This window comes from Pseudonocardia phyllosphaerae (genome assembly GCF_046546475.1).
Lineage (GTDB): Bacteria > Actinomycetota > Actinomycetes > Mycobacteriales > Pseudonocardiaceae > Pseudonocardia > Pseudonocardia phyllosphaerae.
This window is the reverse complement of sequence record NZ_JBKGXS010000006.1, coordinates 1-230,686: the sequence shown is the minus strand read 5'-3', so window position 1 is coordinate 230,686 and position 230,686 is coordinate 1. Positions and strand designations below refer to the sequence as shown.

Genomic DNA, 230,686 nt, shown 5'->3' with positions numbered 1-230,686 from the left:
ACCGGACGCGATATCGACACCGACGATGTGTCGCGATGGAGCAACCATCCCGACCCTGCGTACAACAACGTCGCGATCCGGCACACGCGGACGATCGCGATCGACGTGGACGAGGGCTACGGCAACAAGGACGGCGTGGCGCAACTGGCAAAGCTCGCAGAGCGGAACCGACTCCCAGCGCTTCCCGCGACCTACAGTTCCACCGCTCGCGGAGCCGGCTCCGGGTCGCGGCAGTACCTTTACCGCGTGCCGTCCGGGGAGGCGGTGGACGCGGCTACCCGACTGAAGTCGAACCCGTGTCCGTCGGTGGAGGTGTGCTATAGGAACCACAGGTTCACTGTGGCGTTCCCTTCCAAGCACCCGGACACGGGTGACGTGTACCACTGGTACCTCCCCGGCGACGCGGGGACTCCACCGTCCTGGGGCGACGTGTGCACCGACGAGAACGGCGGCGAGGTGCCGGAGGTGTCCGCGCTCGCGGAGCTTCCCCGCGAGTGGTGGACGTTCCTGTCGACCAACCGCCAGATGCAGAACCCCCACGCGGACCGGATCGCGGTCACGGGGGAAGACGATCTCCTCGCGCTGTTTCGTCCGGCGCACCCGGAGGTCGAGGCGGCACCGCTTCGGCGCATCCGCGAGACGGTGGACACCCTGTCGCACGTTGGACATGACACGTTCTTCGCGCAGGGACTCGCGTGTTTGGAGCACGGGGTGGAGGGGGTCCCGGGTGCCGGTGAGCTTTACCAGGGGCTGAAGTCGCGGTGCGCGGACTACCTCGATTCGGTGGGGCGTCCGGCGGATGAGCTTCCGCGGATGGTGGACGAGATCGTCGATCGCGTCCAGCGGCGGCTCACGTGGCGCGAGTGCATCGGGATGACTGGCAGCGGGGAGCCGGTGTACCGGTCGACGGGGCTCACGTTCACGCGGTGACCGCGCACCCGCGACCGGGACGACGAACCTTCGCATCCAAACAGACTCCGACGCAGGAGTGGGGCACTTGGGGCACTTGGGGCACTTGGGGGGACCGCGAAGCGCCGGGTCGGCGGGAAGTCCGTCAACGTGACGACCGGGGTCCGGGAGCGTTCCGTGAGTGTTCCGTCAGATTCGGGTACACGGAACGCTCTGACCTGCGATGTTCCGTGTGTTCCGTGTGTTCCGTGTGATTCGGAGGTCGAAACACAGACAGGAAAAGAGGCTGAGAACAACTCTCAGTCTGTTGGAACCAACCTAGAAACACACGGAACACGGAACACACGGAACACCCCGGACACCCCCGACACCCCGGACGCCCCGAAGTTCCGCTTGCCCGACACCCCGAAGTTCCGCTCGACGGTGACCACGGGTCTTCTCGCGGGGTACGGAGGTGGTGAGCTACGACGAGTGGGTTCGTCGTATGAAGGCCGCGGAGAATTGGGTGGAGCCGGCTCCGGGGTTTGAGTGGTTCCCCGCGACCCAAGCCGCATGAGGCAAACACCGTCGGCGACCCCGTCGCGGTGAAGCAAGTAACAATGTTAAGGAGTGACTATGAACGCCCCTAGCGAGAATGTGGCAATGATTCTGACGGTGTCTGGTTCCTGGGTTCCGGTGGTCGAGGGCACTCAGGTGGCGTCGACTGCGGAGTCGGTGGAGTTCACCGCGGACTTTGGTCCGCGGCGTCACCAGGCGACCACGCTGGCGAAGTCGGCGGTCGCGGGCTACGTGCTGCGCTGACGCGTCCCGCCCGGGTGCCCGGTTCCGCCGCGACCGGGCGCCCGGGGTACGGCGGCACCCGCGCAGCCCGCGACTAACCCGGCGGACGAAGTTCGGGACGTCGATCTTGATTCGCCGCTACACTTGGTGCCCTCAACCCGGGGGGTCCTTTGAAAGAATCTTTGGGTAATGCGGTTATCGCGGCGATAGCCGCACTGGCTGCTGCGGTAATATGTGCCGCTGGCGCTAGTGCCACCGCGGATATTCAGGCAGATTCATCCCGACAGCTAGAAGCCGAGAAGTTCCACCGGGAGCAACAGCTAGCTGCTTGTCTGGAATTCAACCGGGTGTTAGCTACGATCACCGTGAACTGTGACGACGGGGAGCGGGTAGATCGGGTCACTCCCGCAATGGTTGGCGATCTGCGGTCGGCGAGCACGAAGCTCAACCTGGTCGCCGCGGAAGGTGTCGCGGCGGAGGGGAGGTTGACCGTCGCTTGTCTGGATTCCGCGGAGCGAGATGTGAACGGCTGCGGGCGGGAATCGTGGCGGTCCGCGGTGGACCACTGGCAGAGGATGCAGGTTTTGGCACGGAAGGATTTCGTGCCACCCACGGACTAGATCCCGCGACCGGTGCGAACAACCGGGCGCCCGCGACGTATCTCTAAATAACCTTAGAAAGGGGGAAGCACGAGTGAAGAATGCTTATACATCTGTGTCGCTGACTGAGGAGATCCGCGACGCGATGACCCGCGAGGCTGCACGTCGCGGGTGGTCTCGATCGCAGTACGTCCGGTGGCTGGTCGCGCGGGATCTCGGTCTCGTGGCGCCGGTGTTCTACGCGCATGGTCGTCGCCCGGTGGGTGCACCCGCACCGACGACCACACCCGCACAGGAGTCCTGATGGGGTGGAACCAGGTAGCGGAGTTAGCGGCGTCGGTGTCGTCGTGGTCGTACTCGACCAGTCCTGACGCGATCGTGGCTTCCGGCACCGTGCAACCGGCGACCCTTACCACGGTGTCCGTCCCGCTCTAGCTTCCGACCACCGGTGCGCGGTCGCTGTTCGCGCGGGTCGAGGGGCAGTACTCACCGGTCAGCGGTGAGGGGTACGCGCAGCGGACGATGATCTCCCCGGTGCTGATCCGGGGGATGGTGCGCGGTCCGTCCGGTGAGCAGCTCGCGTACGTCGGCGACTGGTCGGAAGGATGCACGTTCGACAACGGATTCGGTGGATACGGACAGGCGAACGTCGGTTTCACGATTTCTGGGACGGACGTCCCCCGCGGGTCGACGCTGGTTGCGGAGACGTGGTCATACCGACCCGCGAACACTCCGCGCGTGAAGCTGCTGAAGTTGCGCGCTACCTACATGTGGAGCGCGGCGTGAGCGGCGAGCGTCGTCGGAGGTCGGGTCGCTTGCGGCTCACGGTGAACATCCCCCCGCGGCTGCGGTAGCGGGTCGAACCGCTCGCGGCGACCGCGGGCATGACCCCGGGACAGTGGGTGCTGGTGACGGTGGAGAACGCGATCGAGCACGCTGAGAGCGAGTATGAGGGGGATCGGGATGCACGCGACTGTTGACGACGTTGAGACGGTGCTCCTACGCGACCTCACCCGGGAAGAGGCGGTTCTCGCCGCCAGGTATCAGTAGGTCGCGGTGACCGTGCTCAGGCAGCGGGTGCCCAACCTGGACGGGCGGATGCGGGAGGATGCCAGCTTCCGCGACACCGTGGTGTATGTCGAGGCGAGCGCGGTCGCGCGCGCGGTTTCCAACCTCGCGGCATACGAGTCGATTGGTCCCTACTCCATTCGGAGCAGCGGTAATGAGGATGGCGTGTTCGCGTTCAGCGCAAGCGAGCTGAGGTTGCTCGGTGTCGGTGTCGGTGCGTTCACTATCGTACCGAAACATTAAGACACACTCGCGTGCAGGCAACTAACGCGTTGAGATATTAAGCCGCGCACGCGGTGACGTCACGTCGGATGCAGTGCATGAGCACCGCATTAGGTGTATGACTGCACATGCTGCATGACTGCATGTGGCACACGTGCACGTGCACGTGCAACGCATTAGCATTGCATCGATGATGCACCGATGCACCGATGCACCGATGCACCGATGCACCGATGCACCGATGCACCGATGCACCGATGCACCGATGCACCGATGCACTGATGCACTGATGCACTGATGCACTGATCTGCATTACACATTCCAGTGCTGCTGCACTTGTTCGTTACTGCGTTACAGCATTGATCTGTTGATAGCTTTGTGTGCTCGACATGAACCACGCTCGACGAGGTACGCGTTCGACACGCGATCGGTATGTGGTGCACATAGCACGTGAGGCACTATCCACAGTGATGCACGATCGCCGTGGTGCGTATCGCCGAACGACACAGGTTCCGGTCATCTCCCGCGAGACTCAACCCCCGGCGATCGCGGGGTGCGTGCGTTCCTCGCGTGGTGCGCGGGTGTGCGGGTGCGTGCGTTCCTCGCGTGGTGCGCGGGTGCGCGGGTGCGCGGTGGCGAGTGAGTGTCTGTCCACAATGCACCCGGGGGCGGGTCTCCCCTTGCGGCACAAGGGATCCCGGTCGCCATACGTAGAGGGATTCCGTACGAAAATTTGATGCGATTTCGATCGAAAAAAGAGGATGGCTGTTCGATGAGCGAAGGCACGCACTTAACACTGTCCGAATTGCTGGCGCTCAGGGATCGTCGGAACGGTGTCGACTCCGCTGCCCAGCTTCGGAGGAAGCTCGCGGACGTGACGCGAGAGCGCGACTATTGGCGAGCGGAAGCTCAGCGAAAGGGGAAGCAATGATTGACAAGATCACCGGTTACGCGGCTCTTGGTGACAGTGGTCGCGAGTTTTATGAGTCGCTGCACGCGGAGTTCGAGTTCGATGCCGCGGAGGAACTCATGGTGCTGGAAGCCTGCCACATGGTGGACGCGATCCGCGAACTTGAAACCGCGCGTGCTCGCGGACTGTGGATCTCTGGTCCCGGTCGCGGTGATGTGCTGAATCCCGCGTTCGCGGAGCTTCGGCAGCACCGGTCGCAACTGATCACGCTCCTGAAGAAGGTCGGTGTGATCGAGGACGGTCGGGGGAAGCATGTGACGTCTGAGGTTGCGCGTCGCGCGGTGAACGTGCGATGGGGTAACTGATGCCGATTCGCAGGGGTGGTGCTCAGTCGTAGGTAGACCTGGACACGGAGACGCGGATCGCGTGGTCGCTGATGGTCGCATCGTGGGACCCTGCGAACGTGGACGCGGTGCACGAGGTGTCGCGGTGGGAATCGCAGAACCGCGACCTTCCGCTGCGCGAGAAGAATGAAGCGCTGCTTCGTTAGTGGCGCGAGATTACCGGTGTCGAACTGAATCTCAGCGACACCGACAGCAAGTAAGTAAGCAAGCAAGTAACCTAATCCCTCGGAGGGACCGTTATGGTGAACAATGCAATTGAGCAGTCTATCGACCCGGCGACCGGGCGGGACGTGGTCACGCTTCCGGCAGCGGAGGGTCGCTAGTTCGGAGTGGGTCTCGCGGACCCTGCTTTCAAAATCCGTCGCGCGGTGGAGAAGCTTCACGAGCACGGGTTCCCGGTGCCGCAGCGTCTCGCCGACGCCGCGGACCATGTGCGTCTGATCGGGTCGACCAGCACTCCCCCGGAGTCGCCTCTTCCCGGTGACCCGGATTTCGCGCGGAAGCTCGACAAGTACGTCACCGCGCATGCAAAGTGGCTCGCGGAGCGTGAGGCGTACGCTGCGATGCTCGACGACGCAAAGCGTGTACTGACTCAGATCTCGGTGGAGTCGTTCGACGAGGTGTTGGGTCACGTGCGTCCGGCGTTCACCGATGCTGCGCGGGAGTGGACGGAGTCTCACCGCGAGCTGGACGGTGTGACGTCGCTGAGCGAGGCAGCGAGCGCCGATATCGACGGGACCGCGGTGCGCGCATGGCACCGACGCACCGCAGCCGCTAAGCGGCTGACGAGTCTCGTGGACGTGCTAAAGCGGATGCTCGATCCGCTGGTGCCGGGTGGCTGGCGGTCCGAGCAAACCGCGTGCCTGATCACTGAGGTTCCCGCGGGGTTCGGGGGTGTGCTCGCGTCGGACATTCGCGGGTCGTCCGCTCCGGACGGTCAGCGACGGTACGTGGCGCTCGCGGACCATGGGTTCCCGCTGTCGCTGGTCGACTCGCTCGACGACTATCTTGCGCGGCTGGACACCATGTCCGGCGAGTGACGGTCGCTTCGCACAGGTGTTCGAGTACCTGATAGTGTGAACCCCGTCGCGGTGGGGGAAGCACCGCGAACGACAGCACCCCCGTCACCGGGTTACCGGCGGCGGGGGTGCGACGATTCGGGTCGGTGTGGTGGTGCTCCGGGGAGGTTCGAGCTTCCCGGGTCACCACCGCACCACCTACCCGTTACAACGCTTCTCGTGGTCGTCCAGCGCTGCGTCCTGGTCGTCCGCGGTGCCCGACACCATGTAGCCACAATCGTGCGCGCACTGCGTCGAGTACGGGGCGTCGGCTACCACCGGTGCGATCGACACTGTCTCGCACCCGGCACCCGCGAGCACGTCGCGGATGCTGTCCTCGCTGGTTCCGCTGATCGTGGTCGCGTGGAGTGTCCCGTTCCGGTGCCGCAGGGTCACGTTGTAATAGCGCTCGCTCACGGGGTGTCCGTTCTGTCGGTTGCTGGGATCAACGATAGTCGGGTGGCTCGCGTTACCGGCGTCGGAGGAGCCACCCGCGCAGTCGCTGACACAGTCGGCGACGCAGTCGCCGGTACCACCCGCTCCGGGGTGCCGGGGTCCAGCGGTGCGGGTGCGGGGTGCGGTCCGCACGGTGCTTCCCAGTCATCGGGCGTCGGTGACGTAGAAGTCGAACCACCCGGCGATCCATGTCGCTGCGTGCGCACGCTGGTCCGCGGTCGCGGTGGTGCTGTTCAACGTCGCGAGGTGTGCGCGCACCTGGTCGGTGAGCGGCACGAGCACGTGCTGGTGGTGGGTGTCGGGTGCGAGAGCGGCAGGGTCGCGGGCGTCGGTGTCGGGTGGTGCGGGTGCGGTAGTCGCGTCGATCATTGGGTGTCCGATCCGGCACCCCACTCAGTCCAGGGTATTTCAGCGCACAGCACTCACGCGGAACCAGGAAATACCTGGTCATGCACAGTGCTCAGTGCGTGAGAGTGCGCGACTACCTGGACTGAGGCGACTACCTGGGCTGAGGCGAGTACCTCGACCGAGGTCCTGCACGACGTCTCCCGACGGCCCCGCCGGTGTTCCGGCGGGGCCGTCGTCGTCCGCTGCCTCGTCGTCCGCTGCGGAGTCGTGACCGCGACGCTCACTGCTCCGCCGGGAGCGCACGCACGACGACGTCGTCGAGCCTCCGTTCGAGCACCGCGCCTTCCGGCACGTCCGCCACCAGGGCGGCGAGGTCGTCGGCCATGTACGCGATCTCACCGGGGGCGAGCATCCAGCCCTGCTGATGCAGGCCCGACCGGAGAGCCTCGACGTAGTCGGCGCGGGTGAACGGCAGGTCCGCGACCCGCGCCGTCGTCGTCGCACGCACCGAGTTCAGCCCGCCGAACCCGCGGCCACAGCCGCAGCCGCCGTCCGGGTCGGCCCGGTCGGCCGCGCACACGAGGCCGATCCAGACCAGCTCGCCCTCGATGCAGAAGTGGTAGTCGTTCGGCCGGACGCCCTGGGTGAGGGCCGTGGCCACCAGCAGTTTCATCACGTTCTCCCATCGACCGGGCGACTGTGACACGGACCACCGACAGTTATCGGTGGCGGCGGAGCCGGTCCCGGAGCCGGCCGAAATCCGGCGGAAACCGTCGGGGGTGCCGGTTAACGTCGGTGCCCGGACCGTCCGGAGATCCCGGCCACGGTCCGTCGGAGGGTGGGGACCGTGCGGGCGCAGCCGCTGTCCTGGCGTCGTCTCGGTGGAGCCGCGTCCGGCGCCGCAGTGGTCGCGGCCGTGCTGGCGGCGGTCGGCGAGACCGCGGGCGCGCACGTCGTCGGGCAGGTCGCGGCCGGTCCGACGGTGCCGCTGCTGGGTCTGCTGGCCGTGTTGCTGCTCGGCGGCGCCGCGCTCGACGCGATGGGCCGGGTGGTGTTCTCCGGCGTCGTCGGGCAGGCGGAGGGGCGGCTGCGCGCCGACCTGCTCGACGCGGCGTTCGCCCAGCCGCTGCCCCGGCTCGAGGACCAGGCGGTCGGCGAGCTGCTGGACCGGGTGGACGACGACGCCCGCCAGCTCGGCACCCTGTTCCGCCGGATCGGCTGGGAGACCGGCCGGTCGGCGCTGCGGTCGGTGCTCGCCTGGGTGGTGGCCGGGCTGGTGTTCTGGCAGGCCTGGATCGTGTTCCCGCTGGTCGCGCTGGTGGTGGTCCTGCTGGCGCGGCCGCTCACGCCGCAGATCGCGCGCTGCAAGGTCGCGGAGGAGACGGCCTGGTCGGACCACTCCGCGCAGCTGGAGGAGGCGATCGCCGGGCAGGACGACGTACGCACCTCGCTCGGGCAGGCGCACGTCGTGCAGGGCTACGCCCGGCGCGGCGCCGAGGTGCTGCGCCGGGTCCGCACCACCTGCCTGGTGTCGACGAAGGTCGGGCTGCGCTCGGGGATGGTCGGGCACGCGCTGCTGGGCGCGATCGCGCTCGGCGGGGTGTGGCTGGTCGGCGGTGACCCGGCCGGGATCGCGTCGCTGGTCACCGTGTGGATCCTGGCGACGGCGTTCGTCGGGCAGATCGACGAGATCGTCAACCGGATGCCGGAGCTGCAGGCCGGGCTGGGCGCGCTGACCCGGGTGGCGTCGCTGCTCGACGCGCCGCGCGAGCCCGAGGGCGGTCTCGGCGTCCCGGCCCCGCCGGCGGGTGCCCGCGGCGCGGAGATCGAGCTGCGCGGCCTCACCGCAGGCTACGACGGCGGGTTCCGGCTGGCCGGTGTGGACCTCACGGTCCCCGCGGGGACGACGTGTGCGCTGGTCGGGCGGACCGGGTCCGGCAAGTCGACGGTGGCGAAGGTGCTGTCGCGGGCGATCGAGCCGCCGCGCGGGCAGGTGCTGATCGGTGGCCGCGACGTCGCCGACATCGACCTGGACGCGTTGCGCCACGCCGTCGGTGTGGTCACCCAGCGCACCGAGATCCTGGCCGGGTCGCTGGCGGACAACATCGCCCTGCTCGACGACGCCGTGCCCCGCGCCGTGGTCGAGGCCGCAGTGACCGCGCTCGGGCTCGACGAGTGGGTCGCCGGGCTGCCGCACGGGCTCGACACCCGGCTCGGCAGCGGCGGGCTCACGCTGTCCTCGGGTGAGGAGCAGCTGGTCGCGTTCGCGCGGCTGCTGGTACGGGACGTGTCGGTCGTGGTGCTCGACGAGGCGACGGCCCGGATGGACCCGGCCACCGAGGAGCGGGTGACCCGGGCGGCGCAGGCGCTGCTGGCGGGCCGTACCGGTGTGGTGATCGCGCACCGGCTGTCGACGATCCGGCGGGCCGAGTCCGTCGCCGTGCTCGACGAGGGACGGGTGCTGCAGCACGGCGACCGGGAGAAGCTGGCCCGCGAGCCGGGACGCTACGCCGAGCTGCTGGCCGCCACCGGCGACGACGCCGGCGACGACGTGCGGGCCGGCACCGCGCCGGACGGTGCGGCGCCCGGGCCGTCCCCCGGTCCGGGCTGCACCGAGCCGACCGGCACCGCGGTCGACGGGACCGCAGGCGACGGCGCCGAGGTCGACGGCACTGCGACCGACGGCACAGCGAGTGACAGCACAGCGAGTGACAGCACAGCGCTCGACGGCACCGCGCTGGACGGTGCAACTCCCGGCAGTGCTCGCGGCACCGCGTCGGGCACCCTGCGCCGCGCGACCCGCCGCGAGGTCGCGCCGATCACCCCGGCTGCCGCTCCCCCGCTGTGGCGGGCGGTCGTGCGGCTGCTTCTCGCGCACCCACGCTGGGGTCTGGCGGGCGGGGCGATGTTCGGCCTGGCCACGCTCACCGCGGCAGGCGGCATCCTGACCGGCTGGCTGTGGGGATTGCTGGTGGAGGACCTGCAGCAGGGCGGCAGGCCGTGGGGGCCTGCGGTCGCACTGGCCGTGATGCTGCTGCTGTTCCCGCTCTGGGTGGCGGTCGCGTTCCGCACCTACCCGCGCTGGTGGTCGGCGGTCACGCTGCGGATGCGGCTGGCGGTGCTGCGCGGCCAGACCATGCAGCACCGCACCGCCCGCAGCTCCGCCGGGGAGATCGTCGCGCGGTCGCTGGACTCCGACCGGATGGTGCTCTACGTCGACCGCTGGGTCGACGTGTCGATGGCGGTCGGCGTCGCGGTCATCGCGGGACTGGTGTCCGGCGACGTCCGGGCGTTCGCGGTGATCGGCGGGTTCCTGGTGCTGTGCTCGGCCGTCGCGGTCGTCGGGGCGCCGTTCGCGGGGCGTGCCGGGCGGCGGGCCGCCGACGCGCGTGCCCGCTTCGGCGTCGCGCTGGGGTCGGCGCTGGACTCGGTGCGGACGGTGAAGCTGGCCGCCGCGACCGGGCCGGTGCGCCGCCACCTCGCGGCCGTCGACGCGGAGCGGGTCACCGCGACCGTGCGCGAGCAGCGCATCCGCACCCTGCTCGACGGCGTCCCTGGCGTCCTGCTGCAGGCCGCGGTGGTGCTGGTCTGGGGCCTGCACCTGGCCGGGACGTGGGACCTGGCGACGGCGCTGCTGATGTCCACCACGCTCGGCGGCGCGGGCTACCTCGGGCAGGTGTGCGCGGCGGTGGTCATCGAGGCACCGATCGCGCGGCGCTGGCTGGCCGCCGTCGCGGCCTACGCCGGCCCGGCCGACCTGACCCGGCTGCCGGAGGGGGTCGACCTGGTCGCGGGCACCGCCCCGGCCCCGGGCGACGTGCCCCGCGAGCCGCTGCGCCGGCTGTCGCTGAGCCGGGTCGCGGCGGTGCACGACGACGGCACCGTCGGTGTCGAGGGCGTGGACCTCGACGTCGACGCGGGTTCGCTGGTGCTGGTCACCGGGCAGGTGGGTGCCGGGAAGTCGAGCCTGCTCGCGGGGCTGGCCGGCCTGGTCGGGCACGAGGGCGAGATCCGGTGGAACGGACGCACCGTCGCCGACCCGCAGGTGTTCCTGCGGCCGGGGCAGGTCGCGTACGTGGCGCAGCTGCCGCGGGTGTTGTCCGGGACGTTCGACGACAACATCGCGCTCGGTCACGCCCGCGCCGACGGCGCGGTCGGTGAGGCGGTGGAGGCCGCCCGGCTCGGTCAGGACGTGGCCGCCGCGGGTGGGGTCGGCGCGGTCGTCGGGCACCGCGGCATCCGGCTGTCCGGCGGGCAGGTGCAGCGCCTGGCAATGGCGCGGGCACTGGCGACCAGGGCCGAGCTGATCGTCGCCGACGACGTGTCCTCCGCGCTCGACGTCCGCACCGAGCTCGAGCTGTGGTCGGCGCTGCGCCGGCGCGGCAGCACGGTGGTCGGAGCGAGCACGAAGCGGGCGGCGCTGGCCCGGGCGGACCGGGTCGTCGTCCTGGAGCAGGGCCGGGTCGCCGCCGAGGGGCCGTGGGCGGAGCTGGCGCCGCGCTGGTCGCACCTGGCGGGCTGACGGTCCGGCGGGCTGCGGGGCGGCGGCCGGGGTCGGCCGACGTGGTGGTGGGAGCGCCTCAACCGCCGTGGCGGCGCGGGGGCCTCAGCCGCAGTGGTCCTCGTGCCCCACGTGCGCCCCGTGCTCCACCTGAACCGTCGCGTGCTGCAGCCCGAACCGCTCCCGCAGCACCGTCGTGGCGGCGTCGAGCACCGACGCCTCCCCGCAGTGCGCCTCGACCGTCTCGTCGACGACCAGGTGCGCCGACATCGCAGGCGTCCGGTCGTTGATCGCCCACACGTGCAGGTCGTGCACCCCGGTCACCCCGGGCAGCTCCAGCAGCGCGGCCTTCACCTCGGCGGTGTCGATCCCGGCGGGCGTGCCCTCCAGCAGCACGTGCGACGCCTCGCGCAGCAGCGCCAGCGCCCGCGGAAGGATCAGCAGGACGATCAGCAGCGAGGCGATGGTGTCGGCGTAGGGCCAGCCGGTGGTGAGCAGCACGACGGCCGCGGCGAGCACGCCGACCGAGCCGAGTGCGTCGCCGAGGACGTGCAGCAGCGCACCGCGCACGTTCATGTTGCCGCGGTCCCCACCGGCCAGGACCAGCAGCGACACCACGTTCCCGACCAGGCCGAGTACGCCGATGACCAGCAGCGGCGCTCCGGGGATCCCGACGGGCTCGAACAGCCGCTGCACCGCCTCGATCGCGACCCACACGACCACGACGACCAGGGTCAGCGCGTTGAGCGCGGCGACGAGCACCTCGGCCCGCCCCATCCCGTACGTCCGGCGTCCCGACACCGGCCGGGTGGCCAGCACCGACGCGATGAGTGCAGCGACCAGCGCCCCGGCGTCGGTGAGCAGGTGCCCGAGGTCGGCGAGCAGCGCCAGCGAGCCGGTGAGCACCGCGCCGAACAGTCCGAGCAGCGCAGTCACGAGCGTGACGGCCAGCGCGGTCGCCAGCCGCCGCCGGTCGCCCCCGCCGGTTCCGTGCCCGTGTCCGTGTCCCATGCCCGCCATGCTACTCATGCATAAATACGCATGTCGACATGCCGCAGGTATCCGGCACGCCGTCCGGCCGTACGCACTCGGGAGGAATACGGTGCTCCGATGCCGACGGAAGAGCGGACCCGACGCACGACGGGAGGTGCACCGTGGGGGTGACCCGCACGATGCCCGTGGAACGGATCCTCGCGCGCAGCCGCGACACCGGTGAGGGCGGCGCCGGCTCCCCGCTGAAGCGGACGCTGCGCGCCCGCGACATGGTCGGATTCGGCGTCGGCATCATCATCGGCACCGGGATCTTCACCCTCGCCGGGGTGCAGGCGAAGACGCACGCCGGACCGGCCGTGACGCTGTCGTTCGTGGTCGGTGCGGTCGTCGCCGCCCTGGCCGCGATCTGCTACGCCGAGCTGGCCTCCTCGGTTCCGACCGCCGGCTCGGCCTACACCTACGCCTTCGCCACCCTCGGCGAGGTGTTCGCCTGGATCATCGGCTGGGACCTGCTGCTGGAGTTCGGGCTGGGTCTGGCCGTGGTGTCCCGCAGCTGGTCGGGTTATCTCGCCAACCTCCTCGGCCTCCCCGCGTCGCTGTTCGGCGAGGACGCCACGGTCAACATCGGCGCCGTGGTGATCATCGCGGTCCTGACCGCGGTCGCGGTGCTCGGCATCCGCGAGTCGGCGCTGTTCACCAACGTCCTGGTGCTGGTCAAGCTCGCGGTCTGCGTGCTGATCCTCGTCGTCGGCGCGTTCTACGTCGACACGAAGAACCTGACGCCGTTCATCCCGCCCGCCCAGCCGCCGAAGGGCGGGGACACGTTCCTCAAGCAACCGGTCGTGTCCGGGGTCTTCGGCCTGGAGCCCACCGTCTACGGCATCGGCGGCATGCTCACCGCGGCCGCGGTGGTCTTCTTCGCCTACACCGGCTTCGAGGCACTGGCAAACCTCGGCGAGGAGGTCAGGCGGCCCAACCGCGACCTCAAGATCGGCCTGCTCGGCGCGCTGGGCGTCTGCGCACTGCTCTACGTCGGCGTCTCGTTCGTACTCACCTCGATGGTCCCCTACTCCTCGATCGACGAGGGCGCACCGCTGGCCGCGGCGTTCAACGCCGTCGGCCTGCCCTGGGTCGGCGGGCTGATCGCACTCGGCGCGGTCACCGGCCTGACCTCGGTGATGATGGTCGAGCTCGTGACGATCGGCCGGATCGGCTACGCGATGGGCCGCGACGGGCTGCTGCCGAAGGTGATCGGCACCGCGCACCCGCGCTGGGGCACCCCGCACGTCATGACGATCATCGGCGGCACGGTGTGCGCACTCATCGCCGCGTTCATCCCGATCTCCGAGCTCTCGGACATGGTGTCCATCGGCGCGCTGTCCGCGATGATCATCGTGGCGGTCGCGGTGCCGGTGCTGCGCCGCAGGCGCCCGGACCTGGAGCGGCCGTTCACCGTCCCGTTCTCCCCGGTGCTGCCGGTGATCGCGGCGGTGGCCTGCTTCTACCTGATGCTCAACCTGAGCCTGGAGACCTGGTTCCGGTTCGTCGGCTGGATGGCGCTCGGGCTGATCGTCTACTACTTCTACGGCCGCACGCGCTCGTTCCTGGCCCGCGAGGAACGCTCCGAGCAGGCCTGACCTCGCCCGGAGTGCCGGGCCGGTCGGTGTTCGGAGAGATCAGCCCAGCTCGCCGAGCACCTGACCGCGGGTGATCTCGCCGCGGGCCAGCGCCCGCCGCACCCGCCGCGCCGACGTCAGCCGCCGCCGGACCTCGCGGACGCGGTCGACCTGGGTGAGGTCGTGCAGCCGGCGGTGCAGCCGGCCCTGGTCCCCGCGCCGGTCGAGCAGCGACCACGCGAAGTCGACCGTGTCCGAGCCGTCGAGCCGGACCGGGACCGTCTCGAACCACTCCATGCTGCGCCGCGCCATGTCCTGGATCGGGCCCATCACCGCGCGCCGGCGGGCGTCGTAGGCGGCCAGCGCGGGCAGCACGTCGGCATCGTGGCCGTCGCCGGGGTACAGCTGCTCGGCCAGCTCGATCGCGTCGGCGACGGCGAGCACGGTGCCCGACCCGATGGCGAAGTGCGTGGTGTGCGCGGCGTCCCCGGCGAGGACGACGTGGCCGTCGCGCCAGGACAGGTTCCGCACCTCGCGGAAGGTCAGCCACGGCGAGGACCCCATCCCGGGCGGGGCGATCAGCTCGTGGCCGTCGAGCGCGCGGAAGAAGATCTTCTCCAGCATCCGCATCGCCTCGTCGGCGGGCATCGTGTCCAGGCCGAGCCCGGTCCAGGTCTCCGGGGTGCACTCGACGATGCAGGTGCTCACGCAGTCCGCGGCCGGGTAGGCGTGGAACCAGATCCAGCCGGCGTCGGTGCGCTCGAAGGTGAAGGTGAACGGCCGGAACGCCTTCGAGGTGCCGAACCAGACGTAGCGGTTGCGGCCCTGCGCGATCCGGGTGCCGAACGCGTCGGCGCGGGCGGTGCGGATCGCGGAGTTCACCCCGTCGGCGGCGACGACGACGTCCGCGTCGGCGGTCAGCGGGTCCGCGGCCGGGTCACCGTCGACGGCGGTGGGCCGCTCGAACCGCAGGTCGACGCCGACCTCCTGGGCCCGCTCGGCCAGCACCTCGAGCAGCCGCGCGCGGCCGATCGAGTAGCCGTAGCGCCCGCCCAGGTGCACGGTCTCGCCGTCGACCTCGGCGAGCTGGCTGTCCCACACGTGCGCGGCGGCCCGGATCCGGGCCGCGCCGACGGGGTCGGTGCGATACAGCTCGTCGAGGATGTCCTCGCCCAGGGTGACGGCGAAGCCGGACGCGGTGCCCGGCGCGTTCCGCTCGGCGACGACGACCTCGTCCCGGCCCCCGGACCGCAGCCGGGCCAGGATCCCCAGGTACAGACCCGCGGGTCCCCCACCGACACAGACGATCTTCACGCGACCCCTCCCGAGTCCACCGCGGCACGACGGCCCTGTACGGCCCAACGGTCCTGTACGGCACGACGGCCCTGCACGCGGACACACGGTACGAGGGCGCCCGCTCGCCCTCGGTCACCGGCCCGCTGCTCAGCGCTCCTGCGGGACGCCGGGCTGCTGCGGAATGCCGGGCTTCTGCGAAACGCCGGGCTCCTGCGGGACCCCGCGTTCCTGCGCGACGCCGGGCTCCTGCGCGACGCCGGGCTCCTGCGCGACGCCCGGCTTCCGCGGGACACCCTGCACCTGCGGGACGCCCGCCGCCGCGCGGTCGCGGCGCCGCGCCTGGCGCCGCACCCGCCGCGCGGTGGTGAGCCCGCGCCGCACCTGGCGCAGCGCGGGGATCTGGGTGGCGCGGTGGAGCTGGTAGTGCAGCGGGCCCATGTCGCCGCGCCGCCCGAGCAGCGCCCAGGCGAACTCGACCGGGTCCTCGCCGCGCTCCAGGCGCCGGTTGGCCTGCTCGAACCAGTGCATGTTGCGCCGCGCCATGTCCTGGATCGGGCCGAGCACCGCACGACGGCGCGCGTCGTAGGCGGCGAGCGCGGCGCCGTAGCCGTGCGGGTCGGTCAGGTCGGCGGTGTCGCGGGCAGGCCCGTACAGGCTGTCGGCGAGCCCCACGGCGTCCTGCATCGCCAGCTGGGTGCCGGAGCCGATGCCGAAGTGCGTGGTGTGCGCGGCGTCGCCGGCGAGCACCAGGTTCCCGTCCCGCCAGGTCAGGTTCCGGATCTCGCGGAAACGCCGCCACGGCTGCTGTGCCGCGCCCGACGGCGGATCGAGGATCCGGTGCCCGCCCAGCGCCCGGGAGAAGATCGACTCGACGGTGCGGATCGCGTCCCCACCGGCCATGGTGTCGAAGCCGAGCCCGCGCCAGGTGGGCTGCTCGCAGTCGACGATGCACGTCGAGATGCCGTTGGACGACGGGTAGACGTGGATGGAGATCCAGCCGGCTGCGGTCCGCTCGTAGGCGAACAGGAACGTCGCGGAGTCCCGGTCGGTGCCCAGCCACATGTACGGGCTCTCGCCGGTGGTGATCGTGGTGCCGAAGTGCTCGGCGCGCTGCTCGCGCAGCCCGCTGCCCGCGCCACCGGCGGCGACGACCACGTCGGCGTCGATGTCCTCGCGGGCGGGTGCCGTCGTCCCGAACCGGAGGTCGACGCCGAGCTGCTCGGCCCGCCGGGTCAGCAGGTCGATCATCTCGACCCGGGCGATGGAGTAGCCGTACTTGCCGCCGATGTGCACCGGGCGCGCGTCGCCGACGACCACCGACTGCGCGTTCCAGAGCCGGGCCGCGGCCCGCAGCTCGCGGGCGCTGACCGGGTCGCAGCGGTACAGGTCGTCGAGCAGGTCCTCGCCGAACGTGACTGCGAAACCGTGGGTGCGGCCGCGCGGATTCCGCTCCCACAGCACGACGTCGTCGCGTCCACCGGAGCGGAGCTTGGCGAGAATTCCCAGGTAGAGACCGGTCGGCCCGCCACCGACCACCGCTATTCGCACCAGCGCCTCCAGTGGTTCGACATGTCACCAGATCGGACGCACGGTAACGCAGCGAGGTTGCTCGCCCGACCGCACCCGTGGTCCAGCCGACACCCCGACGCCAATTCGGACACCCGTCCTGAACTCCCGCCCCGCACGGCCCGTGACCACCGCAGGCCGTTAGCGTGGTGTCGTGCACGACTCTTCCGCCCCCGCACGCGACGCCCGCCCGGTCACCGGCGCCGGCGTCCGCGGCCCGGTCCGGCCCGCAGCGGGAGACCGGTGAGCGTCGGGGGGATGGTGGCCGGCCGCATGCGGTCGGTCCGGCGGGAGATGGGCAACCCGCTCTACCGCAACGCCTACGCCCTGATGCTCAACACGGTCGTCAACTCCGGGTTCGGGCTCCTGTACTGGGTGTTCGCGGCCCGGGTGTTCAGCACCGACGAGGTCGGCCGGGGCAACGCGCTGGTCAACCTGATGATGATGATCTCGGTGCTGACCTCGCTGAACTTCGGCCAGGCGATCGTCCGCTTCCTCCCGACGGCCGGCCGGGACTCCCGGGCGCTGGTCCGGACCTCCTACCTGGTCTCGACCGTGGTCGGGATCGTCGGCGCGACCGCTGTGATGGCCTACTGCCACTGGGCCTACTCCCCCGGCGACCCGCTGCACGTGTCGTTCGGGTTCGGCGCCTGGTTCGTCGTCTCCACCGCGGCGTGGTCGGTGTTCAACCTGCAGGACCAGGTGCTCACCGGGCTGCGGTCTGCGATGTGGGTGGCGCTGGAGAACGGCGTCTACGGCGTCGTGAAGCTGGTGCTGCTCGTCGTCGTGGCCTGGTTCGGGGTGTCCGACGGCGTGTTCACGTCCTGGAGCGCACCGGTGATCGCGCTGCTGGTGCCGGTCACGCTGCTGATCTCCCGACGGCTGATGCCCCGCCACGAGGCCGGGCTCGACCACGACGCCGTCGTCCCCACCGGTGCACCCGACCGGCAGACCCTGGTCCGCTACCTGGCCGGTGACTACCTCGGCCAGGTGTTCAACCAGGCGATGTCGTCGTTCCTGCCGGTGCTGGTGGTCATGGTGATCAGCCAGTCGGCGAGCGCGTACCTGCTGCCGGCGCAGACGGTGTTCCTCGCGATGAGCATGCTGTCGGTCGCGATCACCTCGGCGCTGGTCGTCGAGGGGGCGCGGCAGCCCGAGCGCGCGCACCTGTTCGCCCGCGCGGTGCTGCGCCGGATCTGCCTGATCGTGCTGCCGGCGTCGCTGGTGATCGCGCTGGCGGCGCCGCTGCTGCTGTGGTTCTACGGCCCGGTCTACGTCGAGAACTCGACGCTGGTGCTGCAGCTGCTGATGGTCTCGATGTTCCCGCGGGTGATCGTGACGCTGTGGATGACCAAGTCCCGGCTCGCGAACCGCACCTTCGGGCTGGCGTTGCAGCAGCTGGTGCACGCGATCATCGTGCTGGGCGGTATCCCGCTGCTGGCGCCGGTGATGGGCGTCGACGCCGTCGGGTGGGCCTGGCTGGCCGGTGAGGCGGTGCTCGCCGTCGTGATGGCGCCGTCGGTGATCCGCTGGCTGCGGCAGCCAGCCCCCGAGGCCGCCGGGCCCGGCGGCCCGTCCGGCGACGCCATCACCCGGGAGATCCCGCGCGTGCGGGACTGACCCGCGTCAGCGCCGCGCCACGAACCTCTCCGGGATGGGCGTCCCGTCGCGCCACAGGTCCCCCAGCGCCCGGTCGAACGCGCGCGGCCGCAGCCGCACCAGCCCGCCGCCCGGGTTGTGGGTGATCTCGCCGAAGTAGACGTGCCCGTCGACGTCGTAGAGGTCGACGCGGGCGAAGGCGAAGTCCTTGCCGAGCGTGCGCGCGATCTCGCGCATCCGCTCGTAGGCGGCGGGCTTCTCCGGCAGCGCGTCGGCCTGGGCGAACCGGCCGGAGATCCGGAACGGCACCCAGTCCGGATGCAGCAGCGTCGAGGTGTGCGCGGTGAACCGGTCCTGGTCGACGACGACCATCGCGGGCTCGCCGTGGAACACGAAGAACTTGTAGTCCGCGGGCGGGGTGACGCCGTCGCCGATCATCTCCTCGACGACCACCCGCGGGGTCATGCCCTCGTAGGGCCGCTCGCGCCAGCCGTGCCGGAAGAAGTCGGTGCGCAGCCAGCGCCGGACCCTGCTGCGGATCGCGGCCTTGTCCGCGGACTCGGGATGGCGGACCAGGATCGTCATGTCGCAGCCGTGGGTGCCCTTGACGACGTAGGGCACGGTCGGCGCGTCGAGGTCGAGGTCCTCGGCGCGCTCGGCGACCTGCAGCAGCGGGATGAGGTGCTCGGCGCCGATCCGCTCCGCGACGTGGGCGCGCACGAGGTACTTGTCCGCGGTGCGGCGCACCAGCTCCGGTTGCGGATCGAGGTTCTTGCGCGCCAACAGCTGTGCGTAGGTGCGCGGGCGTCGGAAGGTCGTGATTTCACCCTGGAACAACGCGTGGTGCGCGATCGCGAATGCGCGGTGCGGCAGGAATCGGAGCCGCCTGGAGATCATCACGCGGGGGTCGGGCGCCATTCCGCGAGCCTAGATCCGGCGGATTGCGGTGCGCGGCAGGGGTGACCCGCCCCGGACCCGCGTTCCGGCCCGTGCGCTGGGCGTCTGCGCGCACCGGGCAGCCCTTCGCACACGGAGCGTTTCCGGTTCGCCGAGATTTCTCACACTGATGGACCAACGACAGTTTGCATGGCGAACACCTCATGACTCCGGGTGGGTGATCATAGGCGGAAGAAGGTGCGCTGTGGCCACTCGGACGGCCTCTTGCTAACGTGCCGAACGTGCGGAACACGAACGTTCTGATCTCCGTGATCACCCCGGCCTACAACGTGGGTCCGTGGATCGGTGACGCACTCGATTCCGTACTCGCGCAGACCGAGTCCCGGTTCGAGTACGTCGTGGTCGACGACGGCTCCACCGACGACACCGCCGACGTCGTGCGGGCCCGCGCCGCGCGCGACTCGCGGCTGCGGCTCGTGCAGGTTCCCAACGGCGGCTCCGGCGCGGCGCGCAACCGGGCGCTGGCCGAGACCTCCGCGCCGTTCGTGGCCTTCCTCGACGGCGACGACCGCTGGCACCCGAGGTTCCTCGAGCACATGCTCGCGACGATGCACACGGCGCCGCCCGGCGTCGGGATGGCCTACTGCCACACCCGGGTGATGCTGGAGAACGGCCAGGTCGTCGCCCCGCGCTGGCAGCCGGCCGGCCGGGTCGACCTCGACCGGCTCCTGGTGGAGAACGACCCGCCGCACAACGGCAGCTCGCTGATGATCCGCCGCGCCTGCTTCGACCAGGTCGGCGGCTTCGACACCTCGCTGCCCTCGGCCGTGGACTTCGAGATGTGGCTGCGGATCGCGCGGTCCTCGTCGTACCCGCTGATGTGGGGTGTGCGCCGCTACCTGCTCGACATGCGGCTCATGCGGACCGGGTCGATCAGCGCGAACCGGCAGCGCCGCTTCGAGTGCCTGGACAAGGTGCTCGCCGACTACGCCCCGGCGATGACGCGGATGCACCCGGGGATGGCCTACATCCGGCCCGCGGTCTTCGCCTACCGCGACGGGCTCGACGACTTCGGCGACCGCTGGGCGATGTTCGCCCGCGAGGCCGGGACCGCCGCACTCGCCCGCGACTCCTGGGGCCGTTCGCTGCTGGCCTGGAACGGTGCGGGCCGGGAGCGCCGGGCGACCATGCGCGCGGCCCGCGAGGGCATCCGGCGCTACGCCTACCAGGGCGTCTCCGGCGCGCTGCGCACCGCGGGCCGGCTCACCGGGCTGCGCAACCGGATCGTCGCCCCGGCCACCGAGCGCCCCGCCGCGGGCTGAGCCCGCCCCGGCCCCGTTGCCCCGAGGGGCACGCTCGTCTCCACCGGCGGTAGCGAGGGTGCCCCTCGGGGCAGGCACGGGCGCGGGCGGGCATGGGCGCAGGCCGGGACGGCCGGGTGGCCGCGCCGCGGCGTCGTCGTGCATGCTCGGCCGGTGGTGGAACGGACCCTCGCAGCACGGCCCGGCCGGACCGAGCGGAGGGCCCGCACCGGTGTCGGCCTGGTCTTCCTGACCAACGGGCTGGTCTACGCCAACGTCCTGCCCCGCTTCCCGCAGATCAAGGACCAGCTGGGGCTCAGCAACGCCGAGCTGGGGACCGCGGTCGCCGCGTTCCCGCTGGGGGCGCTGCTCGCCGGGCTCACCGCGGGCACCCTGATCGCGCGGTTCCGGTCGTCGCGGGTGGCGTCGTTCGGAATGGTCGCGATCGCGGCCGGCATCGTGCTGGTCGGGCTCGCCCCGAACTGGGGGCTGTTCGCGGTGGCGATGTTCCTGGCCGGGGCGGCGGACTCGGTCGTCGACGTCGCGCAGAACGCACACGGGCTGCGGGTGCAGCGCCGCTACGGTCGCTCGATCCTCAACTCCTTCCACGCGCTCTGGTCGGTCGGCGCCGTCGCGGGCGGTCTCATGGGCTCCGCGGCGGCCGGGATCGCGCTGCCGATCCCGCTGCACCTGGCGCTGTCGTCGCTGCTGTCGGTGGTGATCGCGCTCGCGGTGTACCCGATGCTGCTGACCGGCCCGGAGGAGGCCGAGCGCGACACCGGCAGCAGCGAGGACAGCGCCGGCACCGGTGCCCCGCGCACGCCGTGGGCCGGGCTCGGCCTGCGCACCGTGCTGCTGCTCGGGGTGTTCGGGCTGATCGCGACCTCGGGGACGCTGGTCGAGGACTCCGGGCAGACCTGGGCGGCGATCCACCTGCAGGGGCTCGGCGCGGGCGCGGCGGTGGCCGGGTTCGGGTTCGTGGCGCTGCAGGGCTGCCAGTTCGTCGGGCGGCTGCTCGGCGACCGGATGGTCGACCGGTTCGGGCAGCGGGCGGTCGCCCTGTGCGGCGGGGTGCTGGTGTGCGCCGGGATGGGTGCCGCGCTGGCGTTCCCGACGGTGCCGACCACCATCGCCGGGTTCGGGCTGGCCGGGTTCGGCGTCGCCACGCTGGTCCCGGCCGCGATGACCGCCGCCGACCACCGCCCCGGCCTCGCGCCGGGCACCGGGCTGACCGTGGTCACCTGGCTGATGCGGGTCGGGTTCCTGGTGTCGCCGCCGGTCGTCGGGATCGTCGCCGACGCGTGGTCGCTGCGGGTGGGGCTGCTGGTCGTCCCGCTGGCCGGGCTGATCGTGCTGCTGTGCGCGCGGGTGCTGCCACGCCGCCTCGCCTGAACCGCGCCGCCTCGCCCGAGCCGCGCCGTCTCGCCCGAGCTGCGCCGCCTCGCCCGGGCCCGGGTCAGCGCGCCCCGGCGACCTGCGGGGCCCGGCGCGAGCGCACCAGGTCGGTCAGCCCCAGCAGGAACGCCACGGCCACCAGTGCGACGGTGACCACCAGGCCGTCGGAGATCGCCGAGACCCAGTCCCCCGATCCGGACAGCTCCCCGAAGAACACCGCCCCGACCAGCGACAACCCGATCGCGGTGCCGATCCGCTGCCCGGTCTGCAGCACCCCGGCCGCCGTCCCGCCCGAGGACCGCGGGATCTCCGACAGCGCCAGCGTCTGGTTCGGCGCGATCACCAGCCCGCCCCCGGCCCCGGCGAGCAGCAGCGGCCCGGCGACTGCCCACCCGGTGCCCGGTGCCCCGGCCGTGACCCGCAGGACGACGTCGGTGACGGCCAGCCCGACCAGCACCACCCCCAGCCCGACGACGATCATCGCCGTCCCGAACCGGGACACCAGCCGCCCGCTCAGCGCCGAGCTCACCGCGGAGCCGACGGCGAACGGCGTCAGCACCAGGCCCGCCTCCAGCGGGGTGTAGCGCAGCCCGTTCTGGAAGAACAGCGTGAGCACGAAGAAGATCGAGGTGAATCCGGCGAAGTACGTCGTGCCCAGGGCCGCGCCGACGGCGTAGGACCGGATCCGCAGCAGCGCCAGGTCGACCAGCGGCAGCCCGTGCACCCGCTTGGCCCGCCGCTCCCACGCCACGAATCCGGCCAGCACCACCGCGGCGACGACGAGCAGCCACCACGGCGCCGCGGCGGGGTCCCGTTCCGCCAGCACCAGCGGCAGCATCAGCGCGACGACCGCCACCCCCAGCAGCAGGGCCCCCACCAGGTCCAGCGGGCGGCGACGTCCGGGGCTCGCGGCGTCGGCGGGCAGCACCCGCATCGCGTAGACCAGCGCCGCGACGCCGATCGGGACGTTCACGTAGAACACCCAGCGCCAGCCCTCGGCGAGACCCGCCCAGGCCAGCAGCAGCCCGCCGAGCAGCGGGCCGACCGCCGTCGACACCCCGATGCTCGCGCCGAACAGGCCGAACGCGGTGCCGCGCTCCCGGCCGTCGAACAGGTCCTGGATGAACCCGACGACCTGCGGGGACAGCAGCCCGGCCGCCGCGCCCTGCAGCAGCCGGACCGCCACCAGCACCCACGCCGCCGTCGCCAGCCCCGCTCCGGCGCTGGTCAGGGTGAACAGCGCCAGGCCGGCGAGGAACATCCGGCGGCGACCGCGGTCGTCGCCGAGCCGTCCGGCGGCGACGAGCACCAGGCCGAAGGTCAGCGCGTAGCCCGAGACCACCCAGGACAGCTCCGCCGACGACGCGCCCAGCCCGGCCTGCATCGACGGCAGCGCGACGTTGACGATGCTGACGTCGAGCAGGGTCATGAAGCCGGCGACAAGGCAGACGGACAGCGCCCGCCAGCGTCGCGGGTCGGGTGCCTCGTCGCTCACTCCTCCATTCCCGGGCCAGCCGGTGATCGGCGCAACTCGAACCCCGGCTTTCCGGGCGCGCGTCCCAGGGTGTGGACTGGGCGCCGTGATGATCGCTGTGCTGCTGTCCGCGACGGTGCTCCGGTGAAGGGCGCCGAGGCGCTGGTCGCGTCGCTGGTCGAGGCCGACGTCGACGTCTGCTTCGCCAACCCGGGGACCTCGGAGATGCACTTCGTGCAGGCCCTCGACGAGGTGCCCGACATGCGCGGGGTGCTGGCCCTGTTCGAGGGCGTCGCCACCGGTGCCGCCGACGGGTACGCCCGCATCGCCGGCCGGCCGGCCGCGGTGCTGCTGCACCTCGGGCCGGGGCTGGGCAACGGGCTGGCCAACCTGCACAACGCGCGCCGCGCCGGGAGCCCGGTGCTGTGCATCGTGGGTGCGCACGCCACCGGCCACGTCCGGTTCGACGCCCCGCTGCAGTCCGACATCACCGCCGTCGCGCGGACGGTGTCGGGCTGGGTGCACACCACCGGCGACGTCCGCGACGTCGCCTCCGACGCGATGCGCGCCGTCGCCGCGACCGCCGACCAGGGCGGGCAGGTCGCGACGCTGGTGCTGCCCGCGGACGTGTCCTGGTCCGAGGGCGCCACCGAGGCGCCGCCGCTGCCGAGGGCCGAGCCGTTCCCGACGTCGCCGGAGCGTCTCGCCGCGGCGGCCGACGCGCTGCGCGCCCCGGACGCGGTGATCCTGCTCGGCGGGCCCGCGCTGACCGCCCGCGGGACCGCGGCGGCCGGCCGGATTGCCGCCTCCACCGGAGCGCGGCTGCTGGTCGAGACGTTTCCCCGCTACTGGGAGACCGGGGCCGGGACCCCGCGGCTCGACAAGCTCGGCTACTTCGCCGAGCAGGCGCTGGACCAGCTCGACGGCGCGCACTCGCTGATCCTGGCCGGTGCGCGGTCGCCGGTGTCGTTCTTCGGCTACCCGGGCGTGCCCGGGGACCTGGTGCCCGACGGCTGCGAGGTCGTCACCCTCGCCGACGCCGCGTCCGACGCCGAGACCGCGCTGGAGGCGCTCGCCGACGTCGTCGGGGGCGGGGACGTCGCCGAGCTCGCGCCGCACCACGCACCGGAGCCCGGGCCGGGACCGCTCGACGTGCGGTCGATGGCGGCGGCGGTCGCGGCGACGCTGCCGGAGCGCGCGATCGTCGTCGACGAGTCGCTGACCGCGGCGGCCGCGCTGGCCCCGGCGCTGCAGACCGCGCCCGCGCACGTGCAGCTGGCGCTGACCGGGGGCGCGATCGGGCAGGGCCTGCCCGCGGCGACCGGGGCCGCCGTCGCCGCACCGGACCGGCCGGTCGTCGCGCTGCAGGCCGACGGGAGCGCGCTCTACACGCTGCAGGCGCTGTGGACCCAGGCCCGCGAGCAGCTCGACGTCACCACCGTGCTGATCAACAACTCGGCCTACGCGATCCTGCGGGTGGAGATGACCCGCACCGGCGCCGACGGCTCCGAGTCCGCCGACCTCTCCGGCCCAGCCGGGCGGATGCTGGACCTGTCCGCCCCGACGCCGGACTTCACCGCGCTGGCCACCGGGTTCGGTGTGCCCGCGCGCCGGGTGGAGACCACCGAGGATCTGCTCGCGGCACTGCGCTGGGCCTACGCCGAGCCGGGCCCGCACCTGATCGAGGCGATCGTCCCCTCCCCCGCCTGATAACCGGTTGACCTGCACCCGGGTTCAGGTCGCAGGGTGAGGTCATGGCCCGTCCCGTCGACTCCGCCCGCGCCGGGCCCGGGGTGTGGGCGCAGGGCCGTGCGGCGACGACCGCCGGGATCCTGCTGCTGATCAGCCTCACCGCGTTCGAGTCGATGGGCGTCGGGACCGCGATGCCGGCCGTCGTCGCGGACCTGGGTGGGGTCGGGCTCTACGCGTGGCCGTTCGTGCTGTTCCTGGCCTCGGCGGTGTTCGCGACGGCCGCCGGTGGCCGCTGGTGCGACACCCGCGGTCCGCGGGTCCCGCTGGTCGCGGCACCGGTGGTGTTCGGGGCCGGTCTGCTCGTCGCGGGGACGGCGACGACGGCGGCGCAGCTGCTCGCCGGGCGGGTGCTGCAGGGGCTCGGTGCCGGTGTCGGCGGGGTCGCGGTGTACGTGCTGGTCGCGGCGGTGTACCCGGCGCGGCTGCGGCCCGCGGTGTTCGGGCTGATCTCCTCGGCGTGGGTGCTGCCGTCGCTGGTGGGGCCGCCGCTGGCCGGGTTCGTGACGGCCCGGTTCGGGTGGCACTGGGTGTTCCTGGGGCTGCTGCCGGTCGTCGCGGTGGCGGTGCTGCTCGTGCTGCCGGCCGCCCGCGGGACCGGGCCGCCGCCGCGGTCCCCCGACGGGTCCCCGGTGCTCGCCGCGCTCGGCGCCGCCGCCGGGGTGGCCGCGCTGAGCTGGGCGCTGTCCGACCGCGGCCCGCTCGCGCTGCTCGCCGGAGCGGGCGCGGTCGCGGTGCTGGTCCCGGCGCTGCGCCGGCTGCTCCCCCGCGGCACCGCGTCGGTACGGCCGGGGGTCGCCGCGGCGGTCGCGGCCCGCGGGCTGGTGGCGGCCGCGTTCTTCCCGGTGGGCGCGTTCCTGCCGCTGGTGCTGACCGCGACGCACGGCTGGTCGCTCGCCTGGGCCGGGCTCCCGCTGATCGTGGCCTCGCTCGGCTGGTCCGGGGCCGCGGCGTGGCAGGGACGGCACCCGGAGCGGGACCGCTCGGCCCTGCTGCGCACCGGGTTCGCGACGATCGCCGCCGGGCAGCTCGGGCTGGTGCCGGTCGCGGCCGGGTGGCTGCCGGGCTGGTGCGCCGTCGGGTTCTGGGGGCTGTCCGGGCTCGGGATGGGGATCGCGTTCTCGGCGATCGCCTACCTGACGCTGGCGCACTCGACGGCGTCCGACGTCGGCGCGAACTCCTCGGCGGCGCAGCTGCTGGACCAGCTGACCCAGGCGACGTTCGTCGGGATCGGCGGGGCGCTGCTCGCGCTGCTGGGGTCACCGGTGGTGGCGATGCCGGTCCTGCTGCTGATCGTCGCCGTGCCGGCGGTGCTGGGGGCGGTGACGGCCGGGCGGACCCGGGTCACGCCGGCCCCGTGATCGGCACGTTCGTGACGACACGGCTGCTGAGCGATCGGCTCGTCACGAACGTGCCGATCACCGTGCCGATCCGAGGAGACGTTGGACCCCTCCCGGGCGGACGGACCTGCATCGCCGCCCGGGAGCGGGCATTCCCGATATTAGGACACCCTAAGTCGATCTGTCACGGATCCCGTCCGAGGCGTCACCGCCCGTGTCCGGATTCGGCTGTTCGCACCGGCCGATCGGCAGCCGAGCGGCCTGGGCGGCGGCCCGCGCCGCGCCCGAGCGCGACGCCCGGGCGCGGTGTCGGACGGGCTGCCCGGGCACAGCCGCCGGCCCCGGGCTCGGTGCGGGAACGGGCTCAGCCCTCGTCCTCCAGGTCGCCCTCGGACTCCAGGTAGGCCTGGCGCAGCGCGTCGAGCGTTCCCGGCTCCGGGGACTCCCACAGCCCGCGGTCCACGGCCTCCAGCAGCCGCTCCGCCATGCCGTGCAGCGCCCACGGGTTGGACTCGGTGAGGAACTTGCGGTTCTCCGGGTCCAGCACGTACTCACCGGTCAGCGTCTCGTACTGCCAGTCGGCGATGACTCCGGTCGTGGCGTCCCAGCCGAACAGGTAGTCGACGGTCGCGGCCATCTCGAACGCACCCTTGTAGCCGTGCCGGCGCATCGCCGCCATCCAGCGCGGGTTGACCACGCGGGCGCGGAACACCCGGGCGGTCTCCTCGTGCAGGGTGCGGGTCCGCACCGACTCCGGGCGGGTGGAGTCCCCGACGTAGGCCTCCGGCGCGGAGCCGGTCAGCGAGCGCACCGTGGCGACCATGCCGCCGTGGTACTGGTAGTAGTCGTCGGAGTCGGCGATGTCGTGCTCGCGGGTGTCGATGTTCTTGGCCGCCACCTGGATCCGCCTGTAGGCGTTCTCCATGTCGTCGCGGGCCGGGACGCCGTCGAGGCCGCGGCCGTAGGCGTAGCCACCCCAGGTGGTGTAGACCTCGGCGAGGTCGGCGTCGCCGCGCCAGTCGCGGGAGTCGACCAGCTGCAGCAGGCCCGCCCCGTAGGTGCCCGGCTTGGAGCCGAAGATCCGGGTGCGGGCGCGGCGCTCGTCGCCGGTGCGCTCCCGGTCGGCCAGCACGTGCGCGCGGACGTAGTTCTGCTCGGGGGTCTCGTCGAGCTCGGAGACGAGCTTCACCGCGTCGTCGAGCAGGGCCAGGACGTGTGGGAACGCGTCGCGGAAGAACCCGGAGATCCGCACGGTGACGTCGACGCGCGGCCGGCCCAGCTCGTCGAGGTCGATCACCTCGAGGTCGCGGACGCGGCGCGACGCCTCGTCCCACACCGGACGCACACCGAGCAGCGCGAACACCTCGGCGACGTCGTCGCCGGAGGTACGCATGGCGCTGGTGCCCCACACGCTCAGCCCGACGCTGCTCGGGTACTCGCCGTGGTCGGCGTGGTAGCGCGCGACCAGCGACTCGGCCATCGCCTGCCCGGTCTCCCAGGCCAGCTTCGACGGGACGGCCTTCGGGTCGACCGAGTAGAAGTTCCGGCCGGTCGGGAGCACGTTGACCAGCCCGCGCAGCGGCGAGCCGGACGGCCCGGCGGGGATGAAGCCGCCGTCGAGGGCGTGCAGGACCTGGTCGAGCTCGTGTGCGGTGGCGTCCAGGCGCGGGACGACCTCGGTGGCGGCGAACCGCAGGATCGTCTCGACGACGTCCCGGTCGACCCCGTCCTCGGTCACGTGCTCGGTGACGACGGCCGGGGCGGCGTCGGCGTCCCAGCCGGCGGCCTCCATCCCGGCGACGAGCGCACGGGCGACGGTCTCCACCGCGTCGGTGCGCGACCCGGTCTCCGAGCCGTCCTCGACCAGCCCGAGCGCCTGCCGCAGACCGGGCACGGACTGCTCGCCGCCCCACATCTGCCGGGCGCGCAGCACGGCCAGCACCAGGTCGACGCGCTGCTCGCCCGCCGGTGCCTGGGCGAGCACGTGCAGGCCGTCGCGGATCTGGACGTCCTTGATCTCGCACAGCCAGCCGTCGACGTGCATGAGCATGTCGTCGAAGACGTCCTCGTCCGGGCGCTCCTCCAGGCCCAGGTCGTGGTGCATCTTCGCCGCGGTCATCAGCGTCCAGATCTGCTGGCGGATCGCGGGCAGCTTCGCCGGGTCGAGCGCGGAGATGTTGGCGTGCTCGTCGAGCAGCTGCTCCAGGCGCGAGATGTCGCCGTAGGACTCGGCGCGGGCCATCGGCGGGATCAGGTGGTCGACCAGGGTGGCGTGCGCCCGCCGCTTGGCCTGGGTGCCCTCCCCCGGGTCGTTGACCAGGAACGGGTAGATCATCGGCAGGTCGCCGAGCGCGGCGTCGGTCCCGCAGGACGCGGACATCCCGAGCGTCTTGCCGGGCAGCCACTCCAGGTTGCCGTGCTTGCCGACGTGCACGATCGCGTGTGCGCCGAACCCGCCGTCCGACACCGGCGCGGCCAGCCAGCGGTAGGCGGCCAGATAGTGGTGCGAGGGCGGCAGGTCCGGGTCGTGGTAGATCGCGACCGGGTTCTCGCCGAACCCGCGCGGCGGCTGCACGATCACGGTCACGTTCCCCGAGCGCAGCGCCGCGACGACGATGTCGCCCTCGGGGTTCTGCGACCGGTCGACGTAGTGCTCGCCCGGCGCGGCACCCCAGTGCTCCTCGACGCCGTCGCGGAAGTCCTCGGGCAGCGTGGCGAACCAGCGCCGGTAGACCTCGGCGGAGATCCGGACCGGGTTCCCGGCGAGCTTGTCCTCGGTGAGCCAGTCCGGGTCCTGCCCGCCGGCCTCGATCAGGGCGTGCATGAGCGCGTCGCCGTCCCCGGCCTCGACGCCGGGGAACTCGCCGGTGTCGTAGCCGGCTGCGGCCATCGTGCGCAGCAGCGCCACCACCGAGGCGGGGGTGTCGAGGCCGACGGCGTTGCCGATCCGCGCGTGCTTGGTCGGGTACGCCGACAGCATCACGACGATCTTCTTGTCCGCGTTGGCGACCCGGCCCAGCTCGGCGTGCTTGACGGCGATCCCGGCGACCCGGGCGGCGCGCTCGGTGTCCGGGACGTAGACCGACAGGCCGTCGTCGTCGGTCTCCTTGAACGAGAACGGGACGGTGATCAGCCTGCCGTCGAACTCGGGGACGGCGACCTGGGTGGCGACGTCGAGCGGGGACAGCCCGTCGTCGTTGTCCTCCCAGGTGGCGCGGGAGCTGGTCAGGCACAGGCCCTGCAGGATCGGGACGTCCAGCGCGGCCAGCGCGGCGACGTCCCACTCCTCGTCCTCGCCGCCGGCCTGCGCCGACGCCGGCTTCGTGCCGCCCGCTGCCAGCACGGTGACGATCATGGCGTCGGCCCGGCGCAGGGTGTCGAGCAGCTCGGCGGGGGCCTGGCGCAGCGACGCGCACCAGATCGGCAGCGGGCGGGCGCCCGCGGCCTCGACCTGCTCGCAGAGGGCCTCGATGTAGCGGGTGTTCCCGGCGAGGAACTGGGCGCGGTAGAAGAGCACGGCCACGGTCGGGCCGTCGGTGGGATCGGCGGTGTCCGGGCGGTCCAGGATCCCCCACTCCGGCAGCTCGACCGGCGGGTCGAAGCCCTCACCGGTGAGCAGCACGGTGTCGGACAGGAACCGGTACAGCTGGACGAGGTTGTCCGTGCCGCCCTGCGCCAGGTAGGTGTGCGCCTCCGCCGCGACGCCGGCCGGGACGGTGGAGTGCTCCATCATCTCGGCGTCGGGCGCCATCTCCCCGCCCAGGCACACCAGCGGCGTGCCGTGCGCGACGAGCATGTCCATCTCGTCCTCGAACCAGCGGTACCCGCCGAGGATCCGGGCGACGACGACGTCCGCCGCGTCGGCGAGCTCGCGCAGCTCGTCGAGGGTGACCCGGTTCGGGTTGGCGAGCCGGTAGTCCATCCCCGAGGCGCGCGCGGAGAGCAGGTCGGTGTCCGACGTGGACAGGAGAAGGATCACGGGGCAGCATCCCCGCAGCGGGCGCGCGTCATCACACGGACCTTCCTCGGGATCCTCGTCCCGGGTGGAGGCGGCGCGGCGTGCGGGGGCAGTGTCTGGCTCCCCGGGCACTCCGCGCCGGGTCACAGTGGCGGGACCGCGCCGGACTCGCACCGGGCTTCCTGGGTCCCCGCTCGCCGTCTTCGGTTGTCACCGCTCACCATCGGCGGCGGCCCCTGGTCACGTCAAGGTGGGTCCGACCAGGGTGGTGATCCGCACGTGGGCAGGCAGGCGCGGGGCCGAACCGAACCCGAACCGCACCGGCGGATCGAGCGGTGCGACGCGGCCGAGGTCGTCGTCGGCCCACAGTCCGGCGACGGCGGTGACCCGGTGCAGGTCCCGGGCACCGTAGAACTCGCGGCGACCGCCACCGGCGCTGCCTGCGGTGCGCACCCCGGGCTGCAGCCGCCGGACCAGCGGGTCGATCGCGGCCAGCCAGCGCGGGTCGGTGGCCAGCGCGCCCGGCAGGGCGCGCAGCAACCACCCCAGCGCCGGACGCGGGCCGAGCCGCCACGCCACCTCCAGCGGGCCGGCGAGCACCTGGCGGGCGTCGCCCCGGGCGGTGTGCACCACGTCGACGACCCGGACGTCGTCGAAGGTGTAGGTCGCCGCCACGAACTCCGCGACCCGCTCGGACGGGGCGAGCAGGGTGCGGTGCCCGTCCGGAGACTCGGTCATGACGTCGGTGAACGAGCCCAACGGGGACTCCGGCCAGTGCCCGACCACCACGCGGCGGCCGGACGAGGTACCCAGGCCGGTGATCCAGCCGTCGAACCGTTCGAGCGGGGAGCCGATGGTCACGGCGGCGGGTACCCCACCGGGGGTGTCACCGAACCCACCCCGCCCGGCCGGGCGGACCACGGCACGGCGCGGGCTACCGTGGTGGACGTGCCGACGACCGCCCGTACCCGCGCCGACGCCTGCCCGGGCGTCGTCTCGCCGCACCTCGCGGCGGACGGTGCGCTGGCGCGCGTCCGGCTGCCGGGCGGCGTCGTCACCGCCGGCGCGCTGGCCGCGGTGGCCGGGCTCGCCGTCGCCGCGGGTGACGGTGCGGTGCACCTGACCTCGCGCGGAAACCTGCAGCTCCGGGGCCTGGACCCGGCCGACGGGCGGCCCGTCGCGTGGCTGTCCGGGGCCGGGCTGCTGCCCTCGGCGACGCACGAACGCGTCCGCAACGTGCTGGCGTCGCCGCTGTCCGGGATCACCGGCGGGCGGGCCGACGTCCGCGGGCTCGCCGTCGTCCTCGACGACGCCCTGTGCGCCCGCCCCGGGCTCGCGGCGCTGCCCGGCCGGTTCCTGTTCGCCCTCGACGACGGCCGCGGCGACGTCGCCGCCGAGCGCCCCGACCTGTGTTGGGCCGCCACCGGCCCGGACGCCGGGGAGCTGCTCGTCGCCGGAAGCCGGACCGGACTGCGTACGGACCCGGCCGGGGCGCCGCTCCTGCTGGCCGAGGCGGCCGAGGTGTTCCTGGAGCTGCGGGAGACCCACGCCGCGGACCCGGCCGCCCGGGCCTGGCGGGCCGCGGAGCTGCCGGACGCCGCCACCCGGATCGCCGCGGCGCTGAGCGAGCGGCCCGCCCCCACCGGCAGCCGATCAACACAGTCCTGCGGCTCCGGCGACGACGCGGTGCTGACCGACGCCGCGGTGGCGCCGCACCCCGGGGTTGGGCAGCTCGGCGGCGGGGCGCTCGGCGTCGCGCCGGTGCTCGGCGAGCTGTCCGCCGCGCAGGTCGGCGCGCTGACCGCCGAGGCAGCCGAGCTCCTCGTCACCCCGTGGCGCACCCTGGTCCTGCCCCGGCCGGCACCCGGCGCGCCCCACCGCCTGCGCGACGCGGGCCTCGTCGTCGACCCGGGGGATCCGGCGCTGCTGGTCTCCGCGTGCGCGGGGGCGCCGGGCTGCGCCAAGTCCCTCGCCGACGTCCGCACGCACGCCCGGGAGCTGATCGCGGCCGGCCCGGGGCGGCCCGTCCACGTCACCGGATGCGCCCGGCGGTGCGGCGCACCGCACGCCGCGCACGCCGACGTCGTCGCGACCGGGCCGCACACCTACGAGATCGACGGAACCGACACCGACATCGGGTCCCTGACCGAGGAGCTCCGCTGAGCGGGTACGACTACATCACCGACGGCAACGAGATCTACCGCCGTTCGTTCGCGACGATCCGCGCCGAGGCCGACCTCTCCGGGCTGCCGCCGGGGATGGCCGACGTCGCCGTCCGCATGATCCACGCGTGCGGGCAGGTCGACCTGACCGCCGACATCGCCGCGTCCGACGGCCTCGTCGACGCCGCCCGCACCGCGCTGAAGGCGGGCGCCCCGATCCTCTGCGACGCGATGATGGTCGCCTCCGGGGTCACCGCGTCCCGGCTGCCCGCGGGCAACGAGGTGCTGTGCCTGCTGCGGGACCCGCGGGTCCCCGAGTACGCGGCGGAGATCGGCAACACCCGTTCCGCCGCCGCGCTGGAGCTGCTCGCCGACCGGTTCGACGGCGCCGTCGTCGCCGTCGGCAACGCCCCGACGGCGCTGTTCCACCTGCTCGACCTGATCGACCGGGGTGCGCCGCGACCGGCCGCGATCGTCGGGATCCCGGTCGGGTTCGTCGGAGCGGTCGAGTCGAAGGAGGCGCTGGCCCAGCGCACCGACCTGGAACACCTCGTCGTCCACGGCCGCCGCGGCGGGTCGGCGATCACCGCAGCCGCGCTCAACGCGCTGGCCCACGAGCAGGAGATCATGGCGTGACCAGCGAGAACACCGGCACCCTCTACGGCGTCGGCCTCGGCCCGGGTGACCCCGAGCTGACGACGATCAAGGCGGCCCGCCTGGTCCGTGACGCCGACGTCATCGCCTACCACTCCGCCCGCCACGGCCGCTCCATCGCGCGCCGGATCGCCGAGCCGCACCTGTCCGGCACCGCGATCGAGGAGGCGCTGGTCTACCCGGTCACCACCGAGACCACCGACCACCCGGGCGGCTACCAGGGCGCGATCGACGCGTTCTACACCGAGGCCGCCGCCCGGCTGGCCGCGCACCTGGACGCGGGTCGCGACGTCGTCGTCCTGGCCGAGGGCGACCCGCTGTTCTACGGCTCCTACATGCACATGCACAAGCGCCTGTCCGGCCGCTACCGCACCGAGGTCGTCCCCGGGGTGACCTCGATCAGCGGGGCGGCCGCGGCGCTCGGGCAGCCGCTGGTGGAGCGCGACGAGGTGCTCACCGTGCTGCCCGGCACGCTGCCCCGCGCGGAGCTGGCCCGCCGGCTCGCCGACACCGACTCCGCGGCGGTGATGAAGCTGGGCCGCACCTTCGGCAACGTCCGCGGCGCGCTGGCCGACGCAGGCAAGCTCGACCGCACCCGCTACGTCGAGCGCGCCACGATGGAGGGCCAGCGCACCGGCGACCTCGCCGACGTCGACGCCGGGTCGGTGCCGTACTTCTCGATCGCGCTGCTCGCCGGTGAGGTCGCCGCGTCGGTGCCCGCGCGGGAGGCCGCGCCGGTCACCGGAGCGGGCGAGGTGGTCGTCGTCGGGACCGGGCCTGCCGGGCGCGACTGGCTGACCCCGCAGGTCGCCGCCGCGCTGGCCGAGGTCGACGACCTCGTCGGCTACGGCCCGTACCTCGACCGGGTCCCGCCGAACCCGCGCCAGGTCCGGCACGCCTCGGACAACAGGGTCGAGGCCGAGCGGGCCGCGCACGCCCTGGACCTGGCCGCGTCCGGGCGCCGGGTCGCGGTCGTCTCCGCCGGGGACCCGGGGGTGTTCGCGATGGCGACCGCCGTGCTGGAGGTCGCCGCACAGGAGAAGTACCTCGACGTCCCGGTCCGGGTGCTGCCCGGGCTCTCCGCCGCCCAGGCGGTGTCGGCGGCGGTCGGTGCCCCGCTGGGCCACGACCACGCGATGATCTCGCTGTCCGACCGGCTCAAGCCGTGGGACGTCGTCGCGGACCGGCTGCGGGCCGCGGCGTCGGGCGACCTGGCGATCGCGATCTACAACCCGCGGTCGAAGGCCCGGCCGTGGCAGGTCGGCGCGGCCCGCGACGTCCTGCTGGAGGTCCGGTCCACCGACACCCCGGTCGTGCTCGGCCGCGACGTCGGCGGCGCCGGTCAGCGGATCGTCGTCACCACGCTCGGGGAGCTCGACCCGGAGCTGGTCGACATGCGCACGCTGGTGATCGTCGGCTCGTCGACCACGCAGGTCGTCGAGCGCGGCGGGACGCCGGTCGTGTTCACCCCGCGCCACTACGGTCCGGGCGGGACGACGACCGGCTGACCCGCTCCCCGAGGCCCAGCAGCGCGGCGAGCTCGTACAGGTCGGCCGGGCGCAGGTCGCCGTCCAGGCCGCGCAGGGCCGCGGTGCGGGCGCCCGCCGCACGGCCCGCGGCGAGCCCGGCCTCGGCGTCCTCGACGACCAGGCAGTCCGCCGGGGCGGCGCCGAGCAGCTCCGCCGCCGTCCGGTAGCCCTCCGGGTCGGGCTTGCCGCGGACGATGTCGTCGCGCGCCACCAGCACCCGCACCTCCAGCCCGGACGCGGCCAGCCGGGCCCGGGCGAGCCGGCGGTCCGCGCTGGTCACCACGGCCCACGGGATGCCCGCGGTGTCGAGCGCGGCGAGCAGCTCGGGGGCGCCGGGAAGGGCGTGGACGTCGTGCAGGTCGTCGTACTGGAGCTCCAGCTGACGGGCCGCGGCGACGTCCAGCGCGGCCTCGTCGAGGTCCGGGCGGAGCATCCGGATCGTCCCGTCGGAGGGGACGCCGTCGGCCACCCGGGCGAGCTCCGCCGGCGGCACGTCGTACTCGCGGGCCCAGCTCTCCCACGCCCGCGCGACGGCGGCGTCGGACTCCACGATGGTCCCGTCCATGTCGAACAACACTGCTGCGAACACGGCCACTCCTTTCCTCGCGACGCGAGGATAACCGGGGTGCGACGATCACGACATGCGCGCGGTACAGGTCACCGAGTTCGGATCCGAGCCCACCGTCGTCGAGCTGCCGGACCCGGTCCCCGCGCCGGACGGCGTCGTCGTCCGGGTCGCGGCGACCGGGCTCTGCGCGAGCGACCGGTTCGCCTTCCGCGGCCACGACGGCGACGTGGCCCTGCCCTTCGTACCCGGCCACGAGCTGGCCGGTGAGGTGGTCGCCGTCGGCGCGGACGTGCGACGCGTGCGGGTCGGCGACCGGGTCACGACGCCGTTCGTCTGCGGCTGCGGCATCTGCGGCGACTGCGCCGCGGGGCACGCCCAGGTGTGTTCCCACCAGGAGCAGCCGGGCTTCACCCACGACGGGTCGTTCGCCGAGCTGGTCGGGCTGCGCCACGCCGACCACAACCTCGTCGCGCTCCCGGCCGGTGCCGACGCGGGCGGGGCGGCACTGCTCGGCTGCCGGGTCGCGACGGCGTACCGGGCACTGACCGCCCGCGGCGCGCTGGCTCCCGGGGAGCGGGTGCTCGTGCTGGGTGCCGGTGGGGTCGGGCTGGCCGCGGTGCTGCTGGCCTCGGCGCTCGGGGCTGAGGCGGTCGTCGCGGACCCGTCGCCCGCCGCCCGGGAGCGGGCGGTGTCGCTCGGAGCGGTGGCCGCGGTCGACACCGCCGGGGGCGCCGACGCGGTCCGCGACGTCGTCGGCGACGGCGGGGCGCGGCTCGCGGTCGAGGCCGCCGGGAACGCCGACGCGCTCGCCCTCGGGATCGCCGCGCTGCGCCGGCAGGGGACGCTCGTGCAGGTGGGGCTGCTGGCCGCGTCGCCGGTCGTCGACGTGCCGGTGATGATCGCGAAGGAGCTGACGCTCACCGGCAGCCACGGCATGGCCGCCGCCGACTACCCGCAGCTCATGACCCTGGTCGACGACGGCCGCCTCGACCCGACCCGCCTGGTCACCCGCCGGATCACCCTCGACGACGCCCCCGCCGCCCTCGCCGCCCGCCCGGCGCCGGGCGAGGTGGCGGTGATCGAACCCTGATCCCGGTGATCACCGGTTGAGGAGCGGAGCGCACGCCCAGCGGTGCGAATACTCCACAACGGGTGATCACCGGGTTCGGGAGCCGGCCCTCAGACCGAGGCGGGTGCCGGCACCAGCTCGGTCATCCAGCCGTGCGGGTCGGCCGCGACACCGCGCTGGACGTCGGTCAGCGCCTCCCGCAGCGCCAGGGTGACCGGGCCGGGCTGCCCGTCGCCGACGGTGACCTCGCCACCGGAGTACTTGACGGTCCCGATCGGGGTGACGACCGCAGCGGTGCCACAGCCGAAGACCTCGAGGAGGCTGCCGTCGGCGGCGCCGTCGATCAGCTCGCTACCGGCGATCCGGCGCTCGGTGACCTCGTAGCCCAGGTCCTTCGCCACGGTCAGCATCGAGTCCCGGGTGATCCCCGCGAGGACGGATCCGCGCAGGTCGGGGGTGGCGACCTCGGTGGAGCCGTCGGGGCGGCGGAAGACGAAGAACAGGTTGTTGGAGCCCATCTCGTCGATCCAGGTGTGCTCCTCGGCGTCGAGGTAGGCGACCTGGGCGCAGCCGTGCTGGGCGCCGACGGCCTGCGGGAGCAGCGAGGCCGCGTAGTTCCCGCCGCACTTCGCGGTGCCGGTGCCGCCGAGGGCGGCGCGGGTGTACTCGCGCTCCAGCCAGACGTCCATCGGCTGCACGCCACCGGCGAAGTACGGGCCGGCCGGGGAGGCGATGAGCATGTAGAGGTACTCCGCCGAGGGCCGGACACCCAGCCCGACCTCGGTCGCGATCATGAAGGGCCGCAGGTAGAGCGAGTCCTCGCCGCCGGAGGCCGGGACCCACTCGGAGTCGACCGAGAGCAGCTCGGACAGCGAGGCGAGGAACAGCTCCTCGGGCAGCTCGGCCATCGCCAGCCGCTGCGCCGAGCCCTGGAAGCGGCGGGCGTTGGCGTCCGGGCGGAACGAGGCGATGGAGCCGTCGGCCTGCCGATAGGCCTTGAGGCCCTCGAAGATCTCCTGGCCGTAGTGCAGCACCATCGACGACGGGTCGAGGGTGATCGGCCCGTAGGGCACCACCGCCGCGTCGTGCCAGCCCTGGTCCTCCGACCAGCGGATGGTCACCATGTGGTCGGTGAAGTACCGCCCGAACCCGGGGTCGGCCAGGATCTCGGCGCGCCGCTCGGGGGACGCCGGGTGCGGGTTACGGGTGACGGAGAACTGCGGCGCGCTCATACCTCCAAGGTATCCCTGTCCCGCCGTGCCCTCGAAGCCGGATTCCCGCGGGCCGGGAATCCGGCCGGGCGGTCACTTCACGTGCGAGTCCACCAGTGGCGGTTTCACGACCTCGACGGGCAGCGCGCGCCCCCGCACGTCGATCACCAGCGTGTCCCCGGCGGCGACCTTCGGGGCGGTGTCGACCAGCGCCAGCGCGATACCGGTCTTCAGGGTCGGGGAGAACGTCCCGGAGGTGACGACGCCGACCGGGTTGCCGCCCTCGCCGTCGAGCACGGTCATCCCGGCCCGCGGCACGCCGCGCCCGGTCGCCCGCAGCGCGCGCAGCCGGCGTCGCGGCCCGGCGGCCCGTTCGGCGGTCAGCGCGTCCTTCCCCCAGAACGACGGCTTGTCCCAGCCGACCGCCCACGCGCTGCCCGCCTGCACCGGGGTGATCTCCTCGGACAGCTCGTGGCCGTGCAGCGGATAGCCCATCTCGGTGCGCAGCGTGTCCCGGGCGGCGAGCCCGCACGGACCGCCGCCGACGGCGCGTACGGCGTCGAGCAGGGCGTCCCACAGGGCGGGGGCGGCCGCGGCGTCGCAGATCAGCTCGTAGCCGAGCTCGCCGGTGTAGCCGCTGCGGCACAACCGGATCCCGCCCTCGGACAGGCCGCCCTCGAGGTCGGTGAAGGCCATGTAGCCGAGGTCGTCGACCACGGACCCGGCCTCGCCGAGCGCGGCGGTGACGGCCTCGGCCGCGCGCGGGCCCTGCACCGCGAGGACGGCGAGGTCGGCGTGCCGGTCGGTGATCGTGACGCCGTCGGGCGCGTTCTCGGCGAGCTTCTCGACGATCCGGGTGGAGTTCGCGGCGTTGGGCACGAGCAGCAGGTCGTCGTCGGCGGCCCGGTAGACGATCATGTCGTCGAGGACGCCGCCGTCGTCGTCGCAGGCCAGGGTGTACTGCGCGCGCCCCGGGCCGATCCGGTCGAGGTCGTTGGTGAGGCAGGTGTTGAGGTGCGCGGCGGCGCCGGGCCCGGCGATCGGGACGGTGCCGAGGTGGCTGACGTCGAACAGCCCGGCGCTCTCGCGGACGGCGGTGTGCTCGGCGACGGTGCCGTCCGGATAGGAGATCGGCATCGACCAGCCCCCGAACTCGCCGAGGGTGGCGCCGAGGGCGACGTGCCGGTCGTGCAGCGGGCTGGGCTGAAGATCGTCGTCGGTCACGACGCCGACCCTATCGGGCTCAGGCCGCCCGTTCCTCCGGATCCGGTGGGGCCGCACGGCCGGCCCCGGTCTCCGGGCGCCCGCCGCGGCGGTGCACGGCGCCCAGCGCCCACACCCCCACGACGACGACCGCGGCGGCCACCAGCGGCGCCCCCGGCAGCGTCGCGGCCAGCGCGAGGCAGGCCACTCCCCCGGCCCCGGCGACGACGACGGTCACCGGCCCGCGGGCCGGCAGCCCGAGGACCGCGGCGTGCAGCAGGGCGTGGTGCAGCAGGGTGGCGGCGACCGACACCGCGATCGCGGTGAGCGGCCCGACCAGCACCGTCGTCGCGACGGTGATCGCGCCGAGCACGAGGTCGGCCACCCACGGGGTGTCACGCGGCCCGCTGCGCCCCAGCGACGACGGCATCGTCCCGGCCCGCGACATGCGCGCGGCCGTCGCAGCGGCCCGGGACAGCGCCCCGAGCAGCGCGGCGGCGGTCGCGGCGGCGGCGCCGATCCGCACCAGGACGCCGAGTGCGGGGCTGCCGCCGGTGTCCATCAGCGAGGCCAGCGGGGTCGGGGACTCCGCCAGCCGGGACGCGCCGAGCCCGTGCAGCAGCGCGCCACCGAGCACCAGCAGCACCAGCGTGGTGACCGCGACGGCGACCACGGGGGCGCGCCGCATCGCCCGCTTCGGGTCGCGCAGGCTGCCACCGAGCTCGGCCACCCGGGAGAGCCCGGTGTAGGAGAAGAAGACGAACGCGGCCGCGGTCAGGACGCCGAGCGGGCCGGGTTCGATCGCCATCTGCAGGGTGCCGACCACGGGTTCGTCCGGGGTGCCCTCGGCGACCGCACCGGCGGTGACCTCGGGGCCGGTGCCGAAGAATCCGACGTAGGACACCACGGTCAGGACCAGCAGGGTCGCGACGACCAGGCCGGTCGAGGAGCCGCGCGATATCCGCACGCCCGCCGCGTTCACCCCGACGACGGCCAGCACCGCCACGATCGCCACCGGCAACGGTTGCGAGGGCAGCACGTAGGCACCGAACACCCCCGCCGCGGCGGCCGCGGCGGCGAGCCGGGACACCAGGCGTGCGGAGTCCGAGAGGCGTACCAGCGGCGCCGGCAGGTCCCCGACGACGACCTCGGGCCCGGCCGGGCGGGCCGTCGCGAGGTGGGCGGTGGAGAACACCACGCCGACCGCGACGAGACCGGCGATGAGGATCGCCGCGCCGAGCCAGCCGCCTGCGGCCCCGGCGGCCGGGGCGAGCGCGGCGTAGAGGCCCGTGCCGAAGGTGGCGCCGAGCGCGACGACGACCGCCGTGGCGGTCGGGATGCGGGTCGGCGTCCGTGGCACCGCGACACCATCCCATCCGGCCCGGCGCCGCGCGGCGCCGCGGGGGTGTCATTAGCATTTCGGTCCGGTCTCACCCGCGTACGCCCGCACGACAGGTGTGCGCTGGTCACTATGTGTGAGACGGCGCCGGTGTGGGTTCCCACATCCGGACGACCACGATCGTCCGCACGGTCCAGGAAGGACCCCGGACGACCGTGCCCGACCGGCCGCCGCTGAGCCGGCGGTGCCGATGGCGCACACGCACCACCGACAGCGCAGACGCAGTGACGGCCGACGCAACGACGCAGGAGGAGCTCCCCGTGACCGACACGACCACCCCCGCCCCGACCCGGCCCGCCGTGGCCGCGTCGTCGACGTCGCCCGCGGAGGTGACCGCCGACGCGCTGGTGATCGGCCTGCACCCCGGCACCTCCGGGGACTCGGACTCCGGGCAGGCCGCCCCGGTGCTCGCCGCGGGCTCCGAGGCCGTCGACGCCGCGTTCGGCGGAGAGCTGGCGGAGCTGCTGCGCACCGTCGGCGCGACCGGCAAGGTCGAGCAGGTCGTGTCGCTGCCGACCCGCGGCGCCGTCGCCGCACCGCGGCTGGTCGCCGTCGGCCTGGGCGCCCCGGCCGGCATCGACTCCACGGACCCCGACTCCGGTGACGGGGACTCGGGTGACGGGGACTCGGGTGACGGGGACTCGGGTGACGCGGCGGCCGCGGCCGACCGGGTCCGCCGCGCCGCCGGTGCCGCGGCCCGCGCGCTGGCAGGCAGCGCGTCCGCGGTGAGCACCCTGGCCGCCGTCGACGCCGAGGCCGCGGTGCAGGGCACTCTGCTCGGCGGCTACGTCTTCGACACCCACCGCACCGCCCCGGACGCGTCCGCGGCGCCCGTCGCGAGCTGGGAGTTCACCGGCTCCGACGAGGACACCGTGCGCCGGGCCGCGCTCGTCGCCGAGGCCGTGAACACCGCCCGCGACCTGGTGAACACCGCGCCGAACCTGCTCTACCCGGAGACCTTCGCCGCCCGCGCGGTCGCGCTGGCCGAGGAGGCCGGGCTGGAGACCGAGGTCCTCGACGACGCCCAGCTGCTCGAGCAGGGCTTCGGCGGTGTCAGCGGGGTCGGGCAGGGCTCGTCGCGCAAGCCGCGCCTGGTCCGGCTCACCTGGAACGGCGGCGGGGACGCGGCGAAGAAGGTCGCGCTGGTCGGCAAGGGCATCACCTTCGACACCGGCGGCATCTCGCTGAAGCCCAACGCCGGCATGCCGGACATGACCTCGGACATGGGTGGCGCCGCGGCCGTCATCGCCTCGGTGGTTCTCGCCGCGAAGCTGGAGCTGCCGGTCGCGGTGACCGCGACGGTGCCGATGGCGGAGAACATGCCGTCGTCGACGGCGTACCGGCCCGGTGACGTGCTGACCATGTACGGCGGGAAGACGGTCGAGGTGCTCAACACCGACGCCGAGGGCCGGCTGGTTCTGGCCGACGCGATCGTGCGCGCCGCCGAGGACGAGCCCGACTACCTGGTCGAGACCTCGACGCTGACCGGCGCGCAGGAGGTCGCGCTGGGCATGCGCACCGCCGGGATCATGGGTGCCGACGAGCTGCGGGACCGGGTGACCGCGCACGCCGTCGAGACCGGTGAGGACGGCTGGGCGATGCCGCTGCCGCAGTACCTGCGCTCCGAGCTGGACTCCCGCGTCGCCGACCTCGCCAACGTCACCGGCAACCGGTTCGGCGGGATGCTCGTCGCCGGGATCTTCCTGCGCGAGTTCGTGCCTGCCGGGCTGCCGTGGGCGCACCTGGACGTCGCGGGCCCGGCCTACAACCCGGGCGGGACGCGCGGCTACACCACCAAGGGCGGCACCGGCGTCCCGGTGCGGACGATCGCAGCGTTCCTGGAGGACGTCTCAGCGAACGGGTGAGCGCGCATCGATACAGCCGCGAACGGGTGAGCGCACATCGACACAGCCGCGAACGGGTGAGCGCGCATCGATACAGCAGCGAACGGGTGACTCACCGTTCCTGCAGCGTCACCGTTCCTGCAGGGCGTCCAGGGCCACAGCCATGGCCGCGGCGACCCGGAAGTCCAGCCGGGTGTCCGGGACGACGACGTCGTAGCGGTCCCGCAGCGACCACTTCCGGTCGCTGCTCATGACCGGTCCGCCGCCGGCGTCGTCGGTGAAGTCGAAGTGGAACGGGAGCGGGAGGTCGTCGGTCGCGCGCCGCAGCAGCGCGACGGCGACGCTCCGCTCCCGGCCGGTGGCCTCCAGCCCGGGGACGGCGATCGTCCAGGTCGAGCGGAGCAGGCTGGCGCCGAACTTCTTGGCGAACACCCCGAGCGGGGTGCCTGCCTCGTCGAGCACGTCGTACTGCGCGCCGACGTCGAGCCGCTGGCGGGCCTTGAACGAGAACACCCGGCGGCTGCGGGAGTCGTCGGTGTAGAAGGTGACCTCCTCCTTGAACGCGAACCGCTTCTGCTGGGCGAAGGCCATCAGCTCGCCCTCGCGGCCCTCCGGGGTGGTCGCGTGGATCTCGTAGCGGTTCACCCCGAGGGTGATCCGCTGGCGGACGGAGAAGCGGGGCAGGTGCATCGCGGCGGTCACGACGCCGGAGTCTGGCAGGGTTCCGGGGTTACCGGCCGGTAGGCCATACTTCCGATCATGACCCGACGACGCCGTCACGAGATCCCCGCGCACGCTCCCCGTTCGGCGGTGGTCACCGGCGCCGCGGGCGGCATCGGCACCGCGATCGCGGCGGAGCTGGTCGAGCGCGGCTACCGGGTCCTGGTCACCGACCTCGACGGCGTCGCGGCCGAGGCCACCGCGGCCCGGATCGGCGCGGCGGGCGCGGCCGGCTACGACGTCACCGACCCGGCCGAGGCGGAGACCGTGACCACCCTGGCCCGCGACCTGGCCCCGCTGGGTGCCTGGGTCGCCAACGCCGGCGTCGGGTTCGACGGCACCACCACCGGCATCTCGGCCGGGCACGCCCGCGCCCTGGTGGAGATCAACCTGCTCGGCCCGCTGTGGGGCGCCCGGGCGGCCGTCGCGGCGTACCGGGAGCAGGCACTGGCCGGGACCGCGCACGGCGGCGAGATCGGGGTGACGGCGTCGCTGTCCGCGCTCGGCCCGGTGCCGGGACTGTCGGTGTACGCGGCGTCGAAGGCCGGGGTGCTGTCGCTGACCTCGGCGCTGGCCAACGAGGTCCGCGGCGAGGGCATCCGGGTGCACGCGGTCAACCCGGACGGCGTCGACACCGCCCTGCTGCGCGGCATGGAGCCCGGCGGGCAGGGGCAGGCGCTGGTGCGCTCCGGGATGCTGGTGACGCCCGAGCAGGTCGCCGACGCGCTGGTCGGGATGTTCGGGACGAGCCGCGTCTACCGGTCGGTGCCTGCCTGGCGGGCGGCGATGATGCGGCTCACCGGCGCGCTGCCCGGCCCGGCGCTGCGGCTGGAGCCCGCGCTGCGCGCGTTCGGCGCGAAGCGGGCGAAGGCGCTGGGCCGGAACACCTGAACTGCGCCGACACCCGGGCAGCCGCGACATCTGATCAGCCGGGGCACCTGAGCACCCGGACGCTCAGCGCTCGCGGTCCTTGTCCCGCAGCTTGCGCAGCAGCTCCTCGCGCTCCTCGCGCTTGCGCAGCAGCCGCTCGCGGCTGTCGTGGTCGCGCATCCGCTGCGGATAGCCGACCCGCTGGACGTCGTAGATCGGCATCGCGAGCGCGCGGGCCAGCTTCGTCGCGCGTTTCGGGGTGATCCGGCGCCGGGTCCACTCGCCGTCGTGGGCGACGAACACCACGGTCGTCTCGGTGACGACCGTCGGCGGCTCCACGAACGCCTCCACGCCGCGGCGTGCCGCCGCCCAGTCGCGCAGGTAGGCCTCGGTGCCCGAGCGTGTGGTGGCGCCACCGGACGTCCGGCCGGAGCGGAACCTGTCCAGCAGTCCCATCGTCGCCATCCTTCCCCTCGGGCGGTCCCCGCGCGCCGGAACCCGCTGATCATCCGCCCATCGGGCGCCGGTCGCCGGTGCCGCCGCGCACGGTCGTCGGGATGCTCAACGAACGGGACGCCGGATTCGCTCCCGACGCCCCACTGGCGTCCCGCGCGCGGAGTGACAAGATGGTCGCCGCACGACCTCCCCACCGATCGGGGAGGCGGGAGGGAGTCATCGGTGTCCGACCCGGACGCGCCCGTCGCGGACCTGGTGATCCTCGGTGGTGGTTCCGGTGGCTACGCCTGCGCGTTGCGCGCCGCGGAGCTCGGTCTCTCGGTCACGCTGGTCGAGAAGGACAAGCTCGGCGGGACGTGCCTGCACCGCGGCTGCATCCCGACCAAGGCGCTGCTGCACGCCGCCGAGGTCGCCGACCACGCCCGCACCGGCGACAGGGTCGGCATCCGCTCCACCTTCGACGGCGTCGACATGGCCGGGGTGAACTCCTACAAGGACGGCGTCGTCTCCCGGTTGTACAAGGGTCTGCAGGGCCTGGTCGCGTCGCGGAGGATCACCGTCGTCGAGGGCGCGGGAACGATCGTCGGGCCCGGCGAGGTCCGCGTGGAGGGCCCCGAGCCCCGCACCGTGCGCGGCCGGCACGTCGTACTGGCCACCGGCTCCTACGCCCGCACCCTGCCCGGCCTGGAGCTGGGCGGGCGGATCGTCTCCTCCGACGGCGCCATCGCCCTCGACGAGGCCCCGCAGCGGGTCGTCGTGCTCGGCGGCGGCGTGATCGGTGTCGAGTTCGCCAGCGTCTTCCGTTCCTTCGGCGCCGAGGTCACCGTCGTCGAGGCGCTGCCCCGGCTCGTCCCTGCCGAGGACGAGTTCTGCTCCACCCAGCTGGAGCGCGCGTTCCGGCGGCGGCGGATCGCGACCCGGCTCGGCGTGCGCCTGGACAAGGCCGTGCAGACCGACGACGCCGTCACCGTCACCCTCGAGTCCGGCGAGGAGATCGAGGCCGACCTGCTGCTCGTGGCCGTCGGGCGCGGGCCGAACACCACCGGGCACGGGTTCACCGAGGCCGGGGTGCCGATGACCGACGGCTTCGTCGACGTCGACGAGCGGCTGCGCACCGGCCTCGACGGGGTGTACGCCGTCGGCGACATCACCCGCGGCCTGCAGCTCGCGCACCGCGGCTTCGCGCACGGGATCTTCGTCGCCGAGGACGTCGCGGGGCTGTCCCCCGCCCCGGTCACCGACGACGGCATCCCCCGCGTCACCTACTGCGACCCCGAGATCGCCTCGGTCGGGCTGACCGAGGACGCCGCCCGCGAGCGGCACGGTGAGGTCCGCACCCTGACCTACGACCTGGCCGGGAACGGGAAGTCGCAGATCCTGCAGACCGCGGGCGCGGTCAAGCTGGTCCAGGCCGCCGGCCCCGACGGCTCGCCGGGCGACGGCCCGGTCGTCGGCGTACACATGGTCGGGTCACGCGTCGGTGAGCTCGTCGGGGAGGCACAGCTGATCTACAACTGGGAAGCCGTGCCCGCCGACGTCGCCGCACTCGTCCACGCCCACCCCACGCAGAGCGAGGCCCTCGGTGAGGCCCACCTCGCCCTGGCCGGGAAACCGCTGCACACCCACGGCTGACCCGGCCGCAACAGACCCGAACACCCACGCGGAACACAGAGGAGCTCCACCCGAGATGGCCGTCACCGTTGAGATGCCCGCACTGGGCGAGAGTGTCACCGAGGGCACCGTCACCCGCTGGCTCAAGGCCGAGGGCGACACCGTGGAGGTCGACGAGCCGTTGCTGGAGGTCTCGACCGACAAGGTCGACACCGAGATCCCGTCCCCCGCGGCGGGCGTGCTGCAGCGCATCGTGGCCGGCGAGGACGAGACCGTCGAGGTCGGCGGCGAGCTCGCCGTGATCGGTGACGCCGGCGAGGCCCCGTCCGGCGGGTCGTCGCAGCCGGCCGCCCCCGCCCAGGAGGAGAGCCCCGAGCCCGCCCCGGCGCAGGAGGCCGCCCCGGCCGCCGAGGAGAAGCCCGCCGCGCCGAGCTCCGGTGGCTCGGGTTCCGGCGGGTCCGGTTCGCCGGTGACCATGCCGGAGCTGGGCGAGTCGGTCACCGAGGGCACCGTGACCCGCTGGCTCAAGCAGGTCGGCGACGCCGTCGAGGTCGACGAGCCGCTGCTCGAGGTCTCCACCGACAAGGTCGACACCGAGATCCCCTCCCCCGTCGCCGGCACCGTGCTCGAGCACACCGTCGGCGAGGACGAGACCGTCGAGGTCGGCGCGCAGCTGGCCCTGGTCGGCGACGCCTCCGCGGCGCCCGCCGAGGCCCCGGCGCAGGAGAAGCCGGCCGAGGCTGCACCGAAGCAGGAGTCGGCACCGAAGCAGGAGTCGGCACCGAAGCAGGAGTCCGCACCGGCCCCGCAGGCCGCGCCGGAGCCGAAGCCGGAGCCGAAGGCGGAGTCGCCGAAGGCCGAGGCCCCCGCCGCGCAGCAGGAGCAGCCGAAGGGCTCGACCGACACCCAGGCCCCGGCGGCCTCGGGCACCAACGGCTCGGGTGACAAGCCCTACGTCACCCCGCTGGTGCGCAAGCTCGCCCAGGAGAACGGCGTCGACCTGTCCACCGTGACCGGCTCGGGCGTCGGCGGCCGCATCCGCAAGCAGGACGTGCTGGCCGCGGCCGAGCAGAAGTCCGCGCCGGCCCAGGAGTCCGCTCCGGCCGCCGCGTCCGCCCCGGCCGCCGGTGGCGCGCCGAAGCAGCCGCAGAACGTGCCGACCCGCTCGGACAACGCCCCGGAGCCGGGCAGCACCGTGAAGCTGCCGCGCCTGCGTCAGGTCATCGCCCAGCGCATGATCGAGTCGCTGCAGACCTCGGCGCAGCTGACGACGGTGCAGGAGATCGACCTCACCCGCATCGTCAAGCTGCGGAACCGGGTCAAGGAGGACTTCAAGAAGCGTGAGGGCGCCAACCTCACCTTCCTGGCCTTCATCGCCAAGGCGACCATCGAGGCGCTCAAGGCCTACCCGTCGCTGAACGCGTCGATCTCCGAGGACGGCAAGGAGGTCACCTACCACGGGTCGGTGCACCTGGGCATCGCCGTCGACACCCCGCGCGGCCTGCTGGTCCCGGTGATCAAGGAGGCCGACGACCTGTCGCTGGCCGGGATCGCCAAGAAGATCGCCGACGTCGCGGGCCGCACCCGCGACGCGAAGATCGGCCCGGACGAGCTGTCCGGCGGCACGTTCACGATCACGAACATCGGGTCCGCTGGCGCGCTGTTCGACACCCCGATCCTGAACCAGCCGCAGGTCGGCATCCTCGGCACCGGCGCCATCGCCAAGGAGCCGAAGGTCGTCACCGGACCGGAGGGCGAGGACGTCATCGCCATCCGCTCGGTGTGCTACCTGCCGCTGACCTACGACCACCGCCTGGTCGACGGCGCCGACGCCGGCCGGTTCCTCTCCGCCGTGCGTGCGCGGCTCGAGGAGGGCGCGTTCGAGGCCGAGCTCGGCCTGTAGGACGCCCGTGGCCCGGCCCGTGCCGGTCCACGTGAGACACAGGGGGCGGCCCGTCCCGGTACGTCCGGGGCGGGCCGTTCCCGTTCCTGCACAACGGGTTCCGGTCCCCCGTCGACGGCCGGTGCCCGCCACCGGGCAACCGCCCGTCCGCCCGCCGTGCACGTCCGCCGCCCGTCGACCCGTGTGACACGTCCGGCCGACCGGGTGACCTCCGTCGCGGGTGTCCGGGTCGCGCGAGGACGGTCGAACGGGAAGGATCGCCGCCGTGCGAGTCGTCGTGGCCGGTTCGTCCGGACTCATCGGAACCGCCCTGGTCGCCCACCTGCGGGGCGCGGGGCACGACGTGCTGCGCCTGGTACGGCGCGCACCCCAGGCCCCCGACGAGCGCGGATGGGACCCACCGGCCGGGGAGATCCAGGAGGGCTCGCTCGAGGGCGCCGACGCCGTGGTGAACCTGTGCGGCGCCGGGATCGCCGACCGGCCGTGGACCGGGGCCCGCAAGCAGGCCATCCGCGACTCCCGGCTCAACCCGACCGACGTGCTGGTGTCCGAGGTCGTGCGGCACGAGGTGCCTGCCCTGGTCAACGGCTCCGCCGTGGGCTACTACGGCGACACCGGCGACGTCGTCGTCGACGAGTCCTCGCCGTCGGGCAGCGGGTTCCTCGCCGACGTCTGCCGCGACTGGGAGGCCGCCGCCGCCCCCGCCGGTGAGGCCGGGGCCCGGCTGGTGGTCGCCCGTACCGGGCTGGTGCTGTCCGCGTCCGGCGGACTCCTCGGCACGCTGCGCCCGGTGTTCAAGGGCTTCCTCGGCGGCCGGATCGGCTCCGGTACCCAGTACATGCCCTGGGTCTCGCTCGACGACCAGGTCGCCGCGCTCAGCTTCGCCGTCGAGAACGACACGATCTCCGGGCCGATGGACGTCACCGGGCCGGTGCCGGTCACCAACGCCGAGTTCACCCGCGAGCTGGCCTCGGCGCTCGGCCGGCCCGCACCGTTCCCGGTGCCCTCGGCGGTGGTCTCGGCGCTGCTCGGCGAGATGGGCCGGGAGATGCTGCTCGGCGGGCAGCGGGCGGTGCCGAAGGCGCTGCTCGACGCCGGGTTCTCCTTCCGCCACCACACGGTCGGCGACGCGCTCTCGGCCGCGGTCGGCACGTGAGCACATCCGGTGCACCCCACGTGCTCGTCGTCGGGGCGGGTCTGGCCGGGTTGCGCGCCGCGACCGTCCTGCACCGCGACGGGTTCGCCGTCCGCGTGCTGGAGGCCGCCGACCGGGTCGGCGGCCGGGTCGCCACCGACGTGATCGACGGCTTCCGCTGCGACCGCGGCTTCCAGGTCCTCAACTCCTCCTACCCCGCACTGCGCGCGGCGCTGGCCCCGCACGGGCTCGACTCGCTCGGTGCCCGCCCGTTCGCCCCCGGTGCCGCGATCCGGGCCGGCGACGGCGAGCTGCACCGCTTCGTCAACCCGCTGCGCCGCCCGCTGTCGGCACCGGGGACCGTCGCCGACGACCTGTTCGGGCCGCTGGAGAAGGCCCGGCTCGTGGCCTGGACCGCCCGCGTGCTCGGCTCCCCGCCTGCCCGCACCGCGTCGCTGATCGAGCGGTCCGCGGCCGCCGACCTCGACGCCGCCGGGCTCGGGGGCGCGGTCACCGACCGGTTCCTGCGCCCGTTCCTGTCCGGGGTGCTCGCCGACCCCGCCCTGGAGTCCTCGGCCGCCTACGTCCGGCTGGTGTGGCGCAGCTTCGCGCTCGGGCAGATCGTCGTCCCCGACGACGGCATGGCCGCCTTCCCCCGCCGGCTCGCCGCCGCGCTCCCGGAGTCCGCGGTCTCCACCGGGGTGCGGGTGCACGCCGTGCACGGCGGCCCGTCGCCGTCGGTGGACACCGACGAGGGCACGCTGCACGCGCGCGCCGTGGTCGTCGCCGCCGACCCGGTGACGGCGTCGTCGCTGGTCCCCGGCGTCGCGCGGCCCACCATGCAGGCGCTGACGACCTGGTACCACGTGCCGCCGCAGGCGCCGTCGGCCGAGCCGCTGCTGCACCTCGACGGCACCGGCGGCCCGGTCGTGAACACCGTCGTGCTCACCGCCGCCGCGCCCGGCTACTCCGCCGACGGGCGCCCGCTGGTGGCGTCGTCGGTCGTCGGGACGCCCGGGCGGACCGGGGTCGACGAGCCGGTGGTGCGCCGCGAGCTCGCCCGCATCTGGGGCGTGCCCACCGATGACTGGGAGCACCTGCACACCGCGGAGGTGCCCGAGGCGCTGCCGCTGCTGCCCGCGGCACGCCCGCTGCGCCGCGACGTCGACCTCGGCGAGAACCTCTTCGTCGCCGGCGACCACCGTGACACCCCGTCCACGCAGGGCGCGCTGGTCTCCGGCCGGCGGGCCGCGCAGGCCGTCCGCGCACGGTTGGGCGCGGCGTAGGCCGCCGGTGCCCGGCGTAGGCTCGGGCGCATGCCCGCACCGCACCTGAGCTGCCGCGCCCGAACCGACGACGTCCGGGTCGACCGGCTCGGCCGTGTCGAGTACCAGCAGGCGTGGGACACCCAGCGCGCGAACGCCGAGGCCCGCCGCACCGCGGACGGCCCGGACGTGCTGATGCTGCTGGAGCACCCGCCGGTCTACACCGCGGGGCGGCGCACGCAGCCCGAGGACCGGCCGGACGACGGCACCCCGGTGATCGACGTCGACCGCGGCGGGCGGATCACCTGGCACGGGCCCGGGCAGCTCGTCGGGTACCCGATCGTGGGCCTGGGCGAGCCGATGGACGTCGTCGACTACGTCCGCCGCCTCGAGGAGGCACTGATCCGCGTGTGCCACGACCTCGGGCTGACCACCGCGGGCCGGATCGAGGGCCGCAGCGGCGTCTGGCTGCCCGCCGAGGGCTTCGCCAAGCAGGAGCGCAAGATCGCCGCGATCGGCGTCCGGATCGCCGGCGGGGTGACCCAGCACGGCTTCGCCCTCAACTGCGACGCCGACATGGGCGACTTCGGGCGGATCGTGCCGTGCGGGATCACCGACGCGGGAGTGACGACGCTGTCCGCCGAGCTGGACCGCGACGTCACCGTCGACGAGGTGACCCCCGCCGTCACCACCGCGGTGCTCGACGCGCTCGACGGCCGGCTGCCGGTCACCGAGCACCCGGTGAAGCGGATGGCCGACCTGCTGGGCTGAGCAGCCCGGCGGTCAGCCCAGCTGCGGCACCACCTGCGCCGCGAACTCCTCGATGTGGTCGAGGTCGGCCAGGTCGAGGACCTGCAGGTAGACCCGGGTCGTCCCGGTCCGCTCCGCCCACGTGCCGAGCTGGTCGACGACCTGCGCCGGGGTGCCGGCGAGGCAGTCGGCACGGACCTCCTCGACGCTGCGCCCGATGGCCGCCGCGCGGCGTGCCACCTCGGCGTCGTCGCGGCCGAGGACGAGGGTCTGCGCGACCGAGTAGGTCAGCTCGCCCGGGTCGCGGCCGGCGTCGCGGCAGGCCCCGGCGACCCGCTCGAACCGGTCCGCGACCTCCTCGACCGGGGAGAACGGCACGTTGAACTCGGCGGCGAAGCGGGCCGCCAGCTGCGGGGTCTTCCGCTTCCCCTTGCCGCCGACGATCACCGGCGGGCCGGGCTGCTGCACCGGGTGCGGCAGGGCCGGGCAGTCGGTGAGCGTGTAGTGCTTCCCGTCGTAGCAGAAGGTCTCGCCCACCGGCGTCGCCCACAGCCCGGTGATGATCTCCAGCTGCTCGGTGTAGCGCTCGAACCGCTCGGCCAGCGACGGGAACGGGATCCCGTAGGCGGTGTACTCGGGCTCGAACCAGCCGGAGCCCAGCCCGAAGTCGATCCGGCCACCGGACATCTCGTCGGCCTGCGCGACGGCGACCGCGAGCGGCCCGGGCAGCCGGAACGTCGCGCTGGTGACCAGGGTGCCGAGCCGGATGTGCTCGGTCTCGCGGCCGAGCGCGGCCAGGGTCACCCAGGCGTCGGTGGGGCCCGGCAGGCCGCTCACGTCGCCCATCTTCAGGAAGTGGTCGGAGCGGAAGAACGCGTCGTAGCCTGCCGCCTCGGTGGTCTGCGCGACGCGCAGCAGGTCGGTGTAGGAAGCCCCCTGCTGGGGCTCGGTGAAGATCCGGAAGTCCACGGAGGCGCACGCTAGCGTGGGACGCGCGCGCCCGCCGGGAGCGCTACGGTCCCCGCCGTGTACCCGCTCCCCGACCTCACCGGCCGCACCGTCCTCGTCACCGGGACGACGTCCGGGCTCGGGTTCGCGCTGTCCCGCGCGTTCGCCGGAGCCGGGGCCCGGGTGCTGATGACCGCACGCGACGCCGCACGCGGCGCCGCCGCCGTCGCACGGGTCGGGGGTGCCGCCGAGCCGGTACTGCTCGACCTCGCCGACCTGTCCTCGGTGCGCGCCGCGGCCGCCGACGTGCGGGAACGCACCGATGACCGGCTCGACCTGCTGGTCAACAACGCGGGCATCGCGATGGGCCCGCGCGCCGCGACCGCCGACGGCTTCGAGCTGCAGATGGGCACCAACCACCTCGGGCCCGCGGCGCTGACCTGGCTGCTGATGCCCGCGCTGCGCGGCGGCGGCGATCTCGAACCGGCCCGGGTGGTGACGACGTCGAGCCTCGGGCACCGCACGGGCCGGCTCGACCCCGACGACCTCGACGGAAAGCGCCGCCGCTACTCCCCCACCGTCGCCTACGGCACCTCCAAGCTCGCGGGCCTGCTGTTCGCCGCGGAGCTGGACCGGCGGCTGCGCCTGGCCGGGGACGAGGTGCTGTCGGTGGCCGCGCACCCGGGGATGACCGAGTCGTCGCTGCTGGGCAACTCGCTGCGCCGCGGCGCGACCCTGCAGGCGCGGCTGTCCGGGCCGCTGGACCGGTGGTTCGTCCAGCCCGTCGAGGCCGGGATCGGGCCGCAGCTGGCCGCCGCGACCGGACCGGTGCACGGCGGGGACTACCTGGGTCCCACCGGGCCGTTCGAGGTCGCCGGACCGCCCGGGCCGGCCCGGCGCAGCACCGCCGCGCAGGACCCGGATCTGGCCGCCCGGCTGTGGGCCGCGACCGCGACCGCAACGGGCGTACCGCCCGACCCCGGGCGTACGGTGAACGCGTGACCGTCGCACCCGAAGGCCGCAAGATGCTGCGCCTCGAGGTTCGCAACAGCGAGACCCCGATCGAGCGCAAGCCCTCCTGGATCCGCACCCGCGCCCGCACCGGGCCGCAGTACACCGAGCTCAAGGGGCTCGTCCGCTCCGGCGGGCTGCACACCGTGTGCGAGGAGGCCGGCTGCCCCAACATCTACGAGTGCTGGGAGGACCGGGAGGCGACGTTCCTCATCGGCGGTGAGCAGTGCACCCGCCGGTGCGACTTCTGCCAGATCGACACCGGCCGTCCGTCCGATCTCGACGTCGACGAGCCCCGCCGCGTCGCCGAGTCGGTGCAGCAGATGGGCCTGCGCTACTCCACCGTCACCGGCGTCGCCCGCGACGACCTCGACGACGGCGGCTCCTGGCTCTACGCCGAGACCGTCCGGCAGATCCACGAGATGAACCCGGGCACCGGCGTCGAGCTGCTGATCCCGGACTTCAACTCGCGCGACGACCAGCTCGGCCCGGTCTTCGACGCCCGCCCCGAGGTGCTCGCGCACAACCTGGAGACGGTGCCGCGGATCTTCAAGCGGATCCGCCCCGCGTTCCGCTACGAGCGCTCCCTCGAGGTCATCACCAAGGCCCGGGAGAAGGGCCTGGTCACCAAGTCCAACCTGATCCTGGGCATGGGCGAGACCCCGGACGAGGTCACCGCCGCGCTGCAGGACCTGTACGACGCGGGCTGCGAGATCATCACGATCACGCAGTACCTGCGGCCCACCAAGCGCCACCACCCGGTGGAGCGCTGGGTGAAGCCCGAGGAGTTCGTCGAGCACTCGAAGGTCGCCGAGCGGATCGGCTTCGCGGGCGTCATGGCCGGGCCGCTGGTGCGCTCGTCGTACCGGGCCGGCCGGCTCTACGCCCAGACCATCGCGCACCGCGGCGAGGAGCTCCACCCCGATCTCGCGCACCTGGCCGAGTCCGGCCCCGCGGCGCAGGAGGCCGGCTCGCTGCTGTCCCGGCTCGAGGGCGGGCAGAGCGGCTGATCACGGCCCGGTGACCGGTCACGGCCCGCCGACGACGCGGGCCGTGACGGGGAAGTACGCTGGTCACATGCCCGGCAAGCCCCGCAAGCCCTCGCCCGACGAGAAGAAGGCGCTCAAGGCCCAGAAGAAGGCCGCGTCGAAGCAGCGTCGCCAGCAGATCTGGCAGGCGTTCCAGATGCAGCGCAAGGACGACAAGCTGCTGATCCCGATCATGGCCGGGGTCTTCCTGGCGGCGGTCGTGGTCCTCACGCTCATCGGCTGGCTGCTGGGCATGACCTGGATCTTCCTGGTCTTCGGCATCCTCATCGGCGCGCTCGCCGCGTTCGCCGTGTTCGGCCGCCGGGTGCAGAGCTCGGTCTACGTCAAGGCCGACGGCCAGCCCGGCGCCGCGGGCTGGGCGCTGGACCAGATGCGCGGCCAGTGGCGGGTCACGCAGGGCGTCGCGGGCACGACGCACCTCGACGCCGTGCACCGGGTGATCGGGCGCCCGGGGGTCGTGTTCGTCGCCGAGGGCGCGCCGCACCGGGTGAAGAACCTGCTCGCCCAGGAGAAGAAGCGCACCGCGCGGATCGCCGGCACCACCCCGATCTACGACGTCATCGTCGGGCACGAGGAGGGCCAGGTCCCGCTGAAGAACCTGCAGCGGCACCTGATGAAGCTGCCGCGCAACATCTCCACCGCGGAGATGGACACGCTGGAGAACAAGCTCACCGCGCTCGGCAACCGCGCCCAGGCGACGCCGAAGGGCCCGCTGCCGCAGGGCGCGAAGATGCGGTCCGTGCAGCGCTCCGCGCGCCGCCGCTGACCCGTTCCGCACGTCGCACGTCGGTCGGACGCCCGCCGCCCCGGTTCCCCGGGAGGCGGGCGTCTTCCGTTTCCGGGCCGGCTCAGCGGGTCCGGATGACGATCGTGCGCGCGGCCTGGTCGTGCCAGCCGCGGCCGTCGTCGTCGCGGAAGACCGGCGGGAAGACGCACGCGATCAGCAGGGTGCGCAGCGCCGCCCGCGGCACCCCGACGAACGCGGCCATGTCGGTGCGCGCCACCCGGAGCCCGAGCAGCACGTGCCCGGGCGTCATGCCGAACAGGGCCACCGCGATCGTCGTGATCACGAACCAGACGAGCAGGACCGTCCACCCGGTCTGCGGGGCGCCGATCGCGCCGGTGCCCAGGAACGCGACCACCAGGACGTAGGCGAGCAGCCAGTCCACGACGAGCCCGGCGATCCGGGCGCCCGTCCCGGCGACGGAGTTCGGGCCGGTGGCCGGCAGGCCGAACCGCTCGCCCGGATGCCCGTCGTCGTCACTCCCGGCGGGTGAATGCGGGAGCCAGGACTCGATCCAGCGGGCCATGGCTCCTAGCCTAGGCGCCGGACGGGCACCGATGTCGCCGACCGAACGTTGCAGGTCGCACCGAGGGGTGACGGCTGTGACGCGCGTCGTGGCGCGGTCAGTTAACGTCGGGGAAACAGGTGAGTGATGGGTGGGCAACACGCCACTCCTACCGTCGCCCCCGATCGCCACCAGCAACCCAAGGAGCGCGACAGAGTGTTCAGCAACTCCGAAGAGGTACTCAAGTACATCTCGGACGAGAAGGTCGAGTACGTCGACATCAGGTTCTGCGACCTGCCCGGCGTGATGCAGCACCTGACCGTCCCCGCCGCGACCGCCGGTGACCTGCTGGAGAACGGCGCCGCGTTCGACGGTTCCTCCGTCCGCGGCTTCCAGGCGATCAACGAGTCCGACATGGCGCTGTTCGCGGACTCCACGACGGCGCGGATCGACCCGTTCCGCAAGCACCGCACGCTGAACATCAACTTCTTCGTGCACGACCCGATCACGGGTGAGCCCTACTCCCGCGACCCGCGCAACATCGCGCGCAAGGCCGAGGAGTACCTCAAGGCGTCGGGCATCGCCGACACCGCCTTCATGGCCCCCGAGGCGGAGTTCTACATCTTCGACTCGATCCGTTTCGGTTCCGAGCCGAACTCCACGTTCGCCGAGATCGACTCCGTCGAGGGCTGGTGGACCACCGGCCGCGAGGAGCAGGGCGGCAACCTCGGCTACAAGGTCAACTACAAGGGCGGCTACTTCCCCGTCCCGCCGGTCGACCACTACGCCGACCTGCGTGCCGACATGGTCAGCAACATGACCGCGTCCGGCTTCGAGGTCGAGCGTGAGCACCACGAGGTGGGCACCGCGGGCCAGGCCGAGATCAACTACAAGTTCAACACGCTGCTGCACGCGGCGGACGACGTCATGCTGTTCAAGTACCTGGTGAAGAACACCGCCTGGGCAGCAGGCAAGACCGCCACCTTCATGCCGAAGCCGCTGTTCGGCGACAACGGCTCGGGCATGCACGTGCACTCGTCGCTGTGGAAGGACGGCCAGCCGCTCTTCCACGACGAGTCCGGTTACGGCGGCCTGTCCGACATCGCGCGCTACTACATCGGCGGCCTGCTGCACCACGCGCCGTCGCTGCTGGCGTTCACGAACCCGACGGTGAACTCCTACCACCGCCTGGTCCCCGGCTTCGAGGCCCCGGTCAACCTGGTCTACTCGGCCCGGAACCGCTCGGCCTGCATCCGGATCCCGCTGTCCGGCGACAGCCCGAAGGCCAAGCGCGTCGAGTTCCGCTGCCCGGACTCGTCGGGCAACCCGTACCTCGCCTTCTCGGCGATGCTGATGGCCGGCCTCGACGGCATCAAGAACAAGATCGAGCCGCCGACGCCGATCGACAAGGACCTCTACGAGCTCCCGCCCGAGGAGGCCAAGGACATCGCGCAGGTCCCGTCGTCGCTGAGCGCGGTCATCGACTCGCTCGAGGCCGACCACGACTACCTGCTCGAGGGCGGCGTGTTCACGCCGGACCTGATCGAGACCTGGATCGAGTACAAGCGGGAGAACGAGATCGACCCGCTGCGTCTGCGTCCGCACCCGTACGAGTTCGCGCTCTACTACGACGTGTGATCCACGCCTGACGCTCGTCAGCCGTACCGAGGCCCGGCACCCCGCTCGTGGGTGCCGGGCTTCGCTGCGTCCGGGGTGTGTGACGTGACGACCTCGCCGCAGCACACCGATTCCGTACGTGGCACATGCTGCGACGTGTGCTGCGTACGGAATCGGTGTGCTGCGGCGGATGATCGGGCCCCGGACACACGTCGGCGCCGCCCGGAACGAGCCGGACGGCGCCGAGGTGACGAGGACCCGCAGGTCAGCGGCCGACCTTCTTGCGGCCGGTGACCGCGTTGTAGATGACCAGCACGATGATCGCGCCGATCACCGAGCCGATGATGCCCCCGGGCGAGAACTTCATGAACTGCTGGGCGTTGAACCCGCCACCGGAGATCAGCGACCAGATCACGCCACCGACGAGCGAGCCGACGATGCCGAGGATGATCGTGGGGATGATGCCGATGTTGTCCTTGCCGGGGACGATGGCCCGGGCGAGGAAGCCGGCGATCAGACCGACGACGATCGCGATGATGATGGTCCAGAGCATGGTTACTCCTCCTTGGTTCCGGTTCGTCGTCGACGGACCGTGGTTGACCCGTTGTGAGGCCTGACACCGGGTGACCGGCCGACCACCGGTTGAAACACCGCGGCACATCACGACATCGCCACGGTTTCCGGCCGGTCGCCGTTCGCAACGTCACAAACGCTAGACCCGGGGTGCCCGCACAGACACGCGCGAAACGCCCGGAACACCCGATTCGGGGTTCCCCCAGGTGATTGAGGGTCGTCGCCGGATGCGCCACGGGGTCACCATGGGGTCGTGAGCACTCCGGACGACGCCATCCCGGTCCTGCGCCTCGACCGCGCCCGCACGCCCGAGGGTGGGTTCGACCCCACGTTCACCACCGCGTTGCGCGAGGCCCTGCACGAGGTCGGTTTCCTGCGGCTCACCGGCTTCGGTGCCGCGCCCGGGCAGGCCGGGGCGCTGCTGGCGGCGGCGTCGTCGTTCTTCGACCTGCCGGCCGAGCAGCGCCTGGAGCTGGACAACCGGCGGTCCCCGCACTTCCGCGGCTACACCCGGCTCGGCCACGAGATCACCGCGGGCCGCCCCGACGCCCGCGAGCAGATCGACTTCGGGCCGGAGCTGGCACCGGTACCCCGCGCGGAGTGGGACGAGCCGTTCCGGCTGTTGGAGGGCCCGAACGTCTGGCCGGACGCGCGGGTCCCCGAGCTGCGCCGCCGGGCCGAGGCATGGGCCGAGCTGATGAGCCGGGTCGGGACCGAGCTGACGCGCGCGGTCGCCGTCGGGCTGGGGCTGGAGGAGACCCACTTCGACCCGCTGTTCGACGGCGAGCCGCACTGGTTCGGCAAGGTCATCCGCTACGTCGGGCCGCCGCCCGGCGACCCCGTCCCCGACGACGCGCAGGGCGTGGGCCCGCACGCCGACTGGGGTTTCCTCACGCTGCTGCTCCAGGACGGCACCGGCGGGCTACAGGCACGGCCGCCCGGCTCGTCGTGGACCGACGTGGCACCGCTGGAGGGGTCGCTCGTGGTCAACGTCGGCGAGATGCTGGAGGTCGCGACCGACGGCTACCTGGTCGCGACACCGCACCGCGTCCTCGCCTGTGCCCCGGGAACGACGCGGCAGTCGGTCGGCTTCTTCTGGTCCCCGCGGCTCGACGCCCGGCTCGACCCGGTCCCGTTGCCGCCCGGCCTGGCGGCGCAGGCGCCCGGCGTGCACGAGACCGACCGCAACGCGCTGCTCCCCCGCTTCGGCGACAACGCGCTCAAGGGCTGGGTGCGCTCGCACCCGGAGGTCGCAGCGCGCCACCACCCGGGCCTCGTGTCCTCAGGCACGCCGTCACCGTTCACGGACCGATGATCCGGATCCGTTGACAGGGGTTCGCACCGCCTGCTTGACTCGTTCTCACCGTGTTCCAGGTCACAGCGGCGTGCCGACCGGCGACGCCGATCCGTGGCCTCCGCCGGTCCCCGTGACAGGACCGGTTCACACGCACCAGCTTTCTCGGCACGACCTCTCGGAGCCACCAGCCGTCGGCGCACCACGCGCGCCGACGGCCCCTGACCCACGCGCACGGCCCTTCCTCGGCGGCAGGGTCGTGTTTCCTCCGCGCCCCCGGGCTGACCACGTCGCCCGGGGGTGCGGCTCGTACCCGGGCGGCTACTCCGCGCCGGTCACCGCGCTCAGCCCCGCGGCCTCGATGCCGGCGACGGCGGCGGCCTCGTCGTTCAGCGACGCGTCACCGGTGACGCCGACCGCGCCGAGCAGCGCGCCGTCGGCGTCCTTCACGAACACCCCGCCGGGCACGGAGAAGATCTTGCCGCCGGTCAGCCCGGCGACCGAGGTGAAGAACTCCGGGGAGTCCGCGGCGCGTGCGGCGATGGCCCGGTTGGTCATCCCGAGCGCGAGGACACCGTTGGCCTTGCCGACGGCCAGGTCGGGGCGCGCGAACCCGGAGCCGTCCTGGCGGGCGAGCGCGACGATCGCGCCGCCCGGGTCGAGCACCGCGACGGTGAGCGGATTGAAGCCCTGCTCGGTGCCGTGCTTCAGCGCCGCGGCGGTGATGGTCTGGGCCTGGTCGAGGGTGATGGTCATAGGCGAACCCTGCCACCTACCCCGGTGTGCGGGCACGCCGAGCCGCTTCACCAGGCCTGTTCGCGGGGCGTCAGCGCGATGAGCGGGATGGTGCGTCCGCGGGCCTTCTTCTCGTAGTCGGCGAACCCGCCGTTGTTGTCCTTGATCGTCGTCCAGATGCGCTCGCGCTCGTCGCCGGTCAGCTCCTCGGCGTGGACCTGCACGGTCTGGACGTAGCCGCCGCCGTCGGCCACCGCGGCGGTGACGTTCGGGTTGGCCTTGAGGTTGTGGTACCAGGCCGGGTTCTCCGGGTCACCGGCCGCGGAGGCGACGACGACGTAGCGGCCGTCGTCGTCGAACCAGCGCAGCGGGGTCGTCCGCGGGGTGCCGGTGCGGGCACCGACGTGGTGCATCAGCAGCATCGGCAGCCCCTCGAAGGGCTCGCCGACGCGGCCCTTGTTCTCCCGGAACTCACGGACGATGCGGGTGTTGAAGTCCTCGGCCATGCGCCGATCCTGGCATCGACCGGGCCACCGGGGCCAGAAGATCGTTCCGGACGGTCAGGCGGGCGCGCCGCCCGGCGCGAACACCACCCAGCAGGCCGCGGCGGCCGCGACGACCGCCACCAGCAGGAACAGCCCGGCCCACGCCCCACCGGGCAGCGGCGTCAGCTCGGCGAGCCGGTCGGCGTCGGAGTGGCGCAGCCGACCGTGCCGGCGGCCGCGGCGCAGCTCGGCGCAGGCACGGATCCCGCCGAACAGCAGGAACCAGCACAGCACCGCCGCGAACCCGGTACGCAGGTCCTCTCCCGCCCGCAGCGCGACCAGCACCAGCACCGCGCCGCTGACCAGCACGGCGGCGGCGCCGTAGAGGTTGCGGATCTGCAGCAGTGTCCCGGCCAGCAGCACCACGCCCACCCAGAGCGTCGCCGTCGCGTGGTCCGCGGCGACGAGCGCGGCGCCGCCCAGCCCGAGCAGCGGCGGGAAGACGTAGCCCGCGGTGAACATCGCGACCACGCCCGGCCCGCGCCCGGCACCGGTGGAGTAGGTGACCCCGGACGAGTCGGCGTGCAGCCGGATCCCGGTGAGCCCGCGCCCGACCAGCACCGCGACCAGCGCGTGCCCGCCCTCGTGCGCGATCGTCACCGCGACCCGGGTCAGCCGCCACGCCGGCAGCCAGGCGACGACGGCCAGTGCCACCAGCGCCGCGAGCAGCGACGCCGGGCGGGCGGCCACCAGCTCGTAGGCACGCGGGAGCACGTCGGCGGGAGGCACGTGCCCAGTGAACCAGCGGCGGTGCGCCCGGCGGACGCGGGCCCGGGACACCACGTCGCGGAAATTCCGGGAGAAGCCGGGAAAGAGCCTTGACCTCCAGCCGCTGGAACCCGCGACGCTGTTCCCCGTGACCACGTCGTACCCCGCGTCCCAGGAACCCGCCCACCGGACCATCGGTCAGGTGGCGGAACGGACCGGGGTCCCGGTGCGCACGATCCGCTTCTGGTCGGACGAGGGCCTGGTGCCCTCCGTCCGGAGCAGTTCGGGCCACCGGGTGTACGACGCGGCCGCCGTGGCCCGGCTCGACCTGGTCCGGACCCTGCGCGAGCTGGGGCTGGGCCTGGACGAGGTGCGCGCGGTGCTGGCACGCCGGCGGGGGGTCGGCGAGGTGGCATCCGCGCACGTCCGGGCGCTGGACGGCCGGATCCGGGAGCTACGAGCGCAGCGCGCCGTATGCGTGCTGCTGGCCCGGTCCGGCGACGAACCCGATGCGAGGAGTGTGACCCTGATGAACGACTTGGCCCGCCTGTCCGCCGGTGAGCGGCAGGCCCTGATCGACGACTTCGTGAACGAGGCCTTCGCCGGCGTCGACGCCGACGCACCGGGCGGCTGGATCGCGAACGCGATGCGCAGCATGCCCGCCGAGCTGCCCGACGACCCGTCGCCGGAGCAGGTGCAGGCGTGGGTGGAGCTCGCCGAGCTCGTCCGCGACCCCGGCTTCCGGGCGCGGTGCCGGGAGATGGCGACCGCGGGTGCCGGCCCCGGCGGCCACCAGGAGCGGCAGCTCGACCCGGCCGCGGTGGCCGAGCACGCCGGACCGGCCGAGGCCGCCGGCGTCGACCCGGGCAGCGCCGAGGCGGCTGCGGTGCTGTCCCGGATCCCCGGTGTCGACGACCTCGACGCCGCGGGCCGCACCGCGACGGCGGAGACGATCGAGCTGTTCTCCGACCGCCGGGTGGAGCGCTACTGGGCGCTGCTCGGGGTGGTCAACGGGTGGGCGCAGCGGGAACCGGTGGTGCCCGCGTTCGAGTGGGTCGCGGCCGCGCTGCGCGCCGCCCCGCGAGGCTGATCCGCGGGGTCAGTGCTGCTCGGGGTCCCACCCGTAGAACACCCGCTCGACGACGCCGCGGGTCCGCCTGGTGACGCGCCGGTAGTCGTCGAGGAACACGCCGGGATCCCCCGGCGGGTACCCGAGTGCGGCCGCGACGGCGGCCAGCTCCCGCCCCGAACGCGGGAGCTGGTCGCCGGCCTTGCCCTTGACCAGCATGATCGCGTTGCGGGCGCGGGTGGCCGCGGTCCAGCCCTCGGCCAGCTCGGCGGCGTCCTCGGCGGTGATCAGCCCCGCCTCCGCGGACTCCTGCAGCCCCTCCAGGGTGGAGGTCGTGCGCAGCTCGGGGACGTCGCCCGCGTGCTGGAGCTGCAGCAGCTGCACGGTCCACTCGACGTCGGCGAGCCCGCCGTGGCCCAGCTTGGTGTGGGTGGAGCGGTCCGCGCCGCGGGGCAGCCGCTCGTCGTCGACGCGGGCCTTGATCCGCCGGATCTCGGCGACCGCGGAGTCGGGCAGCCCGTCGGCCGGGTAGCGGATCGGGTCGATCATCGACACGAACTGGCGGCCGAGTGCGCGGTCCCCGGCGATCGGGCGGGCCCGCAGCAGGGCCTGGGCCTCCCACACCTCGGCCCAGCGGGAGTAGTACTCCCGGTAGGAGGCGAGGGTGCGCACCATCGGCCCGTTGCGGCCCTCGGGGCGCAGGCCGGCGTCGATGGTCAGCTCCGGATCCGGGCTCGACGAGCCGAGCAGCCGCCGCACCTGCTCGACGACGGCGGTCGCCCACTTGACGGCCTCGTGGTCGCCGATGCCCTCGGCGGGCGCGCACACGAACATGACGTCGGCGTCGCTGCCGTAGCCGGACTCGCCGCCGCCGAGCCTGCCCATCCCGATCACGGTGACGGCGGCCTTGCGCTCGTCCTGGGCGCGGACCACCGCGTCCAGCGTCGCGGCCAGCACCGCCTCGTTCACCGAGTTCAGTGCCGCGCAGACCTCGCCGACGCCGATCAGCCCGAGCAGGTCCGCGCACGCCACCCGCAGCATCTCGTGCCGGCGGTAGGAGCGGGCCGCGGCGACCGCGGACTCCGGGTTGGTGTGCCGGGCGACGGTCGCCTGCAGGGCGACCGCGACCTCGTAGGGGTCGCGGGTGAGCTCCGGGCTCTGCACCCCCGACGACGTCGCGAGCATCCGCAGCACCTCGGGCGCACGCTGCAGCAGGTCGGTGACCAGCGCGGACGTCCCGAGCAGGATCATCAGGCGCTGCGCGACCGCGCCCTCGTCACGCAGCAGCCGCAGGTACCAGGGCGTCGACGACAACGCCTCGGACACCCGCCGGTAGGCCAGCAGGCCGCGGTCCGGGTCGGGACTGTGCGACAGCTCGTGCAGCAGCACCGGCAGCAGTGCCCGCTGGATCGACGCCGACCGCGACACCCCGCCGGTGAGCGCCTTCAGGTGCCCGAGCGCACCCTCCGGCGACGCCCAGCCCAGCGCCTTGAGGCGGGCCTTCGCCGCCTCCGGGGACAGCACGGCGTCGGCGGCGCCGTCGTCGGCGAGACGGGAGACCGCAGCCAGCAGCGGGCGGTAGAACAGCTTCTCGTGCAGCCGGCTGACCCGGCGCGCGTTGCGCTGCCACTCCGAGACCAGTACGCCGACGACGTCGTGCCGTCCGTCGGGCCGGATGCGGGCCGCGCGGGCCAGCCAGCGCAGCCCGTCGATGTCGTCGGTCGCGGGCAGCAGGTGGGTGCGGCGCAGCTTGTGCAGCTGCAGCCGGTGCTCGAGCAGCCGCAGGAACCGGTAGGACGCGGCGAGGTTCGCGGCGTCGTCACGGGCGACGTAGCCGCCGTCGCTCAGCGCGGCGAGCGCCTCCAGGGTGTTGCCCGACCGCAGCGTGTCGTCGGTGCGCCCGTGCACCAGCTGGAGCAGCTGCACGGCGAACTCGACGTCGCGCAGCCCGCCGCGACCCAGCTTCAGCTCGCGTTCGCGCTGGTCGGAGGGGATGTTCTCGATCACCCGGGTGCGCATGGCCTGCACCTCGGGGACGAAGTCGTCGCGGGTGGAGGCCTGCCACACCATCGGTGCGAGCGCGTCGACGTAGGCCTCGCCGAGCTCGCGGTCCCCGGCCAGCGGGCGGGCCTTGAGCAGCGCCTGGAACTCCCAGGTCTTGGCCCATCGCTTGTAGTAGGTGACGTGCCCGTCGAGGGTCCGCACGAGCGCGCCCTGCTTGCCCTCGGGGCGCAGGTTGGCGTCGACCTCGAAGCAGGCGTCGCCTGCGATGCGCATGACCCGCGACGCCAGCTTCGTCGCCGGCTGGGTCAGCTCGCCACCGGGCTCGGCGACGAACACGACGTCGACGTCGGACACGTAGTTGAGCTCGCGGCCGCCGCACTTGCCCAGCGCGATGATCGCCAGGCGCAGCTCGACCGGCGGGTCCTGCTCGGCGGCGGCGACGGCCAGCGCCGCGGCCAGGGCGGCCTCGGCGAGGTCGGCGAGCTGGGCGGCGACGTCGTCGACCTCCATCACCGGCAGCTCGGGGTCGCCGACGGCGGCGAGGTCGGCCGAGGCGAGCCCCAGCAGCTCGTCGCGGTAGGCGCTGCGCAGCGCGGTCACCGCCTCGGTGCCGGTCAGCGTGGCACGGGCCCCGTTGACGGTGCCCGGGGCGGGCGCGTCCGGGTCGGCGCCGACGGCGCGCAGCAGGTTCGCGGTGCGCCGGGCCAGATCCGGCGGCGGATCCGAGCGGTCCGGGGTGTCGGCGAGCAGCGGCCAGCGGTCCGGGTTCGCGATCAGGTGGTCACCGAGCGCCGACGACGCCCCGAGCGTGGCGAACAGCCGCCCGCGCAGGCCACGGTCGGTCCGCAGCGCCTTGTCGATCTCCGGCCACGGCGCGGTGTGCGAGAGCCGCTCCACCTGGCGCAGCGCCAGCTCCTGATCGGGGCTGCGCGCCAGCGCCCACATGATCTCCTCGCACCCGGCCGTCGGCCAGTCGCCGTCCCACCAGCCCAGCCCGCGCAGCGTCGTGTTCGCGTCCGGCCCGGTCAGGCCCAGCCGGGCCAGCGACGTCCCTGTCCGCCGTTGCATCACAGGCACCGATCCTGCCCCATGACCGGCTCGCACGGGTCGATCACCGCCGCAGTTCTACGGCCGATCACCACATCCGTTCTGCGGCACGATCACCACAGCCGTTCTACGGCACGAGCGCGGTCACCCGGATCTCGACGTGCATCGACGCCAGCCCGAGCGCGGTCACCCCGGCCTGGGTCCACACCGGCGCCCGGCCGCCCATGCGGGCGCGGAACTCGCGGGTCATCACGGCGTTGTGGTCCTCGCCGATCGCGACCGCATCCGGCGCGAGGCGGTGGTAGGAGTTCACGTGCACCACGTCCGCCCAGCTCGCGCCGGCCTCGGCGAGGGTGCGGCCGACGTTGTCGAAGGCCTGCACGATCTCGGCCTCCAGCTCGTCGGGGACCACCAGATCGTCGTCGAACCCGCCCTGGCCGGAGGTCTCCACCCGATTGCCGATGCGGACCGCCTGGCTGTAGCCGAGCAGGTCGCGGGCGGTCTCGCCGTAGCCGGGCGTCACGTAGAAGGTCGCGGTCTCATTTACTTCAAGCATGAACTCAAGCTACAACTCACAGCTGCGGCTGTACAGTCCCGGCGATGACCGAACGACCCGCCGAACACGATCCGGAGCCGCGGTGGCTCGACGCCTCCGACAAGGCGGCCTGGACCGGCGTCGCGTCGATGATCACGCTGCTGCCCGGGCGCCTGGAGGCCCCGCTGCAGCGCGAGCACGGGCTCACGCTGTTCGAGTACCTGACGCTGAGCCACATGTCCGAGGCATCGGAGCGACGGCTGCGGATGAGCGAGCTCGCGTTCCTCACCAACGGGTCGCTGTCGCGGCTGTCCAACGTGGTGAAGCGACTGGAGGGCCGGGGCTGGGTCCACCGCTCCCCCGACCCGGACGACGGCCGCTACACCGTCGCCGCCCTCACCGACGACGGCCTCGACGTCGTCCGGGCCGCCGCGCCCACCCACCTGCGAGCCGTCCGTGAGCTGGTCCTCGACCGGCTCGACGACACCGACCGCGAGGTGCTCGGCCGGATCTCCGAGACCCTGGGACTGACCATCCCGCGGAACAGCCACTGATCGCGAGACCGTGGGTGCGATGTCGGTCATGGCACCGCGGTGAGCGCCGGCAGCCCCGGGGTCGCGAACGAATCGGAGATCAGCGGCGGCTCGACTCAGGTGCCGGCGCGCCCGCCCGGAGGCCGTTCCCACATCCCTCCGCCGATGCTCACACCTCTGCACAGGTTCCGACACCCCATATTTCGGGTGTGGGAACCGGAGCAGGGGTGTGCGGTGGGACTGCAGAGGCACATGGGCCGTGCGATCGCGGAGCTGGCCGACGTGCAGAACGAGCTCGGCCTGACCGAGTGATCACGGCCGACGGCGCCGGCTCGGCCGGGTCACGGTTGTCCTCGGTGACGCGAACGTCCTGTACCCGCGTGTCCTGGAGCCGGAGCGCCGAACACTGCCGACGGGACGGTGCCACGACCGCGACGACGACCACGACACCGGACGACTTGCGGAGGTCCGACATGCACCGGCTCGTCAGGACGCTTTCCGCGCCGAGCCGTTGAGCTGGGCTACACGCTGGTGGGACATCTCCAACGCGTCGCCGATGTCGCGGTACGACAGGCCCGCGGCACGCATTGCCGCAATTGCCTCCAGGCGTGCCCGGTCGAGCTCCGCCCGTGCCTCTCCCGCACGCGCGGACTTGTCGAGTGCGTCGAGCAGCGGGGCGGTGAAGTCCCCGTCATCGGTCCGGTACTTCCAGACGAGGGTGAAGTCCTCGGTACCGAGCAGGTCGACGAGGGACTCACGGACGTCGTCGTGCAGTTCGGCCAGGTGTTCGACGTCGTACCCGGCGGAGGTGTTCGGCGGCAGACCACGCACGACCGCCGACCAGAGGCCGTCGTCCCGGGTCACCTCGACCGTGTAGGTGTCCATCAGCCGTTCTCCATCCACTTCTCACCGAACAGCGGGGCCAGGTCGTTCTCGACGTTGCGCAGCACGACCCAGGACAGCTCTCTCGGGTGGTCGGTGAGGACGAAGCGACCGACCACGGCGCCGGAGCCGTCGAGGACGACATGATGCCGATGCGAGCCCTTCCCGCGTCCGGATTCCTCGGCCACGGAGTAACCGCGCTTGCGCGCCACGCGTCGGACGATCTGCATCGTCGGCGCGTACTTCGTCCTCCGATTCACCACGACAGTAAGTCTAGCGAAGTAGACACGCAAGCGTCTAATCAGCTAGACAGCCTGGTGGCACAGCGGTCGGGAAGGAATCGGAGATCGACTACAGGCCGGGGCTCGGCTCAGTTCGTCGCGCCGCGGATCACGACGTCGAGCAGCAGGTCGAAGTCGAGGTCGACACCGTCGGACAGGCCCGGGTTCTGCTCCACGGCAACCCGCCCGACGACCGCCGTCGTGAAGATCTGCGCGTACTGCACCGCCCGCTCCGGTGGCGCACCGCCGTACCGGAACGCGGCGGTCACCGCGTCCGCGCCGGGGGCGTCGGCGGGCTCGTGACTGTGCGGGCCGGAGAGCAGCCGCACGGCGAATCCGGGCAGCCGCAGCATCTCGCGACGCATGCGGTGGCCGTGCTCGACGAGCCAGCTCCGCCAGTTCTCCGCGGTGGGGCGGTCCGGACCTTCCATCCGGCGGCGCAGCTCCGCACTGACCAGACCGAGCAGCTCGTCGCGGCCGGCGATCCAGCGGTAGAGCGCAGCCTTGGTTACCCCGACCTGCTCCGCGACCGCAGCCATCGTCAGCCGCTCCGGATCCATGGTCATCGCCGCGGCGACGATCCTGTCGAGGTCGATCTGCGCCGGGCGCCCCGGTCGCGGGGTCGTCGCAGGCGGCCGGTCGGACATGTGACACACCCTAGCGAGCACCCCCTTGCCACATTAGTAAACGCTGGTTACTTTCAACTGAGGCTTACCTGAGTTGGAGGTGTGATGCGCGAGCATCGACTGGTCGTGGTGCAGGCGTGCGTGGCGGTGTTCGTCGTGATCCTCGACGCGACGGTCGTGGCGGTGGCCCTGCCACACATCGGCCGCGACCTGGGTTTCGACGCGGCCGGCCTGCCGTGGGTGGTGAACGCCTACACCCTGGTGTTCGCCGGCTTCCTGATGTCGGGCGGGCGCAGCTGCGACGTGTTCGGGCCGAGGACGACGATGCTCACCGGGCTCGCCCTGTTCGGACTCGCCAGCGCGGCGTGCGGGCTCGCGGCGAGCCCGGCGATGCTGCTGGTCGCCCGCGCGGTGCAGGGGCTCGGCGGAGCACTGCTGATGCCGACGTCGCTGGCCTCTATCACCCGGGCCATCCCGCAGGGCCCGGAACGGACCTCCGCCCTGGCGGTGTGGAGCACGGTCGGCGCGATCGGCGGCACCGCCGGAACGCTGGTCGGCGGCGTCCTGACCGAGGCACTGAACTGGCGGTGGATCTTCCTGATCAACCTGCCGGTCGTCGCCGTCGCCCTGGCCCAGACCATGCGGGCACTGCCCGTGGAGGCCCGCACCCGTCGTCCTCTGGATCTGCCGGGAGCCGCCCTGGTCACGGCGGGCCTGACCGCGGTGACGTACGCGGTGCTCGACTCCACCGAGCACGGGTGGTCGTCGCCGCTGATCTGGGGCGGCGCGGCGGCCGGCCTCGCCCTGCTCACCGCGTTCCTGCTGCACGAGCACCGGGCCCGCGAACCGCTGCTTCCACTGCCGGTCTTCCGGTCCCGGTCGACGTCCGGAGCCTGTCTGGCGATGTTCCTGACCGGTCTGGCGTTCTTCGCCGCTCCGGTGCTGGTGTCGCTCTACGTGCAGGACCAGCGCGGGTACTCCCCGCTGGTCGCCGGGATCGCGTTCCTGCCCGGGTCACTGGCGCTGATCGTCGCGGCGCGGTTCGTCGGTCGCGTGACCAACCGGTTCGGAGCCCGCCGGACGGCGATCGGCGCGACCTGCCTGACCGCACTCGGGTTCGCCGGCCTGGCACTCGGGACGGCCACCGGCGCCGGATACGTCCTCGGGATCGCGCTCCCGACCGTTCTCTACGGCCTGGGCTTCTCCGGGCTGGTCACCCCGCTGACGGCGATCGCGACCCGCTGGGTCGAGCCCCACCGACAGGGCGTCGTCGCGAGCCTGTTCAACACCGTGCGCCAGACCAGCGGTGCGGCGGGGATCGCGGTCCTGAGCGCAGTACAGGCGAGTGCGGCAACAGTGCCGTCGGGTGGGTCTGCACCGGCCTTCACCGTGGCCGCCGGGTTCGCCGCGCTCTCCGCGGTCATCGCAACGACGGCGCTCCCCCGCGACCATTCGACCGTCCGGGCCGCGACATGATCGGCAGACGCACGGAGCGGCCGTCGCGTCGTCGCTGGGTATCGAGACGATGACAGCGGCGGGCACGCCCAGGCCCCACGTCGGTCACAACACCTCACCTCGTGAGGCGCCCGGCCGGGACGCCGCTCCCGCGCAGCGCCACGGGCACCCGGACCCGCTACCCCAGGGGTCAGAGCACCGGGAGGTACGTCGCCAGCTCGTGCGGCGTCACGTTCTTGCGGTAGGCGTCCCACTCCGCACGCTTGTTGCGCAGGAAGAAGTCGAACACGTGCTCGCCCAGGTACTCGGCGACCAGCTCGCTGCGCTCCATGACGTCGAGGGCCTCGGTGAGGTTCTGCGGCAGCAGCTCGTAGCCCAGCGCCTTGCGCTCGGTGTCGGTGAGGGCCCAGACGTCGTCCTCGGTGGGCGGGGGCAGCTCGTAGCCCTTCTGGATGCCGGTCAGGCCGGCCCCCAGGATGACCGCGTAGGCGAGGTAGGGGTTGCAGGCCGAGTCCAGCGTGCGGACCTCCACCCGGCGCGACGACGACTTACCCGGCGAGTACATCGGCACCCGGACCAGCGCGGACCGGTTCGCGTGCCCCCAGGACACCGCGGTCGGGGCCTCGCCACCGGTGATCAGCCGCTTGTAGGAGTTGACCCACTGGTTGGTGACGGCGCTGATCTCGCGGGCGTGCTTCAGGATGCCCGCGACGAACGCCTTGCCGGTCTCGGACAGCTCGTAGGGGTCGTCCGGGTCGTGGAAGGCGTTGGAGTCGCCCTCGAACAGCGAGAAGTGCGTGTGCATCGCCGAACCGGGGTGCTCGGTGAACGGCTTGGGCATGAACGACGCACGCACGCCCTGGGTGAGCGCGACCTCCTTGACCGTGTAGCGGAAGGTCATGAGGTTGTCGGCCATGGTGAGGGCGTCGGCGTAGCGCAGGTCGATCTCCTGCTGGCCCGGGCCGCCCTCGTGGTGGCTGAACTCGACGGAGATGCCCATCGACTCCAGCGTCTCGATGGTGTTGCGCCGGAAGTGCGGGGCGACGTCGTGGCTGGCCTGGTCGAAGTACCCGCCGCGGTCGGCGGGGATCGGCGGCGTGCCGTCGTCGGGCAGGTCGCGCAGCAGGTAGAACTCGATCTCCGGGTGCACGTAGCAGGTGAACCCGGCCTCGCCGGCCTTGTTCAGCGCCCGGGTCAGCACGTGCCGCGGGTCGGCCCAGGACGGCGAGCCGTCAGGCATCGCGATGTCGCAGAACATGCGCGCCGAGTAGTGCTCACCGGACGCGGTCTCCCAGGGCAGCACCTGGAACGTCGACGGGTCCGGCTTGGCGACCATGTCGGACTCGTACACGCGGGCGAAGCCCTCGATCGCGGAGCCGTCGAAGCCGATGCCCTCGGAGAAGGCACCCTCCAGCTCGGCCGGGGCGATCGCCACCGACTTGAGGTACCCGAGCACGTCGGTGAACCACAGACGCACGAATCGGATGTCGCGTTCTTCGAGCGTGCGGAGGACGAACTCCTGCTGGCGGTCCATGCGCGGGAGCCTAGGAAAACCGTGTTACGCGAATGTTTCCTGGCGGTGCGGGTGACCCGTCCGAGGCCACCCGCACCTCCGATCAGGACGGAACCGGCCCGATGATCAGGCCGGCGCGAGGGTGCACTCGGCGCCCTTCTTCGGCAGCTTCAGGTCGACCAGGTAGTCGTTCGCGAGCTTGTCCGTGCACGCGTCACCCTGCAGCGACGCGGTGTGCTGGTTGCCGTTGACCTTGATCAGCCCACCGCCGAGCTGCTGGGCCAGGTTCACCCCCGCCTGGTACGGCGTCGCCGGGTCACCGGTGACCGACACCACCACGATCGGCGGGAGTCCCTGCACCTTCGGCGTGTGCGGCTCGCTGGTCGGCGGCACCGGCCAGAACGCGCACGCGTCCTTGGCGAGCACCGCGCCCTTGCCGGACTGGCGGAACGGCGCGGCGTCGTAGGCGCCCTGCTGCATCGCCTTCACGTCCGCCGGGTCGGTGACCGGCTTGTTGTTCACGCAGCTGATCGCCTGGAACGCCTGCAGCATGTTCGAGTAGTGGCCCTGCTCGTCGCGCTCGTAGTAGGAGTCCGAGAGCAGCTTGAGGATCCGGCCGTCACCGCTCGCGGCACCGGAGATCCCCTGCTCGAGCACGGACCAGTACTGCGAGACGTAGAGCGCCTGGTTGGCACCGTTGAGGGCGTCGGTGAAGCCCAGGGTGCGCCCGTCGCCGACCGGGACCGGCTTGGTGATCAGCCGCTGCATGATCTTCTGGAAGTTCCCGGTCGCCTTCGCCGGGTCGGTGCCCAGCGGGCAGTTCGGCCGCTTGGTGCAGTTCTTGGCGAACGCGTCGAACGCGACCTGGAAGCCCGCGGCCTGCTTGACGTTCGACTGGACCGTCGTCTCCTCCGGGTCGATCGCCCCGTCGAGCAGCAGCGCCCGGACGTTCTGCGGGAACGCCTCGGCGTAGGCGGTGCCCAGCTCGGTGCCGTAGGAGAAGCCGGCGTAGGTCATCTTCTGGTCGCCGACGGTCGCGCGCATGACGTCCATGTCCTTGGCGACGTCACGGGTGCCGACGTTGGCGAGCACGTCCGCGCCGGTGCCCTTGGTGCAGCCCTCGGCGAACTTCTTCTGGTCGTCCTCGGCGGCCGCGACACCCTTCGGCGACGGGTCGACGAAGTCCCTGGCGCGCTGCTCGTCGACCTCACGGTCGGTCTGGCAGCGGATCGCCGGCAGGCTCGCGCCGGTGCCGCGCGGGTCGAACCCGATCAGGTCGAACCGGTCGCCGATCGGCATCTGCTCCCAGTCCGAGGCCTTCTGCGCCAGGAACGCGGTGCCCGAGCCACCGGGGCCGCCCGGGTCGGTGAACAGCGACCCGATCTTCTTCCCGGACGCCTTCTTGCGCAGCAGCGCGATCTGCATCGTCCCGGCGTCGGGGTGGGCGTAGTCCTTCGGCACCTCGACGCGGGTGCAGTCCAGCTGCGGGTTCGTGAACGCGTCCGCGGTGTCCGACGACGACGCGTAGTCCTTGCAGGGCCCCCACTTCGGCTTCTGGTCGTAGAACTTCTCCAGGCCTGCCGGGACCGCCGGGGCGCCGGGCGCGGGCGGCGGCGCGTCCCCGCCACCGGGCGCGCCACCGCCGGGGGCCCCGTTGTCGGCGCATCCCCCGGCCAGGACGAGGGCGGCGATACCCGCTGCGACCAGGGCGGACGTCCGTCCGCGTCGGCGCGGCGGTCGGGAGTCGCGGAGGTCGGTGCCCGGTGATCCGGACCCCGGTGGGCGCAGTCGGGGGAGCATGACCGCGAGCATGCCAGCCGCTGCGCAGGGTCACGACGGTGGCGTCCGGGACGTGGCGGGACCGTGACCAACCGGTGGCCGGAGACCGGTCCGGCCCGGCTCCGGCGGGTGAAAGTCCCCACACCTGGCCCCTGCGGCCGGTGCCGCGCTGCGACCCTGGCGTCGCCATCGACGGCGAACCCGGGGACCCGTGACCGATCGCGGGCCTCGAGGAACGGAAGGAGCTCACCGATGAGCGCACCGCAGAGCGGCGAGGCCGAGTCGCCGTACCGCACCCCGGCCGCGCCCCCGCGCCGCACCCGGCTGCACCACCTGCAGCAGTGGAAGGACGAGGGCCGCCGCTGGCCGATGCTGACGGCCTACGACGTCTACTCCGCCCAGATCTTCGACGACGCCGGCGTGCCCGTCCTGCTCGTCGGGGACTCGGCGGGCAACAACGTGTTCGGCCACGACAACACGATCCCGGTGACGGTCGAGGAGCTGCTCCCGCTGACCCGGGCGGTCGTGCGCGGTGCGCAGAGCGCGCTCGTGGTCGCCGACCTGCCGTTCGGGACCTACCAGATCTCCCCCGCCCAGGCCCAGGAGACGGCGTTCCGGTTCATGAAGGAGGGCGGCGCGCACGCGGTGAAGCTGGAGGGCGGCGCCCGGTTCGCCCCGCAGGTCGAGGCGCTGACCGCGTCCGGGGTGCCGGTGATGGCACACCTGGGGTTCACCCCGCAGAGCGAGCACTCCCTGGGCGGGTTCCGCATCCAGGGCCGCGGCGACGCAGGCGACCGGCTCGTCGAGGACGCGCTGGCGATGCAGGAGGCCGGGGCGTTCGCCGCGGTGCTGGAGATGGTGCCCGCCGACGTCGCGAAGCGGGTGACCGCCGAGCTGCGGATCCCGACCGTCGGCATCGGGGCCGGACCGGACTGCGACGCCCAGGTGCTGGTCTGGTCGGACATGGCCGGGATGAACCGGGGCAAGGTGCCGCGCTTCGTGAAGCGCTACGCCGAGATCGGGCAGGCCCTGCACGACGCCGCGGCCGAGTTCGCCGCCGACGTGCGGGCCGGCGAGTACCCGGCACCCGAGCACTCCTACAGCTGAGCGCCCCCGCGGACCGCCCGGGTCACCGGTGCGTGGCGGCGGGGGCCGGCAGCCCCGGGATCCCGCCGCCCGCCCGGTAACGGGCCAGCATCCGCGCCGCCGGGGTGTCGTCGCGGTGGACGCAGGCGCGCAGCAGCTCCAGGCGCGGCGCGTGCTCCGGCTCGTCGCGCAGCGCCGCCTCCGCCGCCCCCAGCACGGCCAGCGACCCGGCCCGGATCGCCGGGTCGGACCAGCCGCGCAGCGCCGATCGGCGGTGCGCCGGGCCGTCCGGGACGCGGCGGCGGTCGGGCAGCGTGTCGTCGCGCAGCAGGCCGGTCAGCAGGCTGAGCAGCGCGGCGAGCAGGTCAGCGGCGTGCGCGGCGGTACGCCCCTCCGGGGCCGGGTCCTCCGCCTCGCGCACGGCGACCGCGTCGAACGCCTTGAACTCGATCCGGCCGATCTCGGTGGGCAGGCCCGCGTGCCGGGTGATGCCCGGGTCGGTGCGCAGCAGCGTGTCGCCGGGGTCGAGGTAGGCGAACGCGGCCGGACGGGCGCCGGTGCGCAGCGACGTCCGCGCGGACAGCCCACCCCACGGGCGGCCGTCGCGGAACGGCGAGGAGAACGACCACGGCACCAGGTACGGGCTGTAGGCGGTCAGCTTGGTGGCCGCGTCGAGCAGCACGGCCGGGTCGGTCCCGGCGTCGGGGAACGACAGGTTGACGTCCGGGCCGTAGGTGGCCATGTGCAGGTGCGCGGTCCGCTCCTCCGGCGAGTCGGCCATCAGCGCCCGCTCGTGGGCGTTGGGCGGCGGGTCGAGCCGGTAGGTCGTCCGGACCGGGTTCAGCCCGATCGCCAGCGGCCGCAGCCCGTGCGGCGCAGCGGCAGCGGCGAGGGTCGCGGCGTCCTCGGTGAGGGTGCCGAGCACCGCGTCGACGCCGTCGTGGACGGTCGTGCGGATCTCGATGCCCTTGGGGTCGAAGCGGACCAGCTCGCCGTCCTCGTCGAGCCGTTCGTAGCCCTCGGCGTACCAGCGCTTGCGGCGGATGCCGGCGTCGCCGACGCGCAGGTCGGTGGTGCCCTCCGGGTTCTCCGGCAGCTCGTCGACGACCGCCTGGACCTCGCCGTGGGTCAGCGTCGTGAAGTCCGCGACGGCACCGTCGTCACGGAGCAGTGCCAGCTCGTGTTCGATCCCGTACCGCGCCGCTCCCCGCACCCGGACCACGTTAGCGGCCGGGCAGGCGGCCACGGTGTGACACATTCCCGGCCCCGATTGACCCGTTCCGCCCTGGACAAGCCCGCCCGTACGGGTCAGCCTGGTGACGGCGACCACATCGGGTACGCCGGGTGACCCGGAATCACGGGAGGCAGTCATGAGGCTGGGCCGCAAGATCTCCGAGGGATTCGCCGTCGACCACGAGGCGGACTGCGCCGCGCCCGTGGAGCAGGAACGCTCCGCGCCGGAGCGCACGCAGCCCGAGGCTCCGGTCCGGGCCGAGCGCGACGAGCCGGCCCGCACGGTGTCGCGCGAGGCCTGACGTGGGGCGGGGACTGTTCCGCCGCACCCCGCAGGAGCTGCCCCCCGGTGCGCTCGACGGGCACAAGCTGGCGTTCCCGATGCTGTCCGCGGACGGCACCACGGCCGGGTTCACCGGGGTCACGCTGGGGCGTGCGCACGTCTACCGCCGGGTGGCCGACGCGATGTGCGCGCACGGCTGCCGGCATGCCTGCCCGTCGCGGTGGTGCGACTGCGGCTTCTACTGCTTCACCTCCGCCGACGACGCCCGCGAGCTGGCGTGCGCGCCCGAGCACCAAGGGGCGATCCTGCTGGAGGTCGCGGCGTCCGGGCGGTTCCGCCGCTACGAGCTGGGGCTGCGCTACGCCCGCCAGCGGGTCCGGTCGGTCCGGATGCGGCCGTGCCGGTGCGGGGCACCGGTGACCGCCCTCGCCGACACCGGCTCCGGGCAGCGCGGCTGGCGCCGGATGGAGCCCGTCTGCACCGACTGCGCCGGGGCACGTCCGGTGCTCACCCCGGAACGCTTCGCCCGCCTGGCCGGGGTCGTGCTGCGTCCCGACGAGGTGCCGTCCGGCCCGCTCGCGCCGGTCACGGCATCGGACGGGACGGGGTTCGCCGGCTCCGGTGTGTTCGACGGGGCCTGGTTCGGCGCGGCGGACGGCGACGGCCCGGGCGCACCCGACGACGACGCAGATCCGGTCCGTGGCCTCGACAGCAGCCTCGACGAGGCCGACACCGACGCCGGCACCGCCTCGTTCGCCGGGACCGACGCCGGTGGTGACCCGGTCGCCGCCGCGGGGGCTGTCGCGGTGCTCACCGCGGAGGTCGCGCTGCTGCAGGCGCGGCTCGACGAGATGGCCCGCCAGCTCGGGCGGGCCACCGCCCGGCTCGACGAGCTGGAGGGCCGGGACTAGCCGTACGACCAGTCCCGGGCCGGCAGCTCGAGACCAGATCGGAGCCGGGTCAGAGCCAGGTCGGCAGCGTGCCGGGGCGGTCGCCGTCAGCGGTACGCAGACCCTTGCCCGGCGGGCGGCCCAGCAGCCACGCCATCAGGTCGTGGGCCTTGCCGCGCACCGTGCCGAGGTCGCCGGGCGCGCCGTCGTCGGGGGTGGTGGGGCCGGGGCCGAACTCGAGGACCTCTCCGGTCCGGACCTCCTCGATGCGCACCCGCGGGCAGCCGGGCCGCGCCGCCAGCGTCGTGGTGACGTCGGCGACCAGCACCTGGCGCATCGGGATCGGGAGGTCCTTGAACGAGGCCCCGACGTCGAGGTCGACGGCGTGGATCCACACCTCGCGCGCCCGCACCCAGAGGATCTCGGTGGCCGGCACCTCGACGCCCTCGCTGGTGCGCACCGGGCGCCGCCAGGCGTCGTCGGGGACCTTGCGGACGGCGTCGGCGAGCCGGTCGGAGGCGTCGACGACGGCGGCCCGTACCTGGTCGGCGGTCCAGCCGGCGTGCTCTGGCGCGGTGCCCGGCCCGAAGCCGTCCTCGTGGCGGGTCGGCACCGACGGGACCGGCTCCCCGGTCCGCAGCCGGGACAGCAGGTCGATGGCGGTGTCGGCGCTGCGGGCGATGTGCATGAGCACGTCCGCGCGCGTCCAGTCCTCGAGCAGCGAGCGGGCGCCGAACGCCTCGTCGCCCATCCGGGTCATCAGCCCGCGCAGGTGGGCCTGCCCGTCGGCGGCCCAGGCCAGCGAGTCCGCCAGCGGCGGCGGGACCGTGACCTCGGTCGTCAGCGACCTTCCGAGCGGTTCATCCTTGGTCATCAGCACCGGTTCCCCGAGCCTCTCAGCACGACGTGATGGGCAGTGTGGTGGTCAGTCCGGACGGGCCGGTCAGCCGGTGGCGCGGCAGGGGTTGCGGCACTCGCCGACGCCGTCGACGCCGGTCGCGATCTCGCAGCCGTCGGTCAGGTAGCGCGGCGGGGTCCGGGCGTCGCCGACCCCGCCCGGCGTCCCGGTCGCGATGATGTCGCCGGGGTTCAGCGTCACGACCGCCGACAGGTAGACGACCAGGTCGACCGCGCCGAACACCAGCTGGTCGGTCGTCGAGTCCTGCATGATCTCGCCGCCCAGCTCCGACCAGATCCGCAGCCCGGCCGACGGGTCGGCCGGCAGCTCGTCCGAGGTGACCAGCTGCGGGCCCAGCGGCGTCGAGTGCTCCCAGGTCTTGCCCTGCAGGAACTGCTTGGTGCGGCGCTGGAAGTCGCGCATGCTCACGTCGTTGAGGACCGTGTAGCCGGCGATCGCGTCGCGGGCGGCCTGCTCGTCGGCGTGCCGGACCGACTGCCCGATGACGACGGCCAGCTCGGCCTCGAAATCGACGCGCTCGGACTCGGCGGGCAGCTCGATGTCGTCGTACGCGCCGACCAGGGCGGGGGCGAACTTCGCGAAGACCGTCGGGTACTCGGGCAGCTCGTTGCCCATCTCCTTGACGTGGTCGGCGTAGTTCAGCCCCACGCAGATGATCTTCTCCGGGGACGGGACGAGCGGGGCGTAGTCGAGGTCGGCCACGTCGTGCACCGGACCGTCGGCGTTCGCCGCGTGGTCGGCCCAGTCGGGGCGCTCGAGCAGCGCACGGACGTCGGCCTCCCCGGTCTCCACCGCCGCGTCGCCGTCCACCCGTACCGCCCGGTGCCCGGTCGCGGTCCGGATCGTCGCGAGCCTCATCCCGGAAGTCCCTTTCTCCACACGACGTGCGTCACGGCGCAGAGTGTGCGCCACTCCGGGACGGAACGGGTGATCGGGTACGCCGGACTCGGCCGAACGGCCGGGGTGAGGGCGGTGATCGGTTGCGTCGCGCCACGATCGCCGCCGCGGCGGCCGGGCCGGTGCCGCGGGCCGTCTCCACCGGAGCCCCGGCGCGGCGGTGAGCGGTAACGTCCCGGGTCATGCCCGAGTTCCACCACACCGACGTGCTCCCGCTCGGCCCGGACGACACCGAGTACCGCGAGCTCGACCTCCCGGCGGGCGCCGTCACCACCGCCGCCGGCCGCACCTTCCTCGAGGTCCCGCCCGAGACCATCACCGGCCTGGTCCGCGAGGCCGTGAAGGACATCCAGCATCTGCTCCGGCCGTCGCACCTGCGCCAGCTGCAGTCGATCGTCGAGGACCCGGAGGCCTCGGCGAACGACCGTTTCGTGGCCACCGACCTGCTGCGCAACGCCTGTGTCTCCGCCGGCGGCGTGCTGCCCATGTGCCAGGACACCGGCACCGCGATCGTCATCGGCAAGAAGACCGAGACCGTCCTGACCGGCGGCGACGACGAGGCCTCGGTCTCGCGCGGGGTGTTCGAGGCCTACCAGGAGCTGAACCTGCGCTACTCGCAGATGGCGCCGCTGTCGTTCTGGGACGAGCGCAACACCGGCACCAACCTGCCTGCGCAGGTCGAGCTGTACCAGAAGCCCGGGCAGGACCCGTACTACGAGTTCCTGGTCATGGCCAAGGGCGGCGGCTCGGCCAACAAGACCTTCCTCTACCAGGAGACGAAGGCGCTGCTGAACCCGAAGCGGCTCGCGGCGTTCCTGGACGAGAAGCTGCGCTCGCTGGGGACCGCGGCGTGCCCGCCGTACCACCTGGCGATCGTCGTGGGCGGCACGTCGGCCGAGTTCAACCTCAAGGTCGCCAAGCTCGCGTCGGCCCGCTACCTGGACAACCTGCCGACCGAGGGCTCCCCGCTCGGGCACGCGATCCGCGACACCGACCTCGAGCAGCAGGTGCTGGAGCTGACCCGCGGCTTCGGGATCGGCGCGCAGTTCGGCGGCAAGTACTTCTGCCACGACGTCCGTGTCATCCGCCTCCCCCGGCACGGTGCCTCGCTGCCGGTCGGCGTCGCGGTGTCCTGCTCGGCGGACCGCCAGGCCAAGGCGAAGATCACCCCGTCGGGCGTGTACCTGGAGCAGCTCGAGCGTGATCCGGCGCGGTTCCTGCCCGAGACCGAGCACGAGGACCTGTCCGACGACGTCGTGCGGGTCGACCTCAACCGCCCGATGGACGAGATCCGCGCGCAGCTCTCGCAGCTGCCGGTGAAGACGCGGCTGTCGCTGACCGGGCCGCTGGTCGTGGCCCGCGACATCGCCCACGCCAAGATCGCCGAGCGGCTCGACGCGGGCGAGGAGATGCCGCAGTACCTGCGCGACCACGCCGTCTACTACGCCGGACCGGCCAAGACCCCCGAGGGATACGCCTCCGGCTCGTTCGGCCCGACGACCGCGGGCCGGATGGACTCCTACGTCACGCAGTTCCAGGAGGCCGGCGGGTCGCTGGTGATGCTGGCCAAGGGCAACCGGTCGAAGCAGGTCGTGGACTCCTGCGCCGCCAACGGTGGGTTCTACCTGGGCTCGATCGGCGGACCGGCCGCCCGGCTGGCGCAGGACTGCATCCGGGAGGTCGAGGTGCTGGAGTACCCCGAGCTCGGGATGGAGGCGGTCTGGAAGATCGAGGTGGAGGACTTCCCGGCGTTCGTGGTGATGGACGACAAGGGAAACGACTTCTTCGCCGACACCTCCGCACCCACACTGCAGGTGTCGTTCCGGAGCTGACCGTGCGCCGGGCGTCCGTCCGGGCCGTCGGCCGGCCGGTCCGGGCAGTCGGCGTGGCTCGTCCGCTAGGTTCGCCGGCGTCGTTCGTCCGCCGTCCGCTCGTCGAGTCGAGGGAGACCCGCCGTGGCCGCTCGCGCCGTGCCGTTCCTGATGTTCCAGCCGCCCCGCGGCCCGGGTGCCGAGGAGGCGATGACCGCCTGGACCGCGCTGTTCGACGACGGCGAGATCCTCTCCGTGCAGCGCCACACCGCCGACGGACCCGCCGGGCCGGACGCGGCGGGCACGGTGATGATCGCCGAGTTCGTCCTCGCCGGGCAGCGGTTCCGGTGCGGCGACAGCCCGCCGGTGCACGAGTGGGGCTTCACCCCCGCGGTGTCGGTGTGGGTGGACTGTGCGTCGGCCGACGAGCAGGGCCGCGTGTTCGCCGCGCTCGCCGAGGGCGGCCAGGAGCTCATGCCGCTGGGCGACTACGGCTTCGGCCCGTTCGGCTGGGTGCAGGACCGCTTCGGGGTGTCCTGGCAGCTGGCGGCTCCGGCCTGAGGGTTTCGCCGGTGGGTTCGCCGGCCGGTGGGTTCGCCGGCCGGGGTGCCGGCCGGTCGGTTCGCCGGCCGGGGTGCCGGCCGGTCGGTTCGCCGGCCGGGGTGCCGGCCGGTGGGTTCGCCGGTCGGCGCTCCTCGGTCCGGGCCGGACTGCGGTCCGCGGGATCAGGCCAGGCGGCGCGGACCTGCGTCGCGACGGCTCGGGGGTGGCCCGACGGTCACCCGCGCGCCGGACACGAACGCCCCCTCCGGGGAGGCGAGCACCGGGTCGAGCGCCAGCGAGCGCACCTGCGGGATGTCCTCGGTGAGCCGTCCGATCCGCAGCAGCAGGTCCTGCAGCGCGTCGAGGTCGGCGGGGTCGCTGCCCCGGTAGCCGGTGAGCAGCGGCGCCGCCCGCGGCGCCCGGATCAGCCGGGTCGCGTCCTCGGTCGACAGCGGCAGAACCCGGTAGGCACGGTCGTCGAGCAGCTCGGTGGCCATGCCGGACAGGCCGAACGCCAGCAGCGACCCGAACGACGGGTCGTCCACGACCTCGATCTTGCAGGACGTGCCCTTCGGTGCCATCCGCTGCACATACACGTCGGGCGAGCCGGTGAAGCGGGACAGCTCGCTGTGGGCGGCGCGGACTCCCTCGGCCGAGGTGAGGTCCAGCCGGACGCCGACGAAGTCGCCGCGGTGGCGCCACTGCTCGGCCGTCGCCTTCAGCACGACCGGGTAGCCGAGCTCCTCCGCGGCCGCGACGGCCGCGTCGCCGCTGCTCACCCGGCGGAACGATCCCACCTCGATGCCGTAGCAGGCCAGCAGTTCCAGGGCCTCGTCGTCGGAGAGGATGTGGTCGGTGTCCGGGCCGAACGAGGCGACCAGGCGCCGCGCGGCCTCGGTGTCGATGCCGTCCGGGACGACGAACTCGCCGACCGGGGTGTCGCGCCACTCGGCGTAGCGGGTGACCCGGCCCAGCGCGGACGTCGCCCGCTCGGGGCTGGCGAAGCTCGGCACCGAGCCGCGCGCCGGGGTGCCGTCGCAGCCGGGGACGGCCAGCTCGGGCGGCACACCCTCCATCGCGAGGAACACCGCGATCACCGGGACACCGGCACCGGCGGCGGCGTCGCGCAGCGCGCGGGCGTGCGCGGCCCCGGCGACGGCGACCGGCGGTACGAACACCGCGATCAGCGCGTCCGGCCGGTCGGGACCGTCCAGCGTGGCACGGACCGCGTCGGCGAACTGCTCCGGCGAGGCCTGGGTGCCGACGTCGGTCGGGTCACCGGCCGGCTCCAGCCCCTCGTCGAGGAGGCCGTCGGTGACCAGCAGGTTCAGCGCCGTCGAGTTGCCGACGACCGCGACCCGCCGCCCGGCAGGCAGCGGCTGGTAGGCCAGCACGAGCGCGGTGTCGAACAGCTGCGGCAGGGTCTGCACACGGATCACGCCGGACTGCTCGAACAGGGCCTGCACGCTGGCCTCGTCGATCGGTGCGGCCACCGACGCCAGCGACGGCAGCGGCCCGGTGTGCCGCCCGGACTTCACCGCCACGATCGGCTTCGTCCGCGCCAGCCGCCGCGCCACCCGGGCGAACTTGCGCGGGTTGCCGAAGGTCTCCAGATACAGCAGCACCTGGTCGGTGCCGGGGTCGGTCTGCCAGTACTGCATGAGGTCGTTGCCGGAGACGTCGGCACGGTTGCCCGCGGACACGAACGACGACAGCCCGAGCCCGCGGGAGCGGGCGTTGGCGAGGATCGCGGTGCCCAGCGCACCGGACTGGCAGAAGAAGCCGGTCCGGCCCCAGCCGGGCAGCGCCGGGGCCAGGGTCGCGTTCAGCCGGACGTCCGGGTCGGGGTTCGCGACGCCGAGTGCGTTCGGTCCGACGACCCGCATGCCGTGCACCCGCGCCTCGGCGACCAGCCGCCGCTCGGCGACGGTCCCGCCGCCACCGGCGTCGGCGAACCCGGAGCTGATCACGACGAGCGCCTTCACCCCCTTGGCCAGGCAGGAGTCCATGACCTCGTCGATGTTGGCCGCCGGGACGGCCACGACCGCGAGGTCCACGTCGTCCGGGATGTCGATCACCGAGGCGTAGGCGCGGACGCCCCGGATCGAGCGGGCGTCGGGGTTGACCGGGAACACCGGCCCGGTGAACCCGGCCTCGAGCAGGTTCCGCAGCACCGTGTGGCCGATCTTGGTCTCGTCGGCCGACGCCCCGATCACCGCCACCGACGACGGGTGGAGCAGGTTCGCGACGCTACGTGCCTCGGCCGCCTGCTCGCGGGAGTCCCGCACCGCGATCCAGCGCTCGGTGGGGTCGATGTCGAACTCCAGGTGCAGCACCCCGTCGGCGAAGGCACGTTTCACCTGGTAGCCGGCCTCGCGGAAGACCCGGACCATCGAGTGGTTCTCGACGAGCACCTCGGCCTCGAACCGCTGCAGCCCGTTCTCCCGGGCCGCCGCGGCGAGGTGCTCGAGCAGTATGGAGCCCAGCCCGCGGGCCTGGTGGTCGTCGCGGACGACGAACGCGACCTCCGCGGAGGTGACCGGACCGCCGTCCTTGGGCGGCAGCCCCTCGTAGCGTCCGATCGCGACGATCTCGTCACCGAGCAGCGCCAGGAACGCCACCCGGGTGTGGTGGTCGACGACGGTGAACCGCTCCAGGTCGCGCTGCGAGATCCGCGGGTAGGGCCCGAAGTAGCGCAGGTAGCGGGTGCGGTCGGAGAGCTTGCCGTGAAAGGCGAGGACGTCGTCGGCGTCGCTGGGCAGCATCGGGCGCAGGTGGACGATGCGCCCGTCGGAGGCGACGACGTCGGCCTCCCAGCTCCGCGGGTAGGCGTGGTCGGCGGGGGCGCGCTCGCCCGCGCCGTCCTGCTGCCCGGTGGTGCCGGGACCGTCCTGTGCCCGTTCGCCGGGCATCTGCTTCTCGTCGGGCATCTGCTTCGTCCGCTCTCCGGGCCGCCGTGGCCCGTCAGTCCCGAGGATCGTCGGGTTCGAGGCCGTGCAGCGGGAACGCCGCACGGCGCGTCTCGAGGATCGAGGAGTCCACCCGGTCGGAGAACGCGCCGCCCCACCGCTCGAAGGACGGGTCGGCGCCGTCGGTCATCGACACCGGCAGCGGCGCCCGGGTGAGCTGCGACGCCGCGGCCGTCCAGTCCGCCGGGATCGTGGTGTCGGGATCCACGTCGCGTTCCAGCGCGATCCCCAGCAGGTGCGTCCACGACCGCGGCACCACCCGGTACAGGGCGTAACCGCCGCCACCGAGCACGAGCCACTTGCCGCCCGCGGTGGTCTCGGCCAGCTCGCGCAGTGCCAGGTAGATCGCGCGCTGCCCGTCGAGGGACAGCTCCAGGTTCGCCAGCGGGTCCTCGGAGTGGGTGTCGGCACCGCAGTCGGTGACCAGCACCTGCGGGCGGAAGCTCTCCAGCAGCGACGGGACGACGGCGTGGAACGCCCGCAGCCAGCCCGCGTCTCCGGTCCCCGGCGGCAGCGACACGTTCACCGCGTAGCCCTCGCCGTCGCCGCGCCCCAGCTCACCGGCCCAGCCGGTGTGCGGCCACAAGGTCAGCGGGTGCTGGTGCATCGAGATCGTCAGCACCCGCGGGTCGTCGTAGAAGGTCTCCTGCACGCCGTCGCCGTGGTGCACGTCGACGTCGACGTAGGCGATCCGCTCGTAGCCCTGATCGAGCAGCCAGGCGATCGCGACCGAGCAGTCGTTGTAGACGCAGAACCCGCCCGCCTTGTTCGGCATCGCGTGGTGCAGCCCACCGGCGAGGTTCACCGCCCGGTCGGCGCGGCCCTCGGCGATCTCCCGGGCCGCGGCGACCGAGCCGCCCGCGATCAGCGACGCGGCCTCGTGCATCCCGAAGAAGATCGGGTTGTCCTCGGTGCCGAGCCCGTGGCCGACGCCGAACGGGATCTCCGGGGCCGACTTCACCGCGGTCTGGTACTCCGGGGTGTGCACCCGGGTCAGCTCCTCGGCCGTCGCCGCCGACGGCTCGATCAGGTCGACGCCGTCGAGCACCCCGAGTCCGCGGGCGAGCTGCATCATCAGGTCGAGCCGCACCGGGTTGAGCGGGTGGTCCTCGGAGAGCCGGTAGGTGAGGAAGTCCGGCGTCCAGATGACCGAGGTGCGCGCGCTCATGACCGCCGACCGTAGGTCAGCGGGACGCCCCGGTCACCCCCGGCGACGACGCGGAACGCCCCGGTCACGGCGCCTCCCCCGTCGCGACCGGCCGCGCCGGGTCGGCGCTCCACTCCGACCACGAGCCCGGGTAGAGCGCCGCGGGCCGCTCCGGTGTGGTCAGCCCGGCCTCCTCCAGCCCCAGGACCAGCGCGGACGCCGTGACACCCGACCCGCAGTAGACCCCGACCGGCGCCCCGTCCCCGACACCGGCGGCGCGGAAGCGGGCCGCCAGCTCGGCAGGAGACAGCCAGACGCCGTCGTCGCCGGCGTTCCCGCCCGCCGGGACGTTGCGGGCACCCGGGACGTGCCCGGCGCGCGGGTCCACCGGCTCGGTCTCGCCGCGGTAGCGCGCCGGGGCGCGGGCGTCGAGCAGGACGCCGTCGCGGGCCAGGGCGGCCGCGCCGTCGGCGTCGAGGACCGGCATGCCGCCGGGCCGGACGACGACGTCGCCCTCCCCCGCCGGCGCCGGCCCGTCGGCAACGCCGCCGGGAGCAGTCACGTCGGTGCCTGCCACGTCGGTACCGGCCACGTCGGTGCCGGCCACGGGCAGGCCGGCGGACTCCCAGCCGCGGAACCCGCCGTCGAGCACCCGGATCCGGCCGGGCGCGACACCGGCCCAGCGCAGCAGCCACCAGGCCCGGGCGGCGACCGTCGAGTCGGCGTCGTCGTAGGCGACGACCAGCTGTTCCGGGTCGTGGTCGCGGATCCCGGCCGCCCGCAGGACCTGCTGCAGCCGTGCGGGATCCGGGAGCGGATGGCGCCCACCCGGGCCGGGCGGCGACGCCGTGGCGAGGTCGGTGTCGAGGTCGAGGAACACCGCGCCGGGGATCCGGCGGGCCGCGTGGTCGTCGCGGCCGGGAGGCCCGGACAGCCGCCAGCGGACGTCGAGCACCACCGGGTCGGGCCGCGAGCCGGGGGTGGTCGCCGCGGCGAGTTCCCGGGGGCCGATCATGGATCCGGACACGGACGCCATCCTGCCCCGGATGGTCGGGAGATGCCCGGGGCGTTCCCCGGGTAGACTGGGCGCAGAACGAAGGGGCCCCACGTGAACGACCTCATCGATACCACGGAGATGTACCTCCGGACCATCTACGAACTCGAGGAAGAAGGCGTCGTCCCACTGCGGGCACGGATCGCCGAACGCCTCCAGCAGAGCGGTCCGACCGTCAGCCAGACCGTGGCGCGCATGGAGCGCGACGGTCTCGTCGTCGTGGCCGGGGACCGTCACCTCGAGCTGACCGACGAGGGGCGCGGTCGCGCCGTGTCGGTCATGCGCAAGCACCGGCTGGCCGAGCGCCTGCTCATCGACGTCATCGGGCTCGAATGGGAGCTCGTGCACGCCGAGGCGTGCCGCTGGGAACACGTCATGAGCGAGGACGTCGAGCGGAAGCTGCTGCACCTGCTCGACAAGCCCACCGTCTCCCCCTACGGCAACCCGATCCCGGGCCTGGAGGAGCTGGAGATGGGTGCCGAGGAGGCGTCCGCGGCGTCGTCGGTCCCGCCGACTCTCGAGGTCGGGCTGCAGCGGCTCGACGAGCTGGCCCGCCGCGGCGGCGGCAGCGTCGAGATCCGCCGGATCGCCGAGCACGTCCAGATGGACGCCGACCTGATGTCGGAGCTGAAGCTCGCCGGCATCATCCCGGGCAACGTCGTCGACGTCGGCTCGATCCCCCGCTTCGGCGACCCGGTCCCGGTCACCGCCGAGAGCGAGAAGGCCACCGTCGCGCCGCTCGTCGCGCACGCGGTCCTGGTCCGGGCGGTCTGACCGCACCCGGACACCTGCTCCGATCGCCCGTCCGGACTCGTCCGGGCGGGCGATCGGCTTCTGTGCACCCGGCCGGCCCAGCGGCCTCCCGTCCTCCGCTCGGCCGGGCGTGAGAGGCTGCCCACGGCGGATCGGAACAGCAGGAGGACCGGAGTGAAACTGCTCGTCACGGGCGGCGCGGGCTACGTCGGCAGCGTGTGCGCCGCGCATCTGCTCGAGGCCGGACACGAGGTCGTCGTGCTCGACGACCTGTCCACCGGGCACAAGGACTCGGTGCCGCCGGGCGCCGAGCTCGTCGAGGGCGAGCTGGGCGCGACCGCCGGTGAGGTCCTCGGCCGGGGCGGGTTCGACGGCGTCCTGCACTTCGCCGCCCGTTCCCTGGTCGGCGAGTCGGTGGAGAAGCCCGAGCTGTACTGGGACGGCAACGTCGTCGCCTCGTTCCGGCTGCTCGAGGCGATCCGTGAGCACGGCGTGCCGCGACTGGTGTTCTCCTCCACCGCCGCCACCTACGGCGAGCCGGAGGAGGTCCCGATCCGCGAGACCGCGCCGACCCGGCCGACGAACCCCTACGGCGCCAGCAAGCTCGCGATCGACCACATGATCACCTCCTACGCCGCGGCCCACGGCCTCGCGGCGACGAGCCTGCGCTACTTCAACGTCGCCGGTGCACACGTCACCGACGAGCTGAAGCTCGGTGAGCGGCACGCGGTGGAGACCCACCTGATCCCGCTGGTGCTCCAGGTCGCCTCCGGCACCCGCGAGCACATCTCGATGTTCGGCGAGGACTGGCCGACCCCGGACGGCACCTGCGTGCGCGACTACATCCACGTCGACGACCTCGCCGAGGCCCACCTGCTCGCCCTGGCGAACGCCACCCCCGGCGAGCACTCGATCTACAACCTGGGCAGCGGGCACGGGTTCTCCGTGCGCGAGGTCGTGGAGACCTGCCGCGCCGTGACCGGGCACCCGATCCCCGCCGTCGTCGCGCCGCGCCGCGCCGGAGACCCGGCCGTGCTGGTCGCCTCCAGCGAGCAGGCACAGGAGAAGCTGGGCTGGACACCCACCCGTACCGACATCGGGCAGATCGTGTCCGACGCCTGGGAGTTCGTCCGCAGCCGCTGACCGCGGCGCCGACCGGAGCGTGGGCATCAGCGACTCCCGAGCCCGTCGGTGATGCCGCCGGTGTGGTCGTCGCCGGTGTCGTCGTCGGTGCTGTCGTGGCCGGCCGCGCGGGCCTCCTCGGCGAGCCGACGGCAGGCCGCCAGGTCGTCGTAGCGGGCGTCCGCGAGGGCGTCGTCCGCGTAGTCGTCGTCCCCGAAGTAGTCGTCGAACTCGCCGTCCCAGATGTCGCGGTCCCAGGGGTCGTCGTCGAGGTCGTCGTCCTCGTCGACGCCGGCGATCAGGGCGAGGGCGTCGGTGAGGCCGATCCGCCGGGCCGAGGCCATCCGGTTCAGCGCCGCCTCCAGCTCGCACGCGGTCTCCAGCAGCCGGCGCAGACCGGTCGGCCCGGCGACGTCCTCGATTCCCGCGACCGGGGTGACCACGGTGCGCAGCGACAGGGCGACGACCTCGCTGAGCAGGTCACCGGGCAGGTCGGCTCGGGCCCGGTCGACCGCTGCCGTGGCCAGGGCGCCGTCGCCTCGCAACAGTGCGGTCGTGGCCAGCAGCGCCGCGGCGTCCGCCCGCTCCGGCGCCGGCAGCGCCCGGCACAGCACCGCCCACAACTGCTCGGCGTGCGGTGCGTCGTCGCCCAGGCAGGCCCGGAGCGCGTCGTCACGGAAGTCCGCGTCGTCGAGCGCGTCGCGGAAGGCGCGCGCCCGGTCGTCGTCGATCGTGAGGGTGCCCTCCGCCGCCGCGCGCAGGGCGTCACCGAGCAGTTCCGGCGGTGCCCCGCCGCCGGGGTCGGCAGGTAGGGCGGAGTCGCGCAGCCGCGCCCGGCGCTCCGCGTCACCGGGGCCACCGTCGAGCTGGGCCGCCACCGCGGCGCGGTCGGGCAGCACGGCACGGCCGCGCAGTGCGGCCGCGGCCGCCATCGGTCCCGGGGCCGGCACCGTGCCGTGGCAGTCGCAGTGCCGGCCGGGCAGGTCGTAGCACTGCCACTCGTCGCCGGTGTGCGTCCCGGCCGCCCACAGCACCGCGACCGGGGTGATCCCGGCGTCGAGCAGCGCGCGGCGCACCGTGGCGGCCACCTCGCGGCGCGGCGGTCGCGTCGCCTTCCCCCGCTTCCGGACGACGATCGCGATGGCCCGCTCCGGACCGTCACCGGCCAGCGCCGACACCGCGTCGGCGCACACCCTGCGGACCTGCGCCGGTGGTGGCAGGTCGACTCGCACGGTGAGACCGACCTTGCCGCGCTGGTCGGCTCCGGCGGTCCCCACGAGCACCAGCGAGTTCTCGGGGTGGAACCCGAGGATCATCGGGACGGCGGCCAGGAGGTCGTCGCTGCCGGTGATCCGGATCCGCGGTGCGTCCGGCTCCGCCGCCCACGACGAACCGGACACCGGCGGACCGGGCTCCGCGGAACCGGGAGCCGGGCCCGCGGGGCGGCCGGGCTGTGGACGGGAGTCGTCCGGCGGCGGCCACGGCACCCCGGGCAGACCGTCCGGGCCGCGCCGGCGCAACGGGTGCGCGGCGAGCCGGGGATCGGGACCGGTGGGGTCGGGCGGGGCGGGTTCGGACGAGAAGGACGAGGTCATGGCGCCACGGTGGGCCGGTCTGCGACGGCCTGCACCGGGTTGCTCCGGGTGGACGTGCACCGGAAGCTCCACCGGAACGCTGCGGGCGGGGTGTGGACCGGCGGGTCGGCATCCGGAGCAGTCCGGTGGCGCGGACGCCGGGATGTCGGTGCCGGGTGCTTCACTGCGGCGCACCCGTCCGCGCCCTGCCCCGTCACGGACGGTAGGAAGGACCGCATGCGCACCTACCTCGGCGTCGATGTGGGCACCTCGGGCTCCAAGGGCGTCGTCGTGTCCGGCGACGGCCGGGTGCTCGCCCGCGCCGACCGCAGCCACGGGACCGCGTTCCCCCGTCCGGGCTGGGTCGAGCACGACGCCGAGAAGGTCTGGTGGGCGGACTTCACCGCGATCGTGCGGGACCTGCTCGCCGCGGTCCCCGACGCCGAACCCGCAGGTCTGGGCGTCTCCGGGATCGGCCCGACCCTGCTGCCCGCCGACGCCGACGGCCGTCCGCTGCGCCCGGCGATCCTCTACGGCGTCGACACCCGCGCGAGTGCCGAGATCGAGGAGCTGACCGCAGAGCTCGGCGCCGACGAGATCCTCGCCCGCGCCGGAACCGCGCTGTCCTCGCAGGCCGTCGGCCCCAAGTGGCGCTGGCTGGCCCGCCACGAGCCCGAGGTCTACGAGCGGACCGCGCTGTTCCTGATGTGCTCGTCGTACCTGGTGCACCGGCTGACCGGCGAGTACGTGCTCGACCACCACTCCGCCAGCCAGGCAGGCCCGATGTACGACCTGGCCACCGCGGCCTGGGCACCGGACTGGGCCGCGACCACCGCCCCGGGCCTGGAGCTGCCGCGGCTGCTGTGGCCGACCGAGGTCGCCGGCCGGGTCACCGCGGCGGCCGCTGCCGAGACCGGGCTGCCCGAGGGGCTGCCGGTCACCGCCGGGACCGTCGACGCGTGGGCCGAGGCCACCAGCGCCGGCGTCACCTCCCCCGGTGACGTGATGGTCATGTACGGCACCACGATGTTCCTCATCGAGGTGCTCGAGTCGTCGCACCCGCACCCCGCGATGTGGACCACCCGCGGCGTCGTCCCGGGCACGTACTCGCTGGCCGCGGGCATGGCGACGTCCGGCGCGGTCACCGCATGGCTGCGCGATCTCACCGGCGGCGCACCGTTCGCCGATCTCGTCGCCGAGGCCGCCGCGGTCGGTCCCGGCAGCGGCGGGCTGCTGCTCCTGCCCTACTTCGCCGGCGAACGCACACCGCTGTTCGACCCGGACGCCCGCGGCGTGCTCGCCGGGCTCACCACCGGCCACACCCGCGGCGAGGTCTACCGGTCCGCTCTGGAGGGCATCGCGCACGGCGTCCGGCACAACCTGGAGGTCATGCGCGAGGCGGGCGGCGACCCGAAACGCCTGGTGGCGGTGGGTGGGGGCACTCAGGGTGGCCTGTGGACCCGGATCGTCACCGACGTCACCGGGCTCGCCCAGGAGATCCCCGAGCACACCGTCGGAGCCGCGTTCGGCAACGCCTACCTGGCTGCCACGGCGACCGGTGCGGAGCCGGAGCTGGACCGCTGGAACCCGATCGCCGAGCGGATCGAGCCCGACCCGGCCGCGACCGAGATCTACGACCGCTACCACCCGCACTACCGCTCGCTCTACGCCGCGACCCGGGAGACGGCGCACTTCCTGGCCGAGGAACAGCGCCGCGCACACGGGGCGTGACGACCGCTGTTCACACTTCCCCGGTTGCCACGGCGGGAGGCTCCGGTGAGGCTGTCCCCCGACGTGTCCGCGACCTGAGGGGTGACCGGCGTGTACGACTACGACCTGATGGTGATCGGTTCCGGTCCCGGCGGGCAGAAGGCCGCCATCGCGGCCGCCAAGCTGGGCAAGCGGGTCGCGATCGCCGACCGCTTCGACATGATGGGCGGGGTCTGCGTCAACACCGGGACCATCCCGTCGAAGACGCTGCGCGAGGCCGTCCTGTACCTCTCCGGGTTCAGCCAGCGCGAGATGTACGGCGCCAGCTACCGGGTCAAGGCCGAGATCACCATCGACGACCTGCTGGCCCGCACCCGGCACGTCATCGGCCGCGAGATCGAGATCGTGCGGAACCAGCTGCTGCGCAACCACGTCGACGTGCTGACCGGGACGGCGAAGTTCGTCGACCCGCACAGTGTCGTCGTGGAGGGGCCCGGGCGGGGTGACCACAACCGGGTCTCCGCCGCGAACATCGTGATCGCGACCGGCACGCGTCCGGCGCGCCCGGACACGGTCGCGTTCGACGGCGAGCGGATCGTCGACTCCGACCAGGTCCTGCAGCTGGGCCGGGTGCCCGACTCGATGGTCGTCGTCGGCGCCGGAGTGATCGGCATCGAGTACGCGTCGATGTTCGCCGCGCTCGGCTGCCGGGTCACCGTCGTCGAGAAGCGCGACACGATGCTGGGGTTCTGCGACCCGGAGGTCGTCGAGTCGCTGAAGTTCCACCTGCGCGACCAGGCCGTCACGTTCCGGTTCGGCGAGGAGGTCAGCTCGGTGGAGGTGTCCGGAAACGGCACCATCACCAGCCTGGCCAGCGGGAAGAAGATCCCCGCCGACATGGTGATGTACTCCGCGGGACGCCAGGGCACGACCGAGGCGCTGGACCTGCCGGCGGCCGGGCTGGAGGCCGACGCGCGGGGCCGGATCACCGTGGACAAGCAGTTCCGGACCTCGGTGGAGCACATCGCCGCGGTCGGTGACGTGATCGGTTTCCCGGCCCTGGCCTCGACGAGCATGGACCAGGGACGGCTGGCCGCGTACCACCTGTTCGACGAGCCGGTCCGCGAGCTGCACGAGCTGCAGCCGATCGGGATCTACACGATCCCGGAGATCTCGTTCTGCGGGCGCACCGAGGCCGAGCTGACCGCGGCGGCGATCCCGTACGAGACCGGGCTGGCCCGTTACAAGGAGCTCGCGCGCGGCGCGATCGTCGGCGACTCCTACGGGATGCTCAAGCTGCTGGTCTCACCGGAGGACCACACGCTGCTCGGGGTGCACGTGTTCGGCACCAACGCCACCGACCTCGTGCACATCGGGCAGGCGATCATGGGGTGCGGTGGCACCGTGGACTATCTGGTCGACACGGTGCTGAACTACCCGACGCTGTCCGAGGCGTACAAGGTCGCCGCGCTGGACGCCACGAACAAGATCCGTGCCCTGGAGGCGGTGCAGGCCGGGCTGCCCGACCCGTCGTCGGAGGCGCCGCCGACCTCGGCCGGGACGGACGGCGACGCGGCCTGACCGGGCCCGCGCCGCCGCCCGTGCGGGGTGCGCGGCCTAGTGGAACTTGAAGTTGTGCGACAGCAGCCACGGCTTCGGGTCGATCTTCTGCCCGGCCGCGTTGACGACGCCGATGTGCAGGTGCGGCCCGGTCGTCTGGCCGCGGTTGCCGACCTCGGCGATCTGCTGCCCGGCGCGGACCTTCTGCCCGACCGAGACCAGCGAACGGTTGATGTGGCCGTAGATGGTGATCGTCCCGTCGGCGTGCTGGACGCGGACCCAGAGCCCGAACCCGCTGGCCGGACCGGAGCTGATCACGGTGCCGGGCATCGGGGTCCGGATCGGGGTGCCGATCGGGGCGGCGATGTCGAGGCCGTTGTGCATGGTGCCCCAGCGAGGGCCGAAGCCGGACGACACACGACCGCTGACGATCTTGGTGCTGCTGCCGGCGATCGACGGCGCACCGGGCTTCACCGCGGACGGCGCGGAGGCGGCCTTCCGGGTGGTCACGGGCTTCTTCGTCGTGGCCGCCTTCTTCGTCGTGGCCGCCTTCTTCGCCGTGGCCGCCTTCTTCGCTGTGGCCGCCTTCGTCGCCGTGGTCGCCTTCGTCGTGCCGGCGACCGGGCGGCTCGTGGTCGCCTTCGCGCTCGCCTTGGTCCGGGTGCTCGCCGACGTGGCCTGCGCCGGCGTGCTCGTGCGGGCGGCGGGGACCACGGTCGCGGCCTGCGGGGACACGGCCTGCTGAGTGGCTGCCGTGTGCTCGACCGCGGCGGTCGCCGTGAACGCGCCACCGGCGGCCGACGCGGCGTGGGCGACGTCGCCGGCGCCCGGTGCCGCGGCCAGCGAGGCGATGGTGGCCGGGTCCGCGATCGGCGCGGACGCGGCCGCGGCCGGTGCGGCGGCAGTGTCCGGGTTCGCGGTGCCCAGGTTCGCGGAGGCCTGCGCGGTGTCGAGGGAGGCGCCCGGCAGGTCGACCGCGCCGGACGCGGCGTAGGCCGCGCCGGCGATGCCGCCGACCGCGGCCACGGTCGCGGCGACGCGGGTGGCCGGGGAGAACCGGGACTCGGGGACGCGGGCGTGCCGCACGTGCGGTCCGACGGGGAACGCGACGGTCGCGGTCCCGCCGGCCCCCGACACCGCGAACTGCTGCGATGTCAGGGGCGCCGGGCCCGAGCGACGGCCGTGGGGGGAGCGATGCCGTGCCACTGGGTTTCCTCTTCCTTCCGGAGCGCGGAGCGGCGGACTTCCCGTGGGGAGCGGGTGGCCCGTCGGGGTCGGGCCGTATCCGGTTCGTAACCGTTCCGTGATCCGTGGACCACGCTAACCGGACACGAGGGCGCGGCAGAACCCGTCCGAGTGATCACGAGACCACCGTCACCCGTGCCGCGGTGAACGGATCGGGAGCGACCGGTCGTCACCGCCGGTGCCGTTCGGCGCCGTCGACCGGGGTCGGCATTCGAGTGGCACAGCGCCCCGACCTGCGGCGACGACGCCGACGCCCGCCGGGACGAACGGCGCGTCGACCGTCCCGCAGTAACCGGAGGTCACCGGTTCGCAGCAACGGTCACCGTTGACGGTTCCTCCGCGACGTCCGTCCGGGGTACGGGCCCGGGTGTCCCGTTCGGCCCACACGACGGTGCACCAGCCGTATCCGGACTCACCCGGACCCGTGATTGCCGACGACGGCCCGCCCGGGTTGGCTCGACCCGTGACCGTTCGCGTGTCCTGCCGCCGCCCGAGCAGGGCATTCGCCACCGTCGTCCTCGTCGTCGCGACCGCGCTCGTGGCGACCGCCGCGCCCGCGCTCGCCGGCCCCAAGGGCTCCGGCCTCGACTACGTGGCGCTCGGCGACTCCTACGCCGCCGGCGTCGGCGCCGCCCCCGCGCCCGGATCCGGGGACTGCAGGCAGAGCAACTCCTCCTACCCCGCGCTGTGGGCCGCCCGGAACCGGCCGCGGTCCTTCGTGTCGAAGGCGTGCAGTGGCTCGAACGCCGGCGGCGTCCTGTTCCGCCAGGCCCGGGCCGTCTCGAAGGACACCGACCTCGTCACGATCACCGTCGGCGGCAACGACGTCGGCTTCGCTCCGGTGATCGCCACCTGTACCGCGGCCCGTGACGACGCGTCCTGCCTGCGGGCGGTCCACGGCGGCGAGCACATCGCCCGGCTGTTCGCACCGGGCGGGCTGATCTCGGTCATCGTCGCCGCGCGGCTGCAGTCCGCGCACGCGCAGATCGTCGTGCTCGGCTACCCGAAGCTGTACGGGCCGGGCTCCTGCCGCGGCGTGCGCAACGTCCCGAACGCCGCCCGGCGGGCCGCGCTCGACCGCGCCGCCGACGTGCTCAACGGGGCGCTGGCCGACGGGGCCCGGCGCTACGGCGCCCAGTTCGTCGACGTGTCCGGGCGTTTCGCCGGGCACGGGCTGTGCGGCGCGGACCCGTGGCTGACTCCGCCGTCGAAGCCGTTGCGCCGCACCGACTACCACCCGACGGCCGCCGGGTACGCCCGTGGCTATCTCCCCGCACTGAGCGCGGCCGTCACCCGGTCCTGACCTGCGCGCCACCTCGGCGTCACGGTCCGGACGTGCGCAACCTGCAGGGTCCTCGCCGTGCATCCTTCACCCGTCCTGCTCGGCCGGGTGGAGGTCGTCGCACACCGCGGCGCCTCCGCCGACGCCCCCGAGAACACCCTGGCCGCGGTCGACGCGGCCGTCGCCCAGGGCGCGGACACGATCGAGACCGACGTGCAGCGGACCGTCGACGGGCACCTGGTCCTGTTGCACGACAGCGGTCCCGCCCGCACCACCGACGCCCGCACCGCGTACCCGGCGCGCACCGTGCGGGTCGGCGCGCTGACCCTGGCCGAGCTGCGCGACCTCGACGCCGGCTCCTGGTTCGGTGACGTGTTCGCCGGCGAGCGCGTCCCGACACTCGCCGAGCTGCTCGACCGCACCGGCGGGCGCGCCGGGCTGCTGCTGGAGCTGAAGGACCCGGCCCGCCACCCCGGCATCGAGGCGCAGGTCGCGGCCGCCGTCGCCGGGCGGGACGGCGTGACCGTGCAGTCCTTCGACCACGCCGCGATGCGCCGCTTCACCTCCCTCGCCCCGGGGGTCCCCGCCGGATGGCTGTTCGACGCCCGCCCCACCGCGGGCGAGCTGGACGCCGCGGCCGGGTTCGCCGCACAGATCAACGTCGAGCACCACCTGGTCGACGGCGACCTCGTCCGTGCTGTCACCGGCCGCGGGATGACCGCCGGGGCGTGGACGGTGAACGACGAACCGGAGATGCGGCGCCTCGCGGATCTCGGTGTCGCGCGCGTCATCTCCGACCGGCCGCAGGTGCTGCGCGGCGCCGTCGGCGGCTGATCCCGTCCGCTGTCGGTGGGCCGTGGTGGAATGACTCCGGCCGGAACGAGGGGGCGGGTGTCGATGGGACGCATCTGGGCCGAGGCGCGCCGGATCCCGGTGCTCGACGCCGTGCTGGCGGCGCTGGGGCTGGCCTTCACCGTGCTGGTCGGGGACCAGTGGCTGCAGTACGGCTCCTGGCCCTACCTCGTGAACACGGTGCTGTCCGCCGGGCTCAGTGCGGCCCTGTTGGTCCGGCGCCGCTTCCTGCTCGGGTCGGCGGCGGCCACGGCGGTGCTCCTGGCGTTGCTCGCGTTGCTGATGTGGGGCTCACCGGTCCGGATAGGGGTGAGCCCGCTGCTGGTGTGCGCGCCGCTGACCGTCGTGGCGCTCACCCGTTATGCCCCCGGCCGCGGGTGGGGGCGCCTCGCCTTGGTCGTCGCGCTGCTGGGGGCACCGTTCAGCCCGGCGGTACGCCTGCTGTTCTACAGCGCCCCGGGCGACGGCGGGACGTGGAACCCGTGGCCGCAGTTCGGCTGGGTGCTCTCCGCTCATGTCCTGGTCATCGCGGTCGCCTACCTCTGGGCGCTGCGGCAGCGCGAGCTCGCCGACCGGCACGCCGCCGAGCTCGCCGAGCTCGCCGCCCGGGTGGAGGCCCGCGAGGAGCTGGCGGCGGTCCGCGAGCGGAACCGGATCGCCCGCGAGGTGCACGACGTCGTCGCGCACTCGATCACGGCGATCCAGGTCGAGGCCGCGACCGGCTACGCCATCGCCGAGACCGAACCCGATTACGCCCGCACGTCGCTGCGGACCATCCGCGACACCGGCCGGGAGGCGCTCGCCGAGATCCGCGGGCTGGTCGGGGTCCTGCGCGACGGTGACCACGGCGACAACAGAGACACCGGGGACACCGGCGGCGCGTCGCGGGAGCCCGCGGCGTCGCTGACCGGGCTGCCCGGGATCGTCGCCCGGGCCGGTGGCGACGGCCGTGGGCCCGGGCCGTCGCTGGTCGTGGATCTGCCGGACGAGCGGGAGCTGGCCCGGCTCGACGCGCACCTGGACCCGCTGACCCGGCTCGCCGCCGTCCGGGTCGTGCAGGAGGCGGTGACCAACGCCGTCCGGCACGCCGATCCGGCCGCGCCGGTGCACCTGTCGGTCACCACCGGGGAGACCGGGCTGCACATCGAGGTCCGCAACCGGGCGAGCCCACCGGGCGACCCGACCGGCGCGTCCGCCCCGGGCGGCACCGGGCACGGGGTGCTCGGGCTCGCCGAGCGGGTCGGCACCGTGGGCGGCCGGTTCGCCATCGGCCACGAGGCCGACGAGTTCGTGCTGACCGCCGAGCTGCCGGTTCCGGCCGGGGCCCGGAGCGGACCCGTGACCGGGGTGACGCCGTGATCCGGGTGGCGGTGGTGGACGATCAGCCGCTGCTGGCGTCGTCGTTCGCGGCGTTCCTGGAGCGCCAGCCGGACCTGACCGTTGTCGGGACGGCCGGCAACGGCGAGGAGGCGCTGGCCCTGTGCCGGAGCCGTGACGTCGACGTCGTGCTGATGGACCTGCGCATGCCGGTGCTCGACGGCGTGGAGGCGACCCGCGCGCTCGCGGCCCGCGGCGAGCGTCCCCGGGTGCTGGTGCTGACCACGTTCGACGTCGACGAGTTCGTCGTCGCCGCGGCCCGGGCCGGGGCGCGGGGCTACCTGCTCAAGGACTCCGACCCGGTCGAGCTGGTGTCCGCGGTGCGGGCGGTGCACGACGGGCGCGCCGTGCTCGGCGGCACCGAGCCGTCCGAGCTGCTGCGCGCCCACCTGGAGACCCACCGCACACCGGAGCGGCCCGGCGCCGAGGTGCTCGCGGCACTCTCGGAACGGGAGACCGAGGTACTCGCCGAGATCGCTTCCGGCGCCACCAACGGCGAGATCGCCGCGCGGCTGCACATCGCCGAGACCACGGTGAAGACCCACGTCGGGAACCTGCTGACCAAGCTGGACTGCCGCGACCGGGTCGCGCTGGTCGTGCTCGCACACGCCGCACGCAGCTGACGCGCTCCTCCCGCGGGAGGAGCGCCGCGCCGCGGACCGGACCGCAGCAGGAGGTGCCGGGCACCCTCCGCGGGCCACCCTCGCGTCCATGGAGCCCACTCCCCCGGCCGTCCGCTGCGACGGCGTCACCGTGACCCTCGGCCGCCGGCGGATCCTCGACGGTCTGGACCTGCGGATCCGCCCGGGCACCGTCTACGCACTGCTGGGACGCAACGGTGCAGGCAAGTCCACCGCGTTCCGGGTGCTGCTCGGGCTGCGCCGCCCGGACGCGGGCACCGTCTCCCTGTTCGGCGAGCCCTGGCGGCGCGGCCTGCTCGCCCGGGTCGGTGCCTCGGTCGACGGGCCCGCGCTCTACGACCACCTCTCCGCCGCGCAGAACCTGCGGGTGCACGCCCGGCTCACCGGCGTCGCCGAGGCCCGGGTCGAGGAGGTTCTGCACCTGGTCGGTCTCGCCGGGACCGGGCGGCGGCGGGCGTCGCGGTTCTCCACCGGTATGCGGGCCCGGCTGGCGCTCGGGATCGCACTGCTCGCCGAGCCCGAGCTGCTGCTGCTCGACGAGCCGCAGAACGGGCTCGACCCGGAGGGCGTCGTCGAGCTGCGGGAGCTGATCCGGTCGCTCGCGGCGGCGGGGCGGACGGTGCTGCTGTCGTCGCACCAGCTGGGTGAGGTCGCGCGCACCGCCGACGACGTCGGCGTGCTGGCCGGTGGGCGGCTGGTCCACGAGGGACCCCTGCGATCGCTCGCCCCGGACGGCGAGCTGGAACGCGCCTACTTCGCCCTCACCGCGGGAGCCGCGGCATGACCGCCCCGGACACCACCGCGGCGCCCGGTCCGGGGCCGCTCGGGGTGCTCCGGTCCGAGCTGCAACGCACCCGGCGCAGCGCGGCACTCGGGCTGTCGCTGCTCGGGATCCCGCTCTGCCTGCTCACGGTGCTCGGACAGGCCGTGGTGACCGGGCGGCGGTCCTGGGCGTCGCTGCTGCAGTGGCAGACCGTCCACGTGACCGTGGTCGCGGCGGTCGCGGCCGCGTTGCTGGTCGCGTTCGTCGAGCGGCGGGAACGCCGCTCCCGCGGTGGTGGCACCGCCTGGCGCGCCGTCGGTCCGGTGCCGCAACGGGCGGCGCGGCTGGGCGTGCTGGCCGCGTCGTGGCTGCTCACGAACGTGCTGGTGTTCCTGCCGTACCTGTTCCTCGGACCGGCGCTGGGTTACGGCCCGGCCCCGGGGGAACGGCTCGTGGCCGCCACGGTCCTCGTCTGGGCAGGCGGGCTCACCTGGCTGGTGATCGCATTCGGGCTGGGCCGGTTGCTGGGGCCGTGGCCGGTCGTCGGGATCGGGGTCGCGTGGCAGGTGGCCGGGACGCTGTACGCGGAGTCGCCGTCGTGGTGGTGGCTGCCGCCGACCTGGTCGGTGCGGCCGCTGCTGCCGCTGCTCGGGATCCACCAGAACGGCGTCGGCCTGGAGCCCGGGTCGGCGGTGTGGGCGCTGCCCGCCGGGCCACCGGTCCTGGCGTCGGTGCTGGTGGCGGTGCTGCTCGCGCCGCTCGTGGTCGCCGGTGACGGTGCGGCCGGCGGACGGTTCGCCCGCCGCGCCGCCCGGCTGCCCGGCGGGGGCACCGGGGTGGTGGCGCGCCCCGGCTCCGACCGGGTCCGGCTCCCCCGGCTGCGCAGCGCGCTCGCCCTCGCGTCGTCGTTGCGCCGCACGCCGATCGGCCCGCTCCTGGGGCTCGTGGCGCTCGTCCTGGTGGCGACGGCGGCGGTGTACCCGCCGTCCTACCCGGCGCAGCTGTGGGCGCTGGCGGTGCTGCCTGCCGGATCCGCGGTGCTCGCGGTGCTGGCGTGGCAGGCCCAGGAACCGGCGTGGCGGATCGTGCTGACCCGCGCCGGACGGGCCGGGGCGCCCGCGGTGCGGCTGCTCGGGACGCTCGGCACCGTCGTCGCCGGGTGTGCCGTCCTGGCCGGGGCGCTGCTGCTGGCCGACGGCGCCGACCCCGCCGTCACCGGGCGGCAGGTCGTCGTCGCGATCGCGGTGGGGTGGGCGTCGGTCGCGGTGACCCTCTGGCTGCACGCTGCGGTGCACGTCGCCGTCGCATGGGTGGTCGCCTTCCTCGGGCTCACCGCCGGGCTGCTGTTCGGCGGCAGCGTCCTCGCGACGACGCCGTTGTGGCTGCTCGGGCCGGCCGCCTGGGCGTCCTCGGGGATCTCGCCGGACCGGGTCGTGGTCGCGGTGCTCGTCCCGCTGGTCACGGCAGCGGTGTGCGGAACCGGGTTCGTCCGCACCACCTCCCGGGGATGAGACGAGCGGCGGGCAGGCCACGACGCGCGCACGAGATGCGTGATGACGCACGCACGGCCGGTGACGGCCACGCTCCCTACACTCGTCGCAGACCGGTCGGTCGACCAGAGCCTGCGCGAGCGGAGGAACCGGATGAACGGTGTTCGGCGGCGGACGTTGCGACGTCCGGCGGTACGGACCGGGCCGTCGGCCTGCCTCGCCGCGCTGGTCCTGGCCGGGGCGCTGACCGGCTGCGGCGACTCGCTCGCCACCCGCCCCAGCTCGACGCCGCACGCGAGCCCGACGACGTCGCGGTCCCAGACCCCGTTCTGCGAGGCCCTGCAGCGCAGCCGGGAGGCCGCCCGCCCGGTGAACGAGCTCGGCGTCAGCCGCCAGAAGTCCGACACCGGCGAGGTGGTCACCGACGTCCGCAGCGCCAACCAGCAGGTGCTGCTGCTCGCGCCGCAGGAGATCCGCCCGGACGTGCAGCGCGCCAACGAGGTCGTCGAGCTGCAGCTACGGGTGCTCGAGCGCACCGAGGGCGACACGCTGGCCCTGTCCCGCGACCCGGACGTCTCCCGTGAGCGGTCCGACCCGCAGAACGTCGAGGCGTCCCAGCGGATCCAGGACTACTCGCGTCGCATGTGCACGACCTGACCGGAGGGCCCGGCGAGCGACCCGTCCACGACGGCCGGGGCGGACTGCCGCCAGCCCAGGTAACGGTCGGCCTCGGCCAGCATCGTGCCGCCCAGCCACATCGCGACCACCGCGTCGTCCCCGAGGCCGAACATCCACAGCAGCGCCTCCGGCATCACGTCGACCGGTGACACCAGGTAGGCCAGGGCCAGCGCGAACAGCGCCAGCCGGCCCCGGCCCAGCAGCGGGTACGTGCCGCGCCAGGCGTCGCCGAGCATCGCCGGCACGGCCCGGATCCGCTGCGACGGCGTCGGCTCGCCGGGGCGGCTGCGGCGGGTCAGCGCCCGGAACAGGGTCCGGAACGCCGCTACCCGGCCGATCCTGCGGCCGGGCGCGGTGCCGTCGAACGCGTTCGCGTGCGCACTGCTCGTGGCGTACATGGTCCGGTCAACGCACACGACGCCGCGGACGTTCCCGACTCCCCGGCACGAATCGGCCGGACCTGCCCGGCCTGCGGCTCAGCGCCCGGCGAGGTAGATGTCGCGCAGCACACCGGCCTGGGTGCTCATCTCGGCGAGCCGCTGCTTCACGACGTCACCGATGCTGACCATCCCGCACAACCGCCCGTGCTCGACGACGGGCAGGTGGCGGTGCCGCCAGCGGTTCATCGTCGTCATCACGTCGGCGAGCGAGTCCTCCGGGCTGCAGGTGATCGCGTGCGGGTTCATGATGTCGGCGACCTTCAGGTTGAACAGGCCGGGACCGTCGGATGCCAGGTGGCGCACCAGGTCCCGCTCGGTGACGATGCCGTCCACGCTGGTCCGGTTGCCGTCGTCGGACACGACCAGCGCTCCGATCGCCGGTGGTCCGGCGAGCCGGGCCGCGGCCTCCGCGACCGTGTTGTACGACAGCACGGTCTGCACCGAGTCGCCCTTGACCCGCAGGATGTCGGCCACCTTCATGACGCGCTCCCTTCGACGAACCTGGCTCGAGTGTCCGCCCGCTGCACCGGGTTCCGCAATGGTCAACACTTCCCCGGACACCCGTCACGACCTGGTAAAACTCGCGAAACGGACCCGCTCTCGATAGCGTCGCGGACCGTGTCCGACCCCCGTGAGCGCACCGTTGCCGACGACGTCCTGGAGGTGCTGCGCGACGCCGGCGCGGGCACCGTGTTCGGCCTGCCGGGGGTGCACAACCTCGCGTTCTTCTCGACCGGACCCGGGTCGCCGACGGTCGTGCGGCACGAGCAGACCGCGGCCTACGCCGCCGACGGCTGGGCGCGGCGGACCGGGCGGCTCGGCGCCGCCGTCGTCACCACCGGACCGGGCGCGACCAACGCGCTGACCGGGTTCGGCGAGGCGGCCGCGGCCGGGTCACCGGTGGTGCTCGTCGCCTCGGAGATCCCGCAGCGCCTGCGCCGCACCGGTCGCCTGCGTGGCGTGCTGCACGAGTCGCGTGACCAGGCGGCGGTGTTCGCGCCGCTGGCCAAGGCCGTGTTCACCCCGCGCACCGCCGACGAGGCCGCGACCGCGGTCCGGGAGGCGGCGGCCGTCGCGCTCGCGGAGCCCCGCGGCCCGGTCTACGTCGACGTCCCGGCCGACGTGCTGGCCGAGCCCGCGGGCACTCCGGGTCCCGGCCGCGCCACGGCGGTCCCCGCACCCGCCGACTCCCCCGGCCCCGAGCTGCCCGCCGGGCACGTCGTCGTCTGGGCCGGACCGGGCGCCGTCGGCGCCGCCGGCGAGCTCGCCGCGACCGCGGCCCACCTCGGCGCCCCGCTGGTCACCGCGTTCGGCGCCCGCGGGCTGCCGGGCGCGCTCGCCGCCCCGCCGCACGAGCCGGAGATCGCCGGGCTGGTCGGGTCGGCGGACGTGCTGCTCGTCGTCGGCGGCGGGCTGGACGGCATGAACACCCGCAACTGGACGATGCCGCGGCCACCGGTCCTCGTCACCGTGGACGCGGCCCCGCCGGCCGACCCGCCGGAGTGGGAGCCCGACGTCGCGGTCACCGGCGACGTCGCGACGGTGCTCGCGGGGCTGCGCGCGCAGCCCGCGCGCGAGCGCTGGTGGGACACCGCCGTCGCGGACCGGGTGCGGGACCGGCTGCGCGCCGACCCGGCGACCGCGGAGGCGTTCGCGCTGGTGGAGGCGGTGGAAACGGTCGGAACGGCCGGTGCGGCGGTGGTCTGCGACATGGCCGTCGCCGGCTACTGGACGGGTGGCTACGCCCGGCTGTCCGGCCCGCGCGGGCTCGCCTACCCGGTCGGCTGGGGGACGCTGGGGTTCGGGCTGCCCGCCGCGGTCGGGGTCGCGGCCACCGGAGTGCCGACGGTGGCGGTCGTCGGCGACGGCGGGCTGGCGATGGCGGTCGGCGAGCTCGCGACGCTGGTGCAGGAGCGGTTGCCGGTCGTCGTCCTGGTCGTCGACGACGGCGGCTACGGCATGCTCCGCTACGACCAGACCCGTGCCGGGGACCCGCACGCCGGGGTCGACCTGCACGGGCCGGACCTGGTCGCACTGGCCGGGGCGTACGGCCTCGACGGCGTCGGCGCGACGATCGGCGAGCTGCCGGGGGTGCTGCGCGACGCCGTCGCCGCGCGGCGTCCGTGCCTGGTCCGGGTCACGGCCACGCTGCTGCCCCCGCGCACGACGTCGCCCCGATGGCACGAGGCCACGGACTGACCCGTGGCCGGGACGGCCTCCGCTCCGGAGGCCGTCCCGGTGCGCGCTACGCGGCCGCGCGGTCCGCGTGCTCCTCCTCGCCGAGGTGCGCCCACGCGTAGTCCTCGACGGCGGGCAGCCGGTACTTCGCCCGCTTGTGCTGCTTGATCTTGTGCACCAGCACCGCCACTCCGATCCCGGCGACGGCGACGCCCCCGGCGACCGGCGCCGCGGTCCTGGCCAGCCCGACCGCCTTCTGCAGCAGCTCGGTCTTCTTGCGGCCGAGTGCGGCGACCAGCCGGTCCACGCTGGTGCGCAGGTCACCGGCCGCGGTGACGACCTGGTCGTCGAGACCGTCCGACCGCGCGGACAGCCGGTCCCGCAGGTGCGACGAGGAGACCTCGCTGAGGTCCATCGCCTTGGCCGAGTCCGACTTCGTCGAGTCGTGTTCCTGGGTGTCGCTCACCCCGCTCCCCTCCGGTCCGGACCCGTCCGGACCTGCGGCGACAGTCAATCCCATCGGCGCCCGGTCGGCCACCCGCCGGACGGTCGCGTCGCTCTCGGCCGCTCCCTCAGCCCACCCCCTCAGGCAACTCTCAGACATATCTCGTTGCAATCGAGAGCAGTCGCGATATATCGTGATGGCACACGAGCCGATCGAAGAGGAGGCTCACCACGAGAGGAGCACGCACCATGACTGCGCCCGACTTTTCCGAGAACCAGCACCCCGAGGACCAGTACGACGACGCCCCCGGCCCCTGTGGACCCGGTCCCCGGTTCGGCGGCCGCTTCGGCGGTCCCGGCTCCGGTGGCCCCTTCGGCGGCCCGGGCCCCTGTGGCCCCCGGTTCGATGGCCCCCGCTTCGGCGGTCCGGGCTTCGGCCGGCCGGGCTTCGGTGGCCCCGGCGGCTTCGACCTCCGCGCCGCACGCCGCGCGCTCCGGCGGGCGGGCTTCCGCCCGCCGTTCGGCCGCGGCCCCGGGTTCGGCCACCCCGGCCACCCCGGCCACCCCTTCGGCCGCCACGGCCACCCGTTCGGCCGCTCCGACGGCCCCTGCCCGGAAGGAGCCGGCATGAACGACAACGACGACTACACCGACAACTACACCGACGAGGACCAGGACTTCGGCGGCCCGCGCGGCCGCGGACGCGGACGGCGCGGCCCCGGCGGACCGTTCGGCCCTGGTGGCTTCGGGCCGGGCGGCTTCAAGCCCGGTGGCCCGTTCGGCCCCGGCGGACCGTTCGGTCCCGGTGGGCGCGGATTCGGCCCGGGCGGGCCGTTCGGTCCCGGTGGCCGGGGCCGCGGACGGCGCCGCACCCCGCGCGGTGACGTGCGGAACGCGGTGCTCGCCGTCGTCGCGGACGGTCCGCGGCACGGCTACGAGATCATCCAGGAGATCACTGCACGCTCCGGCGGGCAGTGGAAGCCGAGCCCCGGCTCGGTGTACCCCATGCTCTCCCAGCTGGAGGACGAGGGCCTGGTCCGCTCGGAGCAGACCGAGGGGCGCCGCGTCGTCCACCTGACCGAGGAGGGCACCCGGCACGTCGAGGAGCACCGCACCGAGCTCGACGCGGTGTGGGCCCCGTTCGCCGAGGACGCCGAGGCGGCCTCCGACGACCCCGGCGTCGCCCTCGGCGAGGAGCTGGCCCGGCTGCACGCCGCGGCCGGTCAGGTCGTCTCGGCCGGGACGCCCGAGCAGGTCACGCAGGCGACCGAGGCACTCACCGAGGCCCGCAAGACGCTGTACCGCCTGCTGGCCGAGTGAGCACCGGCCCGGCCCCGGTGCCCTGACGCCACGGGGACCGCATCACCCGCCCCGAGGGGCACCCTCGTTGCCGCCGACGGTGACGAGGGTGCCCCTCGGGGCATCGGCGTCTCGGGGCATCGGCGTCTCCGGGGTTCCGGCGTCTCCGGGGCACCGGCGTCTCCGGGTACCGGTGCTCCAGGGACACCGGGGCACCAGGGGCTCGAAACCCCTCAGAGCACCCGGCGGCCGGTGCGACGGTCCCGCCGGATCGCCTCCCGGATCGACGGCACCACGGTCCCCTCCGAGGCCAGCAGCTGCCGCGCCTTCCGGCGGGCACCCAGGACCCCGAACACGGTGATCACCCAGATCGGGAACTGCACCAGCCACGCCAGCCGGAACGCCTCGGGCGTGTAGCCGCCCGACGCGCTGAGCACCGCGCCGACGAGCAGCGTCGTGGTCAGCGACGCGGTGAACCCGCCGACGTTGACGATCCCGACCGCGGTCCCCCGCCGGTGCGCGGGGTTGAAGGTGCGGGCGTAGTCGAACCCGACGGCCGAGCACGGCCCGTTCGCCGCCAGCACCACGACGAGCACGACCAGCAGCCACAGCGGCGCGGGCGGCGGCACGAGCAGCACGATCGTCCACACCAGAGCCGTCCCGACGATCACCGACAGCACCAGCCAGGAGCGGCGCAGCGGGTGCCGCGCGGTGAACTCGCCGAACAGTGGCCCGGCCACCGCACCGGCGGCGACGAGCACGGTGAGCAGCACCGACGCCGTCGTCGTCGACATGCTCTGCCCGGCGACCAGGTACGGCACACCCCAGAGCAGCGAGAAGACCAGGCCGGAGAACTGGGTGCCGGCGTGCGCCCACAGCCCGAGGCGGGTGCCGGGGTGCCGCCACGCACCGACCAGCCCGTCGATCACCTCGCGCGGGGTCGCGGCCGTCGCAGGCGGCGGGCTGCCGGGCGGGCGGTTGCGGAACGCGGCCAGCACCGCCACCCCGGCGACGAGCCCGACCCCGGCCGCGGACAGGAACGCCGCGGTCCATCCGGCACCGTGCAGCACCGTCGCGAGCGGGATGGCCGAGAGCACCTGGCCGAACTGGCCGAGCAGCGCCGTCACCTGCGTCATCAGCGGGACCCGCCGCGCGGAGAACCACACCGGCAGCACCGAGAGCACGGAGATGAAGGTGAACGCGTCGCCGACGCCGACGAGCACCCGCGCACCGATCGCCAGCGGCAGCGACGTGGCCAGCGCGACGACGATCTGCCCCGCGGTCATGGTCACCGCCCCGGCCAGCACCATCGCCTTCGCACCGAAGCGGTCCAGCAGGACCCCGACCGGGACCTGCAGCAGCGCGTAGACCAGCAGCTGCAGCACGAGGAAGCCGGCCAGCACGGTCGGCGAGGCGTGGAACCGGTCGGCCGCCTCGAGCCCGGCGACGCCGAACGAGCTGCGTTGCAGGATCGCGACGACGTAGGCGAGGAGGCCGGCGGACCAGACGAGGTAGGCGCGCGAGGAGGGCCCGGATGAGGTTGTCATGACGAACGACAATTCTGAGCCATCCGGACGTGCCCGACGAAACCGGTGGGGCCGGGCCGGGGCGCGTCTCACAGCCGTCCCACCGACTGGGAGCACGCCGCACCGCGCGCACGGCGGCGGGCGCCGGGTCCCCCGCGGAGACTATGGTCGGCGCCGCGGAGAAGACCCGGCTTCCGCATCTCGCGAGTCCCCCGGGAGAACACGGAGGTATCGGTGCTCGATCCCGCACAGCTGTACCAGGTCGATCCGGACGCACCGCAGCTCGACGAGCCGGTGCTGATCGTGGTGCTGGACGGGTTCGTCGACGCCGGCAACGCGGGCGCACTCGCCGTCGGCGCGCTGAAGGACGAGCGTGAGGTCACCCGGGTCGCCTCCTTCGACGTCGACCAGCTCATCGACTACCGCTCGCGGCGCCCCCCGCTGCGGTTCGAGACCGACCACTGGGCCGACTACGACCCGCCGACGCTCGACGTCGTCGCGCTCACCGACACCGGCGAGACGCAGTACCTGCTGCTGTCCGGGCCGGAGCCGGACACCCAGTGGGAGCGGTTCGTCGCCGCCGTCGGGCTGCTGGTGGAGCAGCTCGGGGTCCGGCTGGTCGTGACGCTGCAGGGCATCCCGATGGCCATCCCGCACACCCGCCCCATCGGGGTCACCGCGCACGCGACGCGGCCCGAGCTCGTCGAGGGCCACACGCCGTGGTTCGCCACGGCCGAGGTCCCCGGCTCCGCGGCCGCGCTGCTGGAGTTCCGGCTCGGCCAGGCCGGGCAGGACGCGATGGGCTTCGCCGTGCACGTCCCGCACTACCTCGCGCGCTCGGCCTACCCGCAGGCCGCGCGGGTCCTGCTCGACCACGCCGGCCTGGCGACCGGGCTGTACCTGCCGACCGAGACGCTGACCCGCGCCGCGGAGCAGGCCGACACCGAGATCGCCGAGCAGATGGAGGAGTCCGACGAGGTCGTCCAGGTCGTGAAGGCCCTGGAGGAGCAGTACGACCAGGTCGCCGCGGCCCGCGAGGCCGGTGACCTCACCGACGGCCTCGACGGCGGCGACCTGCCCAGCGGCGACGAGCTGGCCGCGGAGTTCGAGCGGTTCCTCGCCGACTCCGACGACAAGGAGAAGTCCGGCCGCGACGACGACGGCGAGCCGCCGCACGAGCCGCCGGGCCCGGCGAACCCGCCGCCGCCCGCCCCGGCCTGAGCAGGCTCTACCGCGGTACGGAGCCGAGCGCCAACGCGTGCTGGACGCGGGCGCCCGGGCCGCCGTCGGCACGGCGCAGCACCGCGTCGATCCAGCACCCGACCGGGCGGGCCGGGATCCCGGCGGCCGTCGCGACCAGCCAGGCGTCGTGCGCCGCGAGCCCGGCACGCACGTACTGCACCGCCGTGCCCGGGCCCGGCTCCACGTCGCCGGCGACCACCAGCAGCGCCGCCGACGAGCCGGTCGCGGGCTGACCGCAGGCGCGACCGGCCAGCGCGGCGAGCAGCGGATGGCTCCGGCCGAGCACGACGGCGGTCTGTCCCGGCCCGAGGCGGCGCTCGGCCGCCGCGAGCACCGCGTCCACCGGCGGGATGGGGCCGGTGAGCTCCGCCCACGGGGCGGAACGGCGCCGGAGCAGGTCAGCGGCGGAGGGCCGGACGGCCGGGGCCCCGCCGAGATCGTGTCCTCCGGTGACGCACGCGGCCAGCCCACCCTCGACGACGCCCGACCCCGGCCCGCCCGTTCCGCCCGGGGCATCCGCCCCGGGGGCCGACGGCCTCATCCGCGGCCCGCGGCCGCTCTCCGGCCGGCACTCGATCGTCGGTCCGGCCGGACCACCGGCCAGCCGCGCCACCCGTGGCCGCGCCAGCACCGCCGACGCCGCCAGTACCGCGGCCGCCGCGTGCCCCAGGTCGAGCAGCAGCACCGGCAGCGATCGCGGCCCGTAGCGCCAGACGGTGCGGGCCGGGTCGAGCGTCAGCACCACGGGGACACCCGGGTCCGGAGGAGCACCGTCGAGTGCGTGCCCCACCGGGTCGTATCGCAGGCCGCCGACCGCCGCGTCGACCGGGTACCGGCCGCCCGCCGAGGGCACCCGGCGGAGCCGCACCCCGCCGGCCACGCGGTCGCGGTCGGCGGCCAGGGACAGCGCGAGCAGCGACCCGGCGCCGTCGCCGTCGACGGGCAGGGCGACCGGCACACCGAGCGGCTCCGTCTCCGCCGGGCGGGATGCGTGCTCGGTCTCCCCCGGGTCCGCGCCGTCCCACGCGAGCCGGAACGCCTGCGCCACGACGGGGTCGACACCGGTGACCGTCACAGGAACGGCGGCGGGGCGTCGACGAAGGCCCCGTCCCGGCCGTACCGGGCGGCGGTCTTCCCCCAGCGCGGCAGGCCCCGGTAGCGGAACGCGGCGGGTGCGTTGGGGACCAGCCCGGTCGCGCAGGTGCGCACCACCCGCCACCGCGTCTGCCCGACGTCCGGGGTGGTGAGGTCGACACGGGCCACCCGGTGCCCGTCCGCGGCCAGCGCGGCCCGCAGCGCGGGCAGGTCGCCGGCCGGGCCGGTCGCGAGCGGTCCGGAGGTGGCGGGTGCGGTGAACCGGTCCAGGTACTGCTCCTGGACCCGGGGGTCCAGCCACACCTGCACCTGGGCACCGAGGTCGCGGACGGCCGCGTAGCCGGGGCCAGCGTCGTCGCGGTACCGGCGGTCGGCGCGATGGTCCAGATAGAGGCCCCTGGCGAGGACGCCGGCGTCGATCGAGGCGAACACCCAGCCGTCGGGATCGAGCAGGCCGCGGGTGAACACCCAGGTGTGCACCGCCTCCAGCACCGCCTTCGTCGCGGCCTCGGCGGGGTCGAACCGGGCCGCTCCCCCGCCGGCGACGATGCCGGTCGCCGGGTCGACGACGACCGCGGCCACACAGGACACCGGGTACTCGGTCGGCAGCTCGACCAGGTGTACCGCGAAGCTCGCGCCGGTCAGCGCCGCGTCGAGCCCCGGGACGGTGGCCGGGTCGATGCCGTGCGACGGGAGCCCGAGGTGCCACCAGCGTTCCAGCGCATCCCGTTCGACGAGCTCGAGCAGGCCGCGGCGGAACGCGTCGGTCGCATCGGCCCCGGTGGCGATGCCGGCGTAGTTGAGGTGGTGGAACCGGGGCTCCCGGCGCCGCTGCCCGGAGTGGTGGTTGAGCAGCACCCACGACGCGGGCAGCCACGTCCGGTCCCCGTCCTCCTCGACGCCGGCGATCCAGCGGACCGCGAGGTCCTCGGTGAACCCGGTGTAGGGGAAGCCGGGCGCCGCGAGCTGACCCGCGGTGAACAGCGGCAGCTCGCCGGTCCCCCACACCCGCTCTCCCGCTGCGCGGAGCTCGGCGGCCGTGGTGAACGGCAGCCCCGGCGGGACCCGGTTGCCGCAGTAGCGTTCGACCGCCTCGCCCAGCGCGGCCGTGCGTGCGCCCTCCCGGTCACCGAACGTCGTCCCGAGGCTGACCCGGTCCGCGGGCCAGGCGCCGAACCGGCGGGCGTCGGCCACCTCGGCGGTGACCGCGGTGTAGCGCTCGGGCAGCCCCGGCACCGGCTCGACGTCGACGAGGCGGCGGACGATCCCGCACAGCGGGTCGACCAGGGCCTCCACCGGCAGGACGGGCAAGGACGGGGCGGTGGTCACGGGGCGATCTCCTCGCAGACGTCGGCGGCCGGGACGGCCCCGGTACCGGACGGGCGGAACGGCAGGTCGAGCGCGAGGTCGCGCAGCACGCGGTGGTCGGTGCGATGCTCCGTCGCGCGGGCCGGGTCGACCCCGGTGTGCGGGTTGCGGGCGTGCGCGGGCCAGTGGTGCCCGGCCACCTCGACGACCAGCCGGTCGTCCTCGGCGCACACCGTCCCGACCGGCGGGGTGGTGAGGGTGACGGCGTGCGTCCCGTGCCCCCGGTGCCGCCGGACTGCGACGGTCAGCGGCACCACCGGCCCGGTCGTCCCGCCGGGCAGGACACCGATCCGGACGACCCAGTCGGCGTCGGCGGCGCCGGTGTCGCCGCGCAGGTGCACGACCACCGGCCCGCACAGCTCACCGGCAGGAAGCGGCGCGGTCGCCCGCACGATGCAGTCGTTCTCCTCGGCCGGGTCTCCGTCGGCGACGATCCGGGTGCCGGACCGGTGCGGGCGGGCGGGGTCGGCGGTGAACCCCGCTCCGGGCCCCGGGTCGAGCGGGAGGTGCAGCAGGTCCGGCGCGGCCGCGGGTGCGACCCGGCGCCACGCCCCGTCGGTGTCCACCGCGGCCACCGCACCGCGGCCGCGCAGCCGGTTCTCGACCGCCGCCCGGGCCCAGCGCTCGTAGACGGCACCGATCCGCCGTCCGGCCAGTGCGCGGCCCGGGCCCGACGCGTCCAGGTCGTGGCCCCACGGCCCCAGCACCAACCGCGCCGGGCCGCCCCACGCGGCCGCCAGATCCCAGGTGAGCTGTGCGAAGGGGTCGCCGGTGCCACCGACAGCGAGCAGCGGAACCCGGCAGCGGACCGCCCCGCCCCAGAGCCACGGGTCGCGGACCGGGGCCTCCCACAGCTCCCGCCAGCCGGGCGGGTCACCGGGGACGGCGGCGACGGGTGCGGGTCCGTACAGGGCGTCCGGCGGCGGCACTCCGGCGCCGTCACCGTGCTCGCTCCACCAGCCGATCCGGCAGTTCAGCCGGGCGGCGCCACCGGGTTCGCGGGCGGTCTCCCCACGACCGAGGGCGGGGACGGCGGCGAGTACGCCGGCGAGGTCCGGCTCGGTGAGTGCGGTGAGGACCGCGCAGTACGCACCGTAGGACGCCCCGGCGGCCACCACACGGCCGTCGCAGCCGTCGAGGGCACGCAGCGTCGCCAGACACGTGGCACCGTCACGCTGCTCGTGGGAGTAGGGCCGGAACTCCCCGCCGGAGCCGCCGCGCCCGCGGACGTCGACGACCAGGCAGCCGAAGCCACGCGCGGCCCAGCCGCGGGCCTCGCCGAGCAGGTTCTCCCGCCCGTACGGGGTCCGGATCAGCACCGCGGGCCATGTGGTGGCGTCCGGCCGGACCAGGGTGGCGGCCAGCCGCACCCCGTCCCCGGTGACGATCTCCGGCGAGCTGATGCGGTCGTCGCGCACGCCGGTCACGGCGCCTGCTCGGGGACCGGCAGCAACGGGTGGTCCGCGATCGCACCGGTATCGAGGTCGACGACCCGCAGCCGGCGCCGCGCGGGCAGCGCTGCGGGCACGAGGTCGCCGGCTGCTGGATGCGTGTCGCCACGGGCCCAGGCGCGGACGTCGGCGGCCAGCAGCGCCGCGAGCAGCTCCCGTTCACCCGCCCCGGCCTGGCCGGCCGTGGCGGCCCAGTACGCGGCCAGGTGCGGGTGCGCCGAGCCCGCGGCGGCGAGCCGGCGGGCCCGGACGTCGGCGTGTCCCGCGTCCCCGGGGACGACCGCGGGCGGCTCGATGATCCCGTGCCTGCCCTCCACCGAGAGCCGGAACCAGGCGACGCCTCGCCCGGGGAGGTCGTCGTGGGCGGTCCACGCCTCCGGGGCCGGGCCGTCGCCGACGGCACAGACGGCGTCCGCCCCGGACACGGGGGCGGGCACCGTGCCGGGACCGGCCAGCACGGCGGCCACCGCGTCGGCCAGCGGCCCGGTGCCGAGCACCGCGACCCGCACCGTCGGGGCCGGTCCCGTGGAGCGCAGGTGTCCCGCCGCGGCGAAGGCGGCGATCTCGCCGTCCAGCCCGTCCGGGCGTGCCCCGCCCGGATCCGCGAACCAGGCGTCGAGCGCGGCCACCGCGGAGCCGGGCAGATCGACCCCGACCAGCCGCCCGGACGCGGTCCGCAGCGCGTTCCCCCGCCCCGGGACCTCGAACAACGCCACTCCCGGCCGCAGCCCCGTGATCTCCTGCACCAGCCCGCCCTCCTCGTTCCGTGTCCGCGCCGCGGGCCCGGCACCGGTTCCCCGGTACCGGGCCCGCGGCCGGCTCGGTCAGCTCTGGTCGGCGTGGTCCTCGGCCGGCGCCTCGACGGCGTCGAACGGATTCTCGACCAGCGCGTTGGAGTGGCTGGCGGAGTTGTGCGGCAGCGCCCGCTCGGCCTCGAGCTCGGTGAACACGTCGCGCATGGTTTTCCTCCTCGGTGGTGTCCGGGTTGGACCACACCATCAGGTCATAAACGACATTCATTTTCAACAGTGACGTAACCCGCGTTGTTGTCGACACTCGTTTTCATCTAGGGTCCGGGCGTGATCGTGCCCGCCCGCGCGTGTCCGGCCGACGCCGACCTGCGCCGTTACCTCACTGCCCGGGTGGTGTCGGTGGCCGGCGCACTGGTCGTCGCCGTCGCGCTGCCGGTGCTCGCCTACCGGCTCACCGGCTCCCCCGCGTGGACCGCCGCGATCGCCGCGGCCGAGGCCGTGCCATACCTGCTCCTGGGACTGCTCGCGGGGGCACTGGCCGACCGCGTCGACCGCCGGAGCGTGATGGTCGGCTGCGACCTGCTGACCGCGGCGGCGCTGGCCGCCGTGCCGCTCGGGTGGTGGTTCGACGCACTGACACCGTGGCAGCTGCTGGGCACCGCGGCCGTCACCCAGACCGCGTTCGTCTTCTTCGACGCGGCGAACTTCGGTGCGCTGCCCACCCTGGCCGGGGAGGACCGGCTGACCGAGGCGTGGGCGCGGCTGTTCGGCGCGACGACGCTGGTGGAGCTGCTGGTGCCGCCGCTGGCCGGGCTCGCGATCGCGGTCCTCGCGCCGGCCGGGCTGATGGTCCTCGCCGCCGTCGCCGCCGCCGGATCGGCGGTGCTCGTGCGCTCGGTACGCGGCCGGCTGTCCCCGGAACCGGCCTCACGGATGCGGACCCGGGTCGTGGCCGACGTCCGTGAGGGGCTCGGCCTGGTGTTCGGGCACCCGGTCGTCCGGACACTGACCCTGGTCGGCACCACCCAGGCCGTCGCGGGCGGGGCCTGGGCGGCGATGACCGTGCCGTGGGCGGACGCGGTACTGGGCATCCGCCCGGCCGGAGATCCACGGCTCGGGCTGCTGTTCGCCTGCTGGGGCGTCGGCGGGCTGGTCGCGGCCCGGGTGGTGCCATGGCTGTCGTCGCGGTGGGGCGGGGCCCGGCTCGCGCTGGCCGCGCTGCCGGTATCGACGGCCTGTGCGCTCGCGGTCTGCGCGTCGACGCACTGGGTCCCCGCCCTGCTGGCCGCCACCGCGTTCGGTGCGGCCTACACGATCGTCGTGCTCAACGCGGTCACCTTCCGCCAGCAGGTCACGCCGCCGCACGCCCGCGCCCGGGTGTCGACGACCGCCCGCATGCTGTCCTGGGGGGTCGGGACCCCGGCCGGCGCGGCCCTGGCCGGGGCCGTCGCCTCCACCGGGGCGGGCCCGCGCGGTGCGCTGCTCGCCGGGGCTCTCGTGCTCGCCTTCGGCGTCGTCGTGGCCTGGACGGGCCCGGCCCTGCGGACCGCGGCGCGGGTACCGCTCAGCTCGTGACCGTCCGGCTGCTCTCCAGGTAGCTGCAGGTCAGACGCCCGTCCTGGCTGCCGACGTGACCGTGCACACCGAACACCTCGCGCAGCAGCCGGGCGTCGACGACATCGGCGGGCGGCCCGTCGGTGAACACGGTCCCCTCGCGCAACGCGACCACCCGGTCCGCACAGCGGGCGGCCTGGGCGAGGTCGTGCAGCACCGCGACGACCGTCAGGTCCCGCTCGGCCTGCAGCTCACGCACCAGGTCGAGCACCTCCAGCTGGTGACGGACGTCGAGGAACGTCGTCGGCTCGTCGAGCAGCAGCACCGGAGCGTCCTGAGCCAGCGCGAGTGCCAGGCGCACCCGCTGGCGTTCCCCGCCGGAGAGCCGCTCGACGGGTGCGTCCGCCCGGTCCAGCGTGCCCGTCGCGCGCAACGCCGCGGTGACGACGGCGTCGGTGCCGCCGCCGAGCATCCCCAGCGGTCCGCGCACGGCGTACCGGCCCTGCGCCACCAGCGCCCGCACCGTCACTCCGCCGAGCGGCGGCAGCGCCTGCGGCAGCACCGCGATCCGTCGCGCCACCTCGCGGCGCGGCATCCCGGCCAGCGCCCGGCCGGCGAGGTCCACCCGGCCGCCGTCGGGGCGGTGCAGCCCGGCGAGCACGCGCAGCAGCGTGGTCTTGCCGCAGCCGTTGCGGCCCACCAGCGACAGCCACTGGCCGCCGCGCACGGAGAGGTCGACGCCGTCGAGAACGGTGTGCTCGCCGAACCGGACGGTCACCTCCCGGGCGGCGAGCACGTCGCCGTCGCCGATCACGCCGCTCCCCCGGTGACCGTGCGGGACCGGCGGCGGACGAGGCCGATCAGCACCACCGCTCCGGCGACGGCACTCACCGCACCGGCCGGGATGCCGAGCGGCCGGTCCCCGGCCGGGGCGACGGCGGTGAGGAACTGGGCGACGGCGTCGGCGGCGGCCACCGTGGCCGCACCGGCGAGCGCCGTCGCGGGTACACCGGCGCGCGGATCGGCGCCGTGCCGGCCGAGTACGGCACGGGCCAGGTGCGGGGCCAGCAGCCCGACGAAGGCGAGCGCGCCCACCGTGGCGACCGCCCCGGACGTCGCCAGCACCGCGACCAGGACGGCGGCACTGCGCCACCCGTCGACGGCGAGGCCGACCCCGCGGGCGTGGTCGTCGTCGACGGCGAGCAGCTCCAGGACCGGCCCGAACACCACCGCGGTCACGAGTACGACCAGTGCCACCGGCCACACCGCGTACCAGTGCTCCCAGCCGCGCCCGGCCAGTGAGCCGACGAGCCACCGGGCCAGCGACCCGGCCAGCTGCGGGCGTGCGGTGAGCAGCAACAGGCTCGCGCCGGCGAGCACCGCCGACACCAGCACACCGACCACGGCCAGGCGCAGCGGGTCGGTTCCCCCGACCCCGGCCGCCCGGCCGGCGACCAGCCACAGCACTCCGCCACCGAGCATCCCCCCGGCGACGGCGACGGCGAGCACCCCGAGCGGGCTCGCGACGGCGCCGCCGAGCAGCGTCGCGCACACCGCGCCCAGCACCGCACCCGAGCCGACGCCGGTCACCTCCGGTGAGGCCAGCGGGTTGCGCAGCACCGCCTGCAGCACCACCCCGGCCACCCCGAGACAGGCGCCGGCGGCCCCGCCGACCAGCACCCGCGGAAGCCGCAGGTCGAGCACCAGCGCCGTGCTGAGCGGATCAGCCCGGCCGCCCAGTGCGGCGAGTGCCCCGGCCGGGGAGACGGTGGTCCCGGCGAGCAGCCCGAGCACCCCGGTGACCACGACACCGGCGCCGAGCAGCGCGAACCGTCCGGTGAGGCTCACGGCGCCACCACCGCGCCCGGCCGCTCGCCACCCGGACGGCGGCGCAGCGCCCGCATCCCGGCAGGCACCCCGCCGAGTGCGATCGCGACGACCGCGGTGAGCCCGCCCGCGGGCAGCTCCACCGGATGGAGCACCGACCGGGCCACCAGGTCCGCCACCACCACGATCACCGCCCCGCACCCCGCAGAGCAGGCGAGGCGCAGCAACGGCCCGGCGGCGGGCGCGACGAACCGCACCACCTGCGGCGCGAGGAACCCGACCCAGGCGACCGGGCCGCACGGCCCGACGACCGAGGCGACCAGCAGGCACGCCGTCCCCAGCACCGCGGCGCGGGCCGCCCCGGTGCGCAGGCCCAGCACGCTCGCCGCCGTGTCGCCGAGACGGAGCAGCTCCAGCGCGGGCAGCACGGCGACGGCCGCGGGCAGTGCGAGGACCAGCCCCGGGACCGCCGCGGCGACGACCGGCCAGGTCGTCCCCGTCAGGGAGCCGAGCAGGTAGCGGACCAGCACCCCCTGCTCCTGCGACCCGGTCAGCGCGACCGCGGACAGCAGCAGTGCCTGCAGCGCCGCACCGACGCCGGCTCCGATCAGCAGGACCGCGGCCGGGCCGACCGCGCCGCGCACGGCGAGCAGCGTCAGCGCCCCACCGGCCGCAGCACCGAGCACGGCGGGCAGCAACGGAGCGAACGGCACCGCCGCACCGGTGACGATCGTGATCGCGACGGCGGCCGCGGCGCCGGAGGACACACCCAGCAGCTCCGGGACCGCGAGCGGGTTGCGCAGGGAGGTCTGCAGCAGCATCCCGGCGGCGCCGAGCGCGGCCCCGGCGAGCACGCCCAGCACGAGTCGCGGCAGCCGCAGCTGCGTGACCAGCACGTGCGCGGGGCCGTCCCCGGCCAGCACGGCGGGCAGCTGCTGCGGCGGAACCGCGGGACTGCCGGTGCCGAGGACGAGCGCGGCCAGCGCCGCCGCGGCGGCGACACACCCGGTGGTCAGGAGGGTGCGTCTCACGAGCCGGGGACGACGGCAAGCGACTGCCGCACGATCTCGCCGAGGCTGCGCGTGCCGCGCCCGCTGCCCCACAGCCGCGCGTTCATCTCGTGGACCTGCCCCTGGGCGACGGCCGGGACCTGTTTCCAGACGGGGTTGGCCGCGAGCTGGTCGGTCACCTTCTCGTCGTCGGAGGAGAACAGCAGCGAGTAGGCGAACACGACGTCGGGGGCCTTCGCGAGGATGTCCTCGACGCTGTAGGTGCTCGCGCTCTCGGCGTCGGAACCCTGCGGCGGGAACGGGTACCGGTACAGGGTGCCGAGCACGTCGCCGTTCACGGTCCCGGTGGTGTCGACGCCGATGGAGTCGGCGCTGCCGTACATGAGCAGCACCGTCCGCCCCGCCCTGCCGGTGTCGCGCGCCTGCTGGACGCCGTCGGCGAGGGTGTCACGGAAGCGCTGCTCGGCGGCCGTGGCCTCGCCGGTCCGCCCGGTGAGCGAGCCGAGGGCACGCAGGTAGCCGACCGAGTCCTGCCAGGTCCTCGGCTCGGTGAGCCACACCGGGGCGAACCGCTCGATCGCCGGCCGGAGCGGCTCGTGGACTCCGGTGATCCCGATGACGAGGTCGGGCTTCAGGGCGGCGATCGACTCGACGTCCTCGCTGCCGAAGCTGCCCTTCACCACCGGCACCGACCGTGCCTTCGCCCCGAGCAGCGCCGGGTTCGCGAGCAGGGCCGGGGTGGACGTACCGGTGGGGGTCATGCCCAGTTCGACGAGCATGTCGTCGCAGAGCCCGCTCAGGCACACGATCCGCTTCGGGGGCCGCCCGACACCGACCGTGGTCCCGGCCGGGTCGGTGACCGTGGTCGCCGGGGCGAGCGGAGCGACGGCCCGGTCCACCGGCGGTGCCGGCGGCTGCGGGGACGCGCCGGGGTCGCCGCCGGTGCTGCAGCCGGCGAGCAGCGCCGCGGCGAGGAGGACCGGTGCGGCGCGGATTCCGTGGCGGCGCAGCAGGGAACGGTCGCGGAGGGCGGCTGGCCGAGGCGGAGGCATGGAGCAAAACAGTAGTCATTTTCATTAACGCGATCCAGCGATCCCCGTCACGTTCGTCCGGTTCGCCGACCCGCCCGCCGCACCGGGGCTCCGGGCACGCCCGCGTGCGTCCCCCGGCCGTTCACCCCGAGGCCCTACGGTGCGGCGGATGAGCTTCGACCCGAACTTCCTCGGCCTCCCCGCTCCGATGCCCACCGCCCCGGGCGTCGCGACCGTGCCGCTGGACTACCCGCACTTCGCGACGGTGCACCGCCCCGACCGGCGCCTCGCCGCGGTCACCGGCGTGACCATCGACGGCGCGACGCTGCACGAGCTCCCGCGCTCCGACGACTGGCGCCTCGACGAGCGCCTCCCCGCCGACCAGCAGGCCGGCGAGGACATCTACTCCAAGAACGACCTGGACCGCGGCCACCTGGTCCGCCGGCAGGACCCGGTGTGGGGCACCCCGGACGAGGCCGCGCAGGCCGAGTCGGCGACGTTCCACTACACCAACGCCGCGCCGCAGGCCTCGAAGTTCAACCAGGACAAGGAGACCTGGGGCGGGCTCGAGGACTACCTGCTGCACAACGCGGGCGACAACGACCGCAAGCTCGTCGTGTTCACCGGCCCGGTGCTGGCCGACGACGACCCGGAGTACCGCGGCCTGAAGATCCCTCGGCTGTTCTGGAAGATCGGCGCGTTCGTCGACGGCGGGAAGCTCGGCACCACCGGCTACCTGCTCGACCAGACCCCGGACCTGCACCTCGACGAGACCCCCGAGGGCGAGCCGCCGCCGCTCGGGCCGTTCAAGACCTTCCAGGTGCCGGTGGCCCGGATCGCCGAGCTGACCCACCTCGACCTCGGCCCGCTGCTCGCCGCCGACCGGATGCCGGTCCCGGCCGGTGGCCCGTCGGCGCTGTCCGAGCGGGCGGTGCGGCTGCACTCCTACGACGACATCCAGGGACTCTGACCCCGTCCGGGAACTCCTGAGCCCGGCTCCGGGCCGGGCCTGCAGGCATCGGGGCGCCGCCCGGCACTACCGTCGGGCGGCGTGACCGACCTGCTCCCCGCCACCCAGCGCACCCTGCTCGCCCGCGTCGCCCGCGCCCAGCGCGACGCCAGGGCCCCGTCCCTGGTCGCGGGCGTCGTCCGTGACGGCGCACTCGCCTGGCACGCCGGGCGCGGCGCCGTCGACGAGCCGGTGGACGACGTCCAGTACCGGATCGGCTCGATCACCAAGACCGTCTGCGCGGTCACCGTGCTCCGGCTGCGCGACGAGGGCCGCCTCGACCTCGACGACCGGCTCGAGGACCACCTGCCCGGCACCCCGCTCGGCGACCGCACCGTCGGCCAGCTGCTCTCCCATCTCGCCGGCGCCGGGGCGGAGAGCCCCGGGCAGTGGTGGGAGCGGACACCGGGCGGCACGCTCGACGAGCTCGCCCTGTCCGACGACGACCGCGTGCTGCCCGCCGCCCGGCACTTCCACTACTCCAACCTCGGTTTCGGGCTGCTCGGCGAACTCGTCGCCCGGGCCCGCGGGCGGGAGTGGACCGACGTCGCCCGCGAGGAGGTGCTGCTCCCGCTCGGCATGACCCGCACCTCCCCGCGCCCGGAAGCACCTGCCGCGCAGGGCTTCGCGGTGCACCCGTGGGCCGAGATCACGCTGCCCGAGCCCGAGCACCACGCGGGGGTGATGGCCCCGGCCGGGCAGCTGTGGTGCACCGCGACCGACCTCGGGCGGCTCGGCGCGTTCCTGCTCGGCGACACCGGTGGCGTCCTGTCCCCGGACACCGTCGAGGAGATGACGCTGCCCGCCGGGGTCGACGCGGCGGCGCCGTCCTGGGTGTCCTACGGCCTCGGCGTGCAGATCCTGCGCCTCGAGGACGCCACGCTCGTCGGGCACGGCGGGTCGATGCCCGGGTTCCTCGCCGGGCTGTGGGCCGACCGCGCCGAGGGCACCGCCGCGCTCGCGCTGGCCAACACCACCGCGGGCCTGGACTCCGCGCTGGCCCCGGGCCTGCTCGCCGACGTCCGCGCGGCCGAGCCCCGGATCGTGGACGCGTGGGTGCCGGAGGCCTCGCCGGTGGACCCGTCGGTGCTGGGCCCGTGGTTCTGGGGGCCTGCTCCGTACGCGCTGCGCGCGGTGCCGGGCGGCCTGCTGCACCTGGGCGGGCTCGGCCGGCCGGGCCGGTCCTCGCGGTTCCGCCCGCGCGGCGACGGGTCCTGGGTCGGTCTCGACGGCTACTTCGCAGGCGAGACGCTGCGGGTCTCCGCCGACCACCTCTGGCTGGCGACGTTCGTGTTCACCCGCACCCCCTATGCCGCCGACGCGCCGGTCCCGGGTGGTGTCGACGAGGCAGGCTGGTCCCCACGCGTGCACTGATCGCGCCCGCTCCCCGGGTCAAGATCGGATGACAAGGACGAAAAGGACTGCCCGGAAGGGCGATTTCGTCGGTGCCTTTACCTACACTTGGCCGGCATCAAGGAGACCGTTGACCGACTGCTGATCGACGGAGAGGGCCTGTAGACGGCCACCGCACGATCCACGGAGGGGAGGCACGCGCCCGCACCACCGGGCGCGTGGCGGACGACATGACACAGGTGGAACCACGCAGGGAGAGCGGCGCGACCGGCGCCGAGGGGGCGGATCCGCCCGGCGGGCCCCACGGGAGACCGAGCACCGACAGGCTGGTGTTCGGGATCGGCGCGATTCTCGCGCTGCTGTTCGTCGTCTGGGGCATCGTCAGCCCCGGCGGCCTCGGTGAGGTCGCGAGCGGACTGCTGACCGGCCTGATCCGCGGCGGCGGCTGGGGCTTCATCCTCGCGGCGACGGCGTTCGTCGCGTTCGCGCTGTTCCTCGCGTTCAGCAAGTTCGGCAAGATCCGCCTCGGCACCGACACCGAGCAGCCCGAGTTCCGGACCGTGTCCTGGATCGCGATGATGTTCTCCGCGGGCATGGGCATCGGGCTGATGTTCTTCGGCGTCAGCGAGCCGCTGTCGTTCTTCACCTCGCCGCCCCCGGGCTCGGCCGAGGCCGGATCGACCATGGCCATGCAGACCGCCATGGCGACCTCGCTGTTCCACTGGACGCTGCACCCGTGGGCCATCTACGCCGTCGTCGGCCTGGCGATCGCGTACTCGACGTTCCGGCGCGGCCGCAAGCAGCTCATCAGCGCCGCGTTCGTGCCGCTGATCGGGAAGAAGGCCGCCGACGGCCCGCTCGGCAAGGGCATCGACATCCTGGCGATCTTCGCGACGCTGTTCGGCTCCGCAGCCTCGCTGGGCCTGGGCGCGTACCAGATCGGCGGCGGCATGCAGTCCGTCGGCTGGACCGACGGCCCGGTCAGCCCGTGGACCCTCGCGGCGATCATCATCGTGCTCACCGCGGCGTTCATCCTGTCCGCGGTCTCGGGGGTCGAGCGGGGCATCCAGTGGCTGTCCAACACCAACATGGTGCTGGCCGGGGTACTGGCGCTGTTCCTGTTCGTCGCCGGCCCGACGGTGATCATCCTGGACCTGCTGCCGACGTCGATCGGCGCGTACTTCTCCCAGTTCTTCGAGATGGTCGGGCGCACCGAGGCCGTCGGCGGCGAGCCGATGCTGGAGTGGCTGTCGAGCTGGACGATCTTCTACTGGGCGTGGTGGATCTCCTGGACGCCGTTCGTCGGGATGTTCCTGGCCCGCATCTCGCGCGGCCGCACGATCCGCGAGTTCGTCGGCGGCGTCATCCTCGCCCCGAGCCTGGTGTCGCTGGTCTGGTTCGCGATCTTCGGTGGCACCGCGATCACCCAGTCGCAGGAGGGCAGGCAGTTCTCCGACGACTCGAACGTGCAGCTGTTCCAGGTGCTGGAGCAGTACCCGCTGGCCACGGTCACCGGCATCCTGGTGATGGTCCTGGTCGGGATCTTCTTCGTGTCCGGTGCGGACGCGGCGTCGATCATCATGGGCACGCTGTCGCAGCGCGGCACGATCGAGCCGAGCAAGTGGATCGTCATCTTCTGGGGTGCGGTCATGGGCGCGGTCGCGGTGCTGATGCTGGTCACCGGCGGTGAGAACGCCCTGGACGGCATCCAGAACCTCACGATCCTGGTCGCCGCGCCGTTCGTCGTGATCATGGTGCTGCTGTGTTTCGCGCTGTTCCGCGACCTGCGCCAGGACCCGCTGATCCTGCGGGACCAGAAGGGCGCCGAGGTGCTGGAGCAGGCCGTCGACTGGGCGACCGAGCGTCACGGCAACGACTTCTACGTGAAGATGGGTGCCTTCCCGGTCAACGCGGCGAACCCGCGGCGCAGCACCGGCCCGGGCACCGGTCCGGGCTACACGATGACCGAGCCCGGCGAGACCGTCGTGCACGAGGACGGCACCGAGGACACCGGCGGCGAGGCGGACTCCGACGGTGCCGGCTCGCTCAACGGTGCCGGGTCCGTGAACGGCGACGGCACCGGTGCGGCGAAGGCCACCGGAGACGGTGCCGCGCATCAGGAGCAGGACACCGGGGCCGACCAGCGGTGACCACCGGGGCGGCGGGCCACGGCGCGCCCGTCGCCCCGGTGCGGACCTCCGGACGACCGATCCGGCGGCCTCCCGACGGTGACCCGGGCCGGGTTCGCTCGTTGCACTCCGGAGAGCGGAATGCACGCGTGCGGACCGGCCCGGAGTGCCTCGGCGGGCCGGGGCCGGTGACGCACCCGGCGCCGGAGTGGATCATCAACCCCACCCCGGCCACGAGTCGACGGAGGGACCTGACACAGTGGGTCGAATGCGTCTCGTGTTCACCCCCGGCGACGACCAGGGGTACGCCGAGGCCCGGGGCCGCCTGCTGGAGCTGTTCTCCGTCTGGGCGCGACGCCGACGCGTCGAGGCCGACACCACGCTCGTCGCCGCCGCCGTCGACTACAAGTACGCCCGGGACCGGCGGCTCGGCCGGTGGACCCGCGCCCACGTCGCCGACGCGCTCGGCATGTGGTTCCCGCGCAAGGTCACCGTCCTCGACCCCGACGACGTGCCCCCGGCGTTCCACGCGCTGATCGACTTCCTCGACGAGCACGATCTGTTCGACCCGCAGTCCGCCGAGCCGGACGCGCTGCACCGCCAGGTCCTCGACTCCACTCCCGCGCTGCACGACGGCATCGCCGACGAGCGCAACTACGACCTCGGCAAGTTCTGGGGCGTGCAGCTGCACCGGCACGGCGTCGACCCGGCCGACCCCTACGCCGTCCAGCGGTTCCTCGACCGTGCCGCGGCCGGCGAGACCGACGTCGACCGGCACGCGCTGGCCGAGATCATGCGCCGCGACGCCGAGCGCCCGGCCCGCCCGGACTGGGCGCCGGAGCTGCCGCCGGTGCCGATGCCGGGAGCCGCGACGCTGGTCGAGGCCGCCGAGGCGTCCGAGGCGCTGGAGCTGCTGCGCAGGCTGACCCACTGGGTACGGGCCGGGCGCCGGATCACCTCCGACGGGCGCCTCGACCGCGCCGACGCCCTCGACCTGGCCGCGCACCTGCAGCTCGACCACCTCTACCGCGAGGCCGCCCGGACCAGCGACGACCTGCCGGAGGTGTCGCTGCTGCTGCGCTGGGCGCGCGCGGCGCGGCTGGTCCGCCCGGTGCAGGGGCGCCTGGTCGCGGTGAAGAGCGCGGGCCCGCTGCTGAACCGGCCGATCGAGCTGTGGCGCCGGGTGTTCGAGGCCGTCGGGCGGCTCGGCGACAGCCTGGGTGGCACCGACGTGTTCGGTGCGCCGTCGCTGTTCGGGATGTCGATGTCGCAGGCGTTCCCGATGCTGTGGGTGGCGCTGTACTCCGCCGGTGGTGGCCCGGTGCCGCTGGAGCACTTCCACCGCCACGTGCGCGAGACGGTGAACTCCGAGGCAGGCTGCGTCGTCGACGATCTCGCCGGTGACGTCGAGCAGCGGCTGTGGCGCCGCGACGTCACCGCGCTGCTCGACGCCTGCGAGCTGCTCGGCGCGATCGAGCTGACCGAGACCCTCGACCCCGACGAGCTGGACGACCTCGCCCAGGTCGCGCACCGCGACGACCCGGACCCGACGGTCGTCGCGCTGACCCCGATGGGGCTGTGGGCGGTGCACGAGTACCTGCTGGAGCAGGGCGTGCACGTCCCCGCTCCCGGCGAGCTGGCCGACGAGGACCTGGAGTACCTCTGCGTCCGGATGGCCGGGGTGCGTGCCGAGGTCGCCGAGACCGAGCTGGCCGGCTGGGTCCGGGCCCGGCCGGTGGGTGCGGCGCTGCGCGAGCTCGACCGGTTCCTGCGCCGCTGCGAGGTGCCCGCCCAGCGGGCGCTGGCGCTGCACGCGCTCGGCGAGGCCGGCCCGGCGGGGCGCGCGGTCGCGGCCCGGCACCGGCTGCACGTCGCCGACGCCGGTGCGCCGGTCCCCGGGCCGTCGTGGACCGGTCCCGCACCGGCCCCCCGTGACCCCGCCGCCCCGCGCACGGGGCCGGTCGCGACCCGGCACCACCTGGAGCCCGCGGGCTGAGACCCGCCCAGCGGAGTTCAGGGCCGAGCGGTGTTCAGGGCCGAGCGGAGTTCAGGGCCCGGGGCAGTTCAGAGTTCGATGACGACCTTGCCGGTCACCGCGCGGTCCTCGATCCGGGCCAGGGCCTCCCCGGCGCGGTCGAGCCCGAACCGCTCGCTGATCAGCGGGGTCAGCGCCCCGGACCTCAGGTGCGGCACCAGCGCCTCCCACTCGCGCTGCACGAAACCCTGCATGGCCAGCGCGTAGGCGCCCCAGCCGACGCCGCGGACGTCGATGTTGTTGAGCAGCAGCCGGTTCACCTTCACCGTCGGGATGTCGCCCGCGGTGAACCCGACGACCATGACGCGGCCGAGCGCGCCGGTGCTGCGCAGCGAGTCGGTGAACCGGTCCCCGCCGACGGGGTCGACGACCATGTTCACCCCGGCGCCGTCGGTGATCGCGGCGACGGCGTCCTTGAAACCCTCGGCGAGCACGGTGTACGCGGCCCCGGCCTCGGTGGCGATCTTCGCCTTGGCCTCGGTGGAGGTGACCCCGATGACGGTGGCGCCCAGCGCCGTCGCCAGCTGGGTGACCGCGGTGCCGATGCCACCGGCCGCGCCGTGCACCAGCACGGTCTCCTCGTCCTGCAGGTTCCCTCGGGTGACCAGCGTGAAGTGCGCGGTCAGGTAGTTCATCGGCAGGCAGGCGCCCTCGGCGAAACCGACCTCGTCGGGCAGCGGGAGCACGGTGGCCTCTGGCACCGAGATCGTCTCGGCGAACACTCCGGACATGGTGAACGCCACGACCCGGTCACCGGGGGTGAAACGACTGTGCGGCCCGGCCTCACGGACGGTGCCCGCGCACTCCGAGCCGAGGGTGAACGGCGGCTCGGGCTTGTACTGGTAGGCCCCGCGGGTCAGCAGGACGTCCGGGAAGTTGACCCCGGCGGCGGCGACGTCGATCAGCACCTCGCCGTCGGCGCGGGACGGCGCCTCCACCTCGGCGACGCGGACCGCGGACGGCCCCTCGAGCTCGACGACCTGCACTGCACGCACGGGAGGATCCCCTTCGACGACGACCGGGTCGCCGTCACTGAACCACGCGGGCGCGCAGCACACCACGCGAGATGATCATCGGCTCGTGCCGGACCGGGTGCGTCAGCTCGACGGGCGCGGCCGCGGGACCAGCGCGTCCGGGATCCCCCGGCCCTCCGGGACCCGTTGCGCCGGCACCCGGCCGTCGCCGCGGCGCTCGGCCACGTGGTCGGTCGTCAGGTGGAAGTGCCCGCGCCGCGACCGCCTGCACAGGTAGGCGCGCTGCGCGCGGCCGCCCAGCTCCTCCAGCTCGCGGGCCGCGGCCTCGGCCGCGTCCCGGTCCGGGTAGATCACCTTGCCGTCGCTGCCGGTCGCCGCCCCGGCACCCTGCCTGCGGCGTTCCTCCAGCTCACGGCGTCCCGGACGGCACACCTCGGGGCGCCCGGAGCGCATCAGCCGTGCGTATCGGGCCAGCACGCGCCCCCGGTCGGCGTCGGTGACGCCCTTGCGGGTGGGCAGGTCGTCGTCCAGCGGCCGTCGCGCCTCCGGGATGGGTCCCGTACGCACGGCCGGTGATCCCTCGCGCCCGTTCATGCCGCCTCCACGTCGTCGCCATCTGTGGATCGCTTTCCCCATCCTGCCTCGTCACCGGTGACTACGGTGTGACACCTTCGTGTCATGTGTCACGCATGCACCACCCGAAACGGTGACCGAGCGTGACCCGGGTCCCGGATGGACGTGGCGACGACCACCCCGCGTAGTCCGGGCGGCGCAGCGCTTCACCTCTGCGGGTACGACCCTCCGCGGCACCCTGTGCACCCTTCCTGCCCTGCATACACTGGATTTCCGGCCCGTTCGTGACTCGCGTCACCGGGCGTCGTGAGTCCGGGCCGGGCAGGTCCGGCCGGGGGTGCGCCATGACGATCCAGTCCGAATCCGGCACCGCGACCGGGGGCGGCCCCGCCGGTCCCCGCTGGGACGAGGTGTTCGCCCCGTCCGATCTCGGCCTCGGGGTGTTCGACGTCCGCTGGGACCTCCGCCCGCGGCTGCGCCGGTGGCTCACCACCCAGGACCTGCCCACCGCGTCCGGCCGCGAGACGCACCGGCCCGCCATCGACGCCTGGGCCCTGCTCGACGGCGGCGTCATCGCGGTCTCCGCGATCACGCTGCCGGGCTCGCCGCCCGGCGCCGTCCCGATGCCCGGCCTCGGCGAGCCGGCTCCGGCCGACGACCCGTCGCTGCCGCCGCCTCCGCGGTCCTCCGGCCCCCCGGTCTCCGCGGCGCTGTCGCCGGGCATGCGGGTGGTCGGGTTCCGCACGCTGCGGCTGCTCATCTCCCGCCTCGGCATCCCCGGCCCGCCGACGGCGATCCCCGGCGAGTACCGCGACGTCCCGGGTGTGGTCGAGCGGCTCTACGACACCCGCGTCACCGACGCCGAGATGATCGAGCAGGCCGAGCTGCTGGCCACCGGGACCGACCGGTCGTCGCTGCGCTGGGTGGTCGCCGCGCTGCGGCCCTGACCGCCGCGGCCGTAGGTTCGGCCGGGTGAGCCGCTGGATCCTGCACGCCGACCTGGACCAGTTCCTGGCCGCGGCCGAGATCCTGCGCCGCCCCGAGCTGGCCGGTCTGCCGGTGGTCGTCGGCGGGCGCGGAGATCCCGACGAGCGCACGGTCGTCGCGACGGCGTCCTACGAGGCCCGCGCGCACGGCGTCCGGTCCGGTACCCCGATGCGCCTGGCCCGCCGGAAGCTCGCGAAGCATGCCCCGGACGCGGTGTTCCTGCCGAGCGACAAGCCGTACTACGAACGGGTGTCCGCGCAGGTCATGGGCGTGCTGCGGGATCTCGGCGAGCCGGTGGAGGTGATCGGCTGGGACGAGTGCTTCCTCGGCACCGACGGCGACCCGTACGCGCTCGCGCACCGCGTGCTCGACGCCGTCGCCGGGACCGGGCTGACCTGCGCGGTCGGGATCGGGGACAACACGCTGCGCGCCAAGGCCGCCACCGGCTACGCCAAAGCAGGGCCGGATCGGATCCACGAGCTGACCGCCGCGAACTGGTTCGCCACCCTCGGCGACCACCCGCCGGACGCACTGCCCGGCCTGGGGACGGCGACCGCACGCGCCCTGGCCGAACTGGGGATCACCACGGTCGCCGGGCTCGCCGAGTCACGACCCGGCGTCGTCGCCGAGAGACTGGGGCCGGCCCGCGGCCCCTACTACGTGGCACTGGGGCGCGGAATCGGCCGCACCGAGCTCGACACCGGGCCGTGGGTGCCGTGCTCGCGCAGCCGGGAGACCACGTTCGACGCCGACCTCACCGACCGCGACGCCCTGCACGCCGAGCTGCGGACCCTGGCGGCCCGGGTCGCCGCCGACGCCGACGCCGAGGGCCGCGACGCCGTCCGGATCGGTATCCGGGTCCGCACCTCCGGGTTCCGGACGACCACCCGCAGCCGCGCGCTGACCCCGCCGGGCCGCGACGCCGCCGCGTTCGCCGCCGTGGCGGTCGCCCTGCTCGACGAACTCGACCCGGACCGCCCGGTCCGGCTGCTCGGTGTGCGGGCGGAGCTGGCCGGGCCCGGCTGACCTGCGGATCTCGCCGTGTGATGGGCTCACCGGCATGCCGGAGACGTGGACGGGTGAGCAGTGTGCCGAGCACTGGGGTGTGCAGGTGACCACCTGGAACGGCTACGTCAGCCGCGGCCAGGCACCCGCCCCGCTCCCCGACCGCGACGACGCCGGCCGCCGCCGCTGGGACCCCGAGGCCGTCCGTGCGTTCGACCGCCCCGGTGCCGGGCACCGCCGCTCGTCCGACGCCGCGGCCGAGCTGCTCGACGCGATGCGCGAGACCGGCGAGGCGATGGCCGAGCTGCGCGAACGCCAGCGGGTCCTGCTGCGCGAGGGCAAGGCGGCCGGGTGCGAGATCCGCGCGATGTCCGAGGCGCTGGGGATCTCCCGGCAGACCGCGTACGCGTGGTTGAAAGACTGACCACCGAGACACGGCTGTGGAGACACGGCTGCACCACGACGTCCCCGAGGAGAGCACGACGATGAGCACGGCAGGCCCGCCCGACCCCACGACGACGGCGGACGCGCAGGCGCCGCTGGTCCGCGCGGGGGTGCGGGCGGCGACCGTACGGCTGCTGCCGTTGCTCTTCGCGGCGTACCTGCTGAACTACGTCGACCGGGTCAACGTCGGCTTCGCGGCCCTGACGATGAACGCCGACCTCGGGCTCTCGGCCGCCGCGTACGGCCTGGGCGCGGGGCTGTTCTTCATCGGCTACTTCTTCTTCGAGGTCCCCTCCAACATCATCCTGCACAAGGTCGGGGCCCGGCTCTGGATCGCGCGGATCATGGTGACCTGGGGGATCGTCGCGTCGGCGACGGCGTTCGTGCAGGGCGAGATCGGGTTCTACGTCGTGCGGGTGCTCCTCGGCGTCGCCGAGGCCGGCTTCTTCCCGGGCGTGCTGCTGTACCTGACCTACTGGTTCCCACGGGTGGACAAGGCGCGGATCGTGGCCCTGCTGTTCCTGGCGGTGCCGCTGTCCTCGGTGATCGGCAGCCCGGTCTCGACCTGGCTGATCTCGCTCGGCGAGGGCACGCCGTACTTCGCCGCGGGCTGGCGGTTCATGTTCTTCGTCGAGGGCATCCCGGCGGTCCTGATCGGGATCGCGGTGCTGTTCCTGCTGCCCGACCGCCCGGCCAAGGCGCGCTGGCTGCCCGCCGAGCAGGCCCGGGCGCTGGAGACCACGATCGACGCCGAGGCCGCCGCCGGCCCGGGGCACGACCGCGGCGTGCGGGCCGCGCTCACCGACCTGCGGGTGCTCGCGCTCAGCGCGGTGTACTTCGGTGTCGTGTTCGGGCTCTACGTCCTGGCGTTCTTCCTGCCGAAGATCATCAAGGACTTCCAGCAGCAGTTCGGCACCACCTACTCGCTGGTGCAGATCGGGCTGGTCACCGCGATCCCCTACGCGTTCGCGTCGGTGGCGATGGTGCTGTCCGCGTGGCACTCCGACCGGACCGGTGAGCGTGCGCTGCACGTGGCGGTGCCCGCCGTGGTCGGCGCCGCCGCGATCGCCGCGGCGCTCTACACCGGTTCGCCGCTGCAGGTGATGGTCTGCGTGACGATCTGCGCGATGGGGGTGTTCGCGGCGATCCCGCCGTTCTGGGCGCTGCCGGACCGGTACCTCACCGGCGCCGCCGCGGCGGCCGGGATCGGGCTGGTCAACTCGTTCGGGAACCTGTCCGGGTTCGCCGGGCCGTTCGTCAGCGGCTGGCTGCAGGACCTCACCGGCAGCGCGAAGGCCGGGATGTGGGTGGTCGCGGCGCTGATGGTGGTGTCCGCGATGATCGCGCTCGGGTTCCGGCAGCGGGGACCGGCCGCACGTAGTCAGGATCGTTGATTTCGCAACAGCAGCGGGTCGGCGGCACCTACCGTCGGTGACAACGAGTCCGGCGACGACGCCGGACGATCACCTGGGGGAAGCCGCCGTGAGCCTGACATTCATCATCTTCCTGCTGTTCCTCGGCGGCGTCCTCGGCTTCTTCGCCGGTCAGAAGTCCGCCGAGGACGGCCGCGCACGCTCCGACATGCGCAAGACGTGGAACGGCCGGAAGGGCTACCGCAAGTAGCCACTCAGCTGCTCCGCTGGCAGGTCGGGCACCAGAACAGGTTGCGCGCCCGGAACTCCCGGTGCGCGATCGGGGTACCGCAGACCAGGCAGGGCCGCCCGGTCCGGCGGTACGCGTAGACGACGCTCGCGCACACCGACCCGCGGTCCGGCGGCTCGAGGCGGGCCGGGTCGTGCTCGGGGCGCAGCGTCTCGATCCGGCCGCGCCGCTCGCCGTCGTGCAGCATCGCCGACAGGTCGGCCCAGAGCCGGTCGAACTGCTCGCCGGACAGCGCGCGGCCCTCGGTCATCGGGTCGATACCGGTGCGGAACAGCGTCTCCGCGCGGAACACGTTCCCGATCCCGGCGACGACCGACTGGTCCATCAGCAGGGCCGCGATCGGCACCCGGGACCGCGCGACCCGCTCCCGGACGCGTTCGGGCTCGGCGTCGTCGCGCAGCGGATCCTCGCCGAGGCGGGCACGCAGGGCCTTCACCCCGACGTCGTCGAGGAGCTCGCAGGCGGCGGGCCCGCGCAGGTCGGCGTAGTGGTCCTCGCCGGTGATCCGCATCCGGACCTGGCCGCGCGGCGGCCGCTCCGGGCGCCGGTGGTCGCCGAACCGGCCCCACAGACCGAGGTGGACGTGCACGACGGCGTCCGGCGCGTAGCGCTGGAACAGGTGCTTGCCGTGTGCTTCGACGACCTCGAGCACCCGGCCGTCGACGGCGGCGGCCCCGTCGGTGAAGCGCCCCTGCGGGCTGCTCACGGCGACGGGCCGTCCGGCGTAGCGACGGTGCTGCAGCCGGGCGAGCCGGTGCACGGTGTGTCCCTCGGGCATCGTCGCCCAGGGTGCACCGGCGCGCGGCCGTCCGCGCGTCAGGAGACCGTGGTCACCGCGCGCTTGTGCCTGCCGCCCAGGAGCGCGTCGACCGAGAACTTCCCGGGGCCGACCGCGGCGAGCACCGCACCGATGACGGCGATGGTGCCGACGAGCTCCCAGCCGTTGTCGTCGACGAAGACGGTGACACCGAAGTGCGCGGTCAGGTAGGCGCCCACGAAGTTGAGGAACACCAGGATCCCGGCGACCGGGGTCAGGACGCCGAGCAGCAGCGCGGCACCGCCGACGACCTCGACGAACATCGCGAACAGCGCGGCCAGCGTGGGGGCGGGGATGCCGAGCTCGGCGAACATCGACGAGACACCGCCGACACCGTTGCCGAGCTTCTGGATGCCGTGCGCGAGCAGCACGATGCCGATCACGATCCGGGTCAGGAGCAGGGCGAGATCGGGCAGGGGGGACGGAAGCGGGCGCATGCTGTACCTCTCAACGATTGAACTTTCATCGACACCGTAACGGATACCGTGCCGGAGTTGCACGCGGGCCCGTCGCGGGGTGCGGTGGAAGGGTGCCCGACGATGTCCGACTTGCCCACTCGACGCTGTCCCACCTGCAGTGCTCGCGGACCGGTGTGACCCTCGACGCCGATGTGGTGCAGGGCCTCTCCCCCGACGGCGCCCCGCTGCTGGCCCGCTACGACCTGGACCGCGCCCGGGAGACGGTGACCCGCGAGGAGATCGCGACGCGGCCGCCGACCCTGTGGCGCTACCGCGAGGTACTGCCGGTCCGCCACCCCGCGCACGTCGTGACGCTCGGCGAGGGCATGGCCCCGCTGCTGCCACTGCCCCGCGCCGGTGCCCGGCTCGGCCTGCCGCGGCTGCTGCTCAAGGACGAGGGACTGCTGCCGACCGGGGCGTTCAAGGCACGCGGAGCCGCGGTCGGCGTCTCCCGCGCCGCGGAGCTCGGCGTGCGCGCGATCGCCATGCCCACCAACGGCAACGCCGGCGCCGCCTGGGCCTGCTACGCCGCCCGCGCCGGGCTCGGCGCGCTGATCGCGATGCCGGTCGACGCCCCGGAGATCACCCGGCGGGAGTGCGTCGTCGCCGGGGCGGAGCTGTACCTGGTCGACGGTCTGATCGGTGACGCCGGCCGGCTCGTCGCCGACGCCGTGGCCCGCCGGAACGCCGGTAGCAGCGACGGACCGGGTCACCAGGACTCTGCGAACTACCAGGACACGTCGACGCTCAAGGAGCCGTACCGCATCGAGGGCAAGAAGACGATGGGCTACGAGATCGCCGAGCAGCTCGGCTGGCGCTGCCCGGACGTCGTCCTCTACCCGACCGGCGGCGGCGTCGGGATCATCGCGATCCACAAGGCGCTGCAGGAGATGATCGAGCTGGGCTGGCTCACCGGCCCGATGCCGCGGCTGGTGGCGGTGCAGGCGGCCGGCTGCGCCCCGATCGTCGACGCGTTCGAGGCCGGGCTGCGCACCTCCACCGCGCCGGCCGACCCGCGCACGGTCGCGTTCGGGATCACCGTGCCGAAGGCACTGGGCGACTTCCTCGTGCTCGACGCCGTGTACGACACCGGCGGCACCGCCGTCGCCGTCACCGACGACGAGCTGCTGGCCGCCGAGCACGCGCTGGCCCGCGACGAGGGCACCTGGATCTGCCCGGAGGGCGCGGCGTGCGTGGCCGCGGCCGGGCGGCTGCGCGAGTCCGGGTGGCTGGCGGAGTCCGACGAGGTCGTCGTGCTCAACACCGGGTCCGGGCTGATCTACCCGGGCACGGTCACCGCCGACGCGCCCGTACTGGCCACCGACGGCGTCATCCCCTGACCGGGCGGCGCACGTCGTTGTGGACCCGTGACGCACCGTGTGTGTGCGATCCGGCACCCTGTAGGGCGTGCCCCGCCTGCGATCCGCTCCCGAGCCCCCGCCCGCCCCGCTGTCGCGGTACTGGAACGGGTACGTCTCCGACTGCGCGGACCAGGTGCAACGGTTCCACCGGATCACCGCGGTGATCGGCGCAGCGCAGGTGCGGGGCTGGCTCGGCGAGATCGGCAAGCGGCTCGACACCGAGCTGGAGGCGGTCCGCCGGCTGGCGACCGTGGGTGACTCCATCGAGCCGGCGCGGTTCCGGGTCACCGAGCCGCCCGCGAAGCGGATCGCGGGCCGGCTGCGGTCGGCGCGCGCGTCGTTCAAGGACGCCGTCGACCGGGCCGCGGAGATCGCCGAGCAGGCCGTGCTCGACCCGACCCACGGCGACGTGCGGGCGCACCTGGAGGTGCTCGGCGCGCAGGCCGGGCAGCTGGCCATCGCCGCCCCGGTGGACGAGGAGGAGCCGGAGCCGGAGGTCCCGCGGCGCCGGTGGCGCCGCACCGCCTCCTGAGACCCCGGCCCGCCCGGGTCCCAGGAGCCGGACGGGACCTCAGTACGGGCGGTCCCCCGCGATCGCGACGCGCTCGGCGACGCGGCGGTGCGGGTGGTAGTCGCCGACGGCGTAGTGCTGCAGCGCCCGGTTGTCCCAGAACGCGACTGTGCCCTCGGTCCAGCGGTAGCGGACCTGGAACTCCGGGACGTGGGCCTGGGCGAACAGGTGGCGCAGCAGCGCGTCGGACTCGGCCGGGTCCATGCCCACGATCTGCGTGGTGAACGACGGGTTCACGTACAGCGTGCGGCGCCCGGTCTCCGGGTGGGTCCGCACCACCGGGTGCACGACCGGCGGGAACCGGTCCTGCAGCCGGTCGAGCTTCTCACCGTCGAGGAAGCGGGCGAAGCCGGGCACCATGTCGTGCACGGCGACGGCGTCGTCGATCCGGGCGCGCACCGAGGCATCCAGGTTGTCGTAGGCGCACGCCATGTCGGCCCACATGGTGTCGCCGCCGAACGGCGGGGTCTGCACCATCCGCAGCACCGCACCCATCGCCGGCTCGGGCCGGAACGTGGTGTCGGCGTGCCAGATGTTCTCGTAGGTCTTCGCGCCGGCACCGAACCGGACGACGTCGGCGGCGTCGCCCCGGTCGAGCATCGGGTTGGTCTCCAGCTCGCCCCAGAGCAGGCCGAAGTCGCGCTGCTGGGCGCTGGTCAGGTCCTGGCCGGGGAAGAACAGCACCTTCCACTCCAGCAGCGCGCGGCGCAGCTCGGCGTGCAGCTCCGCGGACGGCGGGGTGCCGAGGTCGATGCCGGTGATCTCCGCGCCGAGGGTCCGGCCGAGCGGGGTGACGGTGAACAGCTCGTACGGTCGGTCCGGCCCGTCGCCGGGCAGGCGGCACAGCGTCCGCTCACCCTCGAGGAGGTCGATGGCCGGCGTCGTACGGGTTCGGTCGAGCGAGATCGTCACGACCACGATGTTGCAAGGCCGTAACGGGTACCGACAACCGGGTGTCCACACCACGGAGACGTGTCCGGTCAGGTGGGCCGGGCACCCCGTCGGACCCACTCACCTGCTGAGCGCCCGGCGTCGCCGAGGTCGGACATGATCGACCGGACGTCGCCGGGCGGCAGCGGGTAGCGCACCCCGTTGCGCACCGAGACCAGCGTCGCCGCGGTCAGGTCGTCGACGCCGACGGCGGCGGTCAGCAGCGGCACCACGTGCCGGTACTCCGAGCGGACGAGCTGGTCCAGGGCCGTCGTGGCGACCGCGATGTCGAAGTCCAGGTCGCCGGCGTCGGCGGAGTCGGCCAGGTTCAGGTTGCGGCGCTCGGCCATGACCCCGAGCAGCACCGGGTGGATACGCGGGTGGTCGCCGAGGACACGGTCCGGGTCGACCTCCCACTCCCCCGCCTCGCCGATCCCGGCGCCGCGGGCGCAGAGCTCGCGGTGGAACCGGTGCAGCGCGAGCAGCCGCAGCACCAGCTCGCCGCGCTCGTACTCGGTAGCCGCGGCGGTCGCGCCTGCGGTGGTGAGCACACCCCAGGCCCAGGCCGCCCACGCGAGCTCGGAGCCGTCGTAGCAGAGGTCGAAGACGCCCTCGGCCACCTCGTACAGGTCCCCGAGGACGTCGGCGGGGTCCGGCGGCTCGAACAGCTCGTCCCACAGGTCGGTCATGGTGATCGTTCTACCGGAGCCGGGTCTGTGACCCAGCTCGCCAGCAACCGGAGGGCCTCCTCCGACACCGATGCCGGCTCCGGTGTGTAGCCGATCATCGTCAGCCCCGGCGCTCCGGCCGGCTCCAGCCCCTCGAAGCGCAGCGACAGCTCACCGACCAGCGGGTGCCGGAAGCGCTTGACCCCGTGGCGATGTGCCCGGACGTCGTGCCGGGCCCAGCGGACCCGGAACTCCTCGCTGCGGGTGGCGAGGGTGCCGACCAGTGACGTCGTCGCCGCGGTGTCGGGGTTCCGGGCGGCCTCGACCTGCAACAGCGCGACGACGTCGTCCGCGGCCCGTTCCCAGGCGGGGAAGATCTCCTCCGCGCGGTCGTCGAGGAACACGAACCGGGCCAGGTTCGGCTCGGGGTCCTCCAGCGCCGGGGCGTAGAGCGCCGCGGCGAGCGCATTCGTGGCGAGCAGGTCGAGCCGGCCGTTCTGGACGATCGCCGGGGCGCCGACCAGCGCGTCGAGCAGGGCCCGGACGCCGTCGGGAACCGTCCGGGACGCGCCGGTACGGCGGCGCCGCACGGGGCGCCCACTCGCCGCGCCGACGAGGTCGTGCAGGTGCGCGGTCTCGACGTCGTCGAGCTCCAGGGCCCGCGCGACGGCACCCAGCACCTCCTCCGAGACACCGCCGACCTGTCCACGCTCGATCTGGACGTAGTACTCGGCACTGACCCCGGCGAGCAGCGCCACCTCCTCGCGCCGGAGCCCGGGAACCCGGCGACGCCCGGCCGAGGGCAGGCCCACCCGCTGCGGGGTGATCTTCGCGCGGCGGGTCGTCAGGAAGTCCTTGATCGCCCGTGCGGGGTCGATGGTGGCGTCGGTTCCGCCGGCTGTCTCGGGGGCCATGCCGTCCGAGGTTAGGCCGGTTGCGGGCTGGAGGGAGGGGCTGCCGGTCCCCCCGATACGCGGCGCCTGCCGGTCCCCGGCGGCGCGCGGCAGTGTCGGTGGCGACCTCACCGACGCCACCTCGACGAGAGGAGCTCCACCGTGGAGCGCATCGACTTCCCGAACGGCCCGATCACCATGGCGGGTGCCCTGTACCTGCCCGACGGCGTGGACACCACCGACGCGACCGGGCTGCCCGCCGTCGTCGTCGTGCACCCCGGTGGCGGAGTCAAGGAGCAGACCGCCGGGACCTACGCCGACCGGCTCGCCGCACAGGGCTTCGTCGCGCTGGCCTTCGACGCCTCCCACCAGGGCGAGTCCGGTGGCGAGCCGCATCACCTGGAGGACCCGTCGGCCCGGGTCGAGGACGTCCGCGCCGCGGTCGACCACCTCCAGTCGCTGGACCTCGTCGATCCCGAGCGGATCGGTGTCATCGGCATCTGCGCCGGCGGCGCCTACGCGGTGAACGCGGCCATGACCGACCACCGGATCAAGGCGGTGACCACCGTGTCCGCGCTGAACATCGGCGACGGCTACCGGCAGGGCTGGTTCGGCGCCGACCCGGTGAGCGCCGCCGTCCCGACTCTCGACGCCGCCGCCCAGCAGCGCACCGCCGAGGCGCGGGGTGCCGAGCAGGCGTTCGTCCCGTACGTGCCCGAGCCCGACCAGGTGGACGACTCCACGCCCCGCGACATGGCCGAGGCGAGCGACTACTACCGCACCCCGCGGGCGCAGCACCCGAACGCGGACAACCGGAAGCTGTTCACCCGCAGCATCGCCAGGATCATGGCGTTCGACGCCTTCCACCTGGTGGAGGACCTGTTCACCGCACCGCTGCTGGCGGTCGCCGGCAGCGAGGCGGGTTCGCTGTGGCACACCACGAAGCTGCACGGCAAGGTCCGTTCGCCGAAGAAGCTGGTGATCGTCGAGGGCGGCACGCACATGGACTTCTACGACGTCGACGCCTACGTCGACCGTGCCGTTGCCGAGGCCGTGCCGTTCTTCACCGAGCACCTGGCCGAGACGGCCTCCCCGGTGCCCGCATAGCTCCCCCGCGGGCGGCACGGACGCGCTCCGTGCCGTCGCTCTCGTCTCCACCGGGCGCGGCAGGCAGGATGGGGCCATGACGACCACCGAGCCCGCCGCGTCCACGCGGCCCTCCGGCCTCGACCTGCGCTGGGTCGACCCGGAGGTCCGTCCGCAGGACGACCTGTTCACGCACGTCAACGGCAGGTGGATCGCGACCCACGAGATCCCCGACGACCGCTCGCAGGACGGCGCGTTCCGCGTGCTGCGCGATCGCGCCGAGGAGCAGGTCCGCGAGATCGTCGAGGAGTGCGCGTCGTCGTCGCCGGAGCCCGGCAGCGACGCCCGCCGGGTCGGGGACCTCTACACCTCGTTCATGGACACCGAGCGCGTCGAGCAGCTGGGGGTCGCGCCGCTGCGTCCGCTGCTCGACGAGATCTACGCCGCGGCCGACAAGCCCGCGCTCGCCACGCTGCTCGGCCGTTTCCAGCGGGAGGGCCGGGCCGCGCTGTTCGCCGAGTTCATCGCCACCGACCTGGGCGACTCCAGCCGCTACCTGGTGAACCTCAACCAGGCCGGGCTGGGCCTGCCCGACGAGTCGTACTACGGCGAGGACGGCGACCCGGAGATCCGCACGAAGTACGTCGAGCACCTGCAGAAGCTCGCCGAGCTCGCCGGGCTGGCCGAGCCGCAGCGGGTCGCCGAGCAGGCGATGGACCTGGAGACCGCGCTCGCCGACGCGTCCTGGGACAACGTCACCAACCGCGACGCGGAGAAGACCTACACCCTGATGACGCGCGAGCAGCTGCGCGAGACCGGGGACGGGTTCGACTGGGCGCAGTGGGAGGACGCGCTGGGCGTGCCCGGGCACGCCTACGACGAGGTGATCGTCCGCCAGCCCAGCTTCGTCACCGACGCCGCGCGGCTGTGGGCGGACCGGCCGCTGGAGCAGTGGCAGGCCTGGCTCGCACTGGCCGTCGCCGGGTCGTGCGCGGAGTACCTGTCCACCGATCTGGTCGAGGAGGAGTTCGACTTCTACGGCCGCATCCTGTCCGGCACCCCCGAGCTGCGGGAGCGCTGGAAGCGTGGGGTGTCGCTGGTCGAGGGCGCCGTCGGCGAGGCCGTCGGGCAGCTCTACGTCGAGCGGCACTTCCCGCCGAAGGCCAAGGAGCGCATCGAGGAGCTGGTCGCCAACATCGTCGAGGCGTACCGGCAGTCGATCACCACGCTGGACTGGATGAGCCCGGAGACCCGTGAGCGGGCGCTGGACAAGCTCGGCAAGTTCACGCCGAAGGTCGGCTACCCCGAGCGCTGGAAGGACTACTCGACGCTCACCATCGACCCGGCCGACCTGCTCGGCAACGTCGCGCGGGCCGCGGAGTGGCAGCACGACTTCCAGTACGCCAAGCTCGGCGGCCCGGTCGACCGCTACGAGTGGCTGATGACCCCGCAGACGGTCAACGCCTACTACCACCCGCGGCTCAACGAGATCGTCTTCCCGGCTGCGATCCTGCAGCCGCCGTTCTTCGACGCCGACGCCGACGACGCCGCCAACTACGGCGGGGTCGGTGCGGTGATCGGCCACGAGATCGGGCACGGGTTCGACGACCAGGGCTCCCGCTACGACGGCGACGGCAACCTCAACGACTGGTGGGAGACCGCGGACCGCACCGAGTTCGAGTCCCGCGCCCAGATGCTGATCGACCAGTTCTCCGGGCTGTCGCCGATCGGGCTGCCGGACCACCACGTCAACGGGGCGCTGACCGTCGGCGAGAACATCGGCGACCTCGGCGGGCTGACGATCGCGCTCAAGGCGTACGCGATCGCCAACGAGGGCGCCGAGCCGCCGGTGATCGACGGGCTGACCGGTGAGCAGCGCGTGTTCTACGGCTGGGCCCAGATCTGGCGGGCCGTCACCCGCGACGCGGAGGCGATCCGCCGGCTCGCGACCGACCCGCACTCGCCGCCGGACCTGCGCTGCAACGCCATCGTGACGAACCTGGACACCTTCCACGACGTGTTCGAGGTGGGTGAGTCCGACGGGCTCTACACCGATCCGCAGGAGCGCGTGCGGATCTGGTGAGCCGTGCCCGGCGCCGGGGTTCGTTCCCCGGCGCCGGGTTCGCTCGTCCTGGTGAAGTCCGATCCATTTGTGATGGTCAATCTCTAAGCTCGGCCGACATGAGCGACCTCCCGGGTATTCCGGACGACCTCCGACGCCGGTTCGATGCGTGGAACGACGCCCGGCCCGAGCAGGAACCCAGCTCGTGGACACCGAGGACCTGGCGACGGTGGCTCGGAGATCGCGCCGTCTTCGACCGGTTGCCGGAGCGAGTGTCGCGGAATGCGGTGACCCGGCAATTCGAGGTCGCGGCGGAGTCTGCTGACGATCTGGCGCTCGTGACCGATGCCTTCATCGCCGCGATGGTCTGGGGCTACGGCCCAGTCGGTCTGGGCCCCTACCGAACCCGGCGTGTGCTCGACCTCAACCCGCACGCCCCGGGCGTCCTCGCGAAAGCACTCGACGACGCGCACAAGGGAGACCGCAAGGCTGCGTTCGAGGCGATGGCCGGGAACAAGCTGAAGTACCTCGGGCCCGCGTTCGGAACGAAGTTCCTCTACTTCGCATCCCTGACCGCAGGGCGTGACGATGCGGTCTGCCCGGTTCTCGACAGCATCGTGGCCGGGTGGTTCCGCACCCACACGACCTTCGCACCCAAGATCGCCGCATGGAGCTGGCCGGTGTACCGCCGGTACCTCGAGATCCTCGACGCCTGGTCGTCCGAGCTGGGTATCCGATCCGACCAGGTCGAGCTGCTGATCTTCGACTCCGCATGGAAGGCGGTCGGCCGTGCGGAGGTCGCCGATGATCTGCCGACGGCGCTGCTCCGTGTCCGTGAGCTCGTCGCCGATCAGTTCCCGGATCGCGAGTCCGAGTTCGCCCGGCCTCTCGACGAGCTCGACGACCTCGTCGCCCGGTCCACCGATACCGGTTCCTGATCGGCGTCCGGCTCAACCGGGCCGGACATGATCAGCTCGGCGATCTCGGCGTCGACCTCATCGACGTCCGCGCACATGCGAATCCGGCCCGCCCACGCACCGGGCCGGCGGACACGAGCGCTGCTCGACAGCTGCTCACCGCAGCCCGGATCGTGAGGAACCATCCGCAGAGCATGCTCGCTGCGGCGACGCACGAGCAACTGCGTCACGCGGTTCGCCGGACGCGACCCGGGTATCCGCGAGCCATGACGCAGAGGTTCGCCAAGGGCACGTGGGTCGCGTGGAACTGGGGCAACGGCCGCCCCGAGGCCAAGGTCGTCGACTCGGCGACCGACCGCATCGAGCGCGAGATCAACGGGTCCACCCAGTCCCGCAACGGGACCGAGGACAACCCGGCCTACGTGCTGGAGCAGTCCGACGGGCAGACCGTGCTCAAGCTCCACTCCGAGCTCGAGAAGGCGTGACCCGGCGGCGGCGCCGCCGTACGACCAGGTAGAGCACGACCAGCAGCACCAGGAACGGGACCCCGGCCTTCCACGCCGTCGAGAACTGGTCGGTGAACGGCGTCGTCAGCAGGACGGCGGCGACGAACAGCATCGCCGCGACCGTCGTGTACGGCGCGCCCGGCAGCCGCACCGGTGACGGGTCGTCCGCGGTGCGGCGACGGAACACCAGGTGGCTGGCGAAGATCAGCAGCCAGGTGGTCAGCGCCCCGAACAGCGCCAGTCCGACCAGCAGCGGGAACGCGGTCGCCTCGGCGAACACCGACACCAGCGACGCGATCACGAGGCCGGCCGCGGACAGCAGCAGCGCCCGGCGCGGCGCCCCGTTGCGGCCGGTCACCGCCAGCGCCCGCGGCGCGTAGCCGTCAGTGGCCAGCGAGTAGGTCATCCGCGCGGTGACGTAGAGGTTGGTGTTCATCGCCGACAGCGCCGCGGTGAGCACGACCGCGTTCATGATCGCTGCGGCGGCGGGGACACCGGCGTCGGCGAACAGCCGCACGAACGGCGACTCGGTGATCTCCTCGCCGGTGGACACGGTGTTCCACGGCAGGATCGTGACCACCACCAGCATCGCGCCGATGTAGAACACCGCCAGCCGCAGCACGGTGCGCCGCGCGGCGCGCGGGATGTCGCGGCCGGGCTCGCGGGACTCCGCCGCGGTCACCGCGACGGCCTCGGTCCCGAGGAACGAGAACGTCACCACCGTCAGCGCCAGCCAGATCGCGCCGATCCCGTTCGGGGCGAAACCGCCGAACCCGGTGAGCGCGCCGACACCCGCCGGCTCCCTGCCCGGCAGCCCGAACACGATCGTCACCAGGCCGACCGCGATGAACGCGACGATCGCCACGACCTTGATCATCGAGAACCAGTACTCGGTCTCCCCGAACAGCCGCACCGCGCTCGCGTTGATCGCCAGCATGACCACCGAGAACCCGACGACCGGGATCCACAACGGCAGCTGCGGGTACCAGAACTGCAGGTAGAGCCCCGCCGCGACGACCTCGCTGCCGATGTTGACGACCTGCGCGGCCCAGTACATCCACCGCTGGACGAACCCGGCTCCGCCGCCGAGATAGCGCTGCGCGATCGGCCCGAACCCACCGGCCTCGGGGTGCTTCACGACCATCTCCGCGAGCGCGTAGGCCAGCGCCAGCGCGACGACCGCGGCGACGGCGTAGGCGACGATCACGGCCGGGCCGGCGATCGAGATCGCGAGCCCGGAGCCGAGGAACAGCCCGGTGCCGATCGCGCCGCCGACGGCGATCATCCCGATCTGGCGGCCGTTCAAGTCCCGGCGCAGCCCCGTCCGCCCGTCGGCGGTGTCCGGTGCAGCAGCGTTGCCCGGAGCGGCCGGGTCCGGACCTGCGGCGGCCGATTCGTGCGTGCCCCTGCGTTCCACGACCGGCGATCCTCGCAGGGGGCCACGGCGCACGGATCAGCGCACTGGTCCGGCCGCCGGCGGCTCGACGAGCGCACGGCGGTACCAGGCGACGTCGCGCCAGGCGCCGAGCTTCCAGCCGACCCCGGCGAAGACCCCGGCCTCGGCGAACCCGGCGGCCCGGTGCAACCCGATGCTCGCCTCGTTCGGCAGGGCGATCCCGGCCAGCGCGACGACCATCCCCCGCTCCGCGAGCCGGAGCAGCAGCACGTCGTAGAGCGTGCGGCCCAGGCCCCGGCCCCGGGCGTCGGGGTGCAGGTAGACGCTGACCTCGCAGGACCACGCGTAGGCGGGGCGCGGCTTGAACGGGCTGCCGTAGGCGTAGCCGAGGATCTCGCCCTCGTCCTCGGCGACCAGCCAGGCGTGCCGGTCCTGGGCCGCCACGATCCGCTCGGCCATGTCGGCCGCCGACGGCACCTCGGTCTCGAAGCTGATCACCGTGTCCCGCACGTAGGGGGCGTAGATCGCCGCGCAGGCGGGGGCGTCGGCCCCGGGACGGGCATCGCGGATGTGCACATCCGCATCGAATCACGATGAAATGATCGCTTTCCTCCGGTAGGTATCGGTATGTGACGACGACTGCACCACCCGTCCACCGGACCGGTCTGCTGTCCGTGGTGGCCGGCCTGCTCTTCGGGCTGGCCGGGATGAGCACCTCGGGGGTGACGGTCGCGCTGCCGCTGCTGTCCCACGAGCTCGCGGTGCCGACGGGCACCGCCGCCTGGATCATCAGCGGATACGCGGTCGCGCTGGCCGTCGCGACCCCGGTGCACGGCAGGCTCGCCGACGCCGTCGGGATCCGGCTGCCCCTCTGCCTGGGCACGGTCCTGCTCGCCGCCGGCGCGCTCGGCGCCGCGCTGGCCCCGAACTTCGGCCTGCTGATGGCCGCCCGCCTCGTGCAGGGCCTCGGCGCCGCCGCTGTCCCGGTGCTGGGATCGGCCCTGCTCAGCGCCCGGACCCCGGCCGAGTCCCGCGGTGCCGCCCTCGGCCGCCTCGCCGGGGTCTCCGCGCTGATCTCGACTCTCGGGCCGCTGCTCGGTGGGGCCGCCGCGACGCTCGGGGGATGGCGCTTCGCCGTCGCGCTGCCGGTCCTCGCGGTGCTCGCGGTGCCGTACCTGTGGAGCCGCTCGGTGGTCCCCGGCGACGGCGCCCGGCTCGACCTGGTCGGCGCCGCCACCGTCGCGGTCGCCGCGACCGGGCTGGTCCTGCTGATCCAGTCCCCCAGCGCGGGGGCCGTCGCCGCCGTCGTCGGAGCGGTGCTCCTGGTCGCCGGGGTGCCGGCCGCGGCGCTGTGGGTGCGGCACCGTCCGCACGGGTTCCTGCCGCAGTCGGTCGTGCGCAACGCCGTGGTGGTGCGCAGCTCGCTGTGCGCCGCGGCGATTCCCGCGAGCTGGTTCGCGCTGCTGCTGGGCATTCCGCTGGCGCTGGCGAAGCTCGGCTGGACGCCGCTGCACACCGGGCTGATGATGCTGCCGTCCGCGGCCGTCGCCCTGGCCTGCCCGACGGTGGCGGGCCGCATGCTGGCCCGCGTCGGGCCGCGGCGGACGCTGCTCGCCGCGTGTGTGGTGACCGCCGTCGGCCTGGTCGCGGCCGGGGTCGGAATCGCCACCGACTGGGTGTGGCTGCTGGCGGTCGCGCCCGCGACGGTGACGCTGGCGTTCGGCTGCGGGCAGCCCGCGATGATCGCCGCGGTCGGTGGCGCGGTCACCGCGGACCGGCGCAGCGGGGCCATCGGTGTCGCGACGCTGTGCTTCCTCGCCGGGGCCGGCATCGGGTCCGCCGTGGTCGGCGGGTTCGCACCGGTCCTCGGGTCGGCGGCGGCGTTGTTCCTGCTGCTCGTGCTGCCGGTCGCCGGGATCGTCACGCTGGCGCTGACGAAGGACTGAGCGGCTACCGCGCGAAGTGCCGCCGGGTGCACCGTACGGCGAGCTCGACCGTCCGGTCGCTGTAGCCGCACTCCCGGGCGGCCTCCCGCACCCGGTCCGCGGCCTCCCGCAGGGCCCGGATCTGTGCGTCCCGTGTCCGCCCGGTGCCGTCGGCGGGCAGCGCGCGAAGCTGCTCCGCGCGGGTCGCGAGCAGGGCGTGGACGGCGACGACCTCGTCCGGGGTGATCTGGCTCAGCAGCGCGTCCGGCGTGGTCCCGTATGACGTCCCGGCCTCGATGTTCATCCGCCGGACGGTACGAGCGCCGAATGATCGGTTGCCGTGGTCGGGCCGCGGCATTCGCAACCGCGAACGGGGTCGTCATCCCACCGGCCTCATCTGCTCGCGTACGGCGAGTGTGTAGCGGGTGCGCAGCTCCGCCAGCCACTGGTGCTCGGTGAGCCGGCGGTCGTCGCCGGGCCGTGGCCGGCCGGTGATCTCGTCGAGGTAGACGCGGAAGCAGCCGTGCAGGCCACGCAGCAGGCCGTCGAGCAGGCACTTCCCCGGCTCCGACGGGGCGAGCAGCGTGTTGATGAGCCGGTCCTTGTGGGGGTCGCCGGGCGCGACCGGCACCTGGCCGACGGGGCACACGACGAACATCCCGCGCCCGGCGAGTACCGCCTCCTCCAGGCGGTCCCGGACGACGTCCTCGGCCGGGACCCTGTCACGGCGGGCGTCGAGCAGGTCGTGGGCGATGTGCAGGTCCTCGTGGCCGATGGCCTCGGCGAGCGCGATGACGTCGTCCGGGGTGTGCCCGACGAGCGCGGCGACGTGCTCGGCCGCGGCCTGCAGCCAGCGCAGCGCGGCGATCGCGGCGGCGCACGGCTCGACATCGGTGAGCAGCTGCGGCGGGCCGACCGGGTCGTCGTGGAGCAGGGCGTGCGCGGCCGTCAGCTGGTCCTCGGACGCGACCGGGCGGACGTGCGCGACGCCCTGCCGGGACCGGCCGTCGAGGATGCCGTCGTCGGCGAGGAGCACGGCGTCGATCTCGGCCCGGACGTCGCGGACGACGGCCTCGTGCAGCGCCCGGCCCGGGGCCGCGGCCACCAGCCGCCCGACGACGTGCGCGGCCTCCACCTGCGGGTCCCCCATGATCGCCTGGGTCCCGCCGGCCGGCCGGTTCGGGAAGCGCACGGCCTCGACCAGCCGGAACGGGTGCAGCTCGTCGGCGGTCAGCTCGGAGTAGGCGAGCCAGAGAAACTGCGAGAGCCGGGTGAGCGCGCCGGCGAGGCGCCGGGCCTCGTCGGGGTCCCACTGGCGCGGGACGCGGGCGACGCGCTCGGCGACGGCGCCGTCGCCGGTCGGCCAGGTGGCGATGATCGACGAGGCCTTGTCGTCGTAGGCGTAGGTCGTCATCTCAGTCCCACCAGAATCCCCATGCGCGGGCGCCACGGATCATGTGCCCGTACCGCTCGAGGGAGTAGAAGTCGCCGTTCTGCGGGTCCTGCTGGTCCGGGCAGAACGCGATGTGCTCCCCCGCGGCCTGCACGCACTCCTCGTCGGTGGTCGGCGGGTTCGCGACCGTGAGCGTCATCCGCGACCGGCTCAACGACACCACCAGTGCACCCCAGCGGGACTCCCAGTACCTCAGCACCGCCGACATCGACGCGAGGTCCTCGTGCACGTAGTTGCCGGCACCCGGCCAGCCGAGCACCGCCGGGGTGTCCGCGGGCCGGTGGGCGGCGACGACGGCGAGCTCACCCGGCTGCAGGAACCGCGCGTAGGCCGCCGCCTCCTCCAGCGTGGCGGCCCGCCGCGACAGGTCGGGGTACGAGTCGACGATCCGCGCCTGCGGAATCGTCTCCGGCAACGGGACTCCGCACGGGCAGTCCGGCCGGCACGGGCCGCGCCACCAGTCCGCGAGGACCTCGCGCCCGTCGAGCGCGTCGATCACGGCCGGGTCGGGGACGGCGCCGAAGGAGTGCTTCAGGTCGCTGCGGCGCACCCGGACCGGGCAGCGGCCGGTGGCCCGGGCGCTGTGCAGGAGGCTGCCGTAGAGCTCGGGGGCGGGGCTGTCGACGAAGGTGACGGCGCCGGTGGAGCCGTCGTCGGTGAGTGTCATGCCCCCTTGGACGACCGCGGGGCCGGATTCGGCTCCGGATGCCCCGGGAAGATCGCCGGTTGGGCACCGGGAGCCGCGGCGCGGTGCGCAGGGATCGGCTTCGCAGTCCGGTGCAGCCGATTCGTGTCGGTATCGGTTCTTGTTGTCGGGCCTCACATGCACCACCGACAGTTTCGGACATTGCACCACCACCTCCCGCGCACACCCGCGCCGACCTCGACCTTCAGAGGTCGATGTTCCACACACCGTGATCGGCCGCTAGCGTTCACGGTCCGCGTGATCAGCAAGGGAGTACGGGTTGACGGTCACCACGGTGGGTTTCGCGGCCGGGAGCGCGGTCGTCGTCCGCGACGAGGAGTGGGTCGTCACGTCGTGCGACCGCGCCGGTGACGGCTGGCGCGTTCGCTGCTCCGGCAGCTCCGAGCTGGTCCGGGGCACCACGGCGACCTTCTACAGCACCCTGGACGACATCCGGTCCCTCGACCCTGCCGAGGCCGTGCTCATCGCCGACGACTCGCCGAGGTTCCGACGCAGCCGTCTCTGGGTCGAGTCCGTCCTGCGCAAGACTCCGCGCGCGCTGCACGAGCCGGGGCTGACGGTCGGTCAGGAGATGCTGCTCGACCCGCTGGACTACCAGCGCCAGGCCGTCGCCCTCGCGCTCGATCCTGCCCGGCTTCGGCCGCGCCTGTTGATCGCCGACGCCGTCGGGCTGGGCAAGACGCTCGAGATCGGCATGATCCTCGCCGAGCTGTCCCGTCGCGGCCGGGCCGAACGAGTCCTGGTCGTCACGCCTCGGCACGTGCTGGAGCAGATGCAGTACGAGCTGTGGACCCGCTTCTCCCTGCCCCTGGTCCGGCTCGATTCCGACGGGATCCAGCGTGTCCGCCAGGAACTCCCGGCCAGCCGGAACCCGTTCACCTACTTCCCCAAGGTCATCGTCTCGATCGACACGCTCAAGTCCGCCCGCTACCGGGCGCACCTCGAGAACCACCACTGGGACGTCGTCGTCATCGACGAGTCGCACAACGTCACCAACTCCGCGGCACAGCGCAGCGAACTGGCCCGGGTGCTGGCCGCCCGGACCGAGGCGTTGATCCTCGCCTCGGCGACCCCGCACAACGGCAAGCCGGAGTCGTTCGCGAACCTGATCAATCTGCTGGAACCGACGGCGATCGTCGACCCCACCGACTTCGCCGTCGACGACATCCGCGGGCTGTTCGTCCGCCGCCACCGCCACTCCCCCGACGTCGCACGCGAGGTCGGAAACAAGTGGGCCGAGCGCCTCGACCCCGAGGTCGTGACCATCGAGCCGACTCCGGCCGAGGACGCGATTGCGGCGGAGCTGTCGTCGAGCCTTCTGCATCCGGAGACACCGCACACCCAGCGCGGTGGACAGCTCGTGGCGTGGCAGCTGGCCAAGGCCTTCCTCTCCTCGCCGGCCGCGTTCGCCGAGACCCTCGACGCGCGGCGGGCGACCCTCGACAAGGACGGCCGGCAGGACAGCTCCGAGGCCGGGTCGCTGCGCCGGCTACGGAAGCTGGCCGACGAGGCCGAGTCCGGGCCGTCGTCCAAGCTCGACGCGCTCGTCGCCCACCTCCGCGAGATCGGCATCGGCAGGAACAGCGACACCCGGGTTGTGCTGTTCAGCGAGCGCATCGCGACCCTGGACTGGCTGCACCAGCACCTTCCTGCGGCCCTCGGCATGCCCGAGTCCGCCTTCGCCGTTCTGCACGGGAAGCTCCCCGACCAGGCCCAGATGGAGATCGTCGAGTCGTTCCAGCTGGCCGCGAGCCCGCTCCGGATACTGATCACGGGCGATGTGGCCAGCGAGGGGGTCAACCTGCACAAACGCTGCCACAACCTGGTGCACGTCGACATCCCGTGGAGCTTGATCCGCATCGAGCAGCGCAACGGTCGCATCGACCGCTACGGTCAGGAACACCCGCCACGGATCGTCGCGCTCGCCCTGGCCACAGCGGACGAGCGCTTCTCCGGCGACGTCCGCGTCATCACCCGGCTGCTCGCCAAGGAGCACGCCGCCCATAAGGCGCTCGGCGACGCGGCCTCGCTGATGCACCTGCACGACATCGGCGGCGAGGAGACCGCCGTCCGCGACGCGCTCATGGCAGGGACCCCGATCGACGAGGTCGTACCCGACCCCCACCCGCCGGGCGAGATCGCCGACGACGCCGAGTTCGACGACCTGTTCCTCGATGCCGGCGAGTTGGTCCCCGATCCCCCGCAGGACCCCTCCGCGACGGCCGGGTTGTTCGACTCCCAGGTGGCGTTCCTGCGCGAGGCGCTGTCCGAGGCGTTCGACGGTGACCCGGCGTCCCGCATCGGCTGGCGGGAGCACCACGAGGACCGTCTCGTCGAGCTCGTCCCGCCCAAGGACCTCATGGCGCGGTTGCGGGTCCTGCCGAAGTCCTACCTCGACGAGCGCGCGGTGCGGGAGAAGCTGTTGCTCGCCGTCGACCGCGAGACCGGCGAGGAGTACCTGCGGAAGGCTTCCGACGGCAAGACCACCCAGTGGCCGGCGGCGCACTACCTGTCGCCGTTGCACCCGGTGCTGGACTGGGCCGTCGACCGGGCGCTGACCCGGCTCGGCCGCAACGAGGTGCCGGTGGTGAGCGGCACCGTCGAACACCCCGTAGCGATCATGCTGGGCACCCTGTCGAACTCCCGCGGCCAGGTGGTCATGCGGTCGGTCATCGGCATGGCGTTCTTCGCCGAGGGCGCGCCACCGGTCGCTCTGGAGGACGCCGAGGGCATCATCCGCGACGCGGGGCTCCGCGACGGCGCCGTCAACCCGCACGGCCCGAACGACCCGCTGGATGTCTCGCCATACGCGCACACCGTGCCCGAAGCGGTCGAGGCGATGCGCCAGTACATGGGCACCTTGCGCAAGAACCGTGGTGAGGAGCTGGTCGGGCCCCTGCGGGCCGCGGCCCGGGCGATCCGGAGCTGGCGTTCCCGGTCGGAGGACTACGCCCGGAGCAAGCCACCGGCCCAGGCGGCACGCGTACGCAAGCGCATCGAGGAGTACGGCCGGCAGGCCGACGAGCTGGTGGATTCGCTGAGCGCGCGACGCGACCCGATGGTCCGTGTCCTGCTGCTGCTCGTCCCGAACGGAGAGGCTCGATGAGCAGGTACGACTCGATCGTCGTCGGCAACGACTTCGTCTCCGAGCACTGGCTCGCGGAGCAGTTCCCCAGGACCGTGACCGCCCTGCGGGCTGTGTGGAAGGAACGCGAGGGCCACGGCAAGCCGACCCCGCGGTCGGGCCTCAAGGCGCTCGCCGCCGCGTTCGGCCGCACGCTCGTCCGGTATCGGGAGAGCGGGGACGAGGCCACGCTGCGGGAGCTGCACGCCCTGGTCCGCAACGCCCTGCTCATCCCCGGCGCGGAACAGGACTGGACGTCCGAGCGGGCGGGCGGCGAGATGACCGTCCGTGCCGTGGCGCCGGCGTCGGCGACCGGGACGCCGCTGCTCGTCCTGCAGGCCCACGACGCCGCGCAGGTCGAGGACCTGTTGGACGACAAGGGCGCCGGCCTGCTCCTGTCCCCCGCTCACGTCGACGGTGACGAAGTGCACTCCACCGCAGAGGTGATCTCTGGGCTCTTCCGCACCGAGGACGCACCGCCGCTGATCCTCGTGACGGCCGGCGCGTGGCTGCTGGTCGCCCAGCGCGGCAGCTGGCCGGAGGGACGCTGGCTGGCCGTCGATCTCGCGACCGTCTTCGAGCGGAACGAGACGACCGCCGCCGGTGAGCTCGAGACCGTCGCCGCACTGGTGTCCGGCGACAGCCTGCTACCGGACAACGAGGGTGCGGGGCCGCTGCTCGGCATGCTCGACGACTCCGTCAAACACTCCGAGGGGGTCTCGCAGGGTCTGCGCGACGGCGTCCGCGAGTCGATCGAGCTCCTCGCCTCGGACGTGCTGGCACGCCGACGCGCCCGCGGAATCCCGGACGACGCACCGGAGCTCGCCGCGACCCTCACCCAGCACAGTCTGCGGTTCCTCTACCGCATCCTGTTCCTGCTCTACGCCGAGGCCCGGCCCGAGCTGGGCGTACTGCCGATCGGTACGCCAGAGTACGCCGAGGGCTACGGTCTGGACCGGCTGCGCGAGCTGGTCCTCACCGACCTGACCGGTGATCGCGAACGCGCCGGGACCCACCTGTTCGACTCGCTCGGGGTGCTGTTCCGGCTGGTCAACGACGGCTACCCCCCGGACACGCTCGGCAACGATCCCGCCCCGGACGACAGCGGTGGTCTCCGATTCGAGGCGTTGCGCGCCGACCTGTTCAGCCGGGACGCAACCGCGCTGATCGACGAGGTCGGGCTCGGCAACGCCTGCCTGCAACAGGTGCTCGAGCGGCTGCTGCTGTCGAAGAAGCAGCGCAAGCGCGATCGCGGCTTCGTCTCCTACGCCCAGCTCGGGATCAACCAGCTCGGCGCCGTCTACGAGGGCCTCATGTCCTACAGCGGCTCGATCGCCCGGGACCACATGGTCGAGGTCGCGAAGGACGGCGACCCCGGCAAGGGCAGCTGGGTGGTGCCCGCCGCGAGCGCCGAGAGCTTCGAACCGGACTGGTTCGTGTTGCGCGACAACCCGGACAACGGCGACCGCGAGCGTGTCACCTACCGCCCAGGTGACTTCGTGTTCCGGCTCTCGGGCCGGGAACGCCAGCGCAGCGCCTCCTACTACACCCCCGAGGTGCTGACCCGCTGCGTCGTCACGCACTCGCTCGCCGAGCTGCTCGACCAGGACGGCACCGTCACTCCCGCGTCGCGGATCCTCGAGCTGTCGGTGTGCGAGCCGGCGCTCGGATCCGGCGCGTTCCTCATCGAGGCGATCAACCAGCTCGCCGGTCAGTACCTCACCCGACGACAGCGTGAGCTCGGTGAGGAGATCCCGCCCGAGGAGCACCAGGCCGAGCTGCAGCGGGTCAAGGCCTACCTCGCCCTGCACAACTGCTACGGCGTCGACCTCAACGCCACCGCCGTGGAGCTGGCGGAGATCACGCTCTGGCTCGACGCGATGCACCCCGGCCTGCGAGCACCGTGGTTCGGCCTGCACCTGCGGCGCGGCAACTCGCTGATCGGCGCCCGCCGGGAGGGCTGGACGGCGACACAGCTCGACGAGCGCGGCTGGATCTCGACCGTCCCGACGGCGTACGGCCTGGACACCGACTTCCCCGACGGCTCCGTCCACCACTTCCTGCTGCCCTGCGCGGGCTGGGCAGCGGTCGCCGACACCAAGGAGGCCAAGGAACTCCGCAAGGAGCGGGCCGATCGGTTACGCAAGTGGCGGCGCAGGATGACGAGCGCCCTGGACAAGTCGGAGGTGGCCCGCCTGCAGAACCTCGCGCGTCGGGTCGAGATGTTGTGGACGCTGGCCCGGCGCCGCATGGAGGCGGCCGAGACCGGCATCCGCCGCACGATCCCGGTCTGGGGCGCGGAGATCACCGGGCCCGGCGAACGTGTCGTCACCCGCGAGCAGGTCGAGCGGAGCCTCGCCGACGCCGACAGCGCCTACCGCCGGCTCCGGCTCGTGATGGACGTGTGGGCGGCGATGTGGTTCTGGCCGGTCACCACCGACGTCGCGCCGCCGTCCCGTGAGGACTGGCTGACCGCCTTGGAGAAGCTGCTCGGCACCGTCACCCGGACCGAGGCGAAGCAGGGCCGTGGGCTGTGGGGCGCCGACGCGACCTGGACCGAGCTCGACGACGCCGAGCACACCGAGACGGTGTTCGGGCAGATGGAGCCGGTCTCCGCAGTCGGCGACGATCACCCGTGGCTCCGCATCTGCGAGACGATCACCGAACGGGAGGGCTTCTTCCACTGGGAGCTCGACTTCGCCGCGGTGTTCGCGAAGGGCGGGTTCGACCTGCAGGTCGGAAACCCACCCTGGGTGCGGCCGGACTGGGACGACGCGCTGGTGCTCGCCGAGGACGACGCATGGTTCGGGCTGGCAGCCAAGCCACCGGTTGTCGAGGTGCGGCAGAGACGGACGGCGGCGCTCGCTCAGCACGGTGACGTCCGATACCTGGACGAGCGGGCGTCGCTGGCCGGGACGAGTACACACCTCGGTAGTGGAATCGACCGACCGCTGCTCGGCGGGACTCAGCCCGACCTCTACCGGTGCTTCATGGATCGCACATGGCGGACGATGGCTCCCCACGGCATCGTCGGATTGATCCATCCGGAGTCGCACTTCACCGAGGAACGCGCCGGTCAACTGCGACAGGCGACCTATCGACGGTTACGGCGGCATTGGCAGTTCCGCAATGAACTCAGCCTGTTCGAGATCCACCACACTCGCCAGTACGGCGTTCAGATCTACGGCCCGCCGCGCAACCCGGACTTCGCCAGCGCGGCCTCGCTCTACCACCCGGACACGTTGGAACGATCCCGCAGTCATGACGGCACCGGGCCCGAGCCCGGGATCAAGGACGATGACGACGGCTGGGACGTCCGTCCGCATGCAGCGCGGATCATCCGGGTCGACGAGACTGTGCTGGCGACGTGGGCTGCACTCATCGACGCCCCAGGCACCCGTCCAACTGAGGCTCGAATGCTCCGCCCGGTTACTCGCTCCAGTCAGAAAGTCCTCGACAAGATCGCCGACGCGCCGCGCTTCGGCGACATCGACTTCAATTGGACATCCGGCTGGCACGAATCAGCCGACAAGCAGGCCGGATATTTCGTCGCTCGCTCCGCCGTGCCCGAATCACTGGACGACGTGATCCTTCAGGGTCCGCACTTCACCGTCGCCACACCGTTCGCGCGGCAGCCGAACCCGACGATGCGCAGCAACCTCGACTACTCCGCCTGGGACCTGGAGCATCTACCGAAGCACGCGATTCCTCGGACCAACTACCAGAGGGCGAGACCGCGGGTTGAGTTCATCTCCGGATATCCACACTGGAACGGCGACCCCTCCAATAACTTGGTTAGACTGATCTGGAGGCGCATGGCCGACTCGGCAACGGTCCGTACGCTTCATGCGAGCTTGCTTTCGCCCGGCCCCACGCTGGTGGGTACCGTCATCAGCCTTGGCGCGGGCCCCCGGGATCTAGCAGTCGCCTCCGGGATGTGGGCCTCCATCCCTGTCGACTTCCTCGTGAAATCGGCAGGAGTCACGGAGCTCAAGACAAACGTCACCTCACGCTTCCCACATCCCCGTGACCACGTCCTCGTTCCCGACCTCACCCTCCGCGCACTCCGCCTCAACTGCCTCACCGCCGACTACGCCCCCTTCTGGTCCGAGCTGTTCGACCCTGGCTGGGGCGACGACCGCTGGACCCGCGACATCCCGGCGGGCCCGCTCGGCAAGGTCGAGCGGGAGTGGACCATGTCCACCCCGCTGCGCCGCGACGCCGAACGCCGCCAGGCCCTCGTCGAGATCGACGCACTCGCCGCCGTCATGCTCGGCATCACCGCCGAGGAGCTGTGCTCGATCTACCGCACCCAGTTCGGCGTGCTGCGGAAGTACGAGCGGGTCATGCAGTTCGACGCGAACGGCCGCCAAGTGCCGAAGGACGTCCTCAGGGACTACGAGAAGCGAGGCGACCGCGCCGACCTGGGCCGCTACGAGCTTCCCTTCACCGGTGTCGACCGGGAGAAGGAGATGACCATCGCGCACGACGAGTTCCTCGGCCGCGCAGCACGACGAGAGGCACGCACATGAAGGCCGACACGCTGAGCCTGAAGCAGCTGTTCCAGCGCGACGTCCGCTACGTCATTCCCACTTTCCAACGCCCGTACGTCTGGAATCAGGACGATCAGTGGGAGCCGCTGTGGGAGGACGTGCGCAACGCCTCGGAGCGCTATCTCACCGAGCTGGATGCCCTGGGAGGCGATGCCGGAGCGGTCGGCGCGAAAGCCGAGGAACGGGTGGGCCGGCACTTCATGGGTGCAGTGGTGCTGCAACAGCGCCCCAACGCCGCCGCCGAGCTGGAGACCCGTGACGTCATCGACGGCCAGCAGCGCCTCACCACGATGCAGCTCCTCGCCGACGCTGCTCAGCAGGTCGCCGAAGACGACGGGTTCGCCAAGGAGGCGAAGCGTCTGAGCCGCATTGTCGTGAACCAGTACGCCGATGGCGACGACGAGTTCAAGTTGTGGCCCACTCGCCTCGACCGCGACGCCTTCCGCGCCGTGATGCGCAACGGCGCCGACACCACCGCGTTCGAGGCGTCGCGGATCGCCCAGGCCCACGAGTTCTTCCGTCTCCAGATCCGCGAGTGGATCAACTCGGTCAACGGGGCGGAACGCGCCCGGCTCGTCCACGGGCTGGAGACCACTCTGTTCGCGTTGGTCCAGCTCGTCGTGATCGACCTGTCGACCGACGACGATGCCGCCGTCATCTTCGAGACCCTCAACGCCCGCGGGACACCGCTTCTTGCCTCCGACCTGGTGAAGAACTATGTCCTTCAGGCCGCGACCACCGCGGGACTCGACGCCGACGCCCTCCACACCCGGCACTGGGAACAGTTGGAAACCGAGTGGTGGCGTACCGAGATCAGACAGGGCCGTCTCTTCCGTCCGCGTCTCGACAACTTCCTCGGGCACTGGCTCGTCATGCGCACCGCAACCGAGGTGCAGTCGCACGACGTCTTCCCGCGTTTCCGGGAGTACGTCGAGAACGCCGCACGCCCGATCGACGAGGTCGTCGCCGATGTCGCGCGGATCGCCGCTGTCTACCGAACCCTCGAGACCGAGGCGGCGGATCCGTCTCTGGCACGGTTCCTGTACCGATGGCACACCATCGAGGCCGGCGTCGCGACACCGGCCCTGCTCTGGCTGCTCTCCGCGCCCGAGATCGCCACGGAAGCACGTGATCGCGCCCTGACTGCAATCGAGAGCTTCCTCGTTCGGCGCATGCTGTGCCGCCTCACCACCAAGGACTACAACCGGCTGTTCCTCGATCTTCTCGAACGACTACACGCCGACCCCACGCTCACGGAGGACCCCGTCGTGACGTTCTTCGCCGAGCAGGAAGCCGACTCACGCGAGTGGCCGGACGACTCCCAGCTCACCGCGGCTTTCACCGAGCTTCCGCTGTTCCGGCTCCTCACCCGGAACCGCCTCCGTATGGTCCTGGAAGCGCTCGAGCTGTCACTGCGTGGGCGTTTCGCCGAGTCGATGGAGGTTCCGCGGAACCTCACCGTCGAGCACGTCCTCCCCCGGGCGTGGACTCGGAACTGGCCGCCGCCGGTCGGCGACGACCAGCACGACGCAATCGCCCTCCGGAATCGATTGCTCCACAGCGTCGGCAACCTGACCCTGCTCAACGGCAAGTTGAACTCCGCCCAGTCCAACGGTCCGTGGACCGACAAGCAGAGGGCTCTCGACCAGCACTCCGTGCTGTACCTGAACAAGCGTCTACTCGACCGGTACCGCGACGCGCATTGGGACGAAGAGGCGATCCGGGACCGTGGAGTCACGCTCGCGGAGCAGGCGGCAGCGGTGTGGCCATCGGCGAAGGCGATGGTCGACTGAAAATCGCAATAGTTGTCGATGACTCGTTCCCCAACCGTTGACGATTCGCTACTCTCAGTGACGCAACTGGCGCTGAGAGGAGTCGGGTGGCCGCGAACGAGGGTGTTCAGCACTCGCCGATGACGGAGATGACCCTGGCACAGATCCGGGAGCTCATCTGCGAAGGGATTGCCAAGGGCAAGGAGTCCGACCTCCAGAAAGGACGTCGGCGGCTGCTACGTGTCGTCGACGACCTGGTGGCGGCCACTCCCGAGAACGACGACGCCACGCTCCTCGACGACCGAGCGTGGAAGATCGCCGAAGTCAACGTCGCCGGCTTCGGCGGGATCGAAAAGATCACCGGCCCACTCAAGCTTTCTCCTGTTCCCGGCGTGACAGTCCTTCGTGGCAACAACGGCCAGGGAAAGACCAGTCTGGCCCGCGGGATCGACGTCGCTCTGAGGGGAGACCACGACCTCGCGACGAGATCGCCCGGACGACTCTGGCAGACCCAGCTCCTGACCGACGGTGCGGAGACGGCGAGAGCCGACCTGACCTTGTGCAGCGGGCCAACCCGGCTTCATCTCGCCGTCGAGTTCACCCGAGAATCGCAGGTCCAGCTCGGTGCAACGCTGACCGACCACGTGGGCGCCCGCTCGGTGGAGTTGCCGGAGGCCTGGAGACGGGCGCTGACCGGTGCGCGTGCCTGCTACAGCTACGCCGATCTCCAGAGTCGCCTCATCGAGAGCAAGGATCTCCAGACGTTCCTGGAGGAGAACCTCCTACTCGGGCCCTGCTGGCAGATGGTGCGGGCGGAGATCGAGCGGCGCGCGGCCGAGGCCGCCGCAGCAAGTAAGACTTTCGAGGGTGCGCGAAAGAAGGCAACTGAACAGGAGCAGCGCCTGTCCGACCGGTTCTCGGACGAGCTGCCTGAATCCCAGTGGCCGAACCGCATTTCCTGGCCTCAAGTCAAGGATCGCGTCGACACCAACACCTGGCTCGCAGCGACCGGCATGCCGGACTCACCCGGATACGGTGGCTCTCTCCACGTCGCGACGAACCACGAAGATCGGATCGCGCAGCTCGATGGCGAGCTGCGCGCTGCGGAGAAAGAGCTGACTCTCGCCGAAGCCGGGCTGGATGCCCCCGGGATGGCGCAGGCGCTCGACCATCTCGAGAACGTCGTCACCGTCGGCGATCTCGACGGCTCACGCTGTCCCCTCTGCGGCTCCACCGCGGACTGGCGTGGGCACGTCGAAAGCCTCACCCGCGCGCTGCACGGCCGCTCGACAGCAGCCGGTCGAGTACAGCGGGCCCTCGAGGGGCTTCGGGACTGGGTAGGTTCGGATCTCGACCCGCTTCTGAACGTCGGCGTCCCAGGTGGCCCCGTGCACGAGGTCCGCCAGTTCCAGAAGGCAACAGACCTCGGGTGCCGCGGACATTCGGCCGCTCACATCCAGGCGAAGATCCTGCTGAAACACCTGCTGGAGCCGCAGTACTCGGAGTGGCTCGTCGATGCCCGGGCGGCCACGGGAACGATCGCCGAATGGCGGTCCGCGCTCGCTGCGATCGTCCACGAGTTCGCCGCCACCGTGGGCGAACTGGCGACGACGGCAGCCGATGCCGGCATCTGGAAGAGGGCACAGGACGCACTCGACGCGTTGCAGGTCGGCATCCGGCAGTCGCGCCAGGACGTCGTCACCGACCATCTTCGCTCCGCCCTCCAACAGCTCCTGCCCGACGCAGACGTCGATCTCGGCGGCATCAAGCACCGCGGCAAAGTGAAGAACCAGCACGGCGTCGAAGTCGATCTCCGGATCGGTGGCAGGCAAGCCCAGCTGGGGATGCTCAGTAGCGGCCAGCGGAATGCCCTGCTTCTAACACCGCTCTTGATGCCCGGCGCGCAGGGGCCCTTCGGCTTCGTCATTGTCGATGATCCCGTCCACGCCCTCGACGACACACGAGTCGACCTCCTTGCTCGTGAGCTCGTTCGACTCTCAGCCGAACGTCAGGTGATCGTGCTAACTCACGATCCTCGACTCGAGGAATATCTGCAGGCACACCGCCCTACCATGAACATCGTCGAGCTCGATCGGGATCCTGTTTCTCGCACCGTCACGTTCTCGGAGATTTCCACTCCGTGGGGTGCGCTACTGACAGACGCACGAGAAATCCGCAGAGTCACCAGGAACAAGAGTTGGGATTACTCGGAGAATTTGGCATCGGTGGTAGGAGGGATGTGCCGAGCGGCTGTCGACGGCGCCCTTCGCCAATCGGCCATGATACGCGCCGTGCAACGGACGATCGATATTGCGCAAGCTCTCAAGGATCTTGAGGGGGCGCGAGAGACCAGGGCGAGGATCGAGCATATGACAGCTCTCGCCGGCGGCAAGGATCAGCTCCCACGCCTGACCCAGGCAGCGAGAAGCTACCTCGATTTCTGGAACAAGGGCTCTCATGGACAGATCGACGACGACGCTGTCGATCTCGACACTGCCATCACCGCCACTGAGGCTGCGTGCGAAGAGTTGACCACCCACAACTGGCTGGCGAACTGACGGATGCGAGCCTCCATGGACCGGCGGATCCGGGTACTGATCGTGCGTCGACGACTGGAGACCGCCGCAGCGGACCTGGTCGAACGCGCCACCGGCACACGACCCGCACGCCACTCGTACGTCGCCGTGCGGCTGATGCTCATTCTCTCCTATACCGACACGTACCACTGGGAAGCTCGCTACGGACTCGCCCGTCAGGCGGCCCGGGTATACAGTGCGACATCGGCCGCATTGCACAGCAACCGTGCCTTTGGCGACATTCCTGAACACGAAGTTCAGGGATGGGAGAAAGTCGTCGAAGAGTTCATATCCACTGCAAATAACAAGATCTGAACGACTCTGCCGACGACGCCTGTTTCCTCGGCGTCCTCGGATGGCTACGTCAGCTCGAGTCCGGGCGCGTCTCGATAGACTCCGTCCAGTGAACACAGAGGTCGGTCGAGAGCGATCGCCGTCGCGGCGATCCAGCAGTCGCTCGAATGGACTTTCGCCGCCAGCGCATGCCCTCGTGCCTGACACGCGACGCGGAGGTCGACGTATGCCGCGACCACGTCATCGGTCACCGGCACCGTGGCGACCGAGTCGATGACTGCGAGGAGCTCCTCCGAGCGCGTCGGACCCCAGTTCCGAACCCGTGGCCAGAGCAGCAGTTCGGCCCGGGTGTGCGTAGGGATCACCAAGATCTTGCCGAGCAGCCGATCCTTCACCTCCGGCGCGGGGCGCCGCGCGACGAGGGCTCTGCTGAAGACGTCGGTGTCGACGACGACGAGGTTCGCCGGAACCGATGACGTCACCGACCGATCAGCTCCAGGAAGGCAGAAACCTCGTCGTCGTCGACGTCGAGCCCGCCGACTGCCCCATCCGTCCGCGCAGGCCGTGGCCCGAGATCCGGCATCTCCGGAGCGGTCCAGTCAGGCATATCGAGCTGCTCGATACGAGCCCCGACCAGCATGGTGACCTGGCCCCGGCTTCCGAGCACGGCCTCTCCCGTCGCTGTCACCTGCTGCCCGATGAGCCGACTGGCGTCGTCGACACCGACGACGTCCTCCAGCCGGATCTCGTTTCCGACGGCGTCACGCACGCGGAGCAGCTCGCGACGGAGATCGACCAGATCGAGACGTCCCGATACCGAGACATCGGATCGTCGGAGCGACGCAGCCCTCGGGATCGAGAGCCACGAGTCACGATGCACCGCCCCCGGGATGAACTCGATGGGAGCAGCACGCCCGGCGGGGCTGCTGACCGAGCAGCGATCGGACACCGCCGCGAGGGCCTCGACCACGTCGACCGTGGTCTCCCCCAGCAGAGGGGTGATCCAATCCGGGGGCTGCTGGGACGCCACACCTCGGAAGATGTCGAACAGCGCATCGAGGCTCTCGTGCTCCAGTCCCTCCCCGAGCACCCCGTCCTCACCGATGACGGCACGGAGCACGGTGCTGCCCGCGTCGGTTCCCTGGAGCCGGAACTCGGTGGCTCGTGCGACGGCGCCGGGAGAGCGGCCTCGACCGTCGTGTCCGGTGAGGTGTCGCCCCACACGGCCGGACAACCGCTGCATCGCCTCGGCGACAGCGGCGATCCCCGCGAACGTGATCTCACCGGGGGGCAGACCGGTTCCCGTGAGCCGCAGTTCGAACTGCTCCACCGCCACCTCCGGAAGTCGGCTCCAGCCGTCGACCGGACCTGTCGACGGACATCCCAGTATGCCCGCAGAAACACCTGCTGCGAGTTCGTTCACCGTTCCCCCGTCACGATCGGGCCACCGATCGTGACCCGTCCGGAGCTGATCGACTACGGTGAGCCACTGTACGTTCGCGAGGGGAGATCGCCGGTGCTGCCGTCGTTGGTCGCCGAGGACCTCCGCAGGTCTCTGACCCACTTCCTGGGCACGACGTTCGCCTTGGCCGACGACGACGTCCGCACCGAGCTGGAGCAGTTCATCGCGGATCCCGATCACGGCGTGTTCCGCGGCCCCTACGTTCGCCTCAAGCTGCCGTTCCGGCCCGCCGACGACCGATGGCGCGCGCATCTCGACTGGGCTCCGAGCGGGTTCCTGCCGCACAAGCACCAGGCCGCGGCCTGGACCCGCCTCGCGTCCCGTGACCGCCTGCCGGAACCGACCCTGGTGACCACGGGCACCGGCTCGGGCAAGACCGAGAGCTTCCTGATCCCGTTGCTGGAGCACTGCCGTCGTGAACGCGGCCGTGGCCACGACGGGATCAAGGCGATCGTGCTCTACCCGATGAACGCGCTGGCCAACGACCAGGCCCGCCGGATCGCGGCGCTGGTGCATGCCCAGCGCGCCGAGCTGGGCGACGTCACCGTCGGGCTCTACACCGGGGACTCAGGCAACGGCGTCACGATGACCGCGACCGAGGTCGTCGAGAGCAAGTTCGAGATGCGGCGGCGGCCGCCGGACATCCTGCTGACCAACTACAAGATGCTCGACATGCTCCTGCTGAGGCAGGAGGACGTACCGCTCTGGGAGCACGCCGCCGAGTCACTCCGTTACCTGGTCCTCGACGAGTTCCACACCTACGACGGTGCGCAGGGCACGGACGTGGCGATGCTGCTCCGGCGCCTGGGCATGGCCCTCGGGATCATGACGGACGATCGTCCCCTCGGCGCCGTCACCCCGGTAGCCACCTCCGCCACGCTGGGCAGCGGGGAGGAGGACCGGATCAAGCTCCGCACCTTCGCGGAGACCGTGTTCGGCGCCCCGTTCGGTGACGACGCGCTGATCGGTGAGGATCGGCTGGCGCCGGACGAATGGCTCACACCGAGCAGGCCGATCACGCTTGCCGGGCGGACCCGCACTCCCGTGGTGCCGCTGCTGCCCCAGATCGCCGAGCTGATCCCGGCACCGGGCGAGGCGCCACTCCCCCACCACCGGCTGTTGCGGCATGCGGTCGACCTGTTCTTCCCGGCCTCCGGCCGCGGTAGGGATGACGAGGTCGATCCTGCCGAGCTCGGCGCTGCACTCCGCACACATCCGTTCACCCGGACACTGCTGGAGCTCGCCTCGGCACCGCGTAACCTGGCGGAGCTCGCCGATCTCGCCGAACCCGTCTGGTCGGGGACCACCCGCAGCGGGACCGACACGACACGGCACGCAGTCGCCCTCTACCTCGCGCTACTGTCCTGGGCGCGCGACCCCAGTGGCTCGAGCCGGCCGCTGCTCACCATCGACGTGCAGCTCTGGATCCGCGAGGTGACCCGGCTCGTGCGGCGTCTCAGCGCGTCGCCACGTTTCCGCTGGTTCGAGGGCTCGGCCTCGGACGACGGCGATCGGCTACTGCCGTCGGTGTTCTGCCGCCACTGTGGACGATCGGGGTGGGGCGTCACCGTGCGGGCCGGTGGCGGGCTCGATCTCGCGCCCGCCACCGTGTGGCGCCGCTCCGTCTCCGAACCGGCTGCCACCCGCGCGTGGCTCTATGCCCCCGGCGAGGCCGCCGAGGACGCACCGGGGGTCCAGTGGGCCGACCCGGCCACCGGCGAGCTGTCCACCAGCCGGACCGGGCGGCACAGCCCCGAGGTCCCCGTGCTCGCCAGCTCGGATGTGGAGGCCAAGGACGAGACCTGCCCGTCGTGCGGGCAGAAGGACGCGATCAGGTTCCTCGGCTCCCGCGTCGCGACGCTCGCCTCGGCCACCCTCGGCCAGGTGTTCGGCAGCACCGACATCCGTACCGCAGAGAAGAAGACCCTCGTCTTCACCGACAGCGTGCAGGACGCCTCACACCGGGCGGCCTTCGTCGAGAATCGTGCCTACGCGCTCAACCTGCGCGCACTGATCCACCGCGCGATCGGCGACGACGGCTGCACGCTCGACCGGATCGGCCCGGCCATCGAGACCGCCGGCACGGACCGGGGTGAACGGTTCGCCGTCCTGCCACCGGAGCTGCGGGACCACGAGATCTTCACCCGTTACTGGTCACAGGATGATCCGGACCGGGAGGTGCGCGAGGCGGTCGCGCTGCGCATGGGGTTCTCCGCCACCCTCGAGTTCGGCCTGTCCTCGCGCACCGGCCGGACCATGGAGCTCACCGGTGCCGCAACCGCGCACGTCGAGGTGGGTGACCTCGGGACCATCGCCCGGTCCGCGCTCGACGCCGTCGCACAGACCGCCACGCAACTGCAGCTCGAGGACGTCGGAGACCGCGATCTACTGCCCCCCGGCGCTCCGGGCCCGACGGAGATCGCCTGGGTGCGCGGAATCCTGGAACGAGTCCGTGCGCAGGGCGGTATCGCGCATCCCTGGCTCGTGTCCTACGCCGAGCTCGACGACCGGTACCCGATCTGGGGGCACCGGAACCGCCGTTCCGTGGGCATGCCGGCGTTCCCCCGCGGCCGGCCTGCGCCCGCCTTCCCCACCTCCGCGAAACACACCGAGAACCTGGGGCTGATCGGGCCGCGCTCCTGGTACGCGCAGTGGACGGCACGCATCCTGCAGGTACCGACCGTCGACGCGCCGCGCTACGTCCGCGCCCTGTTCGACGCGCTCGTCGCCGACGGGGCGCTGACCACGCTGGAGGGGACCGGCGGATCGACGGTCTGGCAGATCCCGCCCGGCCGCGTCCGCATCGCACGGACCCGTTCGAACCCGCTCCGGCTGCGGTGCACCGTCTGCTCGACGATCTTCCCGGGGCCGGAGCCGGTGCTGCGTGAGCTCACCGGCGCGCCCTGCCACCGCGACCGCTGCACCGGCGTCTACCGGGCCGAACAGTCCGAGTACGACTACTACCGCGACCTCTACCGCGGCGAGGAGGTCCGGCGGATCATCGCACGCGAGCACACGTCGCTCCTGCCCACCAAGGAGCGGGTCGGCCTCGAGACCGACTTCAAGTCCTCCGCCGCTCCGGACTCCCCGAACGTCCTGACCTGCACCCCCACGCTGGAGCTGGGTATCGACATCGGCGACCTGTCGATGGTGGCGCTGACGTCCCTTCCGCGCTCGACCGCCTCGTACCTGCAGCGGGTCGGCCGGGCCGGCCGCCTCACCGGCAACGCGCTCGTGCTCTCGCTGCTGCCGGCCCGGCCGCTGGAGCTGCAGCGACTCGCCCAGCCGCTGTCGATGATCGCCGGCGACGTCGTGCCACCCGCCTGTTATCTGGACGCGACCGAGATCCTGCGCCGCCAGTATCTCGCCTCCCTCGTGGACCGGCGGGCCCGTTCCGGCTCGGGCGAACCGACCCGGCTCGCCGACGAGGTGTTCCGCGACGGGCTGACGCCGGCGTCGTGGCTCGGCTCGCTCGTCGCCGACGCCCGCGAGCACGCCGCGCTCTACGTCGACGAGTTCCTCCGCGGGTTCGGTCAGAACCTCGTGAAGGAGTCCGCTCAGGCACTGCGCGAATGGGCCGGCGACGGCGGGCCGGAGGGCGAGCCGCCCGGGCTGGAGCGAGCGGTCGAGAACGCGGTCCAGGAGTGGAACGCCGAGAGCGAGGAGCTCGCCGAGCGCATCACCGCTCTGCAGGCCGCGTCGGCCGAGCTCGAGGAACACACGAAACTCGACGATGCCGGAGAACGGGAGAAGCGGCGGCTGCGGGGCGAGCTGATCGCCGCCTACAAGTCGCGCAGCGCGCGCGGCCGGACCTACTGGATCTCGGCGCTGGAGGCACGCGGCCTCCTCCCCAACTACTCGCTCCTCGACGACAGCACCACACTCGACGTCGGGCTCTGGTGGTTCGACGAGGAGAACGGCGCGGGCTCGGACGAGAGCTCCTACGTGCGGGGGTCCCGTACGGCGTTGCACGAGCTGGCCCCGGGAGCGACGTTCTACGTCCGCGGCGCCGCCGTCGACATCGACGCCGTCGATGTCGGTACCTCCCGGAACCCCGCCACCGAGCGGCGGCGCTTCTGCCCCGCCTGCGGATGGTCGGTCCGCATCGGCCCGACCACCGCCGCGGGCCCCTGCGCGCGTTGCGGCGCAGCGGGAGCCGCGGACTCCGGACAGGTGCTCACCACCCTGCCGTTCCGGAAGGCGTCGGCGTACTCCTCCCGGGAGCGCGCGCAGCGCGACGAGGATCGGGAGGAGCGGCGCAAGACCCGGTTCGGGATCCTGACCACGGTCGACGTCGACCCTGAGGACGTCACCAGCGCATGGCGGCTGGCCGACTACCCGTTCGGCGCCGAGGTCCTGCGGGCGGCGGACATCCGGTGGATCAACACCGGCCCGGCCGACCGCGGTGGCGCCACGATGTACGTGGCCGGCAACGAGATCAGCGCGCCGCTGTTCCTGACCTGCCGGCACTGCGGTGTGGTCCCGGCCGCGCAGCGGACCGACACCGAGGGTGTGCGACACCGGGGATGGTGCCGGCAACGCAAGGAACCCGACCCGGACGGCTGGCTCTCGATCGCCCTGACCCACGAGCTGCGGACCCAGGCGGTGCGGATTCTCGTGCCGCCGATCGTCGAAGCCGACGCCACCGTGCACACCTCGCTGCGGGCGGCGATCCTGCTCGGGCTCCGAGCCGTCCTCGGCGGCGATCCCGACCATCTCGACGTCACCGAGGCCACCGATCCGACGGCCGACGGCGGCTCCCGCTCGATGATGGTGCTCCACGACCTCGTTCCCGGCGGGACGGGTTACCTGGCCCGCTTCACCGAGGCCGCCGACGTCCACCGGCTCCTGGCCGAAGCGCTCGCGGTCCTGGAGAACTGCCGCTGCCGCGACGAGGGCACCGCTGCCTGCCATCGGTGCCTGCTGCCCTACGTCGCGCCGTACGACGCCGAGTTCGCCCGCCGTGACACCGCGATCGACCTGATCCGGGAGGTGTTCGCGCACTGGGATCCCGAGCCGATCGACTCGCTCCGCGATCTGGTCGTCGGCCCGCAGGACACGCCGATCGAGAAACGCTTCCGCGAGCTGTTCCTGAACTGGGCCAAGCAACGCGGGGCCGCGGTCACGAAGTTCGCTACCGCTCAGGGTGATCGCGCCGAGATCCGGTTTCCCAAGGTTCACGGGAACCGACAGTGGTCTCTCACCCCGCAGGTGAAGCTCGGCGGCGTACGGCCGGACTTCCTGCTCACGACCGCGGACAACGCGGTCCCGGACATCGCGATCTTCTGTGACGGTGCCCGGTACCACTGCTCCGCCGAACACAACCGGGTCGCCGACGACGCCGGCAAGCGGGCAGGGCTCCGGGACGCCGGGAAGCTGGTCTGGTCGATCACGCATCAGGATCTGGAGACCTTCTCGAACCTGCTCACCGGTGCCCCCGAGCAGCCGGTCCACTGGCTCTCGCCACAGCTCCGGAAGCAGGCCGAGCATCTGGGAACGAAGCTCGCGGTGGTCGGAGCGAAGAAGACTGCCGAGATCCTGCGCGACCCGTCCTCACTGCTCACCGCATTCGTGCTCGACCCGGACCTGGACGCATGGGGGCCGGCAGCCCACTCCGTCGCGCTCGCGCTCACCACCGTCGCTCCGCTGCAGAAGATCGTGGAGCAGTCGATCCCGGCGCTCCTCGAGGCGGAGGCCACCGGGGCCCGTCCCACAGGAGACCCCGGCCCGGTCCCGGTGGCGGTCGGCCGCACACCCGGCGGGCTCGCGATCGCTGCGGAGCGGCGCAGCCCGAAAGACGCCCGGGTACGGCTCTGTCTGGACGACCGGACCCGGACGGTCGGGTCGGACGACCAGGTCGCGGCCTGGCGGGACTTTCTCGCCGTGTCCGCGGTACTGCAGTTCCTCGAGCCCGGTCGGCTGACGGCCGCAACCGTGTCGACACTGCCCTCGATGCTCGTCCCGGTCGGCGAGGCTGTCGTCGTCCCGCCCCCGTGGCAGGAGATCGCGGAGACCTACGAGGGCACCGAGCGGGACCGTGTGTTGGGCCTCGCGACCGCCGGGCTTCCGGTCCCGGAGTCCGGCTTCGAGGTCGACGACGGCCGTCACATGATCGACCTCGCCTGGCCGGCGGAAGCCGTCGCGGTTCTGTTCGAACCCGACGACGATGTGCTCGAGTACCTGAACGACCACGGATGGACGGTCGTTCCTCCCGACGAGAAGGCGGTGCGCGCAGCGGTGACGAACGGTGGAGGTTCCTGATGGGCGTGATCATCTCGAAGGAGTTCCACCGCTCGCTCGACATCGACGGCTCGCTCAAGCCCAAGGCGTGGGACTTCGTCACCAAGCTCACCAAGGACCCCGATCTCACCGGTCTCGACGTCAAGATCCCGAAGGGGCCCGCCGACAAGCGGGTCCGCACCGCACGGGTGGACCTCAACCATCGCGCCGTGATCTTCGCGGTCGGTGACGAGGCCGAGCCGATGTGGTTGCTGGCCGCCATCCGGCCGCACGACCAGGCCTACGCCGAGGCCGAGAAGCTCGTCCTCAGCGTGAACCCCGCGAACGGGGCGATGGAGGTCTACACACCCTCCGCGGTCGAGGCGACGGTCGCCGGGTTCCGGCATCGGTCCTCGAACCCCGAGGATGCCCCGCAGCTGCTGCCCTTCACCATCGAGGAACTCGTCGGCATCGGGATCGAGAGCCGCGTCGCCACCGAGGCGATCAACGTCCCCGACGAGGACGCGTTGCTCGCACTCGCCACCGATCTCCCGGCGTGGCAGCAGAAGGCTCTGCTCGACCTCGCCACCGGTTCGTCACTCGACGACGTCCGTGCCACCTATGGTGGTGACGCGCCCACCGGCGACGAGCCGGTCGACCCGGTGACCGCGGCCCGCCGGCCGGCAAGTCAGCTGGAGTTCGCCTATCTCGAAACCGACGACGAGCTGCGCCGCATGCTCGAAGGCGACTTCGCGGAGTGGCGCACCTACCTGCATCCGACTCAGCGCGACATCGCCTACCGGAAGACCTACAACGGGCCCTTCCGGCTCGCCGGCGGGGCCGGCACCGGGAAGACCGTCGTTGCGCTCCATCGGACCGCGTTCCTGTCGCGCACGCCCGGGGCGCGGGTCCTGCTCAGCACCTTCACCCGCAACCTCGCCGCCGTCCTGCAGACGGATCTGCGCGGGCTGGTCTCCGCGGACGAGGCGCAGCGGGTGACGGTGAACGGGGTCGACCAGCTCGTCCGCCGGGTCGTGACCGCCGTCGACGGCCAGCAGGGGCCGCCACTCGGTGACCGCGAGCGAGACGCCGTGTGGAACGAGTCCCTGCACGCGGCCGGTGTCCCCGAAGACCTGGCCGAGCAGCTCACTCCGACGTTCCTGGCCGCGGAGTACCGCGCGGTCGTCATGGCGCTGCCCGAGCACACGCGCGAGGCCTACCTGAAGGCCAAGCGGATCGGACGCGGTGTGCGGTTAAACCGGGTCCAGCGAGCTGCCGTGTGGCGGGTCGTCGAGGCGTTCGAGAAGAGTCTCGCCGCTCAGGGCCGGACGACCTACGACGTGCTCGCCTGCCGAGCCGCCCGGATCGCGAACGATCCCGCGAACCACGCGGCGGTCCCGCGGTTCGACCACGTCGTCGTCGACGAGGGCCAGGACCTGCACGCCGGTCACTGGCGGATGCTGCGCGGACTCGTCGACCGCGGCCCGAACGATCTGTTCATCTGCGAGGACGGCCACCAGCGCATCTACGGCGACCGCCTCGTCCTCAGCCACTTCGGCATCGAGACCCGGGGCCGGTCGCGGCGGCTGACGCTCAACTACCGCACGACGCGGGAGAACCTCGCCCTCGCCATGGGAGTGATCAGCGAGGAGGACATCGTCGATCTCGACGGGGACCCCGAGACCGTGGCCGGATACCGGTCGGCGTTCGCGGGGCCGGTCCCGCAGCTCCGAGGCTTCTCCTCGCCGCAGGAGGAGCTGGCATTCGTCGCCGCCACCGTGCAGGACTGGATCGCCGCGGACGTCCCTCCGGAGTCCATCGCAGTCGTCGGGCGGCGGAATCACGAGCTCGAACATGTGAAGGAGTCGTTGCGGAACGCGGGTGTCCCGATCGAGTTCCTGCCGAAGGACGGTTCCGGGCACCCGGGATCGGTCAAGGTCACCTCGATGCACCGGGCGAAGGGCACCGAGTTCACCAAGGTCGTCGTCGTGGCAGTGCGCGACCACGTCGTCCCGCTGGATTTCGTGTTCTCCCAGCGCCCGGAGTCCGAGCACCCGCTGATCAGAGCGCAGGAACGGTCGTTGCTCTACGTGGCGTGCAGCCGTGCACGCAACCAGCTGGTGATCACCTGGCACGGAGCGGCCAGCCCCTTCCTTCCGGTCGCGGTCAACGGCTGATCCGCCGGAGTGCTTCCTCGACGACCTCGGCGTCGTCATCGAAGCCGACCGGGCTTCTCAGGTCGTCCTCGTCGTCGTCGGTCCGGACGAGGTAGCCGACCGCGGCGCCGAGAACCCGACGCTGCTCGGCGTCGTAGTCGGACCATCGGTTCAGCGCCTCACCGAGCCGCCGATGAAGGTCCTCGGCCAGCGGCAGGTCCACGAACTCCTGTTCCTCGGCCGCGGACCGGACGAGCCGGAGGTGACCGGCCAGCCGTCGAGCCAGCTGGGCCTGCTCCGGATCGTCACCGGTCGTCGTCACCGGGACCGCGGCACTGCCCCCGCCCGTGGACCGGTGCAACCGGCTCTCCGCGATCGCCCGCTCCTCGGGACTGAACAGAGCCCTGAACCGTGGATCGACCACCACGGTCTCGACCGCGAGGTCCAGCCGCCCCGCCTCCCACAGCCGCACGTAGCCGTCGGTCACGGTGCGGGAGTTCAGGATCCGGCGCACGGCGTCGGCAGGCCCGTACTGGTAGATCAGCTCGCGCATGTTCTGGGCGTTGTAGCCGAGCTCGATGCGGCACCGTTCGATGACGTCGTAGAGCGCTTTCTCGAAGGCTCCGTCCGCCGGGGTCTCGTCGACCACCGGGTCGGTGTTCTCTGCGGTATCGCCCGAGACCTGCTCCCCGAGCCGCTGCACGTACCCGCGCAGCGCATCGACCGTGGTGAAGACATCGAAGCCCAGCTCCGCCAGTCGCGGGAGGTCTGCGTCATCGGGATCCAGCTCCAGCACGACCGGCTTGCCCATGCCCGGCTGCAGGCCGCGTTCCCAGAACAGCTCGGCGACCGCGAGCTCGCGCCCGGTGTCGGGGTCGGCGATCTCGGCGTCCCGCGCGGGGACCGCGTAGCCGAGCTCGCTGAGTTCCTCGACCAACGACGCGAGCTGGGCGGCGCGCGGATCGGACACCGTGACCGTGTCCTCGTCGCGCACCTCGACGGCCTGCAGCTCACGGTTCCACGGCATGCGTCCGGTGATCAGGTCGTCCATCAGCCCCGTCGCGGCGGAGCCGAGCAGCTCGCGGCGGGCGTCGAGGAACTCGCGGTAGCGATCGATCCGCCAGAGCGACGGGTCCTCGGGGATCCACTGCGAGCGCCGCGCCGTCTCGGGCAGCTCGGCCAGGTAACCGGCCGGATCCGCCCCCGACAGCCGGCTGGCCGAGGCAGGTCCGACGAACGCGAAGTTGGCGATGGCGTTCACCTCCGCGCGGCTGTAGCCGGCGCGGACCAGCTCGGCCTTCGGGAAGATCTCGTGCACCTCGACCGTCCCGGAGTCCTGGCCGAGCGGCCGGCCGGTGACCAGGTCCAGACCGTCCCGTACGCGGGTCAGCAGGTAGAGCAGCGGGTAGGACCGGGCACCCCGGCCGACACCTTCGAAGTCCTGCGCGTCGATACGCATGTTGCCCTTGCGGGAGCGGCTCAACGACGCGATCACGGCGTCGATCCCGCCGGCGTCGACGGTCTCCAGGTCCTTGGCCAGTGCGGTCTCGGAGGCAGCCGCGAACCGGCCGCGCAGCGCTGCGTGCACGTACCAGTAGAGGGCCTTGTCGGCTTCTGAGCCGTCGGCGAACCGGCCGCCCCTGTTGTGCAGCAATCGGCTCAGGACAGGGATAGCGTTGCGGCCGAAGAGGACCCGGTCGTGGTCGACGCCGAGCCTGGATCCCAGCAGGAACAGCAGATGGTCGACGTGGTGCAGCGTCTCGGTGAGCGCGTGCTGGAAGTCGGACGCCGACACGTTCTCCAGCGCCGAGAACGGCGCGCGCCCGGTGGCCACCGCGTTCGTGTTCCGGAGCAGCCAGTCCGCGGGGAACTTGAAACCGGTCGCGGCCCAGCGGTCCAGATTCCGCCGCATCGTCGGCCGCGCGTCCGCCCACTCCGAGCAGATCCGCGCCAGCGCCAGGTCTCCCTTCGACAGCTTGGTACCGCCGGAGTTGACCCGGTTGAAGATGTCGACGACGACGTCGACGGTCTTGTCCGCACCGGTGATCTGCTCGACGTGGAACTCGCGGTTGGCGATGTTCAACAGATCCTGCAGCCGGGGCAGGTACTCGGTGTAGAGGCGCGGCGCGGTCTCCGGGTGTTCCGCCAGCGACTGCGCCACGCCACCCATGCCGTCGCGGAACAGCGCGGTCACGTCGACCCAGCGCGGGTCGTCCTTCATCTTGATCGGCGCGTGGAACTGGAACGCCTCGGTCTCCACGTTGAACCGCAGACCGGTGAATGCCGCGTCGTCACCCTCGAAGAACGCCGGGGCTGCGCCCCGGATCAGGCCGTAGAGCGTCGTGACCCGCTGCTGCCCGTCGAGCAGGAGCTGACGCTGCCCGCTACCGGTCGCCACTGCACCGCGGACCGGCTGCACGTCCCCCTCGGTCTCCCACACCAGCAGTGCGCCGACCGGATATCCGAGGTAGAGCGAACGCATCAGGCCGCGGACCTGGTCGCGGTTCCAGACGTACCCGCGCTGGAACTCCGGCAGGAGCATCGACCCTGCGTCGATCTGGTCCAGGATCGTGCTCAACTTCGTCACTGCTGTTCTGCTCCCCGCCTCGATGCGTGCCGTTCCACTGATCGTCCGTCGACGCGTGGGCGTTAGCGTTCACCGTCTCAGCTCGTCTGCGTGTTCCGCAGATGCCGTCCGATGTAGCCGACGTAGATCGTCCCGGATCCGGCGACGTCGTCGTGGAAGTACAGCCGCGGGCTGACCATCCCGAGCGCGCCGAGCTTGAAGTGCGCGGTCATCACCACCGACTCGCTGTCGTCGACGCACGACGGCACCGGGAACACCCGCTCCGCACCCCAGGCCTGCCGCGTCGTCGGCGACTCGCCGCTGGCGTACCTCTTGGGCGGGACACCGTGGTATCCGGCCGGGGTGTTGCACAGGTAGTGCTTGAGATTGCCGTCGACGACACCGCCCGTCCGTGCCCGGACGTAGTCGGACAGCGTCAGCAGAACCATCCAGGTCGCGCGGGCGACACGGCCCAGTGGGTCCTGGTCGTCGAGGGCACGAACCTGCTTCTGGTCGCCGGTGAACTCCACGCCGGGGAGCCGCTCCGGTTCGCTCAACCAGTCCGCGAGCTCGGCGAAGTCGGCCGGAGCGGCCGAGACCTCGTCGGCCGGAATCGAGGCGGCGGCCGCCGCATGATCCTCGTGCCGGTGCAGTTGCGTGCGGAGCCACCTGTTCTCGTCGGCCGATCTCGCCAGACCGTCCTCCGCCTCGGCCAGTGCGAGCTCGTACTCCTCGCCGAGCTCCTGGTGATACTCCACGCGTTCCTGCAGCTCCTCGAGCCGTCTGCGCCGTGCCTCCATCTCCCGGGTCAGCCGGTCCACGGACGCCGTGGTGGCACGCGCATGCGACAGTGATCGGGCCACACCGTCGAGCGCCTGGGGCGTCAGCTCGGGGATCCCGAGTGACTCCTTCACCAGCTCGATCTGGGCGAGATAGACGTCGGCGGCGGCGCTGAGGTCCGACGGTGCCGAAGCCTGCTCCCGCCTCGCCGCCATGTCCGGCCCCGGACCAGCCGAGAGGCCGTCGAGCAGGAGACGGTCCTCGATCCTGCGCAGCTCATGATCGAGACGAGTGAACCGGCGGGGCGCGGGGCGATCCATCGCATGCCGACGGGCGGCGCGACCGAGTGTGATCCGCACCGACCGGTCCGGGTCCTCGGCCAGCCGGCGGGTCCCGAGGATGCGATGCCGGCGGGCGTCGGATTCGACGGCCGGGTCGACCTCGGGCCGATAGGTACGGATGGTGAACGGCGACGTGGCGTAGTGCTCACCCATGATCGCCACAAAGGCGGCCGTCGCAGCCGGGTCGAGCACCGCCACGGACGCGAGCCCGGTCGTCTCCGAGGTCCAGTCACCGACCTGCTCGCGCCACGGCCCCAGCGGCAGCCGGTCGTCGCTCCCGGCCACGAAGAAGAGCCCCTGCCGATCCGGGCTGCTCAGCTCCTCGGCGAACTCCTCGACCTCATCCACCGTCACGAGGCGAGGGGCCACGGATAGCCGGGCCGCGCCGTCGCGGACGTCGAACGCCCGCATGAGGTGGCGAACCAGGCGTGGGACCGCGACGAACCGGTTGGCGTCGTTCGCCACCTCCAGCCCGATCCACGGCCGTCCGGTACCGGAACCGTGAACTGTCACGGTCGTGGTCCACACACCGGTGGAGTTCTCCTCCCGCAGCCGTGCCCGGAAGTCCCGGCCGTCGCGGTGGTCCCGGTGCAGTACGAGCAGCTCGCGTCCGTGGTCGGAGTCGACGACGTAGCCGGACTCCTCGATCGGCGGGTTCCAGCTCTTCTCGTCCAGCCAGATCGCCAGCTGCCGCTCGACCTCGCCGATGGGATCGGGGGCGTCGACGACGTCGAGAAACGACAGGTAGGTGTTCGCGGCGGAGGCCGGGGGCGGCTCCACCCGATTCTCGGCGATCGTCACCCGGCCCACCTCGGTCTGCTGCGCGCCCGTCCGATACTTCCACCGTGCACATCGCGAGGTCGGTGACGCAAGACCGTCACCCGGTGGTACGCCGCGGGCCCGGCGACCGGTACTCACGGTCGCGACGGCCGTCGCGGACGTGCAGCGAGGTCGCAGGCCGTCGCGCGCGGCATGGCGCGCGACACGGTCGGTCGTTCCCGCTCGAACGTCGCGCGCGGTTCCTCTAGCTTGATCGCCGCTTCCCACACCGCACCCACGGGCCCGTGTGCCCACGAGCGAAGGAGTCACCATGTCCCTCAGGAAGAGCACGCTCATCGCGCTGCCCCTCGCCGCCGCCACCGCAGCTCTGCTGGCGACGGCGGGCTGCGGCAGCGACGCCGCCGGCGCCCCGCAGGACGCCGCCCGGTCGGCGGCGGCCGCGGCGCCGGCGGCCGCCCCGTCGTCGGACGCCAAGAAGGTCGTCACCGAGTTCTACGAGCAGGGCTTCGTGAAGAAGGACTTCAAGAACGCGGTCGACAAGTACGTCGCCGACGACTACATCCAGCACAACCCGCAGGTCACCGACGGGAAGAAGGCGTTCCTGGACGGTCTGGGCGAGACGATCGCCTCACCGGACCTGAAGATCCGGATCGGGCGTGTGATCAGCGAGGGCGACCTGGTCGTCGTGCACGCCGAGTGGACCCAGAAGGCGGACTCGACAGCGGTCGCGGACATCTTCCGTGTCGCGAACGGCAAGATCGTCGAGCACTGGGACGTCCAGCAGGAGATCCCGAAGAAGACCGCGAGCGGGCGCCCGATGGTCTGACGGGACCCGGAAGGGTCCTACGGGCGCCGCGGGCCGCGCACGCGGCGCCCTCACCCGCGTCCTCCGGGCGGGCGCCCCGACATCGTCGTCGGGGACCCACCGGGCGCGGGTGGTGCGGCTCAGCGCCAGCCGAGCTTCTTGGTGCAGGCCGGCCAGGCCTTCCAGCCCTGCTGGTCCTGGACCTTCTTGGCGACCTCGATCTGCTCGGACTTCGAGGCCTGCTCGGGGCTCGGCGCGTACTTCTTGCCGCCGAACTCCTTCCAGGTCTGCGGGGTGAACTGCAGGCCACCCTTGAAGCCGTTGCCGGTGTCCGCCTGCCAGTTCCCGGTGCTCTCGCAGTGCGCGAGCTTCTCCCAGGTCTTGGCGCTCTCGACCGTCGGCGCGGAGCCCGACTCCGCGGCGAACGCGGTGGTGCTGATGCCGAGCGGCGCAGCGGCCATGGCGGTCAGCGCGCCCACGCGAGCGACGCGACGACCGGTCTGGGTGGGCTTGCGGTGCCGTCCTGCCATTTTCGTTTCTCCGTGCAGTCTCGGGGGAACTGTGCCGCCCGGACACATTGGGGAGGCGGGGAGCCGGTCCGGACAGGACACACCGTAATCATGACGTGACGGGGCCCGGCAACCACCGGTTGCGCTCGTCGTGGGGTTCCGCGGCGAATGGTCGGTTCCCCGCGATGATCGACGGGCGGCGTTCGCGGCGTCGGGGCGGGACGCCCACCGCTCAGTTCGGGCAGCTCGTCGTGGCCACCGGGCGGGCCCCGACCGGCTCGGCGACCCGGCGGCCGCGCACCACCGCGACGATTCCCAGCACCGCGACGACACCGCCGTAGGCGAGCGCCGTCGGCCGCAGCCCGACCGCGGTCGCGGCCACTCCGGCGATCATGGCCGGGACGGAGAACGCCAGGTAGGCCAGCGTGTAGGTGGCGGCGAACAGCTCGCCGCGCTCGTGCGGGGCGGCCAGCGCGGACAGCGTCCCGAAGCTCGCGTAGGCCGCCGCGCCGAAGCCGAGCCCGGCGACGAGCGTGCCGGCCGTCGCGACGAGCAGCAGCCCGGCGACCGTGCCGGCGAGCGTCACCAGCGTCCCGGCCGCGAGCAGCGCGCCGGCCGGGGCGACGACCCGCGCGGGCGTCCGGCCGCGCAGCGCGAACGCGGCGAGCGCGCCGGTGCCGCACAGCGCGGTCACGACCAGCCCGCCGACGAGGTGCGAGCGCACCCCGAACAGCCCGGCGACGACCGACGGTCCGAGCGAGAGGTAGAGCCCGCCGAGTGCCCAGCTCGCGGCCAGGATCGGCACGATCGCGGCGAACCCGCCGCGCAGCCGGGCCGGGACGACCGCGCGCGGCCGCAGCGACGCCCACACCCCGGGCGTGCGTTCGATGGTGTCGGGCAACGCCGTCAGCGCGAGCGCGGCGACGACGAGCCCGGCGACGAGCAGCAGCCACACCAGCCGGGTCGGCTCGGGTGCGTACTCGACGAGGACCCCGCAGGCGAGCGCGCCGGCGCCGAGCCCGGCCAGCGGCGCGATGCCGTTCACCAGCCCGGCCCGCTGCGGCCGCTCCGCCAGGTCGACGACGGTCGCGGGCAGCGCCGCGGTCGCCGTCCCGGTCGCGACGCCCTGCACGACCCGGGCCGCGAGCAGCCACCCGACGCCGTCGGCCCCGAGGAACAGCAGCAGCGAGACGATCTCCAGCGCGATCGCGCCGAGCAGCACCGGGCGTCGTCCGAGGTGGTCGGACAGCTTGCCGACGGTCAGCAGCGCGGCGATCAGCGCGAGCACGTACACCGCGAAGATCGCGGTCAGGGTGAACGCCGAGAACGCGAACTCCTGCTGGTAGACCACGTAGAGCGGGGACGGCGCCGACGACGCGGCCAGGAACCAGACGAACGTCGCGGCGACGGCCACGAACGCGACCGGGCGGGGCAGGCGGGGCACGGAGCGCTCCTCGGGGGCGGGTACGGCGATACCGGGCTGCGGTACTGAGCACTGACAACCACCGGCCGGCCCGGGGCATTCCACGCACCCTCCCCGCGGGGTCAGGCGAGGGCCGCCCGCAGCGCCGCACCGGCCTCGTCGAGCGCGGCGCGGGCTTCGTCGACGACACCGCCGAGCTGCAGGAACCCGTGGATCATTCCCGGCGACGGCCGGTGCTCGGCCTTCACACCGGCCGCGGCGAGGCGCTCGGCGTAGGCCGCGCCCTGGTCGCGCAGCGGGTCGTTCTCGGCGGTGATCACCAGCGTCGGCGGCAGCCCGGACAGGTCCGCGGTGAGTGCCGGGGACATCCGGGGGTCGCGGACGTCGTCGGGCGAGGACAGGTAGTGCCCCATGAACCACTCGATCCAGGCGCGGGACAGCAGCGGGCCCGCCCCGTGCTCGGTCATCGACGGCGAGGCGTCGGCCGCGTCGACAGCCGGGTAGACCAGCAGCTGGAAGCGCAGCGCGGGGCCGCCGTGGTCGCGGGCGTGCTGGGCGACGACCGCGGCGAGGTTCCCGCCCGCGGAGTCCCCGCCGACGGCGAGCCGGCCCGGGTCCCCGCCGTACTCGGCGGCGTGCGCGTGCACCCACGCCAGCGCGGCGACGGCGTCGTCGACCGCCGCGGGGAACCGGTGCTCCGGCGCGAGCCGGTAGTCGACCGCCACGACGACCACGCCGGCCCGGTTCGCCAGCACCCGGCACACGGCGTCGTGGGTGTCGAGATCGCCGATCGTCCAGCCACCGCCGTGGTAGTACACGAGCACGCCGGACGGGCCGCTCCCCTCCGGCACGTAGACCCGCAGCGGGATGTCGCCGCCGGGTCCGGGTGCGGCGGCGTCGTGCACCGCCGCGACCGGCTCGGGCGCGCCGGCCAGGCGGGCGACGGTGCGGGCGACCTCGCGGTTCTGCTCGACGGTCAGGGTCTCGGGGGCGGGTGCGCCCTGCTCGGCCAGCGCGGCGAGCAGGCTCTCGACCTGGGGGTCCAGCGGCACGGGTACGGCTCCTTCGGCGTGACACGGTGCTCGGAACACGGCGCTCGGACCGTCCGTTTCCGGACGATCACTCCCCATCCTGCGCCGCGGCGCAGGATCTCCGCACGCCGCCCGTGACGAACCAGTGGCATTCTCGACGCCGTGCTGGTGGCCACGACGTCGCGTGCGGGACTGGTGAGCGTGCGCTACGAGGTGCGCCGCGACGGCCGGGCGGTCACCGGCTGGACCGCCCGGCACCGGCAGGCGCACCGCGACCTGCTCATCGAGGGCAGTCCGTACGCGCTGCGCTCCGAGGGCATCGCCCGGTTCCGGCTGGAGGGCGACGTGCGCGCCCGCTGCCTGCGCAGCGTCGACGGCCCGCCCGGGCAGCGGTTCTGGAACGTCGAGACCGGCGACCTGCGGTACCGGCTGACCGGCACCGGGATCGGCCGCCGGTTCGGCCTGCTGGGTGCCGCGGACGCCGCCAACGAGGCCGGACGGGTGTGGCGGACCGGGACGCTGCGCCCGTCCTACGCCGCGCAGCTGCCGGACGCGCTGGTCACGCCGGTGCAGGTGTTCGTGCTGTGGGTCGCGATGGCGATCTGGCGGGCGAGCGTGGCGGCTGCGGCGACCGGCGTTCCGCCGCGTACTCCCTGAACACCCCCACGGCCGCGGCCCGCACCCCTGCGCGGGGGGGGGGGCCGCGGGACCGCTCAGGACAGGTGGTGGCTCTCCTGCAGCGCGTAGACCGGGGTGTCGAGCCCCTCCTGGCGCGCCTTGAGCTGCAGCGCCAGGTACAGCGAGTAGAAGCGGCTCTGGTGCAGATTGCCGCCCTGGAACCACAGGTTCTGCTGCTGGGTCGGCTTCCACATGTTGCGCTCCTCGCCCTCCCAGGGACCGGGGTCCTTGGTGGTGTCCGAGCCCAGTCCCCACACCTTGCCGACCTTGTCCGCGACGTCCTGCCCGACGATGTCGGCGGCGAGCCCGTTCATCGACCGGTACCCGGTCGCGAAGACGACCAGGTCGGCCTCGAGCTCGGTGCCGTCGTCGAGCTGCACGCCCTTCTCGGTGAACGACGCGACCTGGCCCTTGACCAGCTTCACCTCGCCGTCGGCGACGAGCTCGGCCGCGCCGACGTCGATGTAGTAGCCCGAGCCGCGGCGCAGGTACTTCATGAACAGGCCCGAGTCGTCGTCGCCGAAGTCCAGCTCGAAACCGGCCTTCTCCAGCTTGGCGTAGTAGTCGGCGTCGACCTCGCGGGCCTTGTCGTAGGCCGGCTTCTGGAACTGCGCCATGATCCGGTACGGCAGCGACGCGAAGATCATGTCCGCGGTGTAGGTGTCGATGCCGCTGCGCACCGCGCGCTCGGAGTACAGGTCGCCGAGGCCGTACTCCATCAGCGTGCTCGACTTGATGATGTGGGTCGAGGAGCGCTGGACCATCGTGACGTCCGCGCCCACCTCCCAGAGCGAGCCGCAGATGTCGAAGGCCGAGTTGTTGGACCCGATGACGACGACCTTCTTGCCGGCGTAGGCGTCCGGACCGGGGTGCTGGGAGGAGTGCTGCACCTCGCCCTGGAACTGCTCCCGGCCGGGGAACTCGGGGATGTTCGGCTTGCCCGACACCCCGAGCGCGACGACGAGCTGGCGCGGCCGGAGGGTGATCTCCTCGGTGCCGTCGGCGCTCGCACGTTCCACGACGACGTCCCAGCGGCCGGAGGACTCGTCGAACTCCGCGGACTTCGCGGTGGTGGAGCCCCAGTAGTTCAGCTCCATGATCCGCGTGTAGAACTCCAGCCAGTCGCCGATCTTGTCCTTCGGCGCGAACACCGGCCAGTTGTCCGGGAACTTCAGGTACGGCAGGTGGTCGTACCAGACCGGGTCGTGCAGGGCGAGGCTCTTGTAGCGCTTGCGCCAGGAGTCCCCCGGGCGCTCGTTGCGCTCGACGATGATCGTCGGGACGCCGAGCTGGCGCAGCCGCGCGCCCAGCGCGATCCCGCCCTGACCACCGCCGATGACGACGACCTCGGGGTCGCGGGTGCGGCCCAGCTCGGCCAGCTCCTGCTCACGGGACTCCAGCCACGTCGTCCGGTCCGGGTTGGCGCCGTGCTCGGCGCCCATCGGACGGTTCTCCCGCATCGGCTCCTCGTAGCCCTTGAGCTCGTCGAGGGTGGTGAGCAGGGTCCACGCCTTGGGGGTGCCGGCGTCGTCGACGAGGCGCAGGTGCCCGGTCCCCCGGCCCACCGCGGTCTCGAAGGTGAACCAGGCCTCGGTGACGCCGTCGGCCTGCGTGGGCTCGGCGGAGAGCTCCCAGTGGCCGGGGTCGGTGACGTCGAGGGTGTTCTCCAGCAGGTCCCGGACCCCGTCGTGGTGCTCGACGGTCTTGAGGTTCCAGGTGAACGACACCAGGTCGCGCCAGTAGCACTCGTCGGCGAACAGCGAGACGGCCCGGTCGACGTCGCGGGCGGACAGGGCGTCGGCGAAGGCGTTGAGCCAGCCCTCCGCGGTCGTGCGGGCCGCGGACTTCTCCTGCGTGGTGGTCACGAGCACCTCCTGCGAGCGGTTCGCCACGACCACGCGGGCGCTCGCCGGCCCTGCCGCGGTCGTCGGGGCAACGTGGAGCAGTCAACACCACCGGCGTGATCCGCGACACGGGTTGCGCCGAGGTTGCAACGAGCGCCCCGACCGGCTGGTCAGGGCAGCCGGAGGGTCAGGGCAGCCGGGAGGGTCAGTGCACCCGGTGGCGTTCGGCGTCGGGGTCCGAGCGGGTCAGCGCGACCACCCCGGCCAGGGCCGCGACGACGCCGATCAGCGCGCCGATGTCCCAGCCGGGCCGGATGCCGTCGCCGAGCAGGGCGATGCCGACCGCGCCGGGCACCACGACCTCGGTCACCGACAGCACGGCCGTCGCGACGCCGGTGGCGCCGTTCTGCAGCGACTTCGCGAACCCGAGCGCACCCAGCACCCCCATCGCGACGACGGCGTAGGCGAGTGGGTCCAGCGCCAGGTCGAGGATATGGAACGACCCGTCCGCGCCCGGGTGGATCGCCCGGACGGCCAGCGAGGTGCCGCCGAACCCGAGCCCGGCGAGCACCGCCAGCGGCACCGTCCGATTCGTCCGCCAGACGAACGGCGCCGCGACGAGCAACACCGCGAACGACACCAGCAGCGCCGGCGTGGCGACCGGCGGCAGCGCCGAGGGCCGTTCGGGCTCCGCGCTCGACGCCACCAGGATCAGCCCGCCGAGCACCGCGATCACCCCGAACCGCTGCCGGTGGTTGAGGTTCCAGGGGCTCCACTCGTTGTCCGCCAGCGTCGTCAGCGCGATCGCGCCGGCCAGGATCGACTGGACCGCGAAGACCGGCAGGAACCGCAGGGCGACGACCGTGAGCCCCCAGGCGACGATGTCGGCGAGCAGCCCGGCGAGGAACCACGGCTGCAGCCAGACCGGACGGCCGTACTTCGCCAGCCGGCTGCCCCGAGCCTCCCAGAGCGCGGCGACGGTGTTGCCCACCATCGCCACGAGCGCGGCGAGCAGGGCGAGAACGGTCGTCATCGGTTCCCATCCTGCCCGGTACCGGTGGGTACCGGCCGGGACACGCCGCTCGCCGGAGGGCACGATTCATGCGAACATGTGTTCGTGCGTGGGCTGGCGACGATCCTGCATGCCGACCTCGACTCGTTCTACGCGTCGGTCGAGCAGCGCGACGACGCCCTGCTGCGCGGCCGCCCGGTGATCGTCGGCGGTGGTGTGGTGCTCGCGGCGAGCTACGAGGCCAAGGCGTTCGGCGTCCGGACGGCGATGAACGGCCGGCAGGCGCGCGCGTTGTGCCCGGCCGCGGTCGTCGTGCCACCGCGGATGGCCGCATACTCCGAGGCGAGCCGGGCGGTGTTCACGATCTTCCGCGACACCACGCCCGAGGTGGAGGGGCTCTCGATCGACGAGGCGTTCCTCGAGGTCGGCGGCCTGGCACGGATCGCGGGCACGCCCCGGGAGATCGCGGCGCGGCTGCGGGCACGGGTGGCCCGGGAGGCGGGCCTGGCGATCACGGTCGGGGTGGCGCGGACGAAGTTCCTCGCCAAGGTGGCGAGCGGGGCGGCGAAGCCGGACGGGCTGCTGGTCGTCGAGCCGGACGGCGAGCTGGAGTTCCTGCACCCGCTGCCGGTGGAGCGGCTGTGGGGCGTGGGCGCGGTGACCGCGGCGACGCTGCACAAGGTCGGGGTGCGGACGGTCGCCGACGTCGCCGCGCTCGGTGAACCCGCGCTGGTGTCCTATCTGGGCCCGGCCGCGGGGCGGCACCTGCACGCGCTCGCGCACGGCCGCGACCCCCGCCCCGTCGACACCGGCCGCCGACGACGGTCCATCGGCTCCCAGCGCGCACTCGGCCGACGACCGCGGTCGGAGGAGGAGCTCGACGCGATCCTCGCCGGGACCGTCGACCGGCTCGCGCGACGACTGCGGGCGCCTCGCGGGAGCGACGTGGACGCAGCGGACCGTCCCGAGCCCGGCGACGGCTGGGCGCCTCCGGGTCGATCGGGTGCCGTCGGGGGCCGGGTCTGCCGGACGCTCGTGCTCCGCCTGCGGTTCGCCGACTACACCCGCGCGACCCGGTCGCACACGATGCCGGTCGCGACGTCGCACACGCCGACACTCCTCGCCGCGGCCCGGGTCCTGTTCGCCGCGGCGCTCCCGGAGATCCGGCTGCGCGGACTGACGCTGCTCGGGCTGTCGCTGACCAACCTCGACCGCGACGACGCCCTGCAGCTCGAGCTGCCTCTCGACGCACAGTCCGGGCCGGCTCTGGACACCGCCCTCGACGCCGTCCGGCAGCGGTTCGGTGCTGCCTCGGTGTCGCGGGCGACGCAGCTCGGCCGGGACCAGGGCCTGCAGGTACCGCTGCTGCCGGAGCACGAGTGAACGTGGTTTTCCGTGAACGAGCCCGTTCGGCAGGAGTGGTCGCTAATCTCCCCGGGATGGCGATCACCCCGGAACAGCAGCGCTCCATCGACGAGGACCTGCTGACACAGGTCAACGTGGACACGGTTCTCAAGGCTGCCGTGATCTACCAGAAGCATGCGGATGACATCGACTTCGCAATCGCCAAAGCCAATTCCGAACTAACCCTGACCCCACTCGGCGGCGACCCGATCTCGGCGGACGCCGTGCTGATGTTCCAGCCGAAGATCGGAGCGATCCTCGACGTCCATCGCGCGCACGCCGAGGAACTGCGGGCAGCCGTCCTCGCACTCGAAGGTGCCGCAAGGAGGTACGGCTACACCGAGGAACAGATCGCACGCGCCCTGCGGCCGGATACGCTCGCGCCGTGAAGGTGACCGCGCTCGTCGGCCCGGTGTTGACGCTCCTCGCGATGACGGCCGTTGCGTGCGGACTGCCACCGTCCACGTCGGCCGCGAATGGTCCGTTTCCTGCTCGCCCCTACTCTCTCGACACAGCCCGGATCGACCCCTGCACCGGGCTGACATCTCAGCAACGACGAGCGCTGTCCGTGCAGACCGCCCGGCACGACGAAGGGCCATTCGGCCCGCGATGCATCTGGCTCGACGGGAAGGGACGATCCTTCACGCTCTCGGTGTTCGACGGAGGGGCGACAGCCGCGCTCGAAAGGGGCAGGAACCCGCTCCTCACGACGGCCGCCGGGTTCGGAGCCGTCCGCTTCACCCCTCCCGAGGCGCAGGGCAAGAACGGGGTCAACTGCCAGTTCGTCATCGACGTGGCCGACGCGTCCGCCCTCGCCGTCGGCCTCGACGTCAACAACCTGATGGCCCGACCTGTCACCACCGAACAGGCCTGCACCGAGGTCGAGGCCCGCGCCCGCGACATACTCGAGACACTGCACGCCCAGCAGTCGTAGACGTTCCCGGACTGCCCGCCCGAGGAGCACACCAGAGCTGTTCGATCATGCGCCCACAGCTCTCATGCACCCCTCGGCCACCGATCGGGCGCGGGGCCGGGGACACCACCCGACGATGTTTCACCTGCTGAGGCATTTCGCAGGGGTGACACCTCTGTCCCACTCACCCGGAGCCGACACCCGAGCCGAGCACTGCTCCACCCGAGCCGGCGCCGAGCAACAGCGCACCGAGATCGTCAACTCATAGTTGACGCGACAGGTTCGTCAACTTACGGTTGACGGCATGACCCCACCGCTGCCCGTCACCAACGCCGTCCGGCTCGACGACCTCATCCAGGCCATCGTCTCCGTGCACGACGAGCCGCTCGACCAGCTCTCCGACGCCGTCCTCGCCGGCGACCACCTCGGCGACGTCGCGGACCATCTGATCGGCCACTTCGTCGACCGGGCCCGCCGCTCGGGTGCCTCGTGGACCGACATCGGGCGCAGCATGGGCGTCTCGAAGCAGGCCGCGCAGAAGCGGTTCGTCCCCAAGACCTCCGACGGCTCGATCGACATGTCCGAGGGCTTCAACCGGTTCACCCCGCGGGCGCGCAACGTCGTCGTCGGCGCGCAGAACGCGGCCCGCGAGGCCGCCAACGACACCATCACGCCATCGCACCTGACGCTCGGCCTGCTCACCGACCCGCAGTCGCTGGCGATGCTGCTGCTCACCGCGCAGGACGTCACCGCCGACGCGATCCGCGAGGCCGCCACCGCGACGCTGCCCGCGGCGACCGACCCGCTTCCCGCCCTCATCCCCTTCGACGGCGACGCCCGCAAGGTCCTGGAGCTGACGTTCCGCCAGGCGCTGCGCCTGGGGCACAACTACGTCGGCACCGAGCACGTCCTGCTGGCGTTGCTGGAGCACGAGGACGGCGACGGCGTCCTGACCGGCCTCGGCGTCGACGCCGCGCGGATCGAGTCCGAGCTGGTCACCGCGCTCGCGAAGGTCACCGGCAGCGCCTGATCCCGCCTACCCGGACAAGCCCACGCGGCCCCGCAGCGACACCGGGCCACCGTCGGACCCGGCCTCGACCTCCACCGACGCCCCGGACGCGGTCCCGCCCGCCCACACGTCCGGACCGGCGAACGCGGGCGCGACCAGCCGGTACTCGTAGCGGCCGACCCGGGTGCCCGGGAGGTGCCGTCGCGGGATCTCCAGCCCGAGCAGCGCCAGCAACGGCCCGTGCACCACCAGGCCCGGGTAGCCCTCGACGCCGGTGGCGTAGGGCTGGTCGTAGTGGATGCGGTGCGCGTTCGCGGTCAGCGCCGACATCCGGAACAGCAACGGCGACGAGGTCGGCAGCGTCAGCTCCCACTCGTGCGCCGGGCGCGGCTCGGGCTGCGGCGCGGCGATCCCGCGGGCGCTCCCGGCCGGCTGCGACCGGTAGACCACGTCCTGCTCCTCGACGGCGAGCGTGCGCCCGCCCGCCGCGAACTCCGACCGCGTCGTCACGAACGCCATCTCCCCGCTGCGTCCGGTCCGCACCCGGACGTCGTGCAGCGCGGTCGTGCGCGTGACGCGTTCCCCGACCCGCCACGGCGCGCGCCACTCCAGCCGGCCGCCCGCGATCATCCGGCGGCGGTCGGGCACCGGTGGCAGGAACCGGCCGTGCGCAGGATGCCCGTCCTCGCCCAGCGCCGACATCGGCGGAACGTCGAGGAAGGCGAACCAGTGCCACAGCGGCGGCAGCGGGTCCCCGTCGGCGGCGACCGGGTCGAGGTCGAACATCGCCGACACCGCGGCGACGACCGCACCCGAGACCACGTCGTCGCCGGTCAGCGGGGCGGGGTCCCAGTCCCGCAGCGCCGCGGACAACGCCGACAGTGCGGTCACGGTGACGCGTCCAGCCAGGCCAGCACGGCCTCGGTGTGCTCCCCGACGGCGGGCACCGACCCGGCCGGCTCCGCCCAGCCCGACGTCACCGGCGGGATCGGCATCCGCACCGGGCCGCCGGGCGTCGGGGTGTCCCGCCAGCGGTCGCGCGCGGCGAGCTGCGGGTGCGCGGCGAACCCGGCCATGTCGCGCTGCCGGGCGTTGGCGATCCCGGCGTCGTCGAGGCGGCGCCGGGCCTCGTCGACGTCGAACCCGGCGAACACCGCGTCGACGACCGTGGCGAGCTCGTCGCGGTGGGCGTGCCGCTGCGCGTTCCCGGCGAACCGTGGGTCGGTCGCCAGCTCCGGGCGCTGCAGCACATCGGTGCAGAAGCGCTCCCACTCCCGCTCGTTCTGCACCGCCACGTTCAGCACGTCCCCGGACGCGGTGGTCACCGGCCCGTACGGCGCGATCGTCGCGTGCGCGGCGCCGGAGCGGACCGGGTCGGTGCCGCCGTAGGTGCCGTAGAGGTAGGGGAAGCCCATCCACTCCCCCAGCGCCTCCAGCATCGACACCTCGATCGCCTCGCCGCGCCCGGTCCGCGCCCGCTGCAGCAGCGCCGCGAGGATCCCGGAGTAGGCGTACATCCCGGCCGCGATGTCGGCGACGGCGATCCCGGCCTTCGCCGGCTCCTCCGGAGACCCGGTGACCGAGACGAACCCGGCCTCGTTCTGGATCAGCAGGTCGTAGGCCTTGCGGTCGGAGTACGGGCCGCCGCGGCCGTAGCCGGAGATGTCGCAGGCCACCAGCTGCGGGTGCCGCTCGACCAGCGACCCGGCGTCGACCCCGAGCCGGGACGCCGCGGCCGGCGCCAGGTTCTGCACGACGACGTCGGCGCGGCCGATCAGCTTCTCCAGTGCGTCCCGCCCGCCCGCGTCCTTCAGGTCGAGGGTGACCGACTCCTTGCCGCGGTTGAGCCAGACGAAGTGGCTGGACTGCCCGAGCGCCGTGGCGTCGTAGCCGCGGGCGAAGTCGCCCTGCCCAGGCCGCTCCACCTTGATCACCCGGGCGCCGAGATCGGCGAGCTGGCGGGTCGCGAACGGTGCAGCCACCGCCTGCTCGACGGCGACGACGACCGTCCCGTCCAGCGGCCCGGGCGCAGCGGTCACGACCGGCTCACGACGCGATCTCGTCGCGGGTCTGCTGCAGGATCGTCCACGCCACCAGCGCCGGGTTGTCGACCATCGGCACGTGCCCCACCCCGGGCAGCACGACCAGCTCCGCGCCCGGGACCGCGTCCATCATCGGGCGGCCGTAGCGGCCGTAGGGGATCGTCTTGTCCGCGCCGGACCAGGCGATCCGGATCGGGCAGGGCGCGTGGTCGAACGGCGCGATCGAGGTGTCCATCGACGCCGCGGACAGCAGCGGGTCCAGCGCGGTGCAGCCGGCGAGATCGTCGAACAGGATGTCGACGTCCTCCGGCGAGTACCGGTCGGCGTGCTCGGACACGCTGCGCAGCAGGATCCGGCGCAGCGGCCGGAACGACGCCAGCAGCCGGATCGGCGCCCACCCCGCGAGCAGCGCGCCGACCCGGAACGTCGCGAGCAGCCGGTACAGATCCGAGGGCATCGCCCACGCCCCGGCCGGGGACAGCGCGACGACCGAGCGGGCCCGGCCGCGGCGCGCCAGCTCCAGCGCCGCCCACCCGCCGAGCGAGTTCCCGACGACGTGCGCGTCGCGCGGGACGCCGATCTCGTCGAGCCGCTCCACCAGCGCGTCGACCATCACGTCGATCGAGAACGCCTCGTCGGGCAGCGGCGGCCCGCCGACGTGGCCGGGCATCGTCACCGCCCACACCTCGTGGTGCTGCTCGAGCATCGGCAGCACCGGCTTCCACGCCCGCCACGACGACGTCATGCCGTGCAGCAGCAGCATCGGCGGGCCGGACCCGCCCCGGTGGAACGGCTCGACGGTCGTCATCCGACCACCTCCGCGGCGGCCTTCCCGGGCGCGAGTGCGAGCACCTCCGCGAAGCCCTGGGCCAGGCAGTCGGCGAACAGGTCGCGGTCGGTGATCGCCGCCGCGTCGAGATTGGCGCCGACGCAGCAGGTGTCCCCGTGCGTCACCACCGACACCATCGCCGCGCAGCCGGGCAGCGGCGCGAACGGGTAGACCCGCTCGATCTTCGCCCCGCACAGGTACGCGTCCGAGCGCAGCCCCGGCACGTTCGACGCCTGCAGGTCGTTGCCCGACGTCGACCCGCCGGCGACCAGCGTGAGCAGCGGTCCGGGCAGCCGGGCCAGCAGCGGTGCGACGACGTCCGGGCTCTCCAGCGCCGGCTCGTCGCGGGCCGCCCGCATCCGGGCGTTGACGGCGAGGATCCGCTCGGCGGCGTCGACGACGCCCATCGGGCCGGCCAGCCGGGCCGGGGCCCAGCGGTTGCCGCCCTCGGTGTCCCCGTCGCGGCGTACCGACACCGGCACCGAGGTCCGCAGCGTCCCCGCCGCGGGCACCGGGTGCCCCATCGCCTCGTGGTAGAGCCGGAACCCGCCGAGCAGCGCGGCGACGTAGGCGTCGTTGAACGTTCCGCCCACCGACTTCCCGGCCGCACGGAGGTCGGCGAACGGCACGTCGAGCGCCGCGAAACGCCAGGACATCCCGCGCGGGCGCAGCAGCTCCGAGCCCTTCCCCGACGGCGGGGACAGCACCCGTACCGCCGAGCCGAGCCAGCGGTAGGTGTCACGCACCGCGGACAGCGGATGGGTGACCGCACCGAGCACGTCACGGGTCGCACGCACCGCGGCGGGCACGATCCCGATCTCGCGCCGGACCAGCCGGTCGACCTCGGCCAGCGGGTCGGGGGCCTCGGTCGCCGGAGCCGGGGGCTGCGGTTTCGACGCGTCGTGCTCGCGGCGGCGGCTGTGCAGCTGGGCGAGCAGCTGGACCGCGCCCATGCCGTCGGTGAGCACGTGGTGCAGCTTGAGGACGAACGCCGACCGCCCGCCGGGCAGCCCCTCGACCAGCAACGCCTCCCACGGCGGGCGCTCCCGGTCGAACGGCGTCATCGCGAACTGCTCGGCGATCGTCGCCAGCTCGTTCCAGAACCCGGGCCCGCTGCCGGGGATCCGCACCCGGCGCAGGTGGTAGTGCAGGTCGAAGTCCACGTCGTGGATCCAGTACGGCGTGCCCAGCCCGCCGAGCGGCTCGCGGACGCGCTCGCGGAACCGCGGCACCATGCGGGTGGCCCAGTCGGTGGCGGCGACGAGCCGCTCCCAGTCCGGCTTCGCGTCGAGGATCTCGATCGCGGTGACCGGCGACCGGAAGCGCGGGTCGTACTCCGCGCGCCACATCATCGCCTCGAACGCGGTCATCTCCCGGGCGGTACCCCAGGTCAGCGGCGTGTCGCTCATCGGGCGTCCTCCCCCGGCCAGGCCGCCAGCGTGCGGGTGAAGACGTCGCGGACCTGCTCGGCGTACTGACCGGCGCGCTCGGGCACCCACTCGGAGGTGTCGATCGGCTCCCCGACGACGACCTGCACGGTGCCCTCGCGGATCGTCTGCGCGCCGCGCCACATGAGCTGCCCGGCGTTGCGGATGATCACCGGCACGACCGGCACCCCGGCCTGCATCGCGATGTGGAACGCGCCCTTCTTGAACCGGCCCAGCCGCGGCGTCGGTGAGCGGGTGCCCTCCGGCGCGACGGCCAGCGAGATGCCCTCGTCGCGCAGCTTGTCCACGGCGGGCTGCAGCGCCTCCCGGGCCTGGGTGGTGTTGCCGCGGTCGACGAACGCGACGTCGGCGGCCCAGAACAGCTGGCCCCAGACCGGGATCGACGCCGCCTCCTTCTTCGCCACACCGGTGAAGCCCTCGCGCAGCAGCTTCATCATGATCGGCACGTCGAACTTGGACTGGTGGTTGAACACGAACACGCACGGCCGCGCGGACACCAGGTTCTCCGCGCCGACGACGTCGACGTCGATCCCGGCCAGGCCGAACGCGACGTCCGCGCCGACCGAGCCGGCCATGTCGACGAACCGGCGGCGCGAGCCGTGCAGCAGCCCGGCCCCGGCGGCGGTGGCCAGCCCGCCGAGCATGCCGCCGTAGAAGATCGCGGTGCGGGCGATGTCGGGCACGGTCGGGAACAGCCCGCCGCGCGGCTCGCAGTCGAGCACCGGCCAGTGCCGCTCCGCGGCGACCGCGCGCAGGCTGTCGGTCGGTGAGACCGCGACCGGGTGCCCGACGGTGGACAGGAACTCGACGTCCTCGGTGCCGTTGGCGTAGCCGAAGCAGACGTCGAGGTCGACGCCGTGCGTCGCGGCGTCGTCCTTCACCGCGGCGGCCTTGCCCGGCCCCCACAGCGTCGTCCCGGCGGCGCGGCCGGTCAGCACGCCCTCGCGCACCTCCAGCTCGGTGACCAGCGCCCGGTCCGCGCCCAGCTCCTCGGCCATCGGGACGACCTGGAACCGGGTCGCCGACGAGGCCATCACGACCTGGTGGCCCTGCTCCTGGTGCGCCGCGACCAGCGTCCACACCTCCGCGTGCAGCTGCCCGGCGATCTCGGCCTTGAACAGCTCCCGGCCCAGCGCCATCAGCTCGTCCTCGGAGTGGCCCTTCCAGGACGCGAGAGTGATCGAGAGGAACTCGCGGAAGTCGTCGTCGGTGCGGATGCCGCGCATCCCCGACAGCACCGTGCGCACCAGCTCGATCGGCCCGACGTCGAGCTCGCGCAGCCGCTTGCGGTAGAACGCCCCGGCCGAGTAGCCGTCGATGACGGTGCCGTCGTAGTCGAAGTAGGCGACCGTCCCGGGCCCGGCAGGGGCCTCCCGGATCGCCCGCAGCCGCTCGGCGAGCGGGCCCTCAGCTCGCGACACCCGTGTCCCCCTCCGCACGCCGGGCGGCGTCGCCGCCCGGCTCCGTGGTCGTGTTCGTCGTCGTGTTCATGCCCGTGTTCGTGCCCGTGTGGTCCTGCGCCGCAACGGTATCGGCCACCTCGGGGCCGTCACCGAGTACGACCTCCAGGCGTGCCCGCTGCAGCCTGCCCAGGCGGGCCAGATCCTCGATCACCCCGGCGACCTCGTCGCGCCAGGCCCGCCGCCGCTCGGTCAGGGCGACGAGTGCCCCGTCGGAGCTGCCGTCGGCGGGCTTGACCAGGCCGCGGTTGTCGGCCAGGCGCAGCGCCGTCGCGTACAGCTCGCGCGACACCGAGTCCTCCCGGTCGAGGCGGTGCTGCAGCAGCATCTGCCGCCCGACACCGAGGCAGTCGTCGAGGAACCCGGCCTCCTCGGTGAGCGCGTCGTCCTCCAGCGCGGCCAGCCGGTCGGCGACGACGAGCTGGGCGTCGACGAACGAGCGCAGCACGCCCGGCGCGACCAGCAGCGGTGCCTGGCGCAGCACCCCGCGCACGTCCGACGGGCCGGCGCGGCGCTGCCGCCACGCCGGGTCGATCAGGTCCAGCTCGCGCACCATCTCCGCGCGGAACTCGTCACGCGAGGAGAAGAAGAACTCGAACTTCATCAGGTCCCGCAGCCGGTTCAGCTCGCGCCAGCCGATCTCGATCAGGTCGTCGTCGTCCGCGGCGTCCCCGGCGCGCAGCAGCGCGACCTCGAGCATGGCCCGGTTGAGCAGGTGGTGCAGCGCGCCGTTGCGATAGAACGCGGCGACGTGGTGGCGGCCCGGGCTGATCCCGAACACCGGCTCGGTGCCGCCCTCGTAGATCGTGACGACGCCGGCCTCGGCGAGCCGGTCCAGCGTCATCCGCAGGCCGTGCCGGGTGCGCAGCTCCGCGACCGGCACCGGCACCCCGCGGGCCTCCAGGTAGTCGGCCAGCGGCGCGACGATCTCGCGGACCTGCTGCAGGGTCAGCGACCGGTCCCGGGCACCGAGCAGCGCGAACGTGGCCAGCGACGTCGCCGTCGCCGGGGTGGCGCGGTTGATGCCCGCACACACCCGGAACGCGACCTTCTCCAGCTGCGCCGAGCCCTCACCGGCGTCGGCGAGCGCGGAGCGCAGCGAGAACGGCTCGGCGATCCGGACGCGAGCGGTGCCGATGTGCCGGCGCTGGTCGCGGAAGTAGCGGTAGAGCCAGCCCAGGCCCTCGGCCTTCTTCGCACCGCCGCGCTGCTCGGCGGCCATCGCGCCGACCTCGTGCAGCTGGTCGTAGACGATCGAGACCGGTACCAGGATCGCGTCGAGCTTCGGGCGTTCCTCCAGCGCGGCGACCAGGTAGTGCAGCAGCCCGAAGCGCGGGCGGCGCAGCTTGCCGGTGCGGCTGCGGCCGCCCTCGATGTACCACTCGAGGTTGAACCGCTTCGCCAGCAGATGCCCGAGGTACTCGGTGATCGCGGCCTTGTAGATGGTGTCGCCGCCGAAGCTGCGGCGGATGAACACGATCCCGGCGCGGCGCCCGAGCGCCCCCATCGGCCAGAACGCCAGGTTGTTGCCGCCGAGCACGTGGTTGCGCGGGAAGTCGCGGTCGTGCAGGACCTCGGCCAGCAGCAGCGGGTCGGCGTAGGACCGGTGGCTGGGCAGGAAGACCAGCGCGTGCTCCTTGTTGAGCTCGCGCAGCCGCTCCAGGCCGGACTCGTCGACCAGGACCTCCCAGGCCTTCGAGTGCAGCGGGCCCATCATCGCCCGGAACGCGTCGATGGCAGGCGGGCTCTGTACCGCGGCCATCTCCTGCAGGCAGTCCGCGAGCTTGTGCTCGACCTCCGGCGCGGGCAGGCCGGTCGTCCCCGACAGCCGGGCGACCAGTGCCGGGAACCGCGACGCCGAGGTGATCTGCTCGACCATCCGGCGCGGGACCTTGTAGCGGTCACCGAGCAGCCGCCGCTCGGCACGGTCGCAGGCGAGCACGGCCTGGCGGGCCACGAAGCGGGCGAACCCGGAGGTGCCGGGGCTGCCGTTCTCCTGCGCGACGAACCGGTCGACCAGGTCGGCGACGGTGGCGGACTCCCCCGCGACGACCTTCGCCGCGTCCGGGCGCACGGCCGCCATCGCCGGGTGCGCGGGCCGCCACGCCATCCGCATGACGGCGGTGGTCGCCAGCCCGCGCAGCTTGCGGACCGCACCGGGCTCTGCGGTCTCCGGGGTCACCCAGGTGACCCGGGCGGGGACGATGACGGTCTCGGCGTCGCCGGGGCTGTCGCCGTGCAGTGCCTGGCCGAGCGAGGCGGGAACCTCGGTGCCCTCGGTGAGCCGGACGACCCGCGCGCCGGGATGGTGCTCGTCCACCCAGCGCTGCAGGATCTGCCGCTCGGTGCCGGACCGAGCCTGGGTCACGACGACCTCGTGGCCCCCGGTGCGCGCCTGCGCCGTCATGCATGCCCCCGTTCGGCCCGCCCCGCCGCGCTGCGGCGCTCGCCGGCCACAACCTAAGTTACCGCAGCGTTCATGAACAACAGCAGAGCGTGGGGTGAGACCGGGTCGTCACCTGCGAGCGCTCAGCCGCCGTCGAGGTGCCCGCGGGCCATCCGCGACAGCGTCTCGGTGAGCACGTCGACGCCGACGACGAGGTCCTCGTCGCGGGTGAACTCGCCCTCCGCGTGCGAGATGCCCTCCACGCTCGGCACGAACAGCATCACGGTGGGGACGACGTCCTTCATGTTCGTCGAGTCGTGCCCGGCGCGGGTCCGGACGGTCATCGACGACACCCCGAGGTCCTCGGTCACCGACCGGGCCAGCTCGACGCCCTCGGGGTGGTAGACGTGGCCCTTCCAGCCGTGCGCGACCCGGCGCTCGACGGTCACGTCCGCCTCGATCTCGATCTCGGCGAGCCGGCTGCGCAGCGCCGCGTCGGCCTCGGCGAGCAGGTCGTCCGACGGCGAGCGCAGGTCCAGGTGCAGGTGCACCTCCCGTGGCACGACGACCGGCGAGTTCGGCACCACCGTGAGCCGCCCGCAGGAGGTGTGCAGGTCCTCGCCGTGGCGGTCGGCGAGCTCGCGGGCGAACACCACGGCCAGCGCGGCGCCGTAGAGCGCGTCGTTGCGGTCGGCGATCGCGGTCGCACCGGTGTGCGCCTGCGCGCCGTGCACCACCAGCTCGTACTTGCTCGCCGCCCAGGTGGAGTCGACGAGCCCGAGTGTGGTGCCGGTCTTGTCGAGCTCGCGGCCCTGCTCGATGTGGATCTCGGCGTAGCCCGCGGCCGTGCGGCCGGTGCCCTCGCCGAACACGTCGCCGGTGCCGCGCTCACCGAGGGAATCGAGCGCCTCGGCCACCGCGACGCCCGACGGGTCGGTGGTGGCCAGCGCGGTGTCCAGCGGGAGCTTCCCGGTGAACACGCCGCTGCCCATCATCGACGGCGTGAAGCGGGAGCCCTCCTCGTTGAACCAGTCGACGACGGCCAGGTTGTAGCGGGCCCCGTCGAGGTCGCGCAGCCGCGCCGCCGCGTGCGCGGCGGCGAGCACCCCGTAGGCGCCGTCGAACCGGCCGCCGCGCGGCTGGGAGTCCAGGTGCGACCCGGCCAGCACGTACGGCGCGCCGGGGACCAGCTCGTAGAGCCCGAACAGGTTCCCGATCCGGTCGACGGCGACGGTGAAGCCCCGCTCGGACAGCCAGCGCCGCAGCCACTCCCGTGCGGCCCCGTCCTCGGCGGTACCGGCCTGCCGATCGACGCCACCCGCGGGGGTGGCGCCGATCGCGGACAGCGCGGTGAAGTCGTCGAGGACGGACTCCGCGTAGGGGTGGAGCGTCACAGGATCTCCTGGGCCTGCGTCAGCGTGTGCCGCAGGATCTGCTCCATCTCGTCGAACTCGGCCTGCCCGGCGATCAGCGCCGGCGCCAGCTGGATGACGACGTCGCCGCGGTCGTCCGGGCGGGCGTAGAGACCGTTCTCGAACAGCGCGCCGGGAAGGAAGCCCTTGACCAGCCGCTCCCGCTCGGCGGCGTCGAAGGTCTCCCGGGTGCTCTGGTCCTTGACCAGCTCGATCGCCCAGAAGTACCCGTCGCCGCGGACGTCGCCGACGATCGGCAGGTCCAGCAGCTTGCGCAGGGTGTCGCCGAAGGCGCCCTCGTTGTCCAGCACCCGCTGGTTGAGGCCCTCGCGCTCCATCAGGTCCAGGTTCGCCAGCGCGACCGCCGCCGACACCGGGTGCCCGCCCCAGGTGTAGCCGTGCGGGAACGTGACGCCCGGCTCCAGGAACGGCTCGATGACCTTCTCCGAGGCGATCATCGCGCCGAGCGGGCCGTAGCCCGACGTCATGCCCTTGGCGCAGGTGATGATGTCCGGGGTGTAGCCGAACTTCTCGCAGGCGAACGTGTGGCCCTGCCTGCCGAACGCGTTGATGACCTCGTCGGAGACCATCAGCACGTCGTGCTTGTCGCAGATCTCGCGGACCCGCCGGTAGTACGACGGCGTGGTGGTGAGGCAGCCGCCGGAGTTCTGCACCGGCTCCATGACGACCGCCGCGACGGTGTCCGGGCCCTCGAACTGGATCATCTCCTCCACCCGGTCGGCGGCCCAGCGGGCCAGCGCCTCGGCGTCGCCGTCGAACTCGGGGTGGCGGTAGAGGTTGGTGTTCGGGACGCGGAACCCGCCCGGGGCCAGCGGCTCGAAGTCCTTCTTCATCGCCGGGAGCCCGGTGATGGCCATCGCCCCGTGCGGGGTGCCGTGGTACGCCGTCATCCGGGAGATGACCTTGTGCTTGAGCGGCTTGCCGCGCAGCTTGAAGTACTGCTTGGCGACCTTCCAGGCGCTCTCGACGGCCTCGCCACCACCGGAGGTGAAGAAGACCCGGTTCAGGTCACCGGGGGCCAGGTGGGCGAGGCGCTCGGCCAGCTCCGCCGCGGGCGGGGTGGTGTAGCCCCACACCGGGAAGAAGGCCAGCTCCGACGCCTGCTTGGCGGCGACCTCGGCCAGCTCGCGGCGGCCGTGCCCGGCCTGCACGACGAACAGCCCCGCCAGCCCGTCGAGGATCCGGCGGCCGCGGTCGTCCCACAGGTTCACGCCCTCGCCCTTGGCGATCACCGGGGTCGGGTTGGCGCCGTCGCGGCCGTGCATGCGGGCGAAGTGCATCCAGAGGTGCTTGCCCGCGGCCTCGGCGGCCGGGCTCATCGCGGGAGCGTCCGGGGTGGCGCCGGCCTCGGAGTCGGTGCGGTCGTCGAGTGCGGTCATGATCGGGTCCCTTCCGGTGGCGGTGCTGGTGCTCTGCGGTGGGGCTGCTCAGCCGTTGGTGGGGAAGCCGAGGTCGACGCCGCGGTGGCTGGGGTCGGGCCAGCGGGTGGTGACGACCTTGCCGCGGGTGTAGAAGTGCACGCCCTCGGTGCCGTGGGCGTGGGTGTCGCCGAACAGGGAGTTCTTCCAGCCGCCGAAGCTGTAGTAGGCCATGGGGACCGGGACGGGGACGTTGATGCCGATCATGCCGACCTCGACCTCGTTCTGGAAGCGGCGGGCGACGCCGCCGTCGCAGGTGAACAGGGCGGTGCCGTTGCCGTAGGGGTTGGCGTTGATCATGTCGACGGCGGCGTCGTAGCTCTCGACGCGCAGCACCGACAGGACGGGGCCGAAGATCTCGTCGGTGTAGACGCTCATGTCGGTGGTGACGTGGTCGAGCAGCGTCGGGCCGACGAAGAAGCCCTCGCCGTCGGCGTCGAAGGTGTCGACGCGGCCGTCGACGACGACGGTGGCGCCCTCGGCCTCGCCGGCCTCGACGTAGCCGGTGACACGGTCCTGCGCGGCGCGGGTGACCAGGGGGCCCATGTCGCAGCCGCGGCGGCCGTCGCCGGTGCGCAGCGCGCGGGCGCGTTCGGCGATCTTGTCGACCAGGGTGTCGGCGATGTCGCCGACCGCGACGAGCGCGGAGACGGCCATGCAGCGTTCCCCGGCGGAGCCGAAGCCGGCGTTGATGGCCTGGTCGGCGGCGAGGTCCAGGTCGGCGTCGGGCAGCACGACCATGTGGTTCTTCGCCCCGCCCAGGGCCTGCACGCGCTTGCCGTGCGCGGTGCCGGTCTCGTAGACGTAGCGGGCGATCGGGGTCGATCCCACGAAGGAGATGGCCTTCACGTCGGGGTCGGTGAGCAGCGCGTCGACGGCTTCCTTGTCGCCGTTGACGACGTTGAACACCCCGTCGGGCAGGCCGGCCTCGCGCCAGAGCTCGGCGATCCACAGTGCGGCGGAGGGCACCTTCTCCGAGGGCTTGAGCACGACGGTGTTCCCGGCGGCGATCGCGACGGGGAAGAACCACATCGGGACCATGGCGGGGAAGTTGAACGGGGAGATGATCCCGACCACGCCGAGGGGCTGGCGGATCGAGGCGACGTCGACGCCGGTGGAGGCGTTCTCGGTGGCCGAGCCCTTGAGCAGGTGCGGCATGCCACACGCGAACTCGACGACCTCCTGGCCGCGGGCGACCTCACCGGCGGCGTCGGAGGCGACCTTGCCGTGCTCGGCGGTGATCAGCTCGGCCAGCTCACCGGCGCGGGCGTTGAGCAGCTCGCGGAACCGGAACAGGACCTGGGTGCGCTTGGTCAGCGAGGTGTCGCGCCAGGCGGGGAACGCGGACCGGGCGGCGGCGACGACGTCGCCGACCTCGGCGGCCGAGGCCAGCGGCAGGCGGGCGGTGACCGCACCGGTGGCGGGGTCGGTCACGTCGGAGAAGCGGTCCCCGGATCCGGGGAGGGCGGCTCCGGAGACCCAGTGGGTCAGGGTCCGGACGTCGGCGGGTGCGGTCGTCGTCATGGCTCGATCGTCGGGGTTCCCACCGCCCCACGGACCGTACGATTCGTCTCGCCCGAACCACGCGGGGATACGGTCCGTACAGTGCCCCTCGTGCACCCCACGATCGCCGAGGTCCTCGCCCTGCCCGTCGTCGCGCAGGGCATGCCCGCGGTGCGCGCCGGGCGGCCCGCGCTGGACACCCCGGTGCGCTGGGTGCACGTCAGCGAGCTCGCCGAACCGGCCGGGACGCTCTCGCCGGGGGTGTTCGTGCTGTCGGTCGGGCTGCCGCTGATCGACCCGACCACCAACACGACCCGCTACGTCGACGCGCTGCGCGAGGCCGGCGCCGTCGGCCTGCTGGTGGAGCTCGGCCAGCAGCTCACCACGCTGCCCGACGGGCTCGTCCAGGCCGCCCGCACGGCCGGGTTCCCGCTGGTGGAGATCTCCCGGGTGATCCGGTTCGCCGAGGTCATCGAGACCGTGCTCGGGCGGCTGCTGCACGTCCAGCACGACCGGGCGCTGTTCGCCGAGCAGGTCGGCGCCGCGTTCCGCGGGCTGACCGTGCACGGGGCGAGTGCGTCGCGGGTGGTCACCGAGGCCGCCGAGCTGCTCGGGCGGCCGGTGGTGCTCGAGGACCTCGCGCACCGGGCGCTGGTCGTCGCAGGCGGGGACCCGGGCACCGAGCTGCGCGACTGGGCGGGCCGCTCGCGGCTGGCCCCGACCGGCGACGGCGCCGGGCCGGAGGGCTGGACCAGCCGCACCGTCGGGCCGCCCGGGGCGCCGTGGGGGCGGATCGTGACCCCGGCGCGGGCGTCGGACGACGCGGCGGCGCGGGAGGCGACCGTGCTCGCGCACGCCGCCGACGCGCTGTCGGTCCCGGCCCCCGACGGCGCCGACCGGCCCGTCGCGCTGATCCGCGCGGCCCGCTCCGAGCTGCTCGACGACCTGCTCGCCGCCACCCCGGCCGTCCTGGACCGGCTCGCCGTACGGGCCCGCGCACTGGGCCTCGACACCGCAGGCGAGCACACCGTGGTCCGGGCCGTCCCCGCCGCGCGCACCGGGCTCGCCGCGCTGCGCGAGGCCGCGGTCCGCTCCCCCGTGCTCGCCTCGACCACCGACGACGGCGCGGTCACCCTGCTGCTGCCCGGCACCGCGCCCGCACCGTCCGGGCTGCCCGCGGCGACCGTCGCACTGGCCGGGCCGGGACCATTCGCCCGCCTCCCGGAGCTGCTGCGCGAGGCCCGCGACGTCGCCGCGGCCCGGGCCGCCACCACCGCGCCGGCCGACGCCGACCCGGCCGTCGTGCACCGTCGGGCCGACCTCGGCGTGCGGGACCTGGTGTGGCGGCTGCGCGACGACCCGCGGCTGCTCGGGTTCGTCGAGGCCGAGCTGGGCCCGGTGCTGGACCTGCCCGGCCCCGAACGGGACCGCGCGCTCGCCGGGCTGCGGGCGTTCGTCGCTGCCGGCGGGGTGGTCGCGGACTTCGCCCGCCGGATCGGCACCGGCCGCCCGGCCGCCTACGCGCGGCTGACGAAGCTGTCCGAGCTCGTCGGCGCCGACCTCACCGACCCCGAGGTGCGGACGTCGGTGCACGTGGCGCTGCTCGCCGCGCCCGGCCGCTGACCGGACCGGCGGCACCCGCGCGCAGCCCCGCCCGGTTCCCGGCCCGGCCCGGTCCTCAGCCCGGCAGGTCGGCCGACAGCAGCTCGGCGAGCCCGAACGTCTCGGTGAGGTCGGGGTGCAGCGGGCGCCCGTAGCGCGCACCGAGCGTCGCCGCGTCGGTGGACTCGACGGTCCAGCCCATGCGGGCCAGGCGCGCGTCCGGGGACTCGGGGCGCTCGCCGTCGAAGAACAGGGCCCGGATGTCGGTGCCGATGAAGGTCTCGGTCAGCGACCGGAAGCGCGGGTGCTCGGCGATCCGGTCGACGCAGTCCCCGAAGTGCTCGACGGCGATCCGGCTGCCCGGCGCGGACAGCTCCTGGACCCGGTCGAACAGCAGTTCCTCGGCCTCCGGCGGCAGGTAGGGCAGCAGCCCCTCGGCCAGCCACGCGGTCGGCTGCGCGGGGTCGAACCCGGCCTCGCGCAGCGCGGCGGGCCAGTCGTGGCGCAGGTCGACCGCGACCGCGGTCCGGCGAGTGCCCGGGGGCACCGCGGCGCCCTGCTCGCTGATCACCTGCTGCTTGAAGTCCAGCACCTGCGGCTGGTCGACCTCGTAGACGGTGGTGCCCGACGGCCAGTCGAGCCGCAGCGCGCGGACGTCGAGCCCGGCGGCGAGCAGCACGACCTGCCGGACCCCGGTGTCGGCGGCGGCGAGCAGGGCCTCGTCGAAGAACCGGCTCCGGACGGCCATGTAGCCGGACTGGATCTTCCAGTCCGCGTCGTCGTCGGACCGGGTGGCGAGTGCCCGGTTGCCCGCCGCGGCGACGAACGCCTCCGCGAGCGGATCGGTGACGAGTGCGTCGTCGCGGCGTGACTCGGTGGCCCGCCCGGCCGCGACCGCCAGCGCGGTGGCGCCGACGCTGCTGGTGATGTCCCACTGGTCGTCGAGAGAGCGCATGATCGCCACGGTAGGCGCCGTCGTTAGGAATGCTCAGGGGCTCTGCGCATGATCACCCGCGTGGCGCACGACGGAACGGACACCTGGTCGACAACCCGGCCCGTCACAGTGAGCCACGTCACGGGCACACGGTGTCACTGCCCGGGGCGCTCCGGATCGTCGCCCTCATCGGCCCCGGTGTCGGCCTCCTCACCGTTCCGGGCCTCGTCCTCGCGGTCGAGGCGGGCGCGGCGCTCCTGCTCCCGGCGGCTGTACGCGGCCTGGCGGACGGCGCCGTCGTCGGCGAAGCCGGAGCCGAGCGCGCCGGCGACGGTGCCCATCGACGTCGAGAGCCAGGCGATCATCAGGTAGTCGTCGAACCCGGCCGGGCGGGACAGCGTCGTGCCCAGGTAGTGCGGTGGGACGACCAGCCCGGCCGCGACCAGCGAGATCACGAACAGCAACGCGTACATGATCGTCACGCCGGCGCCGATCGTGAGCACCGTCGTCAGGTTCGACAACAGTGCCTCCTCGCGCAGTGCCCGGTCCCGGCGCCGCTCCCAGAGGCCATTGTCGAGGATCAGCCATGCGGTCATGCCGACCAGCGCCAGCAGCAGCACCACGACCTGCCGGGCCGTGCCGAGCACCGTCGCGAGCTGCCAGATGTTGGAGTAGAAGATGCCGAACGCGGCCCCGGCTGCCGCCGCGGCGATCGCCGGGGACAGGCTCGGGACCAGCCGCCACGGCCGGTTCGCGCGCACCATCCCGGCGAGCAGCCGCAACCGGCCGCGCAGCCCGGAGAGCCCCAGCCGGACGTCGACCTCGTCCTCGACGCCGGCGCTGCCGGAGTCCTGGTCGTCCTCGGCGCGCTCGCCACCGGACTCCGGGGAGATCCGGGTGAGCGTGCCGGCGCGGCCGGCGTCGTCGTCCTGCCCGACCCGGGCGCGGTCCTGCGCCGGGAACAGGTAGTCGGTCACCAGCCGGACGACGGTGTCCTCGGCCCGGCCGAGCTGGCGCACCGCACCCAGGGCCGGCAGCGACACCAGCCCGACCCGGTGCCCGGTGCCCGCGTCGGCCACGACCGGCTGCTCCCCCGCCCGCCGCGGCAGGTCGGTGAGCAGGACGACGGCGTCGGCGCCGTCGCGCTCGCGGGCGCGGTCACCGATGTCGAGCATCGGCAGGGCGCCCCGGTCGTCCAGCGTGATCTTCTGGTCCGAGACGCGGACCTCCCAGCGGCCGTCGCCGTCGCGGTCCAGGCGCCCGGGCAGCCGCTCGGCGAGCCGGGTCGCCAGCTCGGTCGGCAGGCCGGGGTCGGCGACCAGGTCCAGCACGGTGCAGGGCTCGGCCGACGAGGCCGACGAGGCCGACGAGGCCTGCGGGGACGACGGGGAGGACTGCGCGTTCACCCGCGGGACCGTAGGTGCCGGTCCGGCGGCGTGCAGCACCGGCCACCCCGACGGGGCGTCGCGGTCAGCCACGTGCGGCCGTCGCGTCCCCGGTGACCGGCGGGTCCACCTCGGACTCGTCGGGCACGTCCGCGTCGCGGAGCTCGGCGCACACCGCGGCGAGCTGCCCGGCGATGCGGGCGGTACCGAAGCGGGAGCGGGCGCGGTCGCGGCCTGCGATGCCGTAGCCGGTCCGGACGCCGTCGTCGGCGAGCAGCGCGCGGACGGTCGCGGCCAGCTCCGCGGGTCGACCGAGCGCCACGTGCACCCCGGTCACCCGGTCGACGACGACGTCGCGCAGCGCCCCCACTGCGGACGCGACGACCGGGCGGCCGCAGGCCATGGCGCGCAGCACGGGATCGGCCGGGACGTCGTGCCCGGCCGCGGCGACGACGACGTCGGCGGAGCGCAGCAGGCGCGCGAGCAGCGCACCCTCGACGGGCCCGAGGAACCGCACCCGGGCGGCGACGCCGAGGTCGCGGGCGGCGGCGAAGAGCCGGTCGCGGTCCTCGTCGGGCCCGGTGCGCCCGCCGGCCACGAGCAGCTCCGCGGCGGGCACCCGGGGCAGCGCGGCGATCATCGCGCCGGGCCCGTCGCCGCGGCCGAGTGCACCGTCGACGACGATCCGGGACCGGTCGCCGCGGCGCAGCGACTCCCCGGCCGGGGCGTACGCATCGGTGTCCACGGCGGCCGGGATCGTGCGCAGCCGGGATCGCGGCACGCCCTGGACCAGCAGGTCGGTGTGCTGGTCCTCGCTCGCGGCCAGCACCCGGTCCGCGCCGGGCACGGGGACGGGCCCGCCCGGGACGGCGGCCTGCACGACCGGGAGACCGGTGGCGAGCGCCGTCGCGGCGGCGGTGGCACCGAGGGCGTACACGACGTCCGGCGGGTCGCCCGCCCACGCCGCGGCCAGGTCCGGCAGCGCGCCCGGGGCAGCGGCGGCGGGCAGCGGACCGCTCCGGACGCCGTCGGTGCCGGGCCCGGCGGGACGGTCGGTGAGCAGCCGGACCCGGTGGCCTGCCGCGGCCAGCGCATCCGCCGTGCGGGCGGTCCCGGCGGGGTCGGCCGGATGGTCGGGGGTGTGCACGAGTGCGATGTGCACCTCGTGCGGGGAAACAGGCGTGGCCAAGCGGAGCCTCCACGTGTGCGCGCCGGGATGGGCACGCGCAGTGGTCTCTACGCGTCGGTCCGGACGACTCTACGCCTCCGGCACGACCCCGGCCGGGTGCCGGGTGTGTGCGGGGCGTGCGCAGGGGGTACCTCGCATGCGGCACGGAACGGACGCCGGTACGCCGGCACGAGCAGGAGGGGAGGCGGCGGTGATCGAACGCAGGATCGAGCACGGACACCACCCGTCGTGGCTGGTGCGGCTGCCACCCGAACCGGAGTCGTGCCGGACGGCACGGCAGGGCCTGGCCCGGTTCCTGCGCCCGCTGCTGCCGGAGCCGGTGGTGGAGGACGCGGTACTGGTGCTGCACGAGCTGGTGGCCAACGGCGTCGACCACGCCGGGACGCCCATGATCGTCACCGCCCGGGTGCGCGGCGACGCCGTCCGGCTCGCGGTGCACGACGGCTCGACGGTGCCCGGCGAGACCCGCCCGCACGACCCCCGTGCGCACCGGGGCAGGGGCCTGCAGCTGGTCGGGACGATCTCACGCCGCTGGGGCATCTACCGGCATCGCACGGGCAAGACGACGTGGGCCGAGCTGGGCCCGGATCCCGACACCCCCGCGCAACCGGCGCCCGCGGTGCCGGCGCAGCGGACGGCGCACCGGTTCGGTGCCCGCCGGGCGGATCAGGAGAACAGGAACACGTCGCTGCCGACGGGCAGCCGGTCGTAGAACTCCTTCGCCGGGGTCGGCCCGAGATGCACGCACCCGTTGGACCCGGCGGTCAGCGCGCCCTGGTGGAAGGCGATGCCTCCCGGCGCGAAGTGCACGGCCCACTTCATGGGCTGGTTGAACTCGTTGCTCCAGCCGTCGGCGACGCGGCGGGTGACCTCGTAGGAACCGGTCGGCGTGGCCGAGGAGTCCGGCCCGGGGGCGCGCTGCCCGGTCTCGCGCCCGACGCTGATCGGCACCGGCCCGTAGACGATCTTCCCGGCGCGCTGGATCCAGGCCGTCCGGTGGCCGAGGTCCACGCACGCCCCGGTCGACGGGCAGCGGCTGGTCTCGGGCCGGGTGACGGCGGAGCTGCGCGGCGCCGGCGCGGCGGCGGGCACGGGCTGCAGCTGCATGGCCGCGGTCGGGCGGGTGGACGGCGTCATCCCGGAGGCGACGGCGGTGATGCTGCCGACCCCGGCCACGACCAGCACGATGCCGAGCACCAGCATGCCGACCCGTCCGTGGTTGCGCGGCAGCGGCGCCGCGCGGTGCCGCCCGCTCGGCCGCGATTCCCAGACCGAACGTGTGCCCCGCCTCACCTTCACGGCTGCGACCGTACTACCTCACCCGCGCGGCCCGGGGAGCACACCCCGGTTCGACCCGGATCGGGGACGCCGGTGAGCCCGGCCACACCTGCCGGGGACGGGGTGCATGCCGCCGGGCGACGGTGGGTATCCCGCCGGGCCATCAGCGTGCACGCCGTGCACGTGCCCCGACGACGAAGGAGAGCCGATGCGCCCCGACAGCCGACTCACCGACGCGGTTGCCGACGCGGATCCCGCGGACGCCGCCGATCAGGCCCGTCCCGCGGTCCCCGACGACGTCGAGGAGATCGTGGACCTCTCCCGTCTGCCCGACGGGGTGGAGGCCGACCCGGCGGACCTGGTCGACCAGCTGCGCGAGGCAGGCCTGGACGACGACGAGGACCGCTGACCCGCAGGCTCAGAGCAGCGTCGATCAGAGCAGCGTCGAGAAGTAGTCCCAGAAACGCGTCACCGCGAGCGTGGCGACCACGAGGTACCAGAGCACGACCGGGACCGCGTGGTAGGCGCTCACCGCGTTCAGCACCGACCGGGCGGGCCCGGGCAGCCGGTCGCCCGCCCGGTCGGCGGTGGCGAGCAGCGAGTACCAGGCGATCGGGATCGTCACCAGCCACACACCCATGCACCAGGGGCAGAGCGCACCGATCCGGTAGATGCTCTGGAAGATCAGGTAGTGCACGAAGACGGTGCCGAGGATCGCGCCCACGGTCAGCCCGGCCCAGTACCAGAGCGGCAGCCGGGCGCCGGTGAGCAGCACGACGCCGCTGGTGACGACGACGGCGAACGCCGCGATGCCCAGCATCGAGTTGGGCACGCCCCAGAAGAACGCGGCCTGCGGCGTCGACATGACCGACCCGCAGGAGATGACCGGGTTGAGGCTGCACGCCGGGACGTAGTTCGGGTCGATGAGCTGCTGGACCCGCTCGTAGGACAGCGACAGCGCGGCCGCCAGCCCGATCGCACCGCCGACGACCAGCAGCCAGGGCAGGAACCGCGGCACCGGGCCGGGGACCTGCGCGACACCGTCCGGCTCGTCGCGGTCGGGGATCCGGCCGATCTGCTGGGTCGTGGCGCCGGCGTCCGTCGAGGAGGCCATCACCGCTCTCCCGTCCGCTGCACGTTCACGAGGCACACACCGGGAGGGTACCGCCGCACGGTGAACCGCCGGTGCGGCCACCGTGCTCCCCTCAGCTGACCAGCCCGGCCCGGAACGCCAGCGCGACGAGCTGCACCCGGTCGCGCGACTCCGTCTTGGCGAGCAGGTGCCCGATGTGGGTCTTCACCGTCGCCTCGGAGACGAACAGGTCCCCGCAGATCTCGGAGTTCGACCGGCCCTGCCCGACGAGGCCGAGCACCTCGCGCTCGCGCGGGGTCAGCTCGTCGAGCGCGGCGGGCCGCCCGGCCGCGGGAGCCGCGGACGGGGCAGTGAGCAGCGGCGCGGTGGCGCGCAGCAGCCGCCGGGTGGAGACGGGGTCGATGACCGAGTCGCCGCGGTACACCGTCCGCACGGCCTCGATCAGCCCCTGCGGTTTCACGTCCTTGAGCAGGAACCCGCTCGCCCCGGCACCGATGGCCGCGGTCACCGACTCGTCGAGGTCGAACGTGGTCAGCACGAGCACCCGCAGGTCCGGGTGCGCGGCGACGGCGCGCCGGGTCGCCTCGATCCCGTCGAGGCGCGGCATGCGCACGTCCATCAGGACGACGTCGACCGCGGTCGTACCGAGCAGCTCCAGAGCCTCCTCGCCGTCGCCCGCCTGCGCGACGACGGTCAGGTCGTCGCAGGAGTCGAGCACCATCGCGAAGCCGGTGCGCACCAGCTCCTGGTCGTCGACGAGCATCAGCCGTACGGGGTCGGTCACCGTTCTCCTCGGTTCGCCGGGGCGGGGGTGGTGGGCAGCCGCAGCCGGACGGCGTACCCGCCCTCAGGCAGCGGCCCGGTCTCGACGGAGCCGCCGTGCAGCGCCGCGCGCTCGCGCATCCCGACCAGGCCGTGCCCGCCGCGGGGCAGGTCGGGGCGCCGTCCGGTGCCGGTGCCGTCGTCGCGGACGTCGACGGTCAGCTCGTCGCCGGTCCAGGCCATGGTCACGTGCGTGGGGGTGGCCGGGCCGGCGTGCTTGACGACGTTGGTCAGTGCCTCCTGCACCACCCGGTACGCGGCCAGCCCGGCACCGGAGGAGATGTCCTGCGGCGTGCCGGTGACGGTCGGCTCGACCGGGAGCCCGCCCGCGCGGGTCTGCTCGACCAGGGCGGGGATGTCGGCGGTACCGGGCTGCGGGCGCGACGGGTCGTCGGCGTCGGTGCCGTCGGGGCCGGACGGGCTCTGGTCGCGGAGCATGGTGAGCAGCCCGCGGACGTCGCCGAGCGCGTCCCGGCCGGTGTCGGCGATGCCGCCGAGCACGTCGACGGCCTTCTGCGGGTCGCGCTGCGCGGCGAACATTCCGCCGTCGGCCTGGGCGATGATCACCGACAGGGAGTGCGCGACGACGTCGTGCACCTCGCGGGAGATGCGGGAGCGCTCGGCGAGCAGCTCGAGGCGGACCTCCTGGCGGCGCCCCTCCTCCAGCAGCCGCAACCGCTCGGCCTGCTCCTGGTGGAAGCGCAGGTTCGCCGAGCGGATCGCGGCGAACAGCAGCACACAGACCACCACCAGCAACGCCAGGACGCCGGCGAGGATGGCGCCCGAGACGCTCTCGGGGTTCAGCTCGAACGATCCCCGCAGCGCGTAGCCCACGACCATCGGCACCAGGGGGCCGACCATGCCGAGCACCAGCACCGCGGCGGTGGCCCACCGTGCCCAGCGGGGCCCGTAAGCCACGACCGAGTAGGCCATGACCAGTGCGGGCAGCAGGATCGCGCCGCTCCCGATGTAGGAGAAGACCGTGACCAGGCAGACCACCGCAGTGACCACCGCGGCCGGGACCGGGTACACCCGCCGGAACGCCACCGGCACGGTCGCCGGCACCGCCGCGAGGTAGGCGGGCAGGTGGCTGTCGGCCCGCACACCCTTCCCGATCTCGATCCAGTAGGCGCCGATCGCGAGCAGCACCAGCGCCAGCACACCGTCGACGATCATCGGGTTGCGCCGGGTGAAGGCGACACAGCGCTCGATCGCCGACGGCCGGTGTGCCCCGGTCATCGCACCTCCCGCAGATCCGGCCGTCGCCCTCTCGGCGAACCATGATCCACCGTCTCCGGTGGGTGGCCCGGCCGGACCCCTGCGTGACACCTCGCGTGAGTTCATGTCGCGACCCTGCCGCCCGGGGCCCGCCTTCCGCGTCGGAGCACGGAACGATCTCCGGTGTCCGACCGCGGGATGAGGCGGTGCGTCAGTCGACCCGGGGTAGCTGCGTGGTGTGCTCGTCGTCGCTTCCAATATCGCCGCCGGTGCTCCCGCGTACCTGCGCGGGCAGCGGGAAGGCAGTGGTGTCCGGCGGCTCCTCGGCCCCGGAGCCGTCCCCGGAACCCGTCGAGCCCGTTGCATCGGCGGAGCCCGGCACGGGGGATCCGGCCCCGATCCGGTCCGCCGGACCGACCTCGCCGGAGCGGCGCCGGTAGACCGCAGGTCCCCCGGTGGCCTGCTCGACGCCGTCCGGGGTCGGGGCGCCGCCGCCGATGCCGTCGTAGACGTCCGGACGGGTGCGGCGCAGCCGCCGCGCCCACCACACCCCGGCCAGCGCGGCGAGCGGCACGAGCACCGTCAGCACCCAGCGCGCCGGCGACGACGGGTCGCTGCCGAGCAGCGCGTCGAAGTTGCCGACCAGCACCACGAACACCGCCACCAGCAGCACCGTCGCCAGCGCGGGCGCGATCAGCCGCGCCCACACCGAGGTGCCGGACGCGGCGCGGCGGTCCCGGCGGAAGAACCCGAGCACCGCCAGCGAGGTGCCCGCCATCAGCAGCACGACGCCGAGCGCGGACAGCCCGGAGAACCAGGCGAACAGCGACAGCATCGGGTCGGCCCCGGCGAGTGCGAACGCCAGCACGACCACGAAGGCCAGCGCCGACTGCGCCAGCGACCCGGCCACCGGCCCGCCGGAGCGGGCGCCGACCGTGGCGAGCGCCGCCGGGAACACCCGCTCCCGGCCGAGCGCGAACAGGTACCGGGCGACGCCGTTGTGGAAGCTCAGCAGCGCGGCGAACACGCTGGTCAGCAGCAGGACGGCGGCGAGGTCGGCGGCCCACGGGCCGAACATCTCCCCGAGCGGGCCGAACACCAGGCCCGGCCCCTCGGACCCGGCGCGCTCCTGCAGCTGCGCGGTCCCGGTGGCGGCGACCATCGCCCAGGCCGACACGGCGTAGAACACGCCGGTGAACAGCACGGCGGCGTAGGTCGCGCGGGCCACGGTGCGGCGCGGGTCCTTGGCCTCCTCGGCGTAGATGGCGCTGGACTCGAACCCGGTGAACGAGGCGACGGTGAACGCGATGACCGCGCCGATCCCGGAGGCGAACAGCGTCGCGGGCTCCAGCGGCGCCGAGGGCACCGCCCCGCCCGCGGGGTGGGAGAAGCCGGCGACGTCGTAACCGACGACCACGAGCACCTCGACCACGAGCACCACGGCGAGCACCCGGGCGTTGAGGTCGACCCGGGTCATGCCGAGCAGCCCGACGACACCCATGATCATCACGGCGTAGGCCCACCACGGGATGCGCAGGTCGGCGTACTCGGCGACGAGGTCGGACAGCGTGGAGCCGAACAGGCCGTAGAGCGAGATCTGGATCGCGTTGTAGGACACCAGCGCCACGAACGACCCGGCGACACCGGCCGGGCGGCCGAGCCCGCGGGCGAGGTAGGCGTAGAAGGCGCCCGCGTTCGCGACGTGCCGGCTCATGGCCGCGTAGCCGACGGCGAAGAGCACGAGTACCGCGGCGACCAGCAGGAACGCCAGCGGCACACCCGCGTTCCCGGCGACCGCGTAGGCGGTGGTGACACCGCCCGCGAGCACCGTCAGCGGGGCGGACGCGGCGACGGTGAAGAACACCAGGTGCACGACGCCGAGGCGTCGCCGTCGCAGGCCCGGGACGGCCCGGTCCGCGGTCGCAGGCGCGGTCATGCGCGGCTCCAGATCATGGTCGGTGCAACGAGCAATGATCCGTCAGAGTAACGGTGCGTGATAACGATCGAGTAGGGTGTACCGCGAACTGGGAAAATGTCCGCCGAAAGCAGTCGAGCAGTAACTCAGCGCTACTGTCGATCTTGAGATCGGAAGGTCCGATGAGGCACGGCGACCTGGCGACGGGCTTCTACCTCGTCGCGTTCGACGAGGCCGCCGGCCGCCCGGGACTGCACCCGGGGCTGCTGGCGTGCGGCGTCGTCGGCGCCGAGCTGGCCGACCTGATCGCCGACGGCGCGCTGACCGTCACCGAGGCCGGCGCCGTCGAGCGGACCGGGCGCGCGCCCGCCGACCGCGCCGACGACGAGTCCGCGGTGCTGGTCCTCGACAGCGTCGCCCACGAGCCCCGCGCACATCCGGTGCGCGCCTGGATCGACGCGCTGGGCCCGCCGGTGCTCGAGGCCGTGGAGAACCGCCTCGTCCGCGACGGCGTGCTCGCCTCGCGCCGGCAGCGGGGACTGTTCGGCCGCGGCCGTCCGCGGCTGGACGTCACCGACCCGGTCACCGTGCACGCACCGGTCGCCGCCCTGCGGGAGATGGTCCGGCTGCCCGGCACCTTCACCCTCCACGGCGCCTGGACCCTCGTCGAGCTCGGCGCACTGGGCGTCGAGCAGCTGCTGGAGCCCGACGTCGACCGCGCCACCGCGCGGTCGGTCGCGGCCGAGGCGGCGGCCCACCTGCCTGCCCCGCTGAACCGGCTGCGCACCGGGCTGGCCGAGACCGCCGCCGCGGTGAGCCTGACCGTCCAGCGCTGACCCGGCCGGGCTCAGCTGCCCGGCGCCACGTCCAGCGTCGGGTTCCGGTCGAAGAACCCCGACGGCGCGAGCCGGAAGCCGCAGGACACCACCGGCATCACCGGCCAGTCCTCCGGGCGCGGGAAGTGCGTGACGCCGAAGGTGTGCCACAGGGTCAGCTCGGTGTCGCGCACCGGCCGGTCCTCGGCGACCCACTCCGGCAGGCCCGCTCCCCCGCCGTGCTGGTTGACCAGCTCCCCGGCCGGGTAGCGGCGCGCCGGGTCGTAGGCGGTGACCCACAGGTGCCGGGTCGCGAACGCCGCGCGGGCCCGGATCGACGACGCCTCGTCGGCGAGCAGCACCGGCCCCTCCTCGGGCTCCAGCACGTAGGCCGTCGGGTGGCCGAACCGGTTGCGGGCCTCGGCCGCGGCGATCCGCCAGACCCGACCGGCACCGGCGTCGGCGAACCGGCCGGCCCCGGCCTCGGTCTCCACCGGCGTGACCGTCCGGTCGAACGCGTTGCCCCACGGGTTCTCCGCCGAGACCGGCACCCGGTGCGCGTCGAGCTCGTCGACGCTGGTCCGCGGCCCGTCCACGGTCAGGTCGAGCCGGGCGCAGAACAGGTGCTGGTGGTACGGCGCGCCCAGCCCGGGCGCCACCTCGGTCGCCCAGCGGGACGCGCGCTCGTCGTAGGCGCCGGTGAAGACGACGCCGGTGGACTTGACCTCCAGCTCGACGGCGCCGTCGGGGTACAGGTGCCAGTAGAAGCCGTAGTCGTAGTTGCCGATGGTCGCGAAGAAGGACACGGTCAGCCGGCGGCGGCGCCGGGTCGCGTGCTGCCCGGTGAAGATGTCGGTGTGCTTCCAGAGCACGCCGTCGTCCTCCTCGTGCAGGCAGATCGCGTTGCGGATCGTCCGCGGCCGCACGTCCGGGTCGGCGACGACGGCGTCGAAGTAGGTGATCGCGCCGACGCAGTCGCAGCCCAGCTCGAGGGAGTTGGCCTGCTGGCCGAGCAGGTACTCGCCGGCGTCGAAGTAGTTCTGCCAGAACCGCACCGGCGACGGGTCGGCGTAGGGCACGACCATCTCGGCGACGGCCATCCGGTGCGCGACCGGGCGCCCGGCGATCGACACCTCGTGCAGCACCAGGCCCTCGCGCGGGTCGAAGCCGATCCGGAACCGCCAGCCCTCCCACTCCACGACCTCGTCGTCGACGACGGTGAAGCTCGGCCCCTCGGGCTGGGTGATGTGCAGCGGGCGGCGCGACTCGCGGTACGGGCCGTCGCCGAAGTTGCCCTCCTCCTCCGGCACCGGCACCACCCCGGTGTCGACGAGCTCGACGACCCGGCGCTCGACGAGGTCGACGTAGGCGACGACGCCGTCGACCGGGTGCGCCCACGGGCTGTCGTCCGGGCGGTGCTGCAGGAACGACAGCACCCGCAGCATCCGGCGGCCGCGCTCGCCGGGCAGGTCGAACGACCCGGCCGAGAGCGGGCAGGCACAGACCAGGTCGAGGTCGGTGATCCCGCGCGCGGCCATCGCGGCCCGCCAGCCCTCGTCGGCCTTGACGATCGCGTCGACGCCCTCCATCTCCTCACCGGTGATCGGCGGCTGGCCGTCGGTCGCCGGGTCGTGGACGACGTCGGCGTCGACCGCGGAGCGGGTCAGCGAGGCGAGCACGGTGCGGGCGGCACCGGTCGTCGCGTCGAGCAGGACGGCGCGGACCCGCCTGTCGAGGGACCCCCCGCCCCCGTCCACCCCGGCACCGTCGTACGCGGCGACCTCGGCGCGGGTGGGTTCCTCCAGCGCGAGCACGGTGCACCGGACCCCCTCCCCCAGCAGGCCGTGCGCGTCGAGCAGCGCGCGGGCGTCATCGATCTCGGCGGCGGTCAGCCGGGCCAGGGGGTGGGTCATGCGGCCGACTCTGGCACGGGCGCCGTGGCCCGGCCCGCGACCCCCTCCGATCATGACCCCCGGTCCCCTTCGGGAACACGGACAGTCACCAACGGGAGTGGTGTGCACCTCCCGCGCGGGTTCGTCGCTGGTCAGTGTGGTTCACTCGTTGTTCATTCGATACGATGAGTGATATTCGGTGTAGTCCACTCGGAGTAGAGGCGGACGCACCGACCAACCACCGGAGGAGGCAGTCGTGCCGATCGGTGATCTCGGGAACCTGTTCACCGGCTCCCCGTTCCTGCGGGAGAGCGCCGCCGTCGAGCGTCGTTCCGGCGGCGGGCGGGGCGCACTGCGCGAACGGCACGACCGCGCCGCGACGGCCGTGCGCGCCGCCGCCCGCGACGGAGACGGCGCCGCACTCACCGACGCGACCCGCCGGCTGGAGGAGATCCTGGCCGGCGCCCGCCGCGACCTCGGCCCGGCCGACGCCGACACCCTCGTCGTCGAGGGGTCGCTGGCCGTGGCCTACCTGCTCGGCGACGACGAGACGCGCGGCCTGGCACTCGCCGCACGCGCCGAGCAGCGCCGCGAGCAGGTGTTCGGCCCCGACCACCCGATCACCCTGGCCGCCGCCGACGCCCTGGCCGCCGCCCACCGGGTGACCGGCCGGCCCGAGGAGGCCGTGCGGCGCTACGAGGACGTCCTCACCCGCCGCGCCCGCGTCCTGGGCGACGCCCACCCGGACACCCTCACCTCCCGCACCGGGCTCGCCCTGGCCCGGGCCGACGACGGCGACCTGCGCGGCGCCGTCGGCCTGCTGGCCGCGACGGCCGGGACCGCGCAGCGGGTGCTCGCCCCGGACCACCCGGTCCTGCGGACGATCACCGCGCTGCTCACCGAGTGCCGGGCCGCCCTCGCCGACGCCCAGCGGGCGTCGGACCCGCGGGAGCTGACCGCGCCGATGTTCTTCGAGTGGCCCACCGGCCGGCTGCCCGCCCTGCCCTGAGGCCGTGAGCGTGCACCGTCGCACGTCGCTGTTCACCGGTTCGTGACGTTCCGCCGGGTTTCGACGAGTCCCTGCCGGGCACAGCCCGATCGACGACCCGGACCGACCGGGCCTCCGTCGCCGGGGCCACCGTAGAGGAGCAGCGAGCACCGTGACCGCGCCGTGTGAGACCGTCCGCAGCGACGGGTACCGCGCCGTACTGGCCGTCGTCCGCGTGACGGCCCCCGCCGGGGTCGAGGCCCCCACCGTGGAGGCCGAGCTGACCCGGGCCCTGCACGAGCACGCGAAGCGCCCGATCACCGCCGAGCTGTCGCTGGCCGACGGCACGGGGCCGTTCCCGCGCCGCGGCCCCGCCCGCTACGCGTTCGTCGGTGTGCTGCGCACCGCGTCGGACCTGACCGACGGCGAGCTCGCGGCCCGCGCGGAGAAGGTCGCCCGCAAGGCGCTCCGGCGCCGGTTCGGCGAGCCCGCCGCCGCCGAGGTCCGCACCGAGATGACCGACGCCGAGGCGGGCGCGTACTGGCACAGCCTCTGTGGGACGCCGCACCGTCCGGCCTGATCGGTCGATCTTCGTCGCGGGGAGCGCGGCGTCGGCCCCGGTCAGGGGTATGGTCCGGTGATCGTGAACAGCCCGGATCCGGTGAACCGCAACTCCGACGCGCGCCCGGGGTGGGTCCCCGACGAGATCGACGTGACCCGCCCGAGCGTGGCGCGCGTCTACGACTTCTACCTCGGCGGCTCGCACAACTTCGAGGTCGACCGCGAGTTCGCGGCCGGCGTCCTCGACGTGCTGCCCGAGATGGCCGTCGTCGCACAGCAGAACCGCAAGTTCCTGCGCCGCGTCGTGCAGTACCTGTGTGCCCAGGGCATCGACCAGTTCCTCGACCTCGGCTCCGGCATCCCGACCGCGGGCAACGTGCACGAGGTCGCCGCGGCCGCCTGCCCCGGCGCCCGGGTGCTCTACGTCGACAACGACCCGGTCGCGGTGTCACACAGCCGCGCCCTGCTCACCGACGACGACACCACCGAGGTCCTCGCCGCCGACCTCACCCATCCCCGGTCGGTGCTCGACGACCCGCTGACCCGCCGGCACCTGGACCTGAGCCGCCCGGTCGCACTGCTGCTGGTGTCGGTGCTGCACTTCGTCGGCGACGAGCGCGACCCCGCCGGCCTGGTCCGCGCCTACGCCGACGCGCTCGCCCCCGGCAGCCATGTCGTGATCACCCACGCCAGCGACATAGGCAACGCCGCCGCCACCGACGCACAGGCTCTCTACAACCGTGACCGGTCCCCCAACGCGATGCGGATGCGCGACACCGGTGAGGTCGAGGCACTGTTCGGCGACCTGACCCTGCTCGAGCCCGGCGTCGTCCGGATCCCGTCGTGGCGGCCGGAGCCGGACTCGCTCCCGGGCCGCGACGACTACCCCGGCCTGGCCGGTGTCGCCCGGCTCTGAGCGCGACGGCGGCCGTCCCCTTCCCCGGTCCGCCGTCGCCCGGCTGGCCGAGGCGTGGACCGACGTCGTCGAGGCGGGCACGTTCGTCTCCATGGGGCGCGCCGAGCTGCGCGCCCTGCTCGGCGGGCTGGCCGCACGGCTCGACGACGCCGTCGCAGGCCGGGCCGGCCCGCAGGCCGCCGAGGGCGTCGGGGCGGAGCTGGTCGCGGCGCACCTCACCGACCCGGCCGCGTTGCGCGACTCGCTGGAGGTCCTGACCGAGCACCTGGTTCCCGACGGCGTGTCCGCGGCGCAGGCGCGCGCCGCGACCGGGGTGCTCACCGCGGTCTCCACCGGCTACGCCCGCGCGCTGCGGGACCGCACCCGGATCGAGCAGGAGCGGATCAGCAGCGCGCTGTTCACCGCGCGGACCGGTGCCGAGGCGGCCCGCTGGGCGTCGGAGGCCCGGTACGGCACGGTGTTCGAGCACGCCTACCTGGGGATCAGCGTGGCCGACACCGAGGGCACGATCCTGGAGGCCAACCGGGCGCTGTGCGAGATGATCGGCTACTCCGCCGACGAGCTCGTCGGGCAGTCGGTGTTCACCTTCATCCACCCCGAGGACTCGCCGGACACGTGGCCGCAGATCGAGGCGATGATGGCCGGGGAGGTCGACCACGTCCGGCTGGAGAAGGTCTACTTCCACAAGGAGGGCGACCAGATCCACACCGAGCTCGTCGTGTCCCTGGTGCGCGAGCCCGACGGCACGCCGCGGTTCCTGGTCGCGATGGTCGAGGACGTCACCGAGCGCCACCAGCTGCAGACCCGGCTGCGCCACCAGGCCGAGCACGACCCGCTGACCGGGCTGCCGAACCGCACACTGTTCTTCCGGCGCCTCGGGCACGCGCTCGACATGCCGCCGGGCACCGGTGGGCAGGTCGGGGTCTGCTACCTCGACCTCGACGGCTTCAAGGAGATCAACGACACCCTCGGCCACGACGCGGGGGACCGGCTGCTCACCACCGTCGCGGCCCGGCTGCGGAATGCGGTCGGCGCCGACGGGAACATCGTGGCCCGGATGGGCGGCGACGAGTTCGTCGTCCTCGTCGAGCACTGCGAGGAGGTCGACGACCTGCGTCCCGTGGCCCGTGCGGCGCTGACCGCGATCCGGGAGCCGCTCGACCTCGACGGGAACGAGGTCGCGGTGTCGGCGAGCGCGGGCATCGTCGCCCGCCCGCGGGCCCGCGCCCCGGGCGCCGGCGGCGCACGCGGCACCGACGCGGCGGAGCTGATGAAGGCCGCCGACACCACGATGTACTGGGCCAAGAGCGACGGCCGCGACCGCGTCGCGGTGTTCGACCCGCTACGCCACGACCACGACGTCGCGCTGTTCGAGCTGTCCGCGCGGCTGCCCGCGGCCCTGGAGAACGACGAGTTCGAGCTCGACTACCAGCCGCTCGTGCGGATCTCCGACGGGCGGATGGTCGGCGTCGAGGCGCTGGCCCGGTGGCGGCCGTCGGTGGAGACGCCGAGCACCCGCGACGACGGCCGGATCGGCCCGGACGTGTTCATCCCGCTCGCCGAGCGCACCGGCCTGATCGTGCCGCTGGGGCTGTCGCTGCTGCGCCGGGCGTGCCGGGAGGCCCGGGTCTGGAACCGGCCGGGACTGCAGCTGAGCGTGAACGTCGCCGGGCGGCAGCTGGAGGAGCCCGACGTCGTCGCCCGGTTCCGGGAGGTGCTCGAGGAGACCGGGTTCCCGGCGTCGTCGTTGCAGCTGGAACTGACCGAGTCCGACCTCATGGGCTCGGAGGGGCCACCCGCCGACGCGCTGCGGGAGCTGTCCGCGCTCGGCGTGCGGATCGCGATCGACGACTTCGGCACCGGCTACTCCAACCTCGCCTACCTGCACCGGCTGCCGGTCGACGTGCTCAAGCTGGCCGGGACGTTCGTGACCACCGACTGCACCGCGGAGTCCACTCCGGACCGGGACGTGGACTGCCCGCTGATCCTGTCGGCGGTGATCGACCTGGCGCACGCGCTCGGCCTGACGATCGTGGCGGAGTCGGTGGAGTCGGCCGGGCAGCTGCGCCGGCTGGTCGCCTTCGGCTGCGACGTCGGGCAGGGCTGGTACCTCGGCATGCCGGTCCCGCCGGAGCGGGTCCCGGATCTGCTGGTCAGCCGGGGCGGTCCGTCGGCTCACCGGATCGGGGTACCGCACGGTTCCGGCGAGAAATGATCGGCTGATCCGGGTTAGCGTCGCGCGATGAGCCCGCCCACGTTCAGCGAGGACCCGTCCGACCCCGACATCAGTCTGAAGATCGGGGATCGCGAGATCCTGATCCGGGACCGGTACGAGACCGCGAGCATCATCAACGACACCCTGATCGCGATCGAGTTCTTCATCGGCAGCATCTGGTTCTTCTTCGCCGACCACGACCCCGGCATCTGGCTCTTCGTGATCGGCAGTGCGCAGCTGCTGGCCCGGCCGGCGATCCGGCTGGCGCGGCGGGTGACGCTGAACCGGATGGAGCACGAGCAGGGTGCCGCCGCGGTCCGCGGCCGGGGTCACGAGGACCCCGAGGACTTCTGATTCACTCCCGGTCCCGTCCTGGCGGGACCGGCCGCGAGGTCGTCCCCGGCGACCGGTGAGGGCAGCAGCGGGCCGGCGTTGCGCCACACCGGCGCCGGTGCGGGCGGACCGCCGATGCCGTGCCAGAGGTCGCGACGGGCGGCCTCCCAGCGGGCCGCGTGGTCGATGCTCACCGGTTCACGCTACGGCGCATCATCGATATTGGGGAGCGCCGGTAACCACGCCGCCCGGCCGCAGCGATGCACCGCACGAGAGGCCCGCACGGCAGCGGGCCGGGACGGACGGAGCGCAGCGGTGCGAACGGCGTACAAGGTGTGGATCGGGGTCGCGGCGGCCACGTTCTGCCTGGTCGCGGTCACGGATCTGACCGGGCCGCACCCGTCCGCCGCCTCCTCGACGGCACCCGCCCCGGCCGCGCCGGTGGTGCCCGCCGCTCCCCCTGCTCCGGTGGCGCCCGCCGCCGCGGTGCCCGCCGCTGTGGAGCCCGCCGCTGTGGAGCCCGCGGTGCCGGCGACCGAGCTGGTGACCGTCACCGGCGTCGTCGACGGCGACACGCTCACCGTGTCCGGCAACCGGACCGTCGAGCTGCTCGACCTGGACGCCTGCCCGGTGAGCACGAAGGGCGGCCGCGAGGCCAAGGAGAACCTGGCGGTCTACGCCGCGCCCGGGCAGGAGGTGGAGCTGGTCGCCGACGGCACCCGCGACACCGACAGCCGCGGCCGCCTCCTGCGCCGCGCGCAACGGCCCACCACCTACCCGAGCCCGGACATGCCGTACCTGAACGACATCGGGACGAGCGTCGTCTCGGATGCCGCCGTAGGCGTGCTCCCGGCCGCGGAGAACGACGCGAGCCCCGAGTACCGCGACGAGCTCGAGGACCACGACTACGGCACGCGCGACTGCTCCGGCACCCCGGAGGTGCCCACGTCCACCGGTGGTGACAGCTACTCCTACGACAGCGACGACCACCACCACGTCAACCTCCCCGACGGCGCCCTGACCGGCGGATACTGCGCAAAGAAGTGGTGGTGCTGACCATGTCCCGCATCCTGGCCCGGCTCGTCGCCGTCGCACTCGTCATCGGCGCGGTCGTCATGCTCGTCAAGTGGCTGCTGATCACCGCGGCGATGCTGGCGGTGCCGTTCGGCCTCTGGTGGGTGATCGACCGGGTCGTCACCTACCGCCGCACCGGGACGAAGCGGGCCAAGGCCGCGGCGGCCGCCGCGCGCCGCCGGGAGGTGGAGTCGCGCGCGAGCGTCGACGCCACCGGCGGCTGCGGCTGGTGCGGGACCCGCGTCGCCCACCGCGACGACGCCGGCGCACTCGTCCACCCGCTCGACCACCACCGCGGCGAGGTCGAGGCGACCCTGCGCGGCGTGCCCGGTATGCCCGGTGGGCTGGATCACGCCCTCCGCTAACCTGGGCACCTCGGGGCAGTAGCTCAGCTGGTCAGAGCAGCGGACTCATAACCCGTCAGGTCGTCGGTTCGAGCCCGACCTGCCCCACGGAACCACAGCTCGTGGCGACTCCCGGCACCACTGATCACGGGTTCGGACCGATTCCGGCCACCGATGGCCGGATCTCCTCCGAACCCGTGATCACACTCGACCGGAGATGCCGCCGGTCCGGCGCGCCGCCCGGGCCGTCGCCGCGAGCACGCCGGCGAGGACGAGCACCACCGCGGCCGCCGCCGCGTCCCCGGCGAAACCGGCGATCAGCCCCTCCCGGGCGTCGAGGCCGAACGCGGTCTCCACCGCCCCGTAGGCGATGACGCCGAGTGCGAGGGCGAGCTGCTGCACGGTCGCGAACATCCCGCCGGAGAGGCCGGCCGCGGAGTCCGGGATCGCCCGCACGACGATCTGCGTCAGCGGCGAGAACACCATCGCCTGCCCGACGCCGAGCACGACGAGCCCCGGCTGGAGCACGAGCGGCAGTCCCGGGCCCCAGGCGAGTGCGGTCGTGACGGCACCGATCACCAGGCCCGAGATCTGCAGCCCGAGCCCGATCGGCAGCACCGCGTCTCCGAGCCGTCGCTGGATGCGGCCGATCATGGCCGAGACGCCGGCGAACACGACCGCGAACGGGAGCAGCATCGCGCCGGTCTCGGCGGGGTCGATCCGCAGGCCCGTCTCGATCGACCTGGTGGCGACGTAGAGCACCGCGCCGTACCCGGCGAAGAACAGCGCCGCCATCACGAGGCCGAGCTGCAGCGGGCGCAGCCGCAGCACGCCGGGTGGCAGCAGCGGGATCCGGCCGGAGCGCTCGATCCGGTCCTGGTGGAACCACAGCACGACGAGCAACGCCACGCCGAGGGCCAGCACACCGAGAGTCACCCACCGCCCGAGTGCAGGCCCGTAGGTCAGCGCGGCGACGACCAGCAGGATGCCGAACAGCAGCTGGAGCGTGCCTGCCACGTCGGCCGCAGCCGGGCGCGGCGACCGGCTGGCCGGCGCGAGGCGGCTGAGCGCAACGGAGGTGAGCGCGAGGACCGCGGCGACCGCGTAGGCGGCCCGCCATCCGGATCCGAACGGCGCCACCCCGGCGAGCACGCCGCCGAGCACCTGCCCGAGCGCGGCCCCGACACCACCGGCCGCGCCGAACAGCGCGATGAGCCGGACACGGTCGGCGGGGGCTGCGGTGGCCTGGATCGTGCCGAGCACCTGCGGGGTGCAGAGCGCCGCGCCGATGCCCTGCAGCACACGGGTGACGACCAGCATCTCGATGCCCGGCGACAGCACGCCGGCGACCGACGCGAGCGCGAACAGGCCCATCCCGATGCCGAACAGCGCGCGCCGGCCGAACCGGTCACCGAGACGTCCGCCGAGGATCAGCAGCGCCGCGAACGGGATGCCGTACGCCGCGACGACGGTCTCCTGCCCCACCGGGCCGACGCGCAGCTCGCTCGCCAGCTGCGGCATGGTCGCCGTGACGACATTGAAGCCGTACGTGCCGACGAGCACGCCGAGCAGCAGGCCGACGTAGCGGACGGCGGGGATGCGGACCGGTGCGGCGGCGCCGGTCCGGGCGGATGCGGTGGCGGTCATGGGCTCGACCGTGCGCCGCCGCACATCCTGGTACCAGGAGCCCCCTCATCCTGGTACCAGCAGTGCCAGGTTGAGTACCACGATCGTCGGCGGAGACGCGCGACACTGGGGCATGGCCGACGCCCCGCGCACCGAGCTCGCCGCGTTCCTCCGCACCCGGCGCGACCGCCTCACGCCCGCCGACGTGGGCATCCCCTCGACCGGTCGGCGCCGTGTCGCGGGGCTGCGTCGTGAGGAGGTCGCGCAGCTCGCCGGCGTCGGGCTCACCTGGTACACGTGGCTCGAGCAGGGTCGGCCGATCGGCGTCTCCGAGCAGGTGCTGACCGCCATCGCCCGGGCGCTGCGTCTCGACGCCGAGGAGCGCGCGCACCTGCTGGGACTCGCCGGCATCGACCGTCCGGCACACGGCGCCGGCGTCAAGGTCGCCCCGGAGCACCTCGAGCTGCTGGAACGGCTGAGCCCCTACCCGGCGACCCTGCAGTCGTCCCGCTACGACGTGCTGGCCTTCAACCGCGCCTACCGGTTCCTACTCGACGACCTCGCCACGATCCCGCCCGCCGAGCGCAACTGCATACGGATGCTCTTCACGAACCCGACGTGGCGCTCGCGCCACATCGACCTGCCGCAGACCGAGCGCCGGATGGTCGCCCGCCTCCGCCAGGGCTACGCGCGCCACGCGGATCAGAGCGAGTGGACGAGCTTCGTGGCGGAGCTGCGCGCCGCGTCGCCGCGCTTCGCCGAGCTGTGGGAGACCGGCGACGTGCACGGCGAGTACGACGCGGTGAAGCTCATCGCGAACCCGCTCGTCGGGGAGCTGCGCCTGCGGCTGCAGAGCCTGTGGCTGGACGAGAGCCTCGGCTCCCGGATCGCCTGGTTCGTGCCCGACGACGCCGCCACCCGCGCACGGCTCGACGAGCTCGACCGGATGGTCGCCGACGCCCGGCCGCTCGTCGAGCGCACGCCGGTCCTCACTGCGTGAGGGTGGTTCTCCTCGGCGCGTCGCGCCTGGGGCAAGATCCGAGGTCAGGAGTCGTCGAGTTCTTCGCGGTGGCGCCGGAAGAATCCCCGTAGCTCGGCCACCAACTTTCCGTCGATCGGGATCTCGTCGTCCTCAAAGCGCTGCAGGCTCCCGATCATCGCGGCCAGAACCGATCTGTCGAGGCCGGGGTCGATCCTCACGGCGTGATCGAGCATGGTGCCGAACTCGTACCGATGCGCGAGTACGAACACATCGGCGAAGTCCCGGGCCTCGGCCCGGCCGAAAAGGGCGAGGAGCTTACGTCCGGCGAGTTCTTCCGGTGCGAAGGTCGGCCCTGCGACGCTGCCGACCGGTGACAGTGCCGGCGGCGAGTCGAGGGCGAGATCCACGAGCAGGTCCTCCTCGCCGCTGACGAGCAACCTGCAGAAGGTGTCGCCGTCCCGGATCCGCCCAACTGACCAGCCCCGCCTCGTGACTGCGTTCTCGAACGCATCCCGTGCAGAGGTCACGGTGCTGCGTCCAGCCCGCGTAAACAGGTCGAGATCCTGAGTCGGTCGATTCGTCAGGTGCTGGGCGGCGAGGGCAGCCCCGCCGGCGATCAGGAACCCGTCGCTTTCCGGCAAGCTGAAGAACAACTCGGCCACCGCGATCTGGAACAGCGTCAGTATCTCGTTCTGCGGGGTCATGCGGTCGCGGGAGCTGTCGCAGCGAGAACGAGCGGCTCCCACGCGGCGCGGACACCCTCTGGGAGGACCAGGTCGGGCCACAGATCGATGAGCAGGGCACCGTCGATGTAGGCGAGTACGTCATCCGCGGTGCCCTCCCGGAGAACGATCTCGTACACCCGCCCGCGCTGACGCCGGTCCCGCATGTCGAAGACCCGACCCGGGTCCGACCAGTTGAGGTGCAACGGCAACATGACGGAAGCGAACGCCTCGGACGGGTCGAGTCGTGGTAGGTGAGAAGGCACCGGCACGGTTCGGCCGTGGCCGGCGGGTTGCTCCGTGAACGCGATCGTCGGCGCAGCGGCGAGCTCGTATCCAGCGGCAGCCAGGATCCTGGCCGCGGTCGTGAGGCTGGGCGACCGATGGCCACGCTCGTACGAGGACAAGGTTGGCCGGGAGGTTCCGGCTCGAGTTGCCAGCTCGTCCTGGTTCAGTGCGGCCGCGCGCCGAACGTCAGCGATCATGCGTCGGGGATCCATCGCTCCACCTCAGTATCCGATCGGATACATTCTGGCAGTAATGCCACCCCGCAACAAGTGACTCCGCTGCATGCCGTCGGACCCGCCGAGAACGACGAACAGCGCCGCCGAACCATCACCGCCCTGACCGACCTCGACGCGGTGCTCCGCGCATCCGACACCGGCCGCCCCGCCGTGGGCTTCTCCGACGGACGACACCCGTCTCGACCAGCCTTCGACGACGCCATCCGGCAACGACTCGACGACGCCCACGCGGAGATCGACCCCGACCATCTCCTCCGCCGACCGGCGCAGACGATCAGGTAGTTGCTGGCATCGTCCTGAGTCATCGGACCACCTGAGCTGAGGCAGACCGGAGAGCGACGCTCAGGACGAGGGCTACGACGGCGCAAGCCGCAGCGGCAGCGAACATCGCCGAGAACCCGGCGCCGGCAGCGATCAGACCGCTCAGTGGACCGGCGACCAGAATGCCCAGATCCCAGAACGACGTCGCGGTCGCCACCGCGTTGCCGGCGCCCGCCCCGCCGGTCCGAGTCAAGGTCGTCAGAACCGTGGCGGGCAACGCGAGACTGAGCCCGCCCCCTACGACCGCGGCGCCGGCCAGCGCGACGGTGATCGACGCCGCGAGTGCCAGCAGCACGAATCCGCAGGCGACCACGGCAGAGGTGACGATGGTCGTACGCGGGCCGCCCCATCGGTCGACCACCGGGCTTCCGACCGCCCGCGCGATCAGGAACGCCCCCGCGAACACGGCGAGCGCGACACCCGAACCGCCCAGTTGCGAACGGTCGAGGAAGAGCACCAAACCGCTGGCGATCGTGCCGTAGCCGTACGCACCCAGGCCGAAGACCACCCCCGGGAGAGCCGCCCCACGCGGCAGCACCTCCCGCCAGTGCTCCGGACGCAGCCGCCCGCGCCTGTCCATCCCGCCGGCCGGTGTCGTCGCCGCGAACGCCGCGGCCACCAGACCGAAACCGATGATCACCCACCACACCTGCTCCGGATCGAGAAGCAGACCGCCAGCAGTGACGACCAGCGGTCCGAGCGCCAGGCCGCCCCACATGGACAACCCGAACCAGCCGGCGACACTCGCGCGACGTTCGGGCGCGAGCCCGTGCAACACCCAGGGCAGCGCTGCCGAGAACAGTGCTGCCTCGCCCAGGCCCATCACCAGCCGCGCGATCACCATCACCAGCAGGTTCGGCGCAACCAACTGACCGAGTGCCCCCGACGCGACCAACAGCCCGCTCGCGATCACCGCCGCCCGCGCCAGGCCGGCGTCGCCTGCCCGGCCGGCGAACGGACGCGCGATCGCGGTCGCCGCGAACGCCGCACCGACGGCGACCCCCGTCTCGATCGGCCCGCCTCCCAGCTGATCCGGCACCCATCGGGTCAGCGCTTGCAGGGTGCCGCCGAAAGCGAGGTACCCGAAGAGGACGGCGCACCACAGCCGACGGATCGGAGGCCGGGAGCGCTCTGTCTGCACCATCAGTCGGATGATACCGATCGGTCTTATCCTGGCAAGACCGATCGGTATCATGCGAGGCGTCATCGTGGGAGGAGAAGGTCATGCCGGTGCCGAAGGGCGGGTCGATCGCACCCGAGGTGACTCGCGCCCGCCTGCTCGATGCGGCGCTCGAACTGTTCGCCGCACGAGGAGTGAACGCGGTCGGAGTCGCGGAGGTGGCGGCGAAGGCGGGCGCCTCGAAGCTGAGCCTGTACCGCTACTTCCCGTCGAAGGACGACCTGGTCGCCGCCGTGGTGGACGAACGGTCGGCGCGCGTACAGCAGTGGCTACGCCGTGAAAGCGGAGGCCACAGCGGGATCGACGGCGTGCTGGCCGTCTTCGACCTGCTGAGCACCTGGTTCCGGCGGCGCGACTTCGTCGGGTGCGCGATCATCAACTCGATCACCGACCTGCGCGGTAGCCCTGACCCCCGAGTCACGACGACCGCTCGCCGGCACCTGCAGGGGTACCGCGACCTGCTCGTCGAACGGCTTTCCGCGCTCGACCCGGCACCGCGAGATGTCGATGCCCTGGCACGGCAACTGTTGTTGCTGATCGAGGGCGCGACCGTGGTCGCGGCGGTCGACTCGGCCGCGGCGATGAACGACGCGCGTGCCGCCGCCGCTTCACTGATCGACGTCGCCGGCCGGGCGTAACCGATCCGGGCGGATTCGAGGCGCGGGAGCCAGGAAGCACCGAGACCGGGCGCCCCGCTCCACGGGACCCTCGGCGAACGTGATCGCCGGCATTCCGGTGTGCCGATCTCCCACAACGGTCAGGCTCCTCGCTCCCTGCCGTGGGCGCGCACCGGGACCGGGACACCTTCGGCGCGTCGGATCAGGCGCTGCGATCCACGTGCGCCCGGACGGCCCGCCCGTCCTCGGAGAGCCAGCCCCTGGCCCGTGCGTAACCGATCATCCCGTCGAACTGCTCGTCCCAGTCCTCGAGCGTCGCGGACTCCTTCGCCAGCGCCCTCAGTCGTTCGACGTCGGCGAAGACGTGACCTTCCCCCGCGGTGCCGATCCCGACGGCGCGGGCGACCTCGTCGAGCGAGGAGGCCCCGGTGATCGAGCTGAGCACACGCAGGTCGGTGAGGGTGTCGGCGTCGGTCACGACGCAGCCGTCCGACTCGATACAGATGATCATGTGATTCCTCCGGTCGCCGGCGGCGGACGAGCGTCACTCCTCGCCGCTCGCCCTGGCGACCTGCAGTGGGTTGTCGAGAGACATCGCGGCCCGTTCGCTGGAACGGACGTGGTCGCGCATCGCGAACTCCGCGCCGAAGCCGTCCTTCTCCCGGATCAGCTCCAGGACGTGCCGGTGCTCGGCCAGGGAGGCCCCGAGCCGCCCCGGCCGGGACAGCGACGCCGAGACCAGACGGTGGTAGGCGAGCTGATTCATCAGCGTGGTGTAGTGCGCAGCCAGCCGGGTGTTGTCCGCGCCGGTCACGATCAGTTCGTGGAACTCCTGGACGAGGTCGGCGTAGCCCTCTGCGTCGTCGCGGCCAACGGCTTCCTCCGCCCGAGCGAGGTTGTCGGCAAGCTGGTCGAGCACCGGGACCGCGCCGCGGGCGGCGAGCAGCCGGGCACCCATGCCCTCGAGCATCTCCTTGAGCTCGAACAGCTCGACGAGCTCGCGCCGGCTCGGCACCCGGACGAAGGTCCCGACCCGCGGCCGGATCTCGACGAGGCCCTCGATCTGCAGCTGCTTGAGGGCTTCGCGCACCGGGGTGCGGCTGACGTCGTACTCCGTCGCCAGCGCCAGCTCCGACAGCGGACGACCCGGCTCGCGTGCTCCGCTGACGATCTCGTCGCGCAACCCGTCGAGGACCCTGGCCTGAGCTCCGCGACGACCGTTCGCCGGTGCGTCGTCACGTTCGGTGCCCACCATGACGGCACCTTAACCGGCGTCACCCCACGACGTCGGTGCCACAGGCACGCAGCTCGGCGGCGCTCACCGGCCCAGGTCGCAGTACCGACATCGACAGCCCCAGACCGGCGATCATGGACGCCGCCGCTCCGGCGTCTCCGGCTGCCCCGCCCCCGGTGGCGGGACCGCGCAGGTACAGCACGGCCCCGCCCCGGTCGGCGACGGCGGCCAGCGCTTCGTCGAGGCCGGAGCGACAGCCGCAACCGAGCCCGCCGAACACGTCCCCGGCGGTGCACTCGACGTGCACCGCGAGCACCGGTAGCCCGGTCGCGGGCGGGTCGACGCACAGTGCCAGGTGCTCGGCGCCGGTCACCTCGTCCCGGAACCCGACGGCGTCGAAGGTGCCGTGGGTGGTGGGCAGGGTCACCCGCGGGCCACGGGTCACCCGGGCCCGCAGACCGTCGCCGTGGCGGTATCGATACCGGACGACGTCGGCGACGTCGAGGACCGGCACCTCGTGGCGGGCACCGAGCTCGGCGATCTCCCGGCGGTTCGCCGTTCGCCCACCACCGGCGATCTCCGGGCCGGTCACGACCTCGGCGATCACCCCGACCGGCGGCAGGCCTGCCAGCCGGCACAGGTCAACGGCCGCCTCGGTGTGCCCGGCCCGCTCGACGACCCCGCCCGGTCGGGCCCGCAACGGCAGCACGTGTCCGGGCCGGGTGAGGTCCCGCGCGACGCTGGCCGGGTCGGCCAGCACCCGCGCGGTCCGGGCCCGGTCACGGGCGCTGATCCCCGTGCCGATGCCGGTCGCGGCGTCGACCGAGACCGTATACGCCGTGCCGAGCGGGTCGGCGTTGTGCTGCACCATGAGCGGCAGGTCGAGCTCGTCGGCTCGCGAGGCCTCCATCGGCACGCACAGCAGACCCGAGGTATGCCGGACGGTCCAGGCCGTCCACTCCGGGGAGGCCGACGCCGCGGGCAGCACGACGTCGCCCTCGCCCTCCCTGTCGTCGTCATCGGCGACGAGTACCGGTCGGCCGGCCCTCAGCGACGCGAGCGCCGCCTCTACGGGATCGCGGCCGTCGATCCGGGACGCCCGCGACTCCAGCGCCACGCTCACGACGCCGCACCCAGCCGGGCGAGTCCGTGGAAGTCGCTCTCGTGGAAGACAAGCGGGCCGTGCACCGGATGGGTGCACTGGCGATGCACCCGCAGCAGCACGATGTCGTGGTCGCCCGCGGTCACGACGTCCGAGACCGAGCAGTCCAGCCACGCCGACGCGCCGCCGACCAGCAGCGCACCGTCATCGGTCGGGGTCAGCTCGAGACCGGCGAACCGGTCCCCCTGCTTGGACGCCAGCTGTCGGCATGCGAGGCCCTGCCCCTCGCCCAGCACCGACAAACCGATCCGAGGCCGTTCGCGCAGCCGCGGCCAGGTCGTCGACGTGTGTTGCACGCACAGCCCCACCAGCGGCGGCTCGAGCGAGACGGCGACGAACGAGCTCGCCGCCATCCCGACCGGGGTACCCGTCTCGTCGAGGGCGCAGGCAGCGGTGACGCCGCTGGGGAACCGTCCGAACACCTGTCGTAGCCCGGTCGCGTCGACAACGCCGCCGTCCACGGTGGGAATCAGCTCGGCCATGGGACTCGCCTCCTAGGACCGCAGGACGAACGGGTCGCCCGCGGGCTCGTCGCTGGTGTTGATCCACACGCTCTTGAGCCGGGTGTACTCGCGGACCACCTCGGTGCCGTGCTCGACGCCGAGGCCGGAGGTCTTGAACCCCGACCGCGGCGACATCGGAGACATCGCGCGGTACATGTTCACCCAGACCGTGCCGGCGTCGAGCGCGGCAGCGGCACGGTGCGCCCGTCCCAGGTCGCGCGTCCAGATGCCGGCCGCGAGGCCGTAGTTCGTGTCATTGGCGATCTGCAGTGCCTCGGCCTCGTCGTCGAACGGGATGATCGCGACGACCGGCCCGAAGATCTCCTCGCGGCACATCCGGGTGTCGTTGGACAAGCCGGTGAACACCGTCGGCTCGTGGAACCAACCGCCCAGACCGGTGTCCGGGCGCCCGCCGCCGTGCGCGACGACGCCGCCCTCGCCGCGCCCGGCGGCCACGTACTCCTCGACCTTGGCCAGCTGGGCCGGCATGGCCAGCGGGCCGAGCTCAGTGGTGTCGTCGAGCGGGTCGCCGATCCGGATCGTGCGGGCCCGGGCGACGACGCGCTCGACCAGCTCGTCGTACACCGAGCGGTGTGCGAGGACTCGGCTACCCGCGATACAGGTCTGCCCGGCCGCCGCGAAGATCCCGGCGATGACACCGTTCGCAGCGCTCTCCACGTCGGCGTCGGCGAATACCAGCTGCGGAGACTTCCCGCCGAGCTCGAGCCCGGCCCGGACCAGCCGTTTCCCGGCGCGCTCGGCGATCCACGAACCCGTCGCGGTGCTGCCGGTGAACGACAGCTTCGCGACGTCGGGGTGATCGACCAGCGGGGCACCGGCCTCGCCGCCGAACCCGGTCACCACGTTCACCACCCCGGCCGGGAACCCGGCCTCCTCGAACAGCGGCGCGAGCGCCAGCATCGAGGCGCTGGTGTACTCCGACGGCTTGACCACGGCGGTGTTGCCACAGGCCAACAACGGGGCCAGCTTCGCCACGGTCAGGGTCAGCGGCGAGTTCCACGGGGTGATCGCGCCGACCACACCGACCGGCTCGCGCAGCGTGTAGTTGAGCACGTCGACGCTGCTGGCCGGGATCGTCTCGCCGTGGATCTTGTCGGCAAGTCCGGCGTAGTAGAAGAAGTACTCCGGTAACCCGGCGAGCTGGACGGTCATCTCGCGCAGCAGCTTGCCGTTGTCGGTGCTCTCGGTGCGGGCCAGCTCCTCGGCGTGCTCGCCGACGAGCTCACCCACCCGGCGGAGCAGGGCGCCACGCCGGGTCTGCGACATCCGCCGCCAGACAGGGGACTCGAAGGTCGTGCGGGCAGCGGCGACGGCCCGCTCGACGTCCGGTGCCGTCCCCCGTGCGGCCTCGTACCAGGCCTGCGCGGTGGTCGGGTTGTCGCTGGTCAGGTACTCGCCCCCGGCAGGGGGCACGAACTCGCCACCGATGAGGTGGTCGTGGCGCGGCAGCGCGTTGGTGGTCATCGGTTCAAGGCTCCGGACGACGATGTGTGGGAGGGGGTGGCGGGGCGCCGGATCCGGTCCCGGAGCACCTCGGTGACGGCATCCGGGCGTTCCAGCGGAAGCAGGTGGCGGGCACCGGGAACGATCTCTCCGTGGCCACGGGGCACGCGGGCGGCGAGCGCCTCGGTCATCGCCGGGGTGTACCCCGGGTCGTCCGACCCGGTGGTGGCGACCACCGGCGGTGCGAGCCGCGGCAGTTCCGGCCACAGCTCGTCGTCGGCGCGGGCGAAGACCTCGTAACAGGCCAGGTACGACTGCGGCCGGTTCGCCGCCAGCGTGGCCCGCACGCGGTCGGCGAGCTGCGGCTCCTGGGCCAGCCACTCGTCGCCGAACCAGCGGGCGACGGCACCGTCGAACGTCGAGGCGAGGTCGGCGCGGGCACTGTCGAGCCGGCCGAGCACCGCGGCCCGCTCGGCGTCGCTGCGCCCGGCGACGCCGCTGACCAGCGTCAGCGTCGCGACGCACTCGGGATGGTCCAGGGCAACCCGGGTGGCGACGAGTGCACCGAGGGAGAACCCGGCCAGGTGCACCGGGGCCCCGATCCCGACGACGAGCTCGGCGATCGGCGCGGCCAGGTCGGCGAGGCTCGTGCCGGCCGGGGCGTCCGGCGCCGTCCCGTGCCCGAGCAGGTCAGGGGCATGCACGATGTGGCCGTCGGCCGCGAGCCCCGGCGCGACGCGGTCCCACAGGGTGTGGTCGAGGCCCACCCCGTGCAGCAGGACCACGTCGGCCGGTCGGCTCACTTCTCGCTCGACAGCGGAGCGAGCCGGGACTGCGGCCGGCCCTGGGCCGCGGCGGCGAGACCGACCACGATCTCGTCGGCGCGCGGACCGTCCGGCACGCGAGCCTCGACGGTCTGGTGGTGCGACCGGATCGTCGCGTCGGTGATGTGCTTGAGCGGGATGTCGAACACGGTGCCGGCAGCAGCTCGCTTCTCGACAGCGGGCAGCAGCGTGGTGGCCTGCGCGGCGTCGCGGAAGTGGTTGCCGAACTTGAGCGTGTGGATCAACCCTGAGCCGTGCTCGATCTCCCCGTCGAGACCGACGATCGCCGCCTTGCCATAGGCCTCGACCGGGGCGCCGAGCGCGGTGACGACCCGGTCGGCGAGCAGCTTTCCGAGGTCGGAGGCGACCTCGTCGATGCCCGGCGCGAGGTCGTCGACGAAGCCGCGGCCTGCCCACGGGTTCTCGATGACAGCGAGCACGACGGCCACCCGGGCCGCCGGTTCGACCGGCCGGCCACCCTCGATGAGGGTCTCGTCGACGACGGTGTGGATGCTGCGGACGGTGGGGCTCATGAGACTGTCTCCATCTGGGCGGGTGTGGTGGTCCGGTCGTGCGGCCGGTCCAGGACGTGCCGGGCGAGGGCGGAGTCGGTGCGCCGGTCGCCGATGCGTGCGTTCGGGCGGGGCCCGTCGGAGGCGGCCGCGACGACCGCGATCTCTCCCGGGCGCGGTCCGTCCGGGACCCGGACGGTGACGGTCTGGTAGTGCGAACGCGTCGAGGCGTGCTCCTTGTGCCACAACGGAACCGTCAGCGGCGTCCCGGCGTCGGCCCGGGCATCGGAGAAGACGATGATCGACTCCCCCTCGGTGCGGTGCCGTAGGACGTCGCCGAAGAACGGGGTGTGGATCAGCGCACCCCCGTGCTCGATCTCGCCGTCGAGGCCGACGATCGCGGCCTTGCCGAACGCCTCCACGCTCCCGGCCCCGCCGAGCACGTCGAGCAGCCGGGCCGAGAGCGCGTGGGCGATCTCCGGGGCGAGCTCGGCGACCTCGGGCGCCAGGTCGTCGAGCACACCGCGGCCCAGCCACGGGTTCGCGACGACGGCGACGCAGGCTGCGCGGCGTACCGGGGTGTCCACCGGCTCCCCGAGCTCACGCATGCTCTCCTCGACGACGGTGACGATCCGCCGGATCGGCGCCGTCACGCGCCGCTCCCGGAGAACTGCGGCATGACCTTCTCGGCAAACAGCTCGAAGCTGCGCATCGCCTTGCCGTGCTCGAGGCCCGGGTGGGTCGTCCACAGCAGCAGGTCCTGCAGATTCAGCTCCGTCTGCAACTCGTTCACCTTCTCCGCCACGTGGTCCGGCGTGCCGACCAGCAGGTTCCGCTCGGCGAGGAAGTCGTAGTCGAGTACGCGGCCGGTGATGTCCTCGTCGACCTCGCGCAGGTTGTTGAGCCCTCGCCAGTGGCAGATCCACTTGTAGGAGGTCAGCAGTGCCTCCTCGAAGTCGGCGCGGGCCTGTTCCATGGTGTCGGCGACGTAGACGTCCCGGACCAGCGACAGTCCGGTGCCGAGCTGCTGCTCCACGCCGGTCACCTCGGACAGCGTGTCGCGGTAGAGCTCGAAGCGCCCCTTCAGCTCGGAGATCGGCGGCATCCAGAAGATGCCCTTCATCCCGGCGCGGGCGGCACTCTGGATCGACCGCGGTGTGTCGATGACCTGCGACATCGGCGGGTGCGGGCGCTGGTAGGACTGCGGTACGACCTTCATCGCCGTGAGCGTCCCGTCGTCGCCGACGAACTCCGGGGAGGACGGCGACTCCGGGTGGTTCCAGCTGATCCCCGGTGCCGGGTACCGGTAGAAGTCGCCCTGATGGGAGAAGAACTCCCCGCCCCACGCCTTGCGCAGGATCTCGACGGTCTCGTCGAACAGCGCGCGGTTCTGCTCCTGGTCGCGCGGGTCGGCGGTGGGGTTGAGGTTCATCGCCTCACGGCCGTAGAGCCCGCGGCCGACGGCGACCTCGGCGCGGCCGCGTGAGAGCTGGTCGAGCATCGCGATGTCCTCGGCGAGGCGCATCGGGTTCCAGAAGGTGACGATGTTCGCCGCCTGGCCGATCCGGATCCGCGAGGTGCGGGCCGCGATGTCGGTGCCCATGAGCACCGGATTCGGGATCAGCTCGAAGCCCTCATGGCCGAAGTGGTGCTCTGTGTACCAGATCGAGTGGTAGCCGGCGGTGTCGGCGTAGGTCGCGACCTCGCGGATCTCGTCGAGGACGCCGGCGACGTCGTCGAGCCGGCCGGGCGCGCCGACGTTGTGAAAGATGGAGAAACGCATCTCAGGACTCCTTCGTCGATGAGGGGGTACCGAGCGGGCGGCTCGCGGTGAGCGTCGCCCGTTCGCTGGAACGCACGTGGTCACGCATGGCGAACTCGGCACCGATCCCGTCCTTGCCCCGGACGAGCTCGAGGACCTCCCGGTGCTCGGCCAGGGACTCCCCCAACCGGCCGGGCCGGGTCAACGAGGCCGAGACCAGGCGGTGGTAGGCGAGCTGGTTCATCAGCGTTCGGTAGTGGGCCACGAGCTGGGTGTTGTCTGCGCCGGTCACGAGCAGCTCGTGGAACTCGTGGACCAGCACTGCGTACGTCCGGGCGTCATCGGCCGCGACGGCATGTGCGGAGCGCTCGACGTTCTCGGCCAGAGCGTCGAGCTCCCGGACGGGGCCCCGCGCCGCGAGCAACCGGGCGCCCATGCCCTCCAGCATCTCCTTGAGCTCGAACAGCTCCACCACCTCGCGGCGGGTGGGTGCTCGAACGAACGAGCCGACGCGCGGCCGGACCTCGATCAGTCCCTCGATCTGCAGCTGCTTGAGCGCCTCCCGAACGGGGGTGCGCGAGACGTGGTGCTCGGCGGCGAGCGCCACCTCGGACAGAGGCTCGCCAGGTGAGTATCTGCCCTCGATGATCGCGGTCCGGACGCCGTCGAGGACGCGAGCCTGCGCTCCCCTGCGACCCAGCACCGCCGCTGTCTCTTGCATGCATCAGACGATACGAACAGGGCGTGAACTCGTCAAGCCTTGGATCGCTGCGCGTCGAGATACTCGACGTAACCGCAGTTGAAGGACGCCTCCCAGACTCCAGGGTCGAGATGTCCGAGTCCGGTCAGGTCCTTGACCGACCCACTGTTGCATGCCACAGTCTGCGCCGTCGCCGTGGCTGGCATGCATCCCGCCTCGAAATCCGCCCTCTCTCTCGGATCGCCACGCCTCATCCGGTCACCTCATCGACGAGGAGAAGGACCCATGAACCATGTACTGCGCTTCCCGCAGTCCCCTGGCCTGCGCCCGATCGACTGCGGGGCTCAGCCGATGTTCGACGGCGACGTCCGCACACGCGTCGCCCGCAGTGCCGGAGCACCCGGCGAACAGACCGTGATGGCCACCGAATTCGCAGCCGGGTCCTCGACGGTGTGGCACAGCCACGACACCGACCAGACGCTCGTCGTCACCGCCGGATCGGCCCGTCTCGACTACGCCGACGGGCCCATCGAGCTGCAGGCCGGGGACGTCGTCACCGTCCCCGCCGGTGTACCGCACCGGCACCTGAGCTCCGGCGACCAACCGATGACCCACCTCTCGGTCACCGGCTACGGCCGGAACCACCTTCAGCTCTGAGCTGCACCACCGGTCAGTCCCCTTCGCCCCGGCCCGATGCCGGCGCCCGTCCGACCTGGAGAACCGCATGGCCCACGACACCTCGCACACCGGTGTGCGACCGCCCGACACGGCAGCCGCACCGGCCGCGGGGACTGTCCGGAAGATCGTGTGTGGGCGGTGATCGTCTGTGTCAGTTCAGGGCGATCCGGTCGCCGTAGAACAGTGTCAACGCGTTCAGTGCAGCCTTCCAGCCGGTGGTCCGGCCGGTCACGT

198 protein-coding genes, 1 tRNA gene and 1 riboswitch (1 of these 200 cut by a window edge) are annotated in these 230,686 nt (G+C 73.2%); of the genes, 94 read left to right on the top strand and 105 right to left on the bottom strand.

Translation table 11 applies throughout. The features are described 5' to 3' along the window. From ACLE50_RS14695 to ACLE50_RS14680, 4 genes are all read left to right on the top strand, one after another. Window positions 1–930, top strand: partial view of a bifunctional DNA primase/polymerase gene (locus ACLE50_RS14695; protein ID WP_410944093.1) — the 3' portion only. 114 nt of this gene lie to the left of the window's left edge; only the last 930 of its 1,044 coding nucleotides appear in the window; the start codon falls outside the window, past its left edge; it ends in the stop codon at window positions 928–930. Window positions 931–3,344: 2,414 nt separating this feature from the next. Next, window positions 3,345–3,599 carry a hypothetical protein gene (locus ACLE50_RS14690; protein WP_410944092.1) on the top strand — a complete coding sequence of 85 codons (255 nt, stop codon included), beginning with the start codon at window positions 3,345–3,347 and terminating at the stop codon, window positions 3,597–3,599. A gap of 906 nt (window positions 3,600–4,505) precedes the next feature. Next, entirely contained in the window at window positions 4,506–4,853 is a 348-nt protein-coding gene (locus ACLE50_RS14685; RefSeq protein WP_410944091.1) for a hypothetical protein, read from the top strand. A gap of 407 nt (window positions 4,854–5,260) precedes the next feature. Continuing rightward, window positions 5,261–5,932, top strand: a complete 672-nt coding sequence (locus ACLE50_RS14680; RefSeq protein WP_410944090.1) for a hypothetical protein — start codon at window positions 5,261–5,263, stop codon at window positions 5,930–5,932. Between the two features lie 177 nt (window positions 5,933–6,109). Here the strand turns inward: ACLE50_RS14680 and ACLE50_RS14675 are convergent, their stop codons facing one another. The 3 genes from ACLE50_RS14675 to ACLE50_RS14665 all read right to left on the bottom strand — a co-directional run bounded on the left by ACLE50_RS14675 (window position 6,110) and on the right by ACLE50_RS14665 (window position 7,430). Continuing rightward, on the bottom strand, window positions 6,110–6,367 hold the full coding sequence (locus tag ACLE50_RS14675; protein WP_410944089.1) for a hypothetical protein: 258 nt from the start codon (window positions 6,365–6,367) through the stop codon (window positions 6,110–6,112). 183 nt (window positions 6,368–6,550) lie between these two features. Then, window positions 6,551–6,775: a hypothetical protein gene (locus ACLE50_RS14670; RefSeq protein WP_410944088.1), complete on the bottom strand. Its 225-nt coding sequence runs from the start codon at window positions 6,773–6,775 to the stop codon at window positions 6,551–6,553. 259 nt (window positions 6,776–7,034) lie between these two features. After that, complete coding sequence (locus tag ACLE50_RS14665; RefSeq protein WP_410944087.1) at window positions 7,035–7,430, bottom strand: DUF7715 family protein; 396 nt, start codon at window positions 7,428–7,430, stop codon at window positions 7,035–7,037. Between the two features lie 171 nt (window positions 7,431–7,601). On the opposite strand from ACLE50_RS14665, the gene ACLE50_RS14660 reads away from it, so the two are divergent. Continuing rightward, a complete protein-coding gene (locus ACLE50_RS14660; RefSeq protein ID WP_410944086.1) occupies window positions 7,602–11,276 on the top strand; it encodes an ATP-binding cassette domain-containing protein in 3,675 nt (1,224 codons plus the stop codon). Window positions 11,277–11,360: 84 nt separating this feature from the next. On the opposite strand, the gene ACLE50_RS14655 is transcribed toward ACLE50_RS14660, so the two are convergent. After that, window positions 11,361–12,266: a cation diffusion facilitator family transporter gene (locus tag ACLE50_RS14655; RefSeq protein ID WP_410944085.1), complete on the bottom strand. Its 906-nt coding sequence runs from the start codon at window positions 12,264–12,266 to the stop codon at window positions 11,361–11,363. Window positions 12,267–12,427: 161 nt separating this feature from the next. Here ACLE50_RS14655 and ACLE50_RS14650 point away from each other — a divergent pair, with 161 nt between their 5' ends. After that, window positions 12,428–13,885, top strand: coding sequence for an amino acid permease (locus tag ACLE50_RS14650; RefSeq protein ID WP_458788557.1), 1,458 nt, complete (start codon window positions 12,428–12,430; stop codon window positions 13,883–13,885). 39 nt (window positions 13,886–13,924) lie between these two features. Here the strand turns inward: ACLE50_RS14650 and ACLE50_RS14645 are convergent, their stop codons facing one another. Beyond that, on the bottom strand, window positions 13,925–15,178 hold the full coding sequence (locus ACLE50_RS14645; protein ID WP_410944083.1) for an FAD-dependent monooxygenase: 1,254 nt from the start codon (window positions 15,176–15,178) through the stop codon (window positions 13,925–13,927). A gap of 129 nt (window positions 15,179–15,307) precedes the next feature. Further along, window positions 15,308–16,708 carry an FAD-dependent monooxygenase gene (locus ACLE50_RS14640; protein WP_410944082.1) on the bottom strand — a complete coding sequence of 467 codons (1,401 nt, stop codon included), beginning with the start codon at window positions 16,706–16,708 and terminating at the stop codon, window positions 15,308–15,310. Between the two features lie 261 nt (window positions 16,709–16,969). On the opposite strand from ACLE50_RS14640, the gene ACLE50_RS14635 reads away from it, so the two are divergent. Next, complete coding sequence (locus ACLE50_RS14635) at window positions 16,970–18,346, top strand: lipopolysaccharide biosynthesis protein (protein WP_410944081.1); 1,377 nt, start codon at window positions 16,970–16,972, stop codon at window positions 18,344–18,346. Window positions 18,347–18,352: 6 nt separating this feature from the next. Here ACLE50_RS14635 and ACLE50_RS14630 read toward each other — a convergent pair whose 3' ends face one another. Further along, window positions 18,353–19,243, bottom strand: a complete 891-nt coding sequence (locus tag ACLE50_RS14630; protein ID WP_410944080.1) for an ATP-grasp fold amidoligase family protein — start codon at window positions 19,241–19,243, stop codon at window positions 18,353–18,355. A 260-nt stretch (window positions 19,244–19,503) separates the two neighbouring features. Between ACLE50_RS14630 and ACLE50_RS14625 the strand changes: the two genes are divergently transcribed. Both ACLE50_RS14625 and ACLE50_RS14620 read left to right on the top strand, forming a co-directional pair. Continuing rightward, on the top strand, window positions 19,504–20,544 hold the full coding sequence (locus ACLE50_RS14625; protein ID WP_410944079.1) for a glycosyltransferase family 2 protein: 1,041 nt from the start codon (window positions 19,504–19,506) through the stop codon (window positions 20,542–20,544). Window positions 20,545–20,697: 153 nt separating this feature from the next. Then, entirely contained in the window at window positions 20,698–21,915 is a 1,218-nt protein-coding gene (locus ACLE50_RS14620; RefSeq protein WP_410944078.1) for an MFS transporter, read from the top strand. 64 nt (window positions 21,916–21,979) lie between these two features. On the opposite strand, the gene ACLE50_RS14615 is transcribed toward ACLE50_RS14620, so the two are convergent. Then, window positions 21,980–23,413 carry an MFS transporter gene (locus ACLE50_RS14615; protein WP_410944077.1) on the bottom strand — a complete coding sequence of 478 codons (1,434 nt, stop codon included), beginning with the start codon at window positions 23,411–23,413 and terminating at the stop codon, window positions 21,980–21,982. Between the two features lie 123 nt (window positions 23,414–23,536). On the opposite strand from ACLE50_RS14615, the gene ACLE50_RS14610 reads away from it, so the two are divergent. Together ACLE50_RS14610 and ACLE50_RS14605 are read left to right on the top strand one after the other, a co-directional pair. Next, on the top strand, window positions 23,537–25,102 hold the full coding sequence (locus ACLE50_RS14610) for an acetolactate synthase large subunit (RefSeq protein WP_410944076.1): 1,566 nt from the start codon (window positions 23,537–23,539) through the stop codon (window positions 25,100–25,102). 44 nt (window positions 25,103–25,146) lie between these two features. After that, window positions 25,147–26,502: an MFS transporter gene (locus tag ACLE50_RS14605; RefSeq protein ID WP_410944075.1), complete on the top strand. Its 1,356-nt coding sequence runs from the start codon at window positions 25,147–25,149 to the stop codon at window positions 26,500–26,502. Window positions 26,503–26,845: 343 nt separating this feature from the next. Here the strand turns inward: ACLE50_RS14605 and cobN are convergent, their stop codons facing one another. Beyond that, window positions 26,846–30,460: a cobaltochelatase subunit CobN gene (gene cobN, locus ACLE50_RS14600; protein WP_410944074.1), complete on the bottom strand. Its 3,615-nt coding sequence runs from the start codon at window positions 30,458–30,460 to the stop codon at window positions 26,846–26,848. An 89-nt stretch (window positions 30,461–30,549) separates the two neighbouring features. Continuing rightward, a riboswitch (cobalamin riboswitch) is annotated at window positions 30,550–30,624 on the bottom strand. A 55-nt stretch (window positions 30,625–30,679) separates the two neighbouring features. Beyond that, window positions 30,680–31,300 carry a hypothetical protein gene (locus ACLE50_RS14595; protein ID WP_410944073.1) on the bottom strand — a complete coding sequence of 207 codons (621 nt, stop codon included), beginning with the start codon at window positions 31,298–31,300 and terminating at the stop codon, window positions 30,680–30,682. A gap of 87 nt (window positions 31,301–31,387) precedes the next feature. On the opposite strand from ACLE50_RS14595, the gene ACLE50_RS14590 reads away from it, so the two are divergent. The 3 genes from ACLE50_RS14590 to ACLE50_RS14580 are packed head-to-tail and all read left to right on the top strand — an operon-like array spanning window position 31,388 to window position 34,763. Beyond that, window positions 31,388–32,602 (top strand): precorrin-3B synthase, encoded by a 1,215-nt coding sequence (locus tag ACLE50_RS14590; protein WP_410944072.1) that lies wholly within the window; start codon window positions 31,388–31,390, stop codon window positions 32,600–32,602. Next, a complete protein-coding gene (locus ACLE50_RS14585) occupies window positions 32,599–33,237 on the top strand; it encodes a precorrin-8X methylmutase (protein ID WP_410944173.1) in 639 nt (212 codons plus the stop codon). Before ACLE50_RS14590 ends, ACLE50_RS14585 begins: the two co-directional genes overlap by 4 nt. Further along, the gene (locus ACLE50_RS14580; protein ID WP_410944071.1) at window positions 33,234–34,763 is read left to right on the top strand and encodes a precorrin-2 C(20)-methyltransferase; all 1,530 of its coding nucleotides are present in this window, start codon (window positions 33,234–33,236) and stop codon (window positions 34,761–34,763) included. Before ACLE50_RS14585 ends, ACLE50_RS14580 begins: the two co-directional genes overlap by 4 nt. On the opposite strand, the gene ACLE50_RS14575 is transcribed toward ACLE50_RS14580, so the two are convergent. Then, window positions 34,720–35,373, bottom strand: a complete 654-nt coding sequence (locus ACLE50_RS14575) for an HAD-IA family hydrolase (RefSeq protein ID WP_410944070.1) — start codon at window positions 35,371–35,373, stop codon at window positions 34,720–34,722. The genes ACLE50_RS14580 and ACLE50_RS14575 overlap by 44 nt on opposite strands. 52 nt (window positions 35,374–35,425) lie before the next feature. Between ACLE50_RS14575 and ACLE50_RS14570 the strand changes: the two genes are divergently transcribed. Next, window positions 35,426–36,442 carry an alcohol dehydrogenase catalytic domain-containing protein gene (locus ACLE50_RS14570; RefSeq protein ID WP_410944069.1) on the top strand — a complete coding sequence of 339 codons (1,017 nt, stop codon included), beginning with the start codon at window positions 35,426–35,428 and terminating at the stop codon, window positions 36,440–36,442. An 89-nt stretch (window positions 36,443–36,531) separates the two neighbouring features. On the opposite strand, the gene ACLE50_RS14565 is transcribed toward ACLE50_RS14570, so the two are convergent. The 3 genes from ACLE50_RS14565 to ACLE50_RS14555 form a co-directional block, all read right to left on the bottom strand. Further along, window positions 36,532–37,653 (bottom strand): branched-chain amino acid aminotransferase, encoded by a 1,122-nt coding sequence (locus tag ACLE50_RS14565; protein ID WP_410944068.1) that lies wholly within the window; start codon window positions 37,651–37,653, stop codon window positions 36,532–36,534. A gap of 72 nt (window positions 37,654–37,725) precedes the next feature. Further along, window positions 37,726–38,856, bottom strand: a complete 1,131-nt coding sequence (gcvT, locus tag ACLE50_RS14560; RefSeq protein WP_410944067.1) for a glycine cleavage system aminomethyltransferase GcvT — start codon at window positions 38,854–38,856, stop codon at window positions 37,726–37,728. A gap of 19 nt (window positions 38,857–38,875) precedes the next feature. Next, window positions 38,876–40,195, bottom strand: coding sequence for an APC family permease (locus ACLE50_RS14555; RefSeq protein ID WP_410944066.1), 1,320 nt, complete (start codon window positions 40,193–40,195; stop codon window positions 38,876–38,878). Window positions 40,196–40,494: 299 nt separating this feature from the next. Here ACLE50_RS14555 and ACLE50_RS14550 point away from each other — a divergent pair, with 299 nt between their 5' ends. Further along, the gene (locus tag ACLE50_RS14550) at window positions 40,495–42,099 is read left to right on the top strand and encodes a leucyl aminopeptidase (protein WP_410944065.1); all 1,605 of its coding nucleotides are present in this window, start codon (window positions 40,495–40,497) and stop codon (window positions 42,097–42,099) included. A gap of 108 nt (window positions 42,100–42,207) precedes the next feature. On the opposite strand, the gene ACLE50_RS14545 is transcribed toward ACLE50_RS14550, so the two are convergent. Beyond that, window positions 42,208–42,780, bottom strand: coding sequence for an LURP-one-related/scramblase family protein (locus tag ACLE50_RS14545; RefSeq protein ID WP_410944064.1), 573 nt, complete (start codon window positions 42,778–42,780; stop codon window positions 42,208–42,210). 57 nt (window positions 42,781–42,837) lie between these two features. Between ACLE50_RS14545 and ACLE50_RS14540 the strand changes: the two genes are divergently transcribed. Then, on the top strand, window positions 42,838–43,689 hold the full coding sequence (locus tag ACLE50_RS14540; RefSeq protein WP_410944063.1) for an SDR family NAD(P)-dependent oxidoreductase: 852 nt from the start codon (window positions 42,838–42,840) through the stop codon (window positions 43,687–43,689). 63 nt (window positions 43,690–43,752) lie between these two features. On the opposite strand, the gene ACLE50_RS14535 is transcribed toward ACLE50_RS14540, so the two are convergent. Further along, a complete protein-coding gene (locus tag ACLE50_RS14535; protein WP_410944062.1) occupies window positions 43,753–44,124 on the bottom strand; it encodes an oxidoreductase in 372 nt (123 codons plus the stop codon). A gap of 222 nt (window positions 44,125–44,346) precedes the next feature. Here ACLE50_RS14535 and lpdA point away from each other — a divergent pair, with 222 nt between their 5' ends. The 5 genes from lpdA (at window position 44,347) to lipB (ending at window position 50,809) form a co-directional block, all read left to right on the top strand. After that, window positions 44,347–45,756: a dihydrolipoyl dehydrogenase gene (gene lpdA, locus ACLE50_RS14530; protein WP_410944061.1), complete on the top strand. Its 1,410-nt coding sequence runs from the start codon at window positions 44,347–44,349 to the stop codon at window positions 45,754–45,756. Between the two features lie 55 nt (window positions 45,757–45,811). Beyond that, window positions 45,812–47,638 (top strand): 2-oxoglutarate dehydrogenase, E2 component, dihydrolipoamide succinyltransferase, encoded by a 1,827-nt coding sequence (sucB, locus tag ACLE50_RS14525; RefSeq protein WP_410944060.1) that lies wholly within the window; start codon window positions 45,812–45,814, stop codon window positions 47,636–47,638. Between the two features lie 265 nt (window positions 47,639–47,903). Beyond that, window positions 47,904–48,794, top strand: a complete 891-nt coding sequence (locus ACLE50_RS14520; protein ID WP_410944059.1) for a TIGR01777 family oxidoreductase — start codon at window positions 47,904–47,906, stop codon at window positions 48,792–48,794. Further along, complete coding sequence (locus ACLE50_RS14515; RefSeq protein ID WP_410944058.1) at window positions 48,791–50,059, top strand: NAD(P)/FAD-dependent oxidoreductase; 1,269 nt, start codon at window positions 48,791–48,793, stop codon at window positions 50,057–50,059. The genes ACLE50_RS14520 and ACLE50_RS14515 overlap by 4 nt, the downstream gene beginning before the upstream one ends. Before the next feature lie 30 nt (window positions 50,060–50,089). Then, entirely contained in the window at window positions 50,090–50,809 is a 720-nt protein-coding gene (gene lipB, locus ACLE50_RS14510; protein WP_410944057.1) for a lipoyl(octanoyl) transferase LipB, read from the top strand. Between the two features lie 12 nt (window positions 50,810–50,821). Here the strand turns inward: lipB and ACLE50_RS14505 are convergent, their stop codons facing one another. Next, complete coding sequence (locus ACLE50_RS14505; RefSeq protein ID WP_410944056.1) at window positions 50,822–51,757, bottom strand: LLM class F420-dependent oxidoreductase; 936 nt, start codon at window positions 51,755–51,757, stop codon at window positions 50,822–50,824. A 57-nt stretch (window positions 51,758–51,814) separates the two neighbouring features. Here ACLE50_RS14505 and ACLE50_RS14500 point away from each other — a divergent pair, with 57 nt between their 5' ends. The 3 genes from ACLE50_RS14500 to ACLE50_RS14490 all read left to right on the top strand — a co-directional run bounded on the left by ACLE50_RS14500 (window position 51,815) and on the right by ACLE50_RS14490 (window position 54,562). Continuing rightward, window positions 51,815–52,738, top strand: coding sequence for an SDR family NAD(P)-dependent oxidoreductase (locus tag ACLE50_RS14500; RefSeq protein ID WP_410944055.1), 924 nt, complete (start codon window positions 51,815–51,817; stop codon window positions 52,736–52,738). Next, window positions 52,735–53,757 carry a lipoyl synthase gene (gene lipA / locus ACLE50_RS14495; protein WP_410944054.1) on the top strand — a complete coding sequence of 341 codons (1,023 nt, stop codon included), beginning with the start codon at window positions 52,735–52,737 and terminating at the stop codon, window positions 53,755–53,757. The genes ACLE50_RS14500 and lipA overlap by 4 nt, the downstream gene beginning before the upstream one ends. Window positions 53,758–53,824: 67 nt before the next feature. Further along, complete coding sequence (locus tag ACLE50_RS14490; protein WP_410944053.1) at window positions 53,825–54,562, top strand: DUF4191 domain-containing protein; 738 nt, start codon at window positions 53,825–53,827, stop codon at window positions 54,560–54,562. Window positions 54,563–54,644: 82 nt separating this feature from the next. Here the strand turns inward: ACLE50_RS14490 and ACLE50_RS14485 are convergent, their stop codons facing one another. Continuing rightward, window positions 54,645–55,106 (bottom strand): RDD family protein, encoded by a 462-nt coding sequence (locus tag ACLE50_RS14485; protein ID WP_410944052.1) that lies wholly within the window; start codon window positions 55,104–55,106, stop codon window positions 54,645–54,647. Between the two features lie 195 nt (window positions 55,107–55,301). Here ACLE50_RS14485 and glnA (ACLE50_RS14480) point away from each other — a divergent pair, with 195 nt between their 5' ends. Next, window positions 55,302–56,723 (top strand): type I glutamate--ammonia ligase, encoded by a 1,422-nt coding sequence (gene glnA / locus ACLE50_RS14480; protein WP_410944051.1) that lies wholly within the window; start codon window positions 55,302–55,304, stop codon window positions 56,721–56,723. 244 nt (window positions 56,724–56,967) lie between these two features. Here glnA (ACLE50_RS14480) and ACLE50_RS14475 read toward each other — a convergent pair whose 3' ends face one another. Then, window positions 56,968–57,255 (bottom strand): GlsB/YeaQ/YmgE family stress response membrane protein, encoded by a 288-nt coding sequence (locus ACLE50_RS14475; protein ID WP_410944050.1) that lies wholly within the window; start codon window positions 57,253–57,255, stop codon window positions 56,968–56,970. Window positions 57,256–57,528: 273 nt separating this feature from the next. Here ACLE50_RS14475 and ACLE50_RS14470 point away from each other — a divergent pair, with 273 nt between their 5' ends. Next, complete coding sequence (locus tag ACLE50_RS14470) at window positions 57,529–58,590, top strand: isopenicillin N synthase family dioxygenase (protein WP_410944049.1); 1,062 nt, start codon at window positions 57,529–57,531, stop codon at window positions 58,588–58,590. A gap of 300 nt (window positions 58,591–58,890) precedes the next feature. Here ACLE50_RS14470 and ACLE50_RS14465 read toward each other — a convergent pair whose 3' ends face one another. From ACLE50_RS14465 to ACLE50_RS14455, 3 genes are read right to left on the bottom strand one after another with little or no spacing between them, the layout of a single operon-like run. Further along, a complete protein-coding gene (locus ACLE50_RS14465; protein WP_410944048.1) occupies window positions 58,891–59,325 on the bottom strand; it encodes a GlcG/HbpS family heme-binding protein in 435 nt (144 codons plus the stop codon). Between the two features lie 47 nt (window positions 59,326–59,372). Then, complete coding sequence (locus ACLE50_RS14460; RefSeq protein WP_410944047.1) at window positions 59,373–59,810, bottom strand: nitroreductase/quinone reductase family protein; 438 nt, start codon at window positions 59,808–59,810, stop codon at window positions 59,373–59,375. 54 nt (window positions 59,811–59,864) lie between these two features. Next, window positions 59,865–60,578: a M50 family metallopeptidase gene (locus tag ACLE50_RS14455; protein WP_410944046.1), complete on the bottom strand. Its 714-nt coding sequence runs from the start codon at window positions 60,576–60,578 to the stop codon at window positions 59,865–59,867. A 181-nt stretch (window positions 60,579–60,759) separates the two neighbouring features. Between ACLE50_RS14455 and ACLE50_RS14450 the strand changes: the two genes are divergently transcribed. Then, the gene (locus tag ACLE50_RS14450; protein ID WP_410944045.1) at window positions 60,760–61,647 is read left to right on the top strand and encodes a MerR family transcriptional regulator; all 888 of its coding nucleotides are present in this window, start codon (window positions 60,760–60,762) and stop codon (window positions 61,645–61,647) included. 9 nt (window positions 61,648–61,656) lie between these two features. Here the strand turns inward: ACLE50_RS14450 and ACLE50_RS14445 are convergent, their stop codons facing one another. Next, window positions 61,657–64,698, bottom strand: a complete 3,042-nt coding sequence (locus ACLE50_RS14445; protein ID WP_410944044.1) for a bifunctional [glutamine synthetase] adenylyltransferase/[glutamine synthetase]-adenylyl-L-tyrosine phosphorylase — start codon at window positions 64,696–64,698, stop codon at window positions 61,657–61,659. A gap of 106 nt (window positions 64,699–64,804) precedes the next feature. Then, window positions 64,805–65,233: a Rid family hydrolase gene (locus ACLE50_RS14440; RefSeq protein WP_410944043.1), complete on the bottom strand. Its 429-nt coding sequence runs from the start codon at window positions 65,231–65,233 to the stop codon at window positions 64,805–64,807. Between the two features lie 44 nt (window positions 65,234–65,277). On the opposite strand from ACLE50_RS14440, the gene ACLE50_RS14435 reads away from it, so the two are divergent. Next, on the top strand, window positions 65,278–65,766 hold the full coding sequence (locus ACLE50_RS14435; protein WP_410944042.1) for a MarR family winged helix-turn-helix transcriptional regulator: 489 nt from the start codon (window positions 65,278–65,280) through the stop codon (window positions 65,764–65,766). 465 nt (window positions 65,767–66,231) lie between these two features. On the opposite strand, the gene ACLE50_RS14430 is transcribed toward ACLE50_RS14435, so the two are convergent. The 3 genes from ACLE50_RS14430 to ACLE50_RS14420 form a co-directional block, all read right to left on the bottom strand. Continuing rightward, window positions 66,232–66,630, bottom strand: coding sequence for a MerR family transcriptional regulator (locus tag ACLE50_RS14430; protein ID WP_410944041.1), 399 nt, complete (start codon window positions 66,628–66,630; stop codon window positions 66,232–66,234). After that, window positions 66,630–66,890, bottom strand: a complete 261-nt coding sequence (locus ACLE50_RS14425) for a hypothetical protein (protein ID WP_410944040.1) — start codon at window positions 66,888–66,890, stop codon at window positions 66,630–66,632. Before ACLE50_RS14425 ends, ACLE50_RS14430 begins: the two co-directional genes overlap by 1 nt. A gap of 107 nt (window positions 66,891–66,997) precedes the next feature. Beyond that, window positions 66,998–67,555 carry a TetR/AcrR family transcriptional regulator gene (locus ACLE50_RS14420; protein ID WP_410944039.1) on the bottom strand — a complete coding sequence of 186 codons (558 nt, stop codon included), beginning with the start codon at window positions 67,553–67,555 and terminating at the stop codon, window positions 66,998–67,000. 84 nt (window positions 67,556–67,639) lie between these two features. Here ACLE50_RS14420 and ACLE50_RS14415 point away from each other — a divergent pair, with 84 nt between their 5' ends. Next, on the top strand, window positions 67,640–69,010 hold the full coding sequence (locus tag ACLE50_RS14415) for an MFS transporter (protein WP_410944038.1): 1,371 nt from the start codon (window positions 67,640–67,642) through the stop codon (window positions 69,008–69,010). Window positions 69,011–69,179: 169 nt separating this feature from the next. Here ACLE50_RS14415 and glnA (ACLE50_RS14410) read toward each other — a convergent pair whose 3' ends face one another. Then, on the bottom strand, window positions 69,180–70,523 hold the full coding sequence (glnA, locus tag ACLE50_RS14410; RefSeq protein ID WP_410944037.1) for a type I glutamate--ammonia ligase: 1,344 nt from the start codon (window positions 70,521–70,523) through the stop codon (window positions 69,180–69,182). Window positions 70,524–70,628: 105 nt separating this feature from the next. Further along, window positions 70,629–72,302 (bottom strand): alpha/beta hydrolase, encoded by a 1,674-nt coding sequence (locus ACLE50_RS14405; protein WP_410944036.1) that lies wholly within the window; start codon window positions 72,300–72,302, stop codon window positions 70,629–70,631. A 231-nt stretch (window positions 72,303–72,533) separates the two neighbouring features. Between ACLE50_RS14405 and panB the strand changes: the two genes are divergently transcribed. Next, on the top strand, window positions 72,534–73,388 hold the full coding sequence (gene panB, locus ACLE50_RS14400) for a 3-methyl-2-oxobutanoate hydroxymethyltransferase (RefSeq protein WP_410944035.1): 855 nt from the start codon (window positions 72,534–72,536) through the stop codon (window positions 73,386–73,388). A 22-nt stretch (window positions 73,389–73,410) separates the two neighbouring features. Here panB and ACLE50_RS14395 read toward each other — a convergent pair whose 3' ends face one another. After that, a complete protein-coding gene (locus ACLE50_RS14395; RefSeq protein WP_410944034.1) occupies window positions 73,411–74,580 on the bottom strand; it encodes a glutamate-cysteine ligase family protein in 1,170 nt (389 codons plus the stop codon). A 157-nt stretch (window positions 74,581–74,737) separates the two neighbouring features. On the opposite strand from ACLE50_RS14395, the gene ACLE50_RS14390 reads away from it, so the two are divergent. Continuing rightward, window positions 74,738–74,902, top strand: coding sequence for a hypothetical protein (locus ACLE50_RS14390; RefSeq protein ID WP_410944033.1), 165 nt, complete (start codon window positions 74,738–74,740; stop codon window positions 74,900–74,902). A gap of 1 nt (window position 74,903) precedes the next feature. Then, window positions 74,904–75,794 (top strand): hypothetical protein, encoded by an 891-nt coding sequence (locus tag ACLE50_RS14385; RefSeq protein WP_410944032.1) that lies wholly within the window; start codon window positions 74,904–74,906, stop codon window positions 75,792–75,794. 49 nt (window positions 75,795–75,843) lie between these two features. Here ACLE50_RS14385 and ACLE50_RS14380 read toward each other — a convergent pair whose 3' ends face one another. Next, window positions 75,844–76,647 (bottom strand): maleylpyruvate isomerase family mycothiol-dependent enzyme, encoded by an 804-nt coding sequence (locus tag ACLE50_RS14380; RefSeq protein WP_410944031.1) that lies wholly within the window; start codon window positions 76,645–76,647, stop codon window positions 75,844–75,846. Window positions 76,648–76,716: 69 nt separating this feature from the next. Then, window positions 76,717–77,550 (bottom strand): fumarylacetoacetate hydrolase family protein, encoded by an 834-nt coding sequence (locus ACLE50_RS14375; RefSeq protein WP_410944030.1) that lies wholly within the window; start codon window positions 77,548–77,550, stop codon window positions 76,717–76,719. Window positions 77,551–77,771: 221 nt separating this feature from the next. On the opposite strand from ACLE50_RS14375, the gene ACLE50_RS14370 reads away from it, so the two are divergent. Both ACLE50_RS14370 and ACLE50_RS14365 read left to right on the top strand, forming a co-directional pair. Continuing rightward, window positions 77,772–79,421 carry a fumarate hydratase gene (locus ACLE50_RS14370; RefSeq protein WP_410944029.1) on the top strand — a complete coding sequence of 550 codons (1,650 nt, stop codon included), beginning with the start codon at window positions 77,772–77,774 and terminating at the stop codon, window positions 79,419–79,421. A gap of 123 nt (window positions 79,422–79,544) precedes the next feature. After that, the gene (locus tag ACLE50_RS14365) at window positions 79,545–79,961 is read left to right on the top strand and encodes a VOC family protein (protein WP_410944028.1); all 417 of its coding nucleotides are present in this window, start codon (window positions 79,545–79,547) and stop codon (window positions 79,959–79,961) included. Window positions 79,962–80,125: 164 nt separating this feature from the next. Here the strand turns inward: ACLE50_RS14365 and ACLE50_RS14360 are convergent, their stop codons facing one another. The 3 genes from ACLE50_RS14360 to ACLE50_RS14350 form a co-directional block, all read right to left on the bottom strand. Beyond that, window positions 80,126–82,855 carry a bifunctional acetate--CoA ligase family protein/GNAT family N-acetyltransferase gene (locus tag ACLE50_RS14360; protein WP_458788556.1) on the bottom strand — a complete coding sequence of 910 codons (2,730 nt, stop codon included), beginning with the start codon at window positions 82,853–82,855 and terminating at the stop codon, window positions 80,126–80,128. Between the two features lie 52 nt (window positions 82,856–82,907). Further along, a complete protein-coding gene (locus tag ACLE50_RS14355) occupies window positions 82,908–84,080 on the bottom strand; it encodes an acetoin utilization protein AcuC (protein ID WP_410944026.1) in 1,173 nt (390 codons plus the stop codon). 64 nt (window positions 84,081–84,144) lie between these two features. Next, window positions 84,145–85,074 carry a sulfurtransferase gene (locus tag ACLE50_RS14350; protein WP_410944172.1) on the bottom strand — a complete coding sequence of 310 codons (930 nt, stop codon included), beginning with the start codon at window positions 85,072–85,074 and terminating at the stop codon, window positions 84,145–84,147. 93 nt (window positions 85,075–85,167) lie between these two features. On the opposite strand from ACLE50_RS14350, the gene ACLE50_RS14345 reads away from it, so the two are divergent. Continuing rightward, entirely contained in the window at window positions 85,168–85,887 is a 720-nt protein-coding gene (locus tag ACLE50_RS14345) for a metal-dependent transcriptional regulator (RefSeq protein WP_410944025.1), read from the top strand. 153 nt (window positions 85,888–86,040) lie between these two features. After that, entirely contained in the window at window positions 86,041–87,009 is a 969-nt protein-coding gene (gene galE, locus ACLE50_RS14340) for a UDP-glucose 4-epimerase GalE (protein WP_410944024.1), read from the top strand. Between the two features lie 26 nt (window positions 87,010–87,035). Here the strand turns inward: galE and ACLE50_RS14335 are convergent, their stop codons facing one another. After that, on the bottom strand, window positions 87,036–88,583 hold the full coding sequence (locus ACLE50_RS14335) for a DUF4192 family protein (RefSeq protein WP_410944023.1): 1,548 nt from the start codon (window positions 88,581–88,583) through the stop codon (window positions 87,036–87,038). A 216-nt stretch (window positions 88,584–88,799) separates the two neighbouring features. Between ACLE50_RS14335 and ACLE50_RS14330 the strand changes: the two genes are divergently transcribed. Both ACLE50_RS14330 and sthA read left to right on the top strand, forming a co-directional pair. Next, window positions 88,800–90,293 carry an FGGY-family carbohydrate kinase gene (locus tag ACLE50_RS14330; RefSeq protein ID WP_410944022.1) on the top strand — a complete coding sequence of 498 codons (1,494 nt, stop codon included), beginning with the start codon at window positions 88,800–88,802 and terminating at the stop codon, window positions 90,291–90,293. Window positions 90,294–90,383: 90 nt separating this feature from the next. Then, complete coding sequence (sthA, locus tag ACLE50_RS14325) at window positions 90,384–91,853, top strand: Si-specific NAD(P)(+) transhydrogenase (RefSeq protein ID WP_410944021.1); 1,470 nt, start codon at window positions 90,384–90,386, stop codon at window positions 91,851–91,853. Window positions 91,854–91,889: 36 nt separating this feature from the next. On the opposite strand, the gene ACLE50_RS14320 is transcribed toward sthA, so the two are convergent. Then, complete coding sequence (locus tag ACLE50_RS14320) at window positions 91,890–92,969, bottom strand: M23 family metallopeptidase (protein WP_410944020.1); 1,080 nt, start codon at window positions 92,967–92,969, stop codon at window positions 91,890–91,892. 571 nt (window positions 92,970–93,540) lie between these two features. Between ACLE50_RS14320 and ACLE50_RS14315 the strand changes: the two genes are divergently transcribed. From ACLE50_RS14315 to ACLE50_RS14285, 7 genes are all read left to right on the top strand, one after another. Then, window positions 93,541–94,380: an SGNH/GDSL hydrolase family protein gene (locus ACLE50_RS14315; RefSeq protein WP_410944019.1), complete on the top strand. Its 840-nt coding sequence runs from the start codon at window positions 93,541–93,543 to the stop codon at window positions 94,378–94,380. 57 nt (window positions 94,381–94,437) lie between these two features. Further along, window positions 94,438–95,193 carry a glycerophosphodiester phosphodiesterase gene (locus ACLE50_RS14310; protein ID WP_410944018.1) on the top strand — a complete coding sequence of 252 codons (756 nt, stop codon included), beginning with the start codon at window positions 94,438–94,440 and terminating at the stop codon, window positions 95,191–95,193. Between the two features lie 63 nt (window positions 95,194–95,256). Beyond that, the gene (locus ACLE50_RS14305; RefSeq protein ID WP_410944017.1) at window positions 95,257–96,570 is read left to right on the top strand and encodes a sensor histidine kinase; all 1,314 of its coding nucleotides are present in this window, start codon (window positions 95,257–95,259) and stop codon (window positions 96,568–96,570) included. Between the two features lie 14 nt (window positions 96,571–96,584). After that, window positions 96,585–97,211: a response regulator gene (locus ACLE50_RS14300; protein ID WP_410944016.1), complete on the top strand. Its 627-nt coding sequence runs from the start codon at window positions 96,585–96,587 to the stop codon at window positions 97,209–97,211. An 88-nt stretch (window positions 97,212–97,299) separates the two neighbouring features. Further along, window positions 97,300–98,013 (top strand): ATP-binding cassette domain-containing protein, encoded by a 714-nt coding sequence (locus ACLE50_RS14295; protein WP_410944015.1) that lies wholly within the window; start codon window positions 97,300–97,302, stop codon window positions 98,011–98,013. Beyond that, window positions 98,010–99,503: an ABC-2 family transporter permease gene (locus ACLE50_RS14290; RefSeq protein WP_410944014.1), complete on the top strand. Its 1,494-nt coding sequence runs from the start codon at window positions 98,010–98,012 to the stop codon at window positions 99,501–99,503. Before ACLE50_RS14295 ends, ACLE50_RS14290 begins: the two co-directional genes overlap by 4 nt. 132 nt (window positions 99,504–99,635) lie before the next feature. Then, the gene (locus ACLE50_RS14285) at window positions 99,636–100,139 is read left to right on the top strand and encodes a hypothetical protein (RefSeq protein ID WP_410944013.1); all 504 of its coding nucleotides are present in this window, start codon (window positions 99,636–99,638) and stop codon (window positions 100,137–100,139) included. On the opposite strand, the gene ACLE50_RS14280 is transcribed toward ACLE50_RS14285, so the two are convergent. Together ACLE50_RS14280 and ACLE50_RS14275 are read right to left on the bottom strand one after the other, a co-directional pair. After that, window positions 100,112–100,558, bottom strand: coding sequence for a DUF1232 domain-containing protein (locus ACLE50_RS14280; protein WP_410944012.1), 447 nt, complete (start codon window positions 100,556–100,558; stop codon window positions 100,112–100,114). The two genes, ACLE50_RS14285 and ACLE50_RS14280, sit on opposite strands and share 28 nt — an antisense overlap. Before the next feature lie 78 nt (window positions 100,559–100,636). Beyond that, complete coding sequence (locus ACLE50_RS14275; RefSeq protein WP_410944011.1) at window positions 100,637–101,080, bottom strand: CBS domain-containing protein; 444 nt, start codon at window positions 101,078–101,080, stop codon at window positions 100,637–100,639. A gap of 138 nt (window positions 101,081–101,218) precedes the next feature. On the opposite strand from ACLE50_RS14275, the gene ACLE50_RS14270 reads away from it, so the two are divergent. After that, window positions 101,219–102,799, top strand: a complete 1,581-nt coding sequence (locus ACLE50_RS14270; RefSeq protein ID WP_410944010.1) for a thiamine pyrophosphate-binding protein — start codon at window positions 101,219–101,221, stop codon at window positions 102,797–102,799. A 46-nt stretch (window positions 102,800–102,845) separates the two neighbouring features. Here ACLE50_RS14270 and ACLE50_RS14265 read toward each other — a convergent pair whose 3' ends face one another. Further along, window positions 102,846–103,244, bottom strand: a complete 399-nt coding sequence (locus ACLE50_RS14265) for a hypothetical protein (RefSeq protein ID WP_410944009.1) — start codon at window positions 103,242–103,244, stop codon at window positions 102,846–102,848. A gap of 227 nt (window positions 103,245–103,471) precedes the next feature. On the opposite strand from ACLE50_RS14265, the gene ACLE50_RS14260 reads away from it, so the two are divergent. Further along, window positions 103,472–104,542 (top strand): PadR family transcriptional regulator, encoded by a 1,071-nt coding sequence (locus ACLE50_RS14260; RefSeq protein WP_410944008.1) that lies wholly within the window; start codon window positions 103,472–103,474, stop codon window positions 104,540–104,542. Window positions 104,543–104,754: 212 nt separating this feature from the next. On the opposite strand, the gene ACLE50_RS14255 is transcribed toward ACLE50_RS14260, so the two are convergent. Further along, entirely contained in the window at window positions 104,755–106,068 is a 1,314-nt protein-coding gene (locus ACLE50_RS14255; RefSeq protein WP_410944007.1) for an MFS transporter, read from the bottom strand. A gap of 213 nt (window positions 106,069–106,281) precedes the next feature. Between ACLE50_RS14255 and ACLE50_RS14250 the strand changes: the two genes are divergently transcribed. Next, entirely contained in the window at window positions 106,282–107,268 is a 987-nt protein-coding gene (locus tag ACLE50_RS14250) for a proteasome assembly chaperone family protein (RefSeq protein WP_410944006.1), read from the top strand. A 7-nt stretch (window positions 107,269–107,275) separates the two neighbouring features. Here ACLE50_RS14250 and ACLE50_RS14245 read toward each other — a convergent pair whose 3' ends face one another. From ACLE50_RS14245 to amiA, 5 genes are all read right to left on the bottom strand, one after another. Continuing rightward, window positions 107,276–108,337: a hypothetical protein gene (locus ACLE50_RS14245; protein WP_410944005.1), complete on the bottom strand. Its 1,062-nt coding sequence runs from the start codon at window positions 108,335–108,337 to the stop codon at window positions 107,276–107,278. Window positions 108,338–108,360: 23 nt separating this feature from the next. After that, on the bottom strand, window positions 108,361–109,713 hold the full coding sequence (locus ACLE50_RS14240; protein WP_410944004.1) for a YcaO-like family protein: 1,353 nt from the start codon (window positions 109,711–109,713) through the stop codon (window positions 108,361–108,363). Next, window positions 109,710–111,179 carry a CocE/NonD family hydrolase gene (locus ACLE50_RS14235; RefSeq protein ID WP_410944003.1) on the bottom strand — a complete coding sequence of 490 codons (1,470 nt, stop codon included), beginning with the start codon at window positions 111,177–111,179 and terminating at the stop codon, window positions 109,710–109,712. Before ACLE50_RS14235 ends, ACLE50_RS14240 begins: the two co-directional genes overlap by 4 nt. After that, window positions 111,176–111,949, bottom strand: coding sequence for a hypothetical protein (locus tag ACLE50_RS14230; RefSeq protein ID WP_410944002.1), 774 nt, complete (start codon window positions 111,947–111,949; stop codon window positions 111,176–111,178). Before ACLE50_RS14230 ends, ACLE50_RS14235 begins: the two co-directional genes overlap by 4 nt. 78 nt (window positions 111,950–112,027) lie before the next feature. Further along, the gene (gene amiA, locus ACLE50_RS14225) at window positions 112,028–112,162 is read right to left on the bottom strand and encodes a streptamidine family RiPP (protein WP_410944001.1); all 135 of its coding nucleotides are present in this window, start codon (window positions 112,160–112,162) and stop codon (window positions 112,028–112,030) included. 120 nt (window positions 112,163–112,282) lie between these two features. Between amiA and ACLE50_RS14220 the strand changes: the two genes are divergently transcribed. After that, on the top strand, window positions 112,283–113,530 hold the full coding sequence (locus tag ACLE50_RS14220) for an MFS transporter (RefSeq protein ID WP_410944000.1): 1,248 nt from the start codon (window positions 112,283–112,285) through the stop codon (window positions 113,528–113,530). Here ACLE50_RS14220 and ACLE50_RS14215 read toward each other — a convergent pair. Genes ACLE50_RS14215 through ACLE50_RS14200 form a run of 4 tightly spaced genes read right to left on the bottom strand, consistent with a single transcriptional unit; the run spans window position 113,520 to window position 117,398 of the window. Further along, the gene (locus ACLE50_RS14215; RefSeq protein ID WP_410943999.1) at window positions 113,520–114,323 is read right to left on the bottom strand and encodes an ABC transporter ATP-binding protein; all 804 of its coding nucleotides are present in this window, start codon (window positions 114,321–114,323) and stop codon (window positions 113,520–113,522) included. The genes ACLE50_RS14220 and ACLE50_RS14215 overlap by 11 nt on opposite strands. After that, complete coding sequence (locus ACLE50_RS14210; RefSeq protein WP_410943998.1) at window positions 114,320–115,357, bottom strand: FecCD family ABC transporter permease; 1,038 nt, start codon at window positions 115,355–115,357, stop codon at window positions 114,320–114,322. Before ACLE50_RS14210 ends, ACLE50_RS14215 begins: the two co-directional genes overlap by 4 nt. Next, window positions 115,354–116,367, bottom strand: coding sequence for an iron chelate uptake ABC transporter family permease subunit (locus ACLE50_RS14205; protein WP_410943997.1), 1,014 nt, complete (start codon window positions 116,365–116,367; stop codon window positions 115,354–115,356). The genes ACLE50_RS14210 and ACLE50_RS14205 overlap by 4 nt, the downstream gene beginning before the upstream one ends. Next, window positions 116,364–117,398 carry an ABC transporter substrate-binding protein gene (locus ACLE50_RS14200; RefSeq protein ID WP_410943996.1) on the bottom strand — a complete coding sequence of 345 codons (1,035 nt, stop codon included), beginning with the start codon at window positions 117,396–117,398 and terminating at the stop codon, window positions 116,364–116,366. Before ACLE50_RS14200 ends, ACLE50_RS14205 begins: the two co-directional genes overlap by 4 nt. A gap of 148 nt (window positions 117,399–117,546) precedes the next feature. Between ACLE50_RS14200 and ACLE50_RS14195 the strand changes: the two genes are divergently transcribed. The 4 genes from ACLE50_RS14195 to ACLE50_RS14180 all read left to right on the top strand — a co-directional run bounded on the left by ACLE50_RS14195 (window position 117,547) and on the right by ACLE50_RS14180 (window position 123,864). Continuing rightward, window positions 117,547–118,347: a DNA/RNA non-specific endonuclease gene (locus tag ACLE50_RS14195; protein WP_410943995.1), complete on the top strand. Its 801-nt coding sequence runs from the start codon at window positions 117,547–117,549 to the stop codon at window positions 118,345–118,347. An 81-nt stretch (window positions 118,348–118,428) separates the two neighbouring features. Beyond that, a complete protein-coding gene (locus ACLE50_RS14190; protein ID WP_410943994.1) occupies window positions 118,429–119,760 on the top strand; it encodes a serine hydrolase domain-containing protein in 1,332 nt (443 codons plus the stop codon). A 317-nt stretch (window positions 119,761–120,077) separates the two neighbouring features. After that, window positions 120,078–121,889 (top strand): BCCT family transporter, encoded by a 1,812-nt coding sequence (locus ACLE50_RS14185; protein ID WP_410944171.1) that lies wholly within the window; start codon window positions 120,078–120,080, stop codon window positions 121,887–121,889. Between the two features lie 247 nt (window positions 121,890–122,136). Then, window positions 122,137–123,864 (top strand): hypothetical protein, encoded by a 1,728-nt coding sequence (locus ACLE50_RS14180; protein WP_410943993.1) that lies wholly within the window; start codon window positions 122,137–122,139, stop codon window positions 123,862–123,864. 68 nt (window positions 123,865–123,932) lie between these two features. Here the strand turns inward: ACLE50_RS14180 and ACLE50_RS14175 are convergent, their stop codons facing one another. Both ACLE50_RS14175 and ACLE50_RS14170 read right to left on the bottom strand, forming a co-directional pair. Next, entirely contained in the window at window positions 123,933–124,898 is a 966-nt protein-coding gene (locus ACLE50_RS14175) for an NADPH:quinone oxidoreductase family protein (RefSeq protein WP_410943992.1), read from the bottom strand. A gap of 102 nt (window positions 124,899–125,000) precedes the next feature. Further along, a complete protein-coding gene (locus tag ACLE50_RS14170) occupies window positions 125,001–125,444 on the bottom strand; it encodes a hypothetical protein (protein ID WP_410943991.1) in 444 nt (147 codons plus the stop codon). Window positions 125,445–125,794: 350 nt separating this feature from the next. On the opposite strand from ACLE50_RS14170, the gene ACLE50_RS14165 reads away from it, so the two are divergent. The 5 genes from ACLE50_RS14165 to ACLE50_RS14145 all read left to right on the top strand — a co-directional run bounded on the left by ACLE50_RS14165 (window position 125,795) and on the right by ACLE50_RS14145 (window position 129,509). Next, window positions 125,795–126,397, top strand: coding sequence for a hypothetical protein (locus ACLE50_RS14165; RefSeq protein WP_410943990.1), 603 nt, complete (start codon window positions 125,795–125,797; stop codon window positions 126,395–126,397). 25 nt (window positions 126,398–126,422) lie between these two features. After that, entirely contained in the window at window positions 126,423–127,463 is a 1,041-nt protein-coding gene (locus ACLE50_RS14160) for a DNA polymerase IV (protein ID WP_410943989.1), read from the top strand. 34 nt (window positions 127,464–127,497) lie between these two features. Further along, complete coding sequence (locus ACLE50_RS14155) at window positions 127,498–127,866, top strand: RNA polymerase sigma factor (RefSeq protein ID WP_410943988.1); 369 nt, start codon at window positions 127,498–127,500, stop codon at window positions 127,864–127,866. 61 nt (window positions 127,867–127,927) lie between these two features. Then, window positions 127,928–129,280 carry an MFS transporter gene (locus tag ACLE50_RS14150; RefSeq protein WP_410943987.1) on the top strand — a complete coding sequence of 451 codons (1,353 nt, stop codon included), beginning with the start codon at window positions 127,928–127,930 and terminating at the stop codon, window positions 129,278–129,280. An 88-nt stretch (window positions 129,281–129,368) separates the two neighbouring features. Further along, window positions 129,369–129,509, top strand: coding sequence for a hypothetical protein (locus ACLE50_RS14145; protein ID WP_410943986.1), 141 nt, complete (start codon window positions 129,369–129,371; stop codon window positions 129,507–129,509). 4 nt (window positions 129,510–129,513) lie between these two features. On the opposite strand, the gene ACLE50_RS14140 is transcribed toward ACLE50_RS14145, so the two are convergent. Together ACLE50_RS14140 and ACLE50_RS14135 are read right to left on the bottom strand one after the other, a co-directional pair. Then, on the bottom strand, window positions 129,514–130,326 hold the full coding sequence (locus ACLE50_RS14140; RefSeq protein WP_410943985.1) for an Fpg/Nei family DNA glycosylase: 813 nt from the start codon (window positions 130,324–130,326) through the stop codon (window positions 129,514–129,516). A gap of 38 nt (window positions 130,327–130,364) precedes the next feature. Next, window positions 130,365–130,802, bottom strand: coding sequence for a DoxX family protein (locus tag ACLE50_RS14135; protein WP_410943984.1), 438 nt, complete (start codon window positions 130,800–130,802; stop codon window positions 130,365–130,367). Between the two features lie 92 nt (window positions 130,803–130,894). On the opposite strand from ACLE50_RS14135, the gene ACLE50_RS14130 reads away from it, so the two are divergent. Both ACLE50_RS14130 and ACLE50_RS14125 read left to right on the top strand, forming a co-directional pair. Next, on the top strand, window positions 130,895–132,163 hold the full coding sequence (locus ACLE50_RS14130; RefSeq protein WP_410943983.1) for a threonine synthase: 1,269 nt from the start codon (window positions 130,895–130,897) through the stop codon (window positions 132,161–132,163). A 67-nt stretch (window positions 132,164–132,230) separates the two neighbouring features. After that, entirely contained in the window at window positions 132,231–132,716 is a 486-nt protein-coding gene (locus ACLE50_RS14125) for a hypothetical protein (RefSeq protein WP_410943982.1), read from the top strand. Window positions 132,717–132,755: 39 nt separating this feature from the next. Here the strand turns inward: ACLE50_RS14125 and ACLE50_RS14120 are convergent, their stop codons facing one another. The 3 genes from ACLE50_RS14120 to ACLE50_RS14110 all read right to left on the bottom strand — a co-directional run bounded on the left by ACLE50_RS14120 (window position 132,756) and on the right by ACLE50_RS14110 (window position 135,267). Further along, on the bottom strand, window positions 132,756–133,667 hold the full coding sequence (locus ACLE50_RS14120; protein ID WP_410943981.1) for a TauD/TfdA dioxygenase family protein: 912 nt from the start codon (window positions 133,665–133,667) through the stop codon (window positions 132,756–132,758). Window positions 133,668–133,735: 68 nt separating this feature from the next. Further along, complete coding sequence (locus tag ACLE50_RS14115) at window positions 133,736–134,374, bottom strand: hypothetical protein (RefSeq protein WP_410943980.1); 639 nt, start codon at window positions 134,372–134,374, stop codon at window positions 133,736–133,738. Further along, window positions 134,371–135,267 carry a helix-turn-helix domain-containing protein gene (locus ACLE50_RS14110; protein ID WP_410943979.1) on the bottom strand — a complete coding sequence of 299 codons (897 nt, stop codon included), beginning with the start codon at window positions 135,265–135,267 and terminating at the stop codon, window positions 134,371–134,373. The genes ACLE50_RS14115 and ACLE50_RS14110 overlap by 4 nt, the downstream gene beginning before the upstream one ends. A gap of 141 nt (window positions 135,268–135,408) precedes the next feature. Between ACLE50_RS14110 and ACLE50_RS14105 the strand changes: the two genes are divergently transcribed. From ACLE50_RS14105 to ACLE50_RS14090, 4 genes are all read left to right on the top strand, one after another. Then, window positions 135,409–136,353: an alpha/beta hydrolase gene (locus ACLE50_RS14105; protein ID WP_410943978.1), complete on the top strand. Its 945-nt coding sequence runs from the start codon at window positions 135,409–135,411 to the stop codon at window positions 136,351–136,353. Between the two features lie 76 nt (window positions 136,354–136,429). After that, window positions 136,430–138,415: a M13 family metallopeptidase gene (locus ACLE50_RS14100; RefSeq protein WP_410943977.1), complete on the top strand. Its 1,986-nt coding sequence runs from the start codon at window positions 136,430–136,432 to the stop codon at window positions 138,413–138,415. After that, a complete protein-coding gene (locus tag ACLE50_RS14095) occupies window positions 138,412–139,332 on the top strand; it encodes an 8-oxoguanine DNA glycosylase OGG fold protein (RefSeq protein WP_410943976.1) in 921 nt (306 codons plus the stop codon). The genes ACLE50_RS14100 and ACLE50_RS14095 overlap by 4 nt, the downstream gene beginning before the upstream one ends. 245 nt (window positions 139,333–139,577) lie before the next feature. Then, complete coding sequence (locus tag ACLE50_RS14090) at window positions 139,578–139,796, top strand: hypervirulence associated TUDOR domain-containing protein (RefSeq protein ID WP_410943975.1); 219 nt, start codon at window positions 139,578–139,580, stop codon at window positions 139,794–139,796. Here the strand turns inward: ACLE50_RS14090 and ACLE50_RS14085 are convergent. Both ACLE50_RS14085 and ACLE50_RS14080 read right to left on the bottom strand, forming a co-directional pair. Beyond that, window positions 139,765–141,135 (bottom strand): amino acid permease, encoded by a 1,371-nt coding sequence (locus ACLE50_RS14085; protein WP_410944170.1) that lies wholly within the window; start codon window positions 141,133–141,135, stop codon window positions 139,765–139,767. The genes ACLE50_RS14090 and ACLE50_RS14085 overlap by 32 nt on opposite strands. Before the next feature lie 135 nt (window positions 141,136–141,270). After that, window positions 141,271–141,789, bottom strand: coding sequence for a GNAT family N-acetyltransferase (locus ACLE50_RS14080; protein ID WP_410943974.1), 519 nt, complete (start codon window positions 141,787–141,789; stop codon window positions 141,271–141,273). 53 nt (window positions 141,790–141,842) lie between these two features. Between ACLE50_RS14080 and ACLE50_RS14075 the strand changes: the two genes are divergently transcribed. Beyond that, window positions 141,843–143,159, top strand: coding sequence for an MFS transporter (locus ACLE50_RS14075; RefSeq protein ID WP_410943973.1), 1,317 nt, complete (start codon window positions 141,843–141,845; stop codon window positions 143,157–143,159). 4 nt (window positions 143,160–143,163) lie between these two features. Here the strand turns inward: ACLE50_RS14075 and ACLE50_RS14070 are convergent, their stop codons facing one another. The 3 genes from ACLE50_RS14070 to ACLE50_RS14060 all read right to left on the bottom strand — a co-directional run bounded on the left by ACLE50_RS14070 (window position 143,164) and on the right by ACLE50_RS14060 (window position 145,258). Continuing rightward, window positions 143,164–143,442 carry a hypothetical protein gene (locus ACLE50_RS14070; RefSeq protein ID WP_410943972.1) on the bottom strand — a complete coding sequence of 93 codons (279 nt, stop codon included), beginning with the start codon at window positions 143,440–143,442 and terminating at the stop codon, window positions 143,164–143,166. Window positions 143,443–143,517: 75 nt separating this feature from the next. Continuing rightward, window positions 143,518–144,552, bottom strand: a complete 1,035-nt coding sequence (locus ACLE50_RS14065) for a MoxR family ATPase (RefSeq protein ID WP_410943971.1) — start codon at window positions 144,550–144,552, stop codon at window positions 143,518–143,520. A gap of 1 nt (window position 144,553) precedes the next feature. Beyond that, entirely contained in the window at window positions 144,554–145,258 is a 705-nt protein-coding gene (locus ACLE50_RS14060) for a DUF4253 domain-containing protein (protein WP_410943970.1), read from the bottom strand. Between the two features lie 298 nt (window positions 145,259–145,556). Between ACLE50_RS14060 and ACLE50_RS14055 the strand changes: the two genes are divergently transcribed. From ACLE50_RS14055 to ACLE50_RS14035, 5 genes are all read left to right on the top strand, one after another. Further along, window positions 145,557–148,403: an SNF2-related protein gene (locus ACLE50_RS14055; RefSeq protein WP_410943969.1), complete on the top strand. Its 2,847-nt coding sequence runs from the start codon at window positions 145,557–145,559 to the stop codon at window positions 148,401–148,403. Further along, window positions 148,400–152,953 (top strand): restriction endonuclease subunit M, encoded by a 4,554-nt coding sequence (locus tag ACLE50_RS14050; RefSeq protein ID WP_410943968.1) that lies wholly within the window; start codon window positions 148,400–148,402, stop codon window positions 152,951–152,953. The genes ACLE50_RS14055 and ACLE50_RS14050 overlap by 4 nt, the downstream gene beginning before the upstream one ends. Continuing rightward, window positions 152,950–154,767: a DUF262 domain-containing protein gene (locus ACLE50_RS14045; protein ID WP_410943967.1), complete on the top strand. Its 1,818-nt coding sequence runs from the start codon at window positions 152,950–152,952 to the stop codon at window positions 154,765–154,767. The genes ACLE50_RS14050 and ACLE50_RS14045 overlap by 4 nt, the downstream gene beginning before the upstream one ends. 86 nt (window positions 154,768–154,853) lie before the next feature. Continuing rightward, a complete protein-coding gene (locus ACLE50_RS14040; protein ID WP_410943966.1) occupies window positions 154,854–157,304 on the top strand; it encodes a hypothetical protein in 2,451 nt (816 codons plus the stop codon). A gap of 15 nt (window positions 157,305–157,319) precedes the next feature. Further along, window positions 157,320–157,637, top strand: a complete 318-nt coding sequence (locus tag ACLE50_RS14035) for a hypothetical protein (protein WP_410943965.1) — start codon at window positions 157,320–157,322, stop codon at window positions 157,635–157,637. 44 nt (window positions 157,638–157,681) lie between these two features. Here the strand turns inward: ACLE50_RS14035 and ACLE50_RS14030 are convergent, their stop codons facing one another. Together ACLE50_RS14030 and ACLE50_RS14025 are read right to left on the bottom strand one after the other, a co-directional pair. After that, window positions 157,682–158,098 (bottom strand): PIN domain-containing protein, encoded by a 417-nt coding sequence (locus ACLE50_RS14030; RefSeq protein WP_410943964.1) that lies wholly within the window; start codon window positions 158,096–158,098, stop codon window positions 157,682–157,684. After that, on the bottom strand, window positions 158,095–158,946 hold the full coding sequence (locus ACLE50_RS14025) for a hypothetical protein (protein WP_410943963.1): 852 nt from the start codon (window positions 158,944–158,946) through the stop codon (window positions 158,095–158,097). Before ACLE50_RS14025 ends, ACLE50_RS14030 begins: the two co-directional genes overlap by 4 nt. A 186-nt stretch (window positions 158,947–159,132) precedes the next feature. Between ACLE50_RS14025 and ACLE50_RS14020 the strand changes: the two genes are divergently transcribed. Both ACLE50_RS14020 and ACLE50_RS14015 read left to right on the top strand, forming a co-directional pair. Further along, entirely contained in the window at window positions 159,133–165,339 is a 6,207-nt protein-coding gene (locus ACLE50_RS14020; RefSeq protein WP_410943962.1) for a DEAD/DEAH box helicase, read from the top strand. Next, on the top strand, window positions 165,339–167,474 hold the full coding sequence (locus tag ACLE50_RS14015; RefSeq protein ID WP_410943961.1) for a 3'-5' exonuclease: 2,136 nt from the start codon (window positions 165,339–165,341) through the stop codon (window positions 167,472–167,474). The genes ACLE50_RS14020 and ACLE50_RS14015 overlap by 1 nt, the downstream gene beginning before the upstream one ends. Here the strand turns inward: ACLE50_RS14015 and ACLE50_RS14010 are convergent. Both ACLE50_RS14010 and ACLE50_RS14005 read right to left on the bottom strand, forming a co-directional pair. After that, window positions 167,464–170,040 carry a GmrSD restriction endonuclease domain-containing protein gene (locus ACLE50_RS14010; protein ID WP_410943960.1) on the bottom strand — a complete coding sequence of 859 codons (2,577 nt, stop codon included), beginning with the start codon at window positions 170,038–170,040 and terminating at the stop codon, window positions 167,464–167,466. The two genes, ACLE50_RS14015 and ACLE50_RS14010, sit on opposite strands and share 11 nt — an antisense overlap. 77 nt (window positions 170,041–170,117) lie before the next feature. Then, entirely contained in the window at window positions 170,118–171,941 is a 1,824-nt protein-coding gene (locus tag ACLE50_RS14005; protein ID WP_410943959.1) for a hypothetical protein, read from the bottom strand. Between the two features lie 289 nt (window positions 171,942–172,230). Between ACLE50_RS14005 and ACLE50_RS14000 the strand changes: the two genes are divergently transcribed. Continuing rightward, window positions 172,231–172,746 carry a nuclear transport factor 2 family protein gene (locus ACLE50_RS14000; RefSeq protein WP_410943958.1) on the top strand — a complete coding sequence of 172 codons (516 nt, stop codon included), beginning with the start codon at window positions 172,231–172,233 and terminating at the stop codon, window positions 172,744–172,746. A 119-nt stretch (window positions 172,747–172,865) separates the two neighbouring features. Here the strand turns inward: ACLE50_RS14000 and ACLE50_RS13995 are convergent, their stop codons facing one another. The 3 genes from ACLE50_RS13995 to ACLE50_RS13985 form a co-directional block, all read right to left on the bottom strand. Then, entirely contained in the window at window positions 172,866–173,204 is a 339-nt protein-coding gene (locus ACLE50_RS13995) for a transglycosylase family protein (RefSeq protein WP_410943957.1), read from the bottom strand. A gap of 262 nt (window positions 173,205–173,466) precedes the next feature. Next, on the bottom strand, window positions 173,467–174,678 hold the full coding sequence (locus ACLE50_RS13990; protein WP_410943956.1) for an MFS transporter: 1,212 nt from the start codon (window positions 174,676–174,678) through the stop codon (window positions 173,467–173,469). A 101-nt stretch (window positions 174,679–174,779) separates the two neighbouring features. After that, the gene (locus ACLE50_RS13985; RefSeq protein ID WP_410943955.1) at window positions 174,780–175,709 is read right to left on the bottom strand and encodes an alpha/beta hydrolase; all 930 of its coding nucleotides are present in this window, start codon (window positions 175,707–175,709) and stop codon (window positions 174,780–174,782) included. 141 nt (window positions 175,710–175,850) lie between these two features. Here ACLE50_RS13985 and ACLE50_RS13980 point away from each other — a divergent pair, with 141 nt between their 5' ends. Continuing rightward, window positions 175,851–176,345, top strand: coding sequence for a hypothetical protein (locus ACLE50_RS13980; protein WP_410943954.1), 495 nt, complete (start codon window positions 175,851–175,853; stop codon window positions 176,343–176,345). Between the two features lie 56 nt (window positions 176,346–176,401). On the opposite strand, the gene ACLE50_RS13975 is transcribed toward ACLE50_RS13980, so the two are convergent. Together ACLE50_RS13975 and ACLE50_RS13970 are read right to left on the bottom strand one after the other, a co-directional pair. Next, window positions 176,402–178,231 carry an NAD(P)-binding domain-containing protein gene (locus ACLE50_RS13975; protein WP_410943953.1) on the bottom strand — a complete coding sequence of 610 codons (1,830 nt, stop codon included), beginning with the start codon at window positions 178,229–178,231 and terminating at the stop codon, window positions 176,402–176,404. A 184-nt stretch (window positions 178,232–178,415) separates the two neighbouring features. Continuing rightward, window positions 178,416–179,243, bottom strand: a complete 828-nt coding sequence (locus ACLE50_RS13970; protein ID WP_410943952.1) for a hypothetical protein — start codon at window positions 179,241–179,243, stop codon at window positions 178,416–178,418. A 78-nt stretch (window positions 179,244–179,321) separates the two neighbouring features. On the opposite strand from ACLE50_RS13970, the gene dinB reads away from it, so the two are divergent. The 4 genes from dinB to ACLE50_RS13950 all read left to right on the top strand — a co-directional run bounded on the left by dinB (window position 179,322) and on the right by ACLE50_RS13950 (window position 182,569). After that, on the top strand, window positions 179,322–180,605 hold the full coding sequence (dinB, locus tag ACLE50_RS13965) for a DNA polymerase IV (protein ID WP_410943951.1): 1,284 nt from the start codon (window positions 179,322–179,324) through the stop codon (window positions 180,603–180,605). 56 nt (window positions 180,606–180,661) lie between these two features. After that, the gene (locus tag ACLE50_RS13960) at window positions 180,662–181,015 is read left to right on the top strand and encodes a PE domain-containing protein (RefSeq protein ID WP_410943950.1); all 354 of its coding nucleotides are present in this window, start codon (window positions 180,662–180,664) and stop codon (window positions 181,013–181,015) included. Continuing rightward, window positions 181,012–181,560, top strand: a complete 549-nt coding sequence (locus ACLE50_RS13955; RefSeq protein WP_410943949.1) for a DUF3558 family protein — start codon at window positions 181,012–181,014, stop codon at window positions 181,558–181,560. Before ACLE50_RS13960 ends, ACLE50_RS13955 begins: the two co-directional genes overlap by 4 nt. A 283-nt stretch (window positions 181,561–181,843) precedes the next feature. Beyond that, window positions 181,844–182,569, top strand: a complete 726-nt coding sequence (locus tag ACLE50_RS13950) for a Clp protease N-terminal domain-containing protein (protein ID WP_410943948.1) — start codon at window positions 181,844–181,846, stop codon at window positions 182,567–182,569. 6 nt (window positions 182,570–182,575) lie between these two features. Here ACLE50_RS13950 and ACLE50_RS13945 read toward each other — a convergent pair whose 3' ends face one another. From ACLE50_RS13945 to ACLE50_RS13905, 9 genes are all read right to left on the bottom strand, one after another. Then, complete coding sequence (locus tag ACLE50_RS13945; RefSeq protein ID WP_410943947.1) at window positions 182,576–183,439, bottom strand: HTD2 family dehydratase; 864 nt, start codon at window positions 183,437–183,439, stop codon at window positions 182,576–182,578. Continuing rightward, window positions 183,436–184,587, bottom strand: a complete 1,152-nt coding sequence (locus ACLE50_RS13940) for a CaiB/BaiF CoA transferase family protein (protein WP_410943946.1) — start codon at window positions 184,585–184,587, stop codon at window positions 183,436–183,438. Before ACLE50_RS13940 ends, ACLE50_RS13945 begins: the two co-directional genes overlap by 4 nt. A 7-nt stretch (window positions 184,588–184,594) precedes the next feature. Next, window positions 184,595–185,398 carry an alpha/beta fold hydrolase gene (locus ACLE50_RS13935; protein WP_410943945.1) on the bottom strand — a complete coding sequence of 268 codons (804 nt, stop codon included), beginning with the start codon at window positions 185,396–185,398 and terminating at the stop codon, window positions 184,595–184,597. Further along, window positions 185,395–186,828: a wax ester/triacylglycerol synthase domain-containing protein gene (locus tag ACLE50_RS13930; protein ID WP_410943944.1), complete on the bottom strand. Its 1,434-nt coding sequence runs from the start codon at window positions 186,826–186,828 to the stop codon at window positions 185,395–185,397. Before ACLE50_RS13930 ends, ACLE50_RS13935 begins: the two co-directional genes overlap by 4 nt. Next, window positions 186,825–188,288: an HAD-IB family hydrolase gene (locus ACLE50_RS13925; RefSeq protein ID WP_410943943.1), complete on the bottom strand. Its 1,464-nt coding sequence runs from the start codon at window positions 188,286–188,288 to the stop codon at window positions 186,825–186,827. Before ACLE50_RS13925 ends, ACLE50_RS13930 begins: the two co-directional genes overlap by 4 nt. Continuing rightward, window positions 188,275–190,734, bottom strand: a complete 2,460-nt coding sequence (locus ACLE50_RS13920) for a glycerol-3-phosphate 1-O-acyltransferase (protein WP_410943942.1) — start codon at window positions 190,732–190,734, stop codon at window positions 188,275–188,277. The genes ACLE50_RS13925 and ACLE50_RS13920 overlap by 14 nt, the downstream gene beginning before the upstream one ends. Before the next feature lie 122 nt (window positions 190,735–190,856). Continuing rightward, the gene (locus tag ACLE50_RS13915) at window positions 190,857–192,107 is read right to left on the bottom strand and encodes a M20 family metallo-hydrolase (protein ID WP_410943941.1); all 1,251 of its coding nucleotides are present in this window, start codon (window positions 192,105–192,107) and stop codon (window positions 190,857–190,859) included. After that, window positions 192,104–193,465 carry an aspartate aminotransferase family protein gene (locus tag ACLE50_RS13910; RefSeq protein WP_410944169.1) on the bottom strand — a complete coding sequence of 454 codons (1,362 nt, stop codon included), beginning with the start codon at window positions 193,463–193,465 and terminating at the stop codon, window positions 192,104–192,106. Before ACLE50_RS13910 ends, ACLE50_RS13915 begins: the two co-directional genes overlap by 4 nt. Before the next feature lie 108 nt (window positions 193,466–193,573). Continuing rightward, on the bottom strand, window positions 193,574–195,088 hold the full coding sequence (locus tag ACLE50_RS13905; protein ID WP_410943940.1) for a CoA-acylating methylmalonate-semialdehyde dehydrogenase: 1,515 nt from the start codon (window positions 195,086–195,088) through the stop codon (window positions 193,574–193,576). 90 nt (window positions 195,089–195,178) lie between these two features. Here ACLE50_RS13905 and ACLE50_RS13900 point away from each other — a divergent pair, with 90 nt between their 5' ends. Then, window positions 195,179–196,690: a PucR family transcriptional regulator gene (locus ACLE50_RS13900; protein ID WP_410943939.1), complete on the top strand. Its 1,512-nt coding sequence runs from the start codon at window positions 195,179–195,181 to the stop codon at window positions 196,688–196,690. Window positions 196,691–196,745: 55 nt separating this feature from the next. Here ACLE50_RS13900 and ACLE50_RS13895 read toward each other — a convergent pair whose 3' ends face one another. The 3 genes from ACLE50_RS13895 to ACLE50_RS13885 form a co-directional block, all read right to left on the bottom strand. After that, window positions 196,746–197,624 (bottom strand): class I SAM-dependent methyltransferase, encoded by an 879-nt coding sequence (locus ACLE50_RS13895; protein ID WP_410943938.1) that lies wholly within the window; start codon window positions 197,622–197,624, stop codon window positions 196,746–196,748. 134 nt (window positions 197,625–197,758) lie between these two features. Next, window positions 197,759–199,009: a hypothetical protein gene (locus ACLE50_RS13890; protein WP_410943937.1), complete on the bottom strand. Its 1,251-nt coding sequence runs from the start codon at window positions 199,007–199,009 to the stop codon at window positions 197,759–197,761. Window positions 199,010–199,073: 64 nt separating this feature from the next. After that, window positions 199,074–200,177, bottom strand: coding sequence for a glycosyltransferase family 4 protein (locus tag ACLE50_RS13885; protein WP_410943936.1), 1,104 nt, complete (start codon window positions 200,175–200,177; stop codon window positions 199,074–199,076). Window positions 200,178–200,367: 190 nt separating this feature from the next. Here ACLE50_RS13885 and ACLE50_RS13880 point away from each other — a divergent pair, with 190 nt between their 5' ends. Continuing rightward, window positions 200,368–200,889 carry an ATP-binding protein gene (locus tag ACLE50_RS13880; RefSeq protein ID WP_410943935.1) on the top strand — a complete coding sequence of 174 codons (522 nt, stop codon included), beginning with the start codon at window positions 200,368–200,370 and terminating at the stop codon, window positions 200,887–200,889. Here ACLE50_RS13880 and ACLE50_RS13875 read toward each other — a convergent pair. After that, window positions 200,844–201,476: a L,D-transpeptidase gene (locus ACLE50_RS13875; protein WP_410943934.1), complete on the bottom strand. Its 633-nt coding sequence runs from the start codon at window positions 201,474–201,476 to the stop codon at window positions 200,844–200,846. The two genes, ACLE50_RS13880 and ACLE50_RS13875, sit on opposite strands and share 46 nt — an antisense overlap. Window positions 201,477–201,663: 187 nt before the next feature. Here ACLE50_RS13875 and ACLE50_RS13870 point away from each other — a divergent pair, with 187 nt between their 5' ends. Continuing rightward, the gene (locus tag ACLE50_RS13870; RefSeq protein ID WP_410943933.1) at window positions 201,664–201,864 is read left to right on the top strand and encodes a hypothetical protein; all 201 of its coding nucleotides are present in this window, start codon (window positions 201,664–201,666) and stop codon (window positions 201,862–201,864) included. A 24-nt stretch (window positions 201,865–201,888) separates the two neighbouring features. Here ACLE50_RS13870 and ACLE50_RS13865 read toward each other — a convergent pair whose 3' ends face one another. From ACLE50_RS13865 to ACLE50_RS13850, 4 genes are all read right to left on the bottom strand, one after another. Then, window positions 201,889–202,569 (bottom strand): vitamin K epoxide reductase family protein, encoded by a 681-nt coding sequence (locus ACLE50_RS13865; RefSeq protein WP_410943932.1) that lies wholly within the window; start codon window positions 202,567–202,569, stop codon window positions 201,889–201,891. Between the two features lie 91 nt (window positions 202,570–202,660). Then, a complete protein-coding gene (locus tag ACLE50_RS13860; protein WP_458788555.1) occupies window positions 202,661–203,311 on the bottom strand; it encodes a response regulator in 651 nt (216 codons plus the stop codon). Between the two features lie 17 nt (window positions 203,312–203,328). Then, window positions 203,329–204,609 carry a sensor histidine kinase gene (locus ACLE50_RS13855; RefSeq protein WP_410943930.1) on the bottom strand — a complete coding sequence of 427 codons (1,281 nt, stop codon included), beginning with the start codon at window positions 204,607–204,609 and terminating at the stop codon, window positions 203,329–203,331. Window positions 204,610–204,799: 190 nt separating this feature from the next. Further along, a complete protein-coding gene (locus ACLE50_RS13850; RefSeq protein ID WP_410943929.1) occupies window positions 204,800–206,524 on the bottom strand; it encodes an APC family permease in 1,725 nt (574 codons plus the stop codon). A 161-nt stretch (window positions 206,525–206,685) separates the two neighbouring features. On the opposite strand from ACLE50_RS13850, the gene ACLE50_RS13845 reads away from it, so the two are divergent. Next, window positions 206,686–207,339 (top strand): GOLPH3/VPS74 family protein, encoded by a 654-nt coding sequence (locus ACLE50_RS13845; RefSeq protein WP_410943928.1) that lies wholly within the window; start codon window positions 206,686–206,688, stop codon window positions 207,337–207,339. Between the two features lie 11 nt (window positions 207,340–207,350). On the opposite strand, the gene ACLE50_RS13840 is transcribed toward ACLE50_RS13845, so the two are convergent. Continuing rightward, window positions 207,351–209,231 (bottom strand): primary-amine oxidase, encoded by a 1,881-nt coding sequence (locus ACLE50_RS13840; protein WP_410943927.1) that lies wholly within the window; start codon window positions 209,229–209,231, stop codon window positions 207,351–207,353. A 235-nt stretch (window positions 209,232–209,466) separates the two neighbouring features. Here ACLE50_RS13840 and ACLE50_RS13835 point away from each other — a divergent pair, with 235 nt between their 5' ends. The 5 genes from ACLE50_RS13835 (at window position 209,467) to ACLE50_RS13815 (ending at window position 214,244) form a co-directional block, all read left to right on the top strand. Then, a complete protein-coding gene (locus tag ACLE50_RS13835; protein ID WP_410943926.1) occupies window positions 209,467–210,219 on the top strand; it encodes a tetratricopeptide repeat protein in 753 nt (250 codons plus the stop codon). Between the two features lie 151 nt (window positions 210,220–210,370). Further along, a complete protein-coding gene (locus tag ACLE50_RS13830; protein WP_410943925.1) occupies window positions 210,371–210,778 on the top strand; it encodes a hypothetical protein in 408 nt (135 codons plus the stop codon). 63 nt (window positions 210,779–210,841) lie between these two features. Beyond that, on the top strand, window positions 210,842–211,675 hold the full coding sequence (locus ACLE50_RS13825; protein ID WP_410943924.1) for an SAM-dependent methyltransferase: 834 nt from the start codon (window positions 210,842–210,844) through the stop codon (window positions 211,673–211,675). Continuing rightward, a complete protein-coding gene (locus ACLE50_RS13820; protein WP_410943923.1) occupies window positions 211,659–213,890 on the top strand; it encodes a putative bifunctional diguanylate cyclase/phosphodiesterase in 2,232 nt (743 codons plus the stop codon). The genes ACLE50_RS13825 and ACLE50_RS13820 overlap by 17 nt, the downstream gene beginning before the upstream one ends. A 27-nt stretch (window positions 213,891–213,917) precedes the next feature. Continuing rightward, window positions 213,918–214,244, top strand: coding sequence for a YrhK family protein (locus ACLE50_RS13815; RefSeq protein ID WP_410943922.1), 327 nt, complete (start codon window positions 213,918–213,920; stop codon window positions 214,242–214,244). On the opposite strand, the gene ACLE50_RS13810 is transcribed toward ACLE50_RS13815, so the two are convergent. After that, window positions 214,220–214,417, bottom strand: a complete 198-nt coding sequence (locus ACLE50_RS13810) for a hypothetical protein (RefSeq protein WP_410943921.1) — start codon at window positions 214,415–214,417, stop codon at window positions 214,220–214,222. The two genes, ACLE50_RS13815 and ACLE50_RS13810, sit on opposite strands and share 25 nt — an antisense overlap. A 121-nt stretch (window positions 214,418–214,538) precedes the next feature. Here ACLE50_RS13810 and ACLE50_RS13805 point away from each other — a divergent pair, with 121 nt between their 5' ends. The 3 genes from ACLE50_RS13805 to ACLE50_RS13795 all read left to right on the top strand — a co-directional run bounded on the left by ACLE50_RS13805 (window position 214,539) and on the right by ACLE50_RS13795 (window position 215,749). After that, a complete protein-coding gene (locus ACLE50_RS13805) occupies window positions 214,539–215,279 on the top strand; it encodes a thermonuclease family protein (protein ID WP_410943920.1) in 741 nt (246 codons plus the stop codon). A 2-nt stretch (window positions 215,280–215,281) separates the two neighbouring features. After that, on the top strand, window positions 215,282–215,662 hold the full coding sequence (locus tag ACLE50_RS13800; RefSeq protein ID WP_410943919.1) for a hypothetical protein: 381 nt from the start codon (window positions 215,282–215,284) through the stop codon (window positions 215,660–215,662). 12 nt (window positions 215,663–215,674) lie between these two features. Next, a tRNA-Ile gene (locus tag ACLE50_RS13795) sits at window positions 215,675–215,749 on the top strand. Window positions 215,750–215,842: 93 nt separating this feature from the next. On the opposite strand, the gene ACLE50_RS13790 is transcribed toward ACLE50_RS13795, so the two are convergent. Further along, window positions 215,843–217,288 (bottom strand): MFS transporter, encoded by a 1,446-nt coding sequence (locus ACLE50_RS13790; protein WP_410943918.1) that lies wholly within the window; start codon window positions 217,286–217,288, stop codon window positions 215,843–215,845. A gap of 70 nt (window positions 217,289–217,358) precedes the next feature. Between ACLE50_RS13790 and ACLE50_RS13785 the strand changes: the two genes are divergently transcribed. Beyond that, window positions 217,359–218,267 (top strand): helix-turn-helix transcriptional regulator, encoded by a 909-nt coding sequence (locus ACLE50_RS13785; protein WP_410943917.1) that lies wholly within the window; start codon window positions 217,359–217,361, stop codon window positions 218,265–218,267. A gap of 44 nt (window positions 218,268–218,311) precedes the next feature. Here the strand turns inward: ACLE50_RS13785 and ACLE50_RS13780 are convergent, their stop codons facing one another. The 4 genes from ACLE50_RS13780 to ACLE50_RS13765 all read right to left on the bottom strand — a co-directional run bounded on the left by ACLE50_RS13780 (window position 218,312) and on the right by ACLE50_RS13765 (window position 220,960). After that, on the bottom strand, window positions 218,312–218,953 hold the full coding sequence (locus ACLE50_RS13780) for a nucleotidyl transferase AbiEii/AbiGii toxin family protein (protein WP_410943916.1): 642 nt from the start codon (window positions 218,951–218,953) through the stop codon (window positions 218,312–218,314). Next, entirely contained in the window at window positions 218,950–219,471 is a 522-nt protein-coding gene (locus tag ACLE50_RS13775) for a helix-turn-helix transcriptional regulator (RefSeq protein ID WP_410943915.1), read from the bottom strand. The genes ACLE50_RS13780 and ACLE50_RS13775 overlap by 4 nt, the downstream gene beginning before the upstream one ends. Before the next feature lie 9 nt (window positions 219,472–219,480). Beyond that, window positions 219,481–219,723 carry a hypothetical protein gene (locus ACLE50_RS13770; protein WP_410943914.1) on the bottom strand — a complete coding sequence of 81 codons (243 nt, stop codon included), beginning with the start codon at window positions 219,721–219,723 and terminating at the stop codon, window positions 219,481–219,483. A gap of 73 nt (window positions 219,724–219,796) precedes the next feature. Further along, window positions 219,797–220,960, bottom strand: a complete 1,164-nt coding sequence (locus ACLE50_RS13765) for an MFS transporter (RefSeq protein WP_410943913.1) — start codon at window positions 220,958–220,960, stop codon at window positions 219,797–219,799. Between the two features lie 80 nt (window positions 220,961–221,040). Between ACLE50_RS13765 and ACLE50_RS13760 the strand changes: the two genes are divergently transcribed. After that, window positions 221,041–221,634: a TetR/AcrR family transcriptional regulator gene (locus ACLE50_RS13760; RefSeq protein ID WP_410943912.1), complete on the top strand. Its 594-nt coding sequence runs from the start codon at window positions 221,041–221,043 to the stop codon at window positions 221,632–221,634. 181 nt (window positions 221,635–221,815) lie between these two features. Here the strand turns inward: ACLE50_RS13760 and ACLE50_RS13755 are convergent, their stop codons facing one another. The 10 genes from ACLE50_RS13755 to ACLE50_RS13710 are packed head-to-tail and all read right to left on the bottom strand — an operon-like array spanning window position 221,816 to window position 229,795. Beyond that, entirely contained in the window at window positions 221,816–222,124 is a 309-nt protein-coding gene (locus ACLE50_RS13755; RefSeq protein ID WP_410943911.1) for a hypothetical protein, read from the bottom strand. A gap of 33 nt (window positions 222,125–222,157) precedes the next feature. Then, window positions 222,158–222,868, bottom strand: coding sequence for a GntR family transcriptional regulator (locus ACLE50_RS13750; protein ID WP_410943910.1), 711 nt, complete (start codon window positions 222,866–222,868; stop codon window positions 222,158–222,160). 19 nt (window positions 222,869–222,887) lie between these two features. Then, entirely contained in the window at window positions 222,888–223,970 is a 1,083-nt protein-coding gene (ribB, locus tag ACLE50_RS13745) for a 3,4-dihydroxy-2-butanone-4-phosphate synthase (RefSeq protein WP_410943909.1), read from the bottom strand. Next, window positions 223,967–224,491: a flavin reductase family protein gene (locus ACLE50_RS13740; RefSeq protein ID WP_410943908.1), complete on the bottom strand. Its 525-nt coding sequence runs from the start codon at window positions 224,489–224,491 to the stop codon at window positions 223,967–223,969. Before ACLE50_RS13740 ends, ribB begins: the two co-directional genes overlap by 4 nt. Window positions 224,492–224,503: 12 nt before the next feature. Beyond that, a complete protein-coding gene (locus tag ACLE50_RS13735; RefSeq protein ID WP_410943907.1) occupies window positions 224,504–225,997 on the bottom strand; it encodes an aldehyde dehydrogenase in 1,494 nt (497 codons plus the stop codon). Beyond that, window positions 225,994–226,779, bottom strand: coding sequence for an alpha/beta fold hydrolase (locus tag ACLE50_RS13730; RefSeq protein WP_410943906.1), 786 nt, complete (start codon window positions 226,777–226,779; stop codon window positions 225,994–225,996). Before ACLE50_RS13730 ends, ACLE50_RS13735 begins: the two co-directional genes overlap by 4 nt. Then, window positions 226,776–227,333 carry an amino acid synthesis family protein gene (locus ACLE50_RS13725; protein WP_410943905.1) on the bottom strand — a complete coding sequence of 186 codons (558 nt, stop codon included), beginning with the start codon at window positions 227,331–227,333 and terminating at the stop codon, window positions 226,776–226,778. Before ACLE50_RS13725 ends, ACLE50_RS13730 begins: the two co-directional genes overlap by 4 nt. After that, the gene (locus ACLE50_RS13720) at window positions 227,330–227,965 is read right to left on the bottom strand and encodes an amino acid synthesis family protein (protein WP_410943904.1); all 636 of its coding nucleotides are present in this window, start codon (window positions 227,963–227,965) and stop codon (window positions 227,330–227,332) included. Before ACLE50_RS13720 ends, ACLE50_RS13725 begins: the two co-directional genes overlap by 4 nt. Beyond that, window positions 227,962–229,095 carry an LLM class flavin-dependent oxidoreductase gene (locus ACLE50_RS13715; protein WP_410943903.1) on the bottom strand — a complete coding sequence of 378 codons (1,134 nt, stop codon included), beginning with the start codon at window positions 229,093–229,095 and terminating at the stop codon, window positions 227,962–227,964. Before ACLE50_RS13715 ends, ACLE50_RS13720 begins: the two co-directional genes overlap by 4 nt. A 1-nt stretch (window position 229,096) precedes the next feature. After that, a complete protein-coding gene (locus ACLE50_RS13710; protein WP_410943902.1) occupies window positions 229,097–229,795 on the bottom strand; it encodes a GntR family transcriptional regulator in 699 nt (232 codons plus the stop codon). A 264-nt stretch (window positions 229,796–230,059) separates the two neighbouring features. On the opposite strand from ACLE50_RS13710, the gene ACLE50_RS13705 reads away from it, so the two are divergent. After that, on the top strand, window positions 230,060–230,431 hold the full coding sequence (locus ACLE50_RS13705; protein WP_410943901.1) for a cupin domain-containing protein: 372 nt from the start codon (window positions 230,060–230,062) through the stop codon (window positions 230,429–230,431). Window positions 230,432–230,686 lie beyond the last annotated feature (255 nt).

What these genes read in the sequence shown, in the direction of transcription:
- ACLE50_RS14685 (WP_410944091.1), top strand. Translation starts at nt 4,506, where the DNA reads ATGATTGACAAGATCACCGGTTACGCGGCTCTTGGTGACAGTGGTCGC.
- ACLE50_RS14670 (WP_410944088.1), bottom strand. Translation starts at nt 6,775, where the DNA reads ATGATCGACGCGACTACCGCACCCGCACCACCCGACACCGACGCCCGC.
- ACLE50_RS14655 (WP_410944085.1), bottom strand. Translation starts at nt 12,266, where the DNA reads ATGGGACACGGACACGGGCACGGAACCGGCGGGGGCGACCGGCGGCGG.
- ACLE50_RS14650 (WP_458788557.1), top strand. Translation starts at nt 12,428, where the DNA reads ATGCCCGTGGAACGGATCCTCGCGCGCAGCCGCGACACCGGTGAGGGC.
- ACLE50_RS14630 (WP_410944080.1), bottom strand. Translation starts at nt 19,243, where the DNA reads ATGGCGCCCGACCCCCGCGTGATGATCTCCAGGCGGCTCCGATTCCTG.
- ACLE50_RS14605 (WP_410944075.1), top strand. Translation starts at nt 25,147, where the DNA reads ATGGCCCGTCCCGTCGACTCCGCCCGCGCCGGGCCCGGGGTGTGGGCG.
- ACLE50_RS14570 (WP_410944069.1), top strand. Translation starts at nt 35,426, where the DNA reads ATGCGCGCGGTACAGGTCACCGAGTTCGGATCCGAGCCCACCGTCGTC.
- ACLE50_RS14565 (WP_410944068.1), bottom strand. Translation starts at nt 37,653, where the DNA reads ATGAGCGCGCCGCAGTTCTCCGTCACCCGTAACCCGCACCCGGCGTCC.
- ACLE50_RS14540 (WP_410944063.1), top strand. Translation starts at nt 42,838, where the DNA reads ATGACCCGACGACGCCGTCACGAGATCCCCGCGCACGCTCCCCGTTCG.
- ACLE50_RS14535 (WP_410944062.1), bottom strand. Translation starts at nt 44,124, where the DNA reads ATGGGACTGCTGGACAGGTTCCGCTCCGGCCGGACGTCCGGTGGCGCC.
- sucB (WP_410944060.1), top strand. Translation starts at nt 45,812, where the DNA reads ATGGCCGTCACCGTTGAGATGCCCGCACTGGGCGAGAGTGTCACCGAG.
- lipB (WP_410944057.1), top strand. Translation starts at nt 50,090, where the DNA reads ATGCCCGCACCGCACCTGAGCTGCCGCGCCCGAACCGACGACGTCCGG.
- ACLE50_RS14490 (WP_410944053.1), top strand. Translation starts at nt 53,825, where the DNA reads ATGCCCGGCAAGCCCCGCAAGCCCTCGCCCGACGAGAAGAAGGCGCTC.
- ACLE50_RS14485 (WP_410944052.1), bottom strand. Translation starts at nt 55,106, where the DNA reads ATGGCCCGCTGGATCGAGTCCTGGCTCCCGCATTCACCCGCCGGGAGT.
- ACLE50_RS14475 (WP_410944050.1), bottom strand. Translation starts at nt 57,255, where the DNA reads ATGCTCTGGACCATCATCATCGCGATCGTCGTCGGTCTGATCGCCGGC.
- ACLE50_RS14465 (WP_410944048.1), bottom strand. Translation starts at nt 59,325, where the DNA reads ATGACCATCACCCTCGACCAGGCCCAGACCATCACCGCCGCGGCGCTG.
- ACLE50_RS14460 (WP_410944047.1), bottom strand. Translation starts at nt 59,810, where the DNA reads ATGGCCGAGGACTTCAACACCCGCATCGTCCGTGAGTTCCGGGAGAAC.
- ACLE50_RS14445 (WP_410944044.1), bottom strand. Translation starts at nt 64,698, where the DNA reads ATGCAACGGCGGACAGGGACGTCGCTGGCCCGGCTGGGCCTGACCGGG.
- ACLE50_RS14440 (WP_410944043.1), bottom strand. Translation starts at nt 65,233, where the DNA reads ATGCTTGAAGTAAATGAGACCGCGACCTTCTACGTGACGCCCGGCTAC.
- ACLE50_RS14435 (WP_410944042.1), top strand. Translation starts at nt 65,278, where the DNA reads ATGACCGAACGACCCGCCGAACACGATCCGGAGCCGCGGTGGCTCGAC.
- ACLE50_RS14430 (WP_410944041.1), bottom strand. Translation starts at nt 66,630, where the DNA reads ATGGACACCTACACGGTCGAGGTGACCCGGGACGACGGCCTCTGGTCG.
- ACLE50_RS14420 (WP_410944039.1), bottom strand. Translation starts at nt 67,555, where the DNA reads ATGTCCGACCGGCCGCCTGCGACGACCCCGCGACCGGGGCGCCCGGCG.
- ACLE50_RS14415 (WP_410944038.1), top strand. Translation starts at nt 67,640, where the DNA reads ATGCGCGAGCATCGACTGGTCGTGGTGCAGGCGTGCGTGGCGGTGTTC.
- glnA (WP_410944037.1), bottom strand. Translation starts at nt 70,523, where the DNA reads ATGGACCGCCAGCAGGAGTTCGTCCTCCGCACGCTCGAAGAACGCGAC.
- ACLE50_RS14405 (WP_410944036.1), bottom strand. Translation starts at nt 72,302, where the DNA reads ATGCTCCCCCGACTGCGCCCACCGGGGTCCGGATCACCGGGCACCGAC.
- panB (WP_410944035.1), top strand. Translation starts at nt 72,534, where the DNA reads ATGAGCGCACCGCAGAGCGGCGAGGCCGAGTCGCCGTACCGCACCCCG.
- ACLE50_RS14390 (WP_410944033.1), top strand. Translation starts at nt 74,738, where the DNA reads ATGAGGCTGGGCCGCAAGATCTCCGAGGGATTCGCCGTCGACCACGAG.
- ACLE50_RS14380 (WP_410944031.1), bottom strand. Translation starts at nt 76,647, where the DNA reads ATGACCAAGGATGAACCGCTCGGAAGGTCGCTGACGACCGAGGTCACG.
- ACLE50_RS14375 (WP_410944030.1), bottom strand. Translation starts at nt 77,550, where the DNA reads ATGAGGCTCGCGACGATCCGGACCGCGACCGGGCACCGGGCGGTACGG.
- ACLE50_RS14370 (WP_410944029.1), top strand. Translation starts at nt 77,772, where the DNA reads ATGCCCGAGTTCCACCACACCGACGTGCTCCCGCTCGGCCCGGACGAC.
- ACLE50_RS14360 (WP_458788556.1), bottom strand. Translation starts at nt 82,855, where the DNA reads ATGCCCGGCGAACGGGCACAGGACGGTCCCGGCACCACCGGGCAGCAG.
- ACLE50_RS14355 (WP_410944026.1), bottom strand. Translation starts at nt 84,080, where the DNA reads ATGAGCGCGCGCACCTCGGTCATCTGGACGCCGGACTTCCTCACCTAC.
- ACLE50_RS14350 (WP_410944172.1), bottom strand. Translation starts at nt 85,074, where the DNA reads ATGATCGGCCCCCGGGAACTCGCCGCGGCGACCACCCCCGGCTCGCGG.
- ACLE50_RS14335 (WP_410944023.1), bottom strand. Translation starts at nt 88,583, where the DNA reads ATGACCTCGTCCTTCTCGTCCGAACCCGCCCCGCCCGACCCCACCGGT.
- ACLE50_RS14330 (WP_410944022.1), top strand. Translation starts at nt 88,800, where the DNA reads ATGCGCACCTACCTCGGCGTCGATGTGGGCACCTCGGGCTCCAAGGGC.
- ACLE50_RS14305 (WP_410944017.1), top strand. Translation starts at nt 95,257, where the DNA reads ATGGGACGCATCTGGGCCGAGGCGCGCCGGATCCCGGTGCTCGACGCC.
- ACLE50_RS14295 (WP_410944015.1), top strand. Translation starts at nt 97,300, where the DNA reads ATGGAGCCCACTCCCCCGGCCGTCCGCTGCGACGGCGTCACCGTGACC.
- ACLE50_RS14290 (WP_410944014.1), top strand. Translation starts at nt 98,010, where the DNA reads ATGACCGCCCCGGACACCACCGCGGCGCCCGGTCCGGGGCCGCTCGGG.
- ACLE50_RS14285 (WP_410944013.1), top strand. Translation starts at nt 99,636, where the DNA reads ATGAACGGTGTTCGGCGGCGGACGTTGCGACGTCCGGCGGTACGGACC.
- ACLE50_RS14280 (WP_410944012.1), bottom strand. Translation starts at nt 100,558, where the DNA reads ATGTACGCCACGAGCAGTGCGCACGCGAACGCGTTCGACGGCACCGCG.
- ACLE50_RS14275 (WP_410944011.1), bottom strand. Translation starts at nt 101,080, where the DNA reads ATGAAGGTGGCCGACATCCTGCGGGTCAAGGGCGACTCGGTGCAGACC.
- ACLE50_RS14260 (WP_410944008.1), top strand. Translation starts at nt 103,472, where the DNA reads ATGACTGCGCCCGACTTTTCCGAGAACCAGCACCCCGAGGACCAGTAC.
- ACLE50_RS14255 (WP_410944007.1), bottom strand. Translation starts at nt 106,068, where the DNA reads ATGACAACCTCATCCGGGCCCTCCTCGCGCGCCTACCTCGTCTGGTCC.
- amiA (WP_410944001.1), bottom strand. Translation starts at nt 112,162, where the DNA reads ATGCGCGACGTGTTCACCGAGCTCGAGGCCGAGCGGGCGCTGCCGCAC.
- ACLE50_RS14200 (WP_410943996.1), bottom strand. Translation starts at nt 117,398, where the DNA reads ATGCCTCCGCCTCGGCCAGCCGCCCTCCGCGACCGTTCCCTGCTGCGC.
- ACLE50_RS14195 (WP_410943995.1), top strand. Translation starts at nt 117,547, where the DNA reads ATGAGCTTCGACCCGAACTTCCTCGGCCTCCCCGCTCCGATGCCCACC.
- ACLE50_RS14180 (WP_410943993.1), top strand. Translation starts at nt 122,137, where the DNA reads ATGCGTCTCGTGTTCACCCCCGGCGACGACCAGGGGTACGCCGAGGCC.
- ACLE50_RS14165 (WP_410943990.1), top strand. Translation starts at nt 125,795, where the DNA reads ATGACGATCCAGTCCGAATCCGGCACCGCGACCGGGGGCGGCCCCGCC.
- ACLE50_RS14155 (WP_410943988.1), top strand. Translation starts at nt 127,498, where the DNA reads ATGCCGGAGACGTGGACGGGTGAGCAGTGTGCCGAGCACTGGGGTGTG.
- ACLE50_RS14150 (WP_410943987.1), top strand. Translation starts at nt 127,928, where the DNA reads ATGAGCACGGCAGGCCCGCCCGACCCCACGACGACGGCGGACGCGCAG.
- ACLE50_RS14140 (WP_410943985.1), bottom strand. Translation starts at nt 130,326, where the DNA reads ATGCCCGAGGGACACACCGTGCACCGGCTCGCCCGGCTGCAGCACCGT.
- ACLE50_RS14135 (WP_410943984.1), bottom strand. Translation starts at nt 130,802, where the DNA reads ATGCGCCCGCTTCCGTCCCCCCTGCCCGATCTCGCCCTGCTCCTGACC.
- ACLE50_RS14115 (WP_410943980.1), bottom strand. Translation starts at nt 134,374, where the DNA reads ATGACCGACCTGTGGGACGAGCTGTTCGAGCCGCCGGACCCCGCCGAC.
- ACLE50_RS14110 (WP_410943979.1), bottom strand. Translation starts at nt 135,267, where the DNA reads ATGGCCCCCGAGACAGCCGGCGGAACCGACGCCACCATCGACCCCGCA.
- ACLE50_RS14100 (WP_410943977.1), top strand. Translation starts at nt 136,430, where the DNA reads ATGACGACCACCGAGCCCGCCGCGTCCACGCGGCCCTCCGGCCTCGAC.
- ACLE50_RS14090 (WP_410943975.1), top strand. Translation starts at nt 139,578, where the DNA reads ATGACGCAGAGGTTCGCCAAGGGCACGTGGGTCGCGTGGAACTGGGGC.
- ACLE50_RS14070 (WP_410943972.1), bottom strand. Translation starts at nt 143,442, where the DNA reads ATGAACATCGAGGCCGGGACGTCATACGGGACCACGCCGGACGCGCTG.
- ACLE50_RS14065 (WP_410943971.1), bottom strand. Translation starts at nt 144,552, where the DNA reads ATGACGACCTACGCCTACGACGACAAGGCCTCGTCGATCATCGCCACC.
- ACLE50_RS14060 (WP_410943970.1), bottom strand. Translation starts at nt 145,258, where the DNA reads ATGACACTCACCGACGACGGCTCCACCGGCGCCGTCACCTTCGTCGAC.
- ACLE50_RS14050 (WP_410943968.1), top strand. Translation starts at nt 148,400, where the DNA reads ATGAGCAGGTACGACTCGATCGTCGTCGGCAACGACTTCGTCTCCGAG.
- ACLE50_RS14045 (WP_410943967.1), top strand. Translation starts at nt 152,950, where the DNA reads ATGAAGGCCGACACGCTGAGCCTGAAGCAGCTGTTCCAGCGCGACGTC.
- ACLE50_RS14035 (WP_410943965.1), top strand. Translation starts at nt 157,320, where the DNA reads ATGGACCGGCGGATCCGGGTACTGATCGTGCGTCGACGACTGGAGACC.
- ACLE50_RS14015 (WP_410943961.1), top strand. Translation starts at nt 165,339, where the DNA reads ATGGGCGTGATCATCTCGAAGGAGTTCCACCGCTCGCTCGACATCGAC.
- ACLE50_RS14000 (WP_410943958.1), top strand. Translation starts at nt 172,231, where the DNA reads ATGTCCCTCAGGAAGAGCACGCTCATCGCGCTGCCCCTCGCCGCCGCC.
- ACLE50_RS13970 (WP_410943952.1), bottom strand. Translation starts at nt 179,243, where the DNA reads ATGACGACCGTTCTCGCCCTGCTCGCCGCGCTCGTGGCGATGGTGGGC.
- ACLE50_RS13960 (WP_410943950.1), top strand. Translation starts at nt 180,662, where the DNA reads ATGGCGATCACCCCGGAACAGCAGCGCTCCATCGACGAGGACCTGCTG.
- ACLE50_RS13950 (WP_410943948.1), top strand. Translation starts at nt 181,844, where the DNA reads ATGACCCCACCGCTGCCCGTCACCAACGCCGTCCGGCTCGACGACCTC.
- ACLE50_RS13935 (WP_410943945.1), bottom strand. Translation starts at nt 185,398, where the DNA reads ATGACGACCGTCGAGCCGTTCCACCGGGGCGGGTCCGGCCCGCCGATG.
- ACLE50_RS13930 (WP_410943944.1), bottom strand. Translation starts at nt 186,828, where the DNA reads ATGAGCGACACGCCGCTGACCTGGGGTACCGCCCGGGAGATGACCGCG.
- ACLE50_RS13920 (WP_410943942.1), bottom strand. Translation starts at nt 190,734, where the DNA reads ATGACGGCGCAGGCGCGCACCGGGGGCCACGAGGTCGTCGTGACCCAG.
- ACLE50_RS13910 (WP_410944169.1), bottom strand. Translation starts at nt 193,465, where the DNA reads ATGAGCCCGGCCGCCGAGGCCGCGGGCAAGCACCTCTGGATGCACTTC.
- ACLE50_RS13905 (WP_410943940.1), bottom strand. Translation starts at nt 195,088, where the DNA reads ATGACGACGACCGCACCCGCCGACGTCCGGACCCTGACCCACTGGGTC.
- ACLE50_RS13895 (WP_410943938.1), bottom strand. Translation starts at nt 197,624, where the DNA reads ATGCGCTCTCTCGACGACCAGTGGGACATCACCAGCAGCGTCGGCGCC.
- ACLE50_RS13870 (WP_410943933.1), top strand. Translation starts at nt 201,664, where the DNA reads ATGCGCCCCGACAGCCGACTCACCGACGCGGTTGCCGACGCGGATCCC.
- ACLE50_RS13865 (WP_410943932.1), bottom strand. Translation starts at nt 202,569, where the DNA reads ATGGCCTCCTCGACGGACGCCGGCGCCACGACCCAGCAGATCGGCCGG.
- ACLE50_RS13860 (WP_458788555.1), bottom strand. Translation starts at nt 203,311, where the DNA reads ATGCTCGTCGACGACCAGGAGCTGGTGCGCACCGGCTTCGCGATGGTG.
- ACLE50_RS13855 (WP_410943930.1), bottom strand. Translation starts at nt 204,609, where the DNA reads ATGACCGGGGCACACCGGCCGTCGGCGATCGAGCGCTGTGTCGCCTTC.
- ACLE50_RS13850 (WP_410943929.1), bottom strand. Translation starts at nt 206,524, where the DNA reads ATGACCGCGCCTGCGACCGCGGACCGGGCCGTCCCGGGCCTGCGACGG.
- ACLE50_RS13845 (WP_410943928.1), top strand. Translation starts at nt 206,686, where the DNA reads ATGAGGCACGGCGACCTGGCGACGGGCTTCTACCTCGTCGCGTTCGAC.
- ACLE50_RS13840 (WP_410943927.1), bottom strand. Translation starts at nt 209,231, where the DNA reads ATGACCCACCCCCTGGCCCGGCTGACCGCCGCCGAGATCGATGACGCC.
- ACLE50_RS13815 (WP_410943922.1), top strand. Translation starts at nt 213,918, where the DNA reads ATGAGCCCGCCCACGTTCAGCGAGGACCCGTCCGACCCCGACATCAGT.
- ACLE50_RS13800 (WP_410943919.1), top strand. Translation starts at nt 215,282, where the DNA reads ATGTCCCGCATCCTGGCCCGGCTCGTCGCCGTCGCACTCGTCATCGGC.
- ACLE50_RS13790 (WP_410943918.1), bottom strand. Translation starts at nt 217,288, where the DNA reads ATGACCGCCACCGCATCCGCCCGGACCGGCGCCGCCGCACCGGTCCGC.
- ACLE50_RS13780 (WP_410943916.1), bottom strand. Translation starts at nt 218,953, where the DNA reads ATGACCCCGCAGAACGAGATACTGACGCTGTTCCAGATCGCGGTGGCC.
- ACLE50_RS13775 (WP_410943915.1), bottom strand. Translation starts at nt 219,471, where the DNA reads ATGGATCCCCGACGCATGATCGCTGACGTTCGGCGCGCGGCCGCACTG.
- ACLE50_RS13765 (WP_410943913.1), bottom strand. Translation starts at nt 220,960, where the DNA reads ATGGTGCAGACAGAGCGCTCCCGGCCTCCGATCCGTCGGCTGTGGTGC.
- ACLE50_RS13760 (WP_410943912.1), top strand. Translation starts at nt 221,041, where the DNA reads ATGCCGGTGCCGAAGGGCGGGTCGATCGCACCCGAGGTGACTCGCGCC.
- ACLE50_RS13755 (WP_410943911.1), bottom strand. Translation starts at nt 222,124, where the DNA reads ATGATCATCTGTATCGAGTCGGACGGCTGCGTCGTGACCGACGCCGAC.
- ACLE50_RS13750 (WP_410943910.1), bottom strand. Translation starts at nt 222,868, where the DNA reads ATGGTGGGCACCGAACGTGACGACGCACCGGCGAACGGTCGTCGCGGA.
- ACLE50_RS13740 (WP_410943908.1), bottom strand. Translation starts at nt 224,491, where the DNA reads ATGGCCGAGCTGATTCCCACCGTGGACGGCGGCGTTGTCGACGCGACC.
- ACLE50_RS13735 (WP_410943907.1), bottom strand. Translation starts at nt 225,997, where the DNA reads ATGACCACCAACGCGCTGCCGCGCCACGACCACCTCATCGGTGGCGAG.
- ACLE50_RS13725 (WP_410943905.1), bottom strand. Translation starts at nt 227,333, where the DNA reads ATGAGCCCCACCGTCCGCAGCATCCACACCGTCGTCGACGAGACCCTC.
- ACLE50_RS13715 (WP_410943903.1), bottom strand. Translation starts at nt 229,095, where the DNA reads ATGCGTTTCTCCATCTTTCACAACGTCGGCGCGCCCGGCCGGCTCGAC.
- ACLE50_RS13710 (WP_410943902.1), bottom strand. Translation starts at nt 229,795, where the DNA reads ATGCAAGAGACAGCGGCGGTGCTGGGTCGCAGGGGAGCGCAGGCTCGC.
- ACLE50_RS13705 (WP_410943901.1), top strand. Translation starts at nt 230,060, where the DNA reads ATGAACCATGTACTGCGCTTCCCGCAGTCCCCTGGCCTGCGCCCGATC.